Below are 230,686 nucleotides of genomic sequence, written 5' to 3' on the forward strand. Positions count from 1 at the left end.
GAGACCAAATTAGGGCGACTATCCCTCTGACGACTACCCCTCAGTCCCGCTTCGCGGGCCAGCTCCCCTGACAAGGGGAGCCGACTGTCGCCCGCACCGGCCCCTTCTGACGGGACGTTGCCGTGAAGCAAACAGTGGAGCTGTTTGTAGGCAACGTGCGAGCCGACAGGCGAGTCAGCAGACTGCCGCGCGTAGCGCGTCCCTTATTGCAGGACGGGCTGTCAGCGGAGCTGACTGGGGGGGGGGGAGAGAATCGCCGCCGCTGCGCAGTGATTCCCGCATTCATAACCGTCTTTCATAACTGAAAATCCATAACTGAAAATTCATCCCACGTAGTGAACCCTTATGCGGCTTTCCCGAGGGTGCAGGACTAAACCTATCTCTCGGAAAAGCCCACAAGGAAAAACCGCGTAGGGTTCTGCAACACAGCAGAACACATTGATACTCAACCCATAAATCAACAATAGATATAAAGGAGCGCCAAAAATGGCAGCAACTATCTGGTACGAGAAGGACGCCGATCTGTCCGTGTTCGATGGCAAGAAGGTCGCCATCCTGGGCTACGGCTCTCAGGGTCACGCTCACGCGCTGAACCTGCGTGATTCCGGTGTCGACGTGGTCGTCGGCCTGCGTCCTACCTCCAAGTCCGTGGAGTTCGCCAAGGAGCAGGGCCTGGAAGTCAAGTCCGTCCCGGAAGCCGTCGCTGAGGCCGACGTCGTCATGATCCTTCTGCCTGATCAGTACCAGGCCGCCGTCTACAAGAAGGACGTTGAGCCGAACCTGAAGCCGGGCGCCGCCCTGGCCTTCGCCCACGGCTTCAACATCCACTACGGCTACATCAAGCCTTCCGAGGATCACCCGGTGTTCATGGTTGCCCCGAAGGGCCCGGGCCACATCGTGCGTCGTGAGTACGCCGCTGGCCGTGGCGTCCCGGTCGTGGTCGCTGTCGAGCAGGACCCGGACGGCAAGACCTGGCCGCTGTGCCTGGCTTACGCCAAGGCTCTGGGCGCTCTGCGCGCCGGCGCCATCAAGACCACCTTCACCGAGGAGACCGAGACCGATCTGTTCGGTGAGCAGGATGTCCTCATGGGTGGCATCAACCACCTGTGCGACATGGGCTTCGACGTGCTGACCGAGGCTGGCTACCAGCCGGAGATCGCCTACTTCGAGGTGTTCCACGAGCTGAAGATGCTGGTCGACCTCGCCAACGAGGGCGGCCTGAACAAGGCCCGTTGGTCCTGCTCCGACACCGCCCAGTACGGCGACTACACCTCTACGGTCATCACCGAGGAGACCAAGAAGCGCATGCAGTACCAGCTCAAGCGCATTCAGGACGGCTCCTTCGCCAAGGAGTTCATGGACGACCAGGCCGCTGGCGCCCCGAAGTTCAAGAAGCTGCAGGAGGAGTACTCCCACCCGCACCTCGAGACCGTCGGCCCGAAGCTGCGCGCCATGTTCTCCTGGAACAACGCCGAGGCCAAGGATCAGGACGAGGCCGAGTCCTTCAACGGCAAGATCGCTCGTACCCAGGTTCAGTGAGCCTGACTGCGTAAGCCGCGAGTCTGCTATCGCCTAGTGTTGTGATGCGTTAGCGTGATGCGCTTGCGTGATGCGCCAGAAAACCGTTGACTGTATTTCCCGGCTCCCCTTGTCAGGGGAGCTGTCCCGCGAAAACGGGGCTGAGGGGTAGTCATGTTGTCAACGAAGCTCTGACGGGACACTAGCGCGATTGCAATGAAAAGCCGTCATCCCGCAATGGGATGGCGGCTTTTTCGTATTTTTCGTATCGGCGGACGCGGCTGCGTAGTGCGTGTTGGAGCCGCGGCTGGCTGTGCCTGCGCACATTATGCGACGCCGGACCCCCTGTCTGAGTAACAATGCGATGGCTCATTTTCTCCGTGCCATGGCGGTGCAATTTCGGTCTTTCTGCGCTGGTGTGGCACGGGAGTGTGCCACACCAGCGCAGAATCGCCCCTTATTGCGCTGGTGCGGCGCATATTTTGGCTAATTTGCGTTGCGCGCGATAAGGTGCCGTGCCACGCGGCTGCATTTTCTCGTATTACGCACTGGCGTGGCACGGAGTCTCGTATTGTTCTAGCGCGAATCGTCCGCGAATCGTCCGGACTATAAGACAGTGTCCATAACCGCGCGAAAGTCGTTTCGTGATTCAGCTCACGTTGTGGGACGGCGGCAGGAAACCAACGGATTCCCGATAGGATAGACCTCAGTTTTGCGAGTCGCGCCCACAAGGCGACACCCGCCACGCTTGAGACAGTCCGGGTCAGGCCCGGACGCCAAACGCGCATCTATGCACAACCGCATACGCGCAACCACCACAACACAACCGCGTACCGGCCGTGAACCCGGCCGGCGCGTCAGTAGTACAAGGAGTGCTTACATGGCTGCACAAATCTGGTATGAGAACGACGGTGACCTCTCCGTCCTCGATGGCAAGAAGGTCGCTATCATCGGTTACGGCTCCCAGGGCCACGCCCACGCGCTGAACCTGCGCGATTCCGGTGTCGACGTGGTCGTCGGCCTGCGTCCGACCTCCAAGTCGGTCGACTTCGCCAAGGAGCAGGGCCTCGAGGTCAAGTCCGTGGCCGAAGCTTCCGCCGAAGCCGACGTGATTATGATTCTGGCCCCCGACCAGTACCAGCGCACCATCTGGGCCAACGACATCGAGCCCAACATCAAGCCGGGTGCCGCCGTCGCCTTCGCTCACGGCTTCAACATCCACTACGGCTACATCAAGCCGTCCGAGGATCACCCGGTGTTCATGGTTGCCCCGAAGGGCCCGGGCCACATCGTTCGTCGTGAGTACGCCGCTGGCCGTGGCGTGCCGGTCGTCGTGGCCGTCGAGCAGGATCCGCGTGGCGATGGTTGGGCTCTGACCCTGGCCTACGCCAAGGCCCTCGGTGCTCTGCGCGCCGGTGCCATCAAGACCACCTTCAAGGAAGAGACCGAGACCGATCTCTTCGGCGAGCAGAACGTGCTCATGGGTGGCGTGAACAAGCTCGTCGAGATGGGCTTCGAAGTCCTGACCGACGCCGGCTACCAGCCGGAGATCGCCTACTTCGAGGTCTGCCACGAGCTCAAGATGCTCGTCGATCTGATGAACGAGGGCGGCCTGAACAAGGCTCGTTGGTCCTGCTCCGACACCGCCCAGTACGGCGACTACGTCAACACCGTCATCAACGAGGACTGCCGCAAGCGCATGGAATACCACCTGCAGCGCATCCAGGACGGCTCCTTCGCCAAGGAGTTCATCGACGATCAGGATGCCGGCGCCCCGCACTTCAAGGAACTGCAGGAGAAGTACTCCAACGAGCGCATCGAGACCGTCGGCCCGAAGCTGCGCGCCATGTTCTCCTGGAACAAGGATGGCGTCAAGGATGCCGACGAGGCCAACTCCTTCACCGGCAAGATCGCCCGCGCCCAGGTTCAGTGATTCTTCCTTGGCTCCCCTCGGGTGAGGTGCGCACGGACAGCGAGTCGGCAATCGCAGCCTTCAGGCTATCCGTGTTTGCAGTACGCTGGCGCATAAGCGCCTGAGGGTGGTCCCCAGTGCATACCAAAAGGCCGCCGCTCCGATTCATTCGGAGCGGCGGCCTTTCGCATGGCCCCACCATATAGTCAAACCTCCGCCACGTAGTAAAATCCCCACGACGTAGCAAACTACCCACCACGTGGTGACGCAAAACGGCTTTATTCCGCGGAATACAAAATTACGCTGACATCGTGGTAGAAGATTCATCGCGCGGTGGGCAGTTCATCGCGTGGTGGGATAGACAGTTGATATACGCCGGCTATCAAATCAATGATGTCTTGCTGTGTTCCCCGTATGCCGAGCTGCTTTATCGGAAGCGTTTCATGGGATATTTTCCCAAGAAAATCAGCGAGATCATGGTAGGCCTCGTCGTTGAGAGACACGCGATCCTCTGGAGCAAGTAGTTGAGCCAAACGGAATACATCATATTTATGCTTCTTGAGATCTTTTCCGTCTACGTGCTCGCCATGTTGTTCTCGGGCGTTGAGATCCAACCATGCTTTCGCCTTGAAAGGAATGAGATATTTCTCGTTAAGCACGCTGATGCCTTGTATTGATTCGCGGCCTTGCTGCAGTAGCCGATAGTAGCTGTCGTTCAGCATGATGGCTGACAGGCTGGAAACGTCGTTTGCAATATGCAATGGCGTCAGGAACGAGTTCGGCACAATAGGGAAGTCAGGGTGACGTGAAAATAGCTCGATCATAGTGGGATACCCGTACGTACTGGGGTGCATGAAGCGGTACAGGTGAGGCTGTGCGGAGTTCTTCGTGATAGAGGTGTATCCGCCATCGCGAATGAAAGACCACAATCGTTGTGCAAACTCGCGAAGATGTCCCTCGGCAATCAGCACCATGTCAATATCTTTGGTGGCTCGGAAGTCCAGTTCGTTGTCGGTCATGATGATGTCACAAGCGGTGCCGCCGATGATTACGTAAGAATCTTCGTAGCCGGCAAAGGCCGTTCTGATGAGCTGCAGGCCTTGTGTCATATTGTCGCTCCTGAGAAAGTATTGCGGATGGATTCTTGTATGGCGTCTTCCAAACGTTCGTCGGCAATCTCGCCAAGAGTCAGGGCCGTGGAAATGGGGTCGGCAAGGTAGTCTTCCTGCGTATATTGAGCAAGTAGGCGGGGATCGTACCTCCACAGCTCCAGAATATATGCATTATCTGGCACCTTTTCCAAAGCGGGGTCGATAATGCATAGTTCCTTGTTGTGCTGCTTGAGCCAATGACGTTCAACGGCATAGATTCGCAGTTTTGGGGTGGCCAGTTGCGTCCTGCGCGAAAGAGCAAATTCGCCGGCCGGAATCAGCTCGTCGGCAATCATCTGGCGATTGCGATTCGTGACGGTATATTTGCTGAATATTGGTGACTTCAGGAGATGCCAAGATGATTTCAGTAAATCAAGTCGGCTGGTCTGCCTTGAAGTCAGTAGTTCGACGCTATTGCTGCGGCCTTGCTTGGTGCGGTGCACGAATGCCAGCTGTTCTAACAGCGTCACGGCAACGCTGACCTGAGCTTCGGTAAACTGAAGCGCTCGGGCAATATCTGATTGGACTTTGCTCTCGTTGGAGTAGAGCAAATACAACCAGACCAGCTGTGTTGCGGGGGAGAAGGGTCGCACCTCGATATCCTGTGCGTTCTCCAGCGGCCGTGAGGAGATGCGCTGGGTGAACACCATGCCCAGTGAAGGGATATACAGTTGGGTACCGGGCACGATGAAAGGAACGTGATTCTGAATCAGGGCTTTTCGCTGGTATGCAGAAAGCCGGGGAAACTGAAAGACAATGGGCAGATCCGTCCGCTGCTCAAGCCTGCTGGCGTCGGCGGTGACGCGTGTGATGCTGAATGGGTGAGCCTCTCCGCTCGCGATTAGCATGCTCGTGTTGTCGATGGTGAGTTTGCTGAATGTCCGTCCGTTGGCCAGAAATAGCGGCAGTGAGGCAGTGCCATCCCAAGAAGTGATTTGGCAGGGCAGACCAAGTGTCTCGCGAATGTAATGCTCGGCATCCATGTCGACCTCAATCCTTAACGAAAATCTGCAAGATTCACATCTCTTGTTAAGTATATAGAATATTATTAAGTATTTCGGGGTTGGCATGTCGCGAATGGAAAGAAAGGGCAGTCATCCCCGAAATGGAGACAGCTTAGCCGGGAAAAAGGACGACGCCAGCATCCGGAGAAGATGGATGACTGGCGTCGGGTAAGCTCGCAAAAGCTCTACTGAACAACCCACGCAGAAGTGTCGGTGGGGAGCTGGCCTTCGGGGGTCAGCGGGCCGGACGCCAGCACCACGGAGCCATCGGGCAGCGCGACCGGGGCATTGCCGAAGTTGGTGATTGAGGTGAACACCCGCCCGCCAACCGCCGCGCGGGTGTACGCCACCACATCGTCGCCCATGTCCACCTGCTCGGCCGTGGTGTCGCGCGTGGCGGTCAGCGACTCCTGGCGAATCGCCAGTGCGGCGCGATACAGCGCGAGCATCGAGTCCGGGTCGGCTTGCTCCACGTCCACCGCGTAATCCTTGAACCACAGCGGTTGCGGCAGGTGCGGGTCGGCGGCCGGCGTCACGCCCTCAGCGCGCGTAGCCGGCGAGAAGCCGAAGGAAGCGCCCGTGCCGAACTGGCCGGCGGCGCACAGCGGCACATGGTTCTCGCCGGTACCGTCATCGGCCGGAGTCGGACGGCTGAAATCGGCCAAGGCCGGCTCATCGGCGGCGGTCCACGGCAGCGGCACGCGGCAGCCGTCGCGGCCCTTGTCCATCGTGGCCTGAGCAGTGTGGAAAGCAGTCGGATCCTCCAAGTGATCCCACGGAATATCGGCCACCTCAAACAGGCCCAGCTCCTCGCCCTGATAGATATAGGCGGCGCCGGGCAGGCCGAGCTCCATCAAAGCGGCGGCGCGGGCGCGGCGAGTGCCAAGCTCGCGATTCTCGGGATAGGTAGTGCCGTTGCGCAGCAGCCAGTCGTGCGGCAGCTGGTGGTAGGGCGCGCCCTTGATCTGCGGCAGGCCGTAACGGGAGGGGCTGCGCGGCACGTCGTGATTGTTCATGACCCACGTGGTGGTGGAACCGCCGGTTTCGGCCGCCGCCTTGAGTCCGGCGGCGATGGCCTCGCGGAACTCGTCGGCATACCAGCTGGCTTGGGCGAAATCGAAGTTGAAGGACTGGCCCAGCTCGTCCATCGAAGCGTACAGGTGCTGGTGCTCGGGCACCACCCACGCCTCGGCCACGGCAAAGCGCGGCGGGTTGTACTCGTTGAACACCTTGCGCCATTCGCGGTAGATATCGTGCACCTCGCGACGGTCGAACAGCGGGTGGCTGAAGTCATGATTCAGCACGCCGACCACGCTGTATTCGCGGCCGAGCTCTTCCAACGGCTTGGATTCGAGGTCCTTGGCCAGGCCGTGCGCCACGTCGATGCGGAAGCCGTCGGTGCCGTGGTCGGACCAGAAACGCAGGGTCTTCTTGAACTCCTCGTGGATGTCCGGATTCTTCCAGTTGACGTCCGGCTGCGCCTTATCGAACAGGTGCAGATACCACTGGCCGTCGGCCACGCGCGCCCAGGCCGGGCCGCCGAAGAAGGATTGCCAGTCGTTCGGGGGCAGTTCGCCATGGTCGCCGCGGCCGTCGCGGAAGATGTAGCGGTCGCGCGCCGGGGAGCCAGGCTCGGCGGCGAGGGCCTCCTGGAAGAACACGTGCTTGTCGGCGGTGTGATTGGGCACGATGTCCACGATCACCTTGATGCCGGCCTCGTGCGCGGCTTTGGCCATCGCGTCGAAGTCGTCCATGGTGCCCAGCCGCGGGTCGACGTTGCGGTAGTCGATCACGTCGTAGCCGCCGTCCGCCAGATCGGAGGGGTAGAACGGGGAGAGCCAGATGGCGTCCACGCCGAGGCTCTTCAGGTAGTCCATCTTCTCGGTGACGCCGGCGATGTCGCCGATGCCGTCGCCGTTAACGTCCTTGAAGCTGCGCGGGTAGATCTGGTAGACGACGGCCTGCTTCCACCAGTCGTCATTGAGGTTATTTGCGGTCATGCCGATTCCCTCCTGTTCCGGGTGCGTTGTGGTTGGGTTGTTCCGGTCGCGCCCGAACTGCTGTGTGAAGACCCAACCGTTGTATTGATGATGACAACGATATCATGTGAATTACGCATGCAAAAATCGATTTATCGGCGTTTTGCGGTGGTAACGTGGTCACGCCTGCGCGGGCGCTGCTGTCGCGGCAGGCGGCGCGGTGGTTTCGCGCAGTATTAGCGGAGTGCCCGGCCGTACGAATGCCGGTTCGATTGACTTGCCGGCAATGGCATCCAATACCATGTGCCCGGCAGTCGCGCCCATTGCGAACGGGTCCTGATGCAGCGTGGTCAGTCCCACGGCGGCGGACAGGGTGGAATCGTCGAAGCCGATGATGGAAATGTCCTGAGGTACCCGCCGCCCGTATTGACGCAGGCGATACAGCACGGGCGCGGCCATTTCATCATCCTCAAAACAGAAGGCGGTGATGCTGGGGGAGGCGTTCAGTACGGCGTTCAATGCCGCGTTGCTTTCGCCAAGACCGCGTTGAATGCTCAGGGGCGTTAGCTCGATCCCCGGATGGGCGGCAGCGGCATCAATGACGCCCTGCAAACGAGCCTCGGCACTGTAGCGCATATTGGTTTCGGTCGGTGCGCTGCCGACGAACGCGATATGCCGGTGACCGAGTGCAATCAGGTGCTCGATAGCCGAACGTGTGGCGGCGTAATCATCAATGCTCACGCCTGCGTCGAACCCATCGGTGGAGGGGATGTTGATGCCGACAATCGGCACGTGCATATGCTTCAGTCGCTCCACTTCAGCCGGTTCGATGTCGAAGGAGCTGACAATCACCGCATCCGCATTGCGCCGCACGGGCAAATCCGCAAAGAAGTCGTGGCGCTCGGCGGCGTTGCGCATGGGGTAGGGCACAGTGTCGTAGCCGGAGGGGCGCAGCGCCGAGTCAAGACCGGCGAAGATGTTCGAATTGAACCAACTGGCGATGGTCTCGCTGGCAAGTAGTGCGATACGGAACGATTGGCCGGATTTTAGGGCGGCGGCCGAGCGTGAGACTGAGTAGTCGAGCTTTTCGGCCGCGGCCATCACTCGGTCTCGAGTCTCGGGAAGCACCAGATCCGGCTTGGCGAAGGTCCGGGACACCGTGGATACGGAAACGCCGGCCTCGCGGGCCACTGCCTGAATGCTTGCCTTGGTCATATGCCGTCGCTCCTTTACCGTCGCGAACAATCATTGTCATGACAACGATAACATGCCCATAACAAGTCGCCGTCTTCGGCTATCTCGATTACGAGGGGCTGATTTAGACCAATTTCCCGTTGCCGGAATCGATCACCGCTTCTCTCGGCGCATCACGGCGGCTAGGGACTGCACGCGTGGCAGGTCGAAGACCTCGTCGGTATGCACCACGTGGCCTGAGCTGTCCGCCAGCGGCACGCGCCAGTTCGAATACTCGCTGGAAGTGCCCGGCTGATTCTGGGAACGGCATTCGCCCACGCCGTCCACCAACGCTGCCTGCAGCAGCAGCGACGGCGTATCGGTGAGCATGGCGTGCATCGCCTCCACGATCTCCTGCACATGGCCTTCCACATCATCCGCCACGGTCTGCGAGATATAGCCGTTCTCCACCAGACGGTTCATCATGGCCGTGCGTTCGGCCATCGCCGAGGCGGCGAACGCCTCCACCGGCTCGCTCAGGAGATGCAGCTCCTCGCGCAGCTTGACGTGTTCGAAGTTCAGGTAACCGGCGGTGGGTGGCAGATCGTGCGTGGTCACCGAGGCCAATGCCTGCTTGCGGTAGTCCTCGGGTGCGCGGTACGGGTCGCCGGCGTTCGGCGAATCGTCCACGCGGTTGAACCATTCCACGTCAGTGCCGAGTACGCCGTGATCTGCCAGAATGCGGCGCACGTAATCCGGCACGGTGCCCAGATCCTCGCCAACCACCATGCCTCCGGCGCGCGTGGCTTCGATGGCCAGTACTCCCAGCATCGCTTCGTGGTTGTACGTTACGTATGCGCCGTTGAGGGCGCCGAGCCCCTGCGGAATCCACCACAGGCGGAACAGGCCCAGCACATGGTCGATGCGCACCGCGCCCGCGTGCTCGTACATCGAATGCACCATCTCGCGGTACACCTGGTAGCCGGTGGCCTCCAGATAGCGTGGGCTGAACGGCGGCTGGCCCCAATCCTGGCCCTGCTGGTTATAGAAGTCCGGCGGGCAGCCGACTGTGACGCCGCCGGAGGCGAAGCGTTCCGGATTGGCCCAGGCATCCGCGCCGAGCCCGTGCACGCCCACGGCCATGTCTTGCATCAGACCCTGTGTCATGCCGTGGTCCAGCGCCTCCTGCTGCGCGGCGTTCACCTGCTCGGCGGCAATCCACTGCAGCCAGCGGTTGAACTCGAACAGGTCGTGGTGCTCCTCGACGAGCTGGCGCACGGCCGGGTCGTCGATGGTCTTCTCGAAGAACCAACGGTTCTCGCCCCACGGCGCGCCCCATACCTCGAAGCACAGGCACCAGGTGGCGAAGGAATCGAGGTCTGGGCCGGCCGTGGCCTTGAAATGCTCGAACTCCAGCTCGCGCTTGTTGTTGCGGCCCGCTTCGAAGATCAGGCGCAGCGCCGGGCGCTTGGCCTCCCACGCCGCGTTGATGTCCATCGGGGTCGATTCGTCGTTGCGCGCGGCCACCGAATCATGCAGCGCATCCACCTGCGCTCGCACGTCGGCCGGCAGTGTGGCATATTCGGGGATATCCTGCGGCCGGATGTACGTCACGTTGAGGAATCGGCGCGATTCCGGTAGATACGGCGACGGCTCGAGCGGCGGAATCGGCGCGCCGGCGTGAATCGGGTTGATGAGCATGAAGTCGGCCTTGGACTTGTCGGCCGCGTCCGCCAGCAGCAGCTTCAGGTCGCTGTAATCGCCGATGCCCCACGATTCGCGGGACCGCACGGAATACATCTGCGTCATCCAGCCCCACCGCTGGTGCTCGGCGACCGCCTCCGGCACGGGAATGCGCGCGGGGGCGGCGATGATGGCCGCCTTGCCCTCGCACCCGTCCACCGTGACGGTCAGTGTGTGGTAGCCCATCGGCAAATCGGGGGCGATGGTCAAGTCCGGCTTGCCGGAATTGAAGTTCGGCAGCAGGGCAAAGTGGCCAAACGCGGTGCCGTCCTCCAGCTCGATGGAGGCGGTGATGTCCGCGTCCGATGAGCAGTTCAGGGTGATGCCGGTCGGTTTGCCGGTGGTGGCGACGATGGTGGAGGGGAGCAAACGTTTGCTGTTTTCCACCTCAAGTTGGGTCATGGAGCGTGCGATGGCCTCGTCGCTGGATGCGTCCACGTCGAGGGCCTTGAGCACGGCGACCAAGGCCTCGTCGCTGATTTCGGTGTAGGTGCCGAGCTGGTCGATGAACGAGGTGGAAAGCCCGCAGGCTTTGGCCAGCTTGACCAGCGGACGGGCGAGTCGTTCCGCGCTTTCCGTACGCTGCGGGGCACCGGAAGCGGCGTCGTTGGTGGTGTCTGCGATGGTGCCGGTGCTGGTCGCTGCGTCGTTGCCGTACGCGTCGGTCATGATGACTCCTTGCTTGCAAATCGGGTACTGCTAGTCGTTTGCATTGCTGTTCGAGGGCCGCTCTGCGTTGAGGTTCCGGCAATCTGACAGACCAATGTTCGAGCTGTTCTGTCTTTACCGTAACTCATATTGACAACGATTGCAATATGGTCGGTGAGTTGGGTGGCTGGCAGGCTATCCGAGCACGGCGAACGACTGCGGGGAGAGCGTCAGCTGCCCGTCGCCCACGACCGGTTCGCCGAGGCTGAGCAGCATGGTGGCATCGGGGGAGAGCGCGTTCGGCAGGTCCACGGTTTCGCTGTGGCGGCCCGGATTCATGGCGATGAGGAGAGGTCTGGCCGCCGTGCCGTCGCCGGTGCTGCCGGAGGCGGCCTTGAGACCATTGACTGGGTCCGTGTGATCTACGGCGTCCGCACGTTTAGTGGAGTGTGCGGTGCTGACGCTCGGCTCGGCTGTCCGCAGATAGGCGAACGCGCGGCCGTCCGCGGGCGCGGCGACCACGCTGAATCCTGCGTCGGCGGTCAACGCCGGCTGGGCGGCGCGCAACGCCAGCACCGAGCGGATCCAGTTGAACAGCGAACGCGGCCGCGAAGCCTCGCCGGTCACCGTCGGCGCATCGTCGGCTGGATCGGTCGGCAGATACAGCGCATCCGCCGGGGCCGTGGAGAAGCCGAGATTTGGCGTGTCGGACGCCCATTGCATCGGTGTACGGCTGCCGGTACGCACGTAGCCGCCCTCCTTGGTGGGCAGCGCGCGGTAGCGCATGCCGATTTCGTCGCCGTAGTAGAGGAACGGGCATCCGGGCATGGTCAGCAGCATGCCGTACGCCACCTTGAGCTCGCGTTCGGTGAGGCGCTGGGCCGTGCGCAAGGTGTCGTGGTTGCAGGAGATGAGGTTGAAATGGCCGCCCGCCGCGCGGCAATCGGTGAGCTGTGGTAGGTATTCCGCGAGGAATGGGGCGATTGAGGCACCCGAATCGGCGTTGAAATAACTGGAATCGCCTTCGTGTTCCATAGGCGTATCAGTATTGCGCAGCAGCAGGTTGTAGCCATTCGGGTGGCCGTCCCAGCGCCAGTCGAGGTAGAAGTCCATGTCGAACCCGGCCTGCATCGATTCATTCGGTCGGCCCCATTCGGCGACAAACGCCGCCTCGGGGAATTCAGGGCGGATTTTCGAGAACATGTACTGCCAGGTGCGGATTGTGTATGGCTTGCCGGCGTCGTCGTGCTTGACGAGGCTGTCGGCCATGTCCACGCGGAAGCCGTCCGCGCCGCGGGCCAGCCAGAAGCGCATGATGTCGACCATCGCGTCGCACGTGGCCAGGGCATCCGGGCCGAGCGCCGGTTTCTGCCATGCCTGGTGCGGGTGTGCGAAGCCGTAATTGAGGGCCGGCTGGCATTTGAAGAAGTTGAGGATGTAGGTGCCGTCTCGCTCAGTCTCGCCGCCGATGAAGGGCAGACCGTCGCCGCCGGCGATCCAGGAGTCGGTCCAGATGTAGCGGTTGGAGACGTTAGTGGGCTGGTCTCTCCCCCAGTCGGCTTCGCCGACCGCCCGTCCTGCAATTACGGAGCCTTCGGCCTGTTTTTCTGCTCGACTGTCGTCGAGCCCTCGCCTAAAAACACCTCCGGTGTTTTCTTTACGGCTCGGCCCATCAGAGGGGGCGACAATAGTGCGCTCGGCAGGGTTCGGGCGGGAGCTGGCTTGGAACCAGTGGTGTTCTTCGCTGGTGTGGCCGGGGACCAGGTCGAGCAGCACGTGCATGTCGCGCTGGTGGGCGGCTTCGAACAGCACGATCAGGTCGTCATTGGTGCCGTAACGCGGCGCGACTTGTGTATAGTCGCGCACGTCATAGCCGGCGTCCTTGAACGGCGAGTCGAAACAGGGGTTGATCCACAGCGCGTTGCACCCCAAAGCGGCGATGTAGTCGAGTTTGCCGGTGATGCCGGGAATGTCGCCGATGCCGTCGCCATTCGAGTCGGCGAACGATTGCGGGTAGACCTCGTAGAATCGGGCGTTTTCCAGCCAGGCCGGCTTGGGGTAAGTCTGGGGATGTTGCGTCATCGTGGTCCTTCCTTCAGGTGTGATGGGTCTGGCTTCTCTGCCGGGTCCGAATAACGGTTGTTCTTACAGATTCTTGTGGGATGTTGCTTAATGATACTGCATGATTGCGAACGCTGTCAATCTGGAGAAACGCGGGGTAAACGTTGAAATATCAAGGATTTAAGACTCTGCAATTATGGCTGATTGCAATTGGCTTGCATACGTTCGCAATTTCAGTTACACTGAACTCAAGCAACAACGACGCATCCCCAATCTTCCGCGATTCCCCTGTGTCGGGCCGAAAACGGAAACGTAGTACCCAAGGGTGTGCGTGGCAGGAGCCGATACTGAAGTCGGCGTCCGAAGAAAGGAAAATCAACGATGATGGCACGATGGAAGAAAGCCCTGGCGGCGATTTCCGCCTGTGCGCTGTTCGTCACGGGCCTGTCCGCCTGCGGGTCCGCAAGCGCGGGCGGAGACGCGGAGCGCATCACGCTTGTGGTGTGGGCCTCCCAGGAGGACCAAGCCAACACGGATTCGTGGCTGCAGACCATGGAGGCCGCATTCGAACAGCAGCACCCCGAATACAGCATCACGTGGAAAAACCAGAACGTGGCCTCGGCAGACGCCGCCGGCATAGCCAAGCAGGATCCGACCGTAGCCGCAGATGTTTACACGTTCGCCAGCGACCAGCTGGGCACCCTGCTCGATGCCGGCGCCATCGGCCAAGTGAGCGACCCGACGATGAAACAGCTCGCCAAGCAGACCAAAGGCAACGCCACGATGCTACAGACCGTCACCGGCGAGGACGGCAACGTCTACGGTGTGCCGCTGGCCGGCAACACCTGGTTCATGTACTACCGCAAAAGCAAGTTCACCGAGCAGGACATCACCTCGCTGGACGCCATGCTCGCCAAGGGCAAGGTCTCATTCCCGCTGACCAACTCCTGGTATCTGCCCGCCTTCTATATCGGTGCCGGCGGCACACTGTTCGGCAAAGACGGCACCGACGCCAAGTCGGGCGTGCAGTTCGGCGGTGCAATCGGCGCCGCCGTCACCGATTACCTCGTCGACTTGCGCAACAACCCGAACTTCGTCAACGACAAGAACGGCTCCGGCCTGGCTGGTCTGAAAAGCGGCAAGGTCGACGTGGTCTTCACCGGCAACTGGGACGCCGCCACGGTCCGTGAGAATCTCGGCGACGACTGGGGCGTGGCCAAGCTGCCCAGCTTCACGCTCAACGGCAAGCAAGTGCAGATGAAGGCCTTCGCCGGTTCCACCGTCTACGGCTGGAACCCGTACACCAAGCATCCGGTGGCCGCCGACCAGTTCGCGGCCTTCCTGTCCGGCACCGAATCACAGCGCAAGCACTATAAGATGCGTTCGGTGATTCCCTCGGACAGCGAGCTTGCCTCCGATCCGGCCATCGAGAAGGATGCCGTGGCACAGGCCCAGATAGACACCATCGCCGAGACGTCCGTGGTGCAACCATCCATCGCCGAGATGAATAACTTCTGGGTGCCGTGTGAGAACTTCGGCAATTCCATCTACAACAAGGAAGTCACCCACGCCAACTCGGCCAAACTCACCGAGCAGTGGATGGCCTCATACCAGAGCCTCCTGTAGAACGCGAGAAGAAAGACCAATCATGGAAACCACAGCCATGCCGCGCGCAGCGAAGCGCGCACCACGCCGCCGCAAGGCGGACTACATTCCCCCGTCGCGCTACACGTTGCGCGCGGCGGCCACCCAAGGCGATGCCCTGACCCGACTGTCGTTCCTGGTATTGGGCGCAGGCAACCTGGCCCGTAAGCAGGTGGCCAAGGGACTGGTGTTCCTGGCCATCGAAGTGGCGTATATCGCCTACATGGTGACGGCTGGCGGGCCGGCGCTCGCAATGCTGGGCTCGCTCGGCTCCCGCACCCAGACCAAACAGAAGATCGATGGTTATTGGCATTATGATGCCGGTGACAATTCGGTGCTGCTGATGGTCTATGGTGTGGCCGCCGTGTTCATCACCGTACTGTTCCTTGTGTTCTGGTCGTATGCCGTGCGCAGCGCGTACAAGGCACAGGTGCTCGCCCGAGAGACCGGCAAGGCGCCGACCTTCATCGAAGACCTGAAGAACGTCACCGATCGCAACGCGCAGGTCACGTTCATGGCGTTGCCGGTGGCCGGCATCCTTGTATTCACCGTCCTGCCGACGCTGATTATGATGTGCATCGCGTTCACCAACTACGATTCCGATCACGTGCTGCTGTTCGACTGGGTCGGCTTCAAGAACTTCACCCAGCTGTTCAGCGCCACCGGCGAGATCAATGCCGCCCAGTTTGGCAGTGTGTTGGCCTGGACCCTGATTTGGGCGTTCTTCGCGACGTTCCTGAACTTCTTCCTAGGCCTGTTCCTCGCGATGATCATCAATCGTCGTACCACCCGACTCAAGGGCTTCTGGCGTGCGGTGTTCTCGCTGTCGATCGCCGTGCCGCAGTTCGTCTCGCTGCTGGTCATTAACCAGATGCTCCAGCCGGAAGGTGCCATCAACCGCCTGCTGATGTCTTGGGGGTGGGTCGACAGCCCGCTGCCGTTCTTCACCGACACCATGTGGGCCCGCGTGACCGTGCTCGTCGTCAACCTGTGGATCGGCATCCCGTTCACCATCATGCAGATCACCGGCATCCTGCAGAACATCCCCGCCGAACAGTACGAGGCCGCCACCATTGACGGCGCGAACTGGTGGCAGACATTCACCCGCATCACGATGCCCTACCTGGTCTTCGTGCTCACCCCGTACCTGATCACCACGTTCACCGGCAATGTGAACAACTTCAACGTCATATATCTGCTGTCCGGCGGCAACCCGACTCCGGTGGGAGATACGGCTGGCAAGACCGACCTGCTTATCACCTGGCTGTACAAGCTCACGGTGGACCGTGGCGACTACAACCTGGGTGCCGTCATCGGCATCTTCACGTTCGTCACCTTGGCAGTGGTCTCCCTGATTACCTACCGCAGCAGCGCTTCCTACAAGAATGAAGGAGGATTCCGATGAGCAGCAACGCGCAGACCGCGACCCCTCGTACCGACATCGCAACCCCTGAGTCCGCCAGCAATCCGTTCTGGCATGACCAACGCAAGCGCCGCATCGTGGGCGATGTCCTAAGCCATCTGTTGCTCGCCGTGCTTGCGGTGATCTGGGTGATTCCGATTGTGTGGGTGGTGCTGGAGAGCTTCAACAAGAATCCCGGCCCCTACAACGAGACCTTCTTCCCCACCGAGTACACGCTGGACAACTACACCAAGCTATTCACCGACACCCACATCCTGAACTTCCCGCGCATGTTCATGCATACGCTGGTGATTTCCATCGTGGTGTGCCTGATCAGCGTGTTCTTCGTACTGTGCGTAGCGTTCTGCATGAGTCGCATGCGCTTCCGTTTCCGCAAGTCGTTCATGAACATCGTGCTGGTGCTGGGCATGTTCCCGGGCATCATGTCCGTGGTAGTGATCTACTTCATTCTGAAGTCGTTGGGCCTGACCCAGGGCGTGGGCGTCACCGTGGCGTTGATTCTCGTCTACTCGGCTGGTGCCGGCGCGGGCTTCTACGTGATGAAGGGCTACATGGACACGATTCCGATGTCGCTTGACGAGGCCGCCTACCTTGACGGATGCACTCGCTGGCAGGTGTTCACCAAGATCATCATCCCGGTGTGCAAGCCAATGCTCGTCTATCAGGCCCTCACCTCGTTCTTGGGCCCGTGGCTCGACTTCGTGATGGCCAAGGCCATCGCCCGCACGCAGGATAACTACACCGTGGCGCTCGGCCTCTACCAGATGCTCAGCCGTGAGTATCTCAACGATTGGTTCGCCCGCTTCGCCGCCGCCGCGGTAATCATCTCGGTCCCGATCGCCATCCTGTTCATCGTCATGCAGCGCTTCTACCAGGAGTCGATGTCTGGCGCGGTCAAGGGCTGACGGTTTCTTGGCTCCCCCTCAGAGAGGGGAGCCAAGAAAAGAAAGAAAGGATCCCCATGGAACAGCAGATCTCCGCGTTGGCGGTAGCCGATTGGACGCCAGCCGAACTGGCGATGCCTTGCCCCGATTATCCTGTCTATCAGGATGACGACCTCGGTGCGTTCCCGGATGCCAAAGGCACCACCTTCCGCGTCTGGGCGCCCACGGCCAGCGGTGTCACCCTGCGCCTGTTCACGGCTGGATCGCCGGAGACGGCTCCCGAGCCTGAAACGCAGGCCGACCTCACTCCGGGCGCGGACGGCACTTGGCTGGTGCGCTGCGACGGCATCGGCCACGGCACTTACTACGACTATCTGGTCCGATTCGCGGACGGCACCGTCAATCGCACCGCCGACCCGTGGGCCCGCGCGGCCGGCGTGAACGGCCGGCGCAGCATGGTCGTCGACCTCGACCAAACCAACCCGGCAGGCTGGGCCGAGGACCGTCGCCCGCACATCCCCAGCCGCGACCTGGTGATTTGGGAAACCCACATCGGCGACTTCAGCAACGACGAACACAGCGGCATTCCGGAAGAGCATCGCGGCACCTATCTGGCCTTCACCCACCCGGACACCAGCGTGGACGGTGCCGGCGAGTTCCCCACCTGCATGGCCTACCTCAAACGGCTTGGCATCACCGCCGTGCAGCTCATGCCGTTCTACGACTACGGTTCCATCGATGAATCGATCCCACGCACCGACCCCGCCCACGGCTTCAACTGGGGCTACGATCCGCTCAACTACAACGTTCCCGAAGGCTCGTACAGCACCAATCCGTATGACGGCGCCGTACGCATCCGCGAATGCAAACAGATGATCCAGTCGCTGCATAATGCCGGCATCAAGGTGATCATGGACGTGGTCTACAACCACATGTTCTCCACCGACAACTGGTTCGAACGTATGATTCCTGGCTACGCGCTGCGCCGCCGCGCCGACGGCACCTTCGCCGACGGCTCGGCCTGCACCAACGACGTGGCCACCGAACACCCGATGATGCGCAAGTATATCGTCGATTCCGCGGTCTACTGGGCGCGCGAATACCATATCGACGGCTTCCGATTCGACCTCATGGGCCTGATTGACGTGGACACGATGAACGCCGTGCGTACTGCGCTCGACCAGCTGCCTGGCGGCGCTACGATTTCCATGCACGGCGAACCGTGGGCGGCCCGCGAAACCGCGCTGGTGCCCGGCACGATTCTGGCCGACAAGCGCGGCATGCCCTACCTGAGCCCGCGCATCGGCGCGTTCTGCGACTCCACCCGTGACGCGGTGCGCGGCCATGTGTTCTACCAGTGGGTGCCCGGCTACCTGACCGGCGCGGCCGCCGATTACGCTGACGACATCCGTCATGCTGAAGACGGCTGGCGCGGCACCTTGCGCGAGACCGCCAGCGTGGGGCAGGTCATCCAATACGTTTCCGCCCACGACGACCTGACATTGTGGGACAAGCTGTGCGCGGCCATGCGCCGCATCCCCACCGATACGGACTATTCGGCCGAAGGCGAGGCGTGCGGGGACCTGATGCGCGCCAACCGACTGGCGGCCGGCATCGTATTCGCCTCCGCCGGTGTGCCGTTCATGCTGTCCGGCGAGGAATTCGCCCGCACCAAGCACGGCGTCTCCGATTCGTTCAGCAGTCCAGCCGCGTTGAACCAGCTGGATTGGCGCCGGGCGCAACGCATGGGCGATTTGGTCGACCATTACGCCGCGCTGATCCAACTGCGGCGCGGCAACCCGGCCTACTTCGGCGGCGCTCGCATGATCGTGCCGCGCGACGACGAGACCGTGGTGTTCCGCGTCGGCGACGATTGCGTGGCCATCAACCCGACCGGCGAGCCGCGGACTCAGCTGGCCACCGATCTGGAGATGCCCGGCCCGTACGGCGAAGTGTCGAAAATCGCTCCCGACGAATGGGCCTGCATCTATTGCTCCGGTGACGAGATGCCAGGCGAAGTCGAGAACCGGCGATTGCCCCTGCCGTCCCACACCTTCACTATCTGGCGGCGCAATCGTGGGTGAATATGAAGCTTGCTCCCGCCGGTGGGGGCTGTCGAACAGCATACTGAACGTGATCAATGAACGAGGGGTCACCGCTGGTCATGCTGCCGATAGCCCACGCCGGCGGGGCTTGTCGTATGACGCGATTTTCTTCGACCTCTACGGCACTTTGGTGGACATTCGCACCGATGAGGAGTCGACCGCGGCATGGGGCGCGCTGCGCGCCGCTCTGGCGGAATACGGGGTGCCGTATCCGGGCAATGCTTCGCTGAGGGCCCGGTTCGAAACGTTGGCCGAGCCGATTCGCGCGGCGGCCTTCGCCGCTCATGGCGCACACGCCGAACCTGATCTGCTGCCGGTGTTCGCCGGACTGATGGGTTGTCGGGATGCGGCATTGGCCGATCTTGCCAGCCGGGCCGACGCCGTATTGGCGAGGTTCAGAGAGTGCGATGACGTGATATGCCGCGATTCCCAAGCCGCCGCGCAGACTTCGCTTGAGGGGAACGCTGCCGTTCGGGAAAGCCGGATGGATATGGCCCGGGCGTTGGCTTGGACGTTTCGACAGGCCAGCACCAGTATGCTGCGCCTCTACCCGGGCGCGCTGGAATTGCTGGCGCGATTGCGATCCGTGGGGTTGCGCGTTGTGCTCGTCAGCAACGCGCAATCCTGCTATACGCGGCCGGAGCTGGCGATGTTGGGCTTGGAATATGCGTTCGACCGGATTGTTATCTCCAGTGAAATCGGCGTGCGCAAACCATCTCCCGCCATATTCCGCCGTGCCGCGCAGGCCGAGGGTGTGGCCCCCTGCAGGGTGCTGATGGTGGGCAACGACGAACGTTCGGACATTATGGGCGCGGCTGGCGCGGGCATCGATGGCGTCTATATGCGCACCGAGATCTCCCCGACCGGCGATCCGCAAACCAGCCAGCACGCCGTGCGCTCGCTGACCGGCCCCGATTATGCTGGATTATTGGGATACTTGAATATATAGCTTGGCTCCCCTCTCTGAGGGGAGTTGTCGCCGTAGGTGACTGAGGGGAGTTTGCCTGACACATAGGCTCCCCTCAGTCTTGCTGCGCGAGCCAGCTCCCCCTCTTCAGAGGGGAGCCAGAACAGGAAGGCGCAACCTTATGAACGAAGTGGAGATGGCAAAGCAGCGGCGTGGTGAGAAGCGCCGCCGCAAGGGCCTGTCCGTATTCCGTCTCAAGATGATCGGCGCCCTATTCATGGCATTGGGCGTGGCCGGCGTCTCGGTCCTGCCGGCCATGTTGGGCGACCCGACTCAGGACATGGCTGCACTGACCGTGGTGGTGGCGTGCACGGCGGCTTCATGGTGCGCCATCCCCATCTACTCATGGCTGCTGTTCGACGGCTACCGGCATACGGGCAGCATTGGAAAATATGTGCTCCGTCTGTTCATCGTCGCGGTGGTCAGCGATGTGCCGTACGACTTGATTATGACCGGCAAGCCATTCGACTTGAGCGCGCAGAACCCGGTGTATGGCTTGGTCATCGCCCTGGTCGTGCTCATGCTGGTGGATTGGATTGCATACCAGTACGGCGGGGAGAGTCTGCGCCCGTGGTCCGGTGCTCGGCGAGGTGGTGCGGCTGCGGTGCGTTGGCTGCTGACCATTGTGGTCATTCTGGCCGGACTGCTGTGGGCGTTGCTGCTGCGCGTGGGCGTGGATCAGCGGATTATGCATACCGGTGTGCTGACGCTGCTGTTTGTGCTGGTGTTCTACTTCCTGAACGCGCGTGAAAATACGATGATGTTCACCGCCGGGCTGCTGGGTGCCGTGATGTGCATTACGCCCGGTATTGGTGTGGCCTTCCTGCACTACCGCAATGACGAAGTCGGGTTCAAGCAGTCTTGGACCAAGTGGGCCTGGTACGCGGTCTATCCAGTGCTTTTGATTATCGGCGCGCTGGCCTAGTTACGCCATTTCCCCGAATGGAATATCGGTGCTGCGCGGCACTAGCTGTGCCTCGAGCACCTCGTGCGGGTCATAGAGCGTCTTGCCACTGATGAGCGTCAACGCCTTATTGGCAGCTGCGCGGCCCATCGCATACGGATCCTGACGCATGGTCGTCAAGTTGATGGTGTCGGCATAGGGGCTGTCGTCAAAGCCGACAATCGAATAATCGCGCGGCGTGCGGTGGCCGTAACGCTCCAGCTTGAGCACCAGCGGAATCGCCATCATATCCATCTGGCAGCAGATTGCGTCCGGGAACTCATCCATCGCCAGCAGCGCGGATAATGCGGAGTCGGCGAAGGCCGTGCCGCGCGGCACGGAGAGCACTTCCCAATTGATGTCGTGCTTGCCTTCGGCGTCCTTGCAGGCGTTGATGAAGCCCTGTGCGCGTGCGTCAATCGAGGAATCCAGCCCGGCGGCCTCGGAACAGGGGTAGACGATGTGCTTGTGACCGAGGTTGATGAGATGCTGCGCGGCCGTGTACATGCCTTTTTCGTCGTCGATGCTGATGGTGGCGTCAAAGCCTTCGGAAGACGGCGTATTGATGCCGATGATCGGCACATGAATGCGCTGCAGCTGCTCGACCTCGTGCGGATCGATAGCGAACGAGGCCACGAAAACGGCATCGACATTGCGGCGAATCGGCAGGTCGGTGAAGAACTCATGACGGTTTGCGGCGGTATCGATGTGCTGGAACAGCGAGATGTCATAGCCGGCCGGATGCATCACCGATTCGATGCCCGCGAACGTTTGCGTATTGAACCAGCTGGTGATCTCCTCATTCATCAGCATCGCCACACGGTAGGTCTGTCCGGACTTTAGGGCGGTGGCAGAGCGGAAGATGTTGAAATCGAGCTTATCGGCCACATCCAGCACCTTGCGGCGGGTCTTCGCCGAGACGAGTTCCGGGCGGGTGAAGGCGCGCGACACTGTAGAAATGGAGACTCCGGCCTCCTTGGCTACTTGGTAGATGTCTGCCTTGCCCATGTTCCTCCTCGTGCAATTCGTGGTATCGGCTATGCCACGTAATCCCCCTAACGGGTTGCGCCATCCACGATGTGTAATCATTTGTATCATATACTGCAAACGTTAGCGCGAAGCTGGGGGAAGTGTTGCTTGGTGTGGTATGCTGATTGGGACATAGTGTTGCGAACGTATTCAGTCTGTCAACTGTGCTGCATGCCGTTTCTGCAGGAGTGGTGCTGAAAGTGTTGCAAACGTTGTCAACGGTCTGACCGTGCGATAGGGGGTGTTCCCCTTCATGGTTCGTGCGGTCAATGCTCAAGGATGAGAGAAAGGACTCATATGGCCGTACGACGATTCAGCTCGCTCGCCAAACGCCTTGCCGTAACCGGCATAGCGGTGGCAATGTCTGCCACAACGCTGGTAGCATTGCCGGCTTCTGCGGACGAGACCGAGGCCAATGCACAGGCGCGCACATCTGTTGGCGCGCCGGGCGATGTGATCGCCATCGCATTCCAAACCAACTGGAATTCGGTGGCCAAGGAGTGTACCGAGGCTTACGGCCCCGAAGGTGTGGCCTACGTACAGGTCTCCCCGCCGATGGAGTCCATCCAGGGCACTGAATGGTGGACCTCCTACCAGCCGGTCAGCTACAAGCTCGACTCCAAGCTCGGTACGGAAGCCGAGTTCAAGACCATGATCGCCACGTGCAACGCGGCGGGCGTCGAGATCATCGCCGACTCGGTCATCAACCACACCACCGGCGCCGATCAGGGCGAGGGCACCGGCGTCGCCGGCAGCAAGTACGACGGCGAGGGCAACTTCCCCGCAATCCCGTACACCAAAGAGAACTTCCACGACTGCACCAAGAACATCGGCGACTACACCAACGCCGACGAAGTACAGAACTGCCGCCTGACCAGCCTGCAGGACCTCGACACCAGCCAGGAATACGTGCAGGACAAGCTCGCCGACTACATGAACCGCCTGCTCGACCTCGGCGTCTACGGATTCCGCGTCGACGCGGTCAAACACATCGCCACGGCCGACGTGGCCGCCATCAAGGCCAAGCTCGCCGAGAAGTCCGGCCGCAACGCCGACGATATCTTCTTCGAGCAGGAAGTCATCGGCAACGCCTCCGAAGCCGCGGAAATCCAGCCGAGCAACTATGTGGCGAACGGCAAGGTCTCCGAATTCAACTTCACCAACCACCTGTCGGTCGCCTTCGCCGGCGACATCACCGACGCCAGCAAGGGCCTTGCGAAGGTCGGCGGCGACGGCTGGGTGAGCTCCGACAAGGCCGCAGTGTGGGTGACCAACTGGGATACAGAGCGCGGATCGGCCATCACCTATAAGAAGGGCTCGAAGTACCTGCTCGCGAACGCGTTCATGCTCGCGTACGACTACGGCCAGCCGCACATCTACTCCGGCTACTACTTCGACAACTCCGACGACGGCGCTCCCGGCGCCACCGAAACCTCCGTGCCCGACATGGAGTGCCCGACCGACGGCTCGATGACCTCCGGCACCTGGCAGTGCGCCGAACGTTGGACCGCGATCCGCGGCATGATCGGCTTCCACAACGCGGTCAACGGCACTGACGTCACCAACTGGAAGGCGTACGACACCAACGTGCTCGGCTTCGGTCGCGGCGACGTCGGCTACCTCGCGCTCAACAACAGCGCCGACGACTCCAAGCAGACGTTCCAGACGTCACTGCCCGCCGGCGAATACTGCAACGTGTACGCCACCGGCGACTGCTCTGCAACTGTGACCGTGGAGGACGACGGCACGTTCGACGCGACGCTCGCGAAGAACTCCGCCATCGCGATCTACGCGGGCGCGACCAAGGATTCCTGGACCGGCACGACCAAGTCCGATCCGTCCGATCCGGACCTGTCCGTCAACGACGAGACCAAGAAGGCCGCGGCCGACACGAGCCGCACCATCTACTACAAGCTGCCCGACGGCTGGAAGCAGGCGTACCTCCACTACGGTATCGACGGCTGGGCCGAGCAGGGCCACGAGCTGATGGCCGACGCCGGCAACGGCTGGGTCAAGTTCACGGTCGATCCGAAGGGCAAGTCCTTCGAATACGTATTCACCGACGGCGGCGACAACTGGGACAACCCGAATGGCGGCGGCAACTACACCGCGCAGGGCCACTGGACGGCGGTCGCCGACCACGAGGCCAGCGCCGGCGTGCCCTCCGATGTGCAGTCGTACCAGCCCAAGACCAAGGTGATCGTGCACTACAAGCCCGCCGAAGGCGACACCGTCGCCGATCGCGGCGTGTACATGTGGGGCACCGACAAGAACGGTGACTCCCTGGCTGGCGCATGGCATGCCTTCACCGGCGAGGACTCCTACGGCAAGGTGTTCGAGACCACCATCGACGGCGCGTACGACGCCGCCAAGATTGGCGTGATCGTCACCACCGAGGGCTGGGACAAGGTCGGCGGTGACCGCAACATTGACGGTTCCACCGGCACTGCCGAGATTTGGGTCGACGGTACCAATCCGGACGAAACGCTCACCGAAGCCCCCGACGGCTACAAGAAGGCCGCCAACCAGATCGACGTGACCATCCACTACCACCGCCTCGCCGACGACTACACCAGCGAAGACGGCATGAAGGCATGGGACATCTGGGGCTGGGCCGACGGCGTCAACGGTGCTGCCTACCCGTTCACCGAGCACGACGACTACGGCCTGATCGCCAAGTACACGCTCAAGGGCAGCGGTATGAGCACGCCGCAGTTCATCGTGCGCTACGGCGGCGACAGCTGGGAAGGCAAGGATCCGAACGACGAGAACCGCACGATCCCGCAGTCCGCCATCACCGTGAACGCCGACGGCACCGCATCCGCCGAAATCTGGCTGGTGCAGGGCGACACGACGATCTACACCAACGGCACGCTCTACGACGCCAAGGGCACGATCGTCTCCGCCGAAATGACCGACTTCAACACCATCACGGTCAAGCTCAACAAGGCGCTCACCATCGACAAGCCGGCCGACGCGGTGTCGGTCGAGGGTGCGAAGATCAAGGACGTGAAGGCTAGCGGGAACACCGTGACCATTACCACGGCCGACAATCTTGACGTGACCAAGGCCTACAAGGTGACGATCGAGGACTACGGCACGCAGAACGTGTCGCTCGGCGCCGTCGTGCGCTCTGACGCGTTCGACAAGAAGTACGCCTACGACGGCGATGATCTTGGCGTGACCTACAAGGCCGAGAAGTCCACGTTCAAGCTGTGGGCGCCGACCGCCACCAAGGTGACGCTGCGCCTGTACGCCGACTCCACCGATCCGAAGGCAGCGCAGACCGACGCCGTGACGCTGGAGAAGTCCGGCAAGAAGGGCGTGTGGACGTTCACCGTGGACAAGGATCTCAAGGATTACGCCTACGACTACGAGCTGACCTTCGCCGACGGCACGGTAAACACGTCCGCCGACCCGTACGCGACCGCCGCCGTGGCCAACGGCGAGCGATCCGTCGTGCTCTCCGACAAGGAGAAGGGCGATGCCGGCAAGCGCATGGCGTCGTTCAGCAAGCCGACCGACGCGATCATCACCGAGGCGAACGTTCGTGACATGACCATCAACCCGAACTCCGGCGTCTCCGAAGCCAATCGCGGCAAGTATCTCGGCTTCGTCGAGGAGGGCACCACGGTCGACGGCAAGCAGGGCGCGGCGCCCACCGGCATCGACTACCTCAAGTCGCTCGGCGTGACGCATGTGCAGATCATGCCCGTCTACGACTACGGTTCCGTGGATGAGACCGGCGATCTGAGCTACGGCGCGCAGTACAACTGGGGCTACGATCCGGAGAACTACAACGTGCCGGAAGGCTCGTACTCCTCCGACCCGAGTGACCCGAGCGCTCGCGTCAAGGAAATGAAGCAGATGGTCTCCGGGCTGCACAAGAACGGCCTGTACGTGGTGATGGATGTGGTCTACAACCACGTCTACAACGCCTCCGAACACGCCTTCAACAAGACCGTGCCTGGCTACTACTTCCGCTACGACGCCAATGGCAACCTGACCAACGGCTCCGGCTGCGGCAACGACGTGGCTTCCGAGCGTGCGATGGTCCGTAAGTACATCGTCGATTCCGTGAAGTACTGGGCGACCGAGTACAACGTGGACGGCTTCCGCTTCGACCTCATGGGTCTGATTGACCAGACCACCATGAATCAGGTGCGTGCGGCACTTGACGAGATCGATCCGTCGATTCTCGTCATCGGCGAAGGCTGGGATATGACTGACGCCATTGGCAACCAGGAAACCACGCAGCCCAATGCCTCCAAGGTCAAGGGCGTGGCGTTCTTCAACGACTCCCTGCGCGACGCGATCAAGGGTAGCGTGTTCTCCGACGAGGACACCGGCTTCATCGCCGGCAAGGCCGACAAGGAGAACCTCATCACCACCAACGTGCTCGGCTGCAACAACAAGCGCGAGGGCATCGATGAGAACGGCCACTGCAACAACGGCACCGCCGACACGAACTACGGCGGCGCGGATCAGGTGGTGCAGTACGTCGAGATCCACGACAACCTGACCTTGTACGACAAGCTGGTCAAGAGCGCGCCCAACGACTCCGAGGAGACGCGACTCGCTCGCGCCAAGCTCGCCGACTCGCTGATTCTGCTCTCGCAGGGCATCACCGACATGCAGTTCGGCCAGGAGTTTCTGCGCACCAAGGGCGGCAATGGCAACAGCTACAACGCCGGCGACGCGGTGAACGCCATCGACTGGAACCGCACGGTCGAGCAGGCGGGTTCCGTGAACTATGTGAAGGGCCTGATCGCCCTGCGCAAGTCCATCAAGAACCTGCACCTGAGCAGCTATGATGACATCGCCAAGAACATGACGGTGCTGCAGCAGTCCGACGGCGTGGTGGCCTACCAGCTGAAGGACGGCAGCGACACGTATGTGGTGGTGTTCAACGCCAACGAATCGGCCGCAACGGTCGAGGCCGTGCCGGCTGGCAAGTACACCGTGCTGGCCGCCGATGGCAAGGTGACGGAGACGCAGGATAAGAATGCTGCAACCACCGTGGGCGCTGACGGCTACCAGGCCGGAGCGCTCGCCGCTGCCGTGCTCAAGGCCGGCGTCGACGATGATTCGACCAAGCCCGATGGCGGCAAGGACGATAACCAGTCGGGCGGCACCGCCACCCCGGGTACTCCGGGCGATAGTGGCAACGGCAATGGTCAGACCGGTGACGGCAACGCCTCCAGCGGCGCATCCGACACCGCGGCCGGCCAATCCCAGCAGTTCGGCGCTGCCGCTCTGCCCAACACCGGCGTAGCCCTGTCCGTCATGGCGGTCGCCGTATTGGTGATGACCGCTGCCGGCATGCTGTTGCAGCGGTTCTCCAGGGGCGGCAATGCCGTCAACAGTAAGGAGGGCTCCGAACAGTAGTCCACACCGCGTCAGTTGCTGAGTGCCCCCGCTGGCGGGGGCTGTCGGCGAAGCTGACTGGGGGTGGCTCAGAGCCGCTCCAAAAAACCTGAGCCTACATCGCTCAACTTTTGTGATGAATTTGGGAATAGAACTTGCCAAACAGAAGTTGAGTGATGTAGGCTCAAGTTTTGGAAGGCCCAAGAACCAACCAAGGAACTTGAGCGAACAACGTAAGAACAAACGAATAATTAAGGAGCACACATTATGGCACGTGCAGTTGGTATCGATCTGGGCACCACGAATTCCTGCATCGCTACGCTGGAAGGTGGCGAGCCCGCCGTTATCGTCAACGCTGAGGGCATGCGCACCACCCCGTCCGTGGTCGCGTTCTCCAAGTCCGGCGAAATCCTCGTCGGCGAGGTGGCCAAGCGTCAGGCTGTGACCAACGTTGACCGCACTATTTCTTCTGTCAAGCGTCACATGGGCACTGACTGGACCGTCGACATCGACGGCAAGAAGTGGACCCCGCAGGAGATTTCCGCACAGATTCTGATGAAGCTGAAGAGGGACGCTGAGGCTTACCTCGGTGAGCCCGTCACCGATGCTGTCATCACCTGCCCGGCATACTTCAACGATGCCCAGCGTCAGGCCACCAAGGACGCCGGCAAGATCGCAGGCCTGAACGTTCTGCGTATCATCAACGAGCCGACCGCAGCTGCTCTGGCCTACGGTCTGGAGAAGGGCAAGGAAGACGAGCGCATCCTGGTCTTCGACCTCGGCGGCGGCACCTTCGATGTCTCCCTGCTGGAGATCGGCAAGGACGACGACGGCTTCTCCACCATTCAGGTGCAGGCCACCAACGGCGACAACCACCTCGGTGGCGATGACTGGGATCAGAAGGTCATCGACTGGCTGGTCGGCGAAGTCAAGAACAAGTACGGCGTTGACCTGTCCAAGGACAAGATCGCTCTGCAGCGCCTGAAGGAAGCCGCTGAACAGGCCAAGAAGGAGCTGTCCTCCTCGACCAGCACCTCCATCTCCATGCAGTACCTGGCCATGACCCCTGACGGCACCCCGGTGCACCTGGACGAGACCCTGACCCGTGCGCACTTCGAGGAAATGACCTCCGACCTGCTGGGCCGCTGCCGCACGCCGTTCAACAACGTGCTGCACGACGCCGGCATCTCCGTGAGCGACATCGACCACGTGGTGCTCGTCGGTGGTTCCACTCGTATGCCCGCCGTCAAGGACTTGGTCAAGGAACTCACCGGTGGTAAGGAAGCGAACCAGTCCGTGAACCCGGATGAGGTTGTGGCTGTCGGCGCTGCCGTGCAGTCCGGCGTCATCAAGGGCGACCGCAAGGACGTCCTGCTGATCGATGTGACCCCGCTGTCCCTCGGCATCGAAACCAAGGGCGGCATCATGACCAAGCTCATCGACCGTAACACCGCCATTCCTACCAAGCGTTCCGAGGTCTTCTCCACCGCCGAGGACAACCAGCCGTCCGTGCTGATCCAGGTCTACCAGGGCGAGCGTGAGTTCGCCCGCGACAACAAGCCGCTGGGTACCTTCGAGCTGACTGGCATCGCTCCGGCTCCGCGTGGCGTCCCGCAGATCGAGGTCACCTTCGACATCGATGCCAACGGCATCGTGCACGTGTCCGCCAAGGACAAGGGCACTGGCAAGGAGCAGTCGATGACCATCACCGGTGGTTCCGGCCTGCCGAAGGACGAGATCGACCGCATGGTCAAGGAGGCCGAGGCTCACGAGGCCGAGGACAAGAAGCGCAAGGAGGATGCCGAGACCCGCAACCAGGCCGAGGCGTTCGCCTACAGCACTGAGAAGCTCGTCAACGACAACAAGGAGAAGCTCTCCGACGACATCGTCAAGGAAGTCACCGACAAGGTCAACGCTCTGAAGGAATCCCTGAAGGGTGACGACGTCGAGAAGGTCAAGACCGCGCAGACCGAGCTGATGACCGCCGCCCAGAAGATCGGCCAGGTGCTGTACGCCCAGCAGGGCGCTGAAGGCGCCGCAGCTGGCGCTGGTGCAGCCGGTGCCGCTGGCGCGTCCGCCGGCTCCGCCTCCTCTTCCTCTGACGATGACACCGTCGAGGCCGAGGTCGTGGACGACGATGACGACAAGGACAACAAGTGATGTCCGACTTCAATAAGGACGACTACCTGAACGACCTGCCCAACGCAGACGATCTGGCCGCCGCCTCCTCGGCTCCCTCTGACGAGGGAGCCGAGGAGGCGAATGCCGCGACTGAGGGAGAGAAGCCGGCCGACTCTGCCACTTCGGCTCCCTCTGATGAGGGAGCTGGCGCGGCGAATGCCGCGACTGAGGGAGAGACCCCGGCTAACTCCGCCACTTCTGATGCCGCTGGCGCAGCGCACACCGCGAACTCCGCCACTTCGGCTCCCTCTGATGAGGGAGCTGGCGCGGCGAATGCCGCGACTGAGGGAGAGACCCCGACAGACGACAAGAAGCCGGCCGACGGCGACACCCTCACTCCGCTTGGCAAGGCCAAGAAGGAGGCAGCCGACTACCTTGAGGCGCTGCAACGCGAACGTGCGGAGTTCATCAACTACCGCAATCGCGCGCAGAAGGAACAGGAGCGCTTCCGTCAGCACGGCATCATCGACGTGCTGACCGCGTTGCTGCCGGCATTGGACGATATCGATCGCATCCGCGAACACAGCGAGATGGACGATTCGTTCAAGGCTGTCGCCACCAAGATCGACAAGGCGTTCGAGAAGTTCGGCGTCGAGAAGTTCGGCGAAAAGGGTGAGGACTTCGACCCCACCAAGCACGAGGCCATCCTGCACAAGCCGGATGACTCTGCCGAGAAGGAAACCGTCGATACCGTGGTCGAGGCCGGCTACCGCATCGGCGACCGCGTCATCCGCGCCGCCCGCGTAGTAGTAGTCTCCCCCCACAACTGATCCCCGCTCAGGCGGCTCAAACATTCACAGTGCTTAGTGCTTCCTAAAGCACTAAGCACTTCACTAATACAGACTTTTACGAAAGGAGACATGAATGGCTGAGAATGAATGGCTGAACAAAGACTTCTACAAAGTCCTTGGTGTCTCCAAGGACGCTACTGAAGCCGAAATCACCAAGGCCTACCGCAAGCTGGCCCGCAAGTACCATCCTGATCTGAACAAGACCAAGGAAGCCGAGGAGAAGTTCAAGGACATCTCCGAGCCGTATGACGTGCTGAGCAACAAGAACGAACGCCAGAAGTACGATGCGATTCGCCAGTTCGGCATGGGCGGTGCCCGCTTCGCCGGTGGCTCCGGTTCGGGCGGTTTTGACGCCTCCGGCTTCTCCGACATTTTCGGCTCCATGTTCGGCAATGCGTCGGGCATGGGCGGCAATGGTTCGCGTATCCGCTTCTCCACGTCGGGCGGCGGCAATCCGAACCTGAACGATATCTTCTCCATGTTCGGCGGTGCCGCCGGTCAGGGTGCAGGCGCGCAATTTGGCGGTCAATCGCCGTACGGCAACGCCGGTGGCTACGGCTATGAGGAGGCGCCGCGCCCCGAGAACGGCGAGGACCGCAACTCCAAGATCAGCCTGACACTGCGCCAGGCGGTCAAGGGCGCGACCGTGTCCCTGTCCGTCGATGGCAAGAAGTTCAAGGCCCACGTGCCTGCAGGCGTCAAGGACGGTCAGAAGATCAAGCTGGCGGGCAAGGGCAAGCCGGGCATCAACGGCGGTCATGCGGGCGACCTGTACCTGCATGTCACCGTCAAGCCGGACGACACTTACTCCATGCGCGGTCATGACATCGTCATGGATTTGCCGGTGACCGTCGGTCAGGCTGTGGCCGGCGCCAAGGTCGAGGCCAAGGACATCGACGGCAATCCGGTCACATTCAAGGTGCCTGCGGGTTCCAGCTCCGGTGCTGAAGTCAAGCTTGCAGGGCTCGGCGTCAAGCGTGGCAGCGAGACAGGCGACCTGATTGGTCGTGTGCAGATCATGGTTCCCGCCAAGCCGGGGCTCATGCTCAAGCACGTCGCCAAGGAATTCGACGAAAAAGCCGGCGACTACCTCGCCTGACCCGCACGGTCGCCGTCCGCGCACGAAGTACACACAGCAACACAACAATCAGTGGGAGGCGCATCATGGCGCGAGTCAATCAGATTCGGCAGTTGTACGCCATGTGCGCCACCGCGTTGGTGCTGGGTCGCGCCGACCTTGATGGGGCTGACGACGTCGGCTTCGACATCGAACTGCCCATTTTCACTGTCGGCCAGGCCGCCGAGCTGGCCAACATCCATCCCCAGACCCTTCGCCAATACGACCGTCTGGGGCTGGTCCGTCCGCAGCGCACCGGTGGCGGCGCCCGCCGCTACTGCCTGCGCGATATCGCCCGCTTGGCACATGCCCAGCGCCTGAGCCAGGACGAGGGCATCAATCTTTCCGGCATCGCACGCATTCTGGAACTCGAAGAGGAGAACCGCCAGTTGCGTCGCGAGGTCAAGCGCATGCAGGCCGGCGATCAGGAAAGCGTGTTCGCGGCCGGACGCGACGGCAATATTGTCGAAGTGCAACGCTCCAATCGCGCTCGTTTGTGGCGCAACGCGATTCATCACGAAACCCGCGAGCTGCCGGGGCGCGATACCTTTGCAATGGCTGATGGCGGCTCGCGTGCGTCTAATCCTGATGCCGCCGCCGATTCCAAATCCATGGTCCTCTGGAGCTGGTGAGTAGGGAAAACCCATGATGTAGGGATTCTTGCATGGCATAAAAGTCAGAAATGGCTTTATTCCGCCGTTTTGCATCCCTGCATCATGGACGGTTCCCTACATCGTGCACAAATCCCTACATCATGGGCCGCAACGCCGCGCTGTCCCATCCGGTTGGTGCAATGGACTAAGCAAATACAGCAAGTACATGTAGCTCTTGTGGCTTTGCGAAAGCCCGCGAATGGAGGAAGCCATGCTGCTCAAGGCCGTATTCTGGGATCTGGACGGCACACTCATTGATTCGGAGCCGCTGTGGCATGACGGCGAGATCGAAATCGCCCATGCCAATGGCGGTGACTGGAACGAGGACCTCGGTTGGATGTGCTCCGGCACGCCGGTGCCGAACGTGGCGCGCAACATGATCGAACGCGGATGCACGTTGAGTGTCGAGGAGATTGACAAGCAGCTCAAGGACTATGTCTACAACGCGGAGGTGGCGCATCTGCCGTGGATTCCCGGCGTGCGCGAGGTGTTGCATTCGCTGAAGGACGCCGGCATCCCCTCGATGCTGGTCACCACGTCGCCTCGCCGTATGGCCGAGAACATCATGAAACAGTCGGAAGGGCTGTTCGCCGGCTATGTCTGCGGCGATGATCCGTACGAGCATAAGCCGAATCCTGCGCCATACCTGGCCGCCGCTGCCAAGCTCGGCATCGCCGAGGAGGACATGCCCAAGTGCGTGGTGCTGGAGGATTCCGCGTCGGGCTTGAAGGCGGGCGCCGCATCCGGTGCCACGCTGATCGCCCAGACCGGTTGGATTCGCACGGACAACTCCGGTCTCGGCCAGTTCGCCTCCATCGATTCATACGATGGCATCGACGCCGCCGCGCTGGATGGCTTCGTGAAGCAGCGGCTCGCCGGCTGAAACGCCGCTTCGCCGGGCGGTCTTTTGCCAACGAACTTCTGTCGCGGCATAATAATGCTGGTTATTAGCGATGGCTTAGTGTGGACGTCGTAGGTTTGATGTGGCCTGCTGGTAGGGTGGTTGACGGTTTCAGCGCGAGTGTCCAAGAGGTTGATTCCGGCTGGGCGAGGCGCTGCATATTGATTGCGAATACTGGTTTCACAAGATAGTTCATAGGAACAGCATGGGTTTTGTACATTTTATCGTTGAGTTGCTGAAGGATCCGCGCGCGGCCATCGCCGGTTGGATCGCCATGGGCGTGGCCCCGACCCTCGGATTCATCTTCCTGATCGTGTTCATCGAAACGGGTGTGGTCTTCTTCCCGTTCCTTCCGGGCGATTCTCTGCTGTTCGCCGCCGGTGTGTTCGCCGCGCCTGACGCGGTGACAGGCAAGGCCGCGCTGCCGCTGTTCTACCTGCTGCCGGTGGTATGGTGCGCTCCGATCATCGGCGACCAGTGCAACTACTTCATCGGCCATTTCTTCGGCCGTCGCATCATCCAGTCCGGCAAGGTGAAGGCCTTGACTCCGGAGCGCTTGGCCAAGACCGAGGGCATGATCGAGAAGTGGGGTCCGCTGGCGGTGTTCCTGGGCCGCTTCTTCCCGTTCATCCGTACGTTCATGCCGTTCATTTCCGGCATTTCCGGCATGCGTTGGAGCCGGTTCACCCCGTTCTCGGTGCTCGGCGGCCTGACGTGGTCCACGCTGTTCACGCTGCTCGGATACTTCTTCGGCAACATCCCGGCTGTACAGGATCACTTCGAACTGGTCATCGTGCTGATTCTGCTGGTCTCGCTGGCCCCGACCATCATCGGCCTGTTCAAGGCCAAGTTCGGCAAGAAGAAGGCCGGTTCGGTGACCGGCGCGCACGTCAAGGTCACCGATTCCCAGCTGGATACGCTGGAATCCGGCATCGAAAACCTCGATAACAAGTGATGCCCGCGATTGTCTTTCGCAGGTGATGCCCACCGGTCAAACGTCATGTTTGGCCGGTTTTTCTTTTTATCCACAAGTGCTGTGGATGACACGCCGGAATGTGGATAACTTGGCAAGCTAGAACCACATAGGTCGATTCGGGTTGTGCGGCACATATATGCCGCTGTTCAATCGCCCTATGACTACCATGCAACTATCCTCCGCCGCGTCGCCTGCGGTGCCATTGCCTGACGCGGTGCCTCTTCCCTCCAGCGATGCCATAGTGGATGCGACTACGCTGACTCGAATCACCCAAACCGGAGCCGTACAGGCGCAGCCTGCGCCAACATCACCGCGCGTCAAACCCAGGCGTGGCGCGCGTACCACGGCTGGTGCGCAGCCGCGCCTGCAGTATTTCTCGCCATCCTCACAGCCGCCTTCGCTGACTGCCGCGTGCACCAGCCGGCCGCTGCCGAGCCGTCCGGGCCGTCCAAACCGGGACCCGTCTACGGACGTGGTCCTGCAGAACATCGTCACGATGACCTCCAGCCATAGCGGCATAGGCTTGAGCACCACGGCTGCGATGCTGGCGATGACGCTTTCGCAGCGTGGACGGAGCTGCGCACTGATCGACGCGGATTTCGATTCCGGCTGCCTTGACCTGCTGCTCGGTGTGGAGCGTGAATCCGGCCTGCGTTTCAACCAGATCAATGCGCCGTTGGGCAAGATCGAGGGCAGGGCGCTGAACGACGAGCTCATCGATTGGGAGGGCGTGCGCGTGCTGCCATACAACACCTGGACCGGTCTGCGGCCGGAATGGTGGGAAGTGCAGGCCGTGATACGGGCGCTCGCCGAAGCCAATGACGTGGTCATCGTGGATGCGGGGCAAGGTGAATTCGTCGAGACGATGCCGGAACTGCAGCATGGCATGCAAGTGGTCGGCGTGGAGTTGTCGGTGATGGGATTGGCGCGTGTACGCGCACACCGGGCCCGACTCTCGGCATGGGAGTGCTCGCCCCCTCGTCTGATCGGCATCGCCCCCAGAGGAGCCCCACGCGGACGTGGCATCGTCAGCATAGACGAGGCGGAATCGTATCTCGTATCACCGGTGATGGGGCCAATATACGCCAATACCAGCCTGTGCGGCGATGTACTTGACGGGCTCGGCATCCGTGCTGTGCCCAAGAACTGCCGCAAAGCCATATCGCTGCTTGCCGACGCCGTGGAGCGCACGCTGCACCGCGAATCAGCCGACTGCGGCTAATATGCAGCGCCGTAAATTCGTGGCTCCCCTTGTCAGGACAGCACCGTAAAGCAGACAGCGGAGATGTTTGTAGGTGCTGTGCGAGTCGACAGGCGAGCTGACAAACCGCGCGCGAAGCGCGTCCCTGATTGCAGGACGAGCTGGCTTAATTTCGGCTCCCCTTGTCAGGGGAGCTGGCCCGCGAAGCGGGACTGAGGGGTAGTCAATTCGGCAACGAATCTCTGACGCAGACCACTAGGAGGTGGCCATGCCTGCGCATATCATGCAATCCAATTCACAATATGGTTCGCAATCCGGCCCGCAATCCGGCGCGGCAGCCGCGCCTACGTTCGGATTGCTGGACGAAGTCGTCGCCGACCCGGCGGTGACCGATATCGCAGTGACCTGTGACGGTCGGGTATGGGCGGACCGGGGATCCGGCATGAGCGAACACCGGCTACGTGTGCCGTTTCGCTCCCCGCAAGTGGTGCGAGAATACGCCACGCAATTATGCGCGCAGCTGGGGCGAAGACTGGACGATGCCTCGCCAATCGCGGACGCTTCCACTGTGGACGGCATCCGCGTGCATGCGGTGATTGCGCCTCTGGTGCCGCAGGGCGCCGCCTTGTCCATCCGCTTGCCGAGCGATACTGCGCTCGCATTGCCTCAGCTGGCGCAGCACGCCATGTTTCCGATGGCCTGGATGCCCGTGCTTCAGGGGCTCGTACACGGGCGCGCGACGATTCTGGTCACCGGAGGCACCGGATCAGGCAAAACCACGCTGGTCAAGGCGCTGCTGGCGGAATGTGACGCGGACGAACGCGTCGTCACCGTGGAGGAAGTGCGTGAATTAGGCGATTTCGGTCATCGGAACCACGTGTCGTTGATGGCGCGTGAGGCGAATGTGGAGGGTGCGGGCGCGGTGAGCCTTGCCGATCTGGTCAAGGCCACGTTGCGTATGCGCCCCGACCGTGTGGTGCTGGGGGAGTGCCGGGGCGAGGAGATCGTGGACCTGCTGCGTGCGTTCAACTCGGGGCATCGCGGTGGTATGACCACGCTTCATGCGGACAATGTGGCTCGCGTGCCGCCGCGACTGGTATCGCTCGGTCTGCTGGCCGGCGTCGCTCCGGAGGCGATGGCGATGATGGCGGAGGACGCGTTCGACGCGGTGTTGCACGTGGAACGGACGGATGGGCGCAGACGAATCGCGCAGATAGGCCGGTTGGAAAGCCGGGGTGGCAGGCTGCAGGGCGTCCCTCTGGCGCAATGGCCGGGCATGGGGGAGCCGCAGTATGCACCGGAATGGTTGCAGTTCCTGATGCGATGGAGCATTGCGGAACCCGCGCAATCCGCGCGCCCCTACTTCGATACTGATTGAATCCCACTGGCCGCCGCGCAAGGAAGCGAACGCGCAGCGCCAGATCGGCATGAGATGGAATGAGGCGAAACAATGAATGCGTTGCCGTTGTGGAGCATGATGCTGGCGATGCTCGCCGTGTGTCTCTGGCCATGGCCGGGCGACGGCGTCGCCGGGCGTATCAGGTGGGAAGGTGCCCGCCGAAACCAAGGTGCCCGTCGAAATCATGGTGCCGGCAATATTGACTGCAACAGTATCGGTGCCAATGCCGGCAGTATTGCCGGCGGAAAGAACAATGCGGTTCGCCGCATAGGCGTCGCGCAGATGCTGACGGCGATGATCGCGCGCATGAACAGCGGTGGCACACTGCTTGAGGCCTGCGAGGAGCAATACGGGCGGCGCTTCGCGACACGGGAGATCACCATACACCGTCTCGCCACGGCATTCGAGCGGCGGCGGATGCCGGATGAGACACGGATGCAGGCCGCGCGCGCAGCCCGTGGCGCATACGCCGCCGCCAAGGTCGGCGAACGGTTGGGATGCCGCGCCTCGCCTTGCCTGGAGGTGGTGCTGGCCGGGTACCGGCAGATGCGATTGCTGCAGAACCTTCAATCGCAGGCGCTCGCCGTTCCCAAGGCGACGGTCGGCATGCTCAGCGCCTTGCCGATGGTGACCATGCTGTTGGGCGAGTTGATGGGTGCGCGTCCGATGGAGTTCCTGCTGGGTTCGGCGCAAGGTCTGGCTTGTCTGCTGTCCGGCTGTTGTTGCTATGTCATCGGTCTGTTGTGGGTGCGCGCGCTGCTTCGCGGGGGCGCCGAATGACGGGTGTGTTTTGGGCTTGGGGAGCGTCGGTATGCTGTGCGGTCGCGGTATGGTTGCGTACTGTTCCGTTGCCGGTGCGTGAACGGTTGACTGCCGGCTCTGCTCATGCTGCGGTGGTGGAGGAGGAGCCGGATGATGCCACGCATACCATGCTGATACTGCGCCTATTGCGCGTGGCGCTGGTGCAGGGAGCGTCGATTCCCGATGCGTGTGAAGCGGTGGGGTACGCGGCAGGCGGCAGCAGCGGAAGGGCGATAGGCAAGGCCGGCGAGCTGCTCAAGCAAGGGGTAGCTTGGTCCGATGCCTGGCATATGGCGGAACACAGCGACGATGGGGCGGCCGGAGCGATGGCCGATTCGGCGGTCGGGACGATGGCCGGCACGTCGGTCGGGGCGACTGCCGGCGGGTTGGGCGTGGCGACAACCAGGGCTATGAGCAGGGCGGCAACCGGGGCGACGGGCAGGGCGGCAACCGGAGCGACGACCAAAACAACAACTAAGACAACGGCCGGGGCTGCCGACGACGCCGGCTCGGTGGCAGTGATTCGCGCGGCACTGGAGCCGTCGTGGCTGCATGGCGACGCCCCGGCTGTGCGCCTCGAATCCGCTCTGGAACAGCTTGACGCCGACGAGCGGTCGGCCATAGAACGCCGGGCTGCACGGCTCTCCGTCAAGCTGCTCGTGCCCACGGGACTGTGCTTTCTGCCGGCGTTCATCATGGTGGGGGTGATTCCCTCGATGGTATCTTTCATCAGCTGACTGCGGAAGCCCCTGCGACGGTGTCCTATGTTGGCCCCCTCTGATGAGGGGGCTGTCAGCGTAGCTGACTGGGGGAGAGACAGGGGACGACTGTGTTGTGTGTTTCTCTCCCTCACCCGGCTGTCGCCGGGAGCTCCCTCATCAGAGGGAGCCGAAATAGAATCAACGAACTTCGGACGCGGACCACTGGATCGCCATGCTGAGTCCACTCCTGGTTGTGTCCTGTCCATATCCGGGTGCTTCGTCCATTTGCCGAAACGGTTTTGACCACGGGGGGGGGGTAGCGTTTTGGCACAGGAGCGTAATCGTTGTGATTGCGCACTGGTGAAGGGAAAACTATGAAGAAGATGGGCAAAGTTGTTGCCGTCCTCGCTGGTTTGAGCATGATGCTCACCGGTGTGGGCACGGCGTATGCCGACGATGCCGCCGGTGATGCTGCGGTTTCGCAGTCGCAGACCGCCACGGCCGACGCTCAGGCCGCACAGGCTCAGGCTGATGCCGCCAAGGCCGACCAGAATGCCAAGCAGTCCGCCAAGACTCCGGCTCCGGCCAATGTCGACCCGCAAGTCAAGGCCGCACCGAAGGCTCAGGCCAAGGCCGCTGCCTCCGATAGCGCGAAGATCTCCGGTGTCGTGGCACCGTCTACCGCGTTGAAGTATGGCGCGGATTATGATCATGTGGACGAGTCTGCCGCGTTCAAGGTCACGCTGACTGGTCTGACCCCGGGTAAGGCGTATGGCGTGAAGTCCAGCATGAACGCGTTTAACGGGCTGCCTGCAATCGGCCAGACCACTTGGACATACGGTTACACCGATCCGGTGTTTACCGCCTCGGCATCGACCCAGACGATTGATGTGTTCTACAGAGGCTCGGTCAAGCCGTCCTCGACGGTTCAGTTCGCGCTTGTCGCGGGCGACAAAGTCAACGTCGATAACTGGGGTAATAAGTCCCTGAACGGTACTGTGATCAACACCTATGGTGGCGTGAATGTGAAGGTCCTTGACGTTACGGGCTCGAATCTTGTGACGCTGGACAGCCAGTCCGTGGAGGACATAGGCGTGCATACGGTCGGTCTCAAGGGCCATTACACCATCGATCCGAAGATTGCCGGTAGTGTCGCCAAGGTCTGCTATTCCACCACCGTTACTCGCGTGTTCAAGGTGAACGGCACGTTCGATGCCGATATTGTTGGTAGTATTGCCTACAATGGTCGCTATGTCTGGGATTGCGTTACTGGCGCGATTTCCGATGATGATGATCCTGAGATCGACAATCTTTTCAAGGTCAACGATCTGATTACGCTGGCGGCAGGTGCGTCAGGTAGCCAGACCATGACGGGCCAGTGGTTCTCCCACGGGTTCACCATTACCGCTAAGGATGGCAAGCCCATTCCGGCCTCCGGCGATATCGAGAATGTGGTTCCTGGTCTGCTCGCCAACACCAAGTACGGCAACTGGGGTTACTCTTCCGCTGACATGGGCGCACAGGAACTTATTTATGACACCGCCAAGTCCCAGACCACTCAACCTGATCCTGCCTCATTGATGTACTCGGGCATCGTGCTGACATTCGATGATGGATCCCAGCTGGTACCGGTCGCCTCATCTTACAGACCGGAGGTACAGCCCAACGCGTTGAAGACTGTTTCTGATTTCACCACCAAGGCCGCCACGAATGGCCCGGTCGCTTCCGACGACCTGACCGATGCCAACAAGAACGGTGTCGAGGGCGCCGACGGCAACAAGGCGAACGCCGGTTCCGTGTACCGCCTGTACATCGACAGCCTGAAGGAATCCGCCACCTGCAAGGCGCTGGTGGAGAAGGGCTCCTACTGCTACTGGACCGGCTACATCTACTCCACTCCGAAGCAGCTTGCTTCTCCTGACGGCAAGTCGTCCGCGGTTCGCGTGGACAAGGATGGTAAGGCTTACGTCGAGTTCAACATCCCCGCTGACACCGTGAACGGCGACCACAAGATTGCTCTGTATGACAGCGACGGCAAGCTGCTCGGCTGGACGCCGGTGACCGTGGCCGAGGGCCAGGAGCCGACTCCGCAGCCGGAGAAGCCGTCTGCTGAGGATGTGGCTGCCCTGCAGTCTGCGATCAAGGATGCTGAGTCGAAGAAGCAGGCTGATTACACGGCCGAGTCTTGGGCTCCGTTTGCGGCTGCTCTGAAGTCCGCGCAGGATGTGGCTGCCAAGTCCGATGCCACGAAGGCCGAGGTGACTGCCGCCACCGCGAAGCTGGCTGAGGCCTCCAGCAACCTGGTCAAGGCCGGCTCCACGACCCCGACCAAGCCGGAGAAGCCGACTAAGCCGACCACTCCGACCAAGCCGAACAAGGACAACAACAAGAACCAGCAGAAGCTGCCCATCACCGGTAGCAGCGTCCTGGTGATTGCGTTCGTCGCCATCGCTCTGGTGGCCGCGGGCGTGAGCGTGGTGGTGTACCGCCGTCGCAACGCCTGAGAGATCGATTCGGTGACCTGCGCCGCCCAGTGAGATATTGACCGGCGTAGGTCACGCGATTCGCCGCTCCTATGAGGGCCTCTTCCCTGTGAAGAGGCCCTCATTCGTTATCCATGACTGTGCAACGGGAAGCGGGTCCTATGAGCGTGCGGACGTTGCCCAAGCCAGGCACACGTATGCGGCGCCGGCCTGTGCTACTGATGCCAAGGCCAGTCGGCTGGACTCGTTGGCTGCCAGCATACGTTTGCTGCGGTCTTGCGAGCCTATATCTCACCAAACGTACGCTGAGAGCTGCTCAGTGTACGTTTGGTGAGGTAATGCCGGCTCAAGCCTCAGCAAACGTACGCTAGTGCTTCGCCGCTAATCGCCCTCCGGTAACATGCCCCGCGATACACTGGAGCGTATGAAGATTTCCGCTGATTTCACGGTCGTGCCTGACGACTTCGCCAAAGCCGCCGCACCTGAATACCGGGTAAGCGGCATCCCCGTCATCTCCTTCCCGTTCTATGTGGACGAGGTGAATCCGGACGCCCGCTATCTGCACTGGACGTTCACCGATCCCGATTCGATTCCGGTCTGCGGCTTCGAATGGATCCATTGGACGGTGGCGAACCTGCCCATCGACGCGCTGATGTTCGACTTCAATGATGCGCATGCGCTCGCCATCCCGCCGGACTTCTCCCGTCAGTTGCCGGCGATGGTTCCCGAGGCGGTGCAGGGTCGCAATTCCTCCGCTTCCAAGTTCGTGGGGCGCGAGAGCGATCCGGCCGTAACCATGCGGTACAACGGCCCGCAGCCGCCGGACAAGGACCACGACTACTACCTGCACGTCTGGGCCACCAAGGAACCGTTGCCCGGACTCAATCAGGGATTCTGGATGAACGAACTGCTGCACAAGCTGCGCGAATGCGGCGAGGCCCCCGACCAGGGTGCCATGTTCGTCACCGGCAAGGCGTGACACCGGTTGTGGGCAACCGCCCACGGTGTAGTGGCAATCCCACGGTGTAGGGAAGTTCCCACGGTGTAGGGAAACTCCCATGATGTAGTCAGCGAAAACGTTGGTATTCCGCCATTGTTCGATTTTGTTCGACCGCATCGTGGGGTTTTACCTACATCATGGGGTGTTTGTTCACGCGAACAGTACGACGAATATGAACACAGCGAACCCAATAAACATAACGAACACATAACGAAAGGACAATGCATTCTTATGGCCTGCACCACGATTCTGGTAGGCAAGGACGCGAGCTATGACGGCTCCACCATCATCGCCCGCAACGAGGATTCCGCGAACGGCGAGTTCAATCCCAAGCGATTCATCGTCGTCAAGCCCGAAGAGCAGCCGCGCGAATACAAGTCGGTGATCGCCCACCTGACCATCGAACTGCCCGACAACCCGCTGCAATACACCGCAGTGCCGAACGCCGACCTCAAGGAAGGCATCTGGGGCGAAGCGGGCGTCAACGAAGCGAACGTAGCGATGAGCGCCACCGAAACCCTGACCACCAACGAGCGCGTGCTCGGCGCTGATCCGTTCGTGGAATACGCGCCGGCCAAGGGCGACGAGCCCGAAGTGCCCGGCGGCATCGGCGAAGAGGACTTCCTGACCATCGTGCTGCCGTACATCAAGACCGCGCGCGAGGGCGTGGAGCGACTCGGCTCCCTGCTCGAGGAATACGGCACTTACGAGATGAACGGCGTCGCCTTCTCCGATTCCAACGAAATCTGGTGGCTGGAGACCGTCGGCGGACATCACTGGATCGCCAAGCGCGTGCCGGACGAGGCCTATGTGACCATGCCGAACCAGTTGGGCATCGACGAATTCGACTTGGCCGACGCTCTGGGCGACCAGGAGGACCACATGTGCTCCGCCGATATGGCCGAGTTCATCGAAGCCAACCACCTCGATCTGGCCGTGGAGAACACCACGCCGTTCAACCCGCGCGACGCCTTCGGCTCCCATTCCGACTCCGACCACGTGTACAACACTCCGCGTGCGTGGTACATGCAGCGCTTCCTCAACCCGTACGACGAGGTCTGGGATGGCCCGGACGCCGACCACAACCCGGAATCCAACGACATCCCGTGGGCCCGCCAGCCTGAGCGCAAGGTGACCATCGAGGACATCAAGTACGTGCTGAGCTCCCACTATCAGGGCACGCCGTTCGACCCGTACGGCCAGCTCGGCGACGAGCGCACGCGCCACATGTATCGCCCGATCGGCATCAACCGTCAGAGCCAGCTCGCCGTGATGCAGATCCGCCCGTACCGCCCGCAGGCCTCGCGCGCGATCCAGTGGCTGGCATACGGCTCCAACCCGTTCAACACGCTGGTGCCGTTCTTCCCGAACGTCGACACCACGCCCGCATACCTCGAAGACACCACCACCCGCGTGACCTCCGAGAACTTCTACTGGGCGAACCGCATCATCGCCGCCCTGTGCGACGGCGCCTTCCGCTCCACAGCCAACGCCATCGAGCGCTATCAGGAGAAGACCGGCGCGATGGGCCACCGTCTGGTGGCCGCCACCGACGAGCAGGTGGCGCGGCTCGGCCTGACCGCCGCCGAGGAGGCCGAGCAGTCGGCCGCCGAGGGGGAGTTCGAGGCGGACAACGTGGACGGCGACGTGCAGCCGATGACCCCGGACGAGATCATCGCCGCCACGCGCAATGCGGAGGTGCGCGGCATCCTCGCCGCCGCCAACCAGACCATGGCCGACCAGCTCAAGACCGAGACCGAGAAGCTGCTCGACTCCGTGCTGTACACCCGGAGCATGGAGATGAAGAACGGCTTCCACATGTCCGACTTCTAGTCCGAACCTATCCAGCTGAGGGATGTGGTCGGATTTCTCTATGATTTGACTACCCCTCAGTCTCGTTACACGAGCCAGCTCCCCTGACAAGGGGAGCCAGAGATACTGAGAAAGGCATACTCCACCAATGACCACCATTGCAGACTTCACCAGCCAGTACGGCCTGGTCAAGAAAATCGACGCATTCGGCTACCTGAAGTACCTGGCCGACAACCCGGACGCCCCGCGCAAGCACGGCAAGGTGATTCTCGTCACCGCCGATACGCCGCTCAAGGCGTCGCGCGGTGAGGGCAAGACCACCACCACCATCGCCCTTATTGACGCGCTCAACAAGCGCGGCATCGACGCGGCCGCCGTGCTGCGCCAGCCCAGCATGGGCATCACCGCAGCCGGTTCCAAGGGCGGCGCCTCCGGTGGCGGCAAGGCATCCCTGACCCACCCGGAGCTCATCGACTGGGGCCTGTGCGGCGAAATGGGCGCCATCGAGGCGGCCCAGAACCTGCTCGTCTCCTTCGCCGAGAAGGCCGTGGACGAAGGCAAGCTGGACGATATCCTCGTGCCGCGCGTCTCCGAAGTGCCGAGCCGCTCCCTGCGCTCCATCGCCGTGGATTACGGCAAGGGTAACGTGGCGGAAAAGGTTGTGCTTACCCCAACCTGCGAGCTCATGCAGATCGTGGTGCTGTCCCGCTCGATGGATGAGATCGCCGAGCGTGTTTCCAAGATGATCGCCGGCACCAAGGACGGCAAGGCCGTGACCTTCGGCGAATTCGTCGACCTGTGGCGCATCACCGGCATCCTCGCCGACGCCGTCAAGCCGGCGCTCACCGAAACCGTGAACGGCTCGCCGGTGTACGTGCACGGCGGCCCGTTCGCCAACGTGTCCATCGGCATCCCGACGCTGGTCAGCGTGGAGATGGCCTGCGCGTTGCACGACGTCGTGATCGTCGAGGCAGGCTACGGCACCGACGCGGGCGCGCAGAAGTGGCTGGACATCGCCTGCCGCGAATACGGTGCGCAATGGCCGTCCGCCGCGGTTGTCGTGACCCGCGCCTCCACGTGGCGCGACGACCCTGATCTGGCGTGGCGCTACCCGTTCCACGTGCAGCGCCTCGAGGGCCTCGATATCCCGACCTTCCCGCTCATCAACCTGTGGGAGGGTGAGGACGACCAGATTCCGTCGCTCAAGGAGACCGCTGCGGAACTGGAATTCCGCACGCCGATTATCGGCAACCTGTTCCGTGACGGCGGCGAGGCGCTGGCCCCGCAGCTTGACGCCTTCGTGGACGTGCTCGAGAACGGCTCCATGCCGGCCGAACCGCACTCTCACAAGGGCATGGCCCTGACCGAGAACGCCAAGTGGGTGGCGGAGCACGCTTATGGCGTGCCGGCCGAGCGTGTGCTCTACAAGCCCGGTTTCGCCGATTCCGTCGCCGAAGCGATGGCCCTGTGCCAGAGCGCGGGCATCTCGCTGGACGATCTGGCGTTCGTGGCGGTCAAGTCCCCGGCCACGATGACCGACAACGACCGCGCCCCGGAAGACGAGCGCACCGTGACGTTGAAGAAGGTCGAAGTGCATGCCGGCGCTGGCCTGGTGCACGTGAACCTCACCACCAGCCTCACCACCCCGATGCCGAAGATCGTGTGATTCGTTCACTCTTCACCAAGCCCTACTAACGGAGAAAGCCCACCAAAGCGGTGGGCTTTCCGGTTTTCAGGGGTTGTGAGCGGCTGTGCAGCGAAGAAATGGTGGCAACTAGAAGTTGCCGCCATTCCATCCCCAGTCGGTGGTGGCGGTGTAGCGGATGTACGTGCGGTCCTCGGGAATGCCCAGCGTGGAGTTCAGCGCGGCCATGATGGATTCGGTGAGCTTCTCCCAGGACGAGCTCGGCACGGAGCGGCCGAACACGTTGACCTCCACGTAGGCGGCGGGCTGGTCGTCCGAGCCGCCGAAGTAGATGGGCATCTCGTCCTCGAACGGGCACATCAGCCAGCCTTCGGACTTGCCGGGCACGGCGGTGATGGCCTTGCCGTATGCGGCCTTGAGCGCCTCGCGCTGCTCGGGGGTGGTCTTCACGGAGACGTGGGTATGGATGACAGGCATGATTCCTCCTTGATAATGTGGAATTGGCTTGGCCTTGTACAGGGTCCAGTCTAGCGATTTGCGGCGGTCGTGGCACTTAGTGGTTTGCCTCGTAATTGTTTGAGGTGTATTGGCCCCCTCTGACGAGGGGGCTGGCAGCGGAGCTGACTGGGGGAGAGACAAGAGATGCAGTGCTCAATTATTAGTGAGACGGACCACTAGCTTGCCAATTGCGGAGATTATTGGCCTTTCCCTGTGATACCCGCCCAACAGTCAGCCCGGTAGTGTTGAATACCCACTGTGAGAAAACTGATTGCACAGCTTATGAAGTTCGGCATTGTGGGCGTCATCGCCTTCATCATCGACTGGGGCATCCTCAATCTTCTGGTCGGCGTATTCCACATGCACAATGTGCTTGCCGCAACCATTTCCTTCATCATCTCGCTGATCTTCAACTACTTGGCGAGCATGAAGTTCGTGTTCAAGCACCGCGACGATATGGCCCGTTGGATGGAGATCGTCATCTTCGTGGCGGGCGCGGTCGTGGGCCTGTTCATGAACGATGCGATCATCTGGCTGGCGACCTACGGCATGAACCATGATGCCTATGTCTCGCAGCATGCCGAATACCTGCTGCGCACGAACGTCGGCAAACTGGTGGCCACCGCCGTGGTGATGGTCTGGAACTTCCTGATCCGCAAGTGGCTGCTCGACGACACCCATACCAATGCGATGAACCGTCTGCGCTCCGCTGAAAACAAGCTGAGCGCCGAAGAGCTCGAAGCCAAGTGGCAGAACAGCTTCTCCCACAAGCTCGGCGTCTGGTCGCTGGAGCACACGCCGAAGGGCTGGCCGAAGTAGCGAACATAAACTTCGGGACGTAAGCGCAGAATCCGTATTTCTGCACTTGCATCCCACGGCCGTGCGGGACGTAAGCGCGCTCAACCGATTGAGTGCACTTACGTCCCGTTTTGTATTGCGGAAAACAGTGGAATTCCGTCATTGTGGATTTGCGATTTCTGTTGGGTTGCGGGATGCAACGACACCAAGGCCTGTTCTGCACTCGCATCCCACGGGTTCTGCCCCGCTACATGCGCGCACCGCGCCGCGCGCCATAGCACTACACGCACGCCGCGCGCCATAGCAATACACGCATGCCGCGCACCACAGCACTACACGCGCTGCGCACTACGCTCGTCGCGCGCCTACGCGCCCCGCGCGACGAGCGCTCACACCGCCACTTCGGTCAGTGTCGGCTGCTTGGTGGAGCTCTTGATCTGCTTGAAGCCAATAAGCGCAATCGCCAGCGAACCCAGCGCAAGCACCGTCACCACCATGAAGCCACCGTGCGAGCCCATACGGTCGATGAACTGGCCGGCGATCGCCGAGCCGGCCGAAGCGCCGATGGAGTTCATCGCGCCCATCCACGCCATGCCCTCGGTCAGGCGGGATGGCGGCACGAGGTGCAGCATCAGCTGGTTGCCGTTGATCCACGTGGGTGCCTGGCAGACGCCGATGATCAGGTAGATGATCATGATCACCCACAGGTGCTTGGCGAACATGAACGTACCGATGCCGAGGTTCACCACGGCAAGGCAGAAGTAGAAGCGTTTCCACAAGGCAATCGACCAGTTCTTCGCGCCATACACCAGCGCGCCCATCAGCGAGCTGATGGAGAAGCAGGCGAACACGAAGCCCGTGTACTGCTTCATGTTCGATTCGGTGGCGAACGCGATGATCGAGATGCCGGCGGCCGACTGGAATGCGCCCAAACCGAACCAGGTCACGCACACAGCGATCAGGCCCGGGCCCCAGATGGACGCCTTCTTGCCGGAGCGCGCATCCGCCACAGCCTTGTCGATCGCTGCCCGGATCTGCGCCTCGTCGGTCACGCCTTCACGCTCCAGACGACGGCGCGTCTCCTCGGCCGCGGTCTCCACGCGCAGCGCGTCGGCTTTGGCGGCCTCGCGCTCGCGGTATTCCTTGCGGGTGATGCCTTCCCGGCGTGCCAACACGGTCTGCGACGGCGGCTCGGTGCTCAGTTCCGTCAGGAACATCAGCGCGCCCACCACCACGCACATGCCGGTGAACGAGAACGCCAGCAGGCCGGAGATCACGGCCAGTGTGGAGGCCAGCGGGTTGCCCACCACCCACATGCATTCGTCGAGCACGCCGCACAGCGAGAGCGCGCGGTCGGTCCGTTCGCGGTCGCCCTTGAGGATCTTGGTCCAGCGGGCGCGGCTCATCGCGCCCCACGGCGGGATGGCTGCCAGGAACGGCGTCAGGCAGTACAGCACCCATTCAGGCGCGCGGTTGGTGATGGAGGTGGTCAGCGCGATGGCCGCCACGATCCACACGATGATCGTCGGTATGGAGACCTGCCGCTGGCCGAACTTGTCGGTCAGCTTGCCGAGCAGCGGAGTGGAGACGGCCAGCGCGATCGCCTGGACGGCGGTGAGCATGCCGGCCAGCGAATAATTGCCGTAGTAATGCTGCACGGAGATGGTGATGGTCATGCCGATCATCGGGAACGGCATGCAGGCGATCACGCCGCCGATCGAATAACGCGCGGTGTGCGGGATGCGCAGCAGTTCGGCATACCCGCCAAAAACCTTATGCCCGACTTCCTTGATGGCGGCCGTGACGGTGTTCGCATTGGACATTACAGCACTACGCTCCTTTCCGCTCCCGATTGGATGTCCCTCGCCGCCCGTGGCGTTGCCCGGCGAAGCCCTCATCGAATGATGTGTCTGTCCATGGTCGCGCAAAGTTTGCGTGGCTGTCCGCCGCTGTCGCATATTTGCGTCACCGCTACTCTATGTGTTGGCTCGGATTGACACGCGGTAATTAAGGATTATCGGGTGGGTTTTGCCTTGGGCGATACGGCAGTGATGCACGGACGGTGCCGTGGCACAGCGGCGGCAATAGGATAGGGATTATGCCATTGTTGATTGGGTTGATTGGTATTGCTGATGACGCCGCGATCCTGCCCGGCAAGTTCCTGAAGGAGGCCCGCCGATGACCGCCACCACCATCCACTTCGTCCGCCACGGTAAGGTGTACAACCCCGACCATCTGCTCTACGAGCGTCTGCCCGACTTCCACCTGTCCGACGTGGGCCGTCGCATGGCCCAGGCCACGGCCGCCTATCTGGCCTCCAATCCGCAGACCAATACGATTGCCGCCGTGTATTCCTCTCCGCTTGATCGCACGCGCGAGACCGCAGGTGCGATCATCGGCGCGCTCAACGCCGTGCGTGGGGAGCGAGGCGAAGCTCCGCTCGAACTCACCACCGACGAGCGGGTGATTGAGGCCGGCAACGAGTTCCGTGGCAAGCGGATCGGCCATGGCGAGGGCGCATTGTGGCGCAACGGCAACTGGAAGCTCGTCCTGAACCTGTACAAGCCCAGCTGGGGCGAGTCCTACCAGCACATCGCGGCGCGCATGGACGCGTTCGCGCGTGAGAAGGTCGCTCAGCACCCCGGCCAGCAGATCGTGGTGGTCAGCCACGAGTCGCCGATCTGGTCCTACCGTCATTATCTGGAGACCGGACACCCGGAGCATTGGATGTTCCTGCGGCACACCGCGCTCGCGTCCGTCACGTCCGTGACCTACGACAACGAGACCGGCCGTGTGATGTCCATCACGTATGTGGACCCGGCGGCAGCCATCAACTGACGTATTTTGCCGGAGAAGCCGGGAATGCGTGAGCGGAACACTGGTATGGCGCACTACAATCGTTGGAAGAACTGGCCGGCCCGCTGAGGGGCGTGGGACTCGAGCAAAGGAGCATGACATGACCGTTGAACTGAACCGAGAGGCAATAGACCGCGTGGCGGCGCTGCCGGCGGTGCGCGAGGCCGCGGAGACCGGAGCGCGGCTCATCGCCCTGTGGCCGCTGACGAAGGCCATGCAGATGGACAACGATGCGAAGTACGCCGAGAACCTGCAGGTGCGTACCACCCGCGCATTCGCCCGCATCCTGACCGGTGCGGATGTGACCGTGCCGGACGCCGAATTCGTCTACGAGGGCGCGGACGAGATTCCCGGACGCCCGCAGTCAATCGTCGACACGTTGCTCGCCGCCAACGACGCCTACGATACGATGCTCGACTACTCCGAAACCGGAAACGCGGCGCTGGTCTTCGCCGCCGCCGAGGCGTTGGGCGTTGAATGGGATGATGGCGTGCAGTCTGAGATTCGCGCAGCCATCGATGCGGTCGAGCGGCATATCGAGGCCGATGCGGTGGAGGTGGAGGCCGCTGAGGGCGCTGCTGTCGCCGAGGGGGCGGGCGATGCAGGTGCCGAGGACGGCGCTGCCGCTGGGGACGCTGCGTCCGCCGGGGCCGCAGGGGATGATTCGTCCGCCTCAGACGAGGACGGTGACCGACATGCCGGCTCGGCTGACCCTGCCGCCGTGGCCCACCGCTTCGCCACCGCGCTCGCCGTGTGCGATGCGCTGCTGGGCGTGGTGGCCGCGCATGTGCCGGGCGTTACGGTTGCGGCCGGCGCGGACAGTGCTGTTGCTGACACTGCTGCCAATACCGCCACCGTGCTCGATGACGCTACGGCCCGCCGCGTGGCCATCCAGTCGTTGCCGATTCTGCTGTACGTCAACGAACTGCGCGAGCAGTGCGCCATCCCGCGCATCTGCCTGACTGACAGTCAGCTGCTGGAACTGGTCAAGGCCCGTGCTGCCGCCACCGATACGGCCGATACGCTGGACGCCACCGCGGCCCTCATCGCGCCGCTGGCCGGCACCGAGTGGGCCAAGCACCGCGAGGACGTGCTGTGGGATCCCGCCGAGGCCAAGAAGAAGGCCAAGGAGGAGGACGAAAAGCGCAACAAGGAGGCGCTTGCCGCCAAGTTCGCGCACATCAAAGACGACCCCACCAAGGAGACCGTGGAGCTGTAAGGAAGGCGCCAGAGGCGTTGTCAGACTGTCAGATGAAGGCGAACGGCAGTGAGCGGGTGTGAGGTCGGCCGCAGGTGGTCTGTGATTGCGATGTGATTTTGCCAAGGAGACCGTAGAACCACAGCGCTTTCTGCCAGGGGTCCATCTCGCAATTGGTTGAGTGGTGCTGTCCTGACAAAGGGAGCCAACAATAATTCAACGGTTTTTGACGCGGGACATTGGCAAGTCGTGGTGTTCCGCATGGGCGCCGCACGGCTCCCGTCGCCCTCTGCGGCAGCTGATGATTCCCAAACTGGTCGCTCTCCGTGGCCAGTTTTTTAATAACTGGTCATTTCACTTTGCCAATTTCCGGCAAACTGGTCACTTCATATTACCAGTTTCTGCAAAACTGGTAATATGAAGTGACCAATATCGTATTGCGGGGAGTATCACGGGGAGCGTTTGGAGGTCTTCATGACAAATCCAGTGATTGCGGAAAAGCTGGCAAGCTTCACGATAAAGGACTTTCAGCCAATCGTCGCGCGTGATTTGGATTTGGGGGAACCATTGGCGCCAAAGGCCGGCAATCTGGTGAAGGTAGTGACCGGCATGCGGCGTAGTGGCAAAAGCTATCGCCTGTTTCAGGAAATGGAAATGCTGCATGAGTCGGGCATCCAGTGGAGCCGCATCTGCTATTTCAATTTTGAAGACGATCGTTTAGGGTCAGTCACTCCTGCCACTGGAGATGAAGTGCTGGAAGCGTTTTATGCGGCGCATCCAGAGGGCTTGCGCGAAGGCGTATACCTGTTTTTCGATGAATTGCAGGAGATGCGTGACTGGGGGGCGTGGCTGCGCCGTGTTGTGGATAACACCAAGGCCACGATCTATGTCAGCGGCTCCTCCTCCAAGATGCTCTCGAATGAGATAGCAACGGAGTTTCGTGGACGGGCCTTGGATTTCGAGTTGCTGCCGTACTCCTTCCGGGAATTCGTGCGTGCGAATGATGTCGTCGACTCTGTCACACTGGATGCGGGCGACGACGGTGTCAAGGCATACTCTCTCGAGGAGCGGCTCCTGTTGCAGAACGCTATGAAACGTTACCTGATTGTCGGAGGTTTCCCTGCGGTCCAGGAGCTTCCTGACCCACAGAGGATAGCCTTGCTGCAGTCGTATGTGCAACGTGTGGTGCTGCGGGACGTGGTGGAGCGCCATGATATCTCTCGTCCTAGGGTCGCTTCCGCTCTGGCGCGGCGTGCGCTGGGGTCCAACGGCAAGCAGCTGTCGATGCGCAAGGTCGAGAATGATCTGCGCTCAGCCGGCATGCCCGCGAGTCGAGAGATGCTCGGAGACCTCATCGGGTATTTCGAAGATGCTTACTTGCTGTTCCGATTGCGCGAATTCTCGATGGCGCTGAGCGAACGGACTACGGCAATGCCCAAAGTGTATGCCATAGACCCTGGTCTGGCTGCTGCGGCGGCGAGCGCCGGCGTCCGTGATGAAGGGCAGAGGTTGGAAGAGGCGGTGTATCTGGAATTGCGACGCCGCAATGTCGGTTTCCGGCGTGACGGTATTGCTTCGTATCGCACTCGTGAGCATGGGTATGAAGTCGATTTCGTCGTAGGCGACGCTCTGCAGAGCGAGACGTACGAGTTGTATCAGGTCACGGTGAACATGGATGATGCGGCGACTGTTCGGCGCGAGACGCGCGCATTATGGGAGATGATGGCGGAGCGGGATATGAAGGAAAGCACCGTTATCGTGGGCGATGGTGAGGAGTGCGATTACGAGCAGGATGGGCGCGTGATTCATCAGATTCCGGCATGGCGCTGGTTTTTGCGGCTGCGCGGAACGTCAGGGGCGTGACGCCGAAGCGCTTCCTGAACGCTGCGCAGAAGGCGCTGGTGGAGGAGAAGCCGCAGGCGGCGCAGATCTCCTTCAGCGTCGCATCGCCGGTCAAGAGCATGTATTTCGCCGCGTGCATGCGCGCGTTGACGATGTAGGTGTGCGGGGTGTAGCCGGTGACCTGCCGGAATACGCGGATGTAGTAGTACTCGCTCATCAGCGCCATCGCCGCGAGCTGGGACACCGGCAGTGGCTCGCTCAGATGCGTGGCGATGTACGAGAGCGTCTCCTCGATGGCATGCTGGTTGTAGCTGCTGCCGCGCTTGTCGTTGCGCCAGGCGTTTTCGCCTGTACGCACGTCGGTCGGTTCGGTACCGGGCCGTCTGTTGTCTTCGAATGCTGAGGGGCTGCCGGCGCTGACGCCGTCCGTCAGGCATTCGGTGAGCACTTCGGTGATGATGAGGGACATGCGTGCCTCGTTCACCTTGCGTTCCTCGGCGAAGGTGTCGTAGATCATGCGGAACCGGCTGATGGCATAGGTGGCGCGCCGCAGCGTGATCACATCGCCCAGGTCGCTGTGGATGGCGTTGAAGAAGTCGCGTGCCAAACGGCCGTCGAAATGCATCCACAGCAGTGTGCAGTCGGTTTCGGCCTTGGCTTGGTACACATTGGGCGCATGGCAGTCGAGCAACACCAGATCGCCGGTGCGCGCCACCGAGCGCCGCCCGTTCACAGTGAAGACGAATGTGCCGTTGTAGATGGCCATCAGGATGAAGCTGTCGAACGAACCTCGATTGAGCCAGTAGCCCTTGAGATAACGGTACAGGCCGATGCGCGTGGGGTAGAGGAACATGCGCATCGCGTTGCGGCTGGGCACGTACACGAAGTAATGCGAGACCGCCGCGTCCACATGATGCTCGACCGGTGTCATACTCGTTCCCTTCCGCTGCCGCCTCTTGTTCTGTATCCTTCGCTCCCACTCAGTCACCTACGGTGAGGCGAAGCGGACTGAGGGGAGTCTATTCGCGGTCACCTTGAGCATATCAAAAAATTGTTCTGATGGTGCTGGAAATTGTGCTGGAGTGAACCGTACTGTAAGCCATAAAAACCACTGAAATCCCAGTAATATCAACGATTATTGGCTACTGCGGCACTGTGGTTGGCAAACAACGCTGTGTTTAAATAAAAACCAGAAACCGAGGAATGCTGAACGGACAGGACGACTCGGTGGCACATCGGACGAACGACAAAAGGACATCATCATGGCAAACCTTGACCCCGAGCTCGCGGCAGTCGCCGACCTGTTCCAGCTGAAAGGCGAGGTCGAAAGCATCGAGCCGTACGGCGACGGTCATATTAACGTCACCTATCTGCTGGTCACGAACCAGCGTCGGTACATCCTGCAGAAGATGAACACGAGTATCTTCCCGGACACCAAGGGCCTCATGCGCAACATCGAGCTCGTCACCGAGTTCCTGCGCGGACGCGGCCAGGAGACGCTCGATATCGTCCCCACCAAGGACGGCGACACCTACGCGATTCACGATTCCGGCGCGTGGCGGGTGTACGACTTCATCGAAAACACCACCTCCTACAGCCTCGTGCCGAACGCGGACGTGTTCCGCGAGTCCGGCGCGGCGTTCGGCGAGTTCCAGCAGACGCTCGCTGAGTTCGACGCTTCGCAGCTCACCGAGCCGATCGCCCACTTCCATGACACCCCGCATCGTTTCGAGGACTTCAAGGCCGCGCTCGCCGAGGACAAGCTCGGCCGCGCCGCCACCTGCCAGCCGGAAATCGACTTCTTCCTTGCGCATGAGAGCCAGTACGCCACGGTGACGGACGGTCTCGCGGACGGCTCCATCCCGCTGCGCGTGACCCACAACGACACCAAGCTCAACAACATCCTCATGGACGCCGAAACCGGCAAAGCGCGCGCGATCATCGACCTCGACACCATCATGCCGGGCTCCATGCTCTACGACTTCGGCGACTCCATCCGCTTCGGCGCCTCCACCGCGCTCGAGGACGAGAAGGACCTCGACAAGGTGCACTTCAGCACCGAATACTTCCGCGCCTACGCCGAGGGCTTCGTCGGTGCCGTACGCGCAAGCGTCACCCCGCGCGAGGGCGAGCTGTTCGCGTTCGCCGGCAACCTGATGACGATGGAATGCGGTATGCGCTTCCTCGCCGACTATCTGGCCGGCGACACGTACTTCGCCACCAAGTACCCCGAGCACAACCTGGTGCGCGCCCGCACGCAGATCAAGCTCGTGCAGGAGATGGAGGCCAAGGCCGGCGAAATCCAGGCCATCGTAGCCGACGTGCTGGAAGGCGGTGCCCGCTGATGACCGCCGAACACACAGCCCCCGCCGCCGTGGACACTACGGCTGCCGCGTCCGCTGCTGCCGTTGCCACGTCTGCTACCGTCACTGCCGCTGCCGCTGCCGCGGACGGGCGGTCCGCGCTCGCCGCCGTCTACCGTTCGATTGACGCGCTGGTCGCGTTCGCCGAGCGGAATCTCGGCCTCGACCCGCGCGACGCCGACTGGACGCGCAACAACATCTTCGCCCTCTTCGGCTTGGATTCATACCAAGCTGTTTCCCCTTCGGCCCCCTCTGCTGAGGGTATCGGTGATACTGCATCTCATTCGGCCCCCTCTGACGAGGGGGCTGTCGGCGAAGCCGACTGGGGGAGAGAAGCCAAGAAAGAATCCTCAAAAGAAGCCGAAAGCGAAGCCTTCGCCTACCCGGACGCACTAATCGCCGACTTTCGCGCCGCCGCCGTCTCCGCCGGCCTGTTCGCCGACGACGAGGGCCCGGTCTACGCGGACATCATCATGGGACTGCTGTCCGGCACGCCGTCGTCCATCGAAGACAGTTTCGAGGAGACCGAAAGCACGGACGGCGGCATGGCGGCGATGCACTGGTTCTACCGCTACTGCGTGGCCAACAACTACGTCAAGAAAGCCGTGCTCGACAAGAACCCGCGCTTCGACTCGCACGGGCTTGTCGTCACCATCAACCTCGCCAAGCCCGAATTCAAGAACATGAAGAAGGCGGCCGCCGGCAACGCGGTGTCCGGTGGATACCCGAAGTGCACGATCTGCCATGAGAACGAAGGCTTCGCGGGCCGTAACAAGCGCACGCTGCGCACCATGCCGATGACGCTCGGCGGCGAACAGTGGTTCTGGCAGTTCTCTCCGTACGGCTACTTCCACCAGCATGGCATCTGCGTGAACATGGAGCATACGCCGATGCATGTGGACCGTGAGACGTTCGGCCATCTGCTCGACTTCGTCGACCGCTTCCCCGGCTACTTCCTCGGCTGCAACGCCGCGCTGCCGCGCATCGGCGGCTCGGTGCTCGCCCACGACCACTATCAGGGTGGTGGTGAAGTATTGCCGATGCTCAAGGCGCCCGCCTGGGCCACGTTCACGGTGGCCGATTATCCGGACACCGTGGTCGAGATTCTTGACTGGCCCGGCACCGCCGTACGCGTAGTCTCCAAGAGCCGCGACTCGATTATCGAGGTCAGCGACCGGATCCGCCTTGCCTGGCAGCAGTACGATGACGCGGACGCGAACATCGCCAGCCATGACACCGACGGCAACCGCCAGTCCGCCGTCTCGCCGAGCGCCATCATCACCGAACGCGGCTATGAGATGAGCCTCATCTTCCGCAACAATGCGGTCAGCGAGGAATACCCGGAAGGCATCTTCCACGCGCACCCCGAATTCTGGCCGATCAAGCAGGAGCCGGTGGGCCTGATCGAGGCGCAGGGCCTGTTCATCCTGCCCGGACGATTGGTGACGCAGCTCGGTGTGCTTGAGGACGCGCTCGCAGCCGGCGAGCCGCTGCCGGAATCGCTGAGCGAGTTCGCGCTGGTCTGGGATGAACTGACCGCCGCGCTGAACGGCAATCGCAACCGCGAGGCCATCACAGCGGCCGTGCACGACGAGCTCGGCAGCGTCTGTGAACGCATCCTCGGCAACACCGCCGTGTTCAAGACCAAGCCGCAGACCCAGCGATTCCTGGAGAACCTCGGCTTCACCCAGCAGGACTGAGTTGCAACGCGGCAGCCGCCATACAATGACACACGACACCAATAGGGGAGCGAACCATATGACATCATTCAATGTCCGCACGCTTGACGCCGCATCCGGCCGCGCGATCATCAGCGATTACGCCGCGCACGTGCTGAGCTGGGTGCCAGCCGGCGGTCAGGAGGTTATTTGGACGCCGTCCACGCTGCGTTTCGAGGACGGGCAGCATCTGGGCGGCGGCGTGCCGATCTGCTTCCCGTGGTTCGGCCCCGGATTCGCGCACGGCCATCAGACCGCGAAAACCCCGCTCCACGGGTTCGCGCGCGCCCGGAACTGGCGGTTCGATGAGCAGTCCTTCACCGGCGACCATGCGCGTTTCATCCTCGATGCCGCGCAATTGCAGCCGGGGGATGCGCCATGGCTGGACGACGAACCAGCCTCCGATTTCCGTGCGGTGTATGACGTGACGCTGGGCGGTGGCAGTGCGGTGGCTGAGGCTCAAACTGTCGCATCCGGAGTGCATGTACCGTCTGAATCGGCCAACGGTTCACCGGTCACTGTGTCTGTGCCGTCCCGGTCATTGCCCTCCCAGTTGCTGCCGTCCCAGTCGCTCACGATGGCCCTGACCGTCACCAACACCGGCGACAAGCCGATGACCTTCGAAGCCGCGCTGCATTCGTATCTGCACGTCGGCGACGTGGCAGGCGCGCGCCTCTCCGGCCTTGAGGGCGCCACGTATCTTGACGCCACTGAGTCGGGGTTCCCGCCGAAGACCCAGGACACTTCGGAAGTGGCGTTCGGCGACTTCGAAGTCAATCGCGTCTATTATTCGGATGCCTCGTTGGAGCTGCACGACGATGTGCTGGGCCGCACCATCCACATCGCCAAGTCCGGCTCCCCGCAGACCGTGGTGTGGAACCCCGGCAAGGCGGGCGGAGAGACGATGTCCGACACTCGTCCGGATGCCGCGGAATGGCGCGGTTTCGCAGCCGTCGAGGCTGCCGTCTGCCGCGACCGGGCCGTCACACTCGCTCCCGGCGCATCCCACACGCTCTCCCAGACCCTGACCGTGGCGTGAGCGGCGACGCTACCTTTCGGTCGCAGTCATCAACAGCGTTGCGGCATGCTCTCGTTGGTGTGAGACCGGATCGGCCTTTCATATCCTTTTTAATCCTTTTCTATCTTTGTATATCTTTTTCTAAGCTTTCATATCTCGGGAATGGGGCGTGTGCCGGTAGATAGTGCCGGTAGATAGGTGCAGCGTCTGTGAAATGCGGTTTTCTGCCTCATCGAACCGTCAATGAGGCAGAAAGCGGTGGTCTGGCGGACATCTGTGTCGTTGGCCAAGTGTCGTTCGCCAAGTTATGTTCGACGATGACACCTGCCTCTTCCTGCTCCGACGAATGTGATGAATGCGATGAATAATGGGAAGTATGACCGGTGATATCTGCGACTTCGCGTTGTGCGAGCGCTATTTCGGCATCACGGCCGATTTGTATGAGCCGGCGGTGAGGCTGCTCGCATGGCTGCACGAGGATCAGGTCGGCCGGGAGTCGCTCAGCGGTATCGCCGAGCTTGTGCTGCGCAGGAAGAATGTTTCTGCCGCCGCCGCGCTGGTCGAACGATTGCGTTCCCATGTGGCTGTCTTCTACCCGGTGCGTCCGGAGGGCTCGAATGTGACGCTGGCGGCGGTGATGGTGGATCTGTTGCCGTCCTCCGTTGCTTCGATGCGGTCAGCCGGTGTGCCGGACGACATCGTCCGGGCCACGCTGCGCGATTTCGCGATATGGGCCGACGTGCATCGTGAGAAAACCGGGCGTCCGGGCATCAGCGAAACCGAATGGAACCTGCTCTCGCTCACTGGCAATATCCTGCGCATCGGACGGTTGCAGTACGAGTCGACTGTTTTTCTTGAGCCGTATTACGTGTGCCGGGATACGCGCGACGGTGGTCTGGTCATTCTGGCCGCCGACGGCGTGCGCGTCTCGGTGGCGGGGCTGCCGCTGGCCGCGGGCGACGATTCCCGCGCCTTTGTCACCCGTCTGCGATTTGACGATGGTGTAATCGCCGGTAATCCCATTGATACCGAACGCGGGGTGATCCGCCGGGAGACAGCCAGTCTGCGGACCGACGACCATGATCTGCTGTTGGCACCCGGTATGCCCGCAACCAATATCCATATCCCCGCTGACGGGCCGCTGACACCCGAGCTTGTGGACTACTCCATCGCCCAAGCCAAGCCGCTGCTCGACAAACTCGGCCGCCTCACCCCGGTCGGCGTCTGCGAAAGCTGGCTGCTCGACCCGGCGCTGGACCAGATTGCGCGCTCGGACAGTAACATCTGCAGGTTCATGCATCGGTTCGCCAAATTCCCCAATGCCACGCCCGGCTCGGCCATCGTTGAACGTGTGTGCGGATGGGGTACGAATGCGCTTCCGCCCGAAAAGCTGCCCGAGCGCACCGGCTTGCAACGCGGACTCAAGCGATACCTGCTCGCCGGCGGTACCGTCCGCGATGTCGGCGGCGTCCTCGTCTGGTGACGGCTCGTCTGCTCAGCGTTCCGATGCGATCCTGCTGTGGGCTGCTGTGCGGCGCCGTTGCGTGGCGCTGTGTCGTGTGGGCTGCCGTGTGGCGCCGTGCGAGCTGCCGTGTGGCGCCGCGTGGGCTGCTAGGGTCCGCTGTGAATCATCGTGTGGGCCGCCGTGGAACCTCCTTGAACCATCGTGAGCCGCTGGGGCGCGGTGCCGTATGGACTGCCGTGAGTTGCCGCGTGAAACACTGTGTGAAACGCCGCGCGAAACGCCGTGCCGTATGGGCCGCGGGGACCGCCGCTTGAGCCACTGCATGGGTCGCCGTGTCGTGTGGGCTGCTGTATGAGTTGCTGTGTGGGCCGCTGTGAACTGCCGCGAGCCGCCTCGTTGCTGGAGTTGTCGTCCAATTGAGCGTTTATCAGCCCTCTTACTGCCTGAATGCATACTGCCTGAATGCATACGCAGATGATGCTGTTCGGGCCGGTTCGGGTTGGCTTGGGGCGGACCGGCCCGATCCTAGGCTGGTATCTAGTTCGAGCGGATAGCTTATGCATGTCTCGGGGCATGGTTGACGCCGATTTTGGGTGGGTTCGGGTTGGTTTCGGGTCGGTCTGTGCTGCTTTGGACTGCTTTCCAGAATAGTTCGGACCGTATGTTCGCGTCCTGACGAACATGGCGCGAACATACAGCCTGTTTCGGGTCTTTAATCAGCTGTAAGTTCGCGGTGCTCTCGCTAGGACGCGAACATACAGCCTGTATTGGGCTTCTGACCGGTTGTAAGTTCGCGGTGCTCTCGTCGAGCCGCGAACTTACAACCGGTTGGCGGCTGGCACCCGGCTAGCCGGTGCGTGTTTGGGTGTCTGTGTTGGGTTTCGCGTGTTTGGGCGTGCCCGGTGTGTGTCTAGTGCCGAGGGCTTGGGTATTCCCGGGGACATATTTGCGTGTGCGGGACGTTCGCTGGGTGCAGCGGGCTTGCGTCTGCCGGGTATGTGTTGGGCGGGTATGTGTTGGGCGGGTGTGCGTATGTACCGGGCAGGTGTGCGCCGGGCACCGCAGGCTTGCTCTCCGATGCCCATGGAATCGCGCGTCTATGCAGTCGCGCTTGGAGGGGTGCAGGATATGACAAGAGCCCCGCTCGTATGAACGGGGCTCTGCTGCTGCCTAGCAGGGATTATCGCCAGGGGCTATCAGCTCACTGACCCTGCCAGGGCTTCTGCCCGGCGTTGTCAGAGGCGTTGTCGGTGCCGGCGTTGGTATTGCTGGGCGATGCCTCACTCGGCGCCGCCGCCGGCTGCTGCCAAGCGGGGGCTGCGGCATTGGCATCGCTGCCGTACGCGGGTGCTGTCGGTGCTGTCGGTGCTGTCGGAGTCGCCGAAGCTACCGGAGTGGTTGGGGTCGCGGGAGTCGCGGCCGCGCCCGGTTCGCCATAGACGGGTGTCTGCGCCGCCGGGGCGCCGTATTCCGGATATGCGGACGTCTGCGGAGTTCCGTAGGAAGCGTCCGTGGTCGGCGCTGCGGGAGCGTATCCGGTGGGCGCGTAACCATTGGGGTCGCTGGACGCGTAACCATTGGGCGCGTAACCGTTGGGATCAGTGGGCGCGTAGCCATTGGGTGTTGCCGCGGCAGGATTCTTGTCGAAGCGCGCGCCTTCCGGCTTGCTGGCCTGCGCCATGAATACGATGTACACGATGCCGGGGGCGGCGAGCAGCAATACGCCGACCACTATCAGGCCAATGCTGCCGGCTGCGATAGCGCCGTAGCCCTCACTGTAGGTGCCGCCATACTGCATGCCGCCGAGACCGCCGAAGAATGCACCGGCACCGCCGGCGATAATCAGGACGATGCCGCCTACGAACGCGCCGTAGAATCCGGCGAGCCACCAGCCGGATCTGTTGGTGTCGTGCAGGCGTCGGACTGCCAGTGCGAGATTCGGCACCAGTGTGCCGATGCTCCAGATGCTTTCGAGGAACTCGAGCTTGCCGTCGGTGACATCAGTCAGCGTGCCCAGTACGAAGTTGATGCCAAGGAACGCCAGCATGAACCACCAGAATTCGCTGCGGGATGCCCGCCCGGTGAATACGGCGTACTTCTTCCAGTAGCGCAGGAACGCCTCCGGGAAGGGGCAGCCATAGTAGGGCTGGTCCAGCGGCACTGTGGCGGCTTGCGCAGACGCGGGATAGACCGAGGGTTGCTGCGGGGCGGTATACGGGTTGCCGTTGTACTGGTTGTTGCCATACTGGTTGGCGTACGGATTCGCGTTGTACAGGTCGGCAGCGTTGGTGGAGTTGGCGGTGCCGGTGTCATACGGGTTCGCGCCGTATGGGTTGCCGGACTGCTGGTCATACTGGGGCTGGGGCTGCTGGGGCTGGCCGTATTGCGGGGTGCCGTACTGGGGCTGTGACTGAGGCTGGTCGGCTTGCCCGTATGCGGCGGCTTGGTTGGCGGCCGGCTGGGGCTCCGTTTGACCGTACTGCCCATACTGGCCGTATTGCGGAGCGGCATACTGTGATGAATCGGTCTGCCCGTACTGCGACTGGGTGCTGAAGGCCGGCTGCTGCTGGGGGTCGAACGGGTTCGCGGCGTTCTGTGGCGCGGCTTGGCCGTATGCCGGCTGCTGGGGCTGCTCGGTCTGCCCGTACTGCGGTGCTCCGTACTGCGGCTGGCTGGTCTGCGGGGTCGCCTGACCGTAACCGTATTGCGGGGTTCCGTATTGCGGTTGCGTGGACTGCTCGTACTGGTTGGCGGCGTTCTGCGGCTGTGTGTACTGGCCGTACTGCGGCGCCTCATATTGCGGCTGAGCGGTCTGGCCATAAGCCGGCTGTTGGGGTTGTTGGGGCTGTTGCGGCTCGAACGGAGTAGCCGCGTTCTGTGGCTGGGCGGGTTGCTCGGCCTGACCGGCGGGAGCGAGCGGAGTGGCATAATCGTTATGCCCATACTGCGGCATTGCGGCATTGTCGTTGGGTGTGCGGTGTGCTTGCGAATCTGTGCTTGCGTTGCCGGGCGTTGGCGCTTGCGGCAGCGGCACATTGCTGGGATCGGTCATTGATTCCCCTTTCATCAAGGACTGTATTCGTCCATCTCTATTCTTCCAGCTTTTCATGGAAAACCAAGCAATGTAGGGGAATGTTGTCTGAATATTGGTCTGAATACTGTTCTGATGCGTTCTTTCATGAGTGCTGGATGCTGTAGATGCTGTGGTCCTGGTTTCCGTTGCTTCGGGCGGGAGGTTCGTCGCAAGCCCTTTTCCTCAGGCCCACGGCCGACGGCAGAGAACAGATGCGCACTTATCGAGCCCGCTACATATGGGCTGGGCGCGCCACCTGTTGGGGTGGCGACGCTGGAGCGGTCGCTGGGTGGGCTATCGGCCTGTTTGGGCTTCGTTTTCGCGATTGCGTTGAGGCGGGGCGTACGTGGAGATGTATTCCGAGATTTTCGTTGTGGTTCGTATTGCTTGCATTCCCACGGCCCCGCTGAGGGAGGCGCACGCGGGGTGCATTGTTATCAAATTGATATGTATGCTTGTTGAGCGATTTTGTTCATTTGTGTTACGGTGATTGCAGTTATTCAATATGCGCGCGGCTGCGGTGACGGAGCCGGGAAGCAATTGACGCTTCTGACGCATGGCAGTAAGGGGAACATGATGAACAACGACTACAAGAATGCGAACGGTGCCGTCGCTGATTTCCACGAAACGCGCGAAGATGAATCCCAGGATTGGGCTGCGCTGTTCAACGGCCTCGCCTGCTGAGCGACATATCTCAGCGGGGCGGTTTGTTGGCTGGGCCGATGTTTTGCTCCGTTGAATGGCGGTGGCAGGGGTGTTTCCTCGGTCTGGCCGAGGTTTTGCTTCGTTGGGGAACTGTCAGTGGGGCGGTTCGGCGGCTGACCAGTGGTTTTGCCTCGCTGACGGGCGGTGAGCGGGGTATTCCGTCGGTCTGTTCGAGGTTTTGCCTCGCTGGGGAGCTGTCAGTGGGGCGGTTTGTTGGCTTGATCGAGATTCTGCCCCGTTGAGTGGCTGTGACCGGGGTATTTTGTTGGCTTGGTCGAGGTTTTGCTTCGTTGAGTGGCGGTGGCCGGGGTGTTCCTTCGGCTGGGTCGAGATTCTGCCCCGTTGGGGAGCTCTCAGCGGGGTGTTTCCTCGGTCTGGCTGAGGTTTTGCTCCGTTGAATGGCGGTGACCGGGGTATTCCGTCGGCTTGGTTGTGGTTTTGCCTCGCTGGGGAGCTGTCAGTGGGGCGGTTCGGCGGCTGGCCAGTGGTTTTGCCTCGCTGACAGCCGGCTCAGCGAGATTCTGCCCAAGGGCAGTCCTAAAGTAGTGGACTATGACTGATGCTGAAAACACCAAACCCGAACTCCCCGCGAACGTCCGTGTTCGCTTCTGCCCGTCGCCCACCGGAACCCCGCACGTCGGCATGGTGCGCACCGCCCTGTTCAACTGGGCCGAGGCCCGTGCCACAGGCGGCAAGCTGATCTTCCGTATCGAGGATACCGACGCCGCACGCGACTCCGAGGAAAGCTATAACCAGATCCTCGAAGCCCTGCGTTGGTTGGGCATCGACTGGGACGAGGGCATCGACGTGGGCGGCCCCCACGGCCCGTACCGCCAGTCCGAGCGCACCGACATCTACAAGGACGTCGCCGCCAAGCTGCTCGAGGCCGGCTATGCCTACGAGTCCTTCTCCACCCCGGAGGAAATCAAGGAGCGCAACATCGCCGCCGGCCGCCCGGCCGAGTTCGGCTACGACGGCTACGACCGCGACCTCACCGAGGAGCAGAAGGCCGCCTTCCGCGCCGAGGGCCGCAAGCCCGCGCTGCGTATCCGCATGCCCGACGAGGACATCGCCTTCGACGACCTCATCCGTGGCCGCATCGAATTCAAGGCCGGTTCCGTGCCGGACTACGTGATCGTGCGCCCGAACGGTGACGCCCTGTACACGCTCACCAACCCGGTGGACGACGCGATGATGGACATCAACGTGGTGCTGCGCGGCGAGGACCTGCTCAGCTCCACCCCGCGCCAGATCGTGCTCTACCGTTACCTCGAGGCGCTCGGCATCGCCAAGACCACCCCGCTGTTCGGCCACATGCCGTACGTGATGGGCCAGGGCAACAAGAAGCTCTCCAAGCGAGACCCGGAGTCCAACCTGTTCAACCACCGCGACGCCGGCTTCATCCGCGAGGGCCTGCTCAACTACCTCGCTCTGCTCGGCTGGTCCATCGCTCCGGACCGCGACGTGTTCACGATGGATGAGATGATCGCCAAGTTCGATGTGCGCGACGTCAAGGCCAACCCGGCCCGCTTCGACCTCGACAAGGCCATCTCCATCAACGCCGAGCACATCCGTATGCTTGACCCGGCTGACTTCCTGCGCCGTTCCGTGCCGTACCTCAAGCGTGACGACGTGGTCTCCGCCGACGATTGGGATGCTCTGACCTCCCGTGAACAGGAGATTCTGACCGCCGCCGCACCACTGGTCCAGCCGCGTGTGCGACTGCTGGGCGAGGTGGCCGGCATGGTTGGGTCGCTCCTCTCCACCGAGGAATATCTGGAGCCCGCCGACGATGCACGCAAGCAGCTCAAGGACTCCGCCGGCGAAGTGCTTGACGCCGCCATCGCCGCGCTCGAAGGCGTGGACGAGGCCGACTGGAAGACCGACCACCTGCACGAGACGCTGAACAAGGCCTTGGTGGAGGACGGTGGCTACAAGCCGCGTCTCGCCTTCGGCCCGGTTCGTGTGGCCATGTCTGGCCGTCGCGTCTCCCCGCCGCTGTTCGAGTCGATGGAGATCGTCGGCAAGGCGATTTCCGTGGCCCGCCTGAAGGGCCTGCGCGCGCACCTGTGAGTCCGGCATTTTGAATAGCTCCCCTTGTCAGGGGAGCTGGCAGTGAAGCTGACTGAGGGGTAGTCAAAGGCGGGCATCTGTTCACACTGATGCCCGCCTTTCGCGTACTCAGAGCGGTACCAGTGTCGCCCATGCCGTTATCGCCGCTCAACGTATCGGCTACATTCATTCATGAGGTTGATGTGTCATTCATTAGGTAGGTGCCTTGCCAGTAGATGCCTTGCCGCGCCGATCATTGAAATGGCGGGTTTCCGTGGTGTCGGCTTGACCATCACGGCTTGAGCATCACGGCTTGAGCATCACCTGTCAAATGAATGACAAACAACCTAATGAACGCAGTGGATGGCCTCGGGGCTGGATTGCAGCCGCCTTATCGACGCTGCGTCCTATCTCCTCCCTTAGCCATGCGTGGAAATCGGACATAATGTCATGCCATGTTCTCGTCAGGACATGTCCCAACGTATATGGGCCCATTGCTGCCTGTTACGCATTCACAAGGCTTGGGATATCGTTGATGGTGAGCAGACGCCCGAAGCTGGTATCGAGACTTTGTCCTCCTCCGTAGACGACGATGCGTTGGTCATTGCTAAGTTCCATGACATCGGCCATGGTGCTGATTGTGGCGAAGGCGTGGGGGTCGTAGGTACTTGATGCCTTGACTTCGATGGCGTATTGAATCGCTCCGCCCTTTTCGATGATGAAATCGATTTCCTTTTTACTGTAATCACGCCAGTAGTACAGTCTGGGACGGCGGCCGACGGCATAATACTGTTTGATGATCTCACTGGCCACGGCATTTTCAAATAGATTGCCGCGTTGTTGGCTGAAGCGCAGGTCGTCCGCAGACTCCATTGCCAGTAGATTCGCCGCAAGACCCGTGTCGTAGAAATACAGTTTTGGGCTTTTGACGAGGCGCTTTCCATAATTCTTGTAATACGGATAAAGCCGGAATGCGATAAAGCTTGTCTCCAGCACGGAAAGCCACTCCTCAACGGTCTTCCCATCGATTCCGCAGTTACGTGCCAGGTCGGCGTTATTGACTATTTCTCCACAGCGCAGCGCGCATTGCACCAGGAATCTGCGGAATTCGCTGAGTTTGCGGACTCCGAGCTCTTCGCGAATATCACGTTCCACGTAGGTGCCGATGTAGTTCGGAAAGAAGTCGTTGGGGTCGATTGATGATGCGAACATGCGAGGATATCCTCCTTTCCACACCCAGTCGTATACAGTAGGCAGATTGATGTTGGCGTTCGCCATTTCGGAGTGGGAAAGTGGCAGTAAATACGTGACTGCAACTCGCCCCGCAAGGGATTGCGTGATGTTCTTCATAAGAAGGAAGTTCTGCGACCCAGTCAGGACGAATTGCCCCGGTTCATCGCGATCGTCTACTATGCCTTGGAGATAGGAAAACAGGTCGGGCACACGTTGTGCCTCGTCAAAGATTACGTGATTGTTGTACCGCTCAAGAAAGGCCTTGGTGTCTGTCCGCGCGAATTCTCGGACCGAAGGATTCTCCAACGTGACGTATTCGTAGTCGGGGAACAGGTGTTGCGACAACGTTGTTTTGCCGCTTTGACGCGAGCCGGTGATGGTAAGGATGGGGAATTTGGAGTTCAGTTCCCTGATTTTGTCTGATATCGCGCGTGGGATCACGATTGGCCTACCTCGCTATTCCGTGATTTCGATAAGTCTAGTCCGTAATTTTAATATGCCTATTCCATATTTTACTGGTTACTATTCCATATTGTACGGTTCTATGTGCCGCGCCTGTGCTCAAGTGATGATGCTCGCTGAAAGTGATATGTAGTTTGCGCCGGATGGTGGCGGAATGACGGACGGCCGATTGCTGAAGGGGAAGATTGACAAGACGGTTTGTGTGCGCATGGAATATGAAGCAGATTCATAAAACGTTGGAATTCCGCGCGACACGCCGTGATTTGCGTTGAGTTGGATACTCGCGTATATTAATCACCTGTTGCGCGGTTCACCGAGCAGCCGGTTGAAAAACTGAATATGCCCCCATCGTCTAGCGGTCTAGGACTACGCCCTCTCACGGCGCCAACACCGGTTCAAATCCGGTTGGGGGTACGACGGACAACTCCATGAGTTGCTACGCCAAGCCAAATTGGGGTGTGGTGTAATTGGCAACACAGCTGATTCTGGTTCAGCCATTCTTGGTTCGAGTCCAGGCACCCCAGCCAATGACCCTCGCGGAATGCGAGGGTTTTTGTTTTTCGGAGTAAGCAAAGTAATGCGGTTTTTATCCGCGTGCAGGCGTGCTTCGTTGCTTCCGCTGCGGCCGGCACAGGTGGGTGCAGATGCGCATGGCATTGTGTATCAAGCTGACGTCCTTGTCGAACAAGCATTGAAACCAAACAGCATGGAATGTGCCGTCCGTGTGCCACACCGGTGCAATACAGGCTGTTTTGTGCTGGTGTGGTACGCGGGCGTGCCGCACCAGCACAATCAATCGCAGTATGCGCCAGCGTGGCAGGACGGCGAATCGCAAAACCGCGGAAATCCGCCACTATGGGGAATCGTGAATATGCGACGCGTGCCACGCCTGCGCGATACGAGCGATATTGCAGTGGCGTGGCACGCGACGAGCGTCCGCACCGCATCCTGCATGTCCTCGGCGAGGCGAAACGGCCGCTATGTGCCCTGATGGCTTCACTCAGCGCCATGCAGCGAAGTCATCAGGACGTCAACCGGCCAGCTGCCTTCACTGAGAACACCCCGCGAAGCGAAACGGTCATCACATGCCCAGCCGACTTCACTTCTTTCTCGTACCAACTTACGAGACCACGTTGCCGCTTTTCGGTGTCCCGCCCAGCTCAAAGCCATTCGGCAGGGTTAAGGGTCAGCAGCGCAGCAAAACCTCGGTCCAGCCGATTAATCGCCCCGATTATCGCCATTCAGCGGGGCGGAACCTCGGTTGGGCCGTGGAGGTGCCCCGGTCACTGCTTGTCAGCGGGGCAATATCCCGGTCGGGTGGGAGGAATGCTTCGGTCGCCGCCTCTCAGCGGGGCGGAACCTAGGGTCAGCCGACAAGTTGCCGTGCTGACAGCTTCTTAGCAGGGCAATATCTCGGTTGGGTGGGAGGAATGCCCCAGTCACCACCTCTCAGCGGGGCAATATCTCGGGTCGGCCGACAAATCGCCCCGCTGGCGACTCCTCAGCGGGGCGGAACCTCGGTTCAACGGAGAAAACGCCCTGCTGACGGCTCCTCAGCGGGGCGGAACCTCGGTTCAGTGGTGAAGTTGCCTCGCTGACGGTCTCTCAGCGGGGCAATATCTCGGTTGGGTGGGAGGAATGCCCCAGTCACCACCTCTCAGCGGGGCAATATCTCGGGTCGGTCGGCAAGTCGCCCCGGTCGTCGCTCTTCAGTGAAGCAGAACATCGGCTACACCGGGGGAATGTCGCGCCTACACCGGCGTAGCGGGGCGGAACCTCGGTTCAACGGAGAAAACGCCGTGCTGACAGCTCCTCAGCGGGGCAGAACCTCGGTTGGGCCGTGGAGGTGCCCCGGTCACTGCTTGTCAGCGGGGCAATATCCCGGTCGGGTGGGAGGAATGCTTCGGTCGCCGCCTCTCAGCGGGGCGGAACCTAGGGTCAACCGACAGGTTGCCCTGCTGACGGCTTCTCAGCGGGGCAATATCTCGGGTCAGTCGGCAAGCCGATCCGATTGCCGCCGTTCAGTGGGGCGGAACCTAGGGTCAACCGACAGGTTGCCCTGCTGACGGCTTGTCAGCGGGGCAATATCTCGGTCGGGTGGGAGGAATGCTTCGGTCATGGCTTTTCAGCGCAGCAAAACCTCGGGTCGGTCGACAAGTCGCCACGGTCGCCGCCTGTCAGTGGCGCAAAGCTTCGGTCTAATGGCGAGGATGCTTCGTTGAGTAGGCTTGTGCAACCTGGCGCACACGACCCGGCGCACACAACTGGGAACCGCCTCAGATTGCGCTTGGAGAATTCTTCTTGTAAAGTATCTTCACGTAATTACAGATGCTTTATTTTTCAATGATGATGGCACCTGTTCCACCTCGATGAAGAGATCAAGGAAAATATAGTTAATGAAAAAGACGATATCAGTGGCGCTGGCGACAGCGCTAGCCCTGACGTGTATGGGCAGTGGAGGGACGGCGTTCGCCTCACCTCTCACTGATGCCGACATACAATCCTTGGCGAGCCAGATCCAGAAGATCAACGACGATGCTTCCACCCAGACTCCCGCAGTCCAGAATGATTCCGCAGCCGATTCCTCGGCCGATGCCGCGACAGATGCCGTGGAAGGCTGGACCATCGACGCCAACATAGCCAAGGGCGGAGAGATCCTGGCGATGGAGGACGGCTGGCTGCACTTCAAGTCCACTGCGGCGCACGGCAATGCGGCGGCGAACCCGAGCGCAGCCAATGACTGGCCTGCCGTGGCCATCTGGGGCACGGACTACGACTTCTCCAAGGCCGGTTCCTTCCACGCCACCATCAAGTCTCCGCAGGAAGGCTCGGCAAATCGATTCGGCTTCTATCTGGGATACAACGATCCCGGCAGCGGTCTGTTCATCGGTTATGACGCCCAAGGTTGGTTCTGGCAGACCTACACCGGCGGCGGCGAAGGCGACTGGTACAGCGGAGGCCGCATCGCCGCGCCCAGTGCCAACGACGAGCACGACGTCGTCGTCTCCTGGACCGACGCCAAAGTAGCCACGCTGACCGTCGACGGCCAGAAGGCATTCGACGTTGACTATTCCAAGATGACGAACCTCTCGAACAAACTCGCCATCAAGGCCGGCTCCTGGAAGTTGTTGAACCAGGTGACCGATGTGTATATCAAGGATTTCCCCGAAGTCACTGAAGCCGCCAAGTATGCGGTCTCCGGCAAGGTCGTCGACGCCGAGGGTGCCGCAATCGCCGGCGCAGCAGTGCGTCTGGGCGACGCCAAGGCGAAGACCGGTGAGGACGGCGGCTTCAGCTTCGCCGACGTCGAAGCCGGCGAATACACGCTGTCCGTCGCCAAAGACGGCTACGAGGACGTCTCACAGCAGGTGACCGTCTCCGACGCCGATCTGGCCATCGATCCGATCGTCCTCACCAAGTCTGCGGCGGTCAAGACCGAAACGCTCAAGACCAAGAAGATGGAAGTCCAGGTCAAGCAGAACTTCCCGGCCGTGCTGCAGTACACCATGGCCGATGGCAAGGTGATGTACGGCCAGACCAAGGATGTGCGCACCGTCCAGATCAACGGCACCAACATCGAACTGGCCGATGATGACGTGACCTTCAAGAAGGTCAGCGCCACCGAAGCCACATACACGCTGAAGGTCAAGGACGAAGCCAAGAAGATCGACGCGGTGATCACCGTCGAGATCAAGGTCGAGAAGAACCAGCTGCATCTCAACGTCACCAAAATCAAGAACAATCTGTCCGACGGCATCCCCGAAGGCAACGGTGTGGAGAAGAACGCCATCGAGACGCTCGCTTTCCCGAACCAGAGCCTGGTCTCCGTGCGCGCCAATCAGGACAGCGCCCAGTTCACCGGTACCACGATGTCGTCCAGCACGACAAAGCCCGGTGATGAGAACTTCGTCATCACCGACGACACCAGCTACACCGACCGCGACTACACGTACGGTTTCGTCTCCGGTGCCGGCCTGAGCGCCGGCCTGTGGTCGAATTCCGAGCATGACGGTCGCGCCGCATACGCCGGCGTCCGTGGCGGCAGCCAGAACACGCGCGTCTACGCCACCACCCAGCAGACGGGTGAGACCACGTCCTTCGGTCTGGCCAGCGCTCCGTGGTACTACCACCGCACGGTCACCGATTCCAAGGGCAAGAAGTATACGGTGGCCGAAACCGCCATGCCGCAGATGTCCGTCGCCATCGCAGGCGATGAGAACGAGGACGGTGTGGTCAACTGGCAGGATGGCGCGATCGCTTATCGCGACATCATGAACAATCCGTACAAGTCCGAGGAAGTGCCTGAGCTGGTGGCATGGCGCATCGCCATGAACTTCGGCTCCCAGGCGCAGAACCCGTTCCTCACCACGCTTGACAACGTCAAGAAGGTGGCGCTCAACACGGACGGCCTCGGCCAATCCGTGCTGCTCAAGGGCTACGGCAACGAAGGCCACGACTCCGGCCATCCGGATTACGGCGACATCGGGCAGCGTATCGGCGGCGCCGAGGACATGAACACGCTGATGACCGAAGGTGCCGAATACGGCGCCCGCTTCGGCATCCATGTCAACGCCTCCGAAATGTATCCGGAAGCCAAGGCCTTCAGCGAGGACATGGTCCGCCGCAACGCGGCAGGCGGTCTGAGCTACGGCTGGAACTGGCTCGATCAGGGCATCGGCATCGACGGCATCTACGATCTGGCCTCCGGCTCCCGCCTCAGCCGTTTCGCGGAGCTGAAGGACGAAGTCGGCGACAACATGGACTTCATCTATCTCGACGTGTGGGGCAACCTGACCTCCTCCAGCTCGGAGGATTCGTGGGAGACCCGCAAGATGAGCAAGATGATCAACGACAACGGCTGGCGCATGACCACCGAATGGGGCTCCGGCAACGAGTACGATTCGACCTTCCAGCACTGGGCGGCCGATCTGACTTACGGCGGCAAGGACCTCAAGGGCGAGAACTCCGAAGTGATGCGCTTCCTGCGCAACCACCAGAAGGACAGCTGGGTCGGCGATTACCCGAGCTACGGAGGCGCGGCCAACGCCCCGCTGCTCGGCGGATACAACATGAAGGACTTCGAGGGCTGGCAGGGCCGCAACGACTATGCCGCCTACATCGAGAACCTGTTCACCCATGACGTGTCCACCAAGTTCATCCAGCACTTCAAGGTGACCCGCTGGGTCAACAACCCGCTGCTCACCTCGGACAACGGCAACGCCAACGCGGTGACCGACCCGAATACGAACAACGGCAACGAGCAGATCACGCTCAAGGACTCCAACGGCAACGTCGTGGTCCTCTCCCGTGGCTCCAACGACGCCTCCAGCGCCGCCTACCGCCAGCGCACCATCACTCTCAACGGCAAGGTCGTGGCCTCCGGCGAAGTCTCTGCCGGCGACGGCTCCGCCACCGGCGACGAGTCGTACCTGCTGCCGTGGGTGTGGGATTCCTCCACCGGCGAGGTCGTCAAGTCCAGCGACGAGAAGCTCTACCACTGGAATACCAAGGGCGGCACCACCACTTGGACGCTGCCCGACAGCTGGAAGAACCTCTCCAGCGTGAAGGTGTACCAGCTCACCGACCAGGGCAAGACCAACGAGCAGACCGTCGCCGTCTCCGGCGGCCAGGTGACGCTCACCGCCGACGCCGAGACCCCGTACGTGGTGTACCAGGGCGAGGCCAAGCAGATCACGGTCAACTGGAGCGAGGGCATGCATGTGGTGGACGCCGGCTTCAACGGCGGCTCCGACACGCTCAAGTCCAACTGGACCGTCACCGGCATCGGAAAGGCCGAAGTCGAGGGCGAGAACAACGCCATGCTGCGCCTGAGCGGCAAGGTCAGCGTCGCCCAGCGTCTGACCGACCTCAAGGCCGGCCAGAAGTACGCCCTGTACGTCGGCGTCGACAACCGCAGTACCGGCGAAGCCTCGGTCACGGTGACCAGCGGCGGCAAGGTGCTCGCCACCAACGCCACCGGCAAGTCCATCGCCAAGAACTACATCAAGGCATACGGACACAACACGAACAGCAACACGGAAGACGGCTCCAGCTACTTCCAGAACATGTACGTGTTCTTCACCGCGCCTGAGAACGGCGACGCCACAGTAACCCTCTCCCGCAACAGCACCGACGAGGCGCACACGTACTTCGATGATGTGCGTATCGTGGAGAACGACTACTCCGGCATCACCTATGACGAGGACGGTGGCCTCAAGTCCCTCACCAACGGTTTCGAGAAGAACGCCCAGGGCATCTGGCCGTTCGTGGTCTCCGGATCCGAAGGCGTGGAAGACAACCGCGTCCACCTCTCCGAGCTGCATGCCCCGTACACGCAGGCCGGATGGGACGTCAAGAAGATGGACGACGTGCTCGACGGCACGTGGTCGGTGAAGATCAATGGTCTGTCCCAAAAGGGCACCCTCGTCTACCAGACGATCCCGCAGAACGTGCAGTTCGAGCCGGGTGCGAAGTACAAGGTGTCGTTCGACTACCAGTCCGGTTCCGATGACATCTACGCCATCGCGGTCGGCCAGGGTGAGTATTCGGCGAGTAACGTCAAGCTGACCAACCTGAAGAAGGCGCTCGGCGAGACCGGCAAGGCCGAATTCGAGCTGACCGGAGGCGTCAACGGCGACTCCTGGTTCGGCATCTACTCCACCTCCACCGCTCCGGACACCCAGAGCACCACCGGCAACGCCGCGAACTTCGGCGGATACAAGGACTTCGTGCTCGACAACCTCAAGATCGAGCGCGTGGCATCCGAAACCCGCACCAAGGCCGAAGCCAGCGACAAGCTCAAGGAAATCCAAGGCAAGTTCGACGGCAAGCAGTCCGAGGTCAGCGAAGCCGCATGGCAGACCTACCAGAACGCGCTGGTCAAGGCCCGCGTGCTCATCAACAAGGACGGCGCCACCGCCGACGACTTCACCAAGGCCTATGACCTGCTGGTCGCGCTCGCCGAATACATGGAAACCGCTCCCGGCAACGAGAGCAGCGACAAGTATGACGTGGCGATGGACGGTTCAGACCAGCTCGGCGGCTATGACGTGGAAGTCGGCAGCGCGCAGAGCAACTACGGCGACTACGAAGGCCCGAAGGAGTTCGCCCAGGACGGTTCCGCCAGCACCTACTGGCATACCAACTGGAGCGAGAACGCCGTCGGAAACGGCACGGCCTGGTACCAGTTCAACCTCAACGAGCCGACCACCATCAACGGTCTGCGGTACCTTCCGCGACCGGGTGGGGCGACTGTCAACGGCAAGATTTTGGGATACAGGATCCTGCTGACGCTGGCCGATGGCTCCACCAAGGAGGTCACCGGTGAGTTCACCTATGACACCGCTTGGCAGAAGGCCAGCTTCGACGCTGTGGACGACGTGGTCAGCGTACGCCTGATTGCACTCAGCTCCACAGGTTCCGGCGCCAATCAGGTCAACACATTCGCGTCCGCTTCCGAGCTGCGCCTCACCACCAACCGAGAGGTGGCGCCGGAGGAGACCGTGGTGGACAAGTCCGACCTCAAGGATGCGCTGGCTCAGGCCAATGCACTCAAGGAGTCCGACTACACGGCCGTAACATGGTCCGCCCTGATCAAGGCTCGCGACGCCGCCCAGACCGTGGCGGATGACGACAAGGCCTCCGCCTATGACGTGGCCCTCGCCACCGCGAACCTTGGAACCGCGATTGCTGGTCTCGAGCAGAAGGGCGAGGAACCTGGCCCCGGCCCGGTCGTGGTGGACAAGACGGACCTGCAGAACACCGTGAACAAGGCGGAATCCTTGAAGGAGTCCGACTACACGGCCGAAAGCTGGAAGGTCTTCGCGGCGGCGATGGGTTCAGCCAAGCAGGTGCTTGCCAATGAGCAGGCCACGCAGGGCGAGGTCAACACCGCGCTGGCTGATCTGCAGGATGCCATCGCCGGCCTCAAGGGCTCCATGCCTGACCCGGGCCCCGAGCCCGAGCCCGAGCCTGGCGCGGTGGACAAGACCACGTTGAACGCGACCATCAACAAGGCCGCCGCCATCAATCTGGCCCTGTACACCGATGACTCCGCGAACGCGGTGCGCGCGGCCCTGAAGAAGGCCCGTGCTGTCGCCGACGACGCGGACGCCACCCAGAAGCAGGTCGATGAGGCTCGCACGGCGCTGGAGAAGGCAATCGCCGCTCTGGTCAAGCGCGGCAATGCCTCCGACAAGGGTGATGGCAACATCTCCGATACCGGTGCCAACGTGGCGATGGTCGCCCTGGCCGGACTGCTGTTGGCCGGTGCCGGTGCGACCCTGGCCTACTGCCGCAGGCGCGGCCGGATCTGAGGCTGAAGCGCTGAACGTACGTCAGCGTACGTTCAGCGCGGCTTTACCCCACTTCTTCTCACCAAACGTACACTGACGGACGCTCAGCGTACGTTTGGTGAGAAAAGTACCGGTAGAACCTCATCAAACGTACACTGACCGCAACTCAGCGTACGTTTGGTGAGATATGGGTGGGCGAAGCCGCACCAAACGTACGCTGGGCAATAACGCTGGCCAATGTAGGTGTGCGCCCGCATTCACTATGTGACACGTTTTTCATCATCATCGCTGGCTCTGGTTTCCCCGGTCTTCCGGCATCCACTATCCTTGATGCCCGTTGTGCGTTGCGGCCCTAACTGGGCTGATGTGCCTGGCTGATGCGATATCGAACGCAACGATCACGCGAAGCAATCGACGAAGAGAGAAGGAAGGGGACACCATGTCCAACGACACTGAAGCGAAGGTTACCGAAACCAAGGTCGCCGAAGCTGAGGTATCCACAGAGCAGTCCGCCGAAGCCAAGCAGCCGGAAGCCAAGCAGGGCCTGTCGAAAGGTGCTATTGTCATCGCCATTATCGTCGCGGTGGCGCTGATCGCGGCCGCCGGCGTGTTCGGATACCGCGCATACGCGGACGCGCAGCTCAACAACGCGATGGCCGCATGCGCCACAGCGTCCGAGGACGTGCGCAACGCCACCAACGACTACAACAACCTCCTCAATGGCGACGCTTCCGATGCCGCCGCACTCACCAAGGATGACGTCAAAGACGCCTCCACGCTCGACGCGCTGAACAAGGCGATGGGTGCCGAAGTGCCGGTGTACGAAGCTGCATCGCCGAGGATACCAATGGTTATCAGGCTGCCACCGACAAGCTCACCGAGCAGGCCGACTGGTACAAGACCCACACCGCATCCCTGCAGAAGGCCGTTGACGCCGTCAACGCCTCCAAGAAGTGACGCTTTCCACCGTCCGTTGCCCTCTCTGATAAGCCCCCTCTGATGAGGGAGGAGCTGCCGCGAAGCGGTGACGGAGGGCGGCAATGGAGATGGGCTGTTCCGTTTTCGCCTCCCTCTGATGAGGGAGGTGGCGCCGCGTAGCGGTGACGGAGAGAGAAGCCCAAGCAAGCGATGCAGTAGCTGCGGAAATGCATCACATCCAGAAAAGCGGCGTTGTCCTCGTCAATATCAAACAACAAACCGCAGATAGGTGCAATCATCGAACGAATCGTATCCCGGCGTGAATCCTTTGGTGGACCGGTACTCGCTGATGAGTGCCGGATCCTCGACCTTAAGCCGTTGCAGTGCCGCTTCGGAGTCGGCCAGCGTGGGCTTCAGTAGCGGGAAGCCATCGGAGGCGAGCACCACCTCGTCGCCGGGGCGGACGGTCACCGTGCGAATCGGATACGCGGAATCGGTAAATCCGTCGAATACAGAGTATCCGTAGGGGCCGCGCACGTTGGCGAACTGCGATTGCAGGCGCAGGAACGGCATGATCATCGCGCGCGCCGGGTCGGCGGCGTTTGCGGGAGCGGCTGAGTCGGCGGAGTCAGTGGAAGCGACTGTGTCTGCGGAGTCGGCGGCAACGGCTGCATCTGCGAAAACAGAGGGATCTCCGTTGCTGCCGCTGTCGTCACAAGATATAGATGTATTCCGAACAGTTGCGCCGGCGCCGAAAACCGGCTGATGCCGGGTCTGTCCGGAATCCCGATGCCGCAAGGCGAGCGTGGTGAAGGCGCGGAGCTCGCCGAGCAGCACATCGACCTGTTTCATCGTGGGTATCTGCTCGCCGTTGACCATGGCCTGACAGTCGCCGAACAGCCAGATTTCGCGTCGCGCAGCGCTGTAGACCACGGCGTTCGCTTGCAGTCGTTCGATGGGCTCGTGCTCGAAGATGGTGTACGGGTCGTCCGCACGGCCTCGGCTATCCCCGTCGGTGCGGTTGCCAGTATGGTCGCCGTTACCAGTGCGGTTGCCGGTGTAGACGTTGCCGCGATTGTGATTGTGATTGCTATTGCTGTCGACGGCGAAGCGCTCTTCTGCGGTGCTGCAAGATTCGCGATATTCGCGATAGGCACGCTGGAATCGCGTATCGATGGCGAGCTGCGTTTGTCGCATCGTGGCGGAATCAGGCAAGGCCGCTATGGTCTCGAGCACAAGATCCTTGGCAACTGCGCCGCCGCACGGCCGCCATAGGTGACGGATGCTTTTGCTGGTCACCCCGTCCACCACGGCCGCGAATCCGTCCGTGATGGCGAGCCCGTCCTCGTTGAGCGACTGGTCGGGTCGCTTGCCGCGGCAATACTGTTCGATAACGCGCATCTCCGGCCTCCTTGTGGCGTGGGCTCCATCATATGATGAATGGTTGAACGTCTGTGCGTGATGCCGGATGTCCTGAATTGTTCTGAACGGAGAGGAACACTGTCATGCAGCGCCCGATTATGACCTCGCGCTCGTTTCTGCGCACACCGTCCGAGCCGGCCGGCCCCGGTGACGAATCGACCATCCAGGATTTGGTGGACACGCTGGAAGCCAACCGTTCGCGCTGCGTCGGTATGGCGGCGAACATGATCGGCGTGGGCAAGCGCATCATCGCGTTCGTGGATGAGGATTTTGGCGGGCGTATCAACGTCATGCTCAATCCTGTGATCACCGCCACGGACGGTGCATATGAGACCGAAGAGGGATGTCTCTCGCTGACTGGCGAGCGGCGCACGATCCGTTATCGTCGCATCGAAGTCGATTTCCGGGATCGACGCTTCCGGGAGCGCCATGCCACGTTCACTGGTTTCACCGCTGAAATCATCCAGCACGAAGTCGACCACTGCAATGGCATCGTCATCTGATTGGGGCTGATTGGGGTCGATTGGGGTCGATTGGGATGACGCGCGGTGCTGCGGGGTGCCGAGTGCAATGATTCTCGGGCTGAAGCCGTCGATTTCGGGAATTTGTTGCACTGAGAGTCGCTCAGTGCAAGGATTTCGGGCTGAAGCCAACAATTTCGGGAATTACTTGCGCTGAGCTTGGCGAATGGTTCTTGGTCGATAGTTCCTATGGTCTGTTCTGATGACTGTGGTCGATGAGTGTCATCGCCACGTTGCATAGTGTGAGATATATCATGCTGTAGTTTCATATAATTCGGGCCGGGGTGTCGAAAAGGGTGCTATAGTGCTGTTTGTCGGTGTTGACAGGGGAGAGCGATGCCGGCGAATAGCACATTGTGGATGTTTGATACTGTGCCCGTGAGGGGCGGCTCCTGTTCTTCTCTGTAGCCCGGCGAATATCGTATTTGTGTCACATACGAAGGGGTTCGCCTGCATGACAAAGGGAAATCGTTGGACAAGTGCGATCATTCCTGCACTGCTGATTCATATTCCGATCGGTACGGTCTACTGTTGGAGCGTGTTCAAGCAGCTCATAGCCGACCGCCTCCACGCCAGCCCGGCCTCGGTGGAATGGGGCTTCTCGCTTGCCATCTTCTTCCTTGGCATGTCCGCCGCATTCGCCGGCCCGATGGTGGAGAAGAACATCCGGAAATCTGCGCTGGTGTCGATGATTTGCTTCGTGGTCGGCTTCGCAGGCACGGGCGTGAGCATCGCCCTGAACTTCCTGCCGGGCGTATTCATCTGCTACGGCGTGATCATGGGCGTCGGCCTGGGTGTTGGCTACCTGACGCCGGTCAAGAACCTGATGCTGTGGTTCGCCGATAACAAGGGCCTCGCCACCGGCATCGCTGTCGCCGGATTTGGGTTAGCCAAGGCCATCGCCAGCCCGGTCATGGAATTTCTGATCGGCGCCGTGGGTCTGGTCGCCATGTTCTATATCCTGGCCGCGGTCTATGCGGTGATGATGCTGATCGGCTTCCTGCTCATCAAGCGTCCCGCCGGCTGGGTCTACGATCCCGCCACCTCACACGTGAGCCGTCGGTCGATTCTCAGGAAGCCTGTGTTCTGGGGCATCTGGATCGCGTTCTACATCAACATCACCTGTGGCCTCGCGCTGATCAGCCAGGAGAAGGACATCCTGCACGACGTGCTCAAGGCATTCCCGCAGTACGCCGGGCTGAGTCCGACTGAATTCGCCGCGGCGATTGCCGGCGTGATCGGACTGGTGCTCGCCGTGGACTCCGTGTTCAATACGGCCGGCCGCGTGGGCTTCTCCACGCTGTCCGACCATCTCAAGCGCCGCGAGACCGTGTATCAGGTGATTTTCATCATGTCGATTGCCGTGTGCGTATTGCAGATGGCCGTCAACAGCATAGACAATGCCCTGCTATGGGCGGTGCTGGCCATGCTGTTCCTTGTCAACGCCGGCTATGGTGGTGGCTTTTCCACGTTGCCGGTGCTGCTCGACCAGCATTTCGGCACCAAGACCGTCTCCACCACACACGGCCTGACGTTGAGCGCCTGGGCGTTCGCCGGATTGTCCGGCAACCAGCTGGCGGCGTTCGTGGTTGCGCATGCACCTGATCAGGTGCATCGGTATGCGGCGCTCATTCCTGTGCTCGCCGGTTTGTTCACAGTGGGATTGATCAGTATCAGTTTGGTCACCTACTTCGGCGGACGCCGTGAGGTTCGCGAGGCGTAGTGCCTCGATTGAGGTTTCGATGTGAGGCCGTTTGGCTCAGGAAATCCTCGGTTTGGTGGTACTCAGTGCAAAGATTTCGGGCTGAAGCCAACAATCTCGGGAATTACTTGCGCTGAGTCGGTGTCAGTGCAAGGATTTCGGGCTGAAGCCGCCAGTTTCGGGAATTTGTTGCGCTGAGCCGTTTGGGCACTTGTGGTTGCTTCGATTTGGTTCGCGATATAGTTGTCACTGGAGATAGTTACATAGGTTTCCGGTGTTCCTCAACCATTAAACAAAGGTGTGTCTGTCATGTTTGGGCTTTTCAAGAAAAAGACGACAAACGATAATAATGATGCTGCCAATACAGCCAATTCCAGTAATGTCGATACTGGATTGAAGTCTTGGCATTATTCGCCCGATGAGAACAAGATGGTTCCCTGTGCGACCACTCCATGCAGTCAGCACGGAGATACAGATGTTATAGCTGCCAACGAGTATTTCGCAACTATGGAAATCAATCAAAGAATCAGTGCGCGTTATGGAATCAGAGCGCGTTATACTGGCGATTTGAATCCTAATACAGTTTTTCCTGATGATTATGAACAGTTTGCTCTATTCAGAGATAATAAATACGCTGAGTTAGTTAGTTTTAATACGATTTATGTTGGTAATCTAAGATATGCTCCGGCTGTTAAAAAATGGTATTGGCGGAATGATGCATATTCTGACTATACCATTAATTTTGCTAAACGATGTGAGTATTGCCATGGCACTGGATTGGTTAATGAGAAAATGTGCTCAAATTGCGGTGGAAAAAAATACAGCGCGAAGTGCAGTGCTTCTCCATCTGATATGGTTCTCATTCAAGATGTCAAAGATGAGGATGATAAGAGTTTTCATGATTTTGTTAAACAATACCCGGATGATTTTAATGAGTATATGAGACATGTAATCATTTCCAATACTTATCTTGCCAATGATGGCGAGAAAGCATTGTATTCTCAGGAATTGAAGAAGAATTTCAAGAGCGAGGTTGTGAATGACTGTATGGCATTTCTTCGTAGAATGAGGAGTCTGAAATACAATTATAGAGAAATGATGAAAGGAAAGAATATTGATAGTATTAACGGTTCTACGGTTATGATTCCTTATTCTCATCTTTGGGTTAACGAAAAAATTACCAATCATAGAATGGCAATATTATCAACTCATGCTTATAATGACAGGAAAACCGGTGAGAAAAAAGTTATTTTATATTGCAGAGATAACCAAGGTAAAGTATATAAATTATTTACATCATATAATATAAAATGTACACCAGGTAATTGTATGCCGGGTAATATAGTGCATGTAAAATCAGCATATATATCTGCGTATGACCCAGATGATGCTGGTCGTCCATATTTGAAGCTTAGAAATGCAGAGATTGCAATAATTGATCCAGAAATACCGGGGTTATATGAATAAGATATCTTATTCATTACCGCATAATAATATTTGCAAGATTATTTGTTTCATAGTTTAACCAGTAATCAATGCTTGCTTGGTTATCGGCCCCTTCTGATGGACGTTGCCGTGAGGCAAACAGCGGAGCTGTTTGTAGGCAACGTGCGAGCCGGCAGGCGAGCCAGCAAACTGCGCGCGCAGCGCGTCCGTGATTGCGGGACCGTTGCCGTGAGGCAGACGGCGGAGCTGTTTGCCTCACGGTGCTGTCCTGACAAGGGGAGCCAACCAGTCATTGGCCCCCTCTGATGAGGGGGCTATCAGCGTAGCTGACTGGGGGAGAGACCTGAAGCGTACCGCCACATTGGATAGTGACGAGGCGGCGAGGCGTCAGATGTCGTTACCGTCTTGCAAGTCCCGCAGATGATGCATCAGGTACAGAATCGAGCCGTCATCCAGATAATCGCAGAGCGCGCCGTCGCAGAACCGCTCCTCGCGGGTGGGGAATAGCAGCAGGGTTAGTGTGCTGTCCAGATCGAGATTGTCGAAGTCCCCATCCCGGTAGAAATCGGCCAGATCGCGCGGATTGTCCAAGTTAAGATTTTCGAGGTACTCGTGGTAATCGCCGCGGTCGCCCCACGCCTTGTACACCGCTTTCCACCATTCATCAATGAGCGGGTCGTAAGAGACGCCGTGGAAGACGGTCTTGCCGTCGACCTCCTCCGACAGGTGGGAATTGTCATACAGACGGCGCCCTGTCTTTTGAGCATCCTCAAAGCGCGGAATGAGCGCGATGAGCTGACGCAGCCCCTCCTCCTCGTCGCGGGCCGTCTTCTCGGCCTTCTGGAATGCGGCGACCTCCCACGAGCGCGGGTGCAGCCCTGGCAGATTGAGCGCCGCCTTCGCGATCAGCGTCTCCAGCAGCTCGGTGCCACGCATCTCCTCCTCCCACGGATTGCCTTCATCGCCGTACAGCAGACCGGCCAACCCGCCTGCGACCGCGGCGGTCGTGTCGGTGTCGCCGCCGAGATTCACCGCAGCGAGTACGCAATCCCGGTAATTGTCCGTGTTGACCAAGCACCACACTGCAGACAGCATCGTGTCCAACACGAATGTGCCTGACTTGATCCGGCGGCGTTCGCAGAACCGCAGGTCCTCGGGTATGTTGGCGATCTTGCACACCTCCGTACGCGAGTAGGCGGTGCCTTCGGCCAGCAGAAGGCGAGCGATGCGGATGAAGCGCACGCATATATCAGTGCTGATCCGGTGGGCATGGGTGATGGCGCTCACGCGGCGGATGTCGTCGTCGGAGCAATCGGTGAAAGCCAAAGGAAGGATGCGCATCAGCGAGCCGTTGCCGTTGTCGTACTCGTCGGTGCCACCGTGGCCCGAGGCGAGCGCATGGCTCGTGGTGGTGCCGATGTCGAATACGGCGCCGTCCGGCGTGTATTCGCCGGACTTGGCCCATGCGCGATATTTGGCGAGCATGTCGTCGGTGTCCACGCGCCCGCCGTGTTCGGCGAGGGAATCCAGCGTGGCGAGCATCATCGCGGTGTCATCCGACCATGTGCCGGCCGGCTGGTTGTGCGTGCCGTGGCCGATCATGCCAGTGCATTCGAAGGTGTCGCGACGCTGGAATTCGTAGGGTACGCCGAGGGCGTCGCCGACCGCTTGACCGTAGACGGCGGCATGCAGACGTGCGAAGTCGGCGATGGAGAAGTGGCCGGCCTCGCGGATCCGCTTCCAGGGGAATTGCGCGACCGCCGCATGCTTCGGGCAGAAGAAGGCCGCGCGTCCTTCGATGTCGACCCAGCCAGCGTCGAGGACTATATCCTGTGCTGCGCTCGGGTCGTTGTCATATTCGCTGGTGTCCACCGTCATGTCACAATTCGCGTAAGCACAGTGGACGATGAACGGGTTGAGTCCTTGTTCGTAATCGTCGAACAGCAATGTCATGTGTCCTCCTTCGCTCCGGCGCGGTCTTCCCACGCGGATTCGTTGTTTTCAGCGCGGGTGTCTGGCGGCTTCGCCGATCATGACCATTCCACGCTGCTATTGTGCATTAACCGGACAACACAAACGAAAGGTTGCGTCGGCGTGTCGGCCGCCAATCGGAGGCTAATCGGAGGCGGGCTGTTTGTCGACAAACCCAGCGAATGCCGTTGGGGAGCGAAGCCGTTCTGCCTGCACGCGGCGATGCTGAAACTGTTCTGCAATATTTGCCGGGAAGGCATGCTCGATGCCGTCACCGAGTTCGCGCCGAGCGCCCTACGCGGCGATCTGCGCCTTGTAATGCTCGCCCCAGTCGCGCAGGGCGTCGATGACGGCGCTCAGGCTGCGCCCGGTGCTTGGTCAGCGAGTATTCGACGCGCGGCGGCACTTCGGCGTACACTTCGCGATGCACGAGCCCGTCAGCCTCCATCTGACGCAGGTTCGAAGTAAGTACTTTTTGCGAGATATTACCGATTGACCGGCGCAGTTCGCTGAAGCGTTTGGTGCCGTCCAGCAGATCACGCACATCGGCGAACGCATTTCCGTGCGCTGGTAACACCTTGGCTGCCCTGCGCGCGTTTTTTCGTGCGCGTTACCGGGACGCGCGCGCATTTCGGCTGGTTATGCACTTGCGTCCCGTACTATTTTCGACAGCTGCATTGTTTATCGACAGTTGTCGAATAGTGTCTGCTATGATGTCGCCGAGACAACGGACCACGCGCAACAACGAAGATCCCAGCATTTTCGGCCGGCGTGGCGTAGAAAATCGAGGCATTGGAGGCGCGTAATGGCAGAAGCGGGCACTCGTACGGGCGCCGGAGAACCTGACGAAGGGCGGTCCGACAAGCCCATGGACAGGCGGTCACGCCGCACTCGGGCGATGCTGCAGAATGCATTGGTCAAACTGCTGGAGACCAAGCCGCTCAACAAGATTTCGGTGATGGAGCTCACCCGTCTCGCGGACGTCAACCGGGCGACGTTCTATGTGCATTACACGGACATCTACGCCCTGTTCGATCAGCTCAAACGCGAGCTCATCGACTCGTATAAGGACATCATCACTCGTCATCGCGGGGAAATTCTCCAGGACGACTACGAACCTCTTATCCATGAGATTTTCGAGTTCACCACGGCCAACGAATCCATGTCCCTGTTGGTGACCGGCAAGTCCGGAGATACGTTCTCAGGTGATCTCATCGCCGCGATGGGTGCGTACTGCAACGAGCTCATCGATCCGATTTCCGCATCTCACGCGAGCCTGGTGCCCGACGACGGCCGAACCCAGGCCGCCGAAACCGTGAGGGACTACCACTTCGTGTATCTGGCGGCCGGAATTGTCGGCGCACTCAAGGAATGGTATCGGCGTGGGCGTAAGGACCCCATTGATCTTGTGGTCAGGATCGCAGCCAGGAACACGCATGCAGTCGGACTGGCCATGCTCGCCAGGAATATTGGCGTGTCGGTCTCCGAATCGTCAGCGGCCCACGCATCCGGCGCAGTGGTGACAGTCGGCAGGTGAATTCACGAGGGAATGGGCGGATATCATGCATAACGTGTTGCGCGTCTTCATTCGCGATGTGAAGCGCATCTGCGCGGTGCCATTTGCCGTGTTCATCGTTCTGGCGTCATGTTTCGTGCCGGGACTGTATTCATGGTTCAACGTCGCAGCGAACATGGACCCATATGCGAATACCGGAGATGTGCCGATCGCGGTGGTCAACAACGACGCGGGAACCATGGTGAACGGCTCCGAAATGAATGTGGGCGACCAGACCATGGACGCCTTGAAGGACAACCACGATCTGGGATGGCGCTTCGTGGACGAGACAGCCGCCGTCAACGGCGTGAAATCCGGCGAATACTATGCGGCCATCGTGATCCCCGAGGACTTCAGCAAGGATCTGACCAGCGTGCTACAGGGCGACTTCACGCGCCCCGAACTGTCCTTTTATGTCAACGAGAAGGTCAACACGCTCGCGCCGCGTGTGACGCAGTCCGGCGCCGCGGCCCTTGAGCAGCAGATCAACGAATCGTTCGTCTCCACCGTCAGCGCGACCGTCACGAAGACGCTTTCCGAAGAGGCCGGCAAGATGAGCGGCCAGCTCGACGGGACGGCGAACCAGCTGGACGGCAAGCTGAGCGAAGCCCAATCCAGCATCACGGCGGCCCGCGGCAAAGTAGATGACGCGCAGTCTTCCATCGCCGATGCGCGAGCGACAATCACGAGGGCCCGCCAAAGCATGACGGGCATCGCCGGACGCGCCGACGCTCTTTCCGCGAGTGTCAACGACACGGCATCCTCCGTCGACGCCGCACGCGGTGGATTGTCGGCGTTCCAGCACTCCATGAACTCGACCGTCGGACAGGTGCAGTCCGGGGCCGGCTCCCTTAAGGGCCGCATCGACGGCATTAAGGACACTGTCAACGGCAATGCGGCGGACATCTCCGGCCGTGTCGACGCCTCGCTGTCCACGCTTGAATCCGCGAACGACGCCCTGGGGGATGCGATCGAGGCGATGGAATCCGACCCGCAGCTCGCAGGCTCGGACGCCCTCGCACAGGCGAAACAGCATCAGAGCGACCTCGCCGCACAGATCGAAGCGATGAGGCAGCTGAACAATGGCATCCCCTCGGCGATGCAGGCGGGCGGCAAGAAGCTCTCCGATTCCCTGGACGCATTGAACGGCAAGGCCGACGGGCTCTCCAGCCTGTCCTCGGACGCTTCGAGCAGGATTGATTCCACCCTCACCGGCGTCTCCACCCAGCTCGTCGGACTGTCCGGAACCGTGGGCGCGACCGCCGAATCGCTTGGTCGCATCGACGCCGATCTCGCGCAGCTCGACACGACGCTCGAATCGGCGTCCAAAGTGATGGGGCAGACGGGCAAGGCCCTCGATCGCGTGAGTGCATCGGTGCAACGCACGCAAGCCGATTTCGCCGTCCTTCGGGCGAGCGATGCGTGGGCCGGCGTCAAGGGCCTTGCGCATGTGGACGCCGATCAGGTGTCCTCGTTCCTTGCATCACCGGTCGGTCTGGAGACCCGCGAATACTATCCGATGAAGAACTACGGCACCGCCATCGCCCCGTTCTTCACGAACCTGGCATGCTGGGCAGGCGCGTTTGCGGCGCTCACCCTCATACGTAATGACGCCGATTCGGAAGGCATTGACGCGCTCACGCCCAAGCAGGCGTTCCTCGGACGATGGCTGCTACTCATGGTTGTTGCGGTGCTGCAGGGCATCGTCATCGCATCAGGCAACCTCGTCATCGGCATCCAATGCAACGTGCCATGGGCGTACTATCTGGGCACCATCGTATGCTCGATGACCTACGTATCAATCGCCTACAGTCTGGTCATGATGTTCCGGCACATCGGCATGGCATTGAGTGTGATCTTCCTGATACTGCAGGTGCCGGGCGCGGGCGGTATGTACCCAATCGAGATGATGCCCCACTTCTACCGACTGCTGTACCCGATGCTGCCGCTCACGTATGGCGTCGAGGCGCTGCGCGAATCGATCGGGGGCTTCTATGGCACGGACTTCTGGACGCGCATCTGGCAGACCTCCATGTTCGCCGTGGCGTTCCTGCTCGTGGCGATGCTGTGCCGTCCGGCGCTCGCCAATCTCAATGATTTATTCAACCGCGAACTGGCGGATACTGATCTGGTCTACGCGCAGCGATTGGAGATCGTCGGTTCCGAACGCAACATCATGATTACCGTGCGCAAGATGCTCGCCGATCCGACCTGGGGTGCCGACGTACGTCGCCGGGCGAGGAAGTTCGAGCGGCTGTACCCATATCTGGTGCGCATCGGATTCCATCTCATCTGGATAATCCCCGTCGTGTTCCTCATCGTCATGATGGTCGTCGGGCCGAGCATCGGATTCCTCGTGGCCTGGCTGGCGATGGTAGTCGTCGTGGACATCGCGCTGATTATCCTCGAATACATCCACCTCCACCTACCGCGACAGGCACATGACAGCACAATGGGCGCCGAAAGCCTGCTGCGTTCCGTCGTGGACGCTGGACGTGCTGTGATTGCTGGCGGTGTCACGGGAAGCGCCGGCGGAAGCATCGCCCGGCATGCTGCGGGGAACGCCGGTGACGGTGATGATGCCAATGGAATCGGTGCCAGTGGAAAGGATGTTCACTGATGAGGAACGTATGGACCATATTCCGCACCGATATGCGGCGCATCCGTAGCAGCGTGATCGCGCTCATCGTCGCCATCGGCCTGATCCTCATGCCGTCGTTCTACGCATGGTTCAACATCTACGCCAACTGGGATCCATACAGCAACACCGGCGGCATGAAGGTCGCCGTCGCCAACTCGGACAAGGGCTATCAGGCGACCTGCTGCCAGCGAAGGTCAACGTGGGCGATCAGGTCGCCAATGCTCTCAGGGGCGAACGACAGCCTCGACTGGACGTTCGTGAGCGAAGATGAGGCCAAAAGCGGCGTGAAATCAGGCGAATACTACGCGGCAATCGTGATTCCCAAGGACTTCAGCACGGACCTGTTCTCTCTGCTGAGCGAGAGGACCGCGGATTCCGGGAAAACGGACAAGACCAAGGTGCGGCAGGCTCAGCTCGTCTACTACTCCAACCCCAAGAAGAATCCCATCGGCTCCACCGTCACCGATCAGGGCGCCTCCACCGTACGTCAGCAGATCAGCGACACCCTCACCTCGGCCGTTGCTCAGGCCGCCGCCGGCATGCTTGATTCCGTGTCCGCCTATCTCGACACGGACCAGAGCACACGATCCATCAGTGCATTGAGTGCCAATCTGCGGCAGCAATCAAGCGATCTCGCCGACGCTGCCGATCTCGCTTCGAGCTACGCGGATCTCGCCGATTCCGCGGCATCCCTGCTTGACGCATCCGGCAAGTCGATGGAACGGACGAAGCGGTCGCTGCAATCCTCCACCGTTGACATGGACGGCATCACCGGCAAGCTTGGAGACGCATCCACGTCGATCGACCGCATCAACGAGAACATGACCAACGGACTAGATTCCGCGGCGGACGCCTTCGACGCCGTCGGCGACAACGCCGAGGAGGCGCTGGGCAAACCCGCCGAGGGAGCCGCCAACACCGCGGCGGCCCTGCGCGCGATCTCCACGAACCGCATCAGGCCGATGATCGCAAGCCTGACCCAGTACCGCAACACGTTGGTCTCCATCCGGGAGACGCTGCACACCGAACCGGCCAAGGCTGCAATCGACCGGGCCATCGCTGACGTGGACCGCACCCTCAAACGCCTCAACGACACCGACGCGAAAATCAACGACGCCGCGGACCGGGCCGAAGCCAAGGGACAGGCGATCACCGACGCCGGCGGGGATATCGCCGCGCAGGCGCAAGCCAGCGCGCAGTCGATCCGCGATCTGAACAAGTCGTATCAGGACAATGTCGTCGCCACCCTTTCCGGCGTGACCGACTCCGCCGAACGGGCCGGGGCGGACGCCAAGGCGCTGGTCGACGACGCCACCTCCGCGCTCGTCGATGTAACCGGTCGAACCGACGGCAGCGGTTCGACCGGTGCTCTGGCCAATATCAAGGAGCTGACGGCCAATATCAACACGGCGCATGACACGTTGCTCGAGCAATCGAAGAAACTCGGCGAGACCGCCGATAAGCTGGACGAGGCCATGGCATCCGGCGGAGTGGAGGGGGTGCGCAAGCTGCTCTCCCAGCCCACGGACACCATCGCCTTGGCCATGACCACGCCCGTGACGACGAAGCGCATAGCCGTGTACCCGATCGCGAACAACGGCTCCGCGATGACCCCGTTCTACACACTGCTGGCCATCTGGGTAGGTGCGATGTTCCTGGGTATCGTCCTCAAGGCGAACGTATCGGACAAGATCGCCGCGACCCTGGACCATCCGAAGCCATGGCAACTGTATCTGGGCCGCGGCCTGACCTTCATCGCGTTCTCGCTGGCGCAGACCACCGTGCTGGGGCTCGGTGACCTGCTGTACCTGCGCGCGCAGGCGACGAACCCGTTCCTGTTCATGCTGTGCCTGTGGTGGTCGTCGCTGGTGAGCTCGACGCTCGTCTATACGCTGTCGGCCGTGTTCAGCACCGTCGGCAAGGCGATCTGCGCCGCGCTCATGGTCTCGCAGATCGCCGGCATCGGCGGCACGTTCCCGGTGGAGATGCTCCCGAGCGGGTTCAGGCAGCTGTACCCCTACCTGCCGTTCTCGCATGGCATCACCGCGCTGAGGGAGACCGTCGGCGGATTCTACGGCAACGTCTACTGGGAGCAGATGGGTCGCATGGGCATCTATCTCGTGGTCGCCTTGCTCATCGGCTTCGTGCTCTACACGCCGGTGACCCGCGCCATGGCGAAGACCAACAAGCTGGTCTCCAGCACGATGGCGATGAACTGAGACGGATCGAAAGAAGATCTGCTGAGCAGTCAGCTGATGTGTCGCTTGGGCAATGAAAAAAGCCCTTTTCCTTTGGATGAGGAAAGGGCGATGGCGGAGGATGCGAGACCCTAACTTTCATCGGGGCTTAGCTTTACTGCCGCTTGGCGTTGGCGGTAATAGCATGTGTGACGACCGAACCCGCGCCGATCACTGTGCCGTCGTCAATCGTGAGTTGGGTGTTCGCGATGCTGGACGGTGATTGCGTGGCGGTTCGTGACGGAGTGCATTCCTCGTCTGGCATCCGGTGCCTTTGTTCGCGCGCATCCTCCATTGAAATCCGTATTCGCCTTTCGTCGCTCTCTATTGCGTGAAACTGACATAAATGTCATAGTCACTCAGTGAAAAGCGCGAGAGCACGAGTGGCGATTGGGGATTTGACGCTCATATCACGGGACAAATACCTGAACGATCTCATTGTGCGCATGGGCAACGGCATGGTCAAGGTCGTCACCGGCGCGAGGCGCTGTGGCAAGACCTTCCTGCTGTTCGAACTGTTCGAGAAACCCCTGCGCGCACAGGGTGTGGATGATGACCACATCATCGAAATCGCGCTGGATGACCTGATGTATGCACGTTACCGCGACCCGCTCTCGCTATACGATTATGTGAAGTCCCGCATCGTGAATCGCAGCGAACCATACTATGTGCTGCTAGATGAGGTGCAGTACGCGATTTCGGACAAAGAGCTACGGAGCGACGAGCCGCCACAGCTGTACGGGGTGCTCAACGGCCTGCTACGCATGCGTAATGTGGACGTGTATGTGACGGGCGGCAACTCGAAGATGCTGTCCACTGATGTGATGACCCAGTTTCGTGGTCGTGGCGACGAAATCCGCGTATCAGTTGCCGGCGTCGGAGAAGGTCGCGCAGGGGAAAGCGTCGCTGCTCCGCATCGGTGACAGTTTCCAGAAGATTATCCTCGTGCGAGACGTGGTCAAGCCGGTCCGTGATGAGCGCGGCATCCTCACGATGAGCGTATACGATTTCCTGCTCGATCCGGATGGTCTGGCGGCGTGAGCGATGAACGGCATGATGATGGGCGTGGATGGGCTGGGCGCCCAAACTGGCCAACGACACGCCGGCGGCGCACTTGGGTGAGACGGCAAGCGGACGGCATGCGGGTGGGGCGGATAGGGCCCGCGGTTCGAACACGGTTTGGCCTTGAGCCTTATAACCCCTTGTCGCGGAGCCTGTTTTGCGGCCTATTTTGCAGTTGTGTGTAGTCTGCCGTAGCGTACGGCGGGAATGCTGGTATCGGCATGGTGCGGAATGGCCATTTTTACCGGTTCTGGGGCCTGGGGTGTCTGCGGTGTGCCCGTGTTGCTGCACACAACTGCGAGATAGGCCGCGAGAAGACGAAGAAGACGGGGACTCGCGGTCGAAACGCTTGCGGCCAACCACGCTAATCGGCGGTGCGCCGATAAGGCCCGCGAACAAGGCCCGCGAACAAGGCCCGCGGTTTGTCCCCTAGCCCTTAAGCGGTACTGCTTAGTTCACCGACTATGACGCCATGGAAAACGGGTGTCGCGGAAAAACGGGTCGAGACGGGTCAAAACGGAAGATGGGGCAGATCGGCGGAAATCGGCGGAATGGCTTGAAACCGTTGGGATTCCGCCGTTTTGGCAATGAAAAGGCCCTTTTCCTTTGGATGGGAAAAGGGCGATGGCGGAGGATACGAGATTCACAACTTCACGCCGTGGAACTGGCGATATTGCAATGAAAACGGTTGTGCCGCCTAACTGTCTTACAGCTCAAATTACCGCTCTTCTCGGCGTGTCGCGTGAGAATGGGCGGGACGAATTCGTTGGAGTCCACTTGTGGATGCCCTGTGCCCGCGGTGTCATTGACGCCGTGTGGGTTTGTCGTTGAGTTGGATGTGGTAGTCGTCGATGATGTCCGCCAGCGTGATGGAGCGCATGGCCTCGGCTGTGGCGTGTTCGATCTTCTCGTAGGAGGGGGCGAGCGTGGCGTGGATATTCCGCGCCACGGGGCATGACTGTCCCTTGTATTGGTGGACGCCGATCATCGTGGCCAGTCCATCGGGTTCGACGGCGTTCTGGATGTCTAGCAACGTCACATCCTTGGGGTCTTGGATCAGGTGTGCGCCGACGTTGCCGCGTTGGACATCGATTATGCCGGCTTTTTTGAGCGCGGCGAAGAGCGCTCGAATGCTTGCCGGGTTGCAGCCAGTGCTTTCGGCCAGCAGCGTGCTGGTGACGCGGTCGTCGCTGCCGGCCTCGTTCATGAAGATGAGGCAGTGCACCGCCACTGAGCATTTCATGCTGATATGCATGTGTCCTCCCGTCCTTCGTGCCGTCGTCCCATATGTTCACGCGTTGCGACGCTGCTGTGTTGACGATATCCCGGCGTCACGATATGGTTTAATGTAATTCTAAATATTACATTACTGGGTCGTCGGAAATCCAACACCTGCGGAATCGAAGAAAGGACGCGCCACCATGCGAGCAGCGCAGATCAACCGTTACGAGAAGGACGTCGCCAAGGCCATTGCGGGGGTTGAGGTCAACGAGATCCCCGAACCGTCCATCGGTGACCGCGACATACTGATTCGCGTCAAGGCGGCGGCCGTCAATCCGCTGGAATTGCTGGTCGTCACTGGCGCAGTCAAGCTGATCCAGGATTATCCGATGCCGGTCACGCTTGGCAACGAGGTCGCCGGCGTCGTGGAACGCGTGGGCGATGCGGTGCGCGGATTCCAGCCGGGTGATCGCGTGTATGCCCGCACGCCGATCGACCACCCCGGCGCGCTCGCTGAATTCGTCGCATTGCCCGCCGATGCTGTGGCACCGATGCCCGAGGGCTATGATTTCGACGAGGCCGCGACCATCCCTCTCACCGGTCTGACCGCGTGGCAGGCGTTCACGGAGATCCTAGACGCCAAGCCGGGGCAGAGTGTTCTCATTCCCGGAGGCTCGGGCAGCTTCGGCCGTGTGGCCGTGCCGATCGCCAAGTCGTTGGGGCTGGACGTCACCGTCACCGGTAACGAACGCTCGCGCGATGAGATCCTCGCCCTCGGTGCCGACCGGTATCTCGACTACCGCGCGGAGAACTACTGGCAGGCCGGCGTCAGTGTCGACTACGTGATCGACGCGCTTGGGCCGGCCGAATTCGACCGTGAACTGTCCGTGCTGAAACCCGGTGGCACGCTGCTCAGCTTGCGTGGCGTGCCCAACAAGGCGTTCGCCGAACGCATGCGGATGCCGTTCCTCAAGCGCGCGCTGTTCTCGCTCGCCGGATCGAAGCTCGACAAGAAGGCGCAGGCGCAGGGCAAGCGGTACGAATTCATCTTCGTGCGGGCGGATGGCGAACAGCTGCGTCATGTCACCGACATCGTGAAGGAGCGTGATGTGCGTCCCTCCATCGACCCGCACATGTTCCGTCTTGACGACATTCAAGCGGCGCTCAAGCTTGTCGCTGGCATGGGAGGGCGTGCGTCGGGCAAGGTCGTGGTTCGGTTCTGATCGTCGGGTAATTGACGAACGCGAATGAAAGGGAATGGATCGGCAATGCCTATCGCTATTATCACCGGCGCAAGTTCTGGCCTTGGCCGGGCGTATATTGATGCGATCATCCGTGAGTGCCCGGAAATCCGGGAGATCTGGGTAATCGCTCGCAGCAAAGGCAAACTCGAACGAATCGCCTCTGAATATCAGAGCGTTCGCATCGTGCCGGTTCCGCTCGATCTGACCGATTTGCGCAGCTTTGACGAACTGCGTGACAGGCTTGACGCCGCCAAGCCGTTTATCCGTATGCTTGTCAGCAACGCGGGCATCGGTGCGAGCCGGCCGTTCGCTGATGAGGATCCGCAGCGCCTACTGCAGTTGGTGCAGCTCAACGTCATGGCGACCACGATGGTCACGCGCCTATGCCTGCCGTACATGCAACGCGGGTCCATGATCTTGGAGACCGGCTCCATTCTCGGCGTCTCACCGGTGGGCAATCTGGCGGCATACAGTGCCAGCAAGTCCTATGTGCGCACCTTGTCCGTCGTGCTGCGGCAGGAACTCAAGCCGCACGGCATTCATGTCACCGTGGTGCAGCCAGGATTGATGGATACGCCGATGCTGTCGCGTGGTTCAGAATCGTCCGCCGGCGCGGTCTCGGACGCGGGGCCGGGGAAGCGGACGCCGTTGCCGGTACTGGACCCGCGTGACGTGGCGATTGGTTCAATCCGTGCAGTCAGGCGGAACAAGGCCATCTACCTGCCGCATCCGTTCAACAAGTTGCTCGCGTTTCTGGCCAAGATCCTGCCGATCACGTTTGGCGTATCGGTCGCGAACATGTGACCATACGCTGATTGCCGCGGTTCGACGGCGTCGGTGAAGATGCTCTATGCGGCGTGGTGCCGGTTTGGGTGAGATCTACTGAGTGAGATCTACTGAGCCGTCGGCTGATGCTTCCGGACCTTTTTGAGGAAATTCTTTCGGAAGTTTCCCAGTGGTCCGAAGAAGCGTTCGTCGGTTGCGGTCTGTTCGTGGTTCTCGTACTTGAGCGCGGTCAGTTCGATGGTACAGATGAAATGCCGGGGGATTACCCCCGGCTCTTGGAAGTCTCACATTGCTGCGGACCTGCGTAGGAGATATGGTGTCAGGTCTTTACCGTTGATTGGGTTCGTCTGTGTAGTTGATCATTTCCAGTTCCGGTCCCATGTCTTCGGTTTGTGTGTGGCCGGTTTCGTGGAATCCGATGTGTCGGTAGAATCCTTGCGCGTTCGCGTTGAATGCCATCACCCATAAGACGAGTCGATCGTTGCCGATCGCGTGTTTGCCGGCTTCGACCAGCATCCGTCCGACGCCTTTGCGGTGATGGGTGGTCAGTATATAGAGCGAGGCCAGTTCCGCCGCGTCGGGCCGGTTGATCGGCGGTCGTGGGGTGCGCAGCAGTTCCGCAAATCCGATTATCTGATTGTCGTCCAACGCCACCAATGTCGCTTGATTGCTGTTGTTCGCAGCGTTGCGCGTCAGTCTCAGTGCGAAATCGGGGGTGATCGCGTCCGCGATTTCCTGCGGTACATGGCCTTGATTCAACTCACGCCATGTATGTGACTGGACTTGTGCTTTCTGCCCGAACCACTGCGGTTCAATCGGAGCGATGCGAAGCGTCATGGGTTTCATTGTAGGCCCGGTGTTTGCCTGTTTCGTGGGATTCAGCGTGAGAAATCGGGGGTGTCTGCGTTGAGTCCTCCGTATTTGCGGGACTCAGTGCGATTGTGGGCCGTTTCGTCGTTGAGTCCCGCGACTTGGCCGCCGGCCTCGTGTCTGTCCGTTGGTCATGGATTGGAAATCATTGGAATTTCGCCATTTTGTGGTGGTGTTGGCTGGTCATCGTTGGTCCGATGTTGGTGTGGGTGGGTGTGGTTGCGGGACTCAGAGCCGGAATCGGCTTTTGTTGTGCTGGGTCCCACGCAGTCCCTCGCAGGTGGACGAGACGGACCATAGGAGAGTGCGCAAATCGGCGGAACGGGCTTGGAACCGTCGCGATTCCGCCGCTTCAGCAATGAAAAAGCCCTTTTCCTTTGGGTGGGAAAAGGGCGATGGCGGAGGATGCGAGACCCCAACCTTCATCGGGGCTCGGCCCCACTGCCGCTTAGCGTTCACGAGCTTCACGCCTCCGCCGCACCACCTCCGTTACCACGTCCACAGTATGTCGTGACGGGTTGTGGCGGCATCGGCCGGTGTCCGGGGCGCATGCGCTTCGTCACGTCGGCTGTGTCGTCGCAGCATTGTTTTTCGCTGAATCCTACACTGAATACACTGAATTCAGTTATTCTACACTTAATTCAGTGTAAAATTCAGTGTATCAATAACAATGCGGCGGATTGGAGCGCGCTATGGCGCATGAATACGGCAAAGAAACGTTGTCGCTGGAATTCAAGAGCGATCTGAAGCGATTGCCCGACGACGATCTGCTTGATGCGGTTGTGGCGCTGGCGAACTCGGATGGTGGCACGGTGTACTTGGGCGTCGAGGATGATGGCACTCCGACTGGCTTGATAAGGTGCATCAGGATGCGGTCGGATTGGCCCGCGATGATTGCCAATCGCACGGTTCCACCGGTCTCCGCACGAACTCAAATCGTCGGGACTTCGGAAGTACCGGTGATGCAGATCGATGTGCCGAAATCACGTAGTGTGGTCTCCACCAAATCGGGCAAGGTGCTGCGTCGCCGCATGAAGGTGGACGGTACGCCGGAAAGCGTGCCGATGTATCCGTACGAGATCGCCACACGCTTGTCCGATTTAGGTCGTTTGGATTTCTCGGCGCAACCGGTGCCGGACGCGACCCGTGACGATTTCGATCCTCTCGAGTGTGAACGTTTGCGCCGAATCATCGGTGTCTACCAGTCCAGTGACCGCAATCTGCTGGAGCTCGCCGACGAGGAGTTGGAGAAATCCCTGCAGTTGACGGTGACCGTCGACGGCAAGGTGATGCCGACGTTGACCGGATTGCTGTTGTTGGGCAAGGAGGAATCGTTGAAACGTTTCGTGCCGACCCATCGGGCTTCCTTCCAGGTCATGTCCGGTACGGACATCAAGGTCAATCAGGACTATGGTGGGCCGCTGCTGAGAACCATCGAGCAGATCAACGATATGTTCTCCCCCTGGAACCCGAGCATCGAGATATCCGTCGGCCTGTTCTCTACGATGGTGCCGGAGTTCGACCATAGAGCGTTCCGCGAGGCGCTGGTGAATGCGTTCGGCCATCGCGACTACACCCTGCTTGGGCGTGTGCGTGTGCAATTGGACGATGCCGGATTGACTATCGCCAATCCCGGTGGATTCGTGGAGGGCATCAACATCCACAACCTGCTTACCGCTGAACCTCATGGACGTAATCCTTGTCTGATGGATGCGCTTAAGCGTACCGGACTGGCCGAGCGTACGGGACGTGGTATCGACCGCATCTACGAGGGATCGCTTCACTATGGCCGTCCGTTGCCTGATTACACGGCATCGAATGAGCGGAACGTATCCGTGTATCTGCAACGTAGTGCGCCCGACGTCGAATTCGTGCGAATGCTGGCCGAGGAACAGGAACGCACAGGCAAGACGATGCCAGTCAACGGTTTGCTGATTCTGAACATGCTCAAGAACGAGCGGCGTTGCACCTTCGAAACCATGCACAAGGAGCTCGATATGAGCGAGCAGCGTCTGCGTGCCATGCTCGGCCAGCTTACGGAGTCCGGAATGATTGAGGGTTCCGGCAATGGCTCCCGCCGTGCCTACACCTTGGGTTCCAAGGTGTACAGGCGCACGGGCAAGACCATCGAATACGTGCGTCAGACGGACATCGACCGTGTACGGTGGCCGGAACTCATCATGAAATTGGTTATGGAGCAGGGTGATGCAACGCGGGCGGATGTCATGGAGCTGCTGCATATCGACGCCAATCAGGCGTACTACCAGTTGTCCAAGCTTGTTAAGAGTGGGAGACTGAAAGTCATCGGCCGTGGCAAGGGGACTCGCTATGCAAGCATGTAGCAGTGTCGATTGGCACTGACGTGTCTTGTGATTCTTCACTGTATTGTCCCGAGACGCGTGTCAGCCATGCCCCAAGACATGCGTAAACTATCCGCTCGAACTAGACAGATCGAGATTTCAGCCATAGCACCCTTTTGAAAATGAAAAAGCCGGGGCTACCGGTGTCGCCTGACTCCAGTGAGCGTGACGCGCAGGTCGTAGCTGGAGGTGGTAATCGCCGCTTGTGAACGTACTTGTGGCACAGGGCTCTGGTCGTCAGGGAGCGGCCGCGCCATCCAAGGCGGGTCGGGGCTTGTGATGGTTTTTGGCGGTGGTTTTCACTGTATCTCGCAGTTGTGTGTGTCGCCGGCCGGTGATTGGGGGATGTGAGGAGTTCCTGTCGTGTTGTCGGTGTCGGATAATGGCGGGATTGCAAGTGTTGTGGGTTTCTTGCCCGGAGGTCTTGCGGCCGTGTGCTTGGCCGATGGTGCACACAACTGCAAGATATGCTCTGCGGCTTGTGGGATATGCCCCGAGGCGGGCATGCTGAATCGAAATGGTGCCGGTCGTTTCGCGGCCGCTACCGTTTTGCCGAGGCTTGAGTGTTCTCGGCATGCGGAGCTGGGGCGGATCGTGTTGCGGGCCGGAGGCAACGGCTTGTTCCTCCCTATGCCTGCCATCCGCCGGCGGGGCTCGACTGAAATAAAAAAGCCCTTTTCCTTTGGATGGGAAAAGGGCGATGGCGGAGGATACGAGATTCGAACTCGTGAGGCTGTTACACCAACACGCTTTCCAAGCGTGCGCCATAGACCACTAGGCGAATCCTCCATGCGAGCGGTATTTGCTGGAAGCAAGCTCCGCAGGCAACTCGAATAAGCTACCACAACTTGCGGATAAGTGCACGTTCGGCGTGGCGTACTGGCGTGTCGGGCGGAGGATACGAGATTCGGACTGATGCGAAGGACCTCCAGGGTGAAGTGTGCCTGTGTGCAATTAGCAAAGAGGTGAGCCTGGGTGGTCGAGCCTCTGGTGTGCGGGTGCGTCGGGTGTGATGGAAGGTGAGCTTGGCGTTGTGGTCCGATGAATCCTGAAGATGTCCGTGTCGAGCGGGGCGAAGCGCCTGCCGGATGAAATGGTGAAATTGGGGCATGACAAGCGTCCGAAATGCGGGATGATGACGAAGCGCTGAGCGTAATAGTCTCAAATAATGAGACGATAGCCATGCGAATCCAAGGCTGAAACCAGAGGAAACAACCGTGCATTACCTCGCTTTGGCGAAAAAAACAAGACTGTTCTTCCGAATATTTTTTCTTTATTATGCAGTCGTTGGTTTTGGGCAGGACTTGCAGCGGACCTACAGTTCGGCGGATTCAGACGGATTCAGAAGAATCCTGTGCCGGGCATCGCATACAGCCGGGCCGATCCAGCAGCAATCGTTTTCGGGAGAGGAAGTCGGCATGATTCGTCGCGCCTGCGCGCAATGCGCAGCATCAGTCACCAAGCGACTGTGCGCGTTGGTTGCCATCGTGTTCGCAGTCACGTTGATCGCCACCACCATCGCGCCTGCCGTGCTCGCGCCGCAGCAGGCGTATGCCGTTACCGGCACCAGCTCCTCCAGCTCATCGAGCAGCGTCGACTACGCCACATGGGCCGAGGTCTCCACGGCGATGGACAAGCAGCTCAACGAGGGCCTCAAGACCTACAAGGACGGCAACACCGCAGGCTCCACGTCCGCGTTCATGTCCGCCTACAACCAGATCTACGTGGCCTCCAACTTCACCGCCGTCGTGCACGACACCATCGGCGCGGACAAGCAGCTCGCCCAACAGCAGGCATTCCAGGGCATCCAGAACCTCTCCTACACCGCAGGCAACGAAGACCAGCTCGCCCAGCAGATCGCCTCGCTGACCGCCGACCTCGATGCCACCGCGCAGCAGCTCGACGGCAACGCCCAGCTCGCCAAGCCGAAGGCCTACGCCGAGGCGCTGCAGCAGCAGCTGGCCAAGGAGCGCAAGGAGCTCGACGCCAAGAAAAAGAAGAACCCGGGCAAGGGCAACCGCTCCTGGACCGACGTGGCCAATGAGATGACCCCGATCCTCGACAACGCCTACAAGGCATACGAGCAAGGCGATGGCGCCAAGGGCGCCACCCTCGTCAACAACGCCTACTACCAGTACTACGAGAAGCTCGGCTTCGAGAAGAACGTGATGAACGCCATCAGCGGCAACCGCGTCTCCGAGGTCGAATACCAGTTCAAGATGTGCCGCAAGTCGATGAACACGGGCGCCCCGCTCAAGGACACCAAGAAGCTCATCGACGACCTCAAGGCCATGCTGGTCAAGGACGCCGGCATCCTCGACGGCGGCGCGGCCGACCAGGAAGGCGGCTTCACCAAGTTCATCACCAGCGCGGTCGGCCAGGCCTTCCTCATCCTCATCCGTGAAGGTCTTGAGGCGCTGCTGGTGGTCGCCGCCGTGATCGCCTACCTAGTCAAGTCCGGCAACAAGCGCTTCACCAAGTGGATCTACGTGGGTGTGCTGGTCGGCCTTGCCGGCTCCGGCATCATCGCTGTGATCTTCGGCCTCATGTTCGGCGGCTCCGGCCCCCAGCAGGAGATCATGGAAGGCATCTGCGCCCTGATCGCTATGGGCATGCTGCTGTGGACCAGCAACTGGATGCTCAACAAGAGCTCGGTCGAGGCATGGAACCGATACATTCGCACCAAGACCGAGGCCGCGGTGGCATCCGTGTCCTCCCAGGCCGAATCCGGTGAGAAGGTCGCGTTCGGTACCGTGGTCTCGCTCGCTATGCTGAGCTTCCTCGCTGTGTTCCGCGAGGGTGCCGAAACCGTGATCTTCTATGAATCGATCTATTCGATGAGCCAGGATTCCAAGGGCATGTGGACCGGCGGCATCGCTGCGGCCGTGGTGCTCGTGATCATATTCCTGATCATCCGCTTCACCTCCGTGAAGATTCCGATCGGCCCGTTCTTCCTGATCACCTCGATCCTGATGTCCGTGCTGGTCGTCGTCTTCGCGGGCGGTGGCGTGCACGCGCTGATCGAGGGCGACGCTCTGCCCGCCAACTACCTGCAGGGCGTGCCGACGAACGACTGGCTTGGCTTCTATCCGTACGTCGAAACGATTGTGGCGCAGATTATCGCCGCTATCGCTGTCATCGCACTGTTCGTGGTCGGCTTCATCAAGCAGCGTCGGCTCAAGACCGGCTCCGCACCAGCCGCGAGCAACGCCGAGGTTACTGCGGATGCGCAGTAACCGGTGACGGACTGGCGGTCGCGCCAACAGTGCCAGTGCCGTCCGCCCAACACACAATAGCTTCCCCTGAATAATTCATAATTCAACAATCCGTGAATTCCATTCACACCAGGAAATAAGAGAAATGATGAAGAACAAGAAGATCGCCGCTCTGCTCGGCCTGCTGCTCGCCGGCACGATGACCGTCTCCATGGCGGCCTGCGGCCAGACCAACAGCGCATCCTCCGACACCAAGTCGGACTCCTCCTCCCAGTCCTCCGACTCCAGCAGCAGCGACTCCAGCTCCTCCGACGCCGGCGCCGGCTTCGAGGAAGTCCCGGTCGGCCCGTCCGGCACCGCCGAAGAGCAGGATCAGGAAGCCGGCCCGCTGACCGTGGGCGCCGTCTACTTCCAGCCGATCGATATGGAACCGGCTTCCATGGGCCTCAAGGCCGCGGACGCCTCCTTCCACCTCGAGGCCGACATCCACGCCAACGAGAAGGGCACCGAACTCGGCTACGGCAAGGGCGACTTCATCCCTGACCTGACCGTGAACTACACCATCATCGACAAGTCCACCGGCAAGGAAGTCGAGGGCGGCACCGCCACCTCCGGCACCTTCATGCAGATGAACGCCTCCGACGGCCCGCACTACGGCGCCAACGTCAAGCTCGACAAGGCCGGCACCTACCAGCTCAAGCTCTCCATCGAGTCCCCGGCCGCCAAGGGCTGGATGCTGCACGTCGACCCGGAGACCGGCGTCAAGGGCCACTTCTGGACCGAGCCGATCGAAGTCACCTTCGACAACTGGGACTACACTCCTCGCCAGTGGTGAGTCTCAAGGACAGTTTCCCTCTGACGAGGGAGCTGTCCGAGTGAAGCGAGGGCTGAGGGAGAAAACGGAGCGGCCGTAAGGTCGCGAGAGCCATATGGCGCGAAGCGCGATTCTGTGTTATTGCGGTACCGCGCTGGTTCTCTCCCCCAGTCGACTCCGCCGACAGCCCCCTCGTCAGAGGGGGCTTCAGTCCGTTTATGGCACATTAGCCAAACCCCACAAGGAAAGGGCGTTGAATGCTGGAACAATTCGTTGCGGTGATGCCGGGGACATTGGCCCCAGCGTTGCTGGTCATGTGCCTGAGCGTGATGCTCACCGTGGGCGAAGGCCGCGACAAGCCAATCAGTGCATACTGGCGGCTGTGGGGGCTTGGCATCGGCATCGTCGCCGCCATCGTGTTCGCCGCCCTGCGCGCCACGGCCGTCATCAACCAGCGCACGTTCATCAATTATCCGGTGCTGATTGTCGCCGTGATCGTGGATGTACTCGCGATCGCCGTGGTGGTCGCTGCACCCCGCATCACCCACAACTGGGCCAAGCATGCGGTCTGGATGCACGTGGCCAACGCGGTGGCCGCCGTACAAATCGCACTCACCGTCTTCTATGCGCTGCCGGATGTGATTCTGCAGCTCACCATCTGGGTGGAGCCGGGGGAGACGGCCTTCACCTCGGCCATGCTACTGCGCGCGCTCGGCTTCCTGCTGGGCGTGGCCATGTCCATCGTGGTGGCCGCCATCTTCCGCACCATGCGCACCACCGCAGTGCGCTGGGCTTTCACCATCGCTGTCGTCGCCGTGATGGTGATTCTACTCATCCAACACTTCACCGGCCTTATGCAGATCCTGCAGGCGCGCGGCTTCCCGATCGGCCACACGGGCTTCGTGGCGCTTGCCTGGTCGATTAACCATAATTCCGCGATGATCATGGCCCAGGCTCTTGTGTTCCTCGTGCCGGCCGTGGCATCGGTGGTCGCCGGCTTCCGCATGAAGACGCACGATGTCCCGGGCGCGAACGAGGCCACATTGCGCCGTCACAAGGCATTCCGCCGTCACGCCATCGCCGCCGCGGCATGGAGCCTGATCGCGGCGATCGGCGTCACCGCCACCCTGACCGTGGGCGTGGCCGCCACCCATCAGACCATCACACTTTCCCCGCCCGAGGCGTACTCGCTCAAGGACGGCGTCGCCACCATCCCGTTCACCCAGGTCGAGGACGGTCACCTGCATCGCTTCGAATACAAGGCCAAGGACGGCACCGTGATGCGCTTCATCATCATCCGCAAGAACGGCGGCGCGTACGGCATCGGCCTCGACGCCTGCGAGAACTGCGGCGACGCCGGCTACTACGAGAAGAACGGCAAGATTATCTGCAAGAAGTGCGAGGTGGCCATCAACCTCGCCACCATCGGCTTCAAGGGCGGCTGCAACCCGATCCCATTCCCGTACAAGACGGGCAACGGCAAGATCACCATCCAAACCACCGATCTGGACGCCCTGAGCGTCCACTTCCAGTGAACGTAAGGCAGGAGGCAAACCATGTTCTTTCTGCGAATGATCGCGCGGTCGTTCACGCGGCAGCTGCGCAGGCGTCTGCTCATCGCGCTGACCGTGTGCCTGTCGGCCACCGTGAGCGTCTCGATGCTGGGCGTCGTGTTCGACGTGGGCGACAAGCTCAACGCCGAGCTGTCCACCTACGGCTCGAACATCACCGTGCAGCCCAAGTCGGACGCCGTGGTATCGGACCTGTACAACACAGAAGGCGGCGACGGCGGCACGTCCGGCGGCTCGGCGTCCGCCAGTGACCCGACCTCCTTCCTCAAGGAATCGGACGCAGCCAAGATCAAGACCATTTTCTGGGCGTTCAACATCACGAACTTCGCGCCTGAGCTCAACCAGCACGTCACCGCCATCAACACCAAGCCGGTGACCCAAGGCGACGGCTGGGCGGTGAGCCTTGCCGACTACCCGACCCAGAAGAACACGCCCGTGGTGGGCACATGGTTCAACAAGAAGCTCACGCTGCCGTCCGGCGAGACCACGGTGGTGGGCGTCGAAGGCATGCGCTCATGGTGGAAGCTTGAGGGACGCTGGCCCAAAGACGACACCAAGGAGGCCCTGATCGGCAAGGATCTGGCCAAGTCGCTCGGCGTCAACGCGGGGCAGAGCCATGAGGATGAGGCCGCCGTGCAGGTCGGCGGCAAGGTCACGCTCACGCGCGGCGACAAGTCCGTCGATTTCAAGATCGTCGGCGTCTACGATTCCGGCGATGACGACAACAGCGCCATGTACGTCTCCTCCTCGCAGCTGCAGGAATTGGTCAGCCTGCCCGATTCGGTGAACAAGATCGAGGTCAAGGCGCTGACCACGCCGGAGAACGACCTCGCGCGTAAGGCCGCCAAGAACCCGGCCGCGCTCAGCCAGGACGAATGGGAGACGTGGTACTGCACCGCCTATCCGAGCTCCATCGCCTACCAGATCGAGGAGGTGATTCCGGGGGCGGTGGCCAAGCAGGTGCGGCAGGTGGCCGCGCTGCAGGGCAATGTGCTGCAGAAGACGCAGGCTGTGATGATTCTGATGACGGTATTGAGTCTGATTGCGGCGGCCGTGGCCGTGGCGAACCTGATGGTCGCCTCGATTGGCGAACGCTCCTCGGAACTGGCGCTGCTCAAGGCCATCGGTGCCACGGATGGCGCGGTATCCCGCCTGATGATGGCGGAGACGGCGGCGATTTCGCTGCTCGGCGCTCTGGTAGGCGCGGGACTCGGCTCCGCGGTGGCGCAGCTGATAGGTCACGTGGTCTTCGGCTCGGGCATCACGATGCGCCCGATGGTGTTCGTATTGGTGTTCGTGCTGCTCGCCGTGACAGTGCTGCTCGCCTCGGCCTCGTCCATTCGTTCGATTCTGAGCCTGAAGCCTGCGGAGGTGCTCCATGGCCGCTGAGTTGCACGGTGTTTTCGGCGGCGCCGGTTGCGCCGGTTATGTCGGTTGTGCCGGTTGTGCCGCCTCCTGGGTGCGGGAGGACGTTCCGACGTGGTCAGCCGGGGAATGCCGCGATTTCGCGATGTCATCCTCGGCTATGATCGCTTCCTCGCGTGAGACCGTCCTTTCGCTCTTCTTCGGAATCGTCGTCAACGTATGCAAGAAAGGAGACCGCCGATGACCAATACCGGCATGTTCTTCAGAATGCTGTTCAGCGCGGTGTTCCGCCGTCGTTCGCGCGCGGTGATGGCTGTGGTGGCCTCGCTGGTGGGCGCTGCCACACTGTTCTGCCTGGCGATGATCTGCATCGCCGTGCCGCAGCAGATGAACGAGGAGATGCGCGCGTATGGCGCGAACCTCATCGTGACGCCTGCCGCCTCCGGCACTGACGGCAAGGCCGGCATCGACTCGGCCATGGTCGCGCACACCACCGAAATGGTGGCTGCGAAAGGCTCCGAAAAGCACGCCTCCTATCGCTACGAGAATGTGCGCGTGAACGCAGCCCCTTACGTGATGGCCGGTATCGATGTCGCCGAGGTGAAGAATCTCAACCATCACTGGGTGGTGGACGGCGCATGGCCCTCGGCCGGCAAGGTGATGATCGGCCGCGACGTGGCCGACGCGATGGGCTTGGAAATCGGCGGGCGCATCACCATCGGCTATCGTGCCGCCGACAACGCCGGTTCCTCCACTTCTACTTCGGCTCCCTCTGCTGAGGGAGCTGGCGCAGCGGATGCTGCGACTGAGGGAGAGACCAGCACCGCCAACGGTTCGCAGAGCTCGTCCGCGAACGTCTCCTCCTCCCAGCCCACGCAGGACGGCCGCGTCTCCAGCGACATCATGGACACTTCCGGCACCGAGTTCCGCGTCGCCGGCATCGTGGACACGGGCGGCAGCGAGGACTCCATCATCTACGCCACCAACGATGACGTCGCCAAACTCACCGGCACCACTCGCGGTGTGGACGTCATCGAATACTCGGCCGGCACGGAAGACCTGAACGCCCTCGTAGCCAGCATCAACGACATGACCTCGATGCATGTCAAGGCCCAGCCGGTCACCAAGATCACCTCGTCCGATACGCGTATCATCACGATGCTGCAGACCCTGTTCTGGATCGTCTCGCTGGTGGTGCTGGCGCTGACCTTGGTGGGCGTGGGCACCACCATCAGCTCCATCGTCTCCCAGCGCCGCAATGAGATCGGTCTGCGCAAGGCGCTCGGTGCCAGCTCGTCGGCCATCGGCGCGGAATTCTACGTGGAATCGGCCATGTACGGCCTGATCGGCGGTCTTATCGGCACCGCGATCGGCTTCGGCCTGGCGCAATGGCTATGCGTGGCCGTGTTCCAGCGCTCCATCGGCTTCAACTGGTGGCTTGCCGCCGCATCCGTGGCGCTGTCCGCGCTGGTGGCGGTCGTCGCCTCGATCCCGCCCGTTCACCGCGCCACCCGCATCGACCCGGCCGTGGTGCTGCGCGAAGAATAACCCCCCATGCGCGGGCTCCCTCCTTTCTGCCTCTCTGAAGCGGAGGAGCGGAGGAGCGGCGCCTGCCAGAACGACTAGACTCATTAGCAATCAGGAGAACCATCATGGATATGCTGCTTGAACTCGACCATATCTCGAAGATCTACGGCGACCTGCATGCCGTGGATGACCTCAGTCTCACCGTGCCGCAGGGCGAATGGCTAGCCATCGTCGGCTCGTCCGGTTCCGGCAAGACCACGCTGATGAACATGATCGGCTGCATGGATACGCCGTCCAAAGGCTCGGTGAAGCTCGAAGGCCGCAAGCTGGAGGACCTCAACGCCTCGCAGCTTGCGGACGTGCGCAAGAACATGATCGGTCTGGTGTTCCAGAAGTTCTATCTGGTGCCGCATCTGACCGCCGTGGAGAATGTGATGGTGGCGCAGTACTACCATTCGGTCGTCGATGAGAAGCAGGCCCTTGAGGCGCTCGAAAAGGTGGGATTGAAGGATCGCGCCCATCATCTGCCCGGCCAGCTCTCCGGCGGCGAGCAGCAGCGTGTGTGCGTGGCCCGCGCGCTGATCAACGAGCCGAAGCTCATCCTGGCCGACGAGCCCACCGGCAATCTGGATGAGAAGAACGAGAAGATTGTGCTCGACCTGTTCCGCCAGCTGCACCAGCAGGGCACCACCATCATCGTGGTGACGCACGACGCGCTGGTCGCCGGCTGCGCCGAGCGCGAGATCATGCTCAACCACGGCGTGCTGGTGGGTGAGAAATGGAATGACGAGAAGGCCCGCGAGGCTTATGAGGCAGCCGGCGGCAAGCCTGCCTCCACCGGTGCGCAGGTCGAAGGCGCGCAGACCGGCGAAACCGCCATCGGATTCGCCGATCCCACCAAAGCCGCCAAAACCGGCGACTCGCTCAGCGAATAGCCTGGCGGATGCCGCCGTTACCCGGCCAGACCAAGCCGCAGCAAGTACATCGGGCGCCTTCTTTTGAGGGGAGCTAGTAGGGGCTGGTGACGAAGCTGATTGAGTGGGGCGGAATCGCGCCGCTTCCCGACCGGTCTCTGGCAGCAAACCAGGTTTCCCTCTCTGAGAGAAGCCGTTATGGGTTCCGCTCATGCGACGATATTTGGTTCCCTCTCCGAGGGGAGCTGTCATGCAGTGACCGAGGTGAGTCTCCGCATGACCTTGAATCAATAGGATTGAAATATGACCGACAAGAACACGTTGAAGAAAACAGCCACATTGGCCGCAGCGGGACTGGTGGTAACCGGTGCGCTGCTCGCCGGTTGCGGCGAATCCAAGGCCACCCCGATGGATGACCAGTATTCCGGCAATTCCGGCGAGACCCAGCAATCCCAGGAGGAGCAGCCGCAGTCAAGTGGGTCGGTTTCCGGCGATTCCGGCGATTCGGCCGACTCGAGCAATGGCTCGTCCTCGGATTCGTCGTCCACCACGTCCGACAAGAAGGACACCGGCAATTACAAGGACGGCGATTACTCCATCAATGGCCAGTACGGGCCGATTGGTGAGGATTCCATCGATGTGCATCTGACCATCAAGGACGGCAACGTCGAGAACGTCGAGATTGTGGGACATCCGTTCACCACAATCTCCAAGAACCATCAGAACGCTTTTGCCAAGGCCATCAATGGTGTGGTGGACGGCAAGCCGCTCAAGGATCTCAAGGTGGACAAGGTGGCAGGAGCCAGCTGGACGTCCGAAGCATTCAACAAGGCGCTTGAGATCGCCCGGCAGGAGGCCTCCATTCAGGAGTAGCCCCATCTCGCGGGGCAAATCCTCGGGTTGGTGGTGATTGTGCCCCGGTGGTATGTGCTCAGTGGGGCGTTTCCTTGGGTGGCTGGTGGGAATGCCCCGCTCAGGGGTGCTTAGCGGGGCGAAACCTCGGTTTGGTGGTGGTTATGCCCCGCTGAGGGGCGCTTAGCGGGGCGTTTCCTCGGGTGACTGGTGGGAATGCCCCGCTCAGGCGTGCTCAGTGGGGCAATGCATCGGTTTGGTGGTGGTTGTGCCTCACTGAGGCGCGCTTAGTGGGGCGTTTCCTCGGGTGGCTGGTGGGAATGCCCCGCTCAGGCGTGCTCAGTGGGGCAAATCCTCGGGTTGGTGGTGATTGTGCTCCACTGGTGCGTGTTCAGTGGGGCGATTCCTCGGTTTGGTGGTGGTTGTGCCTCACTGAGGCGTGTTCAGTGGGGCGTTTCCTCGGGTGGCTGGTGGGAATGCCCCGCTCAGGGCGCTTAGCGGGGCAATGCATCGGTTTGGTGGTGGTTGTGCCTCACTGAGGCGTGTTCAGTGGGGCGTTTCCTCGGGTGGCTGGTGGGAATGCCCCGCTCAGGGGTGCTCAGCGGGGCAATGCATCGGTTTGGTGGTGGTTATGCTCCACTGGTGCGTGTTCAGTGGGGCGAATCCTCGGGTGACTGGTGGGAATGCCCCACTGGGAAGCTCTTAGCGGGGCAAATCCTCGGGTGAGTAGTGGTATTGGCCCGCTGAAGTTGTCGTGGCGTGGCGATTCCACTATTGGACAGAAGATTGAGTGCGATCGGGCGGCGTCCGGTGCGATCGGGAGGTCACTTGAGCAGGGCGGGCCAGAGCAAGTCGGCCATACGGTCGGCCCATGAGGTTCCGGTGGCGTCTGATAATCCGCTCGCTGTGGTCATACCCATCCAGCTGTGGTCGCTCGTAGCGCTATCAGTACCGGTTGTAACATTGCTATCAGCGCCGCTGGCCATACCGCTAACCGCGCCGTGGGCCATACCGCCGTCCGTCGCGACAATATCCGTATCCGCGTCTGCGCCGGCTTCCGCACCGTCTGCGTCTGCGCCGGCTTCCGCACCGTCTGCACCTGCGCCTGCATCAGTACCTGCGTCTGCGCCGGCTTCCGCACCGTCTGCGTTTGCGACGTCGTCCGCGCCCGCATAGGCGCCTGCACCGTCTGCGCTGCCGGTGCCCATGATGGCTCATACGCCACCAGCGAGCCGATGATGGTGGACAGCAGTAGCCTCTCGTCGATGCCGGGGCGGAAGATGCCCTGTGCCACACCTTGGCCGATGAACGTCCGCACTTGCTTGAGCCACGGCGTGATCACCTGATCGACGATGTGATGGAAGAATTCCGCCTCGCTCGAGAGCACGATGCCCACATGCTTGACGTCGATGTTGTTGTCGCGCACCCAATCCACCAACCGCTGCAACAGTTGAGTGAAGTGCTCGCGCGTGGGGCTGGGCACCGGGCCAGCCTCGCCGCTGACCAGATACATCGCGCTGATGCTGCGCAGCAGTTCGTTGGAATTGTGGTACCGACGGTAGATGGTGGTCTTGGCCACACCTGAGCGCCGGGCCACCTCCTCGATGGTCACGCCGCTGATGCCGCGCTCCACCGCGATCTGCAACGTGGCGTGCATGAGCTTGCGGTCGGTGGCTTCGCGGCGACGTTCGGCGCGAGGCGCAACTGATGGCGCGGCCATCGGTATGACCGGTGACTTGGAGACCGGCTTCGCCGTTATGGCTGTGCCGGATATGGTTTTCATGACTTCTTCTTTCTTCATGGTGTCTTCATGATGTCGTGACGATGCGGATGATGACGTCAATTTCTGTACGTCCACTCGGCTCTGGCTGATGACTTCCCTTAGCCAGAGCCGCTGACAGCTCCCCTCAACGAGTGGAGCCAAGGGTAGCCGAGAATCTCGGCGTCAGCTCAGCACCTTCGTGCTCTCCACCTTGGCCACATACCACTGGTTGAACCGCACCAGCGGCTTGCGCAGCAGCAGGCCGAGCAACAGCAGCGGTGGCACGAACGCCAGCAGCATGCCGGCCGCCCTCCAATAGTCGAGATCGTAGATGCCGGCGATGGCGGCGCGCATCATCGTCACCGAATGGGTCAGCGGCAGGAACGGGCTGACCTTGGAGATGAAATCGGGCAGCACCTGCACCGGGTAGGCGGCGTTCGCGCCGGAGATCTGCACGATCAGCATGAGCACGCCAATCGCCTTGCCCACGTTGCCGAAGCTCACCACCGCCGTGTAGGTGAAGAACGAGAACACTAACGAGCTCAGCCAGCCGGAGAGCATGAACAGCAGCGGATGCACCGCCTGCACGTGCAGGAACAGCAGATCGCCGGTCAGCGACACCGTGGACTGCATGAGCGCAATGAGCGCGAACACGCCATAATGACCGAGGAACAGCTGATGCGGGCGCGGATTGCCCAGCGCCTCACGAGTTTTGCGCGAGACGGTGGTCTTCAACGTCACCACCATGAGCAGCGCGCCAACCCACAGCGGGATCAGCGTATAGAACGGCGCCATCGAGGAACCGAAGTTCTCCACCGGGAACACGGCCGTGCGCTTCAGCTGCACCGGAGCCGCAAGGGTGCTCGCCAGCGCCTCGGGGTCATTGCCCAGGACCTCCTTGACCATGCCCATATCGCCGCTGTTCAGTGCGTCCGCCAGTTTGCCGTTGAATGAGCTCAATTCATCGCCGGCGGCGCGCAGCTTGCCGGACACCCTGTCCAACGTGGTGCGCGCGTTGGTGAGCATGGTCTTCGCGTCGCTGGAAGTGCCTTCTACGTCGCTCAGTGAGGTCTTCAGCTGTGCCGCACCGGACTGGAGGATGCCCGAGGCTTCGGACGCGGACGAGGACAGGGATTCGATCTGCGGCTTCACGTTCGTGGCGAAGTCCGACTTCACGCCGGCGATGCTGCTTTTCGCCTGATCGGCGAGATCCTTGACCTGCTGGTGACGGTTCTGGACGTCGGCGTTGCTGTTGCGCACGTCGGTGGCCGCCGCGTTCAACGCATCCTTGAGCTTGGTCTGTCGCGCAATCGAACGATCCAGCGACTTGACCACGGCCGCATCCTCGCCGAGGATGCCGGCGAGCGTATTGCGGATCGACGTGTACTGGGTGATCTGGTCGGCGACCGCGGTGGCCTGCGCGTCAAGCTCATCGGCCACTGTGGTCGAACCGTTGTTCGCGTCCTGATAGAGGGCGTCGATGGAGTCGGACACCGCGCCGAAGCTGCTGGCGCTCGCGTCCAGCGCGTTGCCCATCGCGTCGGTGGTGGTGTTCAGCGCCCCGGCTACATCGGTGACGCCCTGTTTGGCGGTTTTCAGGTTCTTGCTGGCCGTGGACGCCGAACCCGAGGCCTGCTTGATCAGGCTGTTCGAGGTGTCCAGCAGGGTCTGTGCCGAATCGGTGAGCGTGCTGTAGGTGCCCAGCATGTCTGCGGTGCTGTCGAGCTGCGACGCGAAATCGGCGACATTCGCATTGAATGCGGTCAGTTGCTGCTTGGCTTCCGGTGTGGAGAGCTGATCCGCCAGCGACGAGGCGATCTCCAATCCGGCGGCGGTGATGGTCTGAGCGAATGTGGTGTTGATTTGCGATGCCACCTCGTCGGTGCCCTCGTTGAGCAGGTTCGGGGCCAACGCGTTCTTCTTCTCGTTGCGGTAGTAGGTCAGCTTGGCGTGCTGCACGTCATCGGAGAAGAACGTCATCATGTCTTCGCTGAATGACTCCGGAATCACGATGGCGGCATAGTACTTGCCGGATTTCGCGCCGTCGATGGCGTCGTCCTTGGAGGTGATCGTCCAGTCGAGCTGCGAATTGGCGCGCAGGGCGTTGACCACCTGGTCGCCGACGACGACCTTCATCGGAATCAAATCCGACTTATAGCCTGAGTCCGTGTTCGCCACCGCGAACTTCAGGTTCGACATGTTCGAGAACGGGTCCCAGCAGGCCGCCACGTTGAACCACGTGAACAGGCCGGGGATCATGGTCAGGCCGATCACGATGATGATGGAGACCACGTTGCTGGTCAGTCGTTTGACGTCTCCGGTGAAGAGCTTCCACATCGTGCTCATCGTGCGTGCCTTCCTTCCTTGTGCTGCGTGTTGTGCTGTGCGTCCTCGTGCGCGCCCGCAGCGGGCGCGTGAATAGCCGGAATCCTGACTGTGGGCGCGTCGCCGTTGCTTTCCGGAGAGGATGCGGCATGCCGTCCGTAGAGCATCGAGCGAATCGACTCGTCAGAGAGATTGCCGAGCTCGGTCTGCCGGCGGATCGAGTCGCGCATGTATTCCACGACCATCAGGAAGCCGATGATGATGAGCACCCAGGCGAGCCAGGTGGCCATCACCACGATCTTCTCGCCGGTGGTCAGGGAGAAGATGATGATCAGCGCCGCCGGCACAACGAATCCGGCGATCAGCGCGCCGGACAGTAGCTTCGGATACTGCTGGGTGAACTTGGCTGCGCGCCGCTCAATCGCATGCTTGTATTCGGTGCGATTCGCCAGCGCGGCAATCGCCTGGGTGACGCGGTATTCGTTGGTGGCGATATGCACGGGTTCGCCGATGATCATGTCGCTTTCCTCGATTTCGCGCGCGAACAGACGGTTCAGATTCGCCAGCCTCGGGCGTGCGACCAAGCCGAGTAGGAAGGCCAGGACGGCGAACATCAGCAGTTTGCCGATATAGCCGAACCATAGGCCGTCGTAGAAGCCGCCAATGGTCTCGCGCATCGCGTCGATCGAATAGGTGAACGGCAGCAGCGGATAGATGATGCGGAAGAACCGGGGCATCATCTCGATCGGATACAGACCGGAGGCGCCTGGCACCTGCAAGATCACCAGCGCCACGCAGACGCCCTTGCCCACATGCATGAACGTGGTGGACAGGGCGAACACCACCGACATGTATACCAACGAGGTAATAAGGCAGGTGAGCAGGAATACAGGGATGTTCTCGCACTGCATGCCGAGCACCAGATCGCCGATGCCGGTGACCAGACCTTGGCATGCGGCGAGCGTGGCCAACAGGAGGAACCGGCCCATATAGCCCTGCGTCGGGGTAAGTCCAGGGATGCCTTCGTCATCGGTCTCCACCTTGGGAATCACCACCAAAACGAACGCACCCACCCACAAGGCGAGGTTGGTGAACAGCGGGGCCATACCGGAGCCGTACGACGACACCGGATAGATGGTCTGCTCCTTGATCACCGTCGGGGACATCATGAAATCGGCGATTTTCGAGGAGTCCAGCGACCCGTCGCTGTCGAGCAGGGAGCCGAGCGACGTGGAGATGCTCATCGCCTTGATGTCGGTGGCAAGCGTATCCAGCTTGGTCTGCACATTGGCGAGCGCTTTATCGGTGTCGTCGAGCGCGGTTTTCGTGGAGGCGGCGGCCTTGTCCAGCTGGTCGAGGGCCTCTTTGGACTGGTCGATCAGCGTGCCCTGGTTGGTGATGTCGTTGGAGAGCGTGGCTGCGGTGGCGCTGATGGTGCTCAGTCCGCTGTTGAGCTGGGGGAGTGCGCCGGACACCAGGGTTTTGCGGGCGTCGTTCGTGGCGTTCAGCGTGGTCTGCGTGGCCGTGTTGAGATTGTTGGAGAGTCCGGCCGTATGCTGCGACGCGCTGCTGATGGTGGTGTTGAGGCTCTTGAGATTGCCCAGCGTGCCGGCGAGCTGGCCGTTGCGCTGTTCCAGTCGCTCGATGGCTGATTTCAACGGTTCCTGATTCGCGTTCGGCAGGCTTTTCAGCGTTTCCAGGATGGCCGCGTTGGCGTCGTTGATGTCTTCGGCGGTGTTCAGCATCCCGCCCACCTGCTGGTTGGCGGCGCTGATGGAGCCGGTCACCGTGCCGATGTTCTGATTCGTTTGGGAGACGGCTTGGCTCAGCAGGCTCGAGCCTTGGTCGAGCGCGCCCGAGGTGGAGGTGACGAAGCTGTTGACGCTGTTCTGTGTGCTGCCGATGAGCTTGGAGGTGCCGGCAAGGCCTTCGGCGGCGTCGATGCCGAGGGTGCGCGCGTCCTCCAGCGCTTGGCGCGCGGTGCGGGTCTTGGTGGGGGTCTGGTCGAGCTTGTCCTGCAGCTTGGCGATGGTGTCGCGCGTGTTCTGCACGTCGCCGGATGCCTCGTTCAGGGATGCGACGGTGTTGGCCTTCGTCTTGTCGCCTGTCGCGAGGGCTTTGTCGCCGGCTTTGTTGATGGTGTCGGTCAGGACTTTGGACACCGTGGAGACGAAGGTGGAGTTGACGGTGCGGTCGATGGTGGAGGCGCCCACGTCGGTGACTTTGGGGGCGATGGCGCTGGCCTTCTCGTTGACGTAGTACTCGAGGATGGGCTTGGTGTCGCCGCCGGTGACCACGCCGGCCAGGGCGTCGGAGAAGTTCTTCGGGATCACGATGGCGGCATACGCCTTGCCGGACTGCACCTGGTCCATCGCCTCGGCTTCGCTGAGGAACGTCCATCCGAGCTGGTCGTTGTTTTTCATCTGGTCGACGATCTGGTCGCCGAGGTTCTGCTTGCCGATCAGCGCGTTGTCGGTGCCGGCGTCGTTGTTGGCCACCGCCACCACGATGCCTTTGGTGTTGCCGTAAGGGTTCCAGAAGCCCACGATGTTGTACCACGAATACAACGGTGGGATGAACACCATGCCGAACAGGATCACCCAAGCGGTGGGTACCTTGAACAGGCGCATGAAGTCGCGCTTGAGGACTTTGAGAATATTGCCCATGCTACCCCCGGAGCTGTGTCTATTGGTATTCGCTACGTTTTCCGTAGCGCTACGCATTGGGTAGCGTAATACCGTGTCGGGAGATTTGGGAAGGTGGGTATGGGGGATTTGGCGGAATTGCGCTGGATTGCGGTGTAATAATCGTGCGTCGCTGCTCGATGTGTCTGATTATTAGGGTGTTGGGTTGTTGTTGGGGTGCGGCTTGGGGCGGTATGTGATGTGCCGTCCCGGATTTCTTGCGCTGACGCCGATTCAGCGCCAATAATCCGGGACGGGTGGGTTTGTTTCGGGAATTTGTTGCGCTGGGTGTCGCTGAGTGCAAGTATTTCCCGCCGGGTGGGTTTGTTTCGGGAATTTGTTGCGCTGAGTGTCACTGAGCGCAAGAAATTTGGGGTGAGTGGGGTTATCCCCCGGATTTCTTGCACTGGATGATGTCGGACGGTACTGGACGGTGCCGGTGTTGGGTGGTGTTGGGTGGTGTTGAACGGTGCGGACGGTACTGGACGGTGTTGGACGGTGTCGGGTAGATTTCAGCGCAAGAAATCCGGGGATCCGCCCGACACCGTGAAGTGGTAGTCATTGTCAGCTTTGGATGTTGCCGGTGCTGTCTGCGGAGTCGAACGAGCTGGAGGAATCGGCGGAACCGGAGTCGGATTCATTGGACTGTCCGCCTTGTCCGTTGCCGGGCATGCCTTGGAACTTGCCTCCTTGTCCATTGCCGTCAGACATCTGCATCTGCTGGCTCACGCCTTGGGAATGTCCTCCGGAAATCGCGCCGTAGGCCAATCCGCCGCCGAGGCCGCCGATCAGTCCGCAGCCCAGGCTGATGCCCGCGATAATGGCTATGGTCTTGCCGCCGAAGGACTTCAATGCCGAGCCTTGGCTGGTCGCCGACGCGTCCGCGAACCCGTGCGGAGCAGTGGTGCCAGATTGATTCCAGGTTTGCTGGGATTGAGCCCAAGATGCATTGCCGTCGGCGCCATATGGCTGCCGGGTGGCGCCAAACGTCTGTGCAGGGCCTTGCTGCGGGTTGACGCCGGGCGTCTGGCTGTTGTGGGGATTCTGGTACTGGTGGGTGTTCGCGGTCCAGTTGCCGTTGATCGGCTCGGTGGCTGCTGTGGCCTGTACATTCTGGTCTGTGCGATTGGCTCCAGTGTTCGGGTTGGTGTTGTTGCTGGTCATGATGATTCCTTAATCGATGAATGATTGAAGTTGGTTGATTGTGGGTGATTATGGACGATTACCGCCGGTGCGCTCGCGGATACGCGGGCCTGTCCTTGCGGGCCTTATGCCTGTGCGCTCGCGGATGCGTACCCTGTTTGCTATTGACTCCAGTACACTGCCTCGGGCATAAAGGGAACTGCGGTGGCCCGGTGGGGCCTCTGGAATGTGCGGAAAGGACGTCTGGAAGGTTGTTGGACGTTTCCTGAATGCGCAGGGCAGGGACTATTGCTGCCGGGGTTGAATCTCAGCGCTGATCGCCGACGTTGAGGACCCGCCATGTCACAATGGAAACCATTCGAGCGACGGCATAGGAGGGAATCATCATGTCTGATCGCACGCCTGAACAGTCCCATCGTAGGGAATCTTCCGCATCCAAAGAGGCTAGGGAATCGGCTCTCGAAGCCGACCTGGTAGCCGCCGAACTGGACGGTGCCGAACTGGATCTTGACGCCAAACGACTGCCGATTCTGGCTCGCGTCTATGGCGTGCTGGTGCTGCTCGACGGGCTGGCCACCCTGCCGATTGTGGTATTCGCCACGTGGTACTCCGTGCATGAGATTATGACGGGCCATGTGCAGGTGGACGCGATGAGCCTGACGTTCGTGCTGTCCGCGCTTCACGCGGTGGTACTGATCGGCAACGCCATAGCATTGATGATTTTCGGCGTACTGCTCGTACTCAACCGCCGCCGGTACGCCGCCCGCTGGGCGTATGTGCTGATGCCGCTCACCTTGGCGGATGGCATGCTGTCCCTCGCGCTTCAGGGCTTGGGGTGGAATGTGGTGTTGCCGGCCATCCAGATGGTGATCCTTATCGTAATCTCCGTGACCGCCGATCCGGGGCTGCGCGAGGAGCGTCGGTTGCAGCGCGCGCTGAGGCGCATGGATGAGCGCGATGACTATGAATCCGCGGTCGCCGCAGGCATGCTCGGTCGCGACCAGTCCGGCAAGGGCTATATTGCGTTGGACTTCTTCAACATCTTCTGGCTGTTCACCATCGCCTCGATTGGCGGCCTCGCCATCGAGACCATCTACCATCTGGCGCTGTACCACGGGGAGCTGCAGGATCGCGCGGGGCTCTTGTGGGGCCCGTTCTCGCCGATTTACGGCTGCGGTGCGGTGCTGGTGACCGTGTGCCTGAACCGCTTGTGGAAGGCGAATCCGTTCCTGATCTTCTGCGCGTCGGCGGTGATCGGCGGTGCGTTCGAATACGCCACCAGCTGGTTCATGGAAGTGGCGTTCGGTATCACGGCCTGGGATTACACCGGACAATGGCTGTCCATCGACGGCCGCACCTCCGGCAAGTATATGTTCTTCTGGGGGCTGATCGGTGTCGTCTGGGTGCGCTGGCTGCTGCCGCGCATGCTGGCGCTCATCAATCGCATCCCTTGGAAAGTGCGGTATTCGCTGACCGCAGTGTGTGCGGTGCTGATGGTGGTGGATATCGTGTTCACGCTGATGGCTCTGGACTGCTGGTACGGGCGCATGTCCGGGAATGTGCCGGATTCGCCCGCCGCGGTATGGTTCAGCGAGCATTACGGCAACGACTACATGGCCGAACGATTCCAGACCATGCACATCGACCCGTCCAAGGCCGGCCGCATGTAGCGGGTCGCGTATCTGGATATCTGGGTATCGCTGGAGGCTGGAGCGTATGAAGACCCTCGATTGTCGCCAATATGCGGGGAGCGTAAGACGGGCCGTGCAACGTGTCGGACTGAACGATAAACTGGCAGTGTTTGAACGAAATCCGGGCCTCTGTATCGGAGGCGTCGGCGGGCGGACGTATCCGTGATGCGCACTGATGCATCGCGGACATATTCAGCCGCCGATCATCGGGGCGCCCGCTGGCGTTCCACGGTCAAGAAAGGCAAGGCATATGGCCGAAGCTACTGCAAATATCGGTGTCATCGGACTGGCTGCGATGGGCTCTAACCTGGCTCGTAACCTGGCACATCACGGCAACACCGTGGCGCTGTTCAATCGCCACTACTCCCGTACCGAAAAGCTGATGGACGAGCACGGCACCGAAGGCAACTTCGTGCCGGCCAAGACGCTGGAGGAGTTCGCGGCCTCGCTGAAGCGTCCGCGCACCGCCATCATCATGGTCAAGGCCGGTGCTCCGACCGACGCCGTGATCGAGCAGCTCGAGGAAGTGTTCGAGCCGGGCGACATCATCGTGGACGGCGGCAACTCTTTCTTCAAGGACACCATCAAGCGTGAGAAGGAAGTGCGCGCCAAGGGCTTCCACTTCGTGGGCTGCGGCGTATCCGGCGGTGAGGAGGGCGCGCTCAACGGCCCGTCCCTGATGCCCGGCGGCACCGCGGAATCCTGGAAGACCCTGGGCCCGATCCTCGAATCCATCGCCGCCAAGGTCAACGGTGAGCCGTGCGTGACCCACATCGGTACCGATGGCGCCGGCCACTTCGTCAAGATGGTGCACAACGGCATCGAGTACGCCGACATGCAGGTCATCGGCGAGGCCTACGACATTCTGCGCCGCGGCTTGGGCATGGATGCCGAGGAGATCGGCGACGTGTTCGAGGAGTGGAACAAGGGCGATCTGGACTCCTACCTCATCGAGATCACCGCCGAGATCCTGCACCACAAGGATGCCGAGACCGGCAAGCCGTTCGTGGACGTGGTCGTGGATCACGCCGGCATGAAGGGCACCGGCACCTGGACAGTGCAGACCGGTCTGGAGTTCGGCTCTCCGGTGGCTGCGATCGGCGAAGCGGTGTTCGCCCGCGCGCTGTCGAGCCACGGCGAGCTGCGTGAGGCCGCCCAGCGCGAGGGCCTGGCCGGTCCGAACAAGACCATCGATCTGGCTGGCGAGGACCGTGCGGCGTTCGTCGAGGACGTGCGCAAGGCGCTGTTCGCCTCCAAGGTGGTGGCCTACGCGCAGGGCCTCAACGAGATTCAGGATGGTGCCAAGGAGTACGGCTGGGATATCAACCTGTCCGAAGTGGCCCGCATCTGGCGTGGTGGCTGCATCATCCGCGCCCAGTTCCTGCTCGACCGCATCACTGAGGCGTTCAAGGGCGATAACCCGCCGGCCTCTCTGCTGTTCGATCCGTACTTCGAGAAGATCATCGGCGAATCCCAGGATGCATGGCGTCGCGTGATTGTTCGCGCTATCGAGGCGGGCATTCCGACCCCGGTGTTCTCCAGCTCCCTGGCCTACTACGACGGTCTGCGCTCCAAGCGCCTGCCCACCGCCCTGACCCAGTCCCAGCGCGACCTCTTCGGCGCCCACACCTACGGCCGCGTCGACAAGCCCGGCGTTTTCCACACGCTCTGGGCCGAGCCGGGCAAGCCTGAAGAGCAGCAGAGCTGATCTTCAGGCTTGAGGAGAGCCCTGTGGGCTCTCCGGCCGGCTCGGTGGTTGGCGGCTATGCCGTCAAACCCAGTATTGAGTCTCGCTCGTAGAGCGAGTCCGTAATTGCTGTTCGAAGAAGGCCAGGAAGCCGGGGCCGTCCAGCCTTCTTCGGTGCGAGGCGGTTTACCGCCGAGCAAGATGGAACTTGGAGCCTGAAGAGCAGCGGAGCTGATCGTCCGGCTTGAGGACAGTCCGGTGGGCTCTCCGGCCGGTAGTCAAACGGAGCGAATCTAATACCTGTGACGGAAGTTCGTTGGCTGTGTTTTCGGCTCCCCTTGTCAGGGGAGCTGGCCCGCGAAGCGGGACTGAGGGGTAGTTATAACGCCAACAAATCTCCGATGCAAGATGTTAGGGACTTTATGGGCTCCCGGCCTTCTTCGTGCTGGGTGGTTTGCCGCCGAGCCAGCTGAGTCTTGCTGTGAACGGGTCGAAACATAAGCTTTTGTTGATTGGGGTTTATGTTTCGACCCGTTTTGGGTATCTGATTCGGGTCGAAACATAATGTGTTGGCGTAGATGACTTATGTTTCGACCCGTTTCGTTGTCCCGGAATCGTGGAGTGGCCCGAATCGTGCTACAGGGACACGAGAGCTTGTCCCTGAAACCAAAAACCGTCTGAATCCTGCTACAGGGACACGAAAGCCTGTCCCGGAGGCCAAGAAACCGTCCGAATCGTGCTACGGGGACACGAAAGCCTGTCCCGGAGGCCAAGAAACCGTCCGAATCGTGCTACAGGGACGTGAAAATCTGTCCCTGAATCCGTAATGCGCTGTTTTTCGCTTACAGGGACAAGCTCCGTATAGGGGATTTGGTGCTGTGCGTGGGCTGGTTGCGAAAAATGGCGGAATTTCGCGGTTTTGTGCAATCTTGGATTTGTCCCGGTAGTGGTGTCGATCGTTTGACGGGTGTTCCGGGACAACAGTCCTGTCCCGGAATCGCGGAACTGGCCGAATCGCGCTACAGGGACACGAAAACTTGTCTCTGAAACCAAGAAATCATCTGAATCGCGCTACCGGGACAGAAAAACTTGTCTCGGTAGCGGTTTCGATCGTTTGACGGGTGTTCCGGGACAACAGTCCTGTCCCGGAATCGCAAAACTGGCCGAATCCCGCTACAGGGACACGAAAACCTGTCTCTGAAACCAAGAAACCGTCTGAATCGCGCTACCGGGACAGAAAAACTTGTCTCGGTAGCGGTGTTGATCGTCCGACGGGTGTTCCGGGACAACAATCCTGTCCCGGAATCGCAAAACTGGCCGAAATGAGCTACCGGGACACGAAGAACTGTTCCGGATAGGAGCCGGCCGATACTGCGCACAACGCACGCCAAGCGTGCCAGTCTCCCACAATCACTCCAAATGACTGCTGCGGTAATGCAATGGCGAATCCCCGTATCTGCGTTGGAACGCATGGGAGAAACTGCGCACGCTGGGAAACCCTGCATCCCGGGCGATGGAAGACAGGCTGCGCACGTTCTGATACATCAGTTGCTGGTATGCATCTTCAAGTCGCAAACCGGTCAGGTACTCCTTGAAGCTAATGCCGGTGCCGTCTTTGAACAAACGGCAGAAATGCTCCCGGCTGTACCCGAAATGCTGAGCCAGATCGTCTGCGGTGATGTATTCGGTGTGGTGTGATTCCAGATACCCGATTATTGGTTGGATTACATTCCGTCCGTTTCTGGTGATCGGCTGTTTTCGTGGTCCGACCACGAATCGCCGGTAAGTCATATACAGCATCTCATACAGCAGCGCATTGATATGCATCGGGGTTTCCGGTCCGAGCCGATTCGTCGCATCCAGCATCTCTGCGCACAATTCCGCCATCTGCTTTCGGTCCTCATCGGTCGCACTTGGCGCATCAGGACTTAGCAGAAAGCGTTCGGCGAATTCGTAGACCTGTTTCACACGCTCGCCATCGTAGCTGACGGAGAGAATCAGCGGTGGTTTGCCATTCCTGTTTTCCGTGACAAAACTATGCACGGCATAGGGGCTGCTGATGCACAACTTGCCTGGAAACAATGGCTCCACACGTTCATCCACGGTCACTGTTCCGGACCCCTCGACGACGTAGTTGATCTCCAAGCCGGAATGCCAATGAGCCGGAACAATCTCACGCTCATGATGCACCAGAATCAGCGCGATGTATTTGGAAGAGTACATGGCCTGCTCGCAGAAATCCTTATCCAGCGTAGGGCCGTACACATTGTAGAACTCGTTGGCCATGGTTCTTCCTTCCGTGCGCCTATGCAGGGTCTATGCAGGGTCTATGCAGAGTCTCGTCTCCGGATTCCTATGGTGTCACATTCAGCAAGCCGGCCGATCCGCGATTATCCAACTTCATCACAGAACGCTGGTGACGACGTCACAAAACAGCATACTCAGCCTATCCCGCCCATTTATCGTGGAAAACGACGACGACGTCAGCCAAGAGAAAGGAAAAGCAATGTCGCAAGCAACACCATCCGCTGCGCAAGCAACGGAGCAGACGCTCGATCCAGCGGCCAAACGGCGCATCATCATCGTATGCCTATGTGCTGCGGTGGGAGGATTCCTGTTCGGATACGATACCTCCGTCATCAACGGCGCGGTCGATTCCATCGCCGGAACCACATCCGGTTTCGGTCTGAGCAGCGGTATGAGCGGTTTTTCCGTCTCGTGCGCTCTGCTTGGATGTGTAATCGGCGCTTGGTTCACCAGCCAGATCGCCGATCGTCTCGGCCGCGTGCCCACGATTCTCATCGCCGCGATTCTGTTCATCGTCAGCTCGATCTTCTCGGCCATCGCACCTGGCATCTGGGTGTTCATCATCTTCCGTTTCATCGGCGGTCTGGGCGTCGGTCTCGCCTCTGTAATCGGACCGGCCTATATCGCGGAGATTGCACCTTCGCAGATGCGCGGCTTCCTCGGCAGTTTCCAGCAGCTGGCCATCGCACTCGGCATCCTCGCCTCGGTCATTGTCAACGCTGTATTCGCCGGCGCATCCGGCGGCGCTGACGAAACGTTCTGGTTCGGTATGAGCACATGGCGGTGGATGCTGTTGTCCATGCTGCTGCCGGCTGTCATCATGCTCATCGTGTCGTTCAAGCTGCCGGAATCGCCACGATTCCTGGTGATGAAGGGCAAGGACGACAAGGCCGCTGAAATCCTCGAGCATATCGTTGGTGAAGCCGATCCGCGCGCCAAGGTCGCCGAGATCCGTCGCACGGTGCAGAGCGAGCACATCGCCCGCCTCTCCGACCTCAAGGGCCGTACCTTCGGTCTGAAAAAGGTCGTCTGGATTGCGATGGGCATCGCGATTCTACAGCAGTTGTGCGGCGTGAACATCATCCTGTACTACGATTCCAGCCTGTGGAAGTCTGTCGGCTTCAGTGAGCAGGCCGCATTGAACATCAGCGTGTACCGCACCATCGCCGCCGTGGTGGTCACCGTCATTTCCATGTTCATCGTCGATAAGATCGGTCGTCGCAACCTGCTCAAGTGGGGCTCCATCGGCATGACTGTCTTTCTGGCCGTCGCCAGTCTTGGCTTCTATCAGGCCACCGTCACCGATGCGGGCATCTCCCTGCCGGGCGCTTGGGGCCCGATTACGCTGACCGCCGTCTATGCCTTCTACCTGACGTTCTGCCTGACGTGGGGCCCTGCCATGTGGGTGGTCATCGGCGAGATCTTCCCGAACGACATCCGCGCGCTTGGTGTGGCGGTCGCCACTGCCGTCAACTGGATCGGCAACTTCCTGGTCTCCAATACTTTCCCGTCTCTTAAGGGTATGGTCGGTATCGGCAATATCTATGCGATCTACGCGGTGTTCGCTTTGCTCGGATTGATCTTCGTGGTCAAGGCTCTGCCGGAGACCGCCGGCGTGAAGCTAGAAGATATGAAGGCGGAATGATTATGAGTGGCATGATTGACAAAGACATAAACCGCATACGCCAATGGACCCCAGTGGATGAGGACCTCGACGGCATCGACGCCAACGTGCGTGAGGTCGCCGTGCAGACCCGTAAGAATTTCGGGTTCGGGGTTGATTACACGCGCTGCGAGGTATGGTCTGACCCGGAAGGCGTGGATGTGTACGCCGATGTGCCGTATCTGCCGGACGGCAATGGTTCTACCGCTCAGGGCAAGGCACATTGTCTGGATGTGTATCTGCCACATGACGCGCGGCTTCGTGGCGGTTGTTCGCTGCCGGTGATTGTGGATATCCACGGCGGTGGATTCGTGTACGGGTACAAGGATCTGAACCGGAATTTTGGCACGAATCTCGCAGCTCAGGGATTTGTCGTATTCTCTTTGGGATACCGTCTGGCACCTACTGTCGATTTCGTCGGACAGCTTGCGGACGTACTGCAGGGGCTGAACTGGGTGAAGAATCATCTGGCCGACTATCCTGCCGATCCGGATGCCATCTTCATCGCTGGTGATTCCGCTGGCGCGACTTTGGCCGAATACGCGATCTCTGTCTTGAAGAGCAGTGAGATGGCCAACGCCTTCGGATTCGGGGGTGGTACGGATGTGCCGGTTCCTGATATCGATCCGAAGGGCGCGGTGTTCTTCTCCGGTCTGTTCGATGTGGATGGTCTGGTGCATTACGAGGGCGACACGTCGATTCTGCCGTACCTTGATGCCATGGGTGGCACGTTCTTCGACAGTACCGTGGAACGAGTGCCTGCCGATATGCTTACCGCACGCGGGCTGGCAGCTTCAGGACTGATGCCGCCGACATTGCTGACGACCAGCTCCGATGATTTCCTGGAGCATGAGAGCCTGTTCTTCGCCGGACATCTGCGCCGCAACGGTGTGGTGTGCGAAATCTATGATTTAGTGCCGGAGAAAGGTCTGACTCTTGGACATATCTTCCCCGTAGGCCAAACCTGGTTGCCGGAGAGCCTGTCCGTATTGCAGGAAATTAAGCGGTTCGTATACGGATTGATTCCGCCTCATTTCCATACCACGACATGATTCGCTAAGGTTTGACCGAGCTAGTGCGGTACCGCATCGAGACGATGCTGAGTCCCGCTGTAAACGGGTCGAAACATAAGCTTTCGTTGATTGGGGTTTATGTTTCGACCCGTTTTGGGTATCTGATTCGGGTCGAAACATAATGTGCTGGCGTAGAAAACTTATGTTTCGACCCGTTACGCTGTCCCGGAATTGCGGAATGGTCCGAATCCTGCTACCGGGACATGAAAACCTGTCTCTGAAACCAAGAAATCATCTGAATCGCGCTACCGGGACAGATAATCTTGTCCCGGTAGACGAATCGATCGTTTGACAGGTGTTCCGGGACAACAGTCGTGTCCCGGAGACCAAGAAACCGGCCGAATCGCGCTACGGGGACACGAAAGCCTGTCTCTGAATCCGTAATGCGCTGTTTTTCGCTTACTGGGACAAGCTCCGTATAGGGTGCTTTAGTTGTGTGCGTGGGCTGGTTGCGAAAAATGGCGGAATTCCGCGGTTTTGTGCAATACTGGATTTGTCCCGGTAGCGGTGTTGATCGTTTGACAGGTGTTCCGGGACGACAGTCCTGTCCCGGAATCGCAAAACCGTCCGAATCTCGCTACAGGGACACGAAAACCTGTCTCTGAAACCAAGAAATCATCTGAATCGCGCTACCGGGACAGAAAGACTTGTCTCGGTAGTGGTGCCGATCGTTTGACGGGTGTTCCGGGACAACAGTCCTGTCCCGGAATCGCGGAACTGGCCGAAATGAGCTTCCGGGACACGAAAACCTGTCCCGGTAGTCGATATCAATCGATTGATTGCCTTTCCGCGACAGACAATGTGCCCCGGAAACTAAAGAAACACCCAATTCACCGGCATGTCATGGGATGCGACGTATAGACGCTGAGCCGATTGAGGCCGCCCGCGTCGTTCGTGTCGGTAGCGTCGAAAACGGCGGTGTCGCCGGACCATTGCAATGACCAATCGGCGTCCTCGATGATGTCGTAGTCGACGTTTTCGTCGTAATACCAGCCATTGCCTGTATTGCGTAACACCCAGCTGCCTGGATCGTGTATCCAGAACGTACCGCCCGAGGAGCGCATGCCGCTGTCATCTGTCGAAGTGATCACCATGCAGCCGTCCGGACTTGCCGGCGTCAGCATATGCCACCGCACGGCGATTCCGAACGACATCAGCAAGGTCATTGGAATCTGCCACAGCACTACAGCAACCACCGTTACGGCAACCAATTTCCGCCAGACGCCGGCTATCGGATGCCTGCCGGCGGCGCGTAGCACTATCAGCGTGGCGATCCACCCGACAATCTCCGCCGCCAGCAGCAACAGCATCACGGTTTCATATTGGATGACGATGCCACCGTCGAACACCCCGAGGAATAGCGGCGGCAGGGTGCAGGCATGCTCCAGACACCCGAACCGCAGGTATGCGACCAGCACCGCCACATGCACGACCGTGAGCGTCGCCGTGCACGCTGGCGCAAAACGACAGGCATATTTCATTGGCGTCTCTTTCTGCTGCTTTCTGCAGACTGTAGTTTTGCAGAAAGCAGCAGTCGATGTCTGTGCAGTCGATAGCGGTGACGATTACACAGCCGATGTCTACACCAGCGCGGCAATATTGCGGCAATCTGGAGATGCGTTCTGCCTCTGACCGCTGCCCGGCATCGCGCTGCCAACCGACTACAGCTTCGTCACGGTCTCGTCGGTGGAGAACCAGACGAATTCGTCCACGCCGCCGGCGAACGACGACGGGTACTCCGGATCGCCGGTCAATCCGTCGCCTTTCGCCGAAGGCGCAGCGAACACGTGCGCCAGGGAATCGGCCTTCCCCGCACCGGCCGAGAAGAACCAGGTGTGACGGGAACGGGCGATCAGCGGCGCGGTGAGCGATACGCGCAGCGGCGGCATCTTGGGGGAGTGGCTCACCCCGACCGTCAGACGGTCACGCACCAGCACCTCATGGTGCCCAGAGGATGCCGGGAACAGCGACGCGTAATGACCGTCCGGTCCCATACCCAGAATCATCAGGTCGATGACCGGCTCGGGGCCGAGTTCAGCAATCAGCTCGGACTCATAGGAGCGGGCGGCGGCGTCCAGCAACGCGGCGTTCGCGGTATCTGCGGCCTTGCGCGCGGTCTCGTCGTCGCCGGCTGCGGCAGCAGTAGCCGCAGCGATTTCCTCGACTGAACGCACATCAGCCGGCATCTCATGGATATTGGATTCCGGCAGTTTGCCCTCAGCTACCAGCTGATCCAGCAGCAGCTGCCGAGCGGCCACAGCGTTGCGATCCGCGCTGTCGGCCGGCACGAAGCGCTCATCGCTGAACCAGAAATGCACACGCGACCAGTCGATTGAAGCCGCCAGTGGGTCGGAAAGCACCAATCCCAGCGGTTTCGCGGCCGAGCCGCCGGACAACGCCACGTCTACGCGCGCCCGCCGCCCGCCGCCGGGCAGACGCTCGACGAGCAGGTCGAGCAGCGTCAGTACCAAGCGCTGCGCACCGGCCTGAATCATCAGATCGCTATTCGGATAGACGATGAGTCTGCGGTTTGCCATGTGATGCTCCTTAGCGAATCAGTGCCGAATCAGATCCCAGCCTTCATTGATGACCTCGGCATACACCTCATCGGGGTCGATGCGGCGCAATTCCTCGGTCAGGCAGTCCTCGATGGTGCGCACCGGCACGGAAATCGCCTGCGGGGCCTGGCCGGGCATCGAAATCAATGCCTGGTCCTCATGCGGACGCTCCAACGACACCACGCCATCCGCGCGCGTCAGATACACGCCGGTCACGGCTTCAGCGCCATCCACATATTCGACGTCTACATTCACGCCCAGCTTCAGTCGCAGCCATGCGCACAGCAGGTCCATCGGCAGGAACTCCTTGGGACCGCTCACCTTCACAGCGGTGATCGGCAGGTGCGGCGGCTGGTCGAGCATCGAAGCCAGCAGCCCGCGCCATACGGTCAGGCGGGTCCACGACAGGTCGACGTCCTCCGGAGTCCAGTTGCGGCGCAGACGCTCGATGGTGGCTTCGGGGTTATTGGAGCGCATCGCATCGGTAAGGCGGCTGCGGGCCATCGCGCCCATCAGGTCCTTGGACGGATTGGACGGCGGGTTCGTCGGCCACCACGCCACCACCGGCACATCCGGCACGAGCAGCGGGATGACCATGGTGTCCGGATGGTTGATCAGTCCGTTGCGTGGGCGGAGGATGATGATCTCGCCTGCGCCCGCGTCCGCGCCGAAGCGCACCTGGGCGTTCAGGTTCGAGCCGGCCGGCCCATCGGTCAGGTCAACGGCCGGATTGTCGGTCTTCTCCATCGGCTTGGCGCCGGCATCGGCGGATGTGCCGTTCGCAGTGCCGTCCGCAGCGCCGTCTGCGGTGTTGGCTCCGGCCTCGGCGTTGTCGCTATGCTCGGTGTCCGGCACGATCGCAATCACGCGGCAGGGGTGCTCGCGGCTGGCGGCATTGGCGACTTCCAGCGCATGCTCGAGTTCGTTGTCGTCCGTGGCGATCAGCAGCGTCAGCACGCGGCCGGTCGCGGATTCGCCGCGCTCCTCGTGCAGTTGCTCGATCTTATGCGCGATTTCGCGCGTACGGGTATTGGGCAGATCGATGATCATGGCATCCTCCAGTGACGGCCTTCGCGCGCCAGCATCTCATCGGCTTCGGCCGGGCCCCAAGTGCCCGAACGATAGGGCTGCGGCTGGCCGAGCGTGGACCAGAATTCTTCAATCGGATCGAGGATCTCCCAGCTCAGGTTCACCTCTTCGGTGGTCGGGAACAGCGGCGGATCGCCGAGCAGCACGTCCAGGATCAGTCGCTCATAGGCTTCCGGCGAGTTCTCGGTGAAGGAGCGGCCGTAGCTGAAGTCCATGTTCACATCACGGACCTCCATCGTGGTGCCGCCCGGCACTTTGGCGCCGAAGCGCATGGTCACGCCTTCGTCCGGCTGCACGCGAATCACGATGGCGTTCTTGCCGAGTTCGCGCACGGCAGTCTGCTCGAACGGCAGATGCGGCGCGCGCTTGAACACCACGGCGATCTCGGTCACGCGCTTGCCCAGTCGCTTGCCGGTGCGCAGGTAGAACGGTACGCCGGCCCAACGGCGGGTGTCGATATCAAGTTCGATGGCGGCGTACGTTTCCGTGGTGCTCTTGGGGTCGATGCCCTTTTCCTCGAGGTATCCGACGACCTCGTGCGAGCCCTGCCATCCCTTGGCGTACTGACCGCGCGCGGTGTGCAGCGAAAGGTCCTTGGGCAGGCGGACCGCGGACAGCACCTTGGTCTTTTCGGCGGTCAGATCCTTGGCGGTGAAGCTCACCGGCTCCTCCATGGCAGTCAAGGCCATAAGCTGCAGCAGGTGGTTCTGAATCACGTCGCGTGCGGCGCCGATGCCGTCATAGTAGCCGGCGCGGCCGCCGATGCCGATGTCCTCGGCCATCGTGATCTGCACATGGTCGACGTAGTTCGCGTTCCAGATCGGCTCGTACATCGCGTTGGCGAAGCGCAGTGCCAGCAGGTTCTGCACGGTTTCCTTGCCGAGGTAATGGTCGATGCGGAACACCGAGCTCGGGTCGAACACCTCGGAGACCACATGGTCGAGCTCCTTGGCGCTGGCCAGGTCATGGCCGAACGGCTTCTCGATGATCACGCGGCGCCATGCGCCCTCGGAGGAGCGCGACAGGCCGGAGGCGGCCAGCTGCTTGGCTACGATCGGGAAGGCGCGTGGCGGCACGGACATGTAGAAGGCATGGTTGCCGCGCGTGCCGCGGTCGCGGTCGAGCTCCTGTACGGTGTCGCTCAGGCGCTCGAAGGCAGCGGGGTCGTCGAAGGTGCCGCGCACGAAGCGGATTCCGGCGGCCAGATTCTTCCAGGTCGATTCCTTGAACGGTGTGCGGCAATGCGCCTGCACGGCGGTCTTGACGAATTCGATGAAATGCTCTTGCGTCCAGTCGCGGCGGGCGAAGCCGGTCAGGCCGAAGCTGGGCGGCAGCAGTCCACGGTTGGCGAGGTCGTATACTGCCGGCAGCAGTTTCTTCTGGGCGAGGTCGCCGGTGACGCCGAAGATCACCAGGCTGCAGGGGCCGGCGATGCGGGGCAGACGCAGGTCGCGCGAGTCGCGCAACGGGTTGCTCCAGTTGGATAGTTCACTCATGGTTCCAAGGATAGCCCCGAGCCGGGGGTTTATCGATACAATAGTTGAACAATGGTTGTGAGATGCCGCATATTTCGCTTGCGGCGTGACGGCGGACTGCAGATTGGCGCGGCGTCGAGCGCAAAGCCGAGCACAAAGCCGAGCACTGATGTTTGGCGGTGCGCTCGGCGGTGCGTGCGCCGGTTGTGGCTGGCTATGCCGGTCAATCTTCCGCGTAGCGTCAGCTGGAGCGTCAGCTGGAGGCCGGATTTGGGGCGAAACATAAGGTTTCAACGTCAACGGTTTATGTTTCGCCCCGTTTTGTATGGCCAAAGTGGGGCGAAACATAAACCGATAGCGTGAGAAACTTATGTTTCGTCCCGTTTGAGAGAGTGAAAGCTCTGAAATGGATGTGGTGGGTGTGATGCTAGTGGTCTGTCTCGTAAATAATTGAGGGATTCAGCTTTTTCTCTCCCCCAGTCAGCTTCGCTGACAGCCCTTCCTGCAATTTCGGACGCGCTTCGCGCGCGGCCTGCTGGCTCGCCTGTCGTCTCGCACGTTGCCTACAAACAGCTCCGCTGTCTGCTTCACGGCAACGTCCCGTCAGAGGGGGCCAGCACCGCTCAACCAATTACGAGATGGACCACTAGTGGGCATTGGCGGTTTGGCGGTTTGGCGATGGCGACAGTGGCGAGGGTGGTGACAATGGCGAGGGTGGTGACAATGGGAGGCGTGGAGACTTGCCGCAGTGCCACTTTCATGAAATTCTCAGGTAACGCTTATGGTACGCGCAGAAGAGGGTTGTTTACTGTAATCAGCCGCAAGGCAGCAATAACTGAATCCCTTTCTTCTTCTCTCTTCTCTTCCTTGGAAGGCCCGGTCCCAACCGCCGGGCCTTCGTCGTTTTCTCGCGGCAGCGGCAGCGGCAAGGGTCTGAAGCCTATGCGCGGGGTCGTTTGCGCCGCTCACAGCTTGTGCTCGTAATACGTCTTGGTCAGTGTTGCGATCAGGATGTGAGCCAGCATGGCAATACCGAGTCCGTATGACATGTATCGCAAGGGAGCGGTTTCGAAGATTGCGGCAAGTGTATTACAGATGATCAGCAGGTTCAGGCCAAGTACATAGAAGATACGTGAGTTGGCGGCTTCTGCCTTCAATGTGATGAGTCGGTCTCGTTCATCACCTTTCTGAAGAGCGATGGTGTTGCCCTTGCAGAAGTATCCGCCTGCGACGCAGCATACTGCGGCTACTAAGCCCACCGCGGCGGGGCTGACAAATGACTGGAACCGAGCGCCGGACCATCCGAAGCGTATGCCAGCGCCGATAATCGTGATCAGCGCGTAGATGATCAGCGTCACCGCGGCGCCGAAGAACCGGAATCGGGCTTCCTTCATATCCCGGGCGTTCGGTTTCGGGGTACGAGGTGGGAGGATGGTTCGCTGCGGCATGCCATTCGGGTTAACGGCCGGCGGTTGTGGCTGTGGATGTGCGTACGGGCGACCGGGCTGATGGTGTCTATGATCGTCTGGTCTGTGGAATGATGTGGGATTATTGGCGCTAGACATAGCCGTTCTCCTCGTCTTCGAGTTGTTTATTGGTTTCCAGCAGGCACAGATCCTCAACGGTGGTGCCGAACACTCGTGCTATGCGGTAAGCGAGCATGAGTGAGGGGTTGTATTGCTCCTTCTCGATCGAGATAATCGTGCGCGACGACACGAACACCAGATCGGCAAGTTGCTGTTGCGTCATACCCGTTGCCATGCGATATTCACGAACCCTGGTCCTCATTGACCCGCATCACCGCCTTCTATGATCGTAACGACGCCGAAGAACTGAAGTTCGCTTCATGTGAAGCTGACTTCATATTATCAGATATGGCAGAGTGCCGCTCATTGTCGAGGCTCGGTCCGTGTCGCCGCGCATACGGTGTCTATGATCCTGAGGCTGTGTTGCTTCAGGCCGTATTGCTGTCACATGCGCCGGGCTGTTGCTGGGTGGCGACCTATTGATGTGATGCTTTGCTAACTCGATTGTGCGGGGTAAAGCAAAGCCTCGAAACCGTTGGGATTATTGGCTTCGAGGCTTGTTCGCGGTGCCCCCCGTGGGATTCGAACCCACAACCCACGACTTAAAAGGACGCTGCTCTAACCGTTGAGCTAGAGGGGCAACATTTCTAAGATACACATCTGCGCTAGACATGCCAAATCGGCGTTGCGCGTTGTGTGATCCAGTGGTCGATCATATGGGTCACAGACATACCGCCGACGTATCGCACGCCGCAAAGACCGTGTGCGGCAAGCTGCCAACCGCACACTAGTAGTCTGTTTCGTAATTGTCTGAAGGGTATTGGCCCCCTCTGACGAGGGGGCTGTCAGCGAAGCTGACTGGGGGAGAGAAAAAGCTGAATCCCTCAGCCAATTACGAGACGGACCACTAGGAAACCAACGTGAGACCGGCGCGCATCCTCCACTGGTCCTACAGTGGTCGGCATGTCATGCACCACCATTCTCATCGGCAAGAACGCCAGCTACGACGGCTCCACCATCATCGCCCGCGACGACGATTCCGGTTCCGGCCGTTACGATCCCAAACACCTCGTCGCCGTGGCGCCCGAAGACCAGCCCCGGCATTACCGCAGCGTGCTGAGCCATGTGGAAGTCGACCTGCCCGACGATCCCTGCCGGTACACCATCGCGCCGAACGTGCTACACAACCGTGGCGTACTGGCCGAGGCAGGCGCCAACGAACATAACGTGGCGATGAGCGCCACCGAAACCATCGCGGTCAACGAGCGGGTGCTCGCCGCAGACCCGCTGGTCGAATTCAAACCCGCTCAAGGTGAGCCCGGCGACCCTGATTACCGCCCCGAACAGCCGGGCGGCATCGGCGAGGAGGACATCATCACCCTCGTCCTGCCGTACGTCACCACCGCGCGAGAGGGAGTGGCCCGGTTCGGTGAACTGCTGGAGGCCTACGGCACCTATGAGTCGAACGGCGTGATTATCTCGGATGTGGACGAGATCTGGTATGTCGAGACGATCGGCGGCCATCGTTGGATCGCACGCCGTGTGCCGGACGACTGCTACGCCACCATCCCCAACCAGCTCGGCGTCGACGACTTCGACCTGACCGATGCGTTCGGCAGGCAGCGCGAATACATGTGCAGTGCGGACCTGCGCGAGTTCATCGTCGAGCATTATCTCGACCGCACGATGGGGGTGCCCGCTGTGTCTGGTGGCCGTCATTCCCACAGCGCCGGTTTCGGGGCCGTTGCCGGGGCGAACTCCGGTACAGCCAGCAATTTCAATCCGCGCAAGGTCTTCGGCACAAATACTGCCAAAGACCATATCTACAACACGCCGCGCGCCTGGTACATGCAACGTTATCTCAACCCCAGTGAGGACTGGGATTCGCCGACCGCCCGGTATACGCCGGAATCCAGCGACATCCCATGGTGCCGCGTGCCGGAAGACAAGGTGACCCTCGAGGATGTCGATTTTCTGCTCTCGAGCCATTTCGAGGGCACGCCGTACGACCCGTACGGGACCAAGGGCACCGCCGAATCGCGCCACCGCTATCGTCCGATCGGTGTGAACCGCACTGGACATATGGTGGCGATTCAGCTGCGCCCGTACGTCCCGGCGTGCAGCCGTGCGGTGATGTGGGTGTCCTTCGGTTCCGGCCCGTTCACCACCATCGCCCCGTTCTATGCGAACGTTGACGATACGCCCGCCTACCTGCGCGATACCACAGCCACCGTGTCCACCGACAACCTGTACTGGACGAACCGTCTGATCGCGGTGATCGCCGACGCGCACTGGTTCGAGACCCGCAATGCCATCGAGGGGTATGCGGAAGGCGTCCGCGCGTTCGGTCATCGTCTGGTTGAGCAGACCGATGCGCAGGTGGCCGAGGGTGGTTATGGCGACGAGGACGTGCGCGCCGTGCCGGCGGTGCTGGTGGTCACCAACGAGCGCATGGCCGACTATCTGCGCGAACATACGCTCGAGTTGCTCGACAAGGTGACGTACATCGCCAGCAATCTCATGCATAACGGCTTCGCCATGTCCGATCGCTGGACGGACTAGTTATATCCTCGGCTGAGTATGAGATTTGCCCTGCTGAGTGGTGTGTAAGCGGGGCGGATCCTCGGTGAGATGGATGATTTGCCCTGCTGGCGTCCCTCAATGGGGCAAACCCTCGGTTGGCTATGGAATTTGCCTCACTAAGAGCCTCTCAGTGAGGCAAAACAACGGGGTATGCGATGTTATGCGCCGCTGAGTGTTGCTAGCGGGGCGGATCCTCGGTCGGTCATAGGTGTTGCCCCGTTTAAGGGTATGCAGGCGCGTCAAAATCCCGATTGAACCGATGATTTGCCCCGATGGAGACGAATACGCGCAGTGACGACGCCGGATTGGCGACGTAGGCCGCGACGGATGCCTGGCCGCCGGACGAATACGCGCAGTGACGACGCCGGATTGACGACAGTGCCGAATCAGTTGAAACCGACGACCTTTTCGGCGATGGCGTAGCCATTGCGCACCAACCAACGGCCGCTCTTGCCGGGGAGGTTGATCGCCCGGGACATGAGCTTGCCCCGCACGTCATGCCCGATGGCCGGCGAGTATTCGTCAAGCGCCGCCCAGAGTTCGCGTTTCTTGGCATAGTTCGCCTTGTCCCGCGACAGAATCAGGAACACCGAGGTCACGCATGATTCGATGGCCAGGAAGTGGATCATGTACCGATACAGGCCGTCCGGCACCGTGCCGCGCTCCGGCGTGGCCTCGGTCATCAGCCGGTTGACGAGCCGCAGCTGGTCCACACGGCGAATCATGACGTCCGTCTGCACGCTCTGCCCCTCGCGCCCGATGAAATAGTGGTAGAACGGCACGTCCAGATACTGTATGCGACTGACCCACGGGAACGGCTGGTACGAGTAGTAGAAGTCCACGTAGAACGTGTGCTCCGGCAGCTTGAGCCCCGAATCGCGCACCACCTGGGTGCGGAAGGTGAGCGCATGCATGATGATGTACTGCGCCAGCCCGAAATGCCCCAGGTCATCCCAGCCGAGCACACGGCCGGCCGGGATGACGCGGCGGAAGTTCACCGTGTGCTTGTGGCGCTTGGCCACCTTGTCGTAGACGTAGTTGGTGACGAGCATGTCGATGGGTTTGGCGGCCTCGCGCTGCGCCCGCAGTGTGGCCATCACGGTATTGATGGCCTGCGGGTCGACCCAATCGTCCGCATCCACCACTTTGACGTACATGCCGCGCGCCGCCGCCAGCCCTGTGTTCACCGCGCCGCCATGTCCCTTGTTCTCCTGATGGATGGCCCGTACGATTCCGGGATTGTTGCGCTCGAGCTTCTGCGCGTATGCCAGCGTGCCGTCCTTGGAACCATCGTCCACAATCAGCACTTCGATGTCCTGAGTGTCCGAGGCGGAGAGAATCGAGTTGACGCAGCGGTCAAGATAGGACTCCATATTGTATGCGGGGATTACGAAGGTGAGCGTCTTTGCCGTCGTTGCCGCGTTGGCCATACCAGTTACATCCTCACATGGTTCCATCGAAGGTTGCGAATCGCGGGCCGCGGACTGCGGGTCGTGCGAAACGCAACACGGATTTCGTTCGTTTGCTGTTCAAACCGTAGCACTTCGCCACGGTGAATGATAGGCGCGTTACGCAAGATGCCACGTCTGTTGCATATTCTGCACGCCTGCAGTATTACGCTGCCGTACTAAGACAAGGCTTGACTGGTATGTGGCGTCAGTAGTTCGTTGATGGATTGACTACCCCTCAGTCCCGCTTCGCGGGACAGCTCGTCCTGCAATCAGGGACGCGCTCCGCGCGGCATCCTGCTGGCTCGCCTGTCGGCTCGCACGTTGCCTACAAACAGCTCCGCTGTTTGCTTCACGGCAACGGTCCCGCAATCACGGACGCGCTCCGCGCGGCATCCTGCTGGCTCGCCTGTTGGCTCGCACGTTGCCTACAAACAGCTCCGCTGTTTGCTTCACGGCAACGTCCTGACAAGGGGAGCCGGAAAGAGATACAAGCAACGAACTTCTGACGCAGGATACTAGGTTGGTCAGGATTGGCCACGGCTGGTCAGCTCTAACAGGACCGGGGCTCGGCGATGGCCAGTAACTGCGGCGGCTTGTCGGACAGTGTGAATGTGTCGCTTGGCTGTCCGGCGTCCTACTCGCGTCCTACTCGGTGATGTTCTCGCCGGCCGGATTGCCGTTCATGGCATCGGTCTCGTTGCTCGCGCTGGCGTCGTCAACGTCGGTGCCCGTGCTGCTGACGGTGTCAATGACACTGTCAGCGCTGTCACACGATATCGCCGGCAGCTCGCGCTGGCTACCGCGTTGCCTCCGCTGCGCTTCACGCTCGGCCTCACGCTGCGCCTCGCGTTGTGCCCGCGCGCCCTCGAACAGCAGCTGCGGCTTGGAATTGAGCCGGCTCAGACCATGCCACGCCAGATCCACAATGTATGCGGCGAGCTGCTCCTTGCTTACCTTCGGCCGGTCTGCCCAGTACTGGCCGGTGAATACGGTCATGCCCACCAGCATCTGCGCGTAGTACGGCACGCCCTTGACGGACAGCTTCTGTCGCTTGAAGGTGTCGGAGAGGATGTCCTCGACCCTCAGTGAGATATCGCCCAGCAACGAGTTGAACGATCCGGACGGGTCGGTGCTGGGGGAGTCGCGCACCAGCACCTGGAAGCCCTCCGCGTTCTCCTCGATGTAGGTGAGCAACGCCAGCGCGGTCCGTTCCACGATGCGGCGCGGGTGGATGTCCGGATTATCCAGCGCCTCGGTGAGCGTGGTGGTCAGCGCGCGCATCTCGCGGTCCACGATTACCGCGTAAAGACCCTCCTTGCCGCCGAAATGCTCGTAGACAATAGGCTTGGAAACCTTGGCGTGCGCGGCGATTTCCTCGACGCTCACCGCCTCGAACCCTTTGGCGGCGAACAGGGAACGGCCTACTGCGATGAGCTGTTCGCGTCGCTGCAGCGACGTCATACGTGAGGAATGTGCCATAGCGTTCAGCTTAGCCGGTGGGCGGGCCGGTTGGAATCGGCGGTGCCGGTGGGAGTGAAATTGGTTGCGGGTGACTTACCTCGGCTTATACGCAGCTGCCCATACGAAGTGGCTCATACGCAGCTGCCCATATGTAAAAAGATGGACAAAGTGCGTTTTCTGTCATATATGAGTGGCAAAATCATCATCGACAGGCATAGTGCCTGTTTCTCAGGAAGGAGGCTGATATGACCGTTGCATATACCGCTCGGTGATGTCAACTATGCGTGGGGGGGGGGTCTCTCCTGAGCTAGTGGTGTTCGTCAGCCTTCTGAGAGTCCGAAGAAGGTAAATCTCATGGCGAATACATACAAAGACGATATCGCGTCTCTCGATAAGGACTACTCGGTCGGTGTCCAGAAGGCATATGATGCCGCGAAGCAGCAGCTTGCGCAGGTGAATACCGCCAACCTTGAAGGCACTGACCGTGCACTTCCGCAGGATCTGGGCAATAAGCTGGATTCGACGTTCACTCAGTTCGCGCAGGCCAAGCAGCAGAAGAGCGCTGAAATCACTCCGAAGAAAGAGGCGCTGAAGAAGCGTCATCTGATTTTCCTGCTGGTGCAGCTCGCGCTGATCGTACTGGGTCTTATCATTGCTTTCAAGGCTGGCGGCGACAGCGCGGGCATGTTCGGCTGGTTGATGCTGATCGCCGGAATCATCTGCCACTTCATCTTCTCCTCCATGGACAAGAAGGCCGCCGCCGCGCTGGCTCAGGAATGGCGCTCGCTGTTCGGCGCGTATCAGGCGACGTTCGGCCACAAGGAGACTCTGCACCAGTCCGCCAGCGGACTGTACAAGGACATCGACGACCTGTACCTGCGCAGCCTGGATCCGCAGCAGCGCGGTTTCGAGATGCAGAACCGCCAGCTGCAGAAGCAGATGGAGGCGCAGAACGAGCAGCATGAGCAGGCCATGGCCATGCAGGCTGCCCAGATGAAGCAGATGCAGAGCATGATTGACGAGCAGCGCAACACGAACGCGATGCTGCGCGGCTAATCAAATATGGTATCGGTGAATGATCAGATGGAATGCCCCGGTTGCGGGGCTTCCGTCGCTTTACGGGATGAAGTGTGCGCCTTCTGCGGTAGAAAGCTCACATTCACTTCCTTGAATTTCAAGGAAGTGAGAAAAGCCACGTACAAGGAGTCGGCGAAATTCCTGGACGCATACAAGGGCGCGTTGAAGAATTCCCCCGACAACCCCGAAGTACTGGCTTCGTTGGGCTATGTGCTTCTGGACCGAGGGCAGTATGCGGAGGCGGCCGACACGCTCGATAAGGCCGCGGCCAACGGAGCGGACAATCCGGACGTGCTGTTCCGAGCGGCGCTCGCCAGATACAAGACGAAACGACCATTCCAAATCACGCTGCGTGAGGCGGAGAAGATCATCGCCTGCATCGATTCGGCGATCGCCATGGAACCTCATCCTGAATATCTGTTCGTTAAGGCGGAGCTCATCAAACAGTTATTTGAACGGCGTTTCGTCCGGTACCGGGAACGCTCATCCGATGTGTTGGCTCAAGCGAACTCGTCCGGTTTGTCGGCCAGCGACCGGGCGGATTTGGAATCATTGCTCAACGGGTGAAGCAACGAGTCGCCGCATAGGCATGGAGAGAAATGGATTATGGCAGTTTATAGCTTTCAGGAAATGATACGATGCCGCAAGGAAATGGCGATGAAAGCCTGCGGCATCTTTGATGAAGAGGAAGTCGGGCGCATCGACCCGATTTCATACGCCGAAAAATCCGGTGATCATTTCTTCGTCACCGTCTGGATGTTCGGTAACAAGAAGATCTACTCGGCGATGATGGAGATACTTCCCGGGAATTGGCCCGATCCGGAGAGCGGATACGGGAGGGCGTTCTTCGATGTCTACCGTTTCAAAAACATCAATGACATTCGAGTGGATGATTACGGCTGCGTCATCACATTGAACACGGGAAAGAAGCTCGAGCTGAACTCGAACTGTTTGGAAGGCAAGGATGCCTTCGCGTTCTCGGCGCATGGCCTTGTCAGCCTTTGGGACGAATACGACGACTGACAAGGCCGTGAACCAGGCCTCCCATACATGGGCTGGGCGGATACGCCCGTCCAGCCCATGACAACAAGAGTAATTCGGCGCTGAAAAGGAACATGGCGATGGCACTATTCGGTAAGAATCCTAATGAGATCAATTACGTAGGTGGAGAAAAACACTTTGCCGATGTCATAAAAAACAGGTCGGCAAATGACACATTGATCTTCCGCAATCCCGAAGAGGATTTCAATCATGGCTCCACTCTGGTGGTGCAACCCGGCGAACAGGCGATATTCGTCAATGAGGGGCAATATCGAGCAGGTGTTCGATCAGGCACGTATACGTTGACCACCTCCAATTACCCCTTCATTTCACGGTTGCGTAACGCGCTTTCCGGGGGAATCTCCACATTCAACTGCGTGGTGTATTTCGTCCGCATCGCTACGAGCCGTGAAATCATGTGGGGCACCGATACGCCGATCAAAGTCATGGACAAGGCGTATGGCGATCAGTTCACTGGCGTCGGCGTGGAAACCGAGGTCGGGGCTCGGGGTTCGTACAGGGTCAAGGTTTCAGATGCGGGACTGTTCCTGACCACTCTCATTGGCGGCAACTATGACCTGACCGATCAGGAGAGTCTCCGTGATTTCTTCAGGAACCAGTTCCTGAGCCATATTCTGGCATTCCTGACTCGTGAACTGACCAATTGGAACCAGCCGCTGATCAGCGCTCCGGCCAACGTGATCGCGTACTCCCAGTCGATTCAGAAGGAACTCGAGCCGGTTGCGGGCGAGTATGGTCTGGAGATGCTGAACTTCAACATCTCCGGAATGAAGATCTTCGACAATGAGGAGAGGCGGCAGGCTCAGGCTCTGGCGACGAAGAACCGCGAACAGTACTTCGGGCAGATGGCTGCGGGCGCAGGTGCCGCTGCGGCGGCGGTCGGCCAGCAGCAGGCGTATCAGACGCTGGGCACCAATTACCAGCAGGCGCAGGTGCTGGAGGCGATGAATCAGGCCGCAGCGAATCCGGGTGGCGAGAGCGGTGCGCTGATGGGCGCCGGCATGGGGCTGACCATGGGCGCCGGATTGGGGCAGATGATTCCCGGGCTTATGGGACAGACCCTGCAGGCCGCGGCTGCGGCACCGGGGGCGTCCGGCACCGCAGCTCAGCCGTCCGCGAGCAAGGGCGACCCCATGGAACGTCTGTCGAAATTGAAGCAAATGTCGGATGCCGGACTCATCAGCACCGAGGAATATGAGTCCAAGAAGGCAGAAATCCTCAAGGAGCTGTGAACACGACCATGACACGTTATCTTTCTTCGATCATCGCGACGGTATTCTTTGCGGTGGCGATTGCGGCGTTCGGCTTCCAGCTGGCTGTTTTCGAGTTCGCACCCATTGCCCAGTACGTCGTGCTGTCGTTCATGCTGGTGTTCACCGTCCTCATCTGGGTTGCCGACGCGCAAGCGAGCCGTCAAATGGTGGGGCGCGACCTGTACCACCGCATCATAGCCGAGAACGGTCTGTTCCCCATCGTCGGATACCTCGTGCAGTGCGTGTTCGCGCTGTTGTATGGTCTCGCATGGAACACGGTGCTTAACCCGGTGGCCACCGGATTGCGGCTCGTTTTGCCGAAGGGCTTGTTCCTCCCTCTGATCGTCGAACTGGTTATTACCGCCGTGGTCGTGGTGTTCTGGCTGGGCAACGTCCGGGCGAACGATCACACCGCGCTGCAGCACGTCGAACATGAAGCGAAGATTTCCAGCAAGGAGCAGCTCAAAGGGCAGGTGCTGCTACTCAAGCAGCGTGTCGGCTCCGCTGATTCGAGCAAGGCCGAGACAATGCGTTTCATCGAGCAGAAAGTCTCCGCGCTCCCATTGAATCCCTCCGCGTCGGCGCTGCCGTTATACCAGCAGGCGATTCAGCTGATTATCGCCGCGAACCAGACACCGGGAGAGGTGACGCTGGAGACGCTGGAGAACATCAAGCGCGCCGTCGCCATGGTGCGCTGAGCCTATCCGCATTTCGTTACTTCAGGCCGTGGCGCTGATAAGAACGCCGCGGCCTTCTTTGATGTGTGCGCATGATGTGTGCGGAAAGCAATACCAAGGCGTGCGTAGACTTGGCAGGTATGGATACGAATACTTTGCTCGCCATTGTTGGCGTGATTGTGGTGGCGGTCGTACTGATCGCCCTGAGCATCTGGCTGTCCAAGTCCCGCAAACGTGACCTCGATCGCGCGATGGGTCAGCAAGCCCCGGATGACAAGCGGACCCGTGACGCCAAGGCCGCGGCGGATGCTCGTTTGGCTGCTGAAGCGGAGGCCGAGGCTGCGGCATCCGCGCAGTCCGGCCGGGAACCGGCGTCTCGCGCCCCCGGTGTGGATGATGGATCCGCTGCGTCTGCCGGTGCTGCTGCCTCAGAGGTCACCGCGGAATCCGCGACTGCGACGCAACCTAAGCCCGCCGCGCACGCTTCCGCCCCAGTCGCACCTAAAACCGAATCCCCGGAATCCATCGGTTCCCGACTGACACGATTGAAGGCGAAGCTCGCCAAGTCCGACAACCCGTTCGGTAAGGCGCTGTTCAACATCCTGACCAAGGACAATCTGTCCGAATCCGACTGGGAGGACGTCGAGGACACGCTGCTGCTGGCCGACGTTGGCGCGGACGCCTCCGCCCAGCTGGTCGACGATCTGCGTACGGACGCCCGTGTCAACGGCCGATCTGACCCGGAAGAGGTGCGTGCCACCCTCAAGGAGAAGCTGCTCGACCTGGTCGGTCGCGACACCGATCGTCGCCTGAACGCCGAAAAACCGGGCGCGGACAAGCCGTCCGTCATCATCATGGTCGGCGTGAACGGCACTGGTAAGACCACCACCGCAGGCAAGCTGGCGCGTCTGTTCGTGGCGGAAGGCAAGAACGTGGTGCTCGGCGCGGCCGACACCTTCCGCGCCGCCGCCGCCGACCAGCTCGAAACTTGGGGCGCCCGCGTGAACGTGCCGGTCGTCCGTTCGGACAAAGACGGTGCCGACCCCGCATCGGTGGCGTTCGAGGCTGCAGGCAAGGCCAAGGAATCCCAAGCGGACGTGCTCATCATCGATACTGCGGGCCGACTCCAGAACAAGGCCAATCTCATGGACGAGCTCGGCAAGATTAGGCGCGTCACCGAAAAGCAGCTGCCGGTCGCCGAAGTGCTGCTCGTGCTCGACGCCACCACCGGCCAGAACGGCATGGCCCAGGCCAAGGTGTTTGCCGAGGCCATCGGCATTACCGGCGTGGTGCTCTCCAAGCTGGACGGTTCGGCCAAGGGCGGCATCGTGATCTCCGTGCAGAAGGAGCTCGGCGTGCCGGTCAAGCTCGTCGGTCTCGGCGAAGGTCCGGACGACCTGGCACCGTTCGACCCGGAAGGCTTCGTGGACGGCATCCTCGCCTAGTGGATCGTCTTCTTCGGGTCTCTCCCCCAGTCAGCTACGCTGACAGCCCCCTCATCAGAGGGGGCCATAGCCGTACGGACGCGCTGCGCGCGCGGTTTGCTGGCTCGTCTGTAGGCAACGTCCCGTCAGAGGGGGCGATAGCACGGCGCATGCCATTTGAACGATTACGAGAGACGCTGCCAGTGTGACTGACGGTCTTGCGTCCACGTTGTGAACGCTCGGGAGCGGCATCCGATGACAAACCAAGCCCTGAATCATGTTCGTAACATGGTTCAGGGCCTTTTCATACGCCTAGGAATAACGCCGAAATCCAGTCGCCGAGCATGGCGGAAACCCCCAGTCATGCTTAACAATCGCGTAACGTGCCGTAACGAAACCAAAATGCATCCGGCTTTTACTGACAAACTGTTAGCCCCCACAAGGGGGACGGCATGTAGTGGAATACAGACGCCGACCGTCCGGCTTGAAACCCGGCTCTCGACGCCATGAACAAAGAGAGGGAGGTAGACATGGAAGCGCTTGATTCCGGAAACACCGCATGGATCCTTACATCCGCGTCCCTGGTTTTCCTCATGACGCCGGGTGTGGCGTTCTTCTATGGCGGCATGGTTCGTGCCAAGGCCGTTCTGAATATGCTGATGCTTGAGGCGGCCGCACTGTCGGTCACCATGATTATCTGGACCCTGTGGGGTTGGTCCATCGCCTACGCCGGCAATGACATCGGCGGCATCTTCGGCGACCCGGCCAGCGGATTCCTGCTCAAGGATTCCATGGTGGCCCAGGATGGCGTGTTCACCACCACCGGCCTCAATGCCAACAACTACCCGGTGTCCGTGGACGTCGCCTTCCAGGTGGCCTTCGCCATGATCACCGTCGGCCTGATCTGCGGTGCCATCGCCGAGCGCGTCAAGTACAGCACCTGGATGATTTTCGTGGCCCTGTGGATCACCTTCGACTACGCTCCTATGGCGCACATGGTGTGGAACCACGGTCTGCTGTCCGCTGACGGCGCCATCTCCAAGGCCATCGGCGCCGCCGCCCACGATTTCGCAGGAGGTACTGTCGTCCACATCAACGCCGCAGTCGCCGCCCTGATCATCGTGCTCATCATCGGCAAGCGCAAGGGCTTCGGCACCCAGCCGTTCCGTCCGCACAACGTGCCGTTCGTGATGCTTGGCGCCTTCCTCCTGTGGTTCGGCTGGTTCGGCTTCAACGCCGGTTCCGCCTTCGCCGCCAACGGCACCGCCGGCTACGCCTGGGTCTCCACCTCGGCCGCAACCGCCGCCGCCATGCTTTCTTGGGGCTTCACTGAGAAGATTCGCTCCGGCCACTACACCGCCATGGGCGCTGCCTCCGGTATGGTCGCCGGCCTGGTCGGCATCACGCCGGCCGCCGATGTGGTCTCCCCGTTGTGGGCCATCGTGCTCGGCGCGATCGTCGGCATCCTGACCTGCCTCGCCTGCGGTCTGAAGTTCAAGTTCGGCTACGACGACTCCCTCGATGTGGTCGGCGTGCACGGCGTCGGCGGCTTCACCGGCACCCTGCTCATCGGCTTCTTCGGTGAAGGCACCGGCCTGCTGGCCGGCGGCGACTGGAAGCAGCTCGTCGTGCAGCTGGTCATCGCCCTCGTCGCCATCCTCTACTCCGCAGTGATCACCGCGATCATCGCCTTCGCTCTGGAGAAGACCATCGGCTGGCGTGTCACCGAAGCTCAGGAAGTCAGCGGCATCGACCTTGTCGATCAGGGCGAACGCGCTTACGATTTTGCTGGTACTGCCAGCTCCGTTCTCAAGGAGGTGAAGTGAGATGAAGCTGATCACCGCTATCATCCAGCCCCATAAGCTCGACGACGTCAAGGAAGCTCTCGCAGCTGCCGGCGTGCACGGTCTGACCGTGTCCGAAGCAAATGGCTACGGCCGTCAGCGCGGCCACACCGAGGTCTACCGCGGTGCCGAATACACGGTGGATCTGATTCCGAAGATCCGCATCGAGGTCCTGGCCGATGACGCCGACGCCGAGACGCTGGTCGGTGTGATCGTCAAGTCCGCCGGCTCCGGCACTATCGGCGACGGCAAGGTGTGGGTCGCCCCGCTGGATTCCGTGACCCGCGTGCGTACCGGTGAGACCGGTTCCGCCGCGATCTGATGAGGCGTCCGGGCTTCCGGTGGTATGCAGGAGTTCGGACTATCGATAAGACAAGGTCCCCGCACGTTGCGATTGTCGCCGTGCGGGGACTGTCATATGTGGGTTGTTTCCCATACGGACATGGGGGTAACTCGTGGGTACTGCTGCAACTGCGTTACAAGGGGCTGTTTAGCCTCTGCGGGAAGGTGTTCCGAAAAGCCTGAAACAGCCCCTCGTAACGCAGAAGTGCACATCTGAAGAAAGATCTGAGGCAATGACTTCGGCAGTAGATGGTTTGAAGCAACGATTCATGGCGATGAGCCAGCCGGATGACGACGGTGTCTACCGGAATGGTCCGGCAAAGCGTGCAGCACGCACCGAACTGGCCATGCAGTGCCTCACTCAACTATGGGATGAGGCGTGCACGGCCGTCTCGTTCACCGTGCCGGCGGCCGGCATCGGCTTCGCGGCGGTCGGTTCGCTGGCACGAGGCCAGATCGGCCCCAGCTCCGACCTGGATCTGGTCATCATCTACGAGCCGCGCGCCGTGAACGACCAGCAGCTCAACGAACTGGCCAACAAACTCTGGTACCCGCTCTGGGACAGCGGCCTCGACCTTGACCATTCCATTCGTACCCGTACCCAGTGCGAGGAGGTCACCGACCATGACCTGCCGGCTGCGATGGGATGGTTGGATGTCAAGCCCATCGCCGGCGACACCGAGCTTATCCGCACCACGGCTGCGTCCATCCTCGAGCGTTGGCGCAAGGCGGCACGCAAACGCCTGCCCGAACTGCTGGACTCCGCCAAATCACGCCTTGACGAGTTCGCAAGGCTGCAGTACGTCAACCAACCGGACATCAAGGAGGCGCGTGGCGGTCTGCGCGATTCGGTGCTGATCTCCGCCCTGGCCACATCATGGCTGGCCGATCGTCCGCACGGCAGCTATGACGAAGCCGTGGAGCGTCTGCTTGACGTGCGCGACTGCATCCATCTGGTAGCCAACAAGGACACCAATCTGCTGCTCACCCCGTATCAGGCCAAGGTGGCCGCCATGCTCGGCCTTGCCGACCCGACATGGCCGGAAGACGAACGTGCCGCCTATTCGATTGACGATCTGCAGACGCTGCTCGCCCGGCTCGGTCGCCGCATCTCCTTTGCGCTGGATTCCACCGCATCCCGCGCCGAGCATTCGCTGACCCACGAGAAGCCTCGGTTCGCGTTCTTCCAGATGTTCTCCCAGCGTGCCGGCGGCAAACGCGAGGCCCCGCAGTTCGACATCGTGGCCCCCGGCATCGCCAAGCACGAAGGCGAATTGGTGCTCGCCCCCGGCGTCGAACCAGCCAAGGACGCCAAACTGGCGTTGCGCATGGCTGTGGCCTCGGGCGAATTCGGCCTGCCCATCAATCCGTCCACGCTGGTCAATCTCAAGAAATGTCCGATTCGTGACAACCAATGGGACGCTGAATCCCGTGAACTGTTCGTACGGCTGCTCGCCTGCGGGCCGGAGCTCATGAATGTGTGGGAAAGCATCGACTTCGTGGACATCCCGGGCCGATGGATGCCGGAATGGCTGGGCATCCGCAACCGTCCGTCCGCATCGGCCGCCCACCGGTACACCATCGACCGCCATATGGTCGAGGTCACCTCGCGCATCACGCGTGACACCCCGTCCGGCGGCCGTTACGATGACGAGCATTATCAGACGCTGCTGCTCGCCGCCATCACGCACGACATCGGCAAACGCGCGTTCGTGGCCGACCACGCGGCCGAAGGGGCCCGCCATGTTCCGGTGATCCTCAAACGTATGGGGTATGCGCAGAACATCATCGACTGGGCCACGATTCTGGTCCGCGAGCACCTGACGCTTTCCGAATACGCCACCGGCAAGGACCCCAATGACCCCGCAACGGCGGCCGAACTGGCCGACCGCCTGCACCATGACAAGCTGCTGCTGGATATGCTCTTCGACCTGACCCGGGCTGATGGCTCATCCCTCGGTGCCACCGCCGGCGAGTCAATCACCAAGAAATACGGATGGTCCAAGTGGCGCGAGCAGATCGTGCACACCATGTACGCCTCCGTGCGCGCCGCCATGTAGCAATCCGAGCCTCCTCTAGCGAGGGGATTCCCGGCGAGGCCGGATGGGGAGAGAAGACAGTCGTAATTGTTGTGACCTACCGCATCCACGCATCGCCTCGCACGCGCAGCCCATTGAACAGTACGCGCCCGCCCATCAGCACCACGTTGAACGCGGTCCACAACACAGCGGTGCGCAGCAGGTCGTTCGGCAGCTGCGGGGCCACACCGCCGGCCACCAGCGAGAGAACGGCGATGTACGCCAATGCCGTCAGCGTGCAGGTTCCCGCCAGATACCGATAATCGCGTGCTCCGATGAGGATGCCGTCAATGGCCATCATCCAGCCCTGCAGTGGGAAGAAGACACCCATCGTGACCATGCCCACGGCCACCAGAATCTGGATGTTCGCGGTGGGGGAGAAGAAGCGTCCGGCAAACAAGCCAATCGCGGCGAATCCCACGCCGATGACCGCCCCGACCATCAGTCCCGCACGGCCGGTTGCGCGGGTAAGCGTCCGGGCCTGGTTCCGGTCGCCGGCGCCCAACGCCATGGCCACCAACGTCTGACCGGCGATGCCCACCGAATCCAGCATGTTCATCGCGAAGTTCCATGAGGAATTCACGGCCTGGAAGCCTGCCAGCACCGCAGTGCCCATGCGGGCCGCGCAGGCGACCGTGGCCACCATCGCCGCGCGAATCGCCAGCGTACGGATGAACAACGGTAGTCCGTCGCCGCCGGCGGCCGCGATACCTTGCAATCGAGGCTGCAGGCTCGCCCCGTCCGCCCGAGCCCACAGGATGGCCGGCACCACCAGAAACAGTCCCATATACCATTGCGCAATCAACGTGGCCGCGCCCGAACCGGCGATGCCCCAACGGAACACGAACACGAAGAGCATATCGAGTGCGGTGTTCAGCACCGCGCCGCTCACCGCCGCGATCAGCGTGATGCGGACCTTCTGCAGTCCGCGGAAGATGCCGTTGGCGGCATACACCAGCAGCATGCCCGGTGCGCCCAGGACTATCGCGCGCGTGTAGGTCGTGGCCTGCGTCAGCACATCGCCGCTGCCTCCAAGCGCCCGGCACAATGGCTCGGCAGCCGCAAACAGGCCGATCGACAGCACCGTGCCGATGCCCAATGCCAGCCACAGGCCGTCGATGCCCGCCTGCAGGCCCTCGCGCCGGCGTCCTGCGCCGAGCAGATGAGCCACTTGCGCCGTGGTGGAGTAGGCAAGGAAGATGCACAGGCCCACGGCGGTCAGGATGATGGTGGAGCCGATGGACAGGCCGGCCAGCGCGGCGTCGCCGATATGCCCCACGATCGCCGTGTCGATGAGGATGAACGTGGGCTCGGCGATGAGCTGGCCGAAGGTGGGCAGCGCCAGCGCGAGAATCCGTCGGTTCGTCTCGCGGGAGGATGGGGATTGGTGATGCACGTCCGCTTGCATATCATGCTTGACTACGTTGCGCAACCTGCCTCCTTCACGCCGAAAGGTTATCCCCAGACTATCCACCAAGTTATCCCCATTATGTGGATAACTCAGTGGATTATCCACCTAGTTATCCCCAAAATGTGGATAACTAATTTTTCTATCCACATTTGTGCCCCGCGCGTGTCGCGGCGCTGACTTCAGGGTGAATTCCATATGAACGGCTCGCGTACGGAGTGCTTACGGCGAGCTGATGGTTCGACGACGATTCGATGAACGGCTTGCTGACGGTTCATACACATCGAGCTCTTATACTTGGGGGCTATGGCAGAAGGAAGTGAACGTTCGTATCAGGATGGGTACGGCGGCGACCGCGCGCGCGGTGGCCAGGGCCCGACTACATCGGGCGACCCGATTTTCGACCGTGTCCCTCCGCATGACGACGATGCGGAGATGGCGGTGCTCGGCGGCATGCTGATGAGCAAGGACGCCATCGGCGAAGTCTCGCAGACCATCGACGTCAACGATTTCTATCAGCCCAAGCATCAGACGATCTATACGGCGATCATCGACCTGTTCTCCGCCAGTCAGCCGGTGGACGTGGTGCTGGTGGCCAATCAGCTGCTGGCGGACGGCAATCTGGACAAGGTGGGCGGCGCCGATTACCTGCACAGTCTGGTGGCTTCGGTGCCCACCGCCGCCAACGCCATGTATTATGCGGAGATCGTCCATCAGCGGGCGATTCTGCGCAATGTGATCGCCGCCGGCACCAAGATTGCGCAGCTGGGCTATTCCGCTGAGGGTTCGCAGGCCGAGGATGTGGTGAATCTCGCCCAATCCGAGGTCTATGAGATGTCGATGGGCAAGGTGCGGCAGGATTATTCCGCCATCGGCCCGGTGGTGCACGACGCCCTCGACCAGCTCGACAAGCTCCAGCAGGGTTTGGTGAACAAAGGTGTGCCGACCGGGTTCCGCGACATCGATGATGTGACGCAGGGCCTGCAGCCCGGACAGATGGTCGTCGTCGCGGGACGTCCTGCCATGGGCAAGTCCACGCTCGGCATCGATTTCGCGCGTGCCGCGTCGCTGCACCACAATATGACCACCATCGTGTTCAGTCTCGAGATGAGCAAGGTGGAGCTCGCCCAGCGCATCATCTCCGCCGAGACGAACATCCCGATGGCCGCGCTGCGTCGCGCGGACGACATCACGCCCGAGCGCTGGAACACGCTGAACCAGTTCTGGACCAAGATGCAGAACGCGCCGCTGTTCATCGACGACAGCCCGAACATGTCCCTGATGGAGATCCGTGCGAAGTGCCGCCGTCTCAAGCAGACCAATGACCTGAAGCTCGTGGTCATCGATTACCTGCAGCTCATGACCTCCGGCAAGGCCGTCGAATCCCGCCAACAGGAGGTCTCCGAGTTCTCCCGCGCGCTGAAGCTGCTCGCCAAGGAGCTGGAGGTGCCGGTGGTGGCCCTGTCCCAGCTGAACCGTGGTCCCGAAATGCGCAACGACAAGAAGCCGCAGCTGTCCGACCTGCGTGAATCCGGTTCCATCGAACAGGACGCCGACGTGGTGTTCCTGGTGCACCGACCGGACTTCTATGATAAAGAGGACCGTCCGGGCGAGGCGGACATCATCATGGCCAAGCACCGTAATGGTCCGACCGAGACCTTCCATCTCGCCTTCCTCGGCGCCACGTCCAAGTTCAAGGACATGCCGCAGGACTACAACGCCAACCAGGGGGTGTGATCATGCCGATGCCAAGCATGAGCCGGATGCAGTGCCGAGTACTGCTTCTGATGCGCCGCAGCATGGTGTGCAAGGCAGTGCACAGCATGTTTCACGAGATGTTCCACACGCTGAACAGCATGTTTCACATGCTGTTTCACATACTGTTGCGCATGATGGGACTTCTATCGGGGAACCGCAGGGGCAGATGAACTCGGATGAAGCGACTGTTCCGGACAAGGACGTGGCCGCCCACCCGGTGATTGGCCGTCGAGGCGCATCGCCTATGCCCCGCGCCCCGTGGTATGCGTTCGCCACGGTGCCGGTCGGCCGGTTCGTCCGATTCGCGTCCCGCGTCACCAAGCATGGCGGTTCGGCGCTTCCCGGAAGAATCGTGGAAAGCTTCGACCCCGGCTTCCTGACCCGTACTCTGGGCCAGCTGCCGCTGGGCGTGGTGCTGGTGTCCGGAACGAACGGCAAAACCACCACCACCCGTATGGTCGCCTCGATGCTCTCCGATCTGGGACTCAAAGTATTCACCAATCCCACCGGCTCGAATTTCGTGCGCGGCGTGGTCTCCGCACTGCTCACCGAAGTGACGCTCGGCGGCAAGCTGGATGCCGACATCGCCGTGCTGGAACTGGACGAGGCGTACGCGGTGCATTTCGTCAGGCAGGTCAAGCCGCGATACGCCCTGCTGCTCAACGTGATGCGTGACCAGCTCGACCGCTTTGGCGAAATCGACACCACTGCCAGGTTGTTGAGCCGCGTGGCCGAAGCGACCACCGGCACGGTGGTGCTCAACCGTGAGGACCCGCGCATCGCCGCGCTCGCAGCCAAGGCTCCGGCCGGCACCTCGGTGCGTTACTTCGGCTTGGCGGACGGTCTCAAGCACTACTTCCCCTCCGACGACGACATGGCCACCACCGTCAGCGTGGAAGACGGCTCCACCTCCCGGCCCCCTCTGACAAAAGAACTGTCAGCGCAGCTGACTGGGGGAGAGAAGGACGCCGACGTGACGCTCGCCGCTGTGGGCGACCATCAGGCCACCTTCCACATGGACGGGCGGGATTACGCCACCGCAGTCCGGCTCGAAGGCGTCTACAACCTGTACAACGCAGCCGCCGCGCTCGCCGTGGTGCGCGCGGTGATGCGCGATGCAGCAGCGGCGCGCAAAGCCTTGGCTGCGGCCAACGCCTGCTCGGTCAGCGCCGACGAGCTCATCGCCGCGGTCGCCCGCGTCACGCCGGCGTTCGGCCGCGGCGAGGTCATCGATGTCAACGGCTCGCCGGTCGAACTGCTGCTGGTCAAGAATCCGATGGGATTCCGCCTCTCGCTCGCCAGCTTCGACCCGTCGCATGCCGACACGATGATCGCCATCAACGACGAATACGCGGACGGTCGCGATATGAGCTGGCTGTGGGATGTGGACTTCACCTCATTGCGCGCGTCCGGCGTCGCCATGGTTTCCGGCGTGCGCGCCTGGGACATGGCGCTGCGCCTCGGCTACGACCAGGTGCCGGTCGCCGCCACGGATCCCGACCTCGAACAGGCGGTCAGCGCATTCGTGACCGCCAACCCCGGTGTCCGCAAGCACATCTACTGCACGTACACCGCCATGCTCAAGACCCGTGCGATATTGGGCCGCATCGCCGATGTACGCGACGCCGGCGTAGGCAAATAAACCTAGTCAAATAACCGTAGGCAAAACCGGATGCGCACAACCTGCACTGGCTGGCGGGAGCGCAGTGCATGCCTCACAACAAGCCGCTCATCAGACAAGACAAGGAGGAATCGACATGGCCAAGACCATCGATGTGATGTCCCTGTATCCGAAAGACATGAACATCTACGGCGATTCCGGCAACGTGCTCACCATTCGTCGCCGTCTGGAACTCTACGGCTATGAGCCGGTCATCCACCAATACAACCAGGGTGACGACTGGCCCAATCACGTGGACCTCATTCTGGGCGGCGGCGGACAGGACACCGGGCAGAAGAAGATCATCGACGACCTCTACCGGCGCGCCAACCTATTGCGCGCACTCGCAGTGGAAGGTACGCCGATGCTGATGATCTGCGGCATGTACCAGCTGTTCGGCGAGTATTTCGAAACCGTGGACGGTACGAGGCTCGACGGCATCGGCATCATCGGCGCATACACTGTCGGCCAGGATGCGCGCATGATTGGCAATCTGGTGGAGCATTCCGAACAGTTCGGTGACGTGATCGGCTACGAAAACCATTCCGGTCAGACCTTCCTGAGGCCAGGCGTCAAGCCGTTGGGCACTGTTGATGCCGACGGCCGGGGCAACAACGGCAAGGACCACACCGAAGGTGCCCGCGTACACAACGTGATCGGCACCTACATGCATGGCTCGCTGCTGCCCAAGAACCCTGCCGTCAGCGATTTTCTGATCGGTGCCGCCGTGTCACGCCGCTACGGTTCGTTCGATACCGCCGACCAGACGAAGGAACAGGCGGCAGCGCTCGCCGAACTCGACAGGACTGCCGCGCACGCGCGCGAATCTGCCGCCGCCCGTCCGCGCTGATCGACCGCGCTCCACGCCCCGCCGCCTTAGGCGAAATCATCCGCTAAGCCTAACGCCATCGGCCTGCGATTGCGCTAGGCTTAGCAGTAAGAGACGGGGCAGCAGGCCGCGTCGAGCCTCGAAGGAGGGGTTATTATGGCTGATTTCGATTTGGGCGATGGTGTCCGCAAGGTCCTGTTGGCTGGCATCGGTGCCTTGGCTACGGGATATGAGAAGGGCAGCGCCATTGTTGACGATCTGGTCAAGAAGGGTGAGCTGACTGTGGAGCAGGGCAAGTCCCTGAACACCGAGCTCAAGCGCAAGGTCGGCGAGGCTCTGGTCAACGACGCCAACAAGGACGCCGCCAAGGCCGATGCCGCACCGGCCGAGGAACCGGCTGCGGATGCCGCCGACGACTCCAACAAGGACTGACTAAGGACTGATCATTTTCGTGACTGACAAGACAACGGAACAGGCGGTGCGGCACGGCGCAAGCGGCACCTCGGCACAACATCCCTCTGAAGACGCTCGTTCGGGCGCTGCGGATGGTGGCCTCGGAGCCGGTGCCGCAACGTCTGCCCCAACGTCTTCCTCCCAGTCGCAGGCTGCCGCCGGTGCCGCTCATGGCACGAACGACGACAAGCCGAATGATATTCCCGACCGTCCGACCGCGGCATACGCGCAATGGGCCGCGACGAATACCGAAACCATTGGGATTTTCGGTCCCCGGCGCGATGATTTCTCCGAGCGCTATCATCTGACCCGTCGCAGCAAAGCCAAACGTCTGGCGCAAATCGTGCGTATCGTCAACCAATTCGATGCGCTCAAGGGGCTGACTCCGGTCAAGATGCGTCTGATGTTCGAGGCGCTCGGCCCCACTTTCGTTAAAGTCGGCCAGATTCTCTCGATGCGTTCGGAGATTTTGCCGCAGAGCTTCTGCGACGAACTCGCCAAACTGCGTGCGGACGCCGACCCCATGCCATACGCCACGGTATTGGACGTATTGTCCGAAGAGTATGGACGACCGGCCAATGAGGTCTTCGCGCACATCGATCTGAAACCGCTGGGCTCGGCGTCCCTCGCCCAAGTGCATCGCGCCACCTTGCGTACCGGCGAGGACGTGGCCGTCAAAGTGCAGCGCCCGGGTGTGCGCGAGACCATGGCGCAGGACGTGTCCATCATGCGTTCCATCGCCAAAGTCGCCACCAAGGTGATCAGCACCTCGCAGATCGTCGATCTCCAGGGCGTAGTCGAGGAGCTGTGGGACACCTTCGAATCGGAGACGGACTTCCTTGTCGAGGCGCGCAATCTGGCTGAATTCAAGCGATACGCCTCACGGTTCAAATACATGGACTGTCCGACTCCGTATCCGGACCTGTGCACCGAGCACGTGGTGGTCATGGATTATGTGGATGGCATCTCCGTCTCACACGCCGGCGAACTGGTGGCCGCCGGCTATGATCTCAAGGACATCGGCACCAAGCTCGTAGACAATTACGCCACGCAGATCCTCGACGAAGGCTTCTTCCATGCCGATCCGCACCCGGGTAACATCATCATCCGCGGCGGAAAGATTGTGCTCATCGACCTCGGCATGACCGGTCGATTGGACGCCAAGACCCGTGCGGTGATGAAGGATATGATCTTCGCCGTCGCCAAACAGGATTCCCCCCAGCTCGCCGACGGCCTGCTGCGCTTCGCCGGGGCTGATGCGGATCCGGCTGATTACCCTGCGCTGCTCGCCGATCTCGACGTCATCGTCAAGGAATACGGCACCGTGGATCTGAAGGACCTCGATCTGGCCGCCTTCCTGACCGCGCTCACCTCGCTCGCGCAGCGTCACGGCATCGAAGTGCCCAGCAGCATCACCACGGTGGGGCGTGCGTTGGTCACGCTCGAGGGGCTGCTTGACGAATTCATCCCCGATGTGAACATGATTGAGATCATCTCCCGGCACATCGTCACGTCGAAAACCACCGTCGAAGCAGCCAAAGACGAGCTGAAGACGCTGGGTCTGGAGAGCCATGAGGCGCTCCACAGCGCGCTGGGCGCGATGAGCGAGCTTAACGTGGCGGCGCGCATGCTGACGCGCGGCCAGTTGCGCATGAACATGGAGCTGGTGGGTTCGCAGGAGCCGTTCCAGCTGCTCTCCGATATGGTGAACCGACTCACGATGGCATTGATTGTGGTCGGCCTGTTCATCGGCTCGTCCATCGTCTATTACGCCGGCATGAAGCCCATCATTTTCGGCATCCCAATCGTGGGCTTCATGGGATACGTCACCGCGTTCGTGCTCGGCGTTTGGATCGTGATTGACATCTACCTCAAGGGCCGCAAGACGAAGAAGCGGTAGGGTAGTCGGGCGGCGTGCTGCGCCGGATTCATGAGATCTGACGTTCGTAGACGCGGCCGGTGCTTTCCAGCGCGGTGCGTCGTTTCGCCTCGGTGGACTCGCGGACGATCATCGGACATTCTATCGTTGTGACGCCGTGGTGCGGCCGGCCCGCCAATGCATCGAGAATGAACTGCGCGGCGGTCTTGCCCAGCATCGTGATGTTGTTGTCGAATGTGGTCAAGGTCGGATGCGCATTCGAGGCGAACACGAACCAATTGTCGTGGCCGATGATGGCGACGTCTCGCGGGATGCGTTTGCCTATGGCCAACAGTCCGCGTGCTGCTCCGCGCGCGATTTCGTCGCTCAGGCAGTAGATCGCATCCAGATGAGGATACCGTTCGACCAATAATCGCGCCGCCCGCTCGCCCCACTCCTCGCTCCAGGCGTCGAACAGTATCGCCACCGGCTGGAAATCATAGAGGATGAACGTCCGTTGCGCGCCCAGCACCCGGTCTTTCGCCGCCTGGAAATCCTCCGGGCCGGCGATGATGGCGATGTATCGCCGCCCGATACTGAGCAGGTATTCGATGGCCTGCGCGCCGGCACCGATATTGTCACAGATGATGCTGCAATCCCGTGGGTCGCGGGAAGGATCATAGGCATAGATGACCGGCAGACCCATCGTGGTGCGTGGGTCAAGCGGCGGCCGTGAATTCGTGGTGTCGCCGACAACGATCAAGCCGTCCACACCATGCGCCGCAAGCCGGTCGATATGGCTTTTCTCCAGTGCTGGCCGACCGTGGGAACTCATGAGCAGGGCGGCGTGATTCGATGCGCCGAGCGTGTTTTCGGCACCGGTGAGCAGGGGCAGGGCGAAACGGCCGTTGTAATCGGATGTGATCAATCCGATCAGACCCGAGCGACGAGTGGCGTGGTGCAGTTTGTTGGATTTGCTGTAGCCGAGTTGTTTGGCGGCCTCGATGACGTCACGCTGGGTGCTGGCCGATACGCGGTCCGTGTTGTTCAGCGCTTTGGATGCGGTGGCAACGGAAACATTGGCCAGTCTGGCCACGTCAGCAAGGGTGGGTTTGCGGCTCATAGTCCATACGGTAAGCGAAAAATTTCGCATTCGCAAGACCTGTGAATCAGCCGGACGGCATGCGCATACCATCAACAATTGCAAGCGGTGAGAGTGCGGAGATAGCCGGCATAGCAGCCTGTTTCCGCGCGTAAAGACAATGCGATACAGCCAGCACCTACAATGTGGAAAGGACGAACCATGAGCCAGCACGTCACGGTTACTTCACCGTTCTGGAAACGGTACCGTGAGAACGTCGCCAAGGAAGTGATCCCCTATCAGTGGGCGGTCATCAACGACGAGCAGAAGATCGACATCCCGCGCGACCCCTCCGGCGCCAAGCAGGACATCGACTATCACTACAGCCGTGCAGTGCGCAACCTGCGCATCGCCGCAGGCGACGAGGAAGGCGAGTTCAAGGGCTTCGTCTTCCAGGATTCCGACGTGTACAAGTGGCTTGAGGAAGCCGCCTACTCCCTCGCCTACGAGCCGGACGAGCAGCTCAAGAACCTGTGCGACAAGCTGGTCGACCTCATTGCCCGCGCCCAGCAGGACGATGGCTACCTCGACACCCCGTACATCATCAAGTCCGGCGCGTTCGAGAACCGTGAGCGCTTCTCCCAGATCCAGCAGTCCCACGAGATGTACGTGATGGGCCACTACATCGAGGCCGCCGTGGCCTACTTCGAGGTCACCGGCAACCAGCAGGCCCTCGAAGTCGCCGAGAAGATGGCCGCCTGCCTGGACGCCAACTTCGGTGAAGAGGACGGCAAGATCCCCGGCGCCGACGGCCACCCGGAGATCGAGCTGGCGCTCTCCCGCCTCTACGAGGTCACCAAGGAGGAGAAGTACCTCAAGCTCGCCAAGTTCTTCATCGACGTGCGCGGCAAGGACCCGAGCTTCTACGACAAGCAGAACGAGAAGATCGGCGATGGCTCCACCGACATCTTCCCGCAGATGCGCGGCTGGACCCACGAATACACCCAGACCGCCCGTCCTATCCGCCAGCAGCAGACCGCCGAAGGCCACGCCGTGCGCGTTGGCTACATGCTCACCGGCGTCGCCCACGTGGCCCGCCTGACCGGCGACAAGGAGCTTGAGGAGACCGCCAAGCGTCTGTGGCACAACATCGTCACCAAGCGCATGTACATCACCGGCGGCGTTGGCTCCACCCATGTCGGCGAGGCCTTCACCTACGACTACGACCTGCCGAACGACACCATGTACGGCGAGACCTGCGCCTCCGTGGCCATGAGCTTCCTGGCAAAGCAGATGCTTGAGCTGGAGACCAAGGGCGAATACGCGGACGTGCTCGAGAAGGAGCTCTTCAACGGCTCCATCGCAGGCATCGCGCTCGACGGCAAGCACTTCTACTACGTGAACGCCCTTGAGGCTGATCCCGAGGCCACCGACCACAACCCGGACCGCTACCACGTGCTCATGCACCGCGCCGAATGGTTCGGCTGCGCCTGCTGCCCGGCCAACATCGCGCGTCTGATCGCCTCGGTGGACCGTTACCTGTACACCGTGCACGATGACAAGCGCGAGATCATCGCCCACCAGTTCATCGCGAACGACGCCGAATTCTTCGACGGCGTGAAGGTCTCCCAGAAGTCCAACTTCCCGTGGGACGGCCACATCGAGTTCACCGTGGACGTGCCGGAAGGTGTCGAGCCGGTGAAGTTCCTGTTGCGTATCCCGTCCTGGTCCGCCACCCAGCACGAGCTCAAGGTCAACGGCGAGGACGCCCGTCGTCTGCCGATCGAGGACGGCTTCGTCACCATTGAGGTCACCTCCGGCCAGACCCAAATCACCCTTGATCTGGACATGTCCGTCAAGTTCATGCGCTCCAAGACCCTGGTTCGTCACGACATCGGCAAGATCGCCGTGATGCGCGGACCGATTGTGTTCTGCGCCGAAGAGGCCGACAACTCCGCCCCGCTGTGGAACTACCACATTGGCAGCCATGATGCCGGTCGCGCCCGCGCCGAATACCACTTCGGCGAGCTCGACGGTGTGGAGGTCATCACCATCCCGGCCACCAAGCGTACGCATGACGAGGAGGACTTCCCGCTGTTCGCCGACGTCGAGGAGCATCCGGTCGGGGAGAAGTCCTACGACCTCAAGCTCATCCCGTACTACGCATGGGCCAACCGCGAGGTCGGCCAGATGCAGGTCTGGTTCGACTCCGACTTCTGATTCGAGCCTGTTCGCGCTCGGCCTGGTTACTCAATCAGGCCGGGGTCGCATCCATAAGATTTCGGCGACGGGAATCCTCAGACGAAGATGAGCAGAGGTACGCCAGCTACTGATCCGCCGAGTGCTTCGTCTGGCCCGCCGCCGTCCGTGTCGCCCCACTGAAGGGACGGCACGGAATTACAACACTGTTGTACCAAGCAACACATCAAAGAAGAAGGAAAACAATGAGTGCAGCAACTCAGGACGCTTCCGCAGTGAAGCTCTCGGTCAAGGAGAAGATCGCCTACTCCTTCACCGATATGGCAGGCAACCTGCTGTATGTGACCATTTCGTCGTACATCATGTACTTCTACACCAACGTGTTCCACATCCCGGCCGCCGGTGCGCTGGGTGCCGGCACCATCCTGCTGGTGGCCCGTTTCGCCGACGCCATCTCCGCTGTGGTGTGGGGCTCCATCGTGGATCACACCAACACCAAGTGGGGCCAGAGCCGTCCATGGTTCCTCTGGCTGTGCGTGCCGTTCGCGATTACCGTGTGGATCGCCTTCACCGCTCCGAGCCTGCCTGACGGCGCTCCGAAGTTCTGGTACGCCCTGATTACCTACATCCTGGCCGCCGGCGCCGTGTACACCGGTATCCAGACGCCTATCACCGCCATCCTGCCGAACCTCACCTCCGACCCGACCGAGCGCAACAATGCCAACTCCTTCCGTATGGCCGGTGGCCAGATCGGCTCCTTCATCACCTCGTCCTTCACCATCCCGCTGGTTGGCTGGTTCGGCGTCCAGTTCGGTGGCGGCGACAAGACCGGCTTCATGATCGTCACCGCTATCTGGGGCGTCGTGGCCATCATCCTGCTGCTCTTCTCCTTCAAGAACCTCAACGAGCGCAACTACCATCCGGAACTCAACAAGCCGATCCCGCTGAGCGACTCCCTCAAGGCCGCCAAGGGCAACTGGCCGTGGATCATCCTGGTCGTCGCTTTCGTGATCTACTGGGTCGCCCAGTCCACCCGTAACGGTGTGTCCACCTATTACGCGCAGTACGTACTCGAAAACCGCAACCTGACCTCCATCTTCAACGGCGTTCAGGTGATTGGTCTGCTCGGTACCATCGCCATGCCGATCATCGCGAACAAGACCAAGAACAAGACCCTGACCATGATCATCGGTCTGGTCATCGGTGGTCTCGGCCAGGCCCTGATGCCGCTCGCCGGCCACAACGTGCCGCTGCTGGTCATCTTCTGGACCATCGGTGTGCTCGGTGCCGCCATCGCCATCGGTATGCCGTTCGGCATGCTCGCCGACACCGTCGACTACGGCGAATGGAAGACCGGCATCCACGCCGCAGGCTTCCTGACCGCCGTCGGTTCCGCCTTCTGCATCCAGGTCGGCTCCGGCTTCGGCGCCTTCCTGCCGCTGGAGATCATGGGTGCCGCTGGTTACGATGCCAACCTTGAGCAGCAGCCGCAGTCCGCGCTCGACGCCATCAGCTTCTGCTTCATCTGGCTGCCGGTGATCGTCTACATCATCGTCGGCGTGATCATGTGCTTCTACCGCAAGTACGAGAAGATGGAGCCGATGATCAAGGCCGAGCTGGCCGAGCGTCACGCCAAGGCTCTCGCCGAGGCCGAGCAGAACGCCTGATAGCGATTCTGCCACGCCGCTGATTATGTTGCGATAATCAGTTTCCTCTCAATAGCGATATGCGTCCGGTGACTACGGTTGCCGGGCGCATATCGCTATTGCGTTGCTGCACCAAGAGCCAGTCTCGTATTTGTCTGAGTGGTCTGAGTGGTGTTGGCCCCCTCTGACGAGACGTTGCCGTGAGGCAAACAGCGGAGCTGTTTGTAGGCAACGTGCGAGCCGACAGGCGAGCCAGCTGGATGCCGCGCGGAGCGCGTCCGTACTTGCAGGACGAGCTGTCAGCGAAGCTGACTGGAGGAGAGAAAAAGCTGAATCGCTCAACCAATTACGAGACAGGCCACTGGGTGACGGTTACGGAGTCGGGCTGCTTTCGGTACTATTCGGCATAGTGCACTTTGGCGTAGCATGCTTTGTGATAGGGGGTATGGGTTGATTGCATATATGGATCACAAGGATCTGACGAACGAGATCATCGATGTCACGCGCGCGCAGGAGATCGCGGATGGTGTGCACCGGGTGATGGATGGCATCGCGCAGGCGGAATCGGGTGCGGGGCGTTCGGCTGGCTCTGTCAAGCTGCTGGCCGCCACCAAAACCCGCGATATCGGCGAGATTCTGGCTGCTATCGATGCCGGGGTTCGCATGATCGGCGAGAACAGGCCGCAGGAGATTGCAGTCAAGACGCCCGGTCTTGCGAAGCTGCTGGCCGAGCGCGGGTTTGACTTGGGCGTGGTGGGTGCGGGTGCTGCCGGTGCTGCGGGTGCCGCCTCGGATTCGCGCGCAGCCGAACGGGAATCGATACCATTCCACCTCATCGGCCAGCTGCAGGCCAACAAGATCGGCAAGGTCCTGCCGGTGGTGAATACCATAGAGTCCGTGGATTCGATTGAACTGGCGGAGAAGATCGCCCGGCGTGCCACCATGCGCGGCATCACGGTCGGAGTGCTGTTGGAAGTGAACGAGTCCGGCGAGGAGTCGAAATCCGGCTGTGCGCCGAGCCATGCCATCGATCTGGCCAAGCGGATCGGAGCGATGGGAGGCTTGGAATTGCAGGGGTTGATGACCATCGGGGCCCATGTGGATGACGAGCGTGTGATTCGCGCGGGATTCGCCCATCTGCGTCGCACGCGTGACCAGATTCTCGCGTCCGGTGCGGAGGGTACGGCGAACTGTCGGGAGCTTTCCATGGGCATGACCCACGACATGGATCTCGCCATCGAGGAAGGCTCGACCATAGTGCGCGTCGGCACCGCCATCTTCGGCGAACGTGCGTTCATCTGAGTATGGATGCATGCATATGCGAAAGGCCTGTCAAGCGACTGCTATCGTTTGACAGGCCTTTGTCATATCGAGTCTTATCGGTGCGCCGTGGCACCGATCGCCGATTACGCGTAGATGTTGCGCGGGCGCATATCCTCGGGCAGTCCCTCGAGCAGCGTCGCCACAGAGCCTTCTTCGAATACCGAACGAATGCCGGCGGCCAGCAGCGGCGCCACGGACAGCACCGTCATGTTCGGCAGGCGCTTGGATTCGGGGATTGGCACCGTATCCATGAACACTATTTCCTTGGCGCCGCACTTCTGCAGGCGCTCTACAGCCGGGCCGGAGAGCAGGCCGTGCGTGGCCACCAGAGTGACCGACTTTGCGCCGGATTCGTTCAGCGTGCGTACCGCTTCGCAGATGGTGCCGGCGGTATCGACCATGTCGTCGATCACCACGCAATCGCGGTCGTGCACGTCACCGATGATGCCATGTGCCTCGGCGTGGTTCGGTCGGGTGATGTCGCGCTGCTTATGGATGAAGGCGAGCGGCAGATTGCCGAGTTTTGCAGCCCACTGTTCGGACACCTTGATACGGCCCGCATCCGGGGAGACGATGGTCGCATTGCTCAGGTCGATGGCGGAGCGCACATAATCGAGCAGTACCGGCATGGCGGTCAGATGGTCGACCGGGCCGTCGAAGAATCCCTGTTCCTGTGCGGCATGCAGGTCGACGGTCATGATGCGGTCGGCGCCGGCGGTGCGGAAGAGGTCGAAGATCAGGCGGGCGGTGATGGGCTCGCGGCCGCGATGCTTCTTGTCCTGGCGCGAATAGCCGAGGAATGGCGCGACCACGGTGATCGACCGGGCGGAAGCGCGTTTCAGCGCGTCGATCATGATGAGCTGTTCCATGATCCACTTGTTGATATCGCCTGAGTGGCACTGCAGAACAAACACATCCGCGCCGCGCACCGGCTCGGAGAAGCGCACGTACATCTCGCCGTTGGCGAAGTCGTATGCAGTGGTATCGAGAATCGTGGTGTCCAAGCATTCGGCCACCTTCTCAGCCAGCTCGGGGTAGGCGCGGCCCGTGACCAGAACGAGTCGTTTATCCGGAGTGCCTTCAAGAATCGCCGACATGCCTTCGCATCCTTTTGTCTTGTAGTGAATTTCAGCCTCATCCAGTGTACAAGCACCCCTGAGCGCGCAGGGCCGCGATGTGGCGAATGTGTTGAGAGGTTGTGCGTTGAGAGCGAATCGCCGCCTGTCTTGCCGTGGCCGTACCATGTACAAGTTGCCCGAAAGAGGTGCGTGCATGCGTGCCTTGAGGGCGCAAGCGTATACACACTCCTGCCGCGGAACGTCCGCGGCCGAATAGTCCGAAGGAGGTGGGTGATGTCTGCGCATAAGTACGAACTGATGTTCATCGCCGATCCTGAGCTGGATGAGCGCGGTCTGAAGAAGCTGACCGAGCAGTATCTGGAGCTCATCACCAAGGAAGGCGGTTCTTACGATGAGCCCGATTACTGGGGCCGTCGCAAGCTCGCCTATGAGATTGCCGGTAAGACCGAAGGCAACTATGTCGTCGTGAGGTACACCGCCGAGCCCGCTCTCAGCGCCGAGCTCGATCGTGTGCTGAACCTCAACGAATCCGTGGTCCGTACGAAGATCCTTCGTAAGGACGCCTGAGTTTAGCGTGTAGTCAGCTGTTCTAGCTGGTAAATCAAGAAGGCAAAGCATGGCAGGCGAAACCGTTATCACCGTGGTCGGCAACCTCACCCGTGATCCTGAGCTGCGTACGATCGGCAACGGATCGACGGTGGTGAACTTCACCATCGCCGCGTCCACTCGCACGTACAACCGCAATACGAATCAGTGGGAGGATGGCGACACGCTGTTCATGAACTGCTCGGCATGGGATGGCCGCGCTTCGTCGCTGGCCTCCAACATCGCCGGCAGCCTGTCCAAGGGCATGCGTGTGATCGCGCAGGGTCGTCTGACCCAGCGCTCATATCAGGCTCAGGATGGCAGCCAGCGTACGGTTGTCGAGTTGCGTGTCGATGAGATCGGCCCCGCGCTGTCGCGTGCCACCGCTCAGGTGACCCGTCAGACCAGCCAGGGTGGATTCCAGGGTCGTTCCGGTGGATTCCAGGGCGGTCAGGGCGCCGCGCAAGGCGGTGGCTATGGCAACCAGGGTGGTCAGGGTGCCCCGAATGGCGGGTACAACGGTGGCCAGTCCGGTTACGGACAGGGTGGCCAAAGCGGCTACAGCGGTGGCTATCAAGGTGGTGCTGGGTACACCCAGCAGCCGGCCCAGTCCGCACCTGCTTCTGCCCCTGCAGTGGATCCATGGAGCTCCGGTTCTTCGCAGTCCGGCAGCTTCTCGACGTTCGGCGCTTCCTCCGATTTCGGAGGCGACGATTCCGAGCCGGAATTCTGATTTCCGCTTCCCTGCACAACTGGACTGCCCGTGCGGATTCTGCACGACGGTCCGACAAGGTCTGACGCAGGCCGAGCATAGTCTGCGCCGCATAAGTACCGTTGACAACGGTACTGGTGGCCATATTGCATAACTGCATAACCAGCTGAACAGCAGCAATCAAATCATAGATTTTTAAGGAGAACATCATGTCCCGTAAGAGGCCGCAACCGCCGGTCAAGCCGTTCAAGAAGAAGCCGAATCCGCTGAAGGCTGCCAAGATTTCCGAGATCGATTACAAGGACGTCGCGCTGCTGCGCAAGTTCATTTCCGATCGCGGCAAGATCCGTTCCCGTCGCATCACCGGTGTGACCGTCCAGGAGCAGCGCGAGCTCGCCAAGGCTATCAAGAACGCCCGCGAGATGGCTCTGCTGCCGTACGCCACTTCCGGTCGCTGAGTTAGGAAGGCTTTGAACAATGGCTGAAACTAAGGTTATTCTCACCAAGACCGTGGCTCACCTGGGTCACCCGGGCGACGTCGTCAGCGTGAAGGCCGGCTACGCTCGCAACTTCCTGTTCCCGCAGAAGCTGGCGTTCGCTTGGACCAAGGGCGCTGAGGCTCAGATCACCGCTATGAAGCGCGCTCGTCTGGCCAAGGCCGTCGCCACCCGTGAGGACGCTGTGGCTGCCAAGGCTGCCATCGAGGGCACTACCGTCGAGATCGCCGCCAAGGTTTCCGAGTCCGGCAAGCTGTTCGGTGGCATCTCCAACGAGGCCATCGCGATTGCTCTGTCCGACAAGGCTTCGGTGAACCCGAAGGCCATCGAGGTCGAGACCATCAAGACCACCGGCGATTTCCCCGCCAAGGTGGCCCTCCACCCGGAGATCACCGCTTCCTTCTTCGTGAAGGTCGTGGCCGAGTGAACCATTCCGGCGTCACGCTGGAATCTTTCAGGCTAAGAGTCTGAGCTTAAGCATCGAAAGCCCCGTACCTGCGCGTATCGCGCGGTGTGGGGCTTTCTTTTTTGGGCGGCATGCATGTAGTATGCGCCAGAATGTGACAGCAGAGGTCGACGAGCTGCACCGACGAGCTGCACCGACGAGCTGCGTCGCATCGCCGATCTGCAGGGAACGCGCGTATATATATATGTGATGATTGTGTGAAGTCGTTGAATTGACGGGTATGACGTGAAGTGCTCGGAATGCCTGTGGGCGTCGGACGGTATTTTCAAATCGTTGGAATTACAGGCGACACGCCGTAGGTTGCATCTGATTAGAATCCGAGTATATTTATCACCTGTTGCAAGGAACACTTCAACATCTAACCAAGCCCCTGTAGCTCAGTTGGTTAGAGCAGCTGACTCTTAATCAGCGTGTCCAGGGTTCGAATCCTGCGGGGGCACAGACAAGCCGGAATCGAAAGATTCCGGCTTTTTTTGTTATTGCATCGTCATGGCTTTCGCCCAATGATTTCGTCAGGGGGCGATGTGTACAATCGCCTCGTTTGCTTTCGCGTCCAGCGTAAACGTGTCGGTGGATCCGCGAACGGATTTCAAATCATACCGAAGGCCGTGGGGTAGTTGTGCCTGCTTCACGGCAGAGAGAAAAGAAGAAGCAGTGGAATACTCCCTCTTTACCAAGTTGGCTGCCGAGTTCTTCGGCACCGCCATTCTGATGATTTTCGGCAATGGCTCTGTTGCCAATGTCGAGCTCAAGAACACCAAGGGCCACCATGCCGGTTGGCTGAATATCGCCATGGGCTATGGTTTTGGCGTGATGTTCCCGGTGCTGATGTTCGGCGCGGTGTCCGGTGCGCACATCAATCCGGCCATGACCATCGCCCAGGCCGTCAACGGCATGTTCCCATGGAATGAGGTGTTGCCGTACATCATCGCGCAGCTGCTCGGCGCCGCTCTGGGCCAGTTCATCGTCTATCTGACCTACTACCCGCACTACAAGGAGACCGAGGATGCCGATGCCATCTTCGCCACCTTCTGCACCACCGATGCGGACGACAAGAAGGTCAACTACTTCCTCAACGAGATGTTCGGTACGCTGGTGCTCGTTTTCGGCGCGCTGTGCTGCCTGATGGATCCGTGGGGCGAGAAGGATCCGGCCGCTGCGGCAATCGTCGTCGGCTTCATCGTGTGGGGTCTTGTGACCTCCATGGGCGGTCCGACCGGCCCCGGCCTGAACCCGGCCCGTGACTTGATGCCGCGAGTGTTGCATGCCATCCTGCCGATCCCGAGCAAGGGCTCTTCCCGCTGGAACGAGGCCTGGATTCCGGTGGTGGCTCCAATCGTGGGCGCAATCGTCGGCGCGTGGCTGTTCGTGGTCTTCTTCAACTGACAGTTGTTTCGGACGGCTGTTGGGACAGTTGTTCATAGTTGTTTCGGACAACTGTTGGGACAGTTGTTCATAGTTGTTCAAACGGCTGCTCACATGTAAGAGGGCTCCAACCCGTTCACACGGGATGGAGCCCTCTTGTGGTATTGAACCTCTATTGAATCCTTATTGAGCCTCTTGCGGTCTTGAGCCACTTCTTGAAGCTCTTCCGGTGCGGAAGAAGAAGTTACTTCTCTAGGAAGATCTGCGGGGCCTTGTCGAAGTTCTTGGCGCAGTGCTCGCCGCAGAAGTAGTAGGTTGTGCCGTCGTACTCGCGCGTGATGGCGTCGGCGTTCACCGCCACAGTCATGCCGCATACGGGATCGGTGGCGGTCTCGCCCTCGGTCGGGGCGGCGTGATGCATGTGCATGTTCATATCCATTGGATTCTCCTTGATGGTGTGTTCTGTATGGTGTGTCGGTTCGGACAAGTGTGTGAATTCGGTATGGCTGTCAATGATGATAGTGGGCTCCTGGTTGCCGGGTTTGAAGCCATTCGCAACGGAGGATGCTGTTGGCTTTGAATCGTCTGTGCTTCTATTGGCGGGATTCTCGGTAATAGAAGCCATATGAAGCCGGTTTGCGTTCAGCACCAGGCAGACGGAGCTCAAAGCCATGGCCAAGCCTGCAATCATCGGACTCAACAGCCATCCAGTGAACGGGTATAGTATGCCCGCCGCAATCGGAATACCGATGAGGTTGTATCCAAAAGCCCATCCCAGATTCTCGCGAATGTTGCGCATCGTGGCTTCGGAGAGATTGATGGTTTTCAGTACGCCTCTCAGGTCTCCGCTCATCAGGGTCACGTCAGCCGACTGCATGGCCACGTCTGTGCCGGTGCCGATGGCGATGCCAAGATCAGCCTGGGCCAGTGCCGGTGCGTCGTTGATGCCATCGCCGACCATGGCGATCAGATTGGACTCCGCTTTCTTTTGAACTGTGGTGGCGCTGTTACTGGAAGTAGTTGCGCCATGATGCTCGGTTGTGGAGTGTGCGTTGTCGCGTTCCATCTGCAGCTGTTTGATCCAATGGGCTTTGCCATCAGGCTTGACCTCGCAGATCACGGTATCGATTCCGACCTCGCGTGCGATACGGCTGGCTACGTCGGCTTTGTCGCCGGACAGCATCACCGTACGAATGCCGCGCGCGCGTAATGCCGCAATCGCTTCGGCTGAACCGTCTTTGATGGTGTCCTGCTCGTAGCTTGGCTTGTTCCAATCGGCGTCGGCATCGACTACGCCGCGTGTGATGGTGCCGGTTTTGTCGAAGACCACAGTGCCGATGCGGCGTGCCTGTTCCAAAGCTTTGGCGGACGTGACCAGAACGCCATTGGTGGCGCCCAGGCCAAGAGCCACGGTAACGGAAAGAGGCGTCGCCAAACCCAGTGCACACGGGCAAGCGATAATGAGGACGCTGACTGCCGTAACCAGCGCATGGGCCAGCTGCGGGCTTGGCCCCACGGAGATCCAAATTGCAAACGTCCAAATCGCGATAATCATCACCGCTGGCACGAAATACCGTGCGATACGGTCTGCCATCTGCTGAACCGGAGCCTTGGTGGCCTGTGCGCGTGCAACCATCGCGGTGATCTGCGAAAGCACGGTATCGGCACCCACCTGCGTGGCACGCATGACGCAGTCGCCTTTCATGACTACGGTGGCACCGGTAAGCAAAGCGCCGGTTGTTTTTGCGACGGGTTTGGATTCGCCGGTGATCATCGATTCGTCTACCATGACTTCGCCGGCCACGATAGTGCCGTCCGTCGGTATGCGTTCACCGTTACGTACCACCAGCAAGTCGCCGATGGCTATTGCGTCGGAACTGATATCGGTGCTGTTCTCGGGGATGAGCCACTGGGCGGCCGCACTGTTACTGAAGTCAATGCCGTCATGGAGCTTGTGGGCGACACGTGGACGCAGACGAATCAGCGATTGCACGGCCTTTCCGGTGCCTTCGCGGGCTTTGTTCTCCAGCAGCCGACCGAGGAGCACCAAGGTGATGACCACTCCGACGGATTCGAAATACGGTTCACGTGACCCTTCAGGGAAGACCCACGGAGCAATGCATGTGACCAGGCTGTATACGTACGCGGCGCTGGTGCCCAAGGACACCAGCGAGTTCATGTCTGGTGAGCGATGCGCCAAGGCTGGGAAACCGACACTATGGATCGGGTGTCCGCAATAAAACATCACTGGAGTGATCAATATGGCCTGCAGCCAAGGGTTCACCATCCAATGCGGTACCAATTCCGGGTCAGCCATATGCAACATCGTGGTGGCGAAGACGGGAATGGTCAGTATCGCGCCCACGATGACCAGTTTGGTGAAGGACTTGATTTCGTTGCGTCGCTCCTGGGACTCGCGCTGTTCTGCGGATGCGGCGTCGTTGGGCGTGTTGGATGCCGCGGTGGACTGGAGGCTTGCGAGCGTGACGTCCGATTCGCCTTCCACGTGCAACGATCCGTGCACCATGTTCATGCCGCAGGCGAATGGATAGTCTCCGGCAGGCAGTGCCGGAAGTTGCACGTCTGTGCGGGTGTTCCCCGGAAGCATGGCGTCAAGTCCCAGATCGCCGAACACCACATGCGAGGTGCATTCGCCGGTTTCTTGGCGGTCGAAGGTCAGGTTGATGGGCATGCCGGCTTTCATGTTCACCACAGAAGGAGAGTATCCGCCTTTGACGGTAATCGTCGCGTGCTGCTTGCCGTCGGTGACGATGCCTGTTTCACCCTGCTGCGCGGCAAAGAAAAACCGCAGGGTCGCCCAAGTTGCAGCGGCTGCAACCAGCAGGGCGGCCACCAACGCAAAAATGTTGAACCCCATGTTCGTTCCTCCTGCTCCTGTCTTACTCAGCTCACATTGTATACCCAATACCCCTATAAGGTATATAATCGGATGTGTTCAGCTGACGGGGAAAGAAAGGGCGGAAGACATGCGTGGGTATAGCGGTGACAAAGCAAAGATCGTGGCCCGTCTTCGCCGTGTCGAGGGACAGGTGCGCGCGATTGAGCAGATGGTGGAAGACGACAAATACTGCATTGACATCCTTACGCAAATCTCTGCGTCGAATTCCGCGCTGAAGTCTGTGGCGCTGCTGCTGCTGGACGATCATCTCAGCCATTGCGTGCGCCAGGCCTCCGTCGAAGGCGGTGTTGTGGCCGAGGAGAAAATGGCAGAGGCGTCCCAGGCCATTGCGCGTCTTGTGAAGTCGTAGCATCGTTTCCGCTCCTTTGCCGTCGGGGTGCATGTGGTTCCTGTGGTTCCATTGTGCACGCAGATTTTTGGTAGGGAAAAAATTTTCCCTGTCTGAAAAGCGATGCAATACTGGAAGCATGTTTGAACAAACGGGAAACGTGATTCTGGTAATCGCGGTATTGGTGATTGGTGCAGGGCTTGGACTCCTTGCAGGTTTCGTGTTCGGCCGCCACAAAGGTCAAGAAATGGCTCGTGGCGTCAAAACGCAGGAGCTGGAGGAGTCCAGGGCTCTGCTGCAGGCCGCCCGCAATGAGGCGGCTGATTTGCGCTCCGCCAATGCTGCAGCGCAGGCACAGATTGAGGGACTCAATCAGCAGCTTGCTTTTGTGAAGTCGCAGTTGACGCAGGCCCAGCAGGCGGAGCAGATCCGAATCCAGCGTGAGCGTGAGCGTGCCGCCGCTGAGGTCGAAGAACGCCGTCGAGCCGAGGCCAAGGCTGCTGAAGAAAAGCGTCTGGCGGCTCTCGAGGCAGCCGAGGTCAAACGGCGTGAGCAAGAGGCTCGGCTCAAAGAGCAGAGCAAGGTGCTGGAGGCGTTGGCTCCAGTGGCCAAGAACCTCGATGCGTTGCAGACCAAGGTCACGCAGATTGAGGAAGGTCGTAAACAGGAGATGGGCGCGCTGGGCGTTCAGCTCAAAGGGCTCAACGAACAGCAGGCTCGTCTGGATAAGGAGACCAGTTCCCTGTCTGCTGCGCTGCGGAACAACAAAGTGCGCGGCGCTTGGGGCGAGGCGCAGCTGAAGAACATCGTGGAATCGGCAGGCCTGCTTGAGCATGTGGATTTCGATACTCAGGTCGTGGTCACCGGTGCTGATGGACGTACGCTGCGCCCGGATATGATCGTGCATTTGCCTGGCGGCAAAACCATTCCCATCGACGCGAAAGTGCCATATGCCGATTATCAAAGGGCTTGCGAGATTCCTGAGACGGCGGGGCCGGAAGATCTGGCCCGGCGCAACGATTTGCTGCGGTCACATGCCAAGGCGTTGCGTGAGCATGTGCGTGCGTTGGGGGAGAAGGCCTACTGGAATGCCTTTGATGTCGCCCCGGATTTTGTGGTGGCGTTCATCCCGAATGAGGCGTTGCTGCAGGCGGCTCTTGAAGCCGATCCCACGCTGATGGATGATGCGTTCTCACGTAAGGTTGCATTGACATCGCCGGTCACGCTTTGGGCGGTGCTGAAATCCGTGGCCTATGCGTGGCAGCAGCAGTCCTTGACCGATGACGCGAAGCAACTGTTCGATCTGTCCCGCGAATTGTATGAGCGTTTCGCTGTGCTGGGAGATTACGCCATCAAACTGGGTTCGCAGATTACCAAGACCGTCAATGCATATAACAAGTTTGCGTCCAGTCTGGAACGTCGGGTACTGCCCACGGCTCGTAAACTGCAGAAGCTCGAACCCACCAAGGTGATTGAAGAGACGCCTCTTATCGATTCGGACAAGGGGAATGTGGCCGAGCTATCGGCCCCCGAAGTGGTTCCGTCTGATGATGAATCCGATGGGACAGCGCAGCGTATGACCGTAGCATGAGGGAAGCAGCTTAAACGAGCTGGTGTAGGTTCCATGGAATCAACGCCGACCATCGTGACTGAGCACGGGAGGCGGATGCTGACCGCCGCAAGAGATAGGCTTGCACTATGACTGAATCAGGATTCCGCCCTACCGGCACGCCGGATCTTGCCGGTGTGACGAACAATGCCGACTTCTCACGATTGGAACCGCGTGAGCTGCTCGCCACCTTGCTGAAGCAGCATGTGGTGGGACGTCCCTTCTCCGAGCTGTCGGCAGTGACGTTCGATCATCATGCGGCACCCGTCATGGGACATGTGCTCATCGATGCGCTTGAAGATGCCGGATATTCGGTTGATGATTTCGATGCGGTCGGCGCTTTGACTGCCGCGGCAGTGCCTATGGTATCCGCCATGATTCAGGCGGCGGCATCACGAGGCGAGGATCTGGACGGGTTCGTAATGGACTTCGTCTACCCGTCCATCAAGGGACCGTCTATTGAAGGCCGTCGCGTGGTCCTTCTGGATGCCTGGTTGTCCGAGAAATCATATGTGCAGACCAGCTCGCTGGTCACGTTGCGCAACGGCAATGAGCTCGGCCTTGATTTCGGCATCATCGACCAACTGGGTGGCTCGGTGGTGGCCATCGCCTCACTCGTGGGCGGCGGGGCGAAGAGCATCAACGTCGTTAATCCGACTACCGGCGACAGCAAGGAATTGCCCTTCGTCCAGGTGTTCGACGAATCCGAACTTCGCTGACCATGCACGCGCCAAACCAGATTTCCCTAGCTGCCAAGGCATCCGGCGAGCCGGAATTCCGCGAAATCGGACTCGGACCGTGGTCTGAAACGCACCCCGGTGAGCCGCGGCCCGACAATCCCGCATCCCCGAACTACAGTCGCCACTTTGATACGGAACTTCTGAATGAAGGTGACCGGCGTAATGTGCTCGACCGATACCGCTATTGGTCCGTACAGGCCATCAAGGATGATCTGGATGCTCGCGGCCGTCATGATTTCGAAGTGGCGGTAGAGAACTGGACCCATGATTTCAATATCGGGTCCATGGTGCGTACGGCCAATGCTTTCCAAGCCGGGCGCGTGCATATCGTCGGTCCACACAAGTGGAATCGCAAAGGCGCGTTGATGACCGAGCTGTACCAGCATGTTGAGCATCATCCATCCATCGCCGAGCTGGTGGAATGCTGGCGCAATCGCATCGCCGGCGAAATCGCATACGAACGCGCGCGAGCCGCTGCTGCGGCAATTCATATCCACGAATCGGCAGGCTCAGTATCCGCGCTGTTGCAGTGTGAGACCGCGTCGGCAACTCCCGACGACAGTGTTGCGCATGACGAAACGCCATCGTTCCAATCATCCGCAATCGCAGATGCTTTCCGCGAAGGAGGCGCATCCGCGCAATCCGCCACACAATCCGCCACACAGAGAGCAATGTCCGAGCTGGCGGCCGCTGACAATCGCATCAAAGAACTCGAAGCTGCACGCATCATCGCACTCGACATCATTCCTGGAGCGGTGCCGATGGAGACCTACCGGTTGCCCAAGCGCTGCCTGCTGCTGTTCGGCGCGGAAGGACCGGGCCTGAGCCAAAAAGCCCTCGATCTGGCCGACGATGTGGTCTACATCTCCCAGTTCGGTTCGGTGCGTTCCATCAACGCAGGTGCTGCCGCGGCCGTGGCCATGCACGCATGGATCGCCCAGCATGCTGCTCCGGCATCCGTCTAATAGCGTGGTCTCTGAGCGCGGGCATTGATAGTATCTTGCAGACAACTCTGCAGAATCCAACAAGTTGAATAACTGGATTCCTTCAGTGGTCGCAATCCGGACTGATGCTCTTGTCATAGAATGCACTGGCATGGGTCAGTGGCCTCGCTGTTGCCCGGAAGCGAATATGAATAATGACTGGTGTCATACTGTGCAACCAACACCATCCAGCTGTACCGCACCGCATTGTCCCTCGCCGCACCGATTGCCCCACCCATTATCCTGATCCCATTGCCGCCGTGGCTTGAGGTATGCCTGCCGCCCGTAACTTATTGAGCAGTGGATTCATTGCCAGCGCATCTTCATAGGTGAATCGGACTATGGTGTCGACTCCGGCTCGGTAGAGTCCTGTTTCGCGCTCCTTCTCCGCATGAACCGCGCCGCGAATGCCTTTTCGGTTATTCATATCCGGATCGACATACTTGGCAAAGCCGTCGAATTCCCCCACGACAGTACGCCCAGTGGGCAACCGCCAGAGGTAATCCACTCGATACAAATCACCGGTTTGGGGGTCTATGATTTCCTGCTGCAGCTCAGGAACTGCGAGCCCTCCTTCGATGATCGTCCCCCGTCCAAGCGATTCGCCGCCGTTTTCACTTGCGGGGTTGGCGTAATGCAGCAAACGGAATAGTGGTGTGCAGTCGCGTCGCATGGTGCTGCAGATATTCAGGATGTCTGCAATGGTGGCTTCTTTGCGCAATGCCGAATCGATGACAGGCAACGCGAAGCGGAATTCGGTGGACAGTCCGCAATCCACCACGGTTCTGGCTTTGCTGGTGACAGGCAGCTCGCCGATACGCACCGGTGTGCAATCCGATGCGAATATGCGTTTCACATGCGTGGTGCTGGCATTATTCCCCTGTGTTGTCGCAGTGATGGTGACGGAGTCGGCATGAAGGTGCCATTGATGGTCAAAACCATGGATGGCCGCTGCGGTGATTCCGGCGAACACCCAATCCGGATGCTTGAGATGGAGGGTTCGTGCCCGATGCCTTGTACGTTCATCCGGGTGTAGCGAAGCCCAGTAGTCCGGTCTGGCATACATGTTGGGGAATACTCTTTCCAGCTCCTGAGCTTGTGCGCGACGGGCCAGAGCTGAGCGGTGGGCTTTGGTTGTTCCGTACGCGCAGCGCTGTTCTGATTCGGCCTGGGCGATGAGAGTGGCCACTTCCTTGTGATGTTTCATGGTTCGACGGTATATCTGCGGTCGAGGTGGTGTCTATGTGTTTCAGACAATGTGGTCCGAGCTCCAGCTGATGAACGCGCGATGGTGGTTTCCCGCATGATTCCGCCAAATTGTACTGATATGGGTTCGTTGCCGGAACGGGGGATGTGGATAACTGGCTAGAGCTTGACGAAGTGTATGCGTTCATTCGTTCGATTGGATTGCAGCCGTGGCCGTGTCTGGAGGTCATGCCTGTTATTTGCATGGCGTAGATGGCAGGTGCGAATCATCGGTTGGGCCGAGGTTTTGCTTCGCTGAGAAGCTGTGAGTGGGGTGGATTAGCGGTTGGGCCGTGGTTTTGCTTTGCTGGGACGCTGTGAGCGGGGTGGATTATGGGTTTGGCCGAGAATATGCCTCGCTGGGACGCTGTGAGCGGGGTGGATTATGGGTTGGGCCGAGGATTTGCCCCGTTGACGGGCGGTGAGTGGGGTGTTTCCTCGGTTGAGTCGTGAATCTGCTTCGCTGGTGAGTGGTAGGAGGGGCGTTTCCTTGACGCGGCCGAGGTTTTGCCTCGCTGGGGTGCTTTTAATGAGGCAGTTGCTCTATTGGGCCGAGAATATGCCTCGCTGAGAGGCTGTGAGTGGGCGGATCGGCGGTTGGGGCGAGGATTTGCTTCTCTGGGGAGCTGTGAGTGGGGCGGATTATGGGTTGGGGCGAGGTTTGCTTCGGTGGTGGGCGGTGAGTGGGGTGGCTTGTGGGCTGGGCCGAGGTTTTGCCCCGGTAAGAGGCCGTTTTGAGGCCGTCAGGGGGCATCTGAGGCCGTCGGGGGCGTCTGAGGTCGGGGCAGGGGCGTCCAGCGGGGTGGAGTGCAGATTGGGCCGAGGATTTGCCCCGGTGAGAGAGCGGCAACGGGTTGCAGAGGGACGCATGAACGCATGAACGCATGAACGCATGAACACATGATGCGGCCTGGTTGTTGTGCATTTCCTTTCGCTTGATAGAAGATGACCGAATGAAGTGCGATGGAAGTCCGCTGAAGTGGCAATGGAAGTCCGACAGACGAAATGCGTATCTTCCTGATGGCCGCGTGTCACAAACCGCTCGTATAGTTGGGCGCATGCCAACATTTTCACGCGAAGAAATCGTGCATTTGGGCGATTTGGCCCGAATCGCGCTCACCGATGAGGAAATCACCCGTCTGCAGGGCGAGCTGAACGTCATTGCAGACTCCATCAACAAGGTTCAGGAGGTTGCCTCCGACGACGTCGAGCCCACCGCCAACCCGGTTCCGCTTGAGGCCTATCTGCGCCCGGACGTGGCCGAAACCCCGCTGACGCAGGAAGAGGCTCTTGCCGGTGGCCCGAAGACCGAGGCCGGCATGTTCGTGGCGCCGCGAATCCTGGGAAGCGAGGAGTGAACCTGATGAGCACCGTAACCAACGAAACCGCAAATCTCGTCAAGCTGTCCGCCGCCGAGCAGGCCGCCGCCGTCAAGAAAGGCGATGTGACCTCCCGCGAGCTCGTCGAAGCCCATCTCAAGGTGATCGAGGCCGCCGAACCGTCCATCAAGGCGTTCCTGAAGGTCTCCGCTGACGTGGCCCTCGAACAGGCTGACGCTTTCGACGCCAAGACCGCCGAAGAGAAGGCCGAACTGCCTGAACTCGCCGGCGTGCCGATCGCCATCAAGGACATGATCGTCACCAAGGGCATCGAGACCACCGCCGCATCCAAGATCCTCGAAGGCTGGGTGCCGCCGTATGACGCCACCGTCATCGAGAAGCTCAAGGCTGCTGGCATGCCGATCCTCGGCAAGACCAACCTGGACGAGTTCGCACAGGGTTCCTCCACCGAGCACTCCGCCTACCAGACCACCCACAATCCGTGGGATACCGAGCGCGTGCCGGGTGGTTCCGGCGGTGGCTCCGCTTCCGCGGTCGCCGCGTTCGAGGCCCCGCTGGCCCTCGGCACCGACACCGGTGGCTCCATTCGTCAGCCCGGTGCCCTGACCGGCACCGTGGGCGTCAAGCCCACCTACGGCGGCGTCTCCCGCTTCGGCGCCATCGCCATGGCTTCCTCGCTCGACCAGATCGGCCCGGTCTCCCGCACCGTGCTTGACTCCGCCCTGCTGCAGGAAGTCATCGGCGGCCATGACCGCCGTGACTCCACGTCCATCCCCGAGGGCCCGCGTCCGATGGTTGCCGCCGCCCGTGAGGGTGCCAAGCGCGACCTCAAGGGTTTGAAGGTCGGTCTGATCAAGGAACTCGGCGGCGACGGCTTCCAGCCCGGCGTCGAGGCTCGATTCAACGAGGCCGTGGATAAGCTCAAGGAGATGGGTGCCGAGGTCGTCGAGGTTTCCTGCCCGCATATCGGCTACTCTCTGGGCGCCTACTACATCATCATGCCGTCCGAGGTGAGCTCCAACCTGGCCCGATACGATGGCATGCGCTACGGCCTGCGCGTCATGCCGCCGGCCGGCGTGCCGCAGACTGCTGCCAACATGATGGCCTACACCCGTGAGGCCGGCTTTGGCGACGAGGTCAAGCGCCGCATCATCCTCGGCACCTACGCCCTGTCCGCCGGCTACTACGACGCCTGGTATGGCTCGGCCCAGAAGGTCCGTACGCTGATCATCCAGGACTTCAAGAAGGCCTTCGAACAGGCCGATGTTCTGGTCTCTCCGACCTCTCCGTCGACCGCCTTCAAGTTCGGCGAGAAGATGGACGATCCGCTGGCCATGTACATGAACGACATCGCCACCATCCCGGCCAACCTCGCCGGTGTTCCGGCCATGTCCATCCCGGCCGGCCTGTCGGACGACGGCCTGCCCGTGGGCTTCCAGTTCATCGCCCCGCAGCAGCGCGACGAAGTGATGTACAAGCCCGCTGCCGCACTGGAGGCCGCGCTTGAGGATGACTGGAATGGTCCGATTTGGAAGGACCTCAAGGCTCCGTGGCTTGACGGCTTGGACAAGTGAGAAGCATCGGAAGGAAAGATAAGCAACATCATGGCTGAAAAACTGATGAAGTACGCCGATGCCACCAAGAAGTATGATGTGGTCTTCGGTCTGGAAACCCACGTTGAGCTCAGCACGAACACCAAGCTGTTCTGCCCGGCTCACATCGAGTTCGGTGGCGAGCCGAACACCCAGCTGACTCCGGTCTCCTTGGGGCTGCCGGGCTCGTTGCCGGTGGTCAACAAGGCCGCTGTGGACTACGCGATCAAGCTTGGTCTCGCACTGCACTGTGAAATCAACGAGTGGAGCCAGTTCGCCCGCAAGAACTACTTCTACCCGGACATGCCGCGCGACTACCAGATCTCCCAGTACGACAAGCCGACCAACGGCAACGGCTACCTGGATGTCGAGCTGGAGGACGGCACCGTCTTCCGTGTGCCGATCGAACGTGCGCACATCGAGGATGACGCCGGCAAGAACACCCACGTGGGCGGTGCCGACGGCCGCATCGAAGGCGCCGACCATTCCCTCGTGGACTACAACCGCGCCGGTGTGCCGCTGATCGAGATCGTCACCAAACCTATCGAGGGTGCGGGCGACCGCGCTCCGGAGATCGCCGGTGCCTACATGCGTGCCATCCGCGACATCGTACGCGCGTTGAACATCAGCCACGCCCGTATGGAGCAGGGCAACATGCGCGCCGACGTCAACGTTTCGCTGCGCCCGTCCGCCGACGCCCCGTATGGCACCCGTTCCGAAACCAAGAACGTGAACTCGTTCCGCGGCATCGAGAAGACCATCCAGTACGAGATCCGCCGTCAGGCCGCCCGCCTCGACGAGGGCAAGGACATCCTGCAGGAGACCCGCCACTGGGATGAGGCTACGCAGACCACCGCAGGCGGACGCGTCAAGTCCGATGCGGACGACTACCGCTACTTCCCGGACCCGGATCTGGTCATGCTCCACATCACCAAGGAGCACATCGAGGAGATCAAGGCTCAGATGCCGGAGATGCCGCGCGAACGCCGCAACCGTCTCAAGACCGAATGGGGTCTGACGGATCTGCAGATGCGCGACATCCTGAACGCCGACGCACTTGACCTGATTGAAGAGACCGTCAAGGCCGGTGCCAAGGCCGCAGGCGCCCGCAAGTGGTGGCTGGGTGAGCTGTCCCGCGCCGCCAACGCCAAGGGCGTCTCCCTCGAGGAGCTGCCGATCACCCCGGCCGACGTGGCCGAGGTTGAGAAGCTCATCGCCAGCGGCAAGCTCAACGACAAGCTCGCCAAGCAGACCGTCGAAGGCGTACTCAAGGGCGAAGGCACCCCGGATGAGGTCGTCAAGAAGCACGGCTACAAGATCGTCGAGGACAACGGCGCCATCGAGGCGGCCGTCGACGCGGCGTTCGAGGCGAACCCCGACGTGGTCGAGAAGCTCAAGAGCGGCAACATGAAGCCGATGGGCGTGATCATCGGTGCCGTGATGAAGGCCACGCGAGGCCAGGCCGATGCCAAGGCCGTCACCAAGGTGGTCATGGGCAAGATCAAGTCCTGAGCCGTTAAGCGGACAGCCGAAACAGGCTGTATGTACGTAACAGTCACATGGCTACGTACATACAGCCTGTTTTGTTACAAAACCTTCCAGTCCAGCATCTTTCCAGCGTTCACCCAGCAGAGTAGGATATGTTCGGCACTGAATCGAGAGCCGTTGTGAGTCGACAAACAGGGGACGAACACCAAATGACTGAGACCAACGAGACGTTGAGCATGGCAGTTGATGCGCAAGTCGCGCGGGACCTGCCTCACAGCATCGTCATTCCGCCTATCCAGGGCGAAATGGTGCATCTGCGTCCTGCCACGGTGGAGGATTTGCCTCGTCTTGACGAACTGGATGCTTTTTATGGAGCTTCCAAGATCACCGGTAAGGATGCGGCCACCGAACGCGCCATGATTCATACGTGGGTGCGTCGCTCTCAGGCATGGGAGGCTGGCAGGACTCCGGGGGAGTCCGGCGTGGGCGATCCGGAACTGCGTCGCACCATCGCTTGGGCTGTGGTCACCGACGCCGACCATGACGAGGACGGCAAGACGGACGCCGGTGCCACTGACAATGTGATCGGCATGATCTTCCTCATCGACATTGATGGCTGGTCCCGCTCCGCGCGCATTCAGATCGTACTTGGTCGCGACTATCGCGGACGTGGCTACTCGCGTGACGCCATGCCCCGTGTGATGACGTATGGTTTCGCCGCCGAGCCGGCCGGCTTGGGCATGCATCGTATCTGGGTCGCTGTGCCGGAGAAGAACACGCGTTCGATCTCCGTCTACCAGTCGTTGGGCTTCGTACCGTCCGGCACGTCGCGCGACGCCCTGTGGGACGCCGAAAACAACAAGTATCAGGATCTGATCGTCATGGACACGCTGGTGGATGAATACGATCCGATCCGATCGCTGGAAGCGTTCGGCATGCACCTCATCGAAAACAATCCCGGTGTGCAGGAGGCGCTCGCCGCACGTGAGCATTCCGTGGCGCTGCGTCAGAAGACCGCGTCCGAGCAGGCCGCTGCATCACAGGGGGGTCATCAGTACGCTGAGGATGCCGAAAACCGGACCGGTGCTGATGCAGACACGGCCACCGCGTCTGCACGACAGCGTACGGTGGAGCAGCCTCAACATCGGCAGGCTGCGGGTGAAGCGTCGCATGAGAAGTCCCGCCTCAGCGCTGAAGAAGAGAGCAACTGGCCATATGGTCAGAACGAACGAAAGCCTTCGAAGGAAGCTTGGTGGCGCACGCTGGGCGTGGCCGCAAGCGTGACACGGAAAGTGAGCGGTGATAGCAGCATGAGCGCCGAGGATCTCGACAATTACGAAACCGATGCCGAGCTCGCCCTGTACAAGGAATATCGTGACGTTATCAAGCTGTTCACCTATGTCGTGGAAACCGAACGTCGCTTCTATCTGGCGAACAAGGTCGATTTCAACGTTCGCTCCGCTGGGCAGGACGTGTATTTCGATGTGCAGTTGACTGACGCCTGGGTGTGGGATGTGTATCGCTCCAGCCGTTTCGTCAAGTCGGTGCGCATCGTGACCTTCAAGGACGTCAACGTCGAGGAAGTGCAGAAGACCGACATCGACATTCCCGACGACATCAATTAGTTTCAGGCAGTCGGCACCGTCAGCCTAGTGATCAATCTCACAATTGTCTGTGTGGCGTAGGCCCCCTCTGATGGACGTTGCCGTGAAGCAAACAGCGGAGCTGTTTGTAGGCAACGTGCGAGCCGACAGGCGAGCCAGCAGGCTGCGCGCGGAGCGCGTCCGTAATTGCAGGACGGGCTGTCAGCGAAGCTGACTGGGGGAGAGACAGAAGATGAAGTCCTCAATTACGTGAGACAGACCACCGGAGATGGCATTGACGGTGCGGGGAGGAATGTCAGGTTTGCCTTGCCTGTCATCCATTGTTCACCTGATACTCAGGGAAAATTCAGGCCGATAACGTATAGGACGCGTGTCTTGTTTGCCTGCGATTGATAAAACATGTCGCGTGAACGCACAGCATATTTTCCAGGGATGCAAGGCATCCATCGCATGCATCGCAGCTGCCGCCACATTGATGGCCGGTGGCGTCTTGAACACCCCCGCCGCCTCCGCATTGGAGATCGACGGCCAGTACTACAGCAGCAAGCAGCCGTATGTGGCTCCTGATGCCGAGACCACCGCGAACTACAGCAAGGCACCTGAAGGCTATGAGACGGTGTACACCGAATCGATGGCCCGCCACGGTTCACGTGGTCTGTCCAGCTACAAGTACGACGCCCTGCTGATGAAGATGGCGGAGGCTGCCGACAAGGACAATGGCTTCAAGTCCGACGCCATCAAGAATGAATTCGTCAAGAACCTGACGGCCATCACCGCAGCCAATGTGCAGAACGGCTACGGCATGCTCACCGGCCAAGGCGCCAATCAGCATCAGGGCATCGGCACGCGCGCCTACGAGCGCAACAAGGCGTTGTTCGACAAGGCCGCTCAGGACGGCGGCAAGATCGCCTACCAGTCCTCCGGCGAGGCCCGCGCCACCGAGTCCGGCGAGAACTTCGCCCGCGGATTCAACACCGCCTCGAACAACGAACTGGCCAACAGCACGGTGAACCCGGCCGATCCTGCCGGCACCGGCGAGGCCGCCGTGTTCGACAAGACGCCGAACACGCTGTACTTCCACAAGGCCGAGAACCCCGACGGCACCGAGAAGACCGGTGACGCCAAGAAGATCGCCGACGATTACCAGAACTTCGTGGAGAACGACCAGACCATCGCGGGTGCCGAGGAGACCATCTCCGAGAACGCCGATGTCATGACCGCCTCCCATGATCTGCTGTCCCAGATCTTCACCGACGACTTCCTCGCCAAGCTGGCCGACGGCACCTACAAGTGGTACAACACCGCCGACGGCACCAAGAACGGCGACGTCAACTGCGCTCCGGGCGCCGATCCGAGCAAGGATGCGGACGCCTGCGGCGAAGCCAAGAAGAAGATCGCCTCCGAATACGACGCCGCAATGGATCTGTACAATCTGTACATCATCGCTGCGGATATGCAGAACGAGAACACCGGAAGCCATACCTTCGACTTCAACCAGTACTTCCAAGGTCAGCAGGCCAGCGACGCGCGGCTGTTCGCGTGGGCGCTCGACGCTGAGGACTTCTACGAGAAGGGCCCGAGCTACACCGGTCAAGATGAGACCTACAAGATCGCCCAGCCGCTGCTGGACGACTTCTTCAACACCATCGACCAGCGTGTGAACGGCGGCTCCACCGTGGCGACCTTCCGGTTCGCCCACGCCGAGACCATCATGCCGTTCGCCGCGCTGCTCGGCCTGCCTGGTTCCACCCAGCAGGCTCCGGCCAGCACCACGGACGTCTACACCTATGACAACAACGAGTGGCGAGGCGAGTCCGTGACGCCGATGGCCGCCAACGTGCAGTGGGATGTGGCTGTCAAGCCGGGCAACGACCCAAAGACCGGCCGCGCCTACACGCCGCTGGTGCGCATGCTGTACAACGAGAAGGAGATCCCCTTCCGCTCCGAATGCACGCCGATCGCTGATGGCTCCACCTGGTACAAGCTCACCGAGCTGAAGAGCTGCCTCGAAGCCGGTCACCAGACCACCGGCGACAATGCCAAGCTGCAGGACGGCTCCAACCCGCTGGTCGGCCTCGTCTCCGAGTTCGGCACGTACTGGCAGGCCCCGCAGTTCAATGACGACGGCACGCTCAAGAGCGCCGGCAAGGTGCTCAACAAGCAGGTGCTCGCCGAGAACGACGAGAAGGTCGTGGCCATCAACAACAAGGCCGCCGAAGGCGCCACCGATGCCACGCCGAGTGAGCAGCAGCAGCGCGCGCTCTCCGACCGTGACGCCGACAAGGACGTGGCCACCGCCTTCAAGGACGGATTCGGCCCGGTGATCGGCGAATACTTCGCACAGGGATACAACGACGGCAGCCTGGACAAGGTGGCCGCGGTCATGAACAACAACGGCTGGTCCGGCAACCCCGCGAAGAATGTCAACCAGTCGCCCCGACCCTACGTCTCCGACCGCAGCACGTGGGCTCCCATCAAGGATGACGCCACCGGCCTCAACCAGAACACCGGCTCCAACGACCTCGCCGGGCTGCCCACCAGCCTGGACATCATCAAGGTCAACACCGATGCGGACGGCAAGGCTCTGGCTCCGACGGCAAGCTTCATTCTCCGGACTATCCGAAGAACTCCTATGAAGGCTCCTTCCCGTCCGGCCACACGAACAAGGCCTACTCTCGTGGCGTGGTGCTCGCCGTCATGGTGCCGCAGCTCGCCCCCGAGATCCTGGCCCGCACCTCCGAAGCCGGCAACAACCGCATCGTCCTCGGGCGTGCACTACCCGCTGGACGTGATGGCCGGCCGTATCGGCGGCCAGTCATCCGTCGCGGCCTACATGAACGCCAACGCCGATGAGGTGGCCGCCGCTTCCGAACAGCTCACCACCTACCTTGCCTCCCGTTGCAAGGCCGACGGCTTGGGCGACACGCTCGAGCAGTGCATCGACAACACAGGTGCCGCAGCCGACAAGGGCTACGCCAACGCCTTCACCGACGAGGTCTCCTCCAAGCCGGTCACCGACCGTGCCTCCGCTATCGCCGCCTACCAGGCGCGTATGACCTACGGCTTCACCCAGGTGACCGCTGGCGGCAAGGCCTTCACCGCTCCGGAAGGCGCCTCCGCACTGCTGCGTTACGCTTACCCGTCCCTCACGGACGAGCAGCGCAATGCCGTGCTCGCCAAGACGGCAATCGACTCCGGTTACCCGCTGGACGCCTCCTCCCAGGGCTGGCAGCGCATCGATCTGGCCACCGCGCTCAGCGCCAAGGTCACCCTGAACAAGGCCGGCGAGGTCATCGCCGTCGCCGCCGCGGACAAGCCCAGCGTCATCGTCTCCAACGAGACCGTGACACCCGGTGACACCGATCAGAACACCAAGCCGTCCACTCAGGATAAGGACAAGGGCTCCAAGATGCCGAACACCGGCGTCGCGGTCACCGGTGTCGCGGCCGCCATGGTGCTGCTGGCGCTCGCCGGCATCTCCCTGAGCCTGTGGAAGGTCCGCCGCTGATTGATGGGCGATAGGTGTCATGCCGCCGATGGTTGAGATGGATGGCATGACACCGATGCCTGTTGGCAAATGGTGAATAACTCACAAACCAATCGATGCGCCCGGTCTGCATATTATGGCAGGCCGGGCGCATCGATTAGTTGACGGCAATCGCTTGTGGGCGCCGATATCAGAGCGCGTGCTTTGTTTGATACTCCGCCCCATGTGGCATAATGCACTAGGCCCGTGTGACGGGAGAATTCTGTAAGCATTCGATCATCTTTCCGTGTGCGATTCCGGGGCGTTTAGTAGACTGTCTCTGATTTTGCGTTTATAAGGAGCATAATGAGCGAAAAGCAATCCGTGGTGATTATCGGTGGTGGTCCCGCCGGCTTGACTGCTGCATGGGAGCTCGTCAAGGATGGCGGTTCCGACAGATATGACGTGACTGTGCTTGAAGAGACCCACGAATTCGGTGGCATCTCCCGCACGGTGAAGCATAACGGCAACCGTATGGACATCGGCGGCCATCGCTTCTTCTCCAAGGACGACCGCATCATGGACTGGTGGAAGACCGTGCTGCCGTTGCAGGGCGCTCCCTCCTATGATGACAAGAAGCTCGGCCGGGAGCACGATATGGAGCCCGGCGGCCCGGATCCCGAGACGGAAGACAAGGTGATGCTCAAGCGTCACCGCGTGTCCCGCATCTATTGGAACCGCCGCTTCTTCGATTACCCGATTTCGCTGAGCCCCAACACCTTCAAGGCCATGGGATTTAAGCTCACGCTGGTTGCCGGCTTCAGCTACCTGAAGTCCATGTTCCACAAGCTTCCGGAAGACAATCTGGAGAACTTCTACATCAACCGTTTCGGTCGCAAGCTCTACTCCATGTTCTTCGAGGGATACACCGAGAAGCTCTGGGGCCGTCACCCCTCCCAGATCTCCGCTGACTGGGGCGCCCAGCGCGTCAAGGGCCTGAGCATTCTGGGCGTATTGAAGAACGCCTTCCAGAAGCTGCTGCCCAAGAAGCGCTCCAACGCCGAAGTCGAAACCTCGCTGATTGAGGAATTCTGGTATCCGAAGTACGGCCCCGGCCAGCTGTGGGAGACCGTGGAATCCAACTGCGAAGCCGCCGGCGTCAAGGTGCTCACCGACGCCAAGGTGGTCGAGGTGCGTCAGACCAACGGTGCCATCTCCTCCGTGGTGTATGAGGATTCCGAAGGCAACCGCACCGAGCTTGCCGGCGACCAGTTCATCTCCTCCATGCCCGTCAAGGATCTGGTCAACGCCATCGACGCGGCCGGTGCCGATCCCGAGGCCACCGGTTCCAAGGCGGCCCCAGCCGACATGACCGCCGTCGCCAATGGCCTTCCGTACCGTGATTTCGTGACCGTGGGCCTTCTGGTCAAGCACCTCAAGCTCAAGAACACCACCGACATCCCCACCCTCGGCAATCCTCCCATCGTTCCCGATTGCTGGATCTACGTCCAGGATCCGGGCTACAAGGTCGGCCGTCTCCAGATCTTCAACAACTGGAGCCCCTATCTGGTCAAGGACGTCGACGACACCGTCTGGATCGGCCTCGAATACTTCTGCGAGGAAGGCGACTCCTTCTGGAACATGTCCGAAGAAGACGTCACCAAGTTCGCCATCTCCGAACTCACCCGCATGCGCGTCATCAACGGCCCCGACGAGGTCCTCGACTCCCATCGTGAGCGCGTCCGGAAGGCGTACCCCGCCTACTTCGACACCTACGAGCACATGGACGAGCTCATCGAATACCTCGATGGTTTCGGCAACCTCTACTGTGTCGGCCGCAACGGCCAGCACCGCTACAACAACATGGACCACTCCATGGCCACCGCCATGGAAGCCGTCAGCAACATCAAGACCGGCAAGACGTCCAAGAAGAATGTGTGGTCTGTCAACACCGAAAAGTCCTACCACGAAGCAAAGTAAATAACGGAGCGTTAGCTGTGCCGAGCCGTTAAGCGGACAGCCCTGTGGGCTGCCCGTAGGCGAGGTGAGCGGCTTGCCGCGAAGGCCGCGTGCATCGCGGCTCCTCGGTCGCGGTACCTTTGTACAGCTTCCCTCGGTGCGCCTTGCTACCGCACGCGTTATTCACTTTGCTTACGCAAAGTGATCAGTGAACGTCATGAACGGCCTGCCGGATAATCCGGTGGGCCGTTTGCATTGGTCGTGCCAAGGTTGTACAGTGTTGCGAAGTTCGCAAGGGCGCCAGAGACGCAGCGAACATTCATGAGCGGTGCAACCGCAAATCACTCTTAACTCCGTAAGTGGGCATGAGCCTGTTCGGTATGGAAAGGGCAACCAGTGGCAAATAGCCAGAATCTAGAAGATATGAAGCTTCCTGAGCTCAAGGAGCTCGCCAAGCAGATGGGATTGCGCGGAACTTCAGCTATGAGGAAGCCCGAGCTTCTCGCCACCCTGCAGGCAGCTCGCAGTGGCGGGGAAGCGCCGGCTGGCGTCAGCGTCCGTCAGCCCAAGGCGGTCAAGGCATCGAAGCCTGTCGCCACTCCTGCAGCTGCCGCCGAGCAGCCCGCGGAACAGGTCGCCGCAGCACCACAGCACGTTCAGACCCAGCCGGATACCCAGCCAGCTGAGCCGAACATCACACTGCCTGAACCAGTCGCAGAAGCGGAATCCCATACGGAAACCAGCGTGGAATCCCATACGGAAACCAACGTGGAATCCCATGTGGAATCCCGTGGCGAGCGTCGCGTCCGCCGCAGGACCCAGGAGATGATGGATAGTGTCGAAGAGCCGCGTGGCCGTCGCAAGCGTATCGAGGATGATGGCGAATTCACTCGCCGCAAACCGCGTAAGCATGCGGATGCCGAGGTTGTGGCCGACGACCTGCTGGCCAGCCTCGATCTCGGCGGTACCTCGCCGGTGCCTGTCGAACGCCGGCGTCGTCGTGACGATGAGGAAGCGCCGCTGATCCGCCGTATTCGCGATGACGAGGACATGCAGGCCCGTCGTCGTCGAGTCGAACCGGATGACGAGAACGTGCGCGATCTCGATGACATTCTCGCCACGTTGCCGACGCAGAAGCATGACGAGCCGATGGACGACGAGGACACCGACGACAATCAGGATCGCGGTGAATTCACCCGCCGCAACCGTAACCGCGGTGATCGTGCTGATCGCGGCGGTGACCGCAACAATGATCGCGGTGGCGATCGCAATGACCGTCGCAACCGCCGGATGCGCGGCCGTGATCGTGACGTCATGCTTGACGACGACCGTCGTGAAGAGCCGCAGGAGGATCTGGTCCCGGTGGCCGGCATCATCGATGTGCTGGATTCCTACGCATTCGTGCGCACCTCCGGCTACCTGCCCGGTCCGAATGACGTCTACGTGTCCATGGGCCAGGTCAAGAAATACGGCCTCAGGAAGGGCGACGCCGTGCACGGTTCCATTCGTGCTCCACGTGAGGGCGACCGTCGCAATCAGCGTCAGAAGTTCGTGCCGTTGCAGGCCATCGATTCGATCAACGGCCAGAGCGTCGAGGAATCCCTGAAGCGCCCGCAGTTCTCCAAGCTCACCCCGCTCTATCCGCAGGAGCGTCTGAAGCAGGAAACCACGCCGAACAAGCTCACCGGACGCATCATGGATATCGTGGCGCCGATTGGCAAGGGCCAGCGTGGCCTTATCGTCTCCCCGCCGAAAGCCGGCAAGACCATCACCCTGCAGAACATCGCCAACGCGATCACCACCAACAACCCGGAAGTGCATCTGATGGTGGTGCTCGTGGACGAGCGTCCTGAGGAAGTCACCGATATGGAGCGTACGGTGCAGGGCGAGGTCATCTCCTCCACGTTCGACCGTCCTGCTTCCGACCATACGACGGTCGCCGAACTGGCCATCGAGCGCGCCAAGCGTCTGGTGGAACTCGGCCAGGACGTCGTCGTGCTGCTTGATTCCATGACCCGACTGGCCCGCGCCTACAACATCGCGGCCCCGGCCTCCGGCCGCATCCTTTCCGGTGGTGTCGACGCGCAGGCCCTGTATCCGCCGAAGAAGTTCTTCGGCGCCGCACGCAACATCGAAAACGGCGGCTCGCTGACCATCATCTCCTCGGCCTTGGTGGAGACCGGCTCCAAGATGGATGAGGTCATCTTCGAGGAGTTCAAGGGCACCGGCAATATGGAACTGCGGCTGTCCCGCGAGCTCGCGGACAAGCGACTGTTCCCGGCCATCGACATCAACGCTTCCGGCACCCGCCGCGAAGAGCTGATCACCGAGCCGAAGGAACTGCCGATCATCTACCGTCTGCGCCGACTGCTGGGCGGCATGGAACCCGAGCAGGCCTACCAGACGCTGGTGCCGCGACTGAAGAAGACCGCCACCAACCGCGACTTCCTTGCCGCCATCGTGCAGCAGGCCAACAACGGCAATGCCGTCAATGGCAATTGATTGAACTGATTGGATTCACCCGAGTCATGCCGCGCGCATGACTACGACTATGGCCCGGTTTCCACTGTGGGAGCCGGGCCATAGTCGTAGCAGAGTCATAGTCACGCGCTGAGCGCCCTTACACTGTGCCCCTATGCGTGCTTCGCGTAATACACCGTGTCGATGCCGGGCCCGCGGTCGTCAGGCAGCGTCTTGATCAGGGAGAAGCCCATTTCGCCAAGAATGTGCAGATGAGCGCCGTTCTTGCTCCATGTGCGCGTGGCCACCACGGTTCCCGCCACGTCGGGCAGCGTGAACAACGCGCGATACATGCGCTCGGTCAGATGCGCGCCGCGATACGCTTCAGCCACCAGAATAGTACTCACATACGTGCATACGCCGCCGTCCACGTACGCGCATGCGTAATCCGGGCGGTATGACATGAACCCTGCCAGCGTCTGATTGCCTGTGCTGTCGCCGGCCTCGGAATTGCTATCGTTATCGGCGTTAGTACCGGCATCAGCATCGGAGCCATCATCCACTGCCAGCAGGAACCGCTGCTCCAACAATGCCCGGTAGTAGTCGTCGATGGCATGGTCGGCGGCTGCCGCGTGCGGCGCCAAATCGGACTGAGTCGAGCTGTGGCGTGCGGACAGCGGCGGTACGAACTGCTCATCACCCCAGCGCAGCAGTGTCTTCAATTGCTTCAGTACTTCGGCGTTGCGCGGCGTCTCCTCCAGCGTCGGTACATAGTCGATCGAGACGGTCATGCGATTACCTCCTGTCTTCGGCAATGCCGTCAGCAGCGGACATCGCCGGTAACAAGTTATACAAGTGATGCGGTTGTTCCTGATGTCGGACCGAATGGCGACCTAGCTCAGCGCGGCTTGCGCGCGTGAATGTACAGACGGTTCGTATACGGATCCAGATGTTCGGCGCACAGACGCTTGAATTCGCGCTCCAGAGCCTCGTATTCGTTGTCGGACATCGCCTCGGTGCGGTAGAAGATCAGGCTCGCCACCGCGAATGCATTGGTGAGCACCAGCGGATTGGGGTCTTCGGATTCGACCTCCTCCACATCGATATGCTCGAATCCTATGGAATCCAGCATGCCCTCCATTTCGGTCTTGGTGGGGTAGAAGGCGGGGAAGGCCCATCCCTCAGGGAATTTGTCGTCAAATCCGAGATTGGCGATGGCCAGCCGCGCATTGGCGTGGAGCCCGCGATACGTGTCATGGCCGCCCTGATGCACAGCCAGCTCACCTCCCGGGCGCAGTGCGCGGAACAGTGCCGTATAGGTGCGCTTCGGGCGACGCGCCCAGTGCAACGCGGAATTCGAGAACACCAGATCATACCGCTCGCGTTTGGAGAGCTGTTCGGCATCCTCCACACGGAAATTGATGCGCCCACGGTAGGTGGATGCACGTGTGCTATCGGATGAGCCATGGGCGGCGTCCAATGCGGTCAGATGCTTGTCGTAATTCTCGTACGCCTTCTTGATCTGCCCTTCGGACAGATCGATGGCGCTGACGATCATATCCCGGTTCTCATCCCACATCTCAATGGTCGTGCGGCCATTGCCGCAGCCCACATCCAGCACGCGTCTGCCGGACAGCCAGGAGAAGTCGGTGTCGTCGATGAGCTTGATGCCCTGCTTGTGCTGGGTCTGCGAGGTCCTGTCATAGCGCTCGCCGTTGTACCGCACATGCGAGCTGGCGTTGTCGTGCCCGCCCATGATGTTCACCGTGCCGAACAGCGGATTGATGGGGACGCCCTTGTCAATGCATTCCTGATACAGGTCCGCGTAGATGGCAAGCAGCTGCCCCACGCGGTCGCGATTGCGCTGGCCCTGCGGGGAATCGTCGAACAAGGTGCTGAGCATCGGCCCCCAGTCGTCTACCGGCTGGATGGTCTGCGACAGCAGCGCGTATGTGGTGGGGAAAGCTTTGTGCATGGCGACCAACAGCAACAGCATCAGGCGGTATTCGGGGACTCCCGAACTGCGTCGCTCCATCTCCACCATGATCTGCAGCGAGTTGAGGATGTTCTTGATGGAACGCGGGTTCTTGTTGGTGGTGAGCAGGAAGATGTTCTCGATCTGCCGACTGAGCGAGGCATATTGCCATTCTTCGGGCAGCAGCCGCATGGCTTTGAGCCGTTCCGTGATCATCGGCATCACATCATATTGGGAGACGGGCACATTGAACGGCAGCTGGATGATCTTGTCGAAGAAATCCTGGGCCACGTTGCGTCCGTTGATGCGTTCACGGCCGTACTTCTGCGTGATGCCAAGCTTGACCACGTCGAAATCCACAGCCAGCACGAATACGCAGTTGCGAATATCGAACAGGTTCTTCATGGTCTCGAGCAATACCACGGCCATGCCGGGGTCCAGCCGGTCCAGATCGTCGACGAAGATGATGAACCCCTTGTCGGTCACGCCGTTGTCGGGCGCGGAGACTTCGGAATCGATGATCTGCTCCAGCGACTTCTTCACGTCGGAAACGCGCCCGGACCGTGCAGGACCGTCCAGTCCCACCGTGTTCCACAGGCGGTCGACGCTTTCGGTCTCCACATTGAGCATGTTGAGCGCCACGGTGGAGATGGTCCGGATCGAACGCTTGATGCCTTCCGCACGCTGGCTGTCCTGGCTGGATTTCGGCTTGTCGAAATGGTCGCTCAACTGTGAGACCAGGCTGATGAAGAGCTTCTTGGCGGCGTCCTCCTGATCGGATTCCAGGAACAGGTTCCATGTTTCCAGCCAGATCGCGTCGAACCGTGACGTATCCGGCAGTCGCCTGTCGCATAACTGTGATTCGATCATGCGCATGAACGAGGTTTTGCCGCTGCCCCATTCGCCTTGGATGGCCACGGTGAGCGGCGTGCTGCTGTTGCGGATGAAATTGCACAGGGAATCCACGTAGCTGCCCACACCGAACCGATCTTCATCGCTGGATGCGAGAGGAATGTCGCTGGCCAGATACTTCGTGGGTGCTTTACCCCCGTTGCCGGTTGACGCAGGCTGTGCCGCGAGGCGAACGTCGATCTGTGCATGCAAAGGCTCGGGGGATGCGGAAGATGCAGAGGATGGTATGGAGGATACTCGCGTCATTGCCTTGCCCTTCTCTCGGTTGATGCTCTTATCATACGCACGCATCAGCGTGATATGAGCAGGGCACTCGCGCGATGATACGATTTGGGGGTATCCTCGAGAACATGAGCGAAACGAGCAGCGACTGGCAGAGGACCACCATAGATTCCGCCCAGGCGGCGGCCCACCCGGAAACCGCCAAGACGGTGGCGCAGATCAAGGCATTGCGTCAGTCCATCGACAACATTGATTCCGCTGTCATCTCCCTGTTGGCGGAGCGGTTCAAAACCACGTCCCAGGTAGGGGTGCTCAAAGCCAGCGCCGGGTTCGCCCCGGAGGATATGAAGCGTGAGGACTATCAGATCGAGCGCCTGCATCGCATCGCCATCGAGGCCGGTCTCGACCCGGAAATCGCTGAGAAGTACCGCGAATTTGTCGTGACCGAGGCCAAGAAACGTCATCAGCGCATCGCCGAGGCAGGCGGCGATCCGGGCGTATTGGACGTATTCGCCTGAATCGTATGCATCCGCGCCACGCTGCCTCATGCATGCATATCCTCTATATTCCTCATATTCACACGCTGGTGGGGAACCAGCGGTGCAGTGTGAATCCCCATTGCAAGGTGTTCGTCGGTGAGAGGAATCCGCAGACGCGGCAATCGCAACGGATATGATATGAACGCATGCATTGACGTGTATGAACGGGGATAGGATATGAAGCTTGCCGCTGCGTTGGTCAGTTGTGCCCTGTGCGTGACTTCTACAGCCGGTGGTGTTCTGCTGAGCCGTCCGGCTGACGTGGATTACGGGCCGGTACTGGCGCAATCCGCGAGCCGATATGCCGTGTTCGATGAAGACGGCGAACCCACGCGCTGGTATGCGGTCGGCGGGCCTTCCGAGACGACGGGCGCATCGCCGGTGACGCGCATTCCCGCCGACTCAGACACCGCTCCGCAATTGCCGTGGACCATCGACGTCACATATTCGCTTGATGGGCCTAATCTGTCTGCCGCGGAGGTGGCCGGGACGTCCGGCCTTGTGGGCGTGCATATCACTGTGCGCCCATCGCATGCCTCCGACAACAGCGCCAACCGTACCGTCCCGATAATCGCGTTCACCATCCCCAGCCAAGTGTCGGATGATGTCTCCGCTTCGGACGGCGTGTCCGTCAGCACGCAGGGCGGCAATTCGCTGGTCGCGGCAGTGGGGCGCAGCGGCTCGGGACTTGAGCTCAGCTGTTATATGAACGCGAAGCGTTTTGCCATGAGCCCCATTGCGCTCGCTGTCGTGCCGGTCGATGTCTTGGATGGTGGTGCCGTCCAGCAGCCTGCTGACAATACCAATACTGCCGCCGGACAGCTCGCTGCCACGTCCTCGACCTTGGTGGATTCCCTGACCGACGCCGGTTCTGGTGCGCATCAGCAGCTCATCGACCAGCTCAAGGCCTTGCGCGCGAATGAACAACAATTGGCCCAGACGGTCACCGCCGAGCGGGAAGCCGCCCACCAGCGGACGTTCGAGGCATATATGGCCGCGTACGTCGGCTCCTATACCACGCATCTTTCCGGCTCCATCGGCACCTCCACCCAGCTGCCTGCATTGGTGGGCACTGCCGGTGAGCTGTCCGGCGATACGCCGCTGGCCCAAGCGGTGATCGACTTGGCTGATGCCGTCAACAATGTGAGCGCCGCGCATATGCATGCCGGCGCAGTGGATGCGCTCGATGAGGTGATTCGCCACATCCAGCAACAGGGGACGACCGGCTTGGTCGACGATCTGACCAAGGAAGCCGCCGAGGAAGCCACCAAAGGATCGCAGCAGTATTCGGCCGGCCAGAAGCAGCTGTCCGCCGCGATGATTCCCTATTCGATGAAATATACGGATGTATACACGTCCAAGTTGAGTGCACTGACCGGTGGCACGTCGGCGGGAGCTACGGCATATGCGCAACAGGCCATCGCCCAAACCAATGCCAGTGATGAGCTGAAGGATTCGAAGGCCAAGGTGGATGCCGCTATGGATGCGCTCGCCGCCGCCTGCGAGCATACCGGCAAGTCCCAGGCGCTGCGGCAGATACTGTTGCGCTTCTCCGACCAGTTCGCAAGCGGCGATGAAGCTGCTGGTGATTCGGTTGATTCGGATGGTTCAGGTGCCGACACCTTGGCCGGCGAATCGCAGGTGCTGGTTCATGGTCTCGCCGACGTGCAATCCCAGTCGTTCTACGGCCGGACCAAGGCGGCTGAAGCCAAGCGCAAGGCCGAGCGTGCGCGCCAGCAGGCGCAGGCCGCGCAACGGGAGCAATCGCAGGACACGCAGACCTCGCTGGTCGATGACACGATGTCCATGTCCGCCAGCGATGTGATGAGCTATGCCAACGGGTTGACTTCCGCCATTGGCGGAGGTTCCGGCAACGATGCCGGTAGCAGTGCCGATGGCGATGCCGCTGGGACTACCGCTGACACTGCCGCTTCGCAAGGTGCTGGACAATCCGCGCAGAGCGGTACAGATGCCAGCAGGAACGGCTCCGGTGTGAGTTCCGATTCACGAACGGATGCTGACGATGATGCCGCTCCGATCCTCTTCGGATTCGGGCAAGGCGGCACGTTGCTCACCCACGATTACAGCGTGCTCATCGGTGAGACCGTGGTTATCGGCGATGCCGGTCGGCTGATCGCGCAGGCGATTCCTCAATTGGGCTCGGATGTTCCTGCAAGCGCCCTGACCACTGACACTCCCGCATATCTCGTCGTGATGTCCAACCAGCGCTAGTGCCCTGTGTCAGGAATATGTGATGTCTGGGGGTGCGTCATAGGCCCGTGGGTTGTGTCCGTGAGATGTTTAGGGCTGTGTCACAGCTGTCTAGGGCTGTTTAGGTCTACTTAGGTCTTAGCGCACGAAATTCTCGAAAATAAAGGCTATCGCGAGAATTTCGTTCACTGACCGGTTCTCAGCGCACGAAATTCTCGGGGAGTGGGTAAATATCGAGAATTTCATGCGCATACGGCAGGAGGAGCCCCATCGACATGCGATGGAACTCCCCCTTGGGTGGGAAGTCCTGTGAACTTCCCGTAGTCGAGGCGAGCGGCAGCGCTATAGGCAACCGCGAAGGCCGCCTGTTAGGCAGAAGAAAGCTGTTACTTCTTCTGCCTAACAGGCGGCTCTCCGAGTTCGCTGGCGGACACGGAGACTTCGGTTTCGGCGGCATCCTCGGCAGCGGATTCCTCCACGTGCTTGGCGACCAGGTCAAACTTGCCCACCACGCGGCCGGCCTGGGCGATGTCTCCCAGAGCGGCGTGAATGGCGTCCACACCATCCTGTGCGGCGGTCAGTGCCACGGAGAGAATCGGCGTCTTCATGGATACCTTGGCCTCGGACTTGATCTTGCGCAGCTGCTCCACAGCCTTGCCTGCCCAGGTCAGCAGTTCGGGCGATACGCCGGTCGCTGCCTGTACGTAAGGCTCCGGAGTCGGCCATGCGGCGCGGTGCACGGAACCGGATCCGGCATGCATCCAGCTCCACACCTCTTCGGTGGCGTACGGCAGGTATGGGGCGAGCAGGCGGGCGAAGGCGTCCAGACCCAAGCCCAACGCAGTGCGTGCGGACTTCACGGCAGCGGCCGAAGGCTCCTCGCCCTTCTCGTCCGGAGTGCCGTAAGCGCGGTTCTTCACCAGCTCGATGTAGTCGTCGCAGAACTGCCAGAAGTAGCTTTCGATGACTTCCAGCGCCTTGGAATGCTCGTATGCCTCCAGTGATTCGGTGGCCACGCGCACCACATGGGCCAGCTTGGCCATGGCGGCGCGATCCAGCGGCTCGGTCACATCGGGCCGGGTTCCACGCGGCAGTGGCGGCGGAGCCACGTGATGGTTCTCATCCTCGCGGCCGATGGCCAGCGCGAACTTGGTGGCGTTCAGCAGCTTGATGGCCAGACGGCGGCCGATCTTCATCTGGCCGACATCATAGGTGGCGTCGAGGCCCAGTCGGGCGGCTGCGGCCCAGTAACGCACGGCGTCCGCGCCGAACTTCTCGATCGGCTCGTTCGGCACCACCACGTTGCCCTTGGATTTCGACATCTTCTTGTGGTCAGGGTCGAGAATCCAACCGGACAGTGTGGCGTGCGCCCACGGCAGGCAATGGTTCTCGAGGTGCGCACGATCCACGGTGGAGAACAGCCAGGTGCGGATGATGTCCTGGCCCTGCGGGCGCAGGTCCATCGGGAAGGTAGCCTTGAACAGCGCCTTGGAAGCCTCGTCAGGCTCCTCCCAGTGCGTCACGATCTGCGGGGTTAGCGAGGAGGTGGCCCAGGTGTCCATGATGTCCTTCTCGGCGGTGAAGCCGCCGGGCACATCACGCTGCGAAGCGTCGTACCCTTCCGGCACATCGATGGTCGGGTCGATCGGTAGACGATCCTCGGACGGGGTCAGCGGATGGTCGTAATCCGCGGAACCATCCTCGCGCACCGGGTACCACAGCGGGAACGGCACGCCGAAGAAGCGCTGGCGGGAGATCAGCCAGTCGCCGTTCAGGCCGTGCACCCAGTTGTCGTAGCGCACACGCATGAAGTCCGGGTGGAAGTTGAGCTCCTTGCCGCGTTCGATCAGCTGGGCGTTGAGCTCGGGATCGGTGCCGCCGTTCTTCAGGTACCACTGGCGGGAGGTGACGATCTCGAGCGGTTTGTCGCCCTTCTCGTAGAAGTTCGTCATACGCTTGGTCGGCGTCGGCTCGCCGTCCATGTCGCCGGATTCGCGCAGCTTGTCGACGATTACCTTGCGGGCGGAGAACGTGGTCTTGCCAGCGGTCTCCGCAAAGATCTCGCGGCCGGCCGGGTCGGTGATCCAATCCGGGGTGTCCATCACGATGCGTCCGTTGCGCTGGATGATGGAGCGGGTGGGCAGCTTCAGGTCGCGCCACCACTGCACATCGGTCACATCACCGAACGTACAGCACATGGCGATGCCGGCGCCCTTGTCCATTTCGGCGGCCGGATGCGCCAGGATCGGCACCTTGACCTTGAACAGAGGGGAGTAGACCTCCTGACCGAAGTACTGCTTGTAGCGGTCGTCCTCGGGGTTGGCGATCAGTGAGGTGCAGGCGGCCAGCAGCTCGGGACGGGTGGTCTCGATGTAGATCGGGGTTCCGTCCTCGAATCGGAAGGCGATCTTGTGGTAGAAGCCGGGGTATTCACGGGATTCCAGCTCGGCCTGCGCCACTGCGGTCTGGAAGGTCACGTCCCACAGGCCGGGGGCGTCCTGCTGGTAGGCCTCGCCGCGGGCGAGGTTGCGCAGGAAGGCCTTCTGGGCCACGCGCTGCGGGTGTTCGCCGATGGTGTGGTAGGTCTGCGACCAGTCGATCGACAGGCCCAGCTTGCGCCACAGCGCCTCGAACTGCTGCTCGTCCTGAGCGGTCAGACGTTCGCACAGTTCGATGAAGTTCTTGCGGGAGATCGGCACCTGATCCTTGGCGTCGATCTTCTTGCCAGTGGTGCCCTCGAACGGCGGCTTGAAGTCCGGGTCGTACGGCAGGGTCACGTCCACGCGCACGCCATAGTAGTTCTGCACGCGGCGTTCGGTGGGCAGGCCGTTGTCGTCCCAGCCCATCGGATAAAACACGTCGTAGCCGCGCATGCGCTTGTAGCGTGCGATCACGTCGGTATGCGTGTAGGAGAACACATGCCCCACATGCAGGGAGCCGGAGACGGTGGGCGGCGGGGTGTCGATGGAGTACACGGCCTTGCGGTCACGGGTGTTCTGGAACTTATAGGTGCCGTTCTCATCCCAAACGGCGCGCCACTTGTCCTCAAGACCGTCCACGCCGACCTTGTCGGGCAGCGGGGTGAGGTTGGCGTTGATGATGGAATTGCCTTCAGTCATAAAGCCAAAGTCTATGCGCGTTGTATGACAAGGCTTTTCCGCAGCGACGACCGTGATATGGTGCACGCAATACGACCGTGAACGCCTACTGTTCCTTGGCCACAGCGCCCAACGGCATGCGTGTATCGATCAGTGCGGTGGGGTAGCCGGACAGCTTGCTGCTGGCCACGGTGAAGCATTTGCGCGTATACAGCCAGTCGCTTGCCGCATCCTGGCTGAGCGTTCTGGCATACGCCTTCATCCGGTCGGCGTACTCCTGGTCGTTGGTGGCCGCCCGTGCGGAGGCGTACGCCTGCTCGGCTGCGGCATGATCATAATGGAATATGGAGTTCGGGTCGACGAATTCGCCGGCATCGCCGGTCCCGTCCATGCTCATCAGCGTCAGCTCCCATGATCCATCCTGGATGCGTTTGGCGTAATCCTGGTCGGACACCACCTCAAGGTTCACTGTGGGGCGTGGCACTTGGGCGATTTGCTGGGCGATGGCCTCCGCCATGGAGCGATACTGCTCGGTCACCACGAAATCCACGGTGGTCAGATAGGAACCGAAATAGCTGGTCATCGACTGCACTTGGGACATGTCATGCGGGAACAACCCGGTCAGGTCCTCGTATCCGGGCTCGGTGGGGCTTATCGGCCCGCCCAGAAGCCCGCCGGAATCAGGCTGGGAGGAGGCTATCGCAGCGGCGTCAATGAGATAGCGGAAGGTGGTGCGCACCTTTTCGTCCGACATTATCGAATCGGTGCCGTTGTTGAACGCCAGCAGTACCTTGTCTGTGGTGGTGCCTTCGCTGACCTTGAGGTTCTCCTTGCCGTTCGCCGCAGAGGCTACGGATGCCGTGGCGGGGGCGGCCATGTCGATGCTGCCGTTGGCCAGTGCCTCGTTGAGCTTGGCTTCGTCGGAATACTGGTTGAAGGTGATGGTGCCCACCTTGGCCTTGGTGCCATGGTAGGTGCCGCTGTATGCCAATGTCAGCGATTGAGCGGGGGTGAACTTACTGACGGTGAACGGGCCGGAGCCGATGGCCTGTTTCGCATAATCGGTATCGCCGGCTTCGGAATCATAAACAATGCCAAGTCTTCCGGAGAGCGCCCGCAGCAGTGTGGGATTCGGTGAGGTGAGCGCGATCGTCACGGTGTGCGCGTCGGGATTGGTGATGGAGGCAAGCTCGCCGAGATCGCTCACGTCGGCGTACTGCTTGGTCACCGCCTGCTGCAGCGACCACACTACGTCAGTGCCGTCTAGTGTATGCCCATTGGAGAAGGTGACGCCGTCGGCGATGGTAAAGGTATATGTCAGCGCATCGTCGGAGACCTTCCAACTGGTGGCAAGCCCCGGCTGCAACTGGTTCTGCTGATCCACCGTGACCAAGGTCTCATACACATTGTCGATGAGGAGCCGCTGTGCTGCGTCGGAACTGTTGGTACGGATATCCAACGACTGTGGCATGTCCTTGACGCCGATGGTGACTGCCGTATCCGGACCCTTGCCGGGCGATGTCAATGACGGCGTGGCACTCCGGTGGCCGATGGCCGACCATCCCGCCCAGACCAGGGCGCTGAGCACGAGGGTCACCACCAGAAACACACCCCAACTGACCAGCTCGTTGTTCTTCCGTGATTGCTTGCTGCGCATGCCCTTCAGTCTAATGATGACGTACTACCGGGAAGGGCCGGCTTCCGCTTAGAGGCCAAAACTTGGGCAGGACTGTGCCAAAGGGCAATGCCCGCAATCAGGCTTGCGCGCATGGCATGTGGCCCGGCCGAACAGGATGAGCCGATGGCTGAGATTCGTCCAATCCTCAGGCGGAAAGCATGCAGTGATCTCCCGTTCGATATGCACGGGATCAGGATGGGACGCTCGCCAGTCCGAACGCCAACGCAACTTGCCTGTGACGCGCATCACATGCGTATCGACGGGGAAGCCGGGGATGCCGAAGGCGTTGCCGAGCACCACATTCGCGGTTTTGCGGCCGACCCCGGGCAGACTGGTCAGTTCCTCCATGGTCTGTGGCACTTCGCCGCCGAATCGTTCGTCCAAGGCGGCGGCCAGTCCGAGAAGATGCTGGGTTTTCGAACGATAGAAGCCCAAGGGGTGGATGATGTCCTCGACCTGCGAGGGATTGGCCGCAGCCAGCGCCGCCGCAGTGGGATAGGTGGCGAAGAGTTCCGGAGTGACGGTATTGACGCGCGTGTCTGTGGTCTGGGCGCTGAGCACAGTGGCGATCAGCAATTGCAGTGGGGAGTTGAAATCCAATGCGCATTCCGGAGCGGGAATGATGCGGCACAGGATGTCGTATTCGGCGTGCATCCGGGCCAGTCGCGCCGATTTGCTTTCGCGCATCGTTCGCCTTCCTATCGTGATGCTGGTTCTTCTGCCGATGATGCTGGCTTTTTCCTATGCCGCCGTGCCGCCGTATAGGAGAGCGTTGGCGCTCGCGGTATTGCGCGGCGTCAAACGTCTACTCGGCGGCGGAGTCGGAACTGTGCGTGCTGGAACGTGCGGCCTGCTGGGCAGCCGCGTCGCCCTTATCGTTCTCCGGCGGGTCGAAGCGGTAGCCCACATTGCGCACCGTACCGATGAGGTGCTCGTATTCGCCGCCAAGCTTGGCGCGCAGGCGACGGATGTGCACATCCACCGTGCGGGTGCCGCCGTAATAGTCGTATCCCCATACTTCCTGCAGAAGTTGGGCGCGCGTGAAGACCCGGCCGGGATGCTGCACTAGATACTTGAGCAGCTCGAATTCCTTGTATGCCAGATCGATGGGGCGGCCATGCAAGGATGCTGTATAGCCATTGGTGTCCACAATCAGATCGCCGGAACGAATCTGTCCGTCTTCCACGGTGGTGGTAGGTTCCGACGCATTGCCCATCATGGACGTGGCCGGTGCGTTGCCGCGTTCGGAAACCAGACGGAGACGGCCCTCGACCTCTGCTGGGGATGCACTGGTGACCACCACGTCGGCAATGCCCCACTGGGAGTTGACCACGGTGAAGCCGCCTTCGGTCAGCACGAGCACGATCGGCGTGGACAGGCCGGATGCATGAATGAGATTGCACAGTGTCTTGGCAGTGGCAAAATCGTCTCGTGCGTCTAGAAACAGAATCGTGTTCTCCGGCATTTTCACGAGACTCGCGGCGTCCATGGGCAGCACGCGTACGCGGTGGGAAAGCAGGGCGAGTGACGGTAGAACGGTTGCGGGGTCGTTAGCGAAAGTCATCAACGTCAAATCCGTCACGCTGATCCCCCCTAGTGAATTGTCGCAATCAGTGAATTGCGCGTATCGGTTGCCAACCGGCGTCGGCATGATGCTGATGACCGGTCATTCGCAGATTTCCCCTTATTGTACGCGCCTGCGTGGGACACCTAGGTGACATTGGCTCATAAATGGGAACATAACGTTGCGAATGTGGGCATCACGCATGCAATGAGTCAGCGTGGCAGCTCAGCCGAGGTAGTGCGTGAGCAGCAGAGTGGCCGCTGCGATGGTCACGCCCATCATCATCACCGGAAGCAGGCCGGTGCCTATCCACGGTGCGCGCATCGTGGGATCCGGATCGGCATCGCGCACCCACAGCACAGAGGCGATGGCCAGCGCGATGGCCAACACAATCAGTATGATGACCGCGATGCCGCCAGCAGTGGCGTCGCGGCTGATGAGCACACCCAGCGTCGGCAGGAAGCACCAGCCGGCTACCGCGATGGCGGCCACGCCGGAGGTGACGGCGTGGGAGAGTGCGCGAATCAGATGGGAGCGCTCTTTACGGGCCATTTGGCGTCCGAACGAGAAAACCACGAGCACCACCAGCAGGAAGCCCACGGCAAGGGCCCATGAATACCAAGGCAGCGGTTCGCCATGCCTGCTAACCATCTGAGGGGGAATGTCGCTGACCGGGAAAGGCACGAACACGAATATCAGTGAGGCTGCACCGAAGACCATCGTGATGGCCCGGTCGAACACCGAGCCGCGGAATGGCCAGAACAGGATGAATTCGCCGAGCACCATGGCCGCGATGATGAGCGGAATGGTCGGCATCGGTCCGCGCTCGGGAACCACGGTGGCGGCGATGAGCATCGCATATGCTGTGCACTGGGTCAGCAGCATGCTGCCAGCCTTATGCTTCCAGTTCTCCTGAGTGATTTCGGCCATGTGAACCTCTCCGATAAACGATGTGCTGCGACAATCCTACGCCGTTCCTTAGAAGGCGATGATGCCGAGATGCTCCAGCAGCACTTTCACGCCGATGAGAATCAGCACCACGCCGCCGGCGATCTGGGAAGGCTGCTGCCATCGGGAGCCGAACACGCGGCCGATATACAGGCCTGCTGCGGAGAACAGGCCGGTGACCACGCCGATGCAGGTCACGGCAAAGACCACGTTGGATTGCATGAAAGCCAGGCTCACGCCCACGGCGAAGGCGTCGATACTGCATGCCACCGCCAGCGGCAGCATGTGCTTCCAATCGAATTGCGGTGTTTCCCGGGCGTTCTCGTCCGGCTCCTCAAACGCTTCATGAACCATGTTGCCGCCGATGAACGCAAGCAGACCGAAGATGATCCAGTGATCGAATTCAGTGACGTATGAGCTGAATGCGGATGCGGCGAAATAGCCGAGCAGAGGGAACAACGCCTGGAAGCCACCAAACCAGAGCGCTGTTTTGATGGCGTCCCGAGTACGGACTTTGGAAACGGTCAGACCCTTGCCAATGGAGACGGCAAACGCGTCCATCGCCACGGAAACGGAAATCAATAGGGTTTGAATGATGATCGAAATCATGATGATATAGCAGGTTCATCGCCGGTTTTCTCCAAGCGATGGGCCTCGACCAGCGTTCCCACGCGCCGCCTACGCTAATTGAAAAGACGAGATGTCAGTATACAACAGAAGGCCCCCGAAGGGGCCTTCTGCAATGTGATTCCCTCAGCAGGGGAATCGAAAATGATCACTTCGGAGTGCGCGTTTCACGCGCCTTCGCGGCGTAGCCGCTCACTTCGGCTAGTGACAGTCCACTGGACTGTCACTTTGACGCGTTCGCGAGACGCTCACGCGCCTCAGCGATTTCCTTCTCGGCGACGGTCCTGCAATTATGGACGGCCTGCGGCCGGCTCAGTATTGGCTCAGGCACTGTCGCGCCTGAGCACGTCGCCGCGGAAAGCCCACTGGGCTTTCCTGTCGGAAATCACTTAGACGTGCGCGTTTCACGCGCCTTCGCGGCGTAGCCGCTCACCTCGGCTAGTGACAGTCCACTGGACTGTCACTTAGACGCCTCGGCTAGACGCTCACGCGCCTCAGCGATTTCCTTCTCGGCGACGTCCGCGCCGGTCCAGTAGTCGCCGGGCTTGACTTCCTTGCCGGGCTCGAGGGCCTTGTACTGCTCGAAGAAGTGCTTGATCTCGGCGAGGTGGTACTCGTTGACGTCCTTGACGTCCTTGACGCCGTCGTAACGAACGTCGGCCGGCACGCACAGCACCTTGTCGTCGCCGCCCTCTTCGTCCTCCATGTGGTACAGGCCCACGGCGCGGCACTCAATGACGCAGCCCGGGAACACGGAGTTGGTCACCATCACGAGCGCGTCCAGCGGATCGCCGTCCTCGCCCAGGGTGCCCTCGATGTATCCGTAGTCGTCCGGGTAGCCCATGGCGGTGAACAGCTCACGGTCCAGGAAGACGCGGCCGGTCTCCTGATCGACTTCGTACTTGTTCTTGGATCCGCGCGGAATCTCGACCACGACGTTGAAGGTTTCTGCCATTGTGCTATCTCCTTGTTTGGAAACTATTCGTTACACACACTACTACCGTCCGGGCGCATCATCATCACTGCACGGACAGAATGTGAGCCACATCCACCCACGGTGCGAGCGAGACGTAGTTGTCCCAGCCCCACTGGAATTCCCGGCCGGTCAGCTCATCGCGCACGGCAAGCGGACGGTCGGTGGGCAGGCCCAGCTTATCGAGATCCAGATGAATCATCGACTGATGCGCGTCATGTCCATCGAGGTTCACCACCACGATCAGCGTATCCGCCTGACCGGTGCCTGTCAGCTCCGCCGAAGTATGACGGGCGAACGCCAGCACGTTCGGATCGGAGGACTCGAGCACCGTGAGGTTGTGATAGCTCAGCGCTGCCGGGTGCGAGCGGCGGATCTTGTTGAGCGCCGTGAGCATTTCCGCCACACCGTACTTCTTGGCCTTGGACCAGTCGCGGACCTTGACCTCGTACTTCTCGTTGTCGATCTGCTCCTCGAAGCCCGGGCGCTGCTTGTTCTCCAACAGTTCGAAACCGTTGTAGATGCCCCAGCTCGGCGAGCCCATGGCGGCGAGCACCGCGCGCACGCAATGGCCGGCGATGCCGTTGTCGCGCACGTAGGCGGTAAGGATGTCCGGCGTGGTGGGCCAGAAGGTGTTGTGCTGGTAGTAGCCGTCGTCGCCATTGGTGACGGGCAGATACTCCTCCAGCTCCTCCTTGGTGTTGCGCCACGGGAAGTAGCAGTGGGACTGCGTGAAGCCCACATAGCTCAGGGCGCGCATCATGCCCGGACGGGTGAACGCCTCGGCCAGGAACAGGACCTCCGGGTGGCGCTTGGTCACGGCGGCGATCACATCCTGCCAGAAACGAACTGGCTTGGTGTGCGGATTGTCGACGCGGAAGATGGTCACGCCCGCATCGATCCACAGGTTCAGCACACGTTCGACTTCCTTCTCAATGCCTTCCATGTCGGCGTTGAAGTCAATCGGGTAGATGTCCTGATACTTCTTCGGCGGATTCTCCGCGAAAGCGATGGTGCCGTCCGGCTTGTGACGGAACCAATCCGGATGCTGCTTGACCCACGGATGATCAGGAGAGCATTGCAGCGCGAAATCAAGGGCGATTTCCAGTCCGAGCTCATGGGCGCGGGCGGTCAGGGCCTTGAAATCATCCATCGTGCCAAGCAGCGGGTCCACCGTATCGTGGCCTCCCAGAGCGGAGCCGATGCCGAACGGGGAACCCGGATCGTCAGGGCCGGCCACCAGCGAATTGTTGCGGCCCTTGCGGTTGGTGACGCCAATCGGGAAGATCGGCGGAAGGTAGACGATGTCGAAGCCCTCGGCCTTGGCGCGTTCGAGGCCTGCGATCGAGGTCTTGAGCGTACCTTGCACGATCTTGCCGGTCGCTGGGTCGATGGTGGCGCCTTCGGAGCGCGGGAAGAACTGGTACCAAGCGGCGAAGCTGGACTTCGGACGCTCCACCTTGAAGCGTTGCGGCTGGCTCGGCGAAATACCATCGCGCAGCGGGTTGGTCTCATGCAGGGCGGCGATCTGCGGATTGTCGCCTGCGGCCAAACGTTCCTCGGCGGTCAGCGATTCATCGGCCATGGTCTCGGCGGCTTGTTGCAGCGTCTTGCGGTCGCGCACGGTCAGCTTCGCATCCAGGGTCACCGCCCAGCGAGCCAGCAGCTCGGCGCCGGAGTTCAGCGCGTTGTCCACATCATCCAGCACACGCACCTTGATGCGGGCGTCATGCAGCCAGGACGTGTACGTGTCCTCCCAGCCCTCAACAGTCACAGTCCACTCGCCGAGCTGGCGCTTGACTGCGGCATAGCCCTCATCCCAAGGTTTCAGATCGCTGTGCTCACCGCACTTGAGCGTGACCTCCCAGCGGTCGAGGCCGGGGTTCGTGCACATCATGCGCCTGCGCAGCGTCTCCCTGCCGCGGGCGTTGCGGACGATCGCCGTAGCTCCCACCTTGGTACGTCCTTCGATGAACACCTGTGCGGTCACCTTGAACGGTTCACCGAGCTCCACGCGGGCCGGGAAGATGCCGCGCTCCTCATCGGGAGTGACGTCCATCACGTTGATGCGGCCGAACTGGCCGAGCTCCTTGACCTCGATGGTGGGGGCTGGCGCCTCGCCGACCAGGCCTTTCAGAGCAGCGTTGGCGCGCGCGGTTTCGGCGTCGACGCGCTTATGCGTGGCTTTGGCGGTCTTCGTGGTCTTGGCGGCGGTGGCCTTGGTCGTGGCGGCTTTGGCTGCGGTTTTTGCTGCGGGCTTGGTCGCGGACTTCACGGCATTGGTCGTGGGTTTGACGGCTTTGGGGCGAGAAGTCGCCTTTGACTTCGTCGTCTTGGAGGTCGTGGAGACCTTGACGGTCTGGGCGGCCGGTTCGGCCTTGGAGGGTTGTTCTGTATGGGATGTGCGCGAATTCGCGCGATGTTGTACTACCATACGGCCCATTTTAAGGGGAATCCATCATTTGTCGTGCATTGTGGACAACTTTTGGATGAACGTTCGATAAATGGCTTGAAGTGGATAACTCGAAGCCGAAGTTATCCACAACTCGCCCGAAAACGGCAAGCTCGAACCACATAGGTCGGAAAACGGCCGGTATCCGCCGCGAATCTGCCATGCTCGTGGTCTATCCGTTCGCAACGAAGCGGGCGGATACCAGTCTTGGAAAGGAATGAACATGGCAGCAATAGAAACGCCTAGGGAAACGGAAACGGCGCGGACATGGCATTCGGTCAGGATCCCGGCGCGGCGTAAGGGAGGTACGCACGTTCTGGCTGTGGGCGCGATGCTCGTCGCCCTTGCGATGCTGCTCGGTGTGGCGGTCGGGAGCCCCTCCCTCGCGCATGCGGTCACCACACAGACGATGCAGGTCACACAGACTCAGACCGAGGGGAACAAGCTCGGCTTCTCCTATCCTCAGCATCGCATCAATTACCACTACAATGGCACGGATTATCATCTGGGGATCGTTGCGTTCGGTAGGGATGACACACAGTTCTATTGCATCGAAGCGGGCAACATGACCGATTACATGGAGGGGCCCACGCATCGGGTCGATGACGATCCCGTGGTGCGCAGGTTGGCGTGGCTCATGAAATGGTACCGGTCTGCAACGCGCGAACAGTATGCGGCCATCGCCATTCTCGTGCAGGACAAGCTCGGCAATCAGGAGCAGTGGCGGCCTCATCGGGCGTATCTGGAGCCGCTGCATCCGAATGTGTTCGCCATGGCTGAGGAGATGTGGGCGGAATCGGAAGGCAAGACGCCGGCGAACGCCACCGTGGAGAGCACGTATGCCGAGGGGTTGCGGCGGGGCGAGGTCAAGGTGTCCGTGGTGAATGGTGCAGGACGATTGATTTCAAAGGTCCCGTTCACCATCGCCCTGAACGGTCCCGCCGTGTTCGAGAAGAATGGCGAGGCCGTGCTCACAGGCGATTCCGGTGAGCAGCCGTTGAGCTTCGCGTGGAAAGCCACCGGCAAGGGGGAGGTGTCGGCATCGGTGTCGTATGAGATTCCGCGCATGCAGCATATGGATGCAGTGCAGGACATGCGAGGCTTTGATTCGATGGTTTCCGAACCGGGTGGTGCGGTGACGTTCAAGGTGCAGGATTACTTCACGCCGTCGGTCAGCACCAAGGTATCCGGCAAAGTACTTGACGCCGGGGCGGCCGTATTCGATGAAGTGACCAGTGGTGTGGCCGAGGCGGACCGTCAGTGGGTGGATGATCTGCTGCTCAGGGCACAGGGGTATTACTTCGATGGTCTGACCATCAGGGATCTGGACAATATGATGGCCCCCAAGACGGCGGAGAGCGCCGATGACTATCTGGCGCGCATCCGACAGGCGGGGTATGCGCCGGTGGCCTATGGCAGCGCTTCGTTCACCGGAGCCGGGCAGAGCGAACGCGTGCAGGCCATGACCAAACCGGACGGAGATAAGCCGTATCTGACTGGGAAGTCGGGCGGTTTCGGCACCTGGGTGTGGGTGTTCCGCAAATCCGAGCAAAGCGACAAGGCGCAAGGACATCTCAAAGGCGATTGGAGCAGCGCGTTCCTTGAAGCGGAGGAAAGCAGCTCGAACCGCAGCCGTGTCGAAGTGGAATCTACGGTGACCGAACACACCGCACACGTCGGTTCGCAGCTGAGCGACACCATTACGGTGAAGGGATTCCCGGAGGATCATGGCGAGTTTTCGGGCAACGAAGCATTCGGGTTCGGGGCGGACCGCCCGTATGCACAAGTCAGCGTCTGGTGGGCGGGCGATGAGAACGATCCTTCCAAGGACGAGGAGTACAAGCCGACGGGTGCCGAGACGCCAGACCCAGATGAGCATCATCGCAAGCTGATCACATGGAATATTCCGGCGAGGAACGGTACGTTCAAGATCGGGGCCGGTGCCTTGGACGCCAATGGCGATCCGATGAATATCACGGCGGAACGCCATGGCTGGTATGTGTTCGTCTGGGAATTCGAGGGCGATGACCGCGTCACGCCGGCCGCGAGCCGGTACGACGATGCGTGGGAGCGCACGTGGGTGCCTGCGCCGTGTGAGCCGGAGGAGCCGTGTGAGCCTGAGGAACCTTGTGAACCGGATGAGCCGTGTGAACCTGAGGAACCTTGCGAACCCGGGAAGCCTGAGGAGCCATGTGAACCCGAGGAGCCCGGCCAGCCGGAGGAGCCGACGCCGCCCGAAGAGCCGTTGCCCGGCACCGGCATCGACCTGGTGCCGCCGATGGGCATCGCCGCTGCCTTCCTATCCATAGGGCTTGCCGTCCTGTTCGTTGCCAATCGTCATCGGGTACGGTAACGAGGGGAGGCGGACGTGATTTGGCGTGATTTGGCGTGATTTGGCAAGTGGAGTGCGGTAAACCGCATCCAGTCAGAGAAGCAGTCCGCATCGCCGAGACCGAATAACACGAAAGTCCTGACCTTCGCCGAAATGTGTGGCAGAGGCGGGGCTTTCGTCGTTTTCGGGGGAGCAGTCCATCGCAGGCTATGTCTGATTGGCTGTCAGGTAGGCGGCGAGCGCCTTGCGGATTAGCGCGCTCTTGCCGATATGTTCCTTGGCTGCCTGTGCGTCGTCCAACCGTTGATGCTGCACGGCTTGCAGTAAGCCATTGTTTTGATGTCATGTTGATGTATGATTGATGCTATTGGGAGATTGTGATGGAATTCGAATACGATCCGGCAAAGAGCGCGAAGAACCTTGCCAAGCACGGTATCGACTTCGAGCAGGCCCAGCGCATGTGGGATAACTCGAAGACGGTGACGCTGATCGCTCCGAATCCCGGCAACGATGATGTGCGCTACATCGTGCTCGGCATGATCGACGGCAGGCATTGGACGGCGATCACGACCAAGCGCGGCAAGCGCATCCTCATCATATCTGTGCGCAGGTCACGAAAGAACGAGGAGGCATACTATGACAGCCAAGACTAGGCCCGATGCAAAGTCGGTCACCAGCGACCAGCTCGAGGAGATGTTCGACAGCGGTGAGGACATCCTCGACTACGTCGATCTGGAGCATCCCGTGGTCGAGCACCATCCTCCGCTGGAGAAGCGCATTACGTTGACGATGCCAGTATGGATGGTCAGCGAGCTGGACAACGAGGCCGCCGAACTGGCGATCAGCCGCAACGCGGTCGTCAACACCTGGATTGCCGACCGACTGCGTTCCATGCGCCGGCATGAAACCGTCCATACCTGACAGCTGGAAACGATGAAAGCACCGACCTCCGCAGCTCGCGGCAGGGTCGGGGCTTTTCGTCGTCCTTTAGGCGCTTACGCCATCGTTGGCTGTGTCTTATTGGCAGCTAGATAGGCGGCGAGCGCCTTGCGGATCAGCGCGCTCTTGCCGATGTGTTCCTTGGTGGCCTGTGCGTGCACCTGCTCGTCCATGTCGGCGGTCAGGTACGCCTTGTAGAGCACGTCGGCCTTGGCGCGGGGGTTCTCGGCGAGGGGGCGGCGGGCGAAGATGTCGTCGAGGTCATCCATGGTGATTGCCTTTTGTGGGCGGATGGTCTCGCCGATGATGTCGGGCGTGTGCTCGAAGTATTCGTCCGAGAGCTTGTCCCAATCGGTTTCGGTGGTCATGATGTCCTCCTTGGTTGGTCGTCGAACTGGTGCAGGCGTGGTGTTTCTGAGGTCGACCCGAGGTTTTGTCCCGCTGGGGAGCTGTGACTGGGGTGTTTTGTCGGTCTGGTCGAGGTTTTGCTGCGCTGGCGGGCGGTGATTGGGGCGTTATCTCGGTTGGCCCGAGGTTTTGTCCCGCTGGGGAGTTGTGACTGGGGTGTTTTGTCGGTCTGGTCGAGGTTTTGCTTCGCTGAGGGGTGCTGGCCGAGTCGTTATCTCGGTTGGCCCGAGGTGTTGCTTCGCTGATGGGCGGTGATTGGGGCGTTATCACGGGCGGTCCGAGGTTTTGCTTCGCTGAGGAGTTGTGACTGGGGTGTCTCGTCGGTCGGTCCGAGATTTTGCTTCGCTGAGCTGGCTGAGGGGGCGGTGTTTCTGAGGCCGACCCGAGGTTTTGCCTCGCTGATTCAAAAAGAACAACGCTCCAAAGCGCCACAAGAGTTCTGATGCTCCCAAAAAAGTCCTTATAGCAGTTCTTATAGCCCGGAAACGGCGGGGCGCTAATCTTGTCGGAAAACAAAAAGGCCGAGAACCTTCCGATTCTCGGCCTTCCTTGGTAGCGGGGCATGGATTTGAACCATGGACCTCTGGGTTATGAGCCCAGCGAGCTACCGAGCTGCTCCACCCCGCGTCGGCTTGTCTTTCTGACAGCTCTATCTACGATACTGAGGGATTGAAAAAAGTCAATCAGGTTGGTTTCTTCGGCGTGTCGCCAGTGGGAGGTGATGCATCGCCCATGGGATGTGCCGCGCGTAGAGGTGACGTGCCGCGTGTGGAGTGGCGTCGCGTGTAGGGAGTTGACGCCGCACTGAGGACCATGCTGCGCGTGGCGCGCGCCAACCCTGAGGAGCATATCGTGCATGGAGCGTGGCACGCCGGCCATGCGGAGTGTCATACCGCGCTGTCCTGTCGCGTAACGCGTCATAAGCGGAATCTATGTGGTCCGCCGCATAAAACGGCATCCTCGGCGTGCGGCATATCCACGATTCCACCATAATGAAAACATGCCTATTAAGATTCCCAGTGGCCTGCCGGCCCGTGCCATCCTCGATTCGGAGCGCATCTTCGCCCTCGAGAAGCCCGAAGCTGAGCGTCAGCGTGTGCGTCCGCTCAAACTGGTGATCTTGAATCTTATGCCCAAGAAGATCGAGACCGAAACACAGCTTCTTCGCCTCATCTCCAAGAGCCCGCTGCAGGTGGAGGTCGATTTCATGAAGACCTCCACGCATGAGTCCACGCATGTCTCCGCTGACCATCTGGTGAAGTTCTATGAAACGCTCGATGCGTTCAAGGACAACTATTACGATGGTTTCGTCGTGACCGGCGCACCGGTGGAGCATCTGCCTTTCGAACAGGTGGACTACTGGGAGGAATTCAAGACCATCCTCGACTGGGCCTCCACTCATGTGTTCTCCACCATGTACCTGTGCTGGGGTGCCATGGGTGCGCTGTATTACCGTTACGGTGTGCGCAAGGAGGATTATCCGCAGAAGGTCTTCGGCGTATTCCCGCAGTACCTGCAGGATGAATACTGCTTCCTCACCAACGGCTTTGATGAGATCGCGTTGCAGCCGCACTCCCGCCTCGCCGGTGTGAGTGAGGATGATCTGAAGGCGCATGAGGAGGACCTGCAGGTGCTGACCTGGGGCCCGCAATCCGGGCCGGGGCTGGTGGCCACGCGCGATTTCTCCGAGGTCTTCGCGCTCGGCCACTGGGAATACGGCAAATACACGCTCGCCGAGGAATACGAGCGCGATATGGCCAAGGGGCTCACCAATGTGCCGTTCCCCCAAAACTACTTCCCACATGACGATCCCTCGTTGGAGCCGCTGTTCAGTTGGCGCGCACATGGCAACCTGTTGTGGCGCAACTGGCTGAACTGGGTGTATCAGACCACGCCGTATGACTTGTCTGAAGTGCCTCAATTGCGAGCGGAGAAGAAGCTCGGCACCGATCGCTCGATTCGTCACGAACCGGGCAGTCCGCGTAAAGACGGCTTCGCGCCGTTCGAGCATGATGGATACGGGGTTATTCCTCGGCGCTGATTTCGCGATCGGTCTGCTGGTTTGTCGGTATGTCGGGGTCTGACTGCCGGTAAGATTGCCGGCAATGGTGCCTGGTGCCTTGGTCTGTATGAGCCTATGTGCCGCCCCTTTGTAGCGGCTACGCGACGCAGTGACCACGACTTGGATACCACTCTGTTCGATATATGGACAAAGGTGTGATCAAAACTCGGCAATATTGAGGTGCCCGTCTAATAGCGCCGAGGATGATAACAAAGTGGTAAAACCCTTATGGCAGTAGGGCTTACAATGGACACGCCAAGCGGGCATTGACTTTGTCCGATGTGAGGCCAATAATCGCATTTCAGTCATTCGGGGTTGAATGCCAAGCGCCAACTCCGGTTCCCGCCTGGCCGGTCCCGCAGTGGAGAGTGGAAGTAACCGATACGTCACATTTGCTCGCTCCGCTGGTCTAAACTGACATCTGACAACAGAAGAAGCAGGAGGCGTGAGAATGAACGAAGCCCTTTTGAACGGGGTGGCATTGGCCGCCGACGGCCCGGAATTCCCGACCGTCGACGACTTCCTTCTTCCTCAGATCATTTTTCCGGGGACTCCGTTCGCCATGGATCGCATCATCATGGTGCGCGTGATCGCCACCGTGATCATGCTGGTGATTCTGGGTGTTTCGGCGGCTCGTGCCAAGCTGATTCCAGGTCGTTGGCAGGGCGCCGTGGAATGGGTCATCGAATTCGTGCGTGACCAGATCGTCTATCAGGTGATGGGCAAGGAGCGCGGACAGCGTTATCTGCCGATGATCACCACTATGTTCTTCACCATTCTGGTGTTCAACCTGTGCGGCATCATCCCGGGCTTCAACATCGCCGCTACGGCCACCATCACCATGCCGCTGGTCTTCGCCGGCTGGTGCTTTGTCCAGTACTGGATCGCAGGTGCGCGTGAGAAGGGTCTGGGCCACTTCCTCAAGGACGAGCTCTTCCCCAAGGGCGTGCCCGCTCCGATCTACATTCTGCTGACCCCGATTCAGATTCTCGAGCTTCTGGTGATTCGTCCAGTCTCCCTGACCCTGCGACTCTTCGCCAACATGGTCGCCGGCCATATCACTGTGGCCGTCTGCCTTGCCGCCACCCAGTGGTTCCTTATCGAGATTCCGAACAAGCTGTGGTCCATCCTCGGCGTCGGCACGCTTGCCGCCGGCCTGATCATGACCCTGTTCGAGATATTGGTCGCGGCTCTGCAAGCATTCATCTTTGCCATGTTGACCACTGCATACATCAACATGAGCTACCCGGAGGGCGAGTGATCAGCCGCTCGGCGGTGTTCGCTCAAGCTCCCCGGAACATAGTTTTTCCAAGATTTCCTTCGTACTGAAGAAAAACCAGAAAGGACAAACCCATGGATATCATCACCCTCGCTGAGGTCGCTGGTAATCTCAACGCAATCGGCTACGGCCTTGCCGCCATCGGCCCTGGCATCGGTCTGGGCATCCTGATCGGCAAGACCATCGAAGGCACCGCTCGTCAGCCTGAGCTCGGCGGCCGTCTGCAGACCCTGATGTTCCTGGGTCTTGCATTCGTCGAGATTCTGGCCCTCCTCGGTCTGGTGGCCGGCTTCATCTTCCAGTGATTCATCACCGTCGCCGTGTTCGGTTCGCATGAATCGCGGATCGATGTGGATCGACGGAAGTATGAATGATCAGGAAATGAAGCAATGAAAGGAGAACGAAAATGACTTTAGCGGAGCAGAACGGTGTGAATCTGTTCATCCCCAAGGTCTACGACATCGTATGGTCGCTGATTATCCTTGCAATCATCGCGGTGTTCTTCTACAAGTTCTTCATGCCGAAGTTCCAGGCTGTGTTCGATGAGCGTACCGCCAAGATCGAAGGCGGCATCGCCAAGGCTGAGCAGGCCCAGAAGGACGCCAACGAGGCGAAGGCCAAGTATGAGGCCCAACTGAGCCAGGCTCGCGTCGAGGCTGCCAAGATTCGTGATGACGCCCGTGCTGAAGCATCGCATATCGTTGCCGATGCACGTTCGCGTGCCGAATCCGAAGCCGCGCAGATTACCGCCAACGCTCAGCGCTCACTGGAATCCCAGCAGCAGCAGGCCATGGTCTCGCTCAAGGGCGAGGTCGGCGCGCTTGCCACTGCCTTGGCCGGAAAGATCCTCGGTGCCAAGCTCGAAGACAGCGCTGTGCAGTCTTCGATGATTGACTCGATGATCAACGACTTGGATGCCAAGAAGTGATTGTGAACATCGTCAGGAACATCCGTAACCAGAAAGGGAGGTGACCATGCGAGGAGAGGCATCCCGTATAGCAGACCGCGAGTCGCGTGATTCGCTCGCCCCGAAGCTGCGTGACACCCGTGAGGATGCATGGCGTATCGGCAACGAACTGTTCAAGATCACCAGCGTGCTTGACCACACGCTTCCTCTCGAACGGGCGTTGACGGATCCTTCCCGCCCTGTGGCCGATAAGGTCGCAGTACTCAACGAGCTGTTCCAGGGCAATGAGCACCCGATGACGATGGAGATCATGACTGATTTGGTCGCCCGTCGTTGGAGCCGTGCCCGAGACATCGCCAACGCTGTGGAAGATTTCGGCGTGGATGCCATGATGTATTACGCCGACGCCACTGACTCGACGTTGCAGGTGTCCATCGAGCTGTCGCAGCTGCACTCCGCACTGCTGACGCTGCCGGTGGTACGCGCCAAGCTGTATGACGATCAGGCCACCAGCGAATCCCGCGTGAAGCTGTTCCGCGAGGTATTCGATGGCAAGGGTCTCAACAAGATCACGATGAGGCTTGCCGAACACGCCACCTGCAATCTTCGCCGCCGCCGTTACCTGGAGACCATCCAGTGGCTGATCAACAAGTTCTCGCGTCATATGGGTGAGTCGATGGTCACGGTGACCACCGCCACGCCACTGACGAAGGAACAGGTCGATCGTCTGACGGACATCTACTCGGCGAAGGCCGGACGCCCGGTCCACATCAATTCTGTGGTAGACCCGAGCGTGCTCGGAGGCATGCGCATTCAGGTCGGCGACGAAGTCACGGACAATACCGTGGTCGCACAGTTGCAGAACCTGCACCGCACCGTAAAAGCGGGCACCAACTGAGCGGATGGGGAACGGCCGACTGCCTTCCCCGCCGTTCAGCGGAACACAAGCAAAGACTTGACTGAACAATAACCAACAATAAGGAGTGATCATGGCAGAACTGACCATCGATCCCGCCTCGATTCGCAAGGCCTTGGACGACTTTGTGTCGTCCTACCAGCCGAGCGACACACCCACTCAGGAAGTGGGATATGTCGCCACGGCCGGTGATGGCATTGCCCACGTGACGGGGTTGCCTGGTTGCATGGCCAATGAGCTGCTGACGTTCGAAGACGGCACGCTCGGCCTGGCGTTCAACCTTGACGCCCGTGAGATCGGCGTGGTGATTCTCGGCGATTTCGCTGGAATCGAGGAAGGCCAGGAAGTGCGTCGCACGGGCGAAGTGCTCTCCGTGCCTGTCGGCGACGGTTACCTCGGCCGCGTCGTTGATCCGCTGGGTAAGCCGATTGACGGCCTTGGCGAGATCAAGAGCGAAGGCCGCCGTATCCTTGAAGCCCAGGCTCCGGATGTGATGCACCGTCACCCGGTCGACGAGCCGCTGTCCACCGGACTCAAGGCCATCGACGCAATGACGCCGATCGGCCGCGGCCAGCGCCAGCTCATCATCGGCGACCGTCAGACCGGTAAGACCGCCATCGCGATCGATACCATCATCAACCAGAAGGCGAACTGGGAATCCGGCGACCCGAAGAAGCAGGTGCGCTGCATCTACGTGGCTGTCGGCCAGAAGGGCTCCACCATCGCTTCGGTGAAGCAGAGCCTGGAGGACGCCGGTGCCATGGAGTACACCACCATCGTGGCATCCCCGGCATCCGATTCCGCAGGTTTCAAGTACATCGCCCCGTACACCGGTTCGGCCATCGGCCAGCACTGGATGTACAACGGCAAGCATGTGCTGATCGTCTTCGATGATTTGTCCAAGCAGGCTGAAGCCTATCGTTCGATCTCCCTGCTGCTTCGTCGCCCGCCGGGGCGTGAAGCCTACCCGGGTGATGTGTTCTACCTGCACTCCCGTCTGCTCGAACGCTGCGCTAAGGTCTCCGATGATCTCGGTGGTGGTTCCATGACGGGTCTGCCGATCGTCGAGACCAAGGCGAACGATGTGTCCGCCTATATCCCGACCAACGTGATCTCCATCACCGACGGTCAGATCTTCCTGCAGTCCGATCTGTTCAACGCCAACCAGCGTCCTGCAGTGGACGTCGGTATCTCCGTCTCCCGAGTCGGCGGCGCGGCACAGACCAAGGCTCTCAAGAAGGTCTCCGGCACGCTGAAGATCTCCCTGGCACAGTACCGTTCGCTGGAATCCTTCGCCATGTTCGCGTCCGATCTGGATGCGGCTTCCAAGGCCCAGCTGACCCGTGGCGCCCACCTGACCGAGCTGTTGAAGCAGCCGCAGTTCCACCCGTACTCCATGGAGCAGGAAGTCGTGTCCGTCTGGACCGGCACCCATGGCAAGCTCGATGACCTCGAGCTCGCCGATGTGCTTCCGTTCGAGCAGGGTCTGCTGGACTACCTCGACCACAACACCGATATCCTCAAGACCATCCGCGACACCGAGGACTTCACTGCCGACACCGAGGCTGCCCTCGCCAAGGCCGTGGACGCCTTCCGCGCCACCTTCGTCACCTCCGCCGGCAAGCCGCTGGTCGAGAAGAAGCCTGACGTTTCCAAGGCAGCCCCGGTCGAGCAGGAAAAGATCGTGGCGGGAGAGAAGTAAGCCATGGGCTCGCAACTCGCATTGAAATCACGCATCCACTCCACTGAATCGTTGGAGAAGATCTTCAACGCACAGGAGATGATCGCGTCTTCGCATATCGCCAAGGCCCGTGATGTGGCTTTGAACGCGAAGCCGTACACCGATGCGATTTTCGATGCCGTGCAAGCGTTGGTGGCGCACACCCATATCACGCATCCGATCGCGATGAAGGGCGAGAACAACCCGCGAGTGGCTGTTCTCGCCCTCACCTCGGATCGTGGCATGGCCGGCCCGTACACCTCTTCGATTATCCGTGAAACGGAATCGCTGCTGGCCCGCCTCGAGGCGGATGGCAAGCAGCCGGAGCTGTTCGTGTACGGGCGTCGTGGTTCGACGTACTACAAGTACCGCAACCGAGACGTGGCGGCCACATGGGAAGGTGACACCGACCAGCCCGGCGTCGAGATCGCCGAGACGATCTCCAATACGTTGATGGACGCCTATATGAAGCCGGCGGAGAAGGGTGGAGTCTCCGAACTCTACATCGTCTACACCGAGTTCATCAACATGGTGGTCCAGAAGGTTCGCGTGCTGCGCATGCTGCCGGTGGAGATCGTGGAGAACGAGGCAAAGGTCCCGGACCCGGAGAACGAGCCTGCGGCAGAGGATATCTCCCCGCTGTATTCGTTCGAGCCGAGTCTGGACGAGGTGCTGGATGCCATTCTGCCGAAGTACATCCAATCCCGTATCCACGAATGCCTGCTGACCGCAGCGGCCTCCGAGACCGCAAGCCGGCAGAACGCCATGCACACGGCAACGGACAACGCACGTAATCTGGTCGATGACCTCACCCGCAAGCTCAATGCTTCGCGTCAGGCCTCGATCACCCAGGAACTTACCGAAATCATCGGCAGCGCTGACGCGCTGAACACAAAGGAAGAGTAGGAACGCACTATGGCTGAGAATCAGACCACTGTGGCTTCCGAGACCAACGGCGAGCCGGTTCACGGACGCGTCACCCGAGTCCAGGGTTCGGTTATCGACGTTGAGTTCCCGGTCGGCCACATGCCCGACATCTACAACGCCCTGCACGTGACCATCGTCAACACGGGCGCTAAAGAGGAAGGCGAAGCCAAGTCGACCGAGATCACTCTCGAGGTCGAACAGCACCTCGGTGACTCCACCGTGCGTTGCGTGGCACTGAAGCCGACCGACGGCCTGGTGCGTGGCGCATCCGTGTATGACACCGGTGCCCCGATTTCCGTGCCGGTCGGCGATGTGACCAAGGGCCACGTCTTCGACGTGTCCGGAAACATCCTCAACAAGAAGCCGGATGAGCAGGTCACCGTTACCGAGCGTTGGCCCATCCACCGCAACCCGCCGGCCTTCGACCAGCTGGAATCCAAGACCCAGATGTTCGAGACGGGCATCAAGGTCATCGATCTGCTGACCCCGTACGTGCAGGGCGGCAAGATCGGTCTGTTCGGTGGCGCAGGCGTGGGCAAGACCGTGCTGATTCAGGAAATGATTCAGCGTGTGGCTCAGAACCACGGCGGTGTGTCCGTGTTCGCCGGCGTCGGCGAGCGTACCCGTGAGGGTAACGATCTGATCGGCGAGATGGACGAAGCCGGCGTGCTTGAGAAGACCGCTCTGGTCTTCGGCCAGATGGATGAGCAGCCGGGCACCCGTCTGCGTGTCCCGCTGACCGCACTGACCATGGCAGAGTACTTCCGTGACGTGCAGAACCAGGACGTGCTGCTGTTCATCGACAACATCTTCCGCTTCACGCAGGCCGGTTCCGAGGTGTCCACGTTGCTGGGCCGTATGCCTTCCGCCGTGGGTTACCAGCCGAACCTGGCCGACGAGATGGGTGCTCTGCAGGAGCGCATCACCTCCACGCGAGGCCACTCCATCACCTCGCTGCAGGCCATCTATGTGCCGGCCGATGATTACACCGACCCGGCCCCGGCCACGACCTTCGCCCACCTGGACGCGACCACCGAGCTTTCCCGCGACATCGCTTCCAAGGGTATCTACCCGGCTGTGGATCCGCTGAGCTCCACTTCGCGAATCCTCGATCCGCGTTACGTCGGCCAGGCCCATTATGAGTGCGCCAACCGCGTCAAGGCTATTCTGCAGCGTAACAAGGAGCTGCAGGACATCATCGCCCTGATCGGTATCGACGAGCTCTCCGAAGAGGACAAGACCACAGTGAACCGTGCTCGTCGCATTGAGCAGTTCCTCGGCCAGAACTTCTACGTGGCTGAGAAGTTCACCGGTCGTCCGGGTTCCTACGTGCCGGCCGACGAGACCATCGAGGCCTTCACCCGCATCTGCGACGGCGTGTACGACGACGTCCCTGAGCAGGCGTTCTCCGGCATCGGCGGCATCGACGATCTCGAGAAGAAGTGGCACGACATGCAGAAGGAACTTGGTGAGTGATGGCTGAATCGGAAAAAACCACGATGAAGGTGAACATCGTCGCTGCCGACCACCCGGTGTGGCACGGCGATGCGGCGAGCGTGACCATCCCCGCCTCGGAAGGCGGTATGGGCATCCTGCCGAGCCATGAGCCTGTGCTCACGGTCATCAAGCAGGGTACGCTCACCGTGGTTGAGCCCGATGGCGATCGCCATATGTTCGAGGTGACCGATGGATTCATTTCCTTCGACTCGAACAAGCTCACCGTGGCGGTCGAGCGCGGTCGTGATGTGCAGTACTCCAGCACGGAGGCCTGAGCTGCACCGATAGCGCGATCACACAATCGCAATGGCTCTCTCTGGGATTCCAGAGAGAGCCATTTTCTTACGCATCGTGTTGATGCGCATGCATGACGCGCGAACGGCTTATGTGCGTGCCACGCCACTGCGGATTGGCGCTTTTTGCATTCGCGTGGCACAAGCCTCTGCCACGCGAATGCAAAACATGCGATTATTGCATTCGCGTGGCGCGGTTTTGGGCCTTATAAGGGCAATAACCCGAGGGGCGCGTGTCACGCCACTGCACAATCATGGTTATTGCATTCGCGTGGCGCAGAAGACGCGCGAACAGCTTTGTGCGCCGTTCACAATTCGCCACAGCACAGTAGGTCTTATCGCACCCTAGAACAGGCGCAGGGAATCGTCCTCGGTGCCTTTCATCTCGTCATAGTCGAGGATCAGACACGTGAAGCCACGATCCTTGGCCAGCACCTGGGCCTGCGGCGTGATGGTCTGCGCGGCGAAGATGCCGTGCACAGGAGCAAGCAATGGATCGCGATTGAGCAGCTCACAGTATCGCGTCAATTGCTCCACGCCATCGATGCCACCATGACGTTTGATCTCCACGGCCACATGCTCGCCATCCGCATTGATGGCCATGATGTCTACCGGACCGATGGCGGTGGGATACTCGCGGCGGACCAGTTTCGCGCCCTTGCCGATGCGTTCGATCTGCTCGGCGAGATAGCGCTGCAGATGATCCTCCACACCGTCCTTGATTAATCCCGGATCCTCGCCCAAATCGTATGTCTGGTCGGAGTACACGCGGTACAGCGTGACTTCGAGCACATCCGACCCTTTGTCGGCAGTGACACGCAGCACTTTTTCGGGAATATCGTTCTCGTTGACAGAGTCGGTGTCGACAGAGTCGGTGTCGGCTGGCGTCATTTCGCGAATGGTGCAGGGGGCGGTCATCCAATTAAGCGGTTTATAGGATCCCAGTTCGGAGAAGATCAACAAACTGGAGTCGGCCTTGATAAGCAGCACCCGCTTGGCCAGCGGCAATGAGGCGTTGAGACGGCCGGAGTATTCGGCAGCACAGTCGGCAACAATGATTCGCATAAGCCACCACTGTAATGCAATGCATGGTGATTGTTGTGGGCGGGGAGAGGAGCGCCGCAGAGAAGCAACGGTATCGGCTTATGTTTCGCTCCACTTTCCCATACAACAATGGGGCGAAACATAAGCCACTGTTGTCAATGACTTATGTTTCGCCCCATTCCATACGCGATTCACGGCGTACGAGGCAATCAGTACGCGGCGAGGATGTCGATCACGAACACCAGCGTGGAGTTGCCCGGAATCGTGTCCCCGGAGCCATCGGCGCCGTAACCCAAGTCCGGCGGAATCACGAGCAGCACCTGCGAGCCGACGGTCTGACCGATCAGCCCCTGCTTCCATCCGGAGATGATCTGGCCGCTGGCCGACAGGTCGGCGTCGAACGTGGTGTTCTTGTCCCACGAGGAGTCGAACTGCTTGCCATTCGTAAGCCAGCCGGTGTACTTGACCACGGCGGTATCCGAATCGGTCAGGGTCTTGCCGGAACCCTTGATGAGCGTCTGCGTCACCAGACTGTCCACAGAACCCTGACCGTTCATATCGACTGAGGGCTTGCCATCCTTGGCGCGGGTCACCTTCGGCAGGTTGGCGGGCACATCCTTGACCTCCTCGCCAGTGGCCTTCTCAAGATCCTTGGACTTGGAGACGAACGTCATCGCCAGGATGTACGAGTAGCCTGACGAGTCGTTGTCATTGACGCCGAAACCGATGGTGGTGTTGATTTTCGCGCCCTTGATCTGGTTGTAGTAGGTGGAGGAGAGGGTCGAGGAATCCACCTTGAGCGAACAATCCGGGGTGTTCTTGGTCCAGGTGTCCATGAGCTCGGTGCCGTCCTTGACATTCAGGGCTATGCCCTGCGCGCATACGCGATCGCCTTCCTCGATGGTCTCGCCATCACCTTTCTGCAGCACCACATAGGAGCCGTCGGAGACGGTCATCGGAGTGTTGAAGGAAATCGTCGGCTTCTCGCCGAGTTTGCCGGTGGCGGTCACGCCGGCGATCTGCCTCGCGGACGAGGATGCCGAGGAATCGTTGGAATTCTTGGAATCGGAAGAATCGGAAGAGCTGGAGGAGCCTGAACATGCGGCCAGCGAAGCGCACATGACCAGTGAGCATGCCAGCGCTGCGGCTTTGGACAGCGGGCGGAATTGAGACTTACGCATGGCTCACCAGAGTACCGTCAAACCCTGATTTTTTCGTTCGCCGGCAACGGTTCAGACGAGTTCCTAGGCAATGGACAGGTTCGGATTGTAGAATGATGTCGTTATGAGTGCTCAAGAACAGACCATGAATCCAAATCAGGATGTCATCGATCCATTGGAGAACCGCGCTGAGGGGCAGGAATCAGGGGCGGGAAATCCGGGGGAGAACAAGGACGGCGAGCCGAAGCGTGCCGCGCGTCCGACCCGTCATGCCATGATCATGCGTGGCATAGTGACGCCTATTTTCGGCTTGCTTGCCGTGGCTGCCGTGGCATTGGGAATTCTGAATGCCACGATGTGGAAGCCGTCCAGCATCATCAACGCCAGTGCGACAATCAGCGGCACCCAATATGTCGTCACCGATCCCGGCGTATTGCCGCTGCTGGATCGGAACGCCACGCTGAACGTGAAGCCGAGCTCGTCATCGATGCAGGTGTGCGTGGCACTTGGCACGTCCAAGGATGTAGCCGGCTGGGTGGCTTCCGAGTCGTCGTATCAGCGCATCACCGGATTGGCGTCGTGGACTTCGCTCGCCACGCAGCAAGGCAAGGCCACGGGGGCCGCCTCCGAGGCCAGCGATGACAACGCCGTGGCATTCAAGGATTCGGACATGTGGTCGCAGGTCAAGTGCGGCAAGGGCGAAGTGACATTGACCAGCACCAAGACCGCCGATTCCACCGTGGCTATCGTCGATTTGGGCAAGGATGCGTCAAGCGCCGAGATTTCGATGCGCTGGGTGCGCTCGCAGGTGCCTGATTTCGCGATGCCGTTCTATCTGTCCGGCGGCCTGCTGGCAGTGGTCGCCGTCCTCTGCGCCTCCGTGTTCGCCATGCCTCCGCATAAGCGTCGCAAACGTATGGTGGAAGGCAAGGCCGTCATCCATACCGATTTGTCGTTTGCCGAGCGGGTTGAGCAGGGGCTGGTCGGCACCAAGCTGCCGGAGTCCGTGCCTGCGCGCAAGCGTCGCCGCCATGCCGCACATCGCCGTGGCGCGAAGAACGAGCCGGAATTGGAATCCGAGCAGATCGAGACCCCGGTGATCGTGGATCCCGCGGCGCGCAATATGGTCGCGGACCAGCAGGCCCAGCAGTCCGAACAATCAGAGCAATCAGCGCAGCCAGAGCATGATGTGTTCGAGGCTGCGGAGTCCGGTGCCGAAACCGGAACTCAGCTTGGCGGTGCGGACGGTGCGCACAGCGCTGGTCATAGTTATGGACATAGCGGGCGCGCCGGTTCGTTCGATGATCAGGCGACTTCAGTAATCACCCCTGACGAACTGCAGGCGTACTTCTCCCGTTTGGCCCGGGAAGTGCAGGATGGGCAGTCAACCGGTCCGGACGACGCGGACATGGTGGACAATGTGGGCACCGGCAGTTCCGATACACACGTCGATCAGCAGGAGGAGGGGAAGTGATGAGCAAACGGATGCATGGCTTGATGAGACATGGCTGGGTAAAACTTGGCGCGACGGCCGCCGCTGCATTGGCTCTGGTGCTGCCATTGGCCGCATGCGAAGGGCAGCTGCCGACCGCTGAAGCGCCTGCCGCCTCGCAACCTTCGCCTGACCTGACCGAGGCGCAGGAGAAGAAGATCCGGACCAAGATTCTTGAGACATTGGATGAGGCCGACGCGGCGAAGTCCGCAGATGGCTACAAGGCGGTGATGGCTGGCCCGCAACTGGAGATCCGTGCCAGTCAGGTGACCATCGCACAGAAGAGCGGCAGCATGAACAAATATGCGACCATCCCCAAGGATGTGTCGCAGGTCGTGATTCCCACCGATGACGGCTGGCCGCGTTCGGTGTTCACCATCACCACGACCACCGAAGACCAGCAGTCACAGCGTCTGCTGGTGCTCAACCAGAACAGCGCGCGTGAGAACTACAAGCTGGTTGCCATGGCGCGTCTGTTCGATGGCGTGAGCATGCCGAAGTTCGAGATTCCCACGCACGGTTCGCAGATGGGCACCGCCAAGGACACCGGTCTGGTGGCCACGCCGACCGATGCGCTCACCCAGTATGCCGACGTGCTGCAGAACGGCTCCAGCAGCCAGTACGCCTCGACGTTCACCGACGATATGCTCCGCCAGCGTATCGCATCATTGACCAGCACGGTTCAGGAAGGCATCGCACGAAACAACGGTACGCAGCAGCAGACGTTCACCGCAGTGCCGGACCAGATGTGGGTGATGCGCACCGCCGACGGCGGCGATCTGGTGGTCGGACGCATCGATTCGACATGGACCCGCCAGGCAGGCGACGGCCGAGAATCCCAGCCCGCGTCCGACGATGAGAGAATCCTCTACAATTCCGACCATTACACCAGCATCATGAAGGTCACCTATGTGAACGTGGTGGCGCTGTACGTTCCGCAGTCCGGCGACGGTGCTCAGATCACCGCGGTCGGTGCCGATCGGCAGCCGGTCAAGGTGGAGGCGCTGTGACGCGTTCGGCGTGTCCGCCTATCGCTGAGCAAGGGCAATGAAGCGCGGTTCTTTCGATGCTGGAACTACAATCGGTTCCAGCATCGTTTTGTTATGCGCAGGCATGTGTGGCCATGCGCGATTACATGTGGAGGCATGGTATGGCTGATCAGCAGTTCAATCCGGGAGTATCTCTGGCGGGTGCGGTCGATTTGGAGGCTCTGAAGCATCAGGTCAAGGCTGAGCCTGGTCAGGCCGGGGGAGCTCCGGCTGCAGGCGCTTATGTGATCGACACCACGGAGAATACATTCCAGGCGATGGTGCAGACCTCCGCCACGTTCCCGATTTTGCTGCTGCTATGGATTCCGACCGATGACCGCCTCTTCCCGATGGCGCGTGCGCTGGGCGACGCAGTCAACGCACTGAACGGCAAGATCCAGCTGTCCCGTATCGATATCTCCACCAACGCCTCGATCGCCCAGGCGCTTCAGGTGCAGGGTGCGCCTGCGCTGTTCGCGCTGATCGGCGGCCGTCCGATGCCATTGCTGCAGGGGCTGCCCGGCGATGATGAGCTCAAGCAGCTGTGCGATGAGGTCATCCCGAAGATCATCCAGGCCGCCGCCCAGGCTGGGGTCAGCGGTACCGCTCCGTATTCCGGTGACCCTGATTCCGATGCGGCCAAGAGCGCTGCGGCATCCGGCACCGATGCGGCAGCGCAGGTACCGCCCGAGCATGCCGAGGCGCATCGCCTTGCAGAGGAGGGTGATTACGCCGGTGCTGCGGCCGAATACGAGCATGTGCTGGAAATGAACCCGGGCGATGCGCTCGCCGCCCGCGAGCGCGCCAAGGCGCTGCTGCTGGCACGCTCCGGTCAGGCGAATGTGCGGGAGGTCCGCGCCGCCGCGGCTGCTGCTCCCGATGACGTGGAGGCGCAACTGGCCGTGGCCGATATCGATATGATCGGCGGGCAGATTCAGGATGCGTTTGATCGACTGCTGGACTATCTGGCCGCCGGCCACAAGGAAGACATCGAGCCGGTGCGCAAGCGTCTGCTGGAGTATTTCGCCATTCCGGAGCCTACTGATCCGCGCCTGGCGCGCGCACGCCGGCGCCTCGCCACGCTGATGTACTGAGCGGTACTGAGTTGTACTGAAGCGGTACTGAAGCGGTACTGAAGCGGTACTGACTCTGGTCGGGACAGGGTGCTGACTTTGGTCGTGGCGGAGCGGATTACGCCATTCTGTTCGTTCCGAAATACTGCTGGAAATGCGGGCCGCTTGTGGCGAGTTCGGCCTCGAAATCGCCGGCCCATTCGCCGAACGGGCGCGCGGCCAGCCCGTCATTGTTGAACCTGGCCTGATCGGTGATTTCGGTGATGCAGAACTTCGGGATGGTGAGGTTCGTCACCGGACTTGAACGTTCCGCCTCGGCGACGATCAGCGGAGCATTGCCGCCACCGAATACATCGATGCTCCAGCCGTCTTCCGCGATCCACGCGGAATAACGGTTTTTGATGATGATGACTCCGCCGCGTTTGACCAGTTCCGCGGCGATGCGTGTATCGATCTCCCGCTCCACTTCGTACCGTGTGCCTCCCACGGAGGGGCCCTTGACCGTGACATAGGCTTCGGTGAAGCGCTCGCGATGCTGGTCCAGCACCTCCATCGGATTGACGTCCGCGGTCATCGGCACACGCAATGTGTGCGAAGTCAAACGGATGCGTAGCGCGTAATTGTCGGCGTGCACGTAATAGCTCTGGATGATGAGGGTCGGCGCGTCGCCGTCATCGTATTCCGCAGGGAATTCGCGGCAGAAAAAGCGGCGCTCGTATTCGAAGTCATCTGTAAGTTCCGACATAACCCCATTGTAGGGCGTACTACGGGGCGACGAACTGCCGATGCCGGGCATGTGCCGTATTCGTGCCGGGGATGGTGTACAGTGGAGAAATTGTTTGGGTCCGTAGCTCAGTGGATAGAGCGTCTGTCTCCGGAACAGAAGGTCGAGGGTTCGATTCCCTTTGGGCCCACCAGAATAGCCGTATTCCGGGCATTGCAATCGCCCGGATACCGCAAGCCGCTAGACTGCGACGTAATCGGCAACAAGCCGGTGGAGGCATATTGATGCGCGCGTGGTCGGCATTTTTTCGTGACACGAAGGTGTGCGCATCACATCATGGAAGGACATTGATGATGAGTGAGAAGATGGAAGCGGTCGCTACTTCTGAAGCGCCGGCGGCGCTGGGCGCATACAGCCAGGCGGTGAAGGCCAACGGGTTCGTGTTCGTCTCCGGCCAGCTGGGCATCGACCCGGCCACCGGCGAACTGGCCGGTGAAACCGCCGGTGAGCAGGCTGCGCAGGCATTGAAGAACATCAAGTGCATTCTGGACACCGCAGGCACCGGCATTGAGCATGTCGTGCGCGCCACCATCTACCTGAAGAACGTCGAGGACTTCAAGGAGGTGGACGCCCGCTACGCCGAGGTGTTCATCGGCTCCGTGAAGCCCGCCCGCGTGGCCTTTGGCGGCAACGACATCCCCAAGGGCGCTCTGGTTGAGATCGATGCCATCGCCGTGCTCTGATTTGGGGCCGTTGCGGCCGTGCTGCGCGTGGATGCTGTGGGCGCCGTTGCAGATTGCGTAAGCGCCACTATGTACGGACACATACGACTTTGGCGGGAATTATTTGCGCTGGACAGCAGTGAGTGCAAATAATTCCCACCCAAGCCGTTTATTTCGGGAAATCGTTGCGCTGATGGTTGATGAGCGCAAGTAATTCCCGCGTGCGCCGGAAACAGGGGTGTGCAGACGGCCGAACGGATTGTCCGCGCAACGATTAACGATGTGCGCCGATTCGGCAGGGGAACGTGCAACAATAGTGGTCATGGCATCCAAAGGAAAACCGTCACCGCGTTCGGCCGTGAGCCCGCTCAGTGACGCGCAGGTCGCGACACTCGGCCAGCGGCATCAACTTGTAGACCCCATGCACGATTTCCCCACCGGTCCGGGGCGCAAGGCCAAACTCGACGAAATCAACGCGCAGAATCCCAAGGCCACCAAGCGTCTGCTCACCGGAGTGGATGTGGTGTTCCGCGCCAGCTGCAAGACGCGCGCATGGGGGCTGGAGCAGGTGCCCGAAGATGGGCCGTTCATCACCGCAGCCAGCCATATAACCATGTTCGACGTGTTCGTGCCGATGGCGAGTCTATTCCACATGGGTCGTCGCCCGCGATACATGGCCAAGGCGGAGATGGCGAAGTGGCCGTTAATTGGCAAATGGTTCCAATTGGTCGGCATGCAGCCGGTGCAACGACATTCCGGCAAGGCCAAGCAGATTGAGGAGACGTCCATTGACATTCTTACTTCCGGTCGTCCGTTGACGGTCTGGCCGGAGGGCACGGTGACCCGTGACCCGAAGAAATGGGTGATGAGCATCAAGGAAGGCGTGGGGTATATCGCTTTGGAATCCTCGCGCAGACTCGGGCATCAGGTCCCGTTGTATCCCGCAGTGACGTGGGGTGCGGCATCCATCAACCATTGGTGGCCGTGGCCGCGCAAGAATGTGGTCATGTGCTATGACCATGCGCTTGACTATGCCGATTTGCTCGAGGATATGGACTCTTGGGGCGAAGAGCCGCCAGCCGAATTGGTGGACGAACTGATGTGGCGCGTGCTCAAGCGCATGAATACTGTATTGTCCGAGATTCGTGGCGAACAGTTCCCCGCTGAAGGCTACTGGGACTATCGGAGCATGTCCCGCAAGCCGTGGCCTGAAGCTGGTGGCCCTTTCCCGGCGCAGTAAGCGACAAGCAAAGGAGTCAATATCATGGGTAAGAACATAACCGTACTAGGTGCAGGAGCATGGGGCGGAGCCGTTAGGTAGACAGTCCGGTGGACTGTCTATAGGCGACGCCTGAGCGAGGCGATAGCCGAGTGAGGGTAGGAATATAGCACCCCATGCGACAGACGAAGGAGTAAAACATCATGGGTAACAATATAACCGTACTTGGTGCAGGAGCATGGGGTACCACCTTCGGCCAGGTTCTGGCGGATGCCGGCAACGCCGTGACCATGTGGGCGATCGAACCGGAGATCGTGGAGGGCATCCGTGACCACCACCGCAACGCGGTTCGTCTGCCTGTCGTGGAACAGCTGCCGGACAACATGACCGCGACCGGCGATCGTGCCGATGCCGTCAAGGACGCCGACATCGTGGTGGTGGCCATCGCCGCGCAGTTCGCGCGTGTGGCGCTCGCCGAGTTCAAGGATCTGATTCCCGAGGACGCCATTGTGGTGAGCCTGATGAAGGGCATCGAACGCAACACCAACAAGCGCATGGATGAAGTGGTGCGTGAGACGCTCGATCTGCCGGCAGAACGGTTCGCCGCCATTTCCGGCCCGAACCTGTCCAAGGAGATCGCATTGCGCAACCCTGCCGCCACCGTGGTGGGTTGCGCGGATATCGAGAATGCGCGCAAGGTCGCTGAAGCCTGCACCACGGCTTATTTCAAGCCATTCGTCACCACTGATGTGATCGGTCTGGAGATGTGCGGCAGCCTGAAGAATGTGACTGCGCTCGCCGTGGGTATGGCGCGCGGTGCCGGATACGGCGAGAACACGGCCGCCATGATCGAGACCCGTGGCCTTGCCGAGCTGACCGCGTTGGGCGCGGCCGCAGGCGCCGATCCGAAGACCTTCGCCGGTCTCGCCGGTGTGGGTGATCTGATTGCCACCTGTGGTTCGCCCCTTTCCCGCAATTACACGTTCGGCTCGAACCTCGGCAAAGGCCTGAGCGTGGAGGAGGCCACCAAGGTGAGCAATGGTGTGGCCGAAGGCGTACCTACCACCGATGCGTGGTGGCGTTGGGCAAGCAGCTGGGTGTGCCGACCCCGTTGGCGTATCAGATGAGCCGCGTGCTCAACGAAGGCATTTCTTGCGCTGAAATGCTGGCCGGATTGTTTGGTAGTGAGGTCACGGCCGAGTAGGCTACCTATAGGTTGATGCCGTTAGGGCGGATTCCGGTTGCCGTCGGCAAGGCTTCGACGGCGGTCGGGTTCCGGCTGCATGGCATCCACAGGTTTGATTCGACTGCCGAGGCGGTTGCGCATGCTGAAAGCCGCGGCGGTATTGCAAAGGATGGTTATGGCCAAGAAGCGTATTGTGGTTCTCTACGGCGGACGTGCAGACGAGCATTCGATTTCATGCATCTCCACGGCCGGAGTGCTCAATGCATTGGACACTGAACGTTTTGAACCGATTCCGGTCGGCATCACCAAGGACGGCACGTGGATCGTCAACGGTGAGGATCCACGCGGTTGGGCGCTTGACGGCGGTGAGCTGCCGACCGTGAAGGTCACGTCGGAATCCCGCCCGGTGCTGATTGACCCGTCTCGTGGCAAGGATGGTTTCTTCGCAGGCGAACCGGAGCATCTGAGTGGTGCGCAAAGTGGCGACGCCGGCTTCGGCACCGGTTTCGTCAGTCTGAATGATCCTGAGGAGCATCATGTGCTGACTTCGCTCGGCCATGTGGATGCGGTATTGCCGGTGCTGCACGGTCCCTATGGCGAAGACGGCACGGTGCAAGGCCTGCTGGAGATGATGGGTGTGCCGTATGTGGGTTGCGGCGTGTTCGCTTCGGCGGCCTGCATGGATAAGCACTACACCAAGATCGTGCTCAACGCCGCCGGCATCCCCACCGCGCCCGGCATCATGGTGGATGCGCGCAATTTCACTGCGGCGGATGTGCTCGCCCAGGTCGAGGCCGCGGATCTCGCGTACCCGCTGTTCGTCAAGCCCTCCCGCGCTGGCTCCAGCTTCGGCGTGACCAAGGTCGAGCAGGCGGAGGACTCCGAGACGCAGCAGGACCTCTTGGCCGCAGCCGTCGCCACGGCCGGTGAGCATGACTGGAAGGTGCTGATCGAACAGGGAATCGACGGCCGCGAGGTCGAATGTGCGGTGCTGTGCCCGAAGGCCGGCGAGGAGCCGGAGGCCAGCTGGCCGGGCGAGATCGTGCTTGATCATCAGGACGATGACCAGTTCTACGATTTCGACTCCAAGTACATGGATGCCTCCGCAAGCCATGTCGAGGTGCCCGCCAACCTGCCGGTCAGCGTGCTTGAGGATGTGCGCGATGTGGCCCGCCGCGCCTTCAAGGCCGTGGACGGTGCCGGTCTGAGCCGTGTGGACACGTTCGTGACGGCCGACGGCACGGTGATGGTCAACGAGATCAACACGATGCCTGGTTTCACGCCGATCTCCATGTATCCCAAGGCCTGGGAGGCCACCGGTGTGAACTACACCGAGCTCATCACCCGCCTCATCGAAGGCGTGCTGCGGTAGTCCTTGCCAATCCCCGTGGCCTGTCCTCGTCGTTGTCTGATCGTCGGATTATCTGCGCAGTTGGATTGCTGATGGACTGCTGATGGGATGGTCACGTTACACCGAATGCCAAATCAAAGGAGTCTGACTATGATTCTGGTCACTACCACGCCGTCCGTGGACGGATATGTCATCACCAATTACCAAGGCATTGTGTTCGGCGAGGTGGTTGCCGGCGTGAACATGTTCAAGGACATCGGCGCGGGATTCCGCAACATGTTCGGTGGACGTAGTCAGGGTTATGAGGAGGAGTTGACCAACGCCCGCAACGAGGCGATTGCGGAGATGCAGCAGCGTGCTGAGGCGTTGGGTGCGCATGCGGTGGTCGGTGTGGATGTCGATTACGAGGTGCTTGGTACGGACGGCTCCATGTTGATGGTCACCGCTTCCGGCACCGCTGTGCAGCTCTCGCGCAGGGGGTGAAGCGGCAGTCCGCGACAGTCTGTCTGGATTCGCCGCGGCATCCGTCGGTGATTCTCCGGGGAGTCGCTAAGTCCCGCCGAGGCTTGTTGCGGCATTCGTAGGCAATTCTCCGGCGATCCGCTAAGTCCCACCCCGTCGAGACACTGTGTGGGGCTTTGTCGTGGTGGCTCGTATTCGGTTTGCTTGCCATTGCATGATGCGCACGAGCCGTGGCGACTGAGGCGGTCCGTCGGGCGACCTGTCTGGGGACAAGCCTTGCCGGGGCAAAACCTCGGTCGTGGTGGGTTTCTGCCCCGCTGACGGGTTGTGAGTGGGCTGTGAGCGGGGTGTTTCCTTTACACGGCCGAGGTTTTGCTTCGCTGAGGGGTGACTGGCGGAGCTTTTTCTCTGTCGGTCCGTGGTTTTGCTTCGCTGGCGGGCTGTGAGCGGGGTGTGGTCCCGGTTGGCCCGAGGATTTGCCTCGCTGGCGTGTTGCGGGTGAGGCGGGATGCCGGTCGGCTTAAGGTTTTGCTTCGCTGACGGGCTGTGAGTGGGTGGAATGTCGGCTGGGTCGAGGTTTTGCTCCGCTGAGAGATGGCTGGCGGAGCTTTTTCTCTGCCGGCCCAAGGTTCTGCCCCGCTGACGAGCCATGAGCGGGGCGGATGTGTGATTGGCCCGAGGTTTTGCTTCGCTGGCAGGCTGTGAGCGGGGTGTTTCCTTGGTGGAGTCGTGGATTTGCTTCGCTGAGAGGCGGTGAGCGGGGCGGATTATGGGTTGGTCCGAGGTTTTGCTCCGCTGACGGGCTGTGAGTGAGGTGGGTCATCGGTCAATCCGAGGTTTTGCTTCGCTTGGGGATGATTGGTGGGGTTGTTTCTCGGTTGGCTAGAGGTTTTGCTCCGCTGGCGGGTTGTGAGCGGGGTGAATTACAGGTAGAGCCGAGTATATGCCTCGCTGGTGGGCGGTAGGAGGGGTGTTTCCTTGACGCGGCCGAGGTTTTGCTTCGCTTGGGGATGATTGGCGGGGTTATTTCTTGATTGGCCCAAGGTTTTGCCTCGCTGGCGGGCTGTGAGTGGGGTGTAGTCCCGGTTGGTCCGAGGTTTTGCTTCGCTGAGGGATGATTGGTGGGGTTGTTTCTCGCTTGGCTAGAGGTTTTGCCTCGATAGTGACCTGTGATCAGAAGTGACCAGAAGTCCGTTGACGAATGACTGACTCTCAGACCCTCTTCACGTGCCAGCTCGTCCTGTAATGACGGACACGCTATGCGCGCGGCCCGTTGGTTTGCCTGTCGTCGCGCGTTGCCTGCAAGCAGCTCTGTTGTCTGCTTCGCGGCAACGCTTCGACAAGAAGGCACAGCATAATCAACGAGTTTCTGACGCAGGAGAGCCGGATACCAGAGAGAGTTGTAGAGAGAGTCGCTGTAATACCCAGCAATATTGACGCATCATCGTCGAGCGTCACTAATTCACTTGTAGTTTCCTTTTATTCAGCATCCGTACCGCAAACGGCGAACACCGTTCACTTTCACGCCAGTGTCGGGACAGATAAGCCTCATACCTTCTTGCCTTGGAATTATGGGCCGCGCGAATACAGCGCGAATCGATGCCCCGACTCCCAGGGTTCGGCCCCGCTGACCGGATCTGGATGTGCGTTGAGAAAAAGGAACATCATGAAGAACCTGCGTAAGATTGCGGCTGGCGCCATCGCCGCCGTGCTGGCGTTCTCGATGGCCGCCTGCGGCTCGTCGACCGCCTCCAACAGCTCTGACTCCGCTTCCACCGGCAAGTCCGTGAAGGTCAACGAGAAGTCCGCCAAGGCCACCTCCCTTGCCGACTTCGGCACTATGGACGACCTCGTCAAGGCCGCCGAAGAGGAAGGCGCCCTGAACGTCATCGCTCTGCCTCACGACTGGTCCAACTACGGCGAGGTCATCGAGACCTTCAAGAAGAAGTACCCGAAGATCAAGGTCACCGAGCTCAACCCGAACGCTTCCTCCAAGGAAGAGCTGGACGCCGCCAAGACCAACAAGGGCACCGACGCCGCTCCGGACGTCTTCGATGTCGGCCAGCAGATCGCCGCCACCTCCACCGATGCCTTCGCCCCGTACAAGGTGCAGGCCTGGGACAAGATCCCGGATGAGAACAAGGACGCCAACGGCGCCTACTACGCCGACTACACCGGCATCATGTCCATCGGCTGGAACAAGGACAAGTACGGCGACATCTCCAAGCTCGAGGACCTGCTCGACCCGAAGTTCGCCGGCACCGTGGCCCTCAACGGCAAGCCCGCCGAGGCTGGCGCCGCCTTCAACGGCTACCTGATGATCAACCAGCTGGCTGGCGGCGACATCAACAACCTGCAGCCCGGCCTCGACTTCTTCAAGAAGCTCAAGGACGCCGGCAACCTGACCACCGTTGACGTGACCAACGGCACCATCGACTCCGGCCAGACCGGTGTGGTCATGGACTGGACCTACAACCAGGCCTCCTACAAGAAGGAACTGAAGTCCAAGGGCGTGAACTGGGAGTACAAGACCTTCCCGAAGGCCCAGGTCGTCAGCTACTACAACCAGGCCATCAACGTGGACGCCCCGCACCCGGCCGCCGCCCGCCTCTGGGAGGAGTACCTGTACTCCGCCGAAGCCCAGAACCTGTGGTTCAAGGGTGGTGCCAACCCGGTCCTGCTCTCCTCCATGAAGGAAGACGGCACCGTGGATCAGGACACCCTGAAGGACGCCATCACCATCGAGGGCAAGCCGGTCTCCTACACCAACGATGACGCCACCCGCATCACCGAGTGGCTCCAGAACAACTGGGACAAGACGATCGGCAACTGAGCCGGACGCCCACGCTCAAGCCAA

156 protein-coding genes, 7 tRNA genes and 10 pseudogenes are annotated in these 230,686 nt (G+C 60.7%); 119 read left to right on the forward strand and 54 right to left on the reverse strand.

Annotated features, from left to right (window positions below):
• Positions 1-486 precede the first annotated feature (486 nt).
• Positions 487-1,539 (forward strand): ketol-acid reductoisomerase, encoded by a 1,053-nt coding sequence (gene ilvC / locus BREU_RS00005; RefSeq protein WP_044089467.1) that lies wholly within the window; start codon positions 487-489, stop codon positions 1,537-1,539.
• Between the two features lie 769 nt (positions 1,540-2,308).
• On the forward strand, positions 2,309-3,451 hold the full coding sequence (ilvC, locus tag BREU_RS00010; RefSeq protein WP_269147446.1) for a ketol-acid reductoisomerase: 1,143 nt from the start codon (positions 2,309-2,311) through the stop codon (positions 3,449-3,451).
• A gap of 302 nt (positions 3,452-3,753) precedes the next feature.
• Here the strand turns inward: ilvC (BREU_RS00010) and BREU_RS00015 are convergent, their stop codons facing one another.
• From BREU_RS00015 to BREU_RS00040, 6 genes are all read right to left on the reverse strand, one after another.
• Entirely contained in the window at positions 3,754-4,539 is a 786-nt protein-coding gene (locus BREU_RS00015; protein ID WP_044089463.1) for a hypothetical protein, read from the reverse strand.
• Positions 4,536-5,564, reverse strand: coding sequence for a helix-turn-helix domain-containing protein (locus BREU_RS00020; RefSeq protein ID WP_044089462.1), 1,029 nt, complete (start codon positions 5,562-5,564; stop codon positions 4,536-4,538). Before BREU_RS00020 ends, BREU_RS00015 begins: the two co-directional genes overlap by 4 nt.
• A gap of 206 nt (positions 5,565-5,770) precedes the next feature.
• A complete protein-coding gene (locus BREU_RS00025; RefSeq protein ID WP_044089461.1) occupies positions 5,771-7,585 on the reverse strand; it encodes a glycoside hydrolase family 13 protein in 1,815 nt (604 codons plus the stop codon).
• 159 nt (positions 7,586-7,744) lie between these two features.
• Positions 7,745-8,779, reverse strand: a complete 1,035-nt coding sequence (locus tag BREU_RS00030; protein WP_044089460.1) for a LacI family DNA-binding transcriptional regulator — start codon at positions 8,777-8,779, stop codon at positions 7,745-7,747.
• 132 nt (positions 8,780-8,911) lie between these two features.
• A complete protein-coding gene (malQ, locus tag BREU_RS00035; RefSeq protein ID WP_044089458.1) occupies positions 8,912-11,149 on the reverse strand; it encodes a 4-alpha-glucanotransferase in 2,238 nt (745 codons plus the stop codon).
• Between the two features lie 174 nt (positions 11,150-11,323).
• Entirely contained in the window at positions 11,324-13,210 is a 1,887-nt protein-coding gene (locus BREU_RS00040) for an alpha-amylase family glycosyl hydrolase (protein ID WP_044089455.1), read from the reverse strand.
• 360 nt (positions 13,211-13,570) lie between these two features.
• On the opposite strand from BREU_RS00040, the gene BREU_RS00045 reads away from it, so the two are divergent.
• From BREU_RS00045 to BREU_RS00070, 6 genes are all read left to right on the forward strand, one after another.
• On the forward strand, positions 13,571-14,815 hold the full coding sequence (locus tag BREU_RS00045) for an extracellular solute-binding protein (protein ID WP_044089454.1): 1,245 nt from the start codon (positions 13,571-13,573) through the stop codon (positions 14,813-14,815).
• Positions 14,816-14,837: 22 nt separating this feature from the next.
• Positions 14,838-16,238 carry a carbohydrate ABC transporter permease gene (locus BREU_RS00050; RefSeq protein WP_044089453.1) on the forward strand — a complete coding sequence of 467 codons (1,401 nt, stop codon included), beginning with the start codon at positions 14,838-14,840 and terminating at the stop codon, positions 16,236-16,238.
• On the forward strand, positions 16,235-17,161 hold the full coding sequence (locus BREU_RS00055; protein WP_044089452.1) for a sugar ABC transporter permease: 927 nt from the start codon (positions 16,235-16,237) through the stop codon (positions 17,159-17,161). The genes BREU_RS00050 and BREU_RS00055 overlap by 4 nt, the downstream gene beginning before the upstream one ends.
• Before the next feature lie 56 nt (positions 17,162-17,217).
• On the forward strand, positions 17,218-19,224 hold the full coding sequence (gene pulA, locus BREU_RS00060) for a type I pullulanase (RefSeq protein WP_052381956.1): 2,007 nt from the start codon (positions 17,218-17,220) through the stop codon (positions 19,222-19,224).
• Positions 19,217-20,194, forward strand: coding sequence for an HAD family hydrolase (locus BREU_RS00065; RefSeq protein ID WP_052404681.1), 978 nt, complete (start codon positions 19,217-19,219; stop codon positions 20,192-20,194). The genes pulA (BREU_RS00060) and BREU_RS00065 overlap by 8 nt, the downstream gene beginning before the upstream one ends.
• A 139-nt stretch (positions 20,195-20,333) precedes the next feature.
• A complete protein-coding gene (locus BREU_RS00070) occupies positions 20,334-21,137 on the forward strand; it encodes a TraX family protein (RefSeq protein ID WP_044089451.1) in 804 nt (267 codons plus the stop codon).
• Here BREU_RS00070 and BREU_RS00075 read toward each other — a convergent pair whose 3' ends face one another.
• Entirely contained in the window at positions 21,138-22,163 is a 1,026-nt protein-coding gene (locus BREU_RS00075; RefSeq protein ID WP_044089448.1) for a LacI family DNA-binding transcriptional regulator, read from the reverse strand.
• A 318-nt stretch (positions 22,164-22,481) separates the two neighbouring features.
• On the opposite strand from BREU_RS00075, the gene pulA (BREU_RS00080) reads away from it, so the two are divergent.
• From pulA (BREU_RS00080) to BREU_RS00150, 15 genes are all read left to right on the forward strand, one after another.
• The gene (pulA, locus tag BREU_RS00080) at positions 22,482-27,572 is read left to right on the forward strand and encodes a type I pullulanase (RefSeq protein WP_044089447.1); all 5,091 of its coding nucleotides are present in this window, start codon (positions 22,482-22,484) and stop codon (positions 27,570-27,572) included.
• Between the two features lie 246 nt (positions 27,573-27,818).
• Entirely contained in the window at positions 27,819-29,711 is a 1,893-nt protein-coding gene (gene dnaK, locus BREU_RS00085) for a molecular chaperone DnaK (RefSeq protein ID WP_044089446.1), read from the forward strand.
• The gene (grpE, locus tag BREU_RS00090) at positions 29,711-30,502 is read left to right on the forward strand and encodes a nucleotide exchange factor GrpE (protein ID WP_044089444.1); all 792 of its coding nucleotides are present in this window, start codon (positions 29,711-29,713) and stop codon (positions 30,500-30,502) included. Before dnaK ends, grpE begins: the two co-directional genes overlap by 1 nt.
• A gap of 94 nt (positions 30,503-30,596) precedes the next feature.
• Complete coding sequence (locus BREU_RS00095) at positions 30,597-31,622, forward strand: DnaJ C-terminal domain-containing protein (RefSeq protein ID WP_044095732.1); 1,026 nt, start codon at positions 30,597-30,599, stop codon at positions 31,620-31,622.
• 65 nt (positions 31,623-31,687) lie between these two features.
• A complete protein-coding gene (locus BREU_RS00100) occupies positions 31,688-32,272 on the forward strand; it encodes a heat shock protein transcriptional repressor HspR (protein WP_044089442.1) in 585 nt (194 codons plus the stop codon).
• Positions 32,273-32,504: 232 nt separating this feature from the next.
• Complete coding sequence (locus BREU_RS00105) at positions 32,505-33,176, forward strand: HAD family hydrolase (protein WP_044089441.1); 672 nt, start codon at positions 32,505-32,507, stop codon at positions 33,174-33,176.
• A 223-nt stretch (positions 33,177-33,399) separates the two neighbouring features.
• On the forward strand, positions 33,400-34,149 hold the full coding sequence (locus BREU_RS00110) for a DedA family protein (RefSeq protein WP_044089440.1): 750 nt from the start codon (positions 33,400-33,402) through the stop codon (positions 34,147-34,149).
• A gap of 178 nt (positions 34,150-34,327) precedes the next feature.
• Positions 34,328-35,392, forward strand: coding sequence for a P-loop NTPase family protein (locus BREU_RS00115; protein WP_238566960.1), 1,065 nt, complete (start codon positions 34,328-34,330; stop codon positions 35,390-35,392).
• Positions 35,393-35,639: 247 nt separating this feature from the next.
• The gene (locus BREU_RS00120; protein ID WP_238566961.1) at positions 35,640-36,749 is read left to right on the forward strand and encodes a CpaF family protein; all 1,110 of its coding nucleotides are present in this window, start codon (positions 35,640-35,642) and stop codon (positions 36,747-36,749) included.
• Between the two features lie 72 nt (positions 36,750-36,821).
• Positions 36,822-37,550, forward strand: coding sequence for a pilus assembly protein (locus BREU_RS00125; RefSeq protein ID WP_161788304.1), 729 nt, complete (start codon positions 36,822-36,824; stop codon positions 37,548-37,550).
• Positions 37,551-37,861: 311 nt separating this feature from the next.
• Positions 37,862-38,308 (forward strand): hypothetical protein, encoded by a 447-nt coding sequence (locus tag BREU_RS12605; RefSeq protein WP_414133009.1) that lies wholly within the window; start codon positions 37,862-37,864, stop codon positions 38,306-38,308.
• A 347-nt stretch (positions 38,309-38,655) separates the two neighbouring features.
• Complete coding sequence (locus tag BREU_RS12175; protein ID WP_193786513.1) at positions 38,656-40,776, forward strand: FIVAR domain-containing protein; 2,121 nt, start codon at positions 38,656-38,658, stop codon at positions 40,774-40,776.
• Positions 40,777-41,179: 403 nt separating this feature from the next.
• Entirely contained in the window at positions 41,180-41,734 is a 555-nt protein-coding gene (locus BREU_RS00140) for a YbhB/YbcL family Raf kinase inhibitor-like protein (RefSeq protein ID WP_044089783.1), read from the forward strand.
• Between the two features lie 252 nt (positions 41,735-41,986).
• Positions 41,987-43,588, forward strand: coding sequence for a C69 family dipeptidase (locus tag BREU_RS00145; RefSeq protein WP_044089784.1), 1,602 nt, complete (start codon positions 41,987-41,989; stop codon positions 43,586-43,588).
• A 127-nt stretch (positions 43,589-43,715) separates the two neighbouring features.
• On the forward strand, positions 43,716-45,233 hold the full coding sequence (locus tag BREU_RS00150; RefSeq protein WP_044089785.1) for a formate--tetrahydrofolate ligase: 1,518 nt from the start codon (positions 43,716-43,718) through the stop codon (positions 45,231-45,233).
• Positions 45,234-45,341: 108 nt separating this feature from the next.
• Here the strand turns inward: BREU_RS00150 and BREU_RS00155 are convergent, their stop codons facing one another.
• On the reverse strand, positions 45,342-45,689 hold the full coding sequence (locus tag BREU_RS00155) for a phenylpyruvate tautomerase MIF-related protein (protein ID WP_044089787.1): 348 nt from the start codon (positions 45,687-45,689) through the stop codon (positions 45,342-45,344).
• Positions 45,690-45,992: 303 nt separating this feature from the next.
• Between BREU_RS00155 and BREU_RS00160 the strand changes: the two genes are divergently transcribed.
• The gene (locus tag BREU_RS00160) at positions 45,993-46,529 is read left to right on the forward strand and encodes a GtrA family protein (protein ID WP_044089788.1); all 537 of its coding nucleotides are present in this window, start codon (positions 45,993-45,995) and stop codon (positions 46,527-46,529) included.
• A gap of 368 nt (positions 46,530-46,897) precedes the next feature.
• On the opposite strand, the gene BREU_RS00165 is transcribed toward BREU_RS00160, so the two are convergent.
• Positions 46,898-48,331 (reverse strand): MFS transporter, encoded by a 1,434-nt coding sequence (locus BREU_RS00165; RefSeq protein WP_044089790.1) that lies wholly within the window; start codon positions 48,329-48,331, stop codon positions 46,898-46,900.
• Positions 48,332-48,686: 355 nt separating this feature from the next.
• Between BREU_RS00165 and BREU_RS00170 the strand changes: the two genes are divergently transcribed.
• The 3 genes from BREU_RS00170 (at position 48,687) to BREU_RS00180 (ending at position 52,425) form a co-directional block, all read left to right on the forward strand.
• Entirely contained in the window at positions 48,687-49,346 is a 660-nt protein-coding gene (locus BREU_RS00170; protein WP_044089791.1) for a histidine phosphatase family protein, read from the forward strand.
• A gap of 118 nt (positions 49,347-49,464) precedes the next feature.
• Positions 49,465-50,583 carry a hypothetical protein gene (locus tag BREU_RS00175; protein WP_044089792.1) on the forward strand — a complete coding sequence of 373 codons (1,119 nt, stop codon included), beginning with the start codon at positions 49,465-49,467 and terminating at the stop codon, positions 50,581-50,583.
• Positions 50,584-51,036: 453 nt separating this feature from the next.
• Positions 51,037-52,425, forward strand: a complete 1,389-nt coding sequence (locus BREU_RS00180) for an ATP-binding protein (protein WP_044089793.1) — start codon at positions 51,037-51,039, stop codon at positions 52,423-52,425.
• Here BREU_RS00180 and BREU_RS11115 read toward each other — a convergent pair.
• Positions 52,316-53,335 carry a helix-turn-helix domain-containing protein gene (locus BREU_RS11115; protein ID WP_052381959.1) on the reverse strand — a complete coding sequence of 340 codons (1,020 nt, stop codon included), beginning with the start codon at positions 53,333-53,335 and terminating at the stop codon, positions 52,316-52,318. The two genes, BREU_RS00180 and BREU_RS11115, sit on opposite strands and share 110 nt — an antisense overlap.
• A gap of 331 nt (positions 53,336-53,666) precedes the next feature.
• On the opposite strand from BREU_RS11115, the gene BREU_RS00190 reads away from it, so the two are divergent.
• The 4 genes from BREU_RS00190 to BREU_RS11120 all read left to right on the forward strand — a co-directional run bounded on the left by BREU_RS00190 (position 53,667) and on the right by BREU_RS11120 (position 58,986).
• Positions 53,667-54,749: a phosphotransferase enzyme family protein gene (locus BREU_RS00190; protein WP_044089795.1), complete on the forward strand. Its 1,083-nt coding sequence runs from the start codon at positions 53,667-53,669 to the stop codon at positions 54,747-54,749.
• A complete protein-coding gene (locus tag BREU_RS00195) occupies positions 54,749-56,467 on the forward strand; it encodes a UDP-glucose--hexose-1-phosphate uridylyltransferase (RefSeq protein WP_081886450.1) in 1,719 nt (572 codons plus the stop codon). The genes BREU_RS00190 and BREU_RS00195 overlap by 1 nt, the downstream gene beginning before the upstream one ends.
• Before the next feature lie 58 nt (positions 56,468-56,525).
• Positions 56,526-57,524 carry a D-hexose-6-phosphate mutarotase gene (locus BREU_RS12245; RefSeq protein WP_044089796.1) on the forward strand — a complete coding sequence of 333 codons (999 nt, stop codon included), beginning with the start codon at positions 56,526-56,528 and terminating at the stop codon, positions 57,522-57,524.
• Positions 57,525-57,879: 355 nt separating this feature from the next.
• The gene (locus BREU_RS11120) at positions 57,880-58,986 is read left to right on the forward strand and encodes an acyltransferase domain-containing protein (protein ID WP_052381961.1); all 1,107 of its coding nucleotides are present in this window, start codon (positions 57,880-57,882) and stop codon (positions 58,984-58,986) included.
• Between the two features lie 1,183 nt (positions 58,987-60,169).
• Here BREU_RS11120 and BREU_RS11125 read toward each other — a convergent pair.
• Positions 60,170-62,020 (reverse strand): DUF805 domain-containing protein, encoded by a 1,851-nt coding sequence (locus BREU_RS11125; protein ID WP_052381962.1) that lies wholly within the window; start codon positions 62,018-62,020, stop codon positions 60,170-60,172.
• 1,278 nt (positions 62,021-63,298) lie between these two features.
• On the opposite strand from BREU_RS11125, the gene gltX reads away from it, so the two are divergent.
• Entirely contained in the window at positions 63,299-64,819 is a 1,521-nt protein-coding gene (gene gltX / locus BREU_RS00215) for a glutamate--tRNA ligase (protein ID WP_044089798.1), read from the forward strand.
• A gap of 483 nt (positions 64,820-65,302) precedes the next feature.
• Here gltX and BREU_RS00220 read toward each other — a convergent pair whose 3' ends face one another.
• A complete protein-coding gene (locus BREU_RS00220; RefSeq protein WP_044089800.1) occupies positions 65,303-66,472 on the reverse strand; it encodes an ATP-binding protein in 1,170 nt (389 codons plus the stop codon).
• Positions 66,473-66,834: 362 nt separating this feature from the next.
• Between BREU_RS00220 and BREU_RS00225 the strand changes: the two genes are divergently transcribed.
• The 4 genes from BREU_RS00225 (at position 66,835) to BREU_RS00240 (ending at position 75,787) form a co-directional block, all read left to right on the forward strand.
• Positions 66,835-66,907 (forward strand) — tRNA-Glu (locus BREU_RS00225).
• Between the two features lie 38 nt (positions 66,908-66,945).
• Positions 66,946-67,020, forward strand: a tRNA-Gln gene (locus BREU_RS00230).
• Positions 67,021-68,889: 1,869 nt separating this feature from the next.
• The gene (locus BREU_RS00235; protein WP_044089801.1) at positions 68,890-74,808 is read left to right on the forward strand and encodes an endo-alpha-N-acetylgalactosaminidase family protein; all 5,919 of its coding nucleotides are present in this window, start codon (positions 68,890-68,892) and stop codon (positions 74,806-74,808) included.
• 418 nt (positions 74,809-75,226) lie between these two features.
• Complete coding sequence (locus BREU_RS00240) at positions 75,227-75,787, forward strand: hypothetical protein (RefSeq protein WP_238566962.1); 561 nt, start codon at positions 75,227-75,229, stop codon at positions 75,785-75,787.
• Positions 75,788-75,972: 185 nt separating this feature from the next.
• On the opposite strand, the gene BREU_RS12250 is transcribed toward BREU_RS00240, so the two are convergent.
• The gene (locus tag BREU_RS12250; protein ID WP_044089804.1) at positions 75,973-77,106 is read right to left on the reverse strand and encodes a hypothetical protein; all 1,134 of its coding nucleotides are present in this window, start codon (positions 77,104-77,106) and stop codon (positions 75,973-75,975) included.
• Positions 77,107-77,210: 104 nt separating this feature from the next.
• Here BREU_RS12250 and BREU_RS00250 point away from each other — a divergent pair, with 104 nt between their 5' ends.
• The 3 genes from BREU_RS00250 (at position 77,211) to BREU_RS11805 (ending at position 80,817) form a co-directional block, all read left to right on the forward strand.
• Positions 77,211-77,630 carry a peptide deformylase gene (locus tag BREU_RS00250; protein ID WP_044089805.1) on the forward strand — a complete coding sequence of 140 codons (420 nt, stop codon included), beginning with the start codon at positions 77,211-77,213 and terminating at the stop codon, positions 77,628-77,630.
• Between the two features lie 472 nt (positions 77,631-78,102).
• A complete protein-coding gene (locus BREU_RS00255; protein ID WP_044089806.1) occupies positions 78,103-79,371 on the forward strand; it encodes an OFA family MFS transporter in 1,269 nt (422 codons plus the stop codon).
• Between the two features lie 288 nt (positions 79,372-79,659).
• Positions 79,660-80,817, forward strand: a complete 1,158-nt coding sequence (locus BREU_RS11805) for a hypothetical protein (protein WP_140464017.1) — start codon at positions 79,660-79,662, stop codon at positions 80,815-80,817.
• Between the two features lie 366 nt (positions 80,818-81,183).
• Here the strand turns inward: BREU_RS11805 and BREU_RS11395 are convergent, their stop codons facing one another.
• Positions 81,184-82,749: an ADP-ribosylglycohydrolase family protein gene (locus tag BREU_RS11395; RefSeq protein WP_238566963.1), complete on the reverse strand. Its 1,566-nt coding sequence runs from the start codon at positions 82,747-82,749 to the stop codon at positions 81,184-81,186.
• A 312-nt stretch (positions 82,750-83,061) separates the two neighbouring features.
• Positions 83,062-83,311, reverse strand: a pseudogene (locus BREU_RS11400) (winged helix-turn-helix transcriptional regulator); the annotation flags it as partial.
• Between the two features lie 261 nt (positions 83,312-83,572).
• Here BREU_RS11400 and BREU_RS00270 point away from each other — a divergent pair.
• The 3 genes from BREU_RS00270 to BREU_RS00280 are packed head-to-tail and all read left to right on the forward strand — an operon-like array spanning position 83,573 to position 89,182.
• Positions 83,573-84,304 carry a TetR/AcrR family transcriptional regulator gene (locus BREU_RS00270; protein ID WP_152598613.1) on the forward strand — a complete coding sequence of 244 codons (732 nt, stop codon included), beginning with the start codon at positions 83,573-83,575 and terminating at the stop codon, positions 84,302-84,304.
• Between the two features lie 25 nt (positions 84,305-84,329).
• A complete protein-coding gene (locus tag BREU_RS00275) occupies positions 84,330-86,942 on the forward strand; it encodes a YhgE/Pip domain-containing protein (protein WP_044089809.1) in 2,613 nt (870 codons plus the stop codon).
• Positions 86,942-89,182, forward strand: a complete 2,241-nt coding sequence (locus BREU_RS00280; RefSeq protein WP_044095734.1) for a YhgE/Pip domain-containing protein — start codon at positions 86,942-86,944, stop codon at positions 89,180-89,182. Before BREU_RS00275 ends, BREU_RS00280 begins: the two co-directional genes overlap by 1 nt.
• A 133-nt stretch (positions 89,183-89,315) precedes the next feature.
• On the opposite strand, the gene BREU_RS11810 is transcribed toward BREU_RS00280, so the two are convergent.
• Positions 89,316-89,465: a hypothetical protein gene (locus BREU_RS11810; RefSeq protein WP_156100210.1), complete on the reverse strand. Its 150-nt coding sequence runs from the start codon at positions 89,463-89,465 to the stop codon at positions 89,316-89,318.
• 133 nt (positions 89,466-89,598) lie between these two features.
• Here BREU_RS11810 and BREU_RS00285 point away from each other — a divergent pair, with 133 nt between their 5' ends.
• Positions 89,599-90,123 carry an ATP-binding protein gene (locus tag BREU_RS00285; RefSeq protein ID WP_052381963.1) on the forward strand — a complete coding sequence of 175 codons (525 nt, stop codon included), beginning with the start codon at positions 89,599-89,601 and terminating at the stop codon, positions 90,121-90,123.
• A gap of 941 nt (positions 90,124-91,064) precedes the next feature.
• On the opposite strand, the gene BREU_RS00295 is transcribed toward BREU_RS00285, so the two are convergent.
• A complete protein-coding gene (locus tag BREU_RS00295; protein WP_044089811.1) occupies positions 91,065-91,517 on the reverse strand; it encodes an RrF2 family transcriptional regulator in 453 nt (150 codons plus the stop codon).
• A 166-nt stretch (positions 91,518-91,683) separates the two neighbouring features.
• Between BREU_RS00295 and BREU_RS00300 the strand changes: the two genes are divergently transcribed.
• Together BREU_RS00300 and BREU_RS00305 are read left to right on the forward strand one after the other, a co-directional pair.
• A complete protein-coding gene (locus tag BREU_RS00300; protein ID WP_044089812.1) occupies positions 91,684-92,706 on the forward strand; it encodes an NADP-dependent oxidoreductase in 1,023 nt (340 codons plus the stop codon).
• A gap of 45 nt (positions 92,707-92,751) precedes the next feature.
• Positions 92,752-93,531 carry an SDR family NAD(P)-dependent oxidoreductase gene (locus BREU_RS00305; protein WP_044089813.1) on the forward strand — a complete coding sequence of 260 codons (780 nt, stop codon included), beginning with the start codon at positions 92,752-92,754 and terminating at the stop codon, positions 93,529-93,531.
• A 309-nt stretch (positions 93,532-93,840) separates the two neighbouring features.
• Here BREU_RS00305 and BREU_RS00310 read toward each other — a convergent pair whose 3' ends face one another.
• Positions 93,841-94,359: a GNAT family N-acetyltransferase gene (locus BREU_RS00310; RefSeq protein ID WP_044089814.1), complete on the reverse strand. Its 519-nt coding sequence runs from the start codon at positions 94,357-94,359 to the stop codon at positions 93,841-93,843.
• Positions 94,360-95,075: 716 nt separating this feature from the next.
• Here BREU_RS00310 and BREU_RS00315 point away from each other — a divergent pair.
• Complete coding sequence (locus BREU_RS00315) at positions 95,076-96,725, forward strand: ATP-binding protein (RefSeq protein WP_044095736.1); 1,650 nt, start codon at positions 95,076-95,078, stop codon at positions 96,723-96,725.
• A gap of 719 nt (positions 96,726-97,444) precedes the next feature.
• Here BREU_RS00315 and BREU_RS00320 read toward each other — a convergent pair.
• Positions 97,445-97,532: transfer RNA gene (locus BREU_RS00320), tRNA-Ser, on the reverse strand.
• A 629-nt stretch (positions 97,533-98,161) separates the two neighbouring features.
• On the opposite strand from BREU_RS00320, the gene BREU_RS00325 reads away from it, so the two are divergent.
• The 7 genes from BREU_RS00325 to BREU_RS00360 all read left to right on the forward strand — a co-directional run bounded on the left by BREU_RS00325 (position 98,162) and on the right by BREU_RS00360 (position 107,022).
• A complete protein-coding gene (locus BREU_RS00325; RefSeq protein ID WP_044089817.1) occupies positions 98,162-99,979 on the forward strand; it encodes an FTR1 family iron permease in 1,818 nt (605 codons plus the stop codon).
• A gap of 124 nt (positions 99,980-100,103) precedes the next feature.
• Positions 100,104-100,793 (forward strand): iron transporter, encoded by a 690-nt coding sequence (locus BREU_RS00330; RefSeq protein ID WP_081886453.1) that lies wholly within the window; start codon positions 100,104-100,106, stop codon positions 100,791-100,793.
• A gap of 236 nt (positions 100,794-101,029) precedes the next feature.
• The gene (locus BREU_RS00335) at positions 101,030-102,307 is read left to right on the forward strand and encodes a DUF2318 domain-containing protein (protein WP_044089818.1); all 1,278 of its coding nucleotides are present in this window, start codon (positions 101,030-101,032) and stop codon (positions 102,305-102,307) included.
• Positions 102,308-102,328: 21 nt separating this feature from the next.
• Complete coding sequence (locus tag BREU_RS00340; protein ID WP_044089820.1) at positions 102,329-103,732, forward strand: ABC transporter permease; 1,404 nt, start codon at positions 102,329-102,331, stop codon at positions 103,730-103,732.
• Between the two features lie 216 nt (positions 103,733-103,948).
• The gene (locus tag BREU_RS00350) at positions 103,949-105,256 is read left to right on the forward strand and encodes an ABC transporter permease (protein ID WP_044089822.1); all 1,308 of its coding nucleotides are present in this window, start codon (positions 103,949-103,951) and stop codon (positions 105,254-105,256) included.
• A gap of 110 nt (positions 105,257-105,366) precedes the next feature.
• On the forward strand, positions 105,367-106,170 hold the full coding sequence (locus tag BREU_RS00355; RefSeq protein ID WP_044089837.1) for an ABC transporter ATP-binding protein: 804 nt from the start codon (positions 105,367-105,369) through the stop codon (positions 106,168-106,170).
• A 282-nt stretch (positions 106,171-106,452) separates the two neighbouring features.
• Positions 106,453-107,022 carry an FMN-binding protein gene (locus BREU_RS00360; protein ID WP_044089823.1) on the forward strand — a complete coding sequence of 190 codons (570 nt, stop codon included), beginning with the start codon at positions 106,453-106,455 and terminating at the stop codon, positions 107,020-107,022.
• A gap of 1,192 nt (positions 107,023-108,214) precedes the next feature.
• Here BREU_RS00360 and BREU_RS00365 read toward each other — a convergent pair.
• From BREU_RS00365 to BREU_RS11130, 4 genes and pseudogenes are all read right to left on the reverse strand, one after another.
• Positions 108,215-108,658 (reverse strand): annotated as a pseudogene (locus tag BREU_RS00365) (TetR/AcrR family transcriptional regulator); the annotation flags it as partial.
• A gap of 288 nt (positions 108,659-108,946) precedes the next feature.
• A complete protein-coding gene (locus tag BREU_RS00370; RefSeq protein WP_044089310.1) occupies positions 108,947-111,109 on the reverse strand; it encodes a YhgE/Pip domain-containing protein in 2,163 nt (720 codons plus the stop codon).
• Positions 111,106-113,754: a YhgE/Pip domain-containing protein gene (locus BREU_RS00375; RefSeq protein WP_081886454.1), complete on the reverse strand. Its 2,649-nt coding sequence runs from the start codon at positions 113,752-113,754 to the stop codon at positions 111,106-111,108. Before BREU_RS00375 ends, BREU_RS00370 begins: the two co-directional genes overlap by 4 nt.
• Before the next feature lie 582 nt (positions 113,755-114,336).
• Complete coding sequence (locus tag BREU_RS11130) at positions 114,337-114,936, reverse strand: hypothetical protein (RefSeq protein ID WP_052381964.1); 600 nt, start codon at positions 114,934-114,936, stop codon at positions 114,337-114,339.
• Between the two features lie 365 nt (positions 114,937-115,301).
• On the opposite strand from BREU_RS11130, the gene BREU_RS00385 reads away from it, so the two are divergent.
• On the forward strand, positions 115,302-116,585 hold the full coding sequence (locus BREU_RS00385) for a putative ABC transporter permease (protein ID WP_044089311.1): 1,284 nt from the start codon (positions 115,302-115,304) through the stop codon (positions 116,583-116,585).
• 271 nt (positions 116,586-116,856) lie between these two features.
• Positions 116,857-118,314, forward strand: coding sequence for an NADP-dependent phosphogluconate dehydrogenase (gene gndA, locus BREU_RS00390; protein ID WP_044089313.1), 1,458 nt, complete (start codon positions 116,857-116,859; stop codon positions 118,312-118,314).
• A 1,389-nt stretch (positions 118,315-119,703) separates the two neighbouring features.
• Here gndA and BREU_RS11135 read toward each other — a convergent pair.
• A complete protein-coding gene (locus BREU_RS11135) occupies positions 119,704-120,579 on the reverse strand; it encodes an AraC family transcriptional regulator (RefSeq protein ID WP_052381965.1) in 876 nt (291 codons plus the stop codon).
• Between the two features lie 43 nt (positions 120,580-120,622).
• Here BREU_RS11135 and BREU_RS00400 point away from each other — a divergent pair, with 43 nt between their 5' ends.
• Both BREU_RS00400 and BREU_RS00405 read left to right on the forward strand, forming a co-directional pair.
• Positions 120,623-122,245, forward strand: coding sequence for a sugar porter family MFS transporter (locus tag BREU_RS00400; RefSeq protein WP_081886455.1), 1,623 nt, complete (start codon positions 120,623-120,625; stop codon positions 122,243-122,245).
• A gap of 2 nt (positions 122,246-122,247) precedes the next feature.
• The gene (locus BREU_RS00405; protein WP_052381966.1) at positions 122,248-123,315 is read left to right on the forward strand and encodes an alpha/beta hydrolase; all 1,068 of its coding nucleotides are present in this window, start codon (positions 122,248-122,250) and stop codon (positions 123,313-123,315) included.
• An 851-nt stretch (positions 123,316-124,166) separates the two neighbouring features.
• Here the strand turns inward: BREU_RS00405 and BREU_RS00410 are convergent.
• The 7 genes from BREU_RS00410 to BREU_RS00440 form a co-directional block, all read right to left on the reverse strand.
• Positions 124,167-124,817 (reverse strand): hypothetical protein, encoded by a 651-nt coding sequence (locus BREU_RS00410; RefSeq protein ID WP_044089316.1) that lies wholly within the window; start codon positions 124,815-124,817, stop codon positions 124,167-124,169.
• A 180-nt stretch (positions 124,818-124,997) separates the two neighbouring features.
• Positions 124,998-125,873, reverse strand: coding sequence for a 6-phosphogluconolactonase (pgl, locus tag BREU_RS00415; protein WP_044089317.1), 876 nt, complete (start codon positions 125,871-125,873; stop codon positions 124,998-125,000).
• A gap of 18 nt (positions 125,874-125,891) precedes the next feature.
• Complete coding sequence (locus BREU_RS00420) at positions 125,892-126,944, reverse strand: glucose-6-phosphate dehydrogenase assembly protein OpcA (protein ID WP_044089318.1); 1,053 nt, start codon at positions 126,942-126,944, stop codon at positions 125,892-125,894.
• Complete coding sequence (gene zwf, locus BREU_RS00425; protein ID WP_044089320.1) at positions 126,941-128,479, reverse strand: glucose-6-phosphate dehydrogenase; 1,539 nt, start codon at positions 128,477-128,479, stop codon at positions 126,941-126,943. Before zwf ends, BREU_RS00420 begins: the two co-directional genes overlap by 4 nt.
• Positions 128,480-129,423: 944 nt before the next feature.
• A complete protein-coding gene (locus tag BREU_RS00430) occupies positions 129,424-129,852 on the reverse strand; it encodes a hypothetical protein (protein ID WP_044089321.1) in 429 nt (142 codons plus the stop codon).
• Positions 129,853-130,015: 163 nt separating this feature from the next.
• The gene (locus tag BREU_RS00435; RefSeq protein WP_044089322.1) at positions 130,016-130,246 is read right to left on the reverse strand and encodes a helix-turn-helix transcriptional regulator; all 231 of its coding nucleotides are present in this window, start codon (positions 130,244-130,246) and stop codon (positions 130,016-130,018) included.
• A 305-nt stretch (positions 130,247-130,551) separates the two neighbouring features.
• Positions 130,552-130,624 (reverse strand) — tRNA-Lys (locus tag BREU_RS00440).
• Positions 130,625-130,947: 323 nt separating this feature from the next.
• Here BREU_RS00440 and BREU_RS00445 point away from each other — a divergent pair.
• Positions 130,948-132,546, forward strand: a complete 1,599-nt coding sequence (locus BREU_RS00445) for a C69 family dipeptidase (RefSeq protein ID WP_044089324.1) — start codon at positions 130,948-130,950, stop codon at positions 132,544-132,546.
• Positions 132,547-132,953: 407 nt separating this feature from the next.
• On the opposite strand, the gene BREU_RS00450 is transcribed toward BREU_RS00445, so the two are convergent.
• A complete protein-coding gene (locus BREU_RS00450) occupies positions 132,954-133,997 on the reverse strand; it encodes a glycosyltransferase family 2 protein (protein ID WP_044089326.1) in 1,044 nt (347 codons plus the stop codon).
• 666 nt (positions 133,998-134,663) lie between these two features.
• Complete coding sequence (locus BREU_RS00455; protein ID WP_081886456.1) at positions 134,664-135,479, reverse strand: TetR/AcrR family transcriptional regulator; 816 nt, start codon at positions 135,477-135,479, stop codon at positions 134,664-134,666.
• 354 nt (positions 135,480-135,833) lie between these two features.
• Here BREU_RS00455 and BREU_RS00460 point away from each other — a divergent pair, with 354 nt between their 5' ends.
• The 9 genes from BREU_RS00460 to BREU_RS00500 all read left to right on the forward strand — a co-directional run bounded on the left by BREU_RS00460 (position 135,834) and on the right by BREU_RS00500 (position 145,218).
• Positions 135,834-136,535, forward strand: coding sequence for a DUF4064 domain-containing protein (locus BREU_RS00460; RefSeq protein WP_044089327.1), 702 nt, complete (start codon positions 135,834-135,836; stop codon positions 136,533-136,535).
• Between the two features lie 126 nt (positions 136,536-136,661).
• On the forward strand, positions 136,662-137,123 hold the full coding sequence (locus BREU_RS00465; protein ID WP_223848030.1) for a tetratricopeptide repeat protein: 462 nt from the start codon (positions 136,662-136,664) through the stop codon (positions 137,121-137,123).
• A gap of 39 nt (positions 137,124-137,162) precedes the next feature.
• Entirely contained in the window at positions 137,163-137,579 is a 417-nt protein-coding gene (locus BREU_RS00470) for a hypothetical protein (RefSeq protein ID WP_044089329.1), read from the forward strand.
• Between the two features lie 98 nt (positions 137,580-137,677).
• Complete coding sequence (locus tag BREU_RS00475) at positions 137,678-138,850, forward strand: SPFH domain-containing protein (protein WP_044095738.1); 1,173 nt, start codon at positions 137,678-137,680, stop codon at positions 138,848-138,850.
• Positions 138,851-138,858: 8 nt separating this feature from the next.
• The gene (locus tag BREU_RS00480) at positions 138,859-139,569 is read left to right on the forward strand and encodes a hypothetical protein (protein WP_044089415.1); all 711 of its coding nucleotides are present in this window, start codon (positions 138,859-138,861) and stop codon (positions 139,567-139,569) included.
• Positions 139,570-139,688: 119 nt separating this feature from the next.
• Entirely contained in the window at positions 139,689-140,993 is a 1,305-nt protein-coding gene (gene ftsY / locus BREU_RS00485) for a signal recognition particle-docking protein FtsY (protein WP_044089331.1), read from the forward strand.
• 509 nt (positions 140,994-141,502) lie between these two features.
• Complete coding sequence (locus BREU_RS00490; protein WP_044089332.1) at positions 141,503-142,798, forward strand: ammonium transporter; 1,296 nt, start codon at positions 141,503-141,505, stop codon at positions 142,796-142,798.
• A 1-nt stretch (position 142,799) separates the two neighbouring features.
• The gene (locus tag BREU_RS00495; RefSeq protein WP_003828096.1) at positions 142,800-143,138 is read left to right on the forward strand and encodes a P-II family nitrogen regulator; all 339 of its coding nucleotides are present in this window, start codon (positions 142,800-142,802) and stop codon (positions 143,136-143,138) included.
• Positions 143,139-143,391: 253 nt separating this feature from the next.
• Positions 143,392-145,218 (forward strand): [protein-PII] uridylyltransferase family protein, encoded by a 1,827-nt coding sequence (locus tag BREU_RS00500; RefSeq protein ID WP_044089335.1) that lies wholly within the window; start codon positions 143,392-143,394, stop codon positions 145,216-145,218.
• A 76-nt stretch (positions 145,219-145,294) separates the two neighbouring features.
• Here BREU_RS00500 and BREU_RS00505 read toward each other — a convergent pair whose 3' ends face one another.
• Positions 145,295-146,644: an MATE family efflux transporter gene (locus BREU_RS00505; protein WP_044089416.1), complete on the reverse strand. Its 1,350-nt coding sequence runs from the start codon at positions 146,642-146,644 to the stop codon at positions 145,295-145,297.
• A gap of 306 nt (positions 146,645-146,950) precedes the next feature.
• Between BREU_RS00505 and dnaB the strand changes: the two genes are divergently transcribed.
• From dnaB to BREU_RS00535, 5 genes are all read left to right on the forward strand, one after another.
• Positions 146,951-148,381 (forward strand): replicative DNA helicase, encoded by a 1,431-nt coding sequence (dnaB, locus tag BREU_RS00510; RefSeq protein ID WP_044089337.1) that lies wholly within the window; start codon positions 146,951-146,953, stop codon positions 148,379-148,381.
• 265 nt (positions 148,382-148,646) lie between these two features.
• Positions 148,647-150,044 (forward strand): Mur ligase family protein, encoded by a 1,398-nt coding sequence (locus tag BREU_RS00520; protein ID WP_044089417.1) that lies wholly within the window; start codon positions 148,647-148,649, stop codon positions 150,042-150,044.
• A 115-nt stretch (positions 150,045-150,159) separates the two neighbouring features.
• Positions 150,160-150,912, forward strand: coding sequence for a type 1 glutamine amidotransferase (locus BREU_RS00525; protein ID WP_044089338.1), 753 nt, complete (start codon positions 150,160-150,162; stop codon positions 150,910-150,912).
• Between the two features lie 135 nt (positions 150,913-151,047).
• Complete coding sequence (locus tag BREU_RS00530) at positions 151,048-151,323, forward strand: phasin family protein (protein WP_044089339.1); 276 nt, start codon at positions 151,048-151,050, stop codon at positions 151,321-151,323.
• Between the two features lie 220 nt (positions 151,324-151,543).
• Positions 151,544-153,244: an ABC1 kinase family protein gene (locus BREU_RS00535; protein ID WP_052381975.1), complete on the forward strand. Its 1,701-nt coding sequence runs from the start codon at positions 151,544-151,546 to the stop codon at positions 153,242-153,244.
• Between the two features lie 28 nt (positions 153,245-153,272).
• Here BREU_RS00535 and BREU_RS00540 read toward each other — a convergent pair whose 3' ends face one another.
• Positions 153,273-154,325: a LacI family DNA-binding transcriptional regulator gene (locus BREU_RS00540; protein WP_044089341.1), complete on the reverse strand. Its 1,053-nt coding sequence runs from the start codon at positions 154,323-154,325 to the stop codon at positions 153,273-153,275.
• Between the two features lie 180 nt (positions 154,326-154,505).
• Here BREU_RS00540 and BREU_RS00545 point away from each other — a divergent pair, with 180 nt between their 5' ends.
• The 3 genes from BREU_RS00545 to BREU_RS00555 all read left to right on the forward strand — a co-directional run bounded on the left by BREU_RS00545 (position 154,506) and on the right by BREU_RS00555 (position 159,430).
• The gene (locus BREU_RS00545) at positions 154,506-156,503 is read left to right on the forward strand and encodes a glycoside hydrolase family 127 protein (protein WP_081886457.1); all 1,998 of its coding nucleotides are present in this window, start codon (positions 154,506-154,508) and stop codon (positions 156,501-156,503) included.
• Between the two features lie 224 nt (positions 156,504-156,727).
• Positions 156,728-158,149 (forward strand): MFS transporter, encoded by a 1,422-nt coding sequence (locus BREU_RS00550; protein ID WP_044089343.1) that lies wholly within the window; start codon positions 156,728-156,730, stop codon positions 158,147-158,149.
• A 441-nt stretch (positions 158,150-158,590) separates the two neighbouring features.
• Positions 158,591-159,430: a YggS family pyridoxal phosphate-dependent enzyme gene (locus tag BREU_RS00555; RefSeq protein ID WP_044089344.1), complete on the forward strand. Its 840-nt coding sequence runs from the start codon at positions 158,591-158,593 to the stop codon at positions 159,428-159,430.
• 104 nt (positions 159,431-159,534) lie between these two features.
• Here BREU_RS00555 and BREU_RS00560 read toward each other — a convergent pair whose 3' ends face one another.
• Entirely contained in the window at positions 159,535-160,548 is a 1,014-nt protein-coding gene (locus BREU_RS00560) for a ribose-phosphate diphosphokinase (protein ID WP_044089345.1), read from the reverse strand.
• A gap of 255 nt (positions 160,549-160,803) precedes the next feature.
• Here BREU_RS00560 and rpsF point away from each other — a divergent pair, with 255 nt between their 5' ends.
• From rpsF to BREU_RS00590, 6 genes are all read left to right on the forward strand, one after another.
• Positions 160,804-161,097: a 30S ribosomal protein S6 gene (rpsF, locus tag BREU_RS00565; RefSeq protein WP_044089346.1), complete on the forward strand. Its 294-nt coding sequence runs from the start codon at positions 160,804-160,806 to the stop codon at positions 161,095-161,097.
• A gap of 49 nt (positions 161,098-161,146) precedes the next feature.
• Positions 161,147-161,848, forward strand: a complete 702-nt coding sequence (locus BREU_RS00570; protein ID WP_044089347.1) for a single-stranded DNA-binding protein — start codon at positions 161,147-161,149, stop codon at positions 161,846-161,848.
• 188 nt (positions 161,849-162,036) lie between these two features.
• On the forward strand, positions 162,037-162,285 hold the full coding sequence (gene rpsR, locus BREU_RS00575; RefSeq protein ID WP_044089348.1) for a 30S ribosomal protein S18: 249 nt from the start codon (positions 162,037-162,039) through the stop codon (positions 162,283-162,285).
• A 19-nt stretch (positions 162,286-162,304) separates the two neighbouring features.
• The gene (rplI, locus tag BREU_RS00580) at positions 162,305-162,751 is read left to right on the forward strand and encodes a 50S ribosomal protein L9 (RefSeq protein WP_044089349.1); all 447 of its coding nucleotides are present in this window, start codon (positions 162,305-162,307) and stop codon (positions 162,749-162,751) included.
• A 405-nt stretch (positions 162,752-163,156) separates the two neighbouring features.
• Positions 163,157-163,229: transfer RNA gene (locus tag BREU_RS00585), tRNA-Lys, on the forward strand.
• 215 nt (positions 163,230-163,444) lie between these two features.
• Positions 163,445-164,176, forward strand: coding sequence for an MIP/aquaporin family protein (locus BREU_RS00590; protein ID WP_044089350.1), 732 nt, complete (start codon positions 163,445-163,447; stop codon positions 164,174-164,176).
• A gap of 223 nt (positions 164,177-164,399) precedes the next feature.
• Here BREU_RS00590 and BREU_RS12610 read toward each other — a convergent pair.
• Together BREU_RS12610 and BREU_RS00595 are read right to left on the reverse strand one after the other, a co-directional pair.
• Positions 164,400-164,687, reverse strand: a pseudogene (locus tag BREU_RS12610) (YHS domain-containing protein); the annotation flags it as partial.
• Between the two features lie 81 nt (positions 164,688-164,768).
• Positions 164,769-167,033: pseudogene (locus tag BREU_RS00595) on the reverse strand (HAD-IC family P-type ATPase); the annotation flags it as partial.
• A 109-nt stretch (positions 167,034-167,142) separates the two neighbouring features.
• Between BREU_RS00595 and BREU_RS00600 the strand changes: the two are divergent.
• From BREU_RS00600 to BREU_RS12620, 5 genes and pseudogenes are all read left to right on the forward strand, one after another.
• Entirely contained in the window at positions 167,143-167,424 is a 282-nt protein-coding gene (locus BREU_RS00600; protein WP_044089352.1) for a metal-sensitive transcriptional regulator, read from the forward strand.
• A gap of 118 nt (positions 167,425-167,542) precedes the next feature.
• Positions 167,543-168,994 (forward strand): DNA recombination protein RmuC, encoded by a 1,452-nt coding sequence (locus BREU_RS00605; RefSeq protein ID WP_044089353.1) that lies wholly within the window; start codon positions 167,543-167,545, stop codon positions 168,992-168,994.
• A 107-nt stretch (positions 168,995-169,101) separates the two neighbouring features.
• Positions 169,102-169,731, forward strand: coding sequence for an orotate phosphoribosyltransferase (locus tag BREU_RS00610; RefSeq protein ID WP_044089354.1), 630 nt, complete (start codon positions 169,102-169,104; stop codon positions 169,729-169,731).
• Positions 169,732-169,733: 2 nt separating this feature from the next.
• A pseudogene (locus BREU_RS12615) lies at positions 169,734-170,253 on the forward strand (RNA methyltransferase); the annotation flags it as partial.
• Positions 170,254-170,384: 131 nt separating this feature from the next.
• Positions 170,385-170,717: pseudogene (locus BREU_RS12620) on the forward strand (TrmH family RNA methyltransferase); the annotation flags it as partial.
• A 256-nt stretch (positions 170,718-170,973) separates the two neighbouring features.
• Here BREU_RS12620 and BREU_RS00620 read toward each other — a convergent pair.
• Positions 170,974-171,942: a type IV toxin-antitoxin system AbiEi family antitoxin domain-containing protein gene (locus tag BREU_RS00620; RefSeq protein ID WP_044089356.1), complete on the reverse strand. Its 969-nt coding sequence runs from the start codon at positions 171,940-171,942 to the stop codon at positions 170,974-170,976.
• A gap of 1,096 nt (positions 171,943-173,038) precedes the next feature.
• Here BREU_RS00620 and gatC point away from each other — a divergent pair.
• From gatC to rho, 9 genes and pseudogenes are all read left to right on the forward strand, one after another.
• Positions 173,039-173,338, forward strand: coding sequence for an Asp-tRNA(Asn)/Glu-tRNA(Gln) amidotransferase subunit GatC (gene gatC, locus BREU_RS00625; protein WP_044089358.1), 300 nt, complete (start codon positions 173,039-173,041; stop codon positions 173,336-173,338).
• A gap of 5 nt (positions 173,339-173,343) precedes the next feature.
• Positions 173,344-174,894 carry an Asp-tRNA(Asn)/Glu-tRNA(Gln) amidotransferase subunit GatA gene (gene gatA / locus BREU_RS00630; RefSeq protein ID WP_044089359.1) on the forward strand — a complete coding sequence of 517 codons (1,551 nt, stop codon included), beginning with the start codon at positions 173,344-173,346 and terminating at the stop codon, positions 174,892-174,894.
• Positions 174,895-174,924: 30 nt separating this feature from the next.
• On the forward strand, positions 174,925-176,424 hold the full coding sequence (gatB, locus tag BREU_RS00635) for an Asp-tRNA(Asn)/Glu-tRNA(Gln) amidotransferase subunit GatB (protein ID WP_044089360.1): 1,500 nt from the start codon (positions 174,925-174,927) through the stop codon (positions 176,422-176,424).
• Between the two features lie 185 nt (positions 176,425-176,609).
• A pseudogene (locus BREU_RS00640) lies at positions 176,610-177,410 on the forward strand (GNAT family N-acetyltransferase); the annotation flags it as partial.
• Positions 177,411-177,581: 171 nt separating this feature from the next.
• Positions 177,582-177,703 (forward strand): annotated as a pseudogene (locus BREU_RS12625) (GNAT family N-acetyltransferase); the annotation flags it as partial.
• Between the two features lie 7 nt (positions 177,704-177,710).
• The gene (locus tag BREU_RS00645) at positions 177,711-178,025 is read left to right on the forward strand and encodes a DUF2469 domain-containing protein (protein ID WP_044089362.1); all 315 of its coding nucleotides are present in this window, start codon (positions 177,711-177,713) and stop codon (positions 178,023-178,025) included.
• Between the two features lie 400 nt (positions 178,026-178,425).
• Positions 178,426-180,078, forward strand: a pseudogene (locus BREU_RS00650) (histidine-type phosphatase); the annotation flags it as partial.
• Between the two features lie 1,758 nt (positions 180,079-181,836).
• Positions 181,837-183,450 (forward strand): NAD(P)/FAD-dependent oxidoreductase, encoded by a 1,614-nt coding sequence (locus BREU_RS00655; RefSeq protein ID WP_044089364.1) that lies wholly within the window; start codon positions 181,837-181,839, stop codon positions 183,448-183,450.
• Between the two features lie 375 nt (positions 183,451-183,825).
• Complete coding sequence (gene rho / locus BREU_RS00660; RefSeq protein ID WP_044089365.1) at positions 183,826-185,931, forward strand: transcription termination factor Rho; 2,106 nt, start codon at positions 183,826-183,828, stop codon at positions 185,929-185,931.
• 131 nt (positions 185,932-186,062) lie between these two features.
• Here the strand turns inward: rho and BREU_RS00665 are convergent, their stop codons facing one another.
• Positions 186,063-186,680 carry a hypothetical protein gene (locus tag BREU_RS00665; protein ID WP_044089366.1) on the reverse strand — a complete coding sequence of 206 codons (618 nt, stop codon included), beginning with the start codon at positions 186,678-186,680 and terminating at the stop codon, positions 186,063-186,065.
• Between the two features lie 107 nt (positions 186,681-186,787).
• On the reverse strand, positions 186,788-189,022 hold the full coding sequence (locus BREU_RS00670) for a P-loop NTPase fold protein (protein WP_044095742.1): 2,235 nt from the start codon (positions 189,020-189,022) through the stop codon (positions 186,788-186,790).
• Positions 189,023-189,126: 104 nt separating this feature from the next.
• On the opposite strand from BREU_RS00670, the gene BREU_RS00675 reads away from it, so the two are divergent.
• Both BREU_RS00675 and BREU_RS00680 read left to right on the forward strand, forming a co-directional pair.
• Positions 189,127-189,516 carry a chorismate mutase gene (locus BREU_RS00675; RefSeq protein ID WP_044089369.1) on the forward strand — a complete coding sequence of 130 codons (390 nt, stop codon included), beginning with the start codon at positions 189,127-189,129 and terminating at the stop codon, positions 189,514-189,516.
• Positions 189,517-189,714: 198 nt separating this feature from the next.
• Entirely contained in the window at positions 189,715-191,769 is a 2,055-nt protein-coding gene (locus BREU_RS00680) for a hypothetical protein (RefSeq protein WP_044089370.1), read from the forward strand.
• A gap of 365 nt (positions 191,770-192,134) precedes the next feature.
• On the opposite strand, the gene valS is transcribed toward BREU_RS00680, so the two are convergent.
• The 8 genes from valS to BREU_RS00720 all read right to left on the reverse strand — a co-directional run bounded on the left by valS (position 192,135) and on the right by BREU_RS00720 (position 202,695).
• Positions 192,135-194,867, reverse strand: coding sequence for a valine--tRNA ligase (valS, locus tag BREU_RS00685; RefSeq protein WP_044095744.1), 2,733 nt, complete (start codon positions 194,865-194,867; stop codon positions 192,135-192,137).
• Between the two features lie 85 nt (positions 194,868-194,952).
• The gene (locus BREU_RS00690) at positions 194,953-196,503 is read right to left on the reverse strand and encodes an ABC transporter substrate-binding protein (RefSeq protein WP_044089373.1); all 1,551 of its coding nucleotides are present in this window, start codon (positions 196,501-196,503) and stop codon (positions 194,953-194,955) included.
• Between the two features lie 48 nt (positions 196,504-196,551).
• The gene (gene nth, locus BREU_RS00695; RefSeq protein ID WP_044089374.1) at positions 196,552-197,211 is read right to left on the reverse strand and encodes an endonuclease III; all 660 of its coding nucleotides are present in this window, start codon (positions 197,209-197,211) and stop codon (positions 196,552-196,554) included.
• Between the two features lie 118 nt (positions 197,212-197,329).
• The gene (locus tag BREU_RS00700) at positions 197,330-198,088 is read right to left on the reverse strand and encodes a winged helix-turn-helix transcriptional regulator (RefSeq protein WP_044089375.1); all 759 of its coding nucleotides are present in this window, start codon (positions 198,086-198,088) and stop codon (positions 197,330-197,332) included.
• A gap of 225 nt (positions 198,089-198,313) precedes the next feature.
• Positions 198,314-199,018 carry a membrane protein gene (locus BREU_RS00705; protein WP_044089376.1) on the reverse strand — a complete coding sequence of 235 codons (705 nt, stop codon included), beginning with the start codon at positions 199,016-199,018 and terminating at the stop codon, positions 198,314-198,316.
• 48 nt (positions 199,019-199,066) lie between these two features.
• Positions 199,067-199,645, reverse strand: coding sequence for a manganese efflux pump MntP (locus BREU_RS00710; protein WP_044089377.1), 579 nt, complete (start codon positions 199,643-199,645; stop codon positions 199,067-199,069).
• Between the two features lie 478 nt (positions 199,646-200,123).
• On the reverse strand, positions 200,124-200,618 hold the full coding sequence (locus tag BREU_RS00715; protein ID WP_044089378.1) for an inorganic diphosphatase: 495 nt from the start codon (positions 200,616-200,618) through the stop codon (positions 200,124-200,126).
• Between the two features lie 64 nt (positions 200,619-200,682).
• Positions 200,683-202,695 (reverse strand): alpha-1,4-glucan--maltose-1-phosphate maltosyltransferase, encoded by a 2,013-nt coding sequence (locus tag BREU_RS00720; protein WP_223847970.1) that lies wholly within the window; start codon positions 202,693-202,695, stop codon positions 200,683-200,685.
• 616 nt (positions 202,696-203,311) lie between these two features.
• Here BREU_RS00720 and BREU_RS12255 point away from each other — a divergent pair.
• The 3 genes from BREU_RS12255 to brnA all read left to right on the forward strand — a co-directional run bounded on the left by BREU_RS12255 (position 203,312) and on the right by brnA (position 206,341).
• Entirely contained in the window at positions 203,312-205,441 is a 2,130-nt protein-coding gene (locus BREU_RS12255; RefSeq protein ID WP_081886458.1) for a hypothetical protein, read from the forward strand.
• Positions 205,442-205,800: 359 nt separating this feature from the next.
• The gene (locus BREU_RS00730; protein WP_044089381.1) at positions 205,801-206,073 is read left to right on the forward strand and encodes a BrnT family toxin; all 273 of its coding nucleotides are present in this window, start codon (positions 205,801-205,803) and stop codon (positions 206,071-206,073) included.
• Positions 206,057-206,341: a type II toxin-antitoxin system BrnA family antitoxin gene (gene brnA, locus BREU_RS00735; protein ID WP_140489327.1), complete on the forward strand. Its 285-nt coding sequence runs from the start codon at positions 206,057-206,059 to the stop codon at positions 206,339-206,341. The genes BREU_RS00730 and brnA overlap by 17 nt, the downstream gene beginning before the upstream one ends.
• A 74-nt stretch (positions 206,342-206,415) precedes the next feature.
• Here brnA and BREU_RS00740 read toward each other — a convergent pair whose 3' ends face one another.
• On the reverse strand, positions 206,416-206,727 hold the full coding sequence (locus tag BREU_RS00740; protein WP_044089382.1) for a hypothetical protein: 312 nt from the start codon (positions 206,725-206,727) through the stop codon (positions 206,416-206,418).
• A gap of 590 nt (positions 206,728-207,317) precedes the next feature.
• Positions 207,318-207,394 (reverse strand) — tRNA-Met (locus BREU_RS00745).
• 373 nt (positions 207,395-207,767) lie between these two features.
• Here BREU_RS00745 and BREU_RS00750 point away from each other — a divergent pair.
• The 9 genes from BREU_RS00750 to BREU_RS00790 all read left to right on the forward strand — a co-directional run bounded on the left by BREU_RS00750 (position 207,768) and on the right by BREU_RS00790 (position 216,350).
• Complete coding sequence (locus tag BREU_RS00750) at positions 207,768-208,808, forward strand: homoserine O-succinyltransferase (protein WP_044089383.1); 1,041 nt, start codon at positions 207,768-207,770, stop codon at positions 208,806-208,808.
• 472 nt (positions 208,809-209,280) lie between these two features.
• Positions 209,281-210,090 (forward strand): F0F1 ATP synthase subunit A, encoded by an 810-nt coding sequence (gene atpB, locus BREU_RS00755; protein WP_044089384.1) that lies wholly within the window; start codon positions 209,281-209,283, stop codon positions 210,088-210,090.
• Positions 210,091-210,182: 92 nt separating this feature from the next.
• Positions 210,183-210,413, forward strand: coding sequence for an ATP synthase F0 subunit C (gene atpE, locus BREU_RS00760; RefSeq protein WP_033890625.1), 231 nt, complete (start codon positions 210,183-210,185; stop codon positions 210,411-210,413).
• A 101-nt stretch (positions 210,414-210,514) separates the two neighbouring features.
• Positions 210,515-211,036 (forward strand): F0F1 ATP synthase subunit B, encoded by a 522-nt coding sequence (locus BREU_RS00765; protein ID WP_044089385.1) that lies wholly within the window; start codon positions 210,515-210,517, stop codon positions 211,034-211,036.
• Between the two features lie 46 nt (positions 211,037-211,082).
• The gene (locus tag BREU_RS00770; RefSeq protein WP_044089386.1) at positions 211,083-211,913 is read left to right on the forward strand and encodes a F0F1 ATP synthase subunit delta; all 831 of its coding nucleotides are present in this window, start codon (positions 211,083-211,085) and stop codon (positions 211,911-211,913) included.
• A 91-nt stretch (positions 211,914-212,004) separates the two neighbouring features.
• On the forward strand, positions 212,005-213,633 hold the full coding sequence (gene atpA, locus BREU_RS00775; protein WP_044089387.1) for a F0F1 ATP synthase subunit alpha: 1,629 nt from the start codon (positions 212,005-212,007) through the stop codon (positions 213,631-213,633).
• Positions 213,634-213,636: 3 nt separating this feature from the next.
• Entirely contained in the window at positions 213,637-214,557 is a 921-nt protein-coding gene (locus tag BREU_RS00780) for a F0F1 ATP synthase subunit gamma (protein ID WP_044089388.1), read from the forward strand.
• A 9-nt stretch (positions 214,558-214,566) separates the two neighbouring features.
• Positions 214,567-216,054, forward strand: a complete 1,488-nt coding sequence (gene atpD, locus BREU_RS00785; protein ID WP_044089389.1) for a F0F1 ATP synthase subunit beta — start codon at positions 214,567-214,569, stop codon at positions 216,052-216,054.
• Complete coding sequence (locus BREU_RS00790; protein ID WP_044089390.1) at positions 216,054-216,350, forward strand: F0F1 ATP synthase subunit epsilon; 297 nt, start codon at positions 216,054-216,056, stop codon at positions 216,348-216,350. Before atpD ends, BREU_RS00790 begins: the two co-directional genes overlap by 1 nt.
• A 363-nt stretch (positions 216,351-216,713) precedes the next feature.
• Here BREU_RS00790 and nucS read toward each other — a convergent pair whose 3' ends face one another.
• Both nucS and BREU_RS00800 read right to left on the reverse strand, forming a co-directional pair.
• The gene (gene nucS / locus BREU_RS00795) at positions 216,714-217,433 is read right to left on the reverse strand and encodes an endonuclease NucS (RefSeq protein ID WP_044089391.1); all 720 of its coding nucleotides are present in this window, start codon (positions 217,431-217,433) and stop codon (positions 216,714-216,716) included.
• A gap of 188 nt (positions 217,434-217,621) precedes the next feature.
• Positions 217,622-218,593 (reverse strand): FKBP-type peptidyl-prolyl cis-trans isomerase, encoded by a 972-nt coding sequence (locus BREU_RS00800; RefSeq protein WP_044089393.1) that lies wholly within the window; start codon positions 218,591-218,593, stop codon positions 217,622-217,624.
• A gap of 259 nt (positions 218,594-218,852) precedes the next feature.
• Here BREU_RS00800 and BREU_RS00805 point away from each other — a divergent pair, with 259 nt between their 5' ends.
• The 3 genes from BREU_RS00805 (at position 218,853) to BREU_RS00815 (ending at position 222,186) form a co-directional block, all read left to right on the forward strand.
• The gene (locus BREU_RS00805) at positions 218,853-220,046 is read left to right on the forward strand and encodes a hypothetical protein (protein ID WP_238566968.1); all 1,194 of its coding nucleotides are present in this window, start codon (positions 218,853-218,855) and stop codon (positions 220,044-220,046) included.
• 23 nt (positions 220,047-220,069) lie between these two features.
• Positions 220,070-221,074, forward strand: a complete 1,005-nt coding sequence (locus BREU_RS00810; protein WP_044089425.1) for a hypothetical protein — start codon at positions 220,070-220,072, stop codon at positions 221,072-221,074.
• A 140-nt stretch (positions 221,075-221,214) separates the two neighbouring features.
• Entirely contained in the window at positions 221,215-222,186 is a 972-nt protein-coding gene (locus BREU_RS00815; RefSeq protein ID WP_044089395.1) for a tetratricopeptide repeat protein, read from the forward strand.
• A gap of 97 nt (positions 222,187-222,283) precedes the next feature.
• Here the strand turns inward: BREU_RS00815 and BREU_RS00820 are convergent, their stop codons facing one another.
• Entirely contained in the window at positions 222,284-222,910 is a 627-nt protein-coding gene (locus tag BREU_RS00820) for a CYTH domain-containing protein (protein ID WP_044089396.1), read from the reverse strand.
• A 96-nt stretch (positions 222,911-223,006) separates the two neighbouring features.
• On the opposite strand from BREU_RS00820, the gene BREU_RS00825 reads away from it, so the two are divergent.
• The 7 genes and pseudogenes from BREU_RS00825 (at position 223,007) to BREU_RS00855 (ending at position 230,662) form a co-directional block, all read left to right on the forward strand.
• Positions 223,007-223,082: transfer RNA gene (locus BREU_RS00825), tRNA-Arg, on the forward strand.
• 157 nt (positions 223,083-223,239) lie between these two features.
• The gene (locus tag BREU_RS00830; RefSeq protein WP_161788301.1) at positions 223,240-223,632 is read left to right on the forward strand and encodes a Rid family detoxifying hydrolase; all 393 of its coding nucleotides are present in this window, start codon (positions 223,240-223,242) and stop codon (positions 223,630-223,632) included.
• Between the two features lie 301 nt (positions 223,633-223,933).
• On the forward strand, positions 223,934-224,851 hold the full coding sequence (locus BREU_RS00835) for a lysophospholipid acyltransferase family protein (RefSeq protein WP_044089397.1): 918 nt from the start codon (positions 223,934-223,936) through the stop codon (positions 224,849-224,851).
• Between the two features lie 182 nt (positions 224,852-225,033).
• Positions 225,034-226,034: pseudogene (locus BREU_RS00840) on the forward strand (NAD(P)H-dependent glycerol-3-phosphate dehydrogenase).
• Positions 226,035-226,191: 157 nt separating this feature from the next.
• On the forward strand, positions 226,192-227,388 hold the full coding sequence (locus BREU_RS00845) for a D-alanine--D-alanine ligase family protein (protein WP_044089399.1): 1,197 nt from the start codon (positions 226,192-226,194) through the stop codon (positions 227,386-227,388).
• Between the two features lie 129 nt (positions 227,389-227,517).
• Complete coding sequence (locus BREU_RS00850) at positions 227,518-227,850, forward strand: putative heavy metal-binding protein (RefSeq protein ID WP_044089400.1); 333 nt, start codon at positions 227,518-227,520, stop codon at positions 227,848-227,850.
• 1,645 nt (positions 227,851-229,495) lie between these two features.
• Positions 229,496-230,662 carry an ABC transporter substrate-binding protein gene (locus BREU_RS00855; RefSeq protein ID WP_044089401.1) on the forward strand — a complete coding sequence of 389 codons (1,167 nt, stop codon included), beginning with the start codon at positions 229,496-229,498 and terminating at the stop codon, positions 230,660-230,662.
• Positions 230,663-230,686: the final 24 nt, after the last annotated feature.

It is taken from the genome of Bifidobacterium reuteri DSM 23975, from assembly GCF_000741695.1.
Classification (GTDB): domain Bacteria; phylum Actinomycetota; class Actinomycetes; order Actinomycetales; family Bifidobacteriaceae; genus Bifidobacterium; species Bifidobacterium reuteri.

What these genes read in the sequence shown, in the direction of transcription:
- BREU_RS00715 (WP_044089378.1), bottom strand. Translation starts at nt 200,618, where the DNA reads ATGGCAGAAACCTTCAACGTCGTGGTCGAGATTCCGCGCGGATCCAAG.
- BREU_RS00355 (WP_044089837.1), top strand. Translation starts at nt 105,367, where the DNA reads ATGCTGCTTGAACTCGACCATATCTCGAAGATCTACGGCGACCTGCAT.
- BREU_RS00150 (WP_044089785.1), top strand. Translation starts at nt 43,716, where the DNA reads ATGACCACCATTGCAGACTTCACCAGCCAGTACGGCCTGGTCAAGAAA.
- BREU_RS11805 (WP_140464017.1), top strand. Translation starts at nt 79,660, where the DNA reads ATGTTTGGGCTTTTCAAGAAAAAGACGACAAACGATAATAATGATGCT.
- ilvC (WP_269147446.1), top strand. Translation starts at nt 2,309, where the DNA reads ATGCACAACCGCATACGCGCAACCACCACAACACAACCGCGTACCGGC.
- BREU_RS00815 (WP_044089395.1), top strand. Translation starts at nt 221,215, where the DNA reads ATGGCTGATCAGCAGTTCAATCCGGGAGTATCTCTGGCGGGTGCGGTC.
- BREU_RS00270 (WP_152598613.1), top strand. Translation starts at nt 83,573, where the DNA reads ATGGCAGAAGCGGGCACTCGTACGGGCGCCGGAGAACCTGACGAAGGG.
- BREU_RS11135 (WP_052381965.1), bottom strand. Translation starts at nt 120,579, where the DNA reads ATGGCCAACGAGTTCTACAATGTGTACGGCCCTACGCTGGATAAGGAT.
- BREU_RS00400 (WP_081886455.1), top strand. Translation starts at nt 120,623, where the DNA reads ATGCAGAGTCTCGTCTCCGGATTCCTATGGTGTCACATTCAGCAAGCC.
- BREU_RS00520 (WP_044089417.1), top strand. Translation starts at nt 148,647, where the DNA reads ATGCCCCGCGCCCCGTGGTATGCGTTCGCCACGGTGCCGGTCGGCCGG.
- BREU_RS11125 (WP_052381962.1), bottom strand. Translation starts at nt 62,020, where the DNA reads ATGACCGATCCCAGCAATGTGCCGCTGCCGCAAGCGCCAACGCCCGGC.
- BREU_RS00370 (WP_044089310.1), bottom strand. Translation starts at nt 111,109, where the DNA reads ATGAGCACGATGTGGAAGCTCTTCACCGGAGACGTCAAACGACTGACC.
- BREU_RS00055 (WP_044089452.1), top strand. Translation starts at nt 16,235, where the DNA reads ATGAGCAGCAACGCGCAGACCGCGACCCCTCGTACCGACATCGCAACC.
- malQ (WP_044089458.1), bottom strand. Translation starts at nt 11,149, where the DNA reads ATGACCGACGCGTACGGCAACGACGCAGCGACCAGCACCGGCACCATC.
- BREU_RS00020 (WP_044089462.1), bottom strand. Translation starts at nt 5,564, where the DNA reads ATGGATGCCGAGCATTACATTCGCGAGACACTTGGTCTGCCCTGCCAA.
- BREU_RS00750 (WP_044089383.1), top strand. Translation starts at nt 207,768, where the DNA reads ATGCCTATTAAGATTCCCAGTGGCCTGCCGGCCCGTGCCATCCTCGAT.
- BREU_RS00310 (WP_044089814.1), bottom strand. Translation starts at nt 94,359, where the DNA reads ATGAAACCCATGACGCTTCGCATCGCTCCGATTGAACCGCAGTGGTTC.
- BREU_RS00655 (WP_044089364.1), top strand. Translation starts at nt 181,837, where the DNA reads ATGAGCGAAAAGCAATCCGTGGTGATTATCGGTGGTGGTCCCGCCGGC.
- BREU_RS00180 (WP_044089793.1), top strand. Translation starts at nt 51,037, where the DNA reads ATGACAAATCCAGTGATTGCGGAAAAGCTGGCAAGCTTCACGATAAAG.
- BREU_RS00045 (WP_044089454.1), top strand. Translation starts at nt 13,571, where the DNA reads ATGATGGCACGATGGAAGAAAGCCCTGGCGGCGATTTCCGCCTGTGCG.
- BREU_RS00680 (WP_044089370.1), top strand. Translation starts at nt 189,715, where the DNA reads ATGAAGCTTGCCGCTGCGTTGGTCAGTTGTGCCCTGTGCGTGACTTCT.
- BREU_RS00295 (WP_044089811.1), bottom strand. Translation starts at nt 91,517, where the DNA reads ATGCATATCAGCATGAAATGCTCAGTGGCGGTGCACTGCCTCATCTTC.
- BREU_RS00240 (WP_238566962.1), top strand. Translation starts at nt 75,227, where the DNA reads ATGTCCAACGACACTGAAGCGAAGGTTACCGAAACCAAGGTCGCCGAA.
- BREU_RS00430 (WP_044089321.1), bottom strand. Translation starts at nt 129,852, where the DNA reads ATGAAGGAAGCCCGATTCCGGTTCTTCGGCGCCGCGGTGACGCTGATC.
- zwf (WP_044089320.1), bottom strand. Translation starts at nt 128,479, where the DNA reads ATGAGTGAACTATCCAACTGGAGCAACCCGTTGCGCGACTCGCGCGAC.
- BREU_RS00385 (WP_044089311.1), top strand. Translation starts at nt 115,302, where the DNA reads ATGTCTGATCGCACGCCTGAACAGTCCCATCGTAGGGAATCTTCCGCA.
- BREU_RS00275 (WP_044089809.1), top strand. Translation starts at nt 84,330, where the DNA reads ATGCATAACGTGTTGCGCGTCTTCATTCGCGATGTGAAGCGCATCTGC.
- BREU_RS00820 (WP_044089396.1), bottom strand. Translation starts at nt 222,910, where the DNA reads ATGTCGGAACTTACAGATGACTTCGAATACGAGCGCCGCTTTTTCTGC.
- BREU_RS00420 (WP_044089318.1), bottom strand. Translation starts at nt 126,944, where the DNA reads ATGATCATCGATCTGCCCAATACCCGTACGCGCGAAATCGCGCATAAG.
- BREU_RS00095 (WP_044095732.1), top strand. Translation starts at nt 30,597, where the DNA reads ATGGCTGAGAATGAATGGCTGAACAAAGACTTCTACAAAGTCCTTGGT.
- BREU_RS00195 (WP_081886450.1), top strand. Translation starts at nt 54,749, where the DNA reads ATGACCGCCGAACACACAGCCCCCGCCGCCGTGGACACTACGGCTGCC.
- BREU_RS00765 (WP_044089385.1), top strand. Translation starts at nt 210,515, where the DNA reads ATGACTTTAGCGGAGCAGAACGGTGTGAATCTGTTCATCCCCAAGGTC.
- gatC (WP_044089358.1), top strand. Translation starts at nt 173,039, where the DNA reads ATGCCAACATTTTCACGCGAAGAAATCGTGCATTTGGGCGATTTGGCC.
- pulA (WP_044089447.1), top strand. Translation starts at nt 22,482, where the DNA reads ATGGCCGTACGACGATTCAGCTCGCTCGCCAAACGCCTTGCCGTAACC.
- BREU_RS12175 (WP_193786513.1), top strand. Translation starts at nt 38,656, where the DNA reads ATGGGCAAAGTTGTTGCCGTCCTCGCTGGTTTGAGCATGATGCTCACC.
- BREU_RS00305 (WP_044089813.1), top strand. Translation starts at nt 92,752, where the DNA reads ATGCCTATCGCTATTATCACCGGCGCAAGTTCTGGCCTTGGCCGGGCG.
- BREU_RS12250 (WP_044089804.1), bottom strand. Translation starts at nt 77,106, where the DNA reads ATGCGCGTTATCGAACAGTATTGCCGCGGCAAGCGACCCGACCAGTCG.
- BREU_RS00190 (WP_044089795.1), top strand. Translation starts at nt 53,667, where the DNA reads ATGGCAAACCTTGACCCCGAGCTCGCGGCAGTCGCCGACCTGTTCCAG.
- BREU_RS00255 (WP_044089806.1), top strand. Translation starts at nt 78,103, where the DNA reads ATGACAAAGGGAAATCGTTGGACAAGTGCGATCATTCCTGCACTGCTG.
- BREU_RS00155 (WP_044089787.1), bottom strand. Translation starts at nt 45,689, where the DNA reads ATGCCTGTCATCCATACCCACGTCTCCGTGAAGACCACCCCCGAGCAG.
- BREU_RS00445 (WP_044089324.1), top strand. Translation starts at nt 130,948, where the DNA reads ATGTCATGCACCACCATTCTCATCGGCAAGAACGCCAGCTACGACGGC.
- pulA (WP_052381956.1), top strand. Translation starts at nt 17,218, where the DNA reads ATGGAACAGCAGATCTCCGCGTTGGCGGTAGCCGATTGGACGCCAGCC.
- BREU_RS00165 (WP_044089790.1), bottom strand. Translation starts at nt 48,331, where the DNA reads ATGTCCAATGCGAACACCGTCACGGCCGCCATCAAGGAAGTCGGGCAT.
- BREU_RS00015 (WP_044089463.1), bottom strand. Translation starts at nt 4,539, where the DNA reads ATGACACAAGGCCTGCAGCTCATCAGAACGGCCTTTGCCGGCTACGAA.
- nth (WP_044089374.1), bottom strand. Translation starts at nt 197,211, where the DNA reads ATGCGCGAAAGCAAATCGGCGCGACTGGCCCGGATGCACGCCGAATAC.
- BREU_RS00665 (WP_044089366.1), bottom strand. Translation starts at nt 186,680, where the DNA reads ATGACCGTCTCGATCGACTATGTACCGACGCTGGAGGAGACGCCGCGC.
- BREU_RS00540 (WP_044089341.1), bottom strand. Translation starts at nt 154,325, where the DNA reads ATGAGCCGCAAACCCACCCTTGCTGACGTGGCCAGACTGGCCAATGTT.
- BREU_RS00710 (WP_044089377.1), bottom strand. Translation starts at nt 199,645, where the DNA reads ATGATTTCGATCATCATTCAAACCCTATTGATTTCCGTTTCCGTGGCG.
- BREU_RS00790 (WP_044089390.1), top strand. Translation starts at nt 216,054, where the DNA reads ATGGCTGAATCGGAAAAAACCACGATGAAGGTGAACATCGTCGCTGCC.
- BREU_RS00690 (WP_044089373.1), bottom strand. Translation starts at nt 196,503, where the DNA reads ATGCGCAGCAAGCAATCACGGAAGAACAACGAGCTGGTCAGTTGGGGT.
- BREU_RS00805 (WP_238566968.1), top strand. Translation starts at nt 218,853, where the DNA reads ATGCGTGGCATAGTGACGCCTATTTTCGGCTTGCTTGCCGTGGCTGCC.
- BREU_RS00700 (WP_044089375.1), bottom strand. Translation starts at nt 198,088, where the DNA reads ATGACTTTCGCTAACGACCCCGCAACCGTTCTACCGTCACTCGCCCTG.
- BREU_RS00555 (WP_044089344.1), top strand. Translation starts at nt 158,591, where the DNA reads ATGGATCACAAGGATCTGACGAACGAGATCATCGATGTCACGCGCGCG.
- BREU_RS00040 (WP_044089455.1), bottom strand. Translation starts at nt 13,210, where the DNA reads ATGACGCAACATCCCCAGACTTACCCCAAGCCGGCCTGGCTGGAAAAC.
- BREU_RS11130 (WP_052381964.1), bottom strand. Translation starts at nt 114,936, where the DNA reads ATGACCAGCAACAACACCAACCCGAACACTGGAGCCAATCGCACAGAC.
- BREU_RS00115 (WP_238566960.1), top strand. Translation starts at nt 34,328, where the DNA reads ATGACTACCATGCAACTATCCTCCGCCGCGTCGCCTGCGGTGCCATTG.
- BREU_RS00550 (WP_044089343.1), top strand. Translation starts at nt 156,728, where the DNA reads ATGAGTGCAGCAACTCAGGACGCTTCCGCAGTGAAGCTCTCGGTCAAG.
- gndA (WP_044089313.1), top strand. Translation starts at nt 116,857, where the DNA reads ATGGCCGAAGCTACTGCAAATATCGGTGTCATCGGACTGGCTGCGATG.
- rpsR (WP_044089348.1), top strand. Translation starts at nt 162,037, where the DNA reads ATGTCCCGTAAGAGGCCGCAACCGCCGGTCAAGCCGTTCAAGAAGAAG.
- BREU_RS00560 (WP_044089345.1), bottom strand. Translation starts at nt 160,548, where the DNA reads ATGTCGGCGATTCTTGAAGGCACTCCGGATAAACGACTCGTTCTGGTC.
- atpB (WP_044089384.1), top strand. Translation starts at nt 209,281, where the DNA reads ATGAACGAAGCCCTTTTGAACGGGGTGGCATTGGCCGCCGACGGCCCG.
- dnaK (WP_044089446.1), top strand. Translation starts at nt 27,819, where the DNA reads ATGGCACGTGCAGTTGGTATCGATCTGGGCACCACGAATTCCTGCATC.
- BREU_RS00835 (WP_044089397.1), top strand. Translation starts at nt 223,934, where the DNA reads ATGGCATCCAAAGGAAAACCGTCACCGCGTTCGGCCGTGAGCCCGCTC.
- BREU_RS00375 (WP_081886454.1), bottom strand. Translation starts at nt 113,754, where the DNA reads ATGGGCAATATTCTCAAAGTCCTCAAGCGCGACTTCATGCGCCTGTTC.
- BREU_RS00605 (WP_044089353.1), top strand. Translation starts at nt 167,543, where the DNA reads ATGTTTGAACAAACGGGAAACGTGATTCTGGTAATCGCGGTATTGGTG.
- BREU_RS00525 (WP_044089338.1), top strand. Translation starts at nt 150,160, where the DNA reads ATGGCCAAGACCATCGATGTGATGTCCCTGTATCCGAAAGACATGAAC.
- BREU_RS00280 (WP_044095734.1), top strand. Translation starts at nt 86,942, where the DNA reads ATGAGGAACGTATGGACCATATTCCGCACCGATATGCGGCGCATCCGT.
- BREU_RS00030 (WP_044089460.1), bottom strand. Translation starts at nt 8,779, where the DNA reads ATGACCAAGGCAAGCATTCAGGCAGTGGCCCGCGAGGCCGGCGTTTCC.
- BREU_RS12245 (WP_044089796.1), top strand. Translation starts at nt 56,526, where the DNA reads ATGACATCATTCAATGTCCGCACGCTTGACGCCGCATCCGGCCGCGCG.
- BREU_RS00330 (WP_081886453.1), top strand. Translation starts at nt 100,104, where the DNA reads ATGATGAAGAACAAGAAGATCGCCGCTCTGCTCGGCCTGCTGCTCGCC.
- BREU_RS00495 (WP_003828096.1), top strand. Translation starts at nt 142,800, where the DNA reads ATGAAGCTGATCACCGCTATCATCCAGCCCCATAAGCTCGACGACGTC.
- BREU_RS11395 (WP_238566963.1), bottom strand. Translation starts at nt 82,749, where the DNA reads ATGACATTGCTGTTCGACGATTACGAACAAGGACTCAACCCGTTCATC.
- nucS (WP_044089391.1), bottom strand. Translation starts at nt 217,433, where the DNA reads ATGCGAATCATTGTTGCCGACTGTGCTGCCGAATACTCCGGCCGTCTC.
- ftsY (WP_044089331.1), top strand. Translation starts at nt 139,689, where the DNA reads ATGGATACGAATACTTTGCTCGCCATTGTTGGCGTGATTGTGGTGGCG.
- BREU_RS00705 (WP_044089376.1), bottom strand. Translation starts at nt 199,018, where the DNA reads ATGGCCGAAATCACTCAGGAGAACTGGAAGCATAAGGCTGGCAGCATG.
- BREU_RS00100 (WP_044089442.1), top strand. Translation starts at nt 31,688, where the DNA reads ATGGCGCGAGTCAATCAGATTCGGCAGTTGTACGCCATGTGCGCCACC.
- BREU_RS00175 (WP_044089792.1), top strand. Translation starts at nt 49,465, where the DNA reads ATGACCGTTGAACTGAACCGAGAGGCAATAGACCGCGTGGCGGCGCTG.
- BREU_RS00405 (WP_052381966.1), top strand. Translation starts at nt 122,248, where the DNA reads ATGAGTGGCATGATTGACAAAGACATAAACCGCATACGCCAATGGACC.
- BREU_RS00490 (WP_044089332.1), top strand. Translation starts at nt 141,503, where the DNA reads ATGGAAGCGCTTGATTCCGGAAACACCGCATGGATCCTTACATCCGCG.
- BREU_RS11115 (WP_052381959.1), bottom strand. Translation starts at nt 53,335, where the DNA reads ATGACACCGGTCGAGCATCATGTGGACGCGGCGGTCTCGCATTACTTC.
- BREU_RS00250 (WP_044089805.1), top strand. Translation starts at nt 77,211, where the DNA reads ATGCAGCGCCCGATTATGACCTCGCGCTCGTTTCTGCGCACACCGTCC.
- BREU_RS00125 (WP_161788304.1), top strand. Translation starts at nt 36,822, where the DNA reads ATGAATGCGTTGCCGTTGTGGAGCATGATGCTGGCGATGCTCGCCGTG.
- BREU_RS00610 (WP_044089354.1), top strand. Translation starts at nt 169,102, where the DNA reads ATGACTGAATCAGGATTCCGCCCTACCGGCACGCCGGATCTTGCCGGT.
- BREU_RS00025 (WP_044089461.1), bottom strand. Translation starts at nt 7,585, where the DNA reads ATGACCGCAAATAACCTCAATGACGACTGGTGGAAGCAGGCCGTCGTC.
- BREU_RS00720 (WP_223847970.1), bottom strand. Translation starts at nt 202,695, where the DNA reads ATGGACGTCACTCCCGATGAGGAGCGCGGCATCTTCCCGGCCCGCGTG.
- atpE (WP_033890625.1), top strand. Translation starts at nt 210,183, where the DNA reads ATGGATATCATCACCCTCGCTGAGGTCGCTGGTAATCTCAACGCAATC.
- pgl (WP_044089317.1), bottom strand. Translation starts at nt 125,873, where the DNA reads ATGGCAAACCGCAGACTCATCGTCTATCCGAATAGCGATCTGATGATT.
- BREU_RS00670 (WP_044095742.1), bottom strand. Translation starts at nt 189,022, where the DNA reads ATGACGCGAGTATCCTCCATACCATCCTCTGCATCTTCCGCATCCCCC.
- BREU_RS00810 (WP_044089425.1), top strand. Translation starts at nt 220,070, where the DNA reads ATGAGACATGGCTGGGTAAAACTTGGCGCGACGGCCGCCGCTGCATTG.
- BREU_RS00120 (WP_238566961.1), top strand. Translation starts at nt 35,640, where the DNA reads ATGCCTGCGCATATCATGCAATCCAATTCACAATATGGTTCGCAATCC.
- BREU_RS00505 (WP_044089416.1), bottom strand. Translation starts at nt 146,644, where the DNA reads ATGCAAGCGGACGTGCATCACCAATCCCCATCCTCCCGCGAGACGAAC.
- BREU_RS00170 (WP_044089791.1), top strand. Translation starts at nt 48,687, where the DNA reads ATGACCGCCACCACCATCCACTTCGTCCGCCACGGTAAGGTGTACAAC.
- BREU_RS00075 (WP_044089448.1), bottom strand. Translation starts at nt 22,163, where the DNA reads ATGGGCAAGGCAGACATCTACCAAGTAGCCAAGGAGGCCGGAGTCTCC.
- gatB (WP_044089360.1), top strand. Translation starts at nt 174,925, where the DNA reads ATGGCTGAAAAACTGATGAAGTACGCCGATGCCACCAAGAAGTATGAT.
- BREU_RS00410 (WP_044089316.1), bottom strand. Translation starts at nt 124,817, where the DNA reads ATGAAATATGCCTGTCGTTTTGCGCCAGCGTGCACGGCGACGCTCACG.
- BREU_RS00315 (WP_044095736.1), top strand. Translation starts at nt 95,076, where the DNA reads ATGGCGCATGAATACGGCAAAGAAACGTTGTCGCTGGAATTCAAGAGC.
- BREU_RS00800 (WP_044089393.1), bottom strand. Translation starts at nt 218,593, where the DNA reads ATGCGTAAGTCTCAATTCCGCCCGCTGTCCAAAGCCGCAGCGCTGGCA.
- BREU_RS00110 (WP_044089440.1), top strand. Translation starts at nt 33,400, where the DNA reads ATGGGTTTTGTACATTTTATCGTTGAGTTGCTGAAGGATCCGCGCGCG.
- BREU_RS00300 (WP_044089812.1), top strand. Translation starts at nt 91,684, where the DNA reads ATGCGAGCAGCGCAGATCAACCGTTACGAGAAGGACGTCGCCAAGGCC.
- BREU_RS00530 (WP_044089339.1), top strand. Translation starts at nt 151,048, where the DNA reads ATGGCTGATTTCGATTTGGGCGATGGTGTCCGCAAGGTCCTGTTGGCT.
- BREU_RS00545 (WP_081886457.1), top strand. Translation starts at nt 154,506, where the DNA reads ATGAGCCAGCACGTCACGGTTACTTCACCGTTCTGGAAACGGTACCGT.
- gltX (WP_044089798.1), top strand. Translation starts at nt 63,299, where the DNA reads ATGACTGATGCTGAAAACACCAAACCCGAACTCCCCGCGAACGTCCGT.
- BREU_RS00340 (WP_044089820.1), top strand. Translation starts at nt 102,329, where the DNA reads ATGTTCTTTCTGCGAATGATCGCGCGGTCGTTCACGCGGCAGCTGCGC.
- BREU_RS00845 (WP_044089399.1), top strand. Translation starts at nt 226,192, where the DNA reads ATGGCCAAGAAGCGTATTGTGGTTCTCTACGGCGGACGTGCAGACGAG.
- BREU_RS00105 (WP_044089441.1), top strand. Translation starts at nt 32,505, where the DNA reads ATGCTGCTCAAGGCCGTATTCTGGGATCTGGACGGCACACTCATTGAT.
- grpE (WP_044089444.1), top strand. Translation starts at nt 29,711, where the DNA reads ATGTCCGACTTCAATAAGGACGACTACCTGAACGACCTGCCCAACGCA.
- ilvC (WP_044089467.1), top strand. Translation starts at nt 487, where the DNA reads ATGGCAGCAACTATCTGGTACGAGAAGGACGCCGATCTGTCCGTGTTC.
- BREU_RS00855 (WP_044089401.1), top strand. Translation starts at nt 229,496, where the DNA reads ATGAAGAACCTGCGTAAGATTGCGGCTGGCGCCATCGCCGCCGTGCTG.
- BREU_RS00600 (WP_044089352.1), top strand. Translation starts at nt 167,143, where the DNA reads ATGCGTGGGTATAGCGGTGACAAAGCAAAGATCGTGGCCCGTCTTCGC.
- BREU_RS12605 (WP_414133009.1), top strand. Translation starts at nt 37,862, where the DNA reads ATGGCGGAACACAGCGACGATGGGGCGGCCGGAGCGATGGCCGATTCG.
- BREU_RS00140 (WP_044089783.1), top strand. Translation starts at nt 41,180, where the DNA reads ATGAAGATTTCCGCTGATTTCACGGTCGTGCCTGACGACTTCGCCAAA.
- BREU_RS00480 (WP_044089415.1), top strand. Translation starts at nt 138,859, where the DNA reads ATGACACGTTATCTTTCTTCGATCATCGCGACGGTATTCTTTGCGGTG.
- dnaB (WP_044089337.1), top strand. Translation starts at nt 146,951, where the DNA reads ATGGCAGAAGGAAGTGAACGTTCGTATCAGGATGGGTACGGCGGCGAC.
- BREU_RS00335 (WP_044089818.1), top strand. Translation starts at nt 101,030, where the DNA reads ATGCTGGAACAATTCGTTGCGGTGATGCCGGGGACATTGGCCCCAGCG.
- BREU_RS00460 (WP_044089327.1), top strand. Translation starts at nt 135,834, where the DNA reads ATGGCGAATACATACAAAGACGATATCGCGTCTCTCGATAAGGACTAC.
- BREU_RS00830 (WP_161788301.1), top strand. Translation starts at nt 223,240, where the DNA reads ATGATGAGTGAGAAGATGGAAGCGGTCGCTACTTCTGAAGCGCCGGCG.
- BREU_RS00450 (WP_044089326.1), bottom strand. Translation starts at nt 133,997, where the DNA reads ATGGCCAACGCGGCAACGACGGCAAAGACGCTCACCTTCGTAATCCCC.
- BREU_RS00455 (WP_081886456.1), bottom strand. Translation starts at nt 135,479, where the DNA reads ATGACGTCGCTGCAGCGACGCGAACAGCTCATCGCAGTAGGCCGTTCC.
- BREU_RS00730 (WP_044089381.1), top strand. Translation starts at nt 205,801, where the DNA reads ATGGAATTCGAATACGATCCGGCAAAGAGCGCGAAGAACCTTGCCAAG.
- BREU_RS00145 (WP_044089784.1), top strand. Translation starts at nt 41,987, where the DNA reads ATGGCCTGCACCACGATTCTGGTAGGCAAGGACGCGAGCTATGACGGC.
- atpD (WP_044089389.1), top strand. Translation starts at nt 214,567, where the DNA reads ATGGCTGAGAATCAGACCACTGTGGCTTCCGAGACCAACGGCGAGCCG.
- BREU_RS00360 (WP_044089823.1), top strand. Translation starts at nt 106,453, where the DNA reads ATGACCGACAAGAACACGTTGAAGAAAACAGCCACATTGGCCGCAGCG.
- BREU_RS00235 (WP_044089801.1), top strand. Translation starts at nt 68,890, where the DNA reads ATGAAAAAGACGATATCAGTGGCGCTGGCGACAGCGCTAGCCCTGACG.
- BREU_RS00770 (WP_044089386.1), top strand. Translation starts at nt 211,083, where the DNA reads ATGCGAGGAGAGGCATCCCGTATAGCAGACCGCGAGTCGCGTGATTCG.
- BREU_RS00470 (WP_044089329.1), top strand. Translation starts at nt 137,163, where the DNA reads ATGGCAGTTTATAGCTTTCAGGAAATGATACGATGCCGCAAGGAAATG.
- gatA (WP_044089359.1), top strand. Translation starts at nt 173,344, where the DNA reads ATGAGCACCGTAACCAACGAAACCGCAAATCTCGTCAAGCTGTCCGCC.
- BREU_RS12255 (WP_081886458.1), top strand. Translation starts at nt 203,312, where the DNA reads ATGGCAGCAATAGAAACGCCTAGGGAAACGGAAACGGCGCGGACATGG.
- BREU_RS00160 (WP_044089788.1), top strand. Translation starts at nt 45,993, where the DNA reads ATGAAGTTCGGCATTGTGGGCGTCATCGCCTTCATCATCGACTGGGGC.
- BREU_RS00500 (WP_044089335.1), top strand. Translation starts at nt 143,392, where the DNA reads ATGACTTCGGCAGTAGATGGTTTGAAGCAACGATTCATGGCGATGAGC.
- BREU_RS00570 (WP_044089347.1), top strand. Translation starts at nt 161,147, where the DNA reads ATGGCAGGCGAAACCGTTATCACCGTGGTCGGCAACCTCACCCGTGAT.
- BREU_RS00350 (WP_044089822.1), top strand. Translation starts at nt 103,949, where the DNA reads ATGACCAATACCGGCATGTTCTTCAGAATGCTGTTCAGCGCGGTGTTC.
- BREU_RS00050 (WP_044089453.1), top strand. Translation starts at nt 14,838, where the DNA reads ATGGAAACCACAGCCATGCCGCGCGCAGCGAAGCGCGCACCACGCCGC.
- BREU_RS11810 (WP_156100210.1), bottom strand. Translation starts at nt 89,465, where the DNA reads ATGCCAGACGAGGAATGCACTCCGTCACGAACCGCCACGCAATCACCG.
- valS (WP_044095744.1), bottom strand. Translation starts at nt 194,867, where the DNA reads ATGACTGAAGGCAATTCCATCATCAACGCCAACCTCACCCCGCTGCCC.
- BREU_RS00070 (WP_044089451.1), top strand. Translation starts at nt 20,334, where the DNA reads ATGAACGAAGTGGAGATGGCAAAGCAGCGGCGTGGTGAGAAGCGCCGC.
- atpA (WP_044089387.1), top strand. Translation starts at nt 212,005, where the DNA reads ATGGCAGAACTGACCATCGATCCCGCCTCGATTCGCAAGGCCTTGGAC.
- BREU_RS00850 (WP_044089400.1), top strand. Translation starts at nt 227,518, where the DNA reads ATGATTCTGGTCACTACCACGCCGTCCGTGGACGGATATGTCATCACC.
- rpsF (WP_044089346.1), top strand. Translation starts at nt 160,804, where the DNA reads ATGTCTGCGCATAAGTACGAACTGATGTTCATCGCCGATCCTGAGCTG.
- BREU_RS00620 (WP_044089356.1), bottom strand. Translation starts at nt 171,942, where the DNA reads ATGAAACATCACAAGGAAGTGGCCACTCTCATCGCCCAGGCCGAATCA.
- BREU_RS00780 (WP_044089388.1), top strand. Translation starts at nt 213,637, where the DNA reads ATGGGCTCGCAACTCGCATTGAAATCACGCATCCACTCCACTGAATCG.
- rplI (WP_044089349.1), top strand. Translation starts at nt 162,305, where the DNA reads ATGGCTGAAACTAAGGTTATTCTCACCAAGACCGTGGCTCACCTGGGT.
- BREU_RS00325 (WP_044089817.1), top strand. Translation starts at nt 98,162, where the DNA reads ATGATTCGTCGCGCCTGCGCGCAATGCGCAGCATCAGTCACCAAGCGA.
- BREU_RS00675 (WP_044089369.1), top strand. Translation starts at nt 189,127, where the DNA reads ATGAGCGAAACGAGCAGCGACTGGCAGAGGACCACCATAGATTCCGCC.
- BREU_RS00435 (WP_044089322.1), bottom strand. Translation starts at nt 130,246, where the DNA reads ATGAGGACCAGGGTTCGTGAATATCGCATGGCAACGGGTATGACGCAA.
- BREU_RS00740 (WP_044089382.1), bottom strand. Translation starts at nt 206,727, where the DNA reads ATGACCACCGAAACCGATTGGGACAAGCTCTCGGACGAATACTTCGAG.
- BREU_RS11120 (WP_052381961.1), top strand. Translation starts at nt 57,880, where the DNA reads ATGACCGGTGATATCTGCGACTTCGCGTTGTGCGAGCGCTATTTCGGC.
- BREU_RS00475 (WP_044095738.1), top strand. Translation starts at nt 137,678, where the DNA reads ATGGCACTATTCGGTAAGAATCCTAATGAGATCAATTACGTAGGTGGA.
- BREU_RS00645 (WP_044089362.1), top strand. Translation starts at nt 177,711, where the DNA reads ATGAGCGCCGAGGATCTCGACAATTACGAAACCGATGCCGAGCTCGCC.
- brnA (WP_140489327.1), top strand. Translation starts at nt 206,057, where the DNA reads ATGACAGCCAAGACTAGGCCCGATGCAAAGTCGGTCACCAGCGACCAG.